This is a genomic window from Austwickia sp., assembly GCA_016699675.1.
Lineage (GTDB): Bacteria > Actinomycetota > Actinomycetes > Actinomycetales > Dermatophilaceae > Austwickia.
Genome location: CP064985.1, coordinates 1,497,990 through 1,726,565, shown reverse-complemented (window position 1 = coordinate 1,726,565; position 228,576 = coordinate 1,497,990). Strand labels below are relative to the sequence as shown.

Annotated in this window: 199 protein-coding genes, 3 tRNA genes, 17 pseudogenes and 1 riboswitch (2 of these 220 running past the window's edge); of the genes and pseudogenes, 111 read left to right on the top strand and 108 right to left on the bottom strand. The window is 71.2% G+C overall.

Annotated elements, in window-relative coordinates; translation table 11 throughout:
• The 13 genes from IPK37_07950 to IPK37_07890 all read right to left on the bottom strand — a co-directional run.
• Positions 1–837: the 5' portion of a tryptophan-rich sensory protein gene (locus tag IPK37_07950; GenBank protein ID QQS02244.1), read on the bottom strand. The gene continues 654 nt to the left of window position 1, outside the view; 837 of the gene's 1,491 nt are visible here — the first part of the coding sequence; its start codon is at positions 835–837; its stop codon lies off the left edge, out of view.
• 30 nt (positions 838–867) lie between these two features.
• A complete protein-coding gene (locus tag IPK37_07945) occupies positions 868–1,611 on the bottom strand; it encodes a CPBP family intramembrane metalloprotease (protein QQS02243.1) in 744 nt (247 codons plus the stop codon).
• Positions 1,612–1,778: 167 nt separating this feature from the next.
• The gene (locus IPK37_07940) at positions 1,779–2,258 is read right to left on the bottom strand and encodes a DUF1579 family protein (protein ID QQS02242.1); all 480 of its coding nucleotides are present in this window, start codon (positions 2,256–2,258) and stop codon (positions 1,779–1,781) included.
• A gap of 80 nt (positions 2,259–2,338) precedes the next feature.
• A complete protein-coding gene (crtI, locus tag IPK37_07935) occupies positions 2,339–3,907 on the bottom strand; it encodes a phytoene desaturase (GenBank protein ID QQS02241.1) in 1,569 nt (522 codons plus the stop codon).
• Positions 3,904–4,515: an isopentenyl-diphosphate Delta-isomerase gene (gene idi, locus IPK37_07930; GenBank protein ID QQS02240.1), complete on the bottom strand. Its 612-nt coding sequence runs from the start codon at positions 4,513–4,515 to the stop codon at positions 3,904–3,906. The genes crtI and idi overlap by 4 nt, the downstream gene beginning before the upstream one ends.
• A gap of 120 nt (positions 4,516–4,635) precedes the next feature.
• Entirely contained in the window at positions 4,636–5,139 is a 504-nt protein-coding gene (locus IPK37_07925) for a DUF2505 domain-containing protein (GenBank protein QQS02239.1), read from the bottom strand.
• On the bottom strand, positions 5,136–6,755 hold the full coding sequence (locus IPK37_07920; GenBank protein ID QQS02749.1) for an FAD-dependent oxidoreductase: 1,620 nt from the start codon (positions 6,753–6,755) through the stop codon (positions 5,136–5,138). The genes IPK37_07925 and IPK37_07920 overlap by 4 nt, the downstream gene beginning before the upstream one ends.
• A 65-nt stretch (positions 6,756–6,820) precedes the next feature.
• Complete coding sequence (locus tag IPK37_07915) at positions 6,821–7,567, bottom strand: class I SAM-dependent methyltransferase (GenBank protein ID QQS02238.1); 747 nt, start codon at positions 7,565–7,567, stop codon at positions 6,821–6,823.
• Entirely contained in the window at positions 7,567–7,884 is a 318-nt protein-coding gene (locus IPK37_07910) for a lycopene cyclase domain-containing protein (GenBank protein ID QQS02237.1), read from the bottom strand. Before IPK37_07910 ends, IPK37_07915 begins: the two co-directional genes overlap by 1 nt.
• Entirely contained in the window at positions 7,877–8,281 is a 405-nt protein-coding gene (locus IPK37_07905; protein ID QQS02748.1) for a lycopene cyclase domain-containing protein, read from the bottom strand. The genes IPK37_07910 and IPK37_07905 overlap by 8 nt, the downstream gene beginning before the upstream one ends.
• A 31-nt stretch (positions 8,282–8,312) precedes the next feature.
• A complete protein-coding gene (locus IPK37_07900) occupies positions 8,313–8,753 on the bottom strand; it encodes a hypothetical protein (protein QQS02236.1) in 441 nt (146 codons plus the stop codon).
• Positions 8,753–9,859 (bottom strand): Rieske 2Fe-2S domain-containing protein, encoded by a 1,107-nt coding sequence (locus IPK37_07895; protein QQS02747.1) that lies wholly within the window; start codon positions 9,857–9,859, stop codon positions 8,753–8,755. Before IPK37_07895 ends, IPK37_07900 begins: the two co-directional genes overlap by 1 nt.
• A 940-nt stretch (positions 9,860–10,799) precedes the next feature.
• A complete protein-coding gene (locus tag IPK37_07890) occupies positions 10,800–11,825 on the bottom strand; it encodes an NAD(P)H-binding protein (protein ID QQS02746.1) in 1,026 nt (341 codons plus the stop codon).
• Positions 11,826–12,008: 183 nt separating this feature from the next.
• Here IPK37_07890 and IPK37_07885 point away from each other — a divergent pair, with 183 nt between their 5' ends.
• The gene (locus IPK37_07885; GenBank protein QQS02235.1) at positions 12,009–12,965 is read left to right on the top strand and encodes a MerR family DNA-binding transcriptional regulator; all 957 of its coding nucleotides are present in this window, start codon (positions 12,009–12,011) and stop codon (positions 12,963–12,965) included.
• Between the two features lie 31 nt (positions 12,966–12,996).
• Here IPK37_07885 and IPK37_07880 read toward each other — a convergent pair whose 3' ends face one another.
• Entirely contained in the window at positions 12,997–15,411 is a 2,415-nt protein-coding gene (locus IPK37_07880) for an MMPL family transporter (protein ID QQS02234.1), read from the bottom strand.
• Between the two features lie 126 nt (positions 15,412–15,537).
• Between IPK37_07880 and IPK37_07875 the strand changes: the two genes are divergently transcribed.
• The 3 genes from IPK37_07875 to IPK37_07865 all read left to right on the top strand — a co-directional run bounded on the left by IPK37_07875 (position 15,538) and on the right by IPK37_07865 (position 17,699).
• Positions 15,538–15,975, top strand: a complete 438-nt coding sequence (locus IPK37_07875; protein QQS02233.1) for a MarR family transcriptional regulator — start codon at positions 15,538–15,540, stop codon at positions 15,973–15,975.
• A 90-nt stretch (positions 15,976–16,065) separates the two neighbouring features.
• A complete protein-coding gene (locus IPK37_07870) occupies positions 16,066–16,791 on the top strand; it encodes a transketolase (GenBank protein ID QQS02232.1) in 726 nt (241 codons plus the stop codon).
• The gene (locus IPK37_07865) at positions 16,788–17,699 is read left to right on the top strand and encodes a transketolase (GenBank protein ID QQS02231.1); all 912 of its coding nucleotides are present in this window, start codon (positions 16,788–16,790) and stop codon (positions 17,697–17,699) included. Before IPK37_07870 ends, IPK37_07865 begins: the two co-directional genes overlap by 4 nt.
• Here the strand turns inward: IPK37_07865 and IPK37_07860 are convergent.
• The 5 genes and pseudogenes from IPK37_07860 to IPK37_07840 form a co-directional block, all read right to left on the bottom strand.
• Entirely contained in the window at positions 17,696–18,847 is a 1,152-nt protein-coding gene (locus IPK37_07860; GenBank protein ID QQS02230.1) for a Fic family protein, read from the bottom strand. The genes IPK37_07865 and IPK37_07860 overlap by 4 nt on opposite strands.
• A gap of 94 nt (positions 18,848–18,941) precedes the next feature.
• Positions 18,942–21,128, bottom strand: coding sequence for a malate synthase G (locus tag IPK37_07855; GenBank protein ID QQS02229.1), 2,187 nt, complete (start codon positions 21,126–21,128; stop codon positions 18,942–18,944).
• 116 nt (positions 21,129–21,244) lie between these two features.
• A complete protein-coding gene (locus IPK37_07850) occupies positions 21,245–22,171 on the bottom strand; it encodes an SDR family oxidoreductase (protein QQS02228.1) in 927 nt (308 codons plus the stop codon).
• Positions 22,172–22,316: 145 nt separating this feature from the next.
• A pseudogene (locus IPK37_07845) lies at positions 22,317–23,499 on the bottom strand (zinc-binding dehydrogenase).
• Positions 23,496–25,055: pseudogene (locus IPK37_07840) on the bottom strand (NAD(P)/FAD-dependent oxidoreductase). Before IPK37_07840 ends, IPK37_07845 begins: the two co-directional pseudogenes overlap by 4 nt.
• 192 nt (positions 25,056–25,247) lie before the next feature.
• Between IPK37_07840 and IPK37_07835 the strand changes: the two are divergent.
• Together IPK37_07835 and IPK37_07830 are read left to right on the top strand one after the other, a co-directional pair.
• The gene (locus IPK37_07835) at positions 25,248–26,357 is read left to right on the top strand and encodes an AI-2E family transporter (protein QQS02227.1); all 1,110 of its coding nucleotides are present in this window, start codon (positions 25,248–25,250) and stop codon (positions 26,355–26,357) included.
• Positions 26,358–26,476: 119 nt separating this feature from the next.
• Positions 26,477–27,925, top strand: a complete 1,449-nt coding sequence (locus IPK37_07830; protein ID QQS02744.1) for a DEAD/DEAH box helicase — start codon at positions 26,477–26,479, stop codon at positions 27,923–27,925.
• Between the two features lie 61 nt (positions 27,926–27,986).
• Here IPK37_07830 and IPK37_07825 read toward each other — a convergent pair whose 3' ends face one another.
• Entirely contained in the window at positions 27,987–28,535 is a 549-nt protein-coding gene (locus IPK37_07825; protein ID QQS02745.1) for a DUF4334 domain-containing protein, read from the bottom strand.
• A gap of 189 nt (positions 28,536–28,724) precedes the next feature.
• Between IPK37_07825 and IPK37_07820 the strand changes: the two genes are divergently transcribed.
• Positions 28,725–29,135, top strand: a complete 411-nt coding sequence (locus tag IPK37_07820) for a glyoxalase (protein QQS02743.1) — start codon at positions 28,725–28,727, stop codon at positions 29,133–29,135.
• The gene (locus IPK37_07815) at positions 29,119–30,120 is read left to right on the top strand and encodes an RNA polymerase subunit sigma-70 (protein ID QQS02742.1); all 1,002 of its coding nucleotides are present in this window, start codon (positions 29,119–29,121) and stop codon (positions 30,118–30,120) included. Before IPK37_07820 ends, IPK37_07815 begins: the two co-directional genes overlap by 17 nt.
• Before the next feature lie 58 nt (positions 30,121–30,178).
• Here IPK37_07815 and IPK37_07810 read toward each other — a convergent pair whose 3' ends face one another.
• From IPK37_07810 to IPK37_07790, 5 genes are all read right to left on the bottom strand, one after another.
• Positions 30,179–30,529 (bottom strand): VOC family protein, encoded by a 351-nt coding sequence (locus tag IPK37_07810; protein QQS02226.1) that lies wholly within the window; start codon positions 30,527–30,529, stop codon positions 30,179–30,181.
• Between the two features lie 315 nt (positions 30,530–30,844).
• Positions 30,845–31,192, bottom strand: coding sequence for a YrdB family protein (locus tag IPK37_07805; protein ID QQS02225.1), 348 nt, complete (start codon positions 31,190–31,192; stop codon positions 30,845–30,847).
• A 24-nt stretch (positions 31,193–31,216) separates the two neighbouring features.
• Entirely contained in the window at positions 31,217–31,858 is a 642-nt protein-coding gene (locus tag IPK37_07800) for a GNAT family N-acetyltransferase (protein ID QQS02741.1), read from the bottom strand.
• An 11-nt stretch (positions 31,859–31,869) separates the two neighbouring features.
• Entirely contained in the window at positions 31,870–32,841 is a 972-nt protein-coding gene (locus IPK37_07795) for a squalene cyclase (GenBank protein ID QQS02224.1), read from the bottom strand.
• Positions 32,842–32,892: 51 nt separating this feature from the next.
• Positions 32,893–33,498, bottom strand: a complete 606-nt coding sequence (locus IPK37_07790) for a TetR family transcriptional regulator (GenBank protein ID QQS02223.1) — start codon at positions 33,496–33,498, stop codon at positions 32,893–32,895.
• Positions 33,499–33,554: 56 nt separating this feature from the next.
• On the opposite strand from IPK37_07790, the gene IPK37_07785 reads away from it, so the two are divergent.
• Positions 33,555–35,006: an MFS transporter gene (locus IPK37_07785; protein ID QQS02222.1), complete on the top strand. Its 1,452-nt coding sequence runs from the start codon at positions 33,555–33,557 to the stop codon at positions 35,004–35,006.
• 54 nt (positions 35,007–35,060) lie between these two features.
• On the opposite strand, the gene IPK37_07780 is transcribed toward IPK37_07785, so the two are convergent.
• The gene (locus IPK37_07780; protein QQS02221.1) at positions 35,061–36,272 is read right to left on the bottom strand and encodes an ATP-binding protein; all 1,212 of its coding nucleotides are present in this window, start codon (positions 36,270–36,272) and stop codon (positions 35,061–35,063) included.
• 239 nt (positions 36,273–36,511) lie between these two features.
• Here IPK37_07780 and IPK37_07775 point away from each other — a divergent pair, with 239 nt between their 5' ends.
• The 3 genes and pseudogenes from IPK37_07775 (at position 36,512) to IPK37_07765 (ending at position 39,699) form a co-directional block, all read left to right on the top strand.
• Positions 36,512–38,260, top strand: a complete 1,749-nt coding sequence (locus IPK37_07775) for a DUF222 domain-containing protein (GenBank protein ID QQS02220.1) — start codon at positions 36,512–36,514, stop codon at positions 38,258–38,260.
• 213 nt (positions 38,261–38,473) lie between these two features.
• A pseudogene (locus tag IPK37_07770) lies at positions 38,474–38,848 on the top strand (nuclear transport factor 2 family protein).
• Positions 38,845–39,699, top strand: a complete 855-nt coding sequence (locus IPK37_07765) for an NAD-dependent deacylase (protein ID QQS02219.1) — start codon at positions 38,845–38,847, stop codon at positions 39,697–39,699. The pseudogene IPK37_07770 and the gene IPK37_07765 overlap by 4 nt, the downstream one beginning before the upstream one ends.
• A 24-nt stretch (positions 39,700–39,723) precedes the next feature.
• Here IPK37_07765 and IPK37_07760 read toward each other — a convergent pair whose 3' ends face one another.
• The 3 genes from IPK37_07760 to IPK37_07750 form a co-directional block, all read right to left on the bottom strand.
• Positions 39,724–40,074 (bottom strand): rhodanese-like domain-containing protein, encoded by a 351-nt coding sequence (locus IPK37_07760; GenBank protein ID QQS02218.1) that lies wholly within the window; start codon positions 40,072–40,074, stop codon positions 39,724–39,726.
• A gap of 24 nt (positions 40,075–40,098) precedes the next feature.
• On the bottom strand, positions 40,099–40,959 hold the full coding sequence (locus IPK37_07755) for an Fpg/Nei family DNA glycosylase (GenBank protein QQS02217.1): 861 nt from the start codon (positions 40,957–40,959) through the stop codon (positions 40,099–40,101).
• A 120-nt stretch (positions 40,960–41,079) separates the two neighbouring features.
• Positions 41,080–42,147 carry a DUF2183 domain-containing protein gene (locus IPK37_07750; GenBank protein QQS02216.1) on the bottom strand — a complete coding sequence of 356 codons (1,068 nt, stop codon included), beginning with the start codon at positions 42,145–42,147 and terminating at the stop codon, positions 41,080–41,082.
• 603 nt (positions 42,148–42,750) lie between these two features.
• On the opposite strand from IPK37_07750, the pseudogene IPK37_07745 reads away from it, so the two are divergent.
• A pseudogene (locus IPK37_07745) lies at positions 42,751–43,791 on the top strand (YihY/virulence factor BrkB family protein).
• 340 nt (positions 43,792–44,131) lie between these two features.
• Positions 44,132–44,971, top strand: a complete 840-nt coding sequence (locus IPK37_07740) for a hypothetical protein (protein ID QQS02215.1) — start codon at positions 44,132–44,134, stop codon at positions 44,969–44,971.
• Positions 44,972–45,010: 39 nt separating this feature from the next.
• Here IPK37_07740 and pepN read toward each other — a convergent pair whose 3' ends face one another.
• Entirely contained in the window at positions 45,011–47,719 is a 2,709-nt protein-coding gene (pepN, locus tag IPK37_07735; protein ID QQS02214.1) for an aminopeptidase N, read from the bottom strand.
• A gap of 29 nt (positions 47,720–47,748) precedes the next feature.
• On the opposite strand from pepN, the gene IPK37_07730 reads away from it, so the two are divergent.
• The 7 genes from IPK37_07730 to IPK37_07700 all read left to right on the top strand — a co-directional run bounded on the left by IPK37_07730 (position 47,749) and on the right by IPK37_07700 (position 52,439).
• Positions 47,749–48,357 (top strand): hypothetical protein, encoded by a 609-nt coding sequence (locus tag IPK37_07730; GenBank protein ID QQS02213.1) that lies wholly within the window; start codon positions 47,749–47,751, stop codon positions 48,355–48,357.
• 14 nt (positions 48,358–48,371) lie between these two features.
• Positions 48,372–48,887 carry a gamma carbonic anhydrase family protein gene (locus IPK37_07725; protein ID QQS02212.1) on the top strand — a complete coding sequence of 172 codons (516 nt, stop codon included), beginning with the start codon at positions 48,372–48,374 and terminating at the stop codon, positions 48,885–48,887.
• A gap of 12 nt (positions 48,888–48,899) precedes the next feature.
• Complete coding sequence (locus IPK37_07720; protein QQS02211.1) at positions 48,900–49,475, top strand: TIGR00730 family Rossman fold protein; 576 nt, start codon at positions 48,900–48,902, stop codon at positions 49,473–49,475.
• A gap of 329 nt (positions 49,476–49,804) precedes the next feature.
• Positions 49,805–50,056, top strand: coding sequence for a type IV toxin-antitoxin system AbiEi family antitoxin domain-containing protein (locus IPK37_07715; protein ID QQS02210.1), 252 nt, complete (start codon positions 49,805–49,807; stop codon positions 50,054–50,056).
• A gap of 173 nt (positions 50,057–50,229) precedes the next feature.
• Complete coding sequence (locus IPK37_07710) at positions 50,230–50,583, top strand: hypothetical protein (protein ID QQS02209.1); 354 nt, start codon at positions 50,230–50,232, stop codon at positions 50,581–50,583.
• Between the two features lie 368 nt (positions 50,584–50,951).
• Entirely contained in the window at positions 50,952–51,728 is a 777-nt protein-coding gene (locus IPK37_07705; GenBank protein QQS02740.1) for an inositol monophosphatase, read from the top strand.
• 9 nt (positions 51,729–51,737) lie between these two features.
• Positions 51,738–52,439: an HAD family hydrolase gene (locus IPK37_07700; GenBank protein ID QQS02208.1), complete on the top strand. Its 702-nt coding sequence runs from the start codon at positions 51,738–51,740 to the stop codon at positions 52,437–52,439.
• Positions 52,440–52,463: 24 nt separating this feature from the next.
• On the opposite strand, the gene IPK37_07695 is transcribed toward IPK37_07700, so the two are convergent.
• A complete protein-coding gene (locus IPK37_07695; protein ID QQS02207.1) occupies positions 52,464–53,399 on the bottom strand; it encodes a hexose kinase in 936 nt (311 codons plus the stop codon).
• Positions 53,400–53,615: 216 nt separating this feature from the next.
• On the opposite strand from IPK37_07695, the gene IPK37_07690 reads away from it, so the two are divergent.
• The 3 genes from IPK37_07690 (at position 53,616) to IPK37_07680 (ending at position 56,176) form a co-directional block, all read left to right on the top strand.
• Entirely contained in the window at positions 53,616–54,467 is an 852-nt protein-coding gene (locus tag IPK37_07690; GenBank protein QQS02206.1) for a shikimate 5-dehydrogenase, read from the top strand.
• Between the two features lie 53 nt (positions 54,468–54,520).
• The gene (locus tag IPK37_07685) at positions 54,521–55,114 is read left to right on the top strand and encodes a hypothetical protein (protein QQS02205.1); all 594 of its coding nucleotides are present in this window, start codon (positions 54,521–54,523) and stop codon (positions 55,112–55,114) included.
• A 171-nt stretch (positions 55,115–55,285) separates the two neighbouring features.
• The gene (locus IPK37_07680; protein QQS02204.1) at positions 55,286–56,176 is read left to right on the top strand and encodes a D-hexose-6-phosphate mutarotase; all 891 of its coding nucleotides are present in this window, start codon (positions 55,286–55,288) and stop codon (positions 56,174–56,176) included.
• 22 nt (positions 56,177–56,198) lie between these two features.
• Here the strand turns inward: IPK37_07680 and IPK37_07675 are convergent, their stop codons facing one another.
• Positions 56,199–57,464 (bottom strand): methyl-accepting chemotaxis protein, encoded by a 1,266-nt coding sequence (locus tag IPK37_07675; protein QQS02203.1) that lies wholly within the window; start codon positions 57,462–57,464, stop codon positions 56,199–56,201.
• Between the two features lie 24 nt (positions 57,465–57,488).
• Positions 57,489–57,773 carry a hypothetical protein gene (locus tag IPK37_07670; GenBank protein QQS02202.1) on the bottom strand — a complete coding sequence of 95 codons (285 nt, stop codon included), beginning with the start codon at positions 57,771–57,773 and terminating at the stop codon, positions 57,489–57,491.
• Positions 57,774–57,940: 167 nt separating this feature from the next.
• Between IPK37_07670 and IPK37_07665 the strand changes: the two genes are divergently transcribed.
• Both IPK37_07665 and IPK37_07660 read left to right on the top strand, forming a co-directional pair.
• Positions 57,941–61,147, top strand: a complete 3,207-nt coding sequence (locus IPK37_07665; GenBank protein ID QQS02201.1) for an ATP-binding cassette domain-containing protein — start codon at positions 57,941–57,943, stop codon at positions 61,145–61,147.
• A 178-nt stretch (positions 61,148–61,325) separates the two neighbouring features.
• Entirely contained in the window at positions 61,326–62,153 is an 828-nt protein-coding gene (locus IPK37_07660) for an ABC transporter permease (GenBank protein ID QQS02200.1), read from the top strand.
• Between the two features lie 43 nt (positions 62,154–62,196).
• On the opposite strand, the gene IPK37_07655 is transcribed toward IPK37_07660, so the two are convergent.
• Entirely contained in the window at positions 62,197–63,669 is a 1,473-nt protein-coding gene (locus IPK37_07655; GenBank protein ID QQS02739.1) for a HAMP domain-containing protein, read from the bottom strand.
• A gap of 399 nt (positions 63,670–64,068) precedes the next feature.
• On the opposite strand from IPK37_07655, the gene IPK37_07650 reads away from it, so the two are divergent.
• The 4 genes from IPK37_07650 to IPK37_07635 all read left to right on the top strand — a co-directional run bounded on the left by IPK37_07650 (position 64,069) and on the right by IPK37_07635 (position 67,342).
• Entirely contained in the window at positions 64,069–64,857 is a 789-nt protein-coding gene (locus IPK37_07650; protein ID QQS02199.1) for a hypothetical protein, read from the top strand.
• 141 nt (positions 64,858–64,998) lie between these two features.
• Positions 64,999–66,063 (top strand): glycosyltransferase family 1 protein, encoded by a 1,065-nt coding sequence (locus IPK37_07645; GenBank protein ID QQS02198.1) that lies wholly within the window; start codon positions 64,999–65,001, stop codon positions 66,061–66,063.
• Positions 66,064–66,224: 161 nt separating this feature from the next.
• Complete coding sequence (locus tag IPK37_07640; GenBank protein ID QQS02197.1) at positions 66,225–66,899, top strand: hypothetical protein; 675 nt, start codon at positions 66,225–66,227, stop codon at positions 66,897–66,899.
• Positions 66,900–67,147: 248 nt separating this feature from the next.
• The gene (locus tag IPK37_07635) at positions 67,148–67,342 is read left to right on the top strand and encodes a hypothetical protein (GenBank protein QQS02196.1); all 195 of its coding nucleotides are present in this window, start codon (positions 67,148–67,150) and stop codon (positions 67,340–67,342) included.
• Positions 67,343–67,375: 33 nt separating this feature from the next.
• Here the strand turns inward: IPK37_07635 and IPK37_07630 are convergent, their stop codons facing one another.
• Together IPK37_07630 and IPK37_07625 are read right to left on the bottom strand one after the other, a co-directional pair.
• Positions 67,376–67,990, bottom strand: coding sequence for a DNA-3-methyladenine glycosylase I (locus IPK37_07630; protein QQS02738.1), 615 nt, complete (start codon positions 67,988–67,990; stop codon positions 67,376–67,378).
• 212 nt (positions 67,991–68,202) lie between these two features.
• Positions 68,203–68,664, bottom strand: a complete 462-nt coding sequence (locus IPK37_07625; protein ID QQS02195.1) for a pyridoxamine 5'-phosphate oxidase family protein — start codon at positions 68,662–68,664, stop codon at positions 68,203–68,205.
• 262 nt (positions 68,665–68,926) lie between these two features.
• On the opposite strand from IPK37_07625, the gene IPK37_07620 reads away from it, so the two are divergent.
• Both IPK37_07620 and IPK37_07615 read left to right on the top strand, forming a co-directional pair.
• Entirely contained in the window at positions 68,927–69,856 is a 930-nt protein-coding gene (locus IPK37_07620; GenBank protein QQS02194.1) for a hypothetical protein, read from the top strand.
• Between the two features lie 135 nt (positions 69,857–69,991).
• On the top strand, positions 69,992–71,287 hold the full coding sequence (locus IPK37_07615; GenBank protein ID QQS02193.1) for an acetyl-CoA hydrolase/transferase family protein: 1,296 nt from the start codon (positions 69,992–69,994) through the stop codon (positions 71,285–71,287).
• A gap of 110 nt (positions 71,288–71,397) precedes the next feature.
• Here the strand turns inward: IPK37_07615 and IPK37_07610 are convergent, their stop codons facing one another.
• Positions 71,398–71,961, bottom strand: a complete 564-nt coding sequence (locus tag IPK37_07610) for a DUF1992 domain-containing protein (protein ID QQS02192.1) — start codon at positions 71,959–71,961, stop codon at positions 71,398–71,400.
• 124 nt (positions 71,962–72,085) lie between these two features.
• Between IPK37_07610 and IPK37_07605 the strand changes: the two genes are divergently transcribed.
• Positions 72,086–72,841 carry a TetR/AcrR family transcriptional regulator gene (locus IPK37_07605; protein QQS02191.1) on the top strand — a complete coding sequence of 252 codons (756 nt, stop codon included), beginning with the start codon at positions 72,086–72,088 and terminating at the stop codon, positions 72,839–72,841.
• 19 nt (positions 72,842–72,860) lie between these two features.
• Here IPK37_07605 and IPK37_07600 read toward each other — a convergent pair whose 3' ends face one another.
• Positions 72,861–73,565, bottom strand: a complete 705-nt coding sequence (locus IPK37_07600; GenBank protein QQS02190.1) for a hypothetical protein — start codon at positions 73,563–73,565, stop codon at positions 72,861–72,863.
• Positions 73,566–73,791: 226 nt separating this feature from the next.
• Here IPK37_07600 and IPK37_07595 point away from each other — a divergent pair.
• Positions 73,792–73,878: transfer RNA gene (locus IPK37_07595), tRNA-Leu, on the top strand.
• Positions 73,879–74,153: 275 nt separating this feature from the next.
• Here the strand turns inward: IPK37_07595 and IPK37_07590 are convergent.
• From IPK37_07590 to IPK37_07580, 3 genes are all read right to left on the bottom strand, one after another.
• A complete protein-coding gene (locus tag IPK37_07590; GenBank protein ID QQS02189.1) occupies positions 74,154–75,719 on the bottom strand; it encodes a hypothetical protein in 1,566 nt (521 codons plus the stop codon).
• Between the two features lie 61 nt (positions 75,720–75,780).
• Positions 75,781–76,107, bottom strand: a complete 327-nt coding sequence (locus IPK37_07585; GenBank protein QQS02188.1) for a hypothetical protein — start codon at positions 76,105–76,107, stop codon at positions 75,781–75,783.
• A gap of 3 nt (positions 76,108–76,110) precedes the next feature.
• Positions 76,111–76,740 (bottom strand): hypothetical protein, encoded by a 630-nt coding sequence (locus tag IPK37_07580; protein ID QQS02187.1) that lies wholly within the window; start codon positions 76,738–76,740, stop codon positions 76,111–76,113.
• Between the two features lie 654 nt (positions 76,741–77,394).
• Between IPK37_07580 and IPK37_07575 the strand changes: the two genes are divergently transcribed.
• From IPK37_07575 to IPK37_07530, 10 genes and pseudogenes are all read left to right on the top strand, one after another.
• Positions 77,395–78,915: an SAM-dependent DNA methyltransferase gene (locus tag IPK37_07575; protein QQS02737.1), complete on the top strand. Its 1,521-nt coding sequence runs from the start codon at positions 77,395–77,397 to the stop codon at positions 78,913–78,915.
• Complete coding sequence (locus IPK37_07570) at positions 78,912–80,015, top strand: restriction endonuclease subunit S (protein QQS02186.1); 1,104 nt, start codon at positions 78,912–78,914, stop codon at positions 80,013–80,015. Before IPK37_07575 ends, IPK37_07570 begins: the two co-directional genes overlap by 4 nt.
• A 3-nt stretch (positions 80,016–80,018) precedes the next feature.
• On the top strand, positions 80,019–81,125 hold the full coding sequence (locus IPK37_07565) for a DUF91 domain-containing protein (GenBank protein QQS02185.1): 1,107 nt from the start codon (positions 80,019–80,021) through the stop codon (positions 81,123–81,125).
• 578 nt (positions 81,126–81,703) lie between these two features.
• Positions 81,704–82,105, top strand: coding sequence for a hypothetical protein (locus IPK37_07560; protein QQS02184.1), 402 nt, complete (start codon positions 81,704–81,706; stop codon positions 82,103–82,105).
• Positions 82,105–85,535 (top strand): annotated as a pseudogene (locus IPK37_07555) (DEAD/DEAH box helicase family protein). The gene IPK37_07560 and the pseudogene IPK37_07555 overlap by 1 nt, the downstream one beginning before the upstream one ends.
• A gap of 120 nt (positions 85,536–85,655) precedes the next feature.
• Complete coding sequence (locus tag IPK37_07550; protein QQS02736.1) at positions 85,656–87,200, top strand: IS21 family transposase; 1,545 nt, start codon at positions 85,656–85,658, stop codon at positions 87,198–87,200.
• Positions 87,197–87,979: an ATP-binding protein gene (locus IPK37_07545; GenBank protein QQS02183.1), complete on the top strand. Its 783-nt coding sequence runs from the start codon at positions 87,197–87,199 to the stop codon at positions 87,977–87,979. The genes IPK37_07550 and IPK37_07545 overlap by 4 nt, the downstream gene beginning before the upstream one ends.
• Positions 87,980–88,224: 245 nt before the next feature.
• Complete coding sequence (locus IPK37_07540) at positions 88,225–88,809, top strand: DUF4433 domain-containing protein (protein ID QQS02182.1); 585 nt, start codon at positions 88,225–88,227, stop codon at positions 88,807–88,809.
• Positions 88,793–89,902, top strand: coding sequence for a macro domain-containing protein (locus tag IPK37_07535; GenBank protein ID QQS02181.1), 1,110 nt, complete (start codon positions 88,793–88,795; stop codon positions 89,900–89,902). Before IPK37_07540 ends, IPK37_07535 begins: the two co-directional genes overlap by 17 nt.
• A gap of 683 nt (positions 89,903–90,585) precedes the next feature.
• Positions 90,586–91,736 (top strand): IS3 family transposase gene (locus tag IPK37_07530; protein ID QQS02735.1). Its coding sequence is split into 2 segments (ribosomal slippage): positions 90,586–90,856 and positions 90,856–91,736, totalling 1,152 coding nucleotides; the frame shifts between segments, so codons are not numbered across the junction.
• 19 nt (positions 91,737–91,755) lie between these two features.
• Here IPK37_07530 and IPK37_07525 read toward each other — a convergent pair.
• The 3 genes from IPK37_07525 to IPK37_07515 all read right to left on the bottom strand — a co-directional run bounded on the left by IPK37_07525 (position 91,756) and on the right by IPK37_07515 (position 93,918).
• Positions 91,756–92,385 (bottom strand): MOSC domain-containing protein, encoded by a 630-nt coding sequence (locus IPK37_07525; protein QQS02180.1) that lies wholly within the window; start codon positions 92,383–92,385, stop codon positions 91,756–91,758.
• 39 nt (positions 92,386–92,424) lie between these two features.
• Complete coding sequence (locus IPK37_07520) at positions 92,425–92,997, bottom strand: GNAT family N-acetyltransferase (GenBank protein QQS02179.1); 573 nt, start codon at positions 92,995–92,997, stop codon at positions 92,425–92,427.
• A 270-nt stretch (positions 92,998–93,267) separates the two neighbouring features.
• Entirely contained in the window at positions 93,268–93,918 is a 651-nt protein-coding gene (locus IPK37_07515; protein QQS03041.1) for a hypothetical protein, read from the bottom strand.
• Between the two features lie 406 nt (positions 93,919–94,324).
• Between IPK37_07515 and IPK37_07510 the strand changes: the two genes are divergently transcribed.
• On the top strand, positions 94,325–94,519 hold the full coding sequence (locus IPK37_07510; GenBank protein QQS03040.1) for a hypothetical protein: 195 nt from the start codon (positions 94,325–94,327) through the stop codon (positions 94,517–94,519).
• A 195-nt stretch (positions 94,520–94,714) separates the two neighbouring features.
• A complete protein-coding gene (locus IPK37_07505; protein QQS03039.1) occupies positions 94,715–94,969 on the top strand; it encodes a hypothetical protein in 255 nt (84 codons plus the stop codon).
• A gap of 174 nt (positions 94,970–95,143) precedes the next feature.
• On the opposite strand, the gene IPK37_07500 is transcribed toward IPK37_07505, so the two are convergent.
• Positions 95,144–97,510, bottom strand: coding sequence for an excinuclease ABC subunit UvrA (locus tag IPK37_07500; protein QQS02178.1), 2,367 nt, complete (start codon positions 97,508–97,510; stop codon positions 95,144–95,146).
• Between the two features lie 178 nt (positions 97,511–97,688).
• Here IPK37_07500 and IPK37_07495 point away from each other — a divergent pair, with 178 nt between their 5' ends.
• Entirely contained in the window at positions 97,689–98,615 is a 927-nt protein-coding gene (locus tag IPK37_07495; protein QQS02177.1) for a hypothetical protein, read from the top strand.
• 3 nt (positions 98,616–98,618) lie between these two features.
• On the opposite strand, the gene IPK37_07490 is transcribed toward IPK37_07495, so the two are convergent.
• Together IPK37_07490 and IPK37_07485 are read right to left on the bottom strand one after the other, a co-directional pair.
• Positions 98,619–98,921 carry a hypothetical protein gene (locus IPK37_07490; GenBank protein QQS02176.1) on the bottom strand — a complete coding sequence of 101 codons (303 nt, stop codon included), beginning with the start codon at positions 98,919–98,921 and terminating at the stop codon, positions 98,619–98,621.
• Between the two features lie 232 nt (positions 98,922–99,153).
• A pseudogene (locus tag IPK37_07485) lies at positions 99,154–100,187 on the bottom strand (hypothetical protein).
• Positions 100,188–100,288: 101 nt separating this feature from the next.
• Between IPK37_07485 and thiS the strand changes: the two are divergent.
• The 4 genes from thiS to thiH all read left to right on the top strand — a co-directional run bounded on the left by thiS (position 100,289) and on the right by thiH (position 103,589).
• Positions 100,289–100,516 carry a sulfur carrier protein ThiS gene (thiS, locus tag IPK37_07480; protein ID QQS02175.1) on the top strand — a complete coding sequence of 76 codons (228 nt, stop codon included), beginning with the start codon at positions 100,289–100,291 and terminating at the stop codon, positions 100,514–100,516.
• Positions 100,516–101,208, top strand: coding sequence for a sulfur carrier protein ThiS adenylyltransferase ThiF (thiF, locus tag IPK37_07475; protein ID QQS02174.1), 693 nt, complete (start codon positions 100,516–100,518; stop codon positions 101,206–101,208). The genes thiS and thiF overlap by 1 nt, the downstream gene beginning before the upstream one ends.
• A 152-nt stretch (positions 101,209–101,360) precedes the next feature.
• A riboswitch (TPP riboswitch) is annotated at positions 101,361–101,459 on the top strand.
• Complete coding sequence (locus IPK37_07470) at positions 101,450–102,325, top strand: thiazole synthase (GenBank protein ID QQS02173.1); 876 nt, start codon at positions 101,450–101,452, stop codon at positions 102,323–102,325. It overlaps the preceding riboswitch by 10 nt.
• A gap of 1 nt (position 102,326) precedes the next feature.
• On the top strand, positions 102,327–103,589 hold the full coding sequence (gene thiH / locus IPK37_07465) for a 2-iminoacetate synthase ThiH (protein ID QQS02172.1): 1,263 nt from the start codon (positions 102,327–102,329) through the stop codon (positions 103,587–103,589).
• Between the two features lie 69 nt (positions 103,590–103,658).
• On the opposite strand, the gene IPK37_07460 is transcribed toward thiH, so the two are convergent.
• Positions 103,659–104,339: a thiamine phosphate synthase gene (locus IPK37_07460; protein QQS02171.1), complete on the bottom strand. Its 681-nt coding sequence runs from the start codon at positions 104,337–104,339 to the stop codon at positions 103,659–103,661.
• A gap of 168 nt (positions 104,340–104,507) precedes the next feature.
• Entirely contained in the window at positions 104,508–105,467 is a 960-nt protein-coding gene (locus IPK37_07455; GenBank protein ID QQS02170.1) for a DUF389 domain-containing protein, read from the bottom strand.
• Between the two features lie 176 nt (positions 105,468–105,643).
• Here IPK37_07455 and IPK37_07450 point away from each other — a divergent pair, with 176 nt between their 5' ends.
• Both IPK37_07450 and IPK37_07445 read left to right on the top strand, forming a co-directional pair.
• The gene (locus tag IPK37_07450) at positions 105,644–106,561 is read left to right on the top strand and encodes an LLM class F420-dependent oxidoreductase (GenBank protein ID QQS02169.1); all 918 of its coding nucleotides are present in this window, start codon (positions 105,644–105,646) and stop codon (positions 106,559–106,561) included.
• A gap of 12 nt (positions 106,562–106,573) precedes the next feature.
• Positions 106,574–107,809 carry an amidohydrolase gene (locus tag IPK37_07445; GenBank protein ID QQS02168.1) on the top strand — a complete coding sequence of 412 codons (1,236 nt, stop codon included), beginning with the start codon at positions 106,574–106,576 and terminating at the stop codon, positions 107,807–107,809.
• A 19-nt stretch (positions 107,810–107,828) separates the two neighbouring features.
• On the opposite strand, the gene IPK37_07440 is transcribed toward IPK37_07445, so the two are convergent.
• The gene (locus tag IPK37_07440) at positions 107,829–108,086 is read right to left on the bottom strand and encodes a hypothetical protein (protein ID QQS02167.1); all 258 of its coding nucleotides are present in this window, start codon (positions 108,084–108,086) and stop codon (positions 107,829–107,831) included.
• 256 nt (positions 108,087–108,342) lie between these two features.
• Here IPK37_07440 and IPK37_07435 point away from each other — a divergent pair, with 256 nt between their 5' ends.
• Positions 108,343–109,266: an endonuclease/exonuclease/phosphatase family protein gene (locus IPK37_07435; GenBank protein ID QQS02734.1), complete on the top strand. Its 924-nt coding sequence runs from the start codon at positions 108,343–108,345 to the stop codon at positions 109,264–109,266.
• An 85-nt stretch (positions 109,267–109,351) separates the two neighbouring features.
• Here IPK37_07435 and IPK37_07430 read toward each other — a convergent pair whose 3' ends face one another.
• Both IPK37_07430 and IPK37_07425 read right to left on the bottom strand, forming a co-directional pair.
• Complete coding sequence (locus IPK37_07430; GenBank protein ID QQS02166.1) at positions 109,352–110,560, bottom strand: Fic family protein; 1,209 nt, start codon at positions 110,558–110,560, stop codon at positions 109,352–109,354.
• A 271-nt stretch (positions 110,561–110,831) separates the two neighbouring features.
• Complete coding sequence (locus IPK37_07425) at positions 110,832–111,632, bottom strand: MerR family transcriptional regulator (protein ID QQS02165.1); 801 nt, start codon at positions 111,630–111,632, stop codon at positions 110,832–110,834.
• Positions 111,633–111,928: 296 nt separating this feature from the next.
• On the opposite strand from IPK37_07425, the gene IPK37_07420 reads away from it, so the two are divergent.
• A complete protein-coding gene (locus IPK37_07420) occupies positions 111,929–112,249 on the top strand; it encodes a DUF2853 family protein (protein ID QQS02164.1) in 321 nt (106 codons plus the stop codon).
• A gap of 94 nt (positions 112,250–112,343) precedes the next feature.
• A complete protein-coding gene (locus tag IPK37_07415) occupies positions 112,344–113,381 on the top strand; it encodes a Glu/Leu/Phe/Val dehydrogenase (GenBank protein ID QQS02163.1) in 1,038 nt (345 codons plus the stop codon).
• A 4-nt stretch (positions 113,382–113,385) separates the two neighbouring features.
• Here the strand turns inward: IPK37_07415 and IPK37_07410 are convergent, their stop codons facing one another.
• Together IPK37_07410 and IPK37_07405 are read right to left on the bottom strand one after the other, a co-directional pair.
• Complete coding sequence (locus IPK37_07410; GenBank protein ID QQS02162.1) at positions 113,386–113,751, bottom strand: nuclear transport factor 2 family protein; 366 nt, start codon at positions 113,749–113,751, stop codon at positions 113,386–113,388.
• Positions 113,752–113,803: 52 nt separating this feature from the next.
• Positions 113,804–114,244, bottom strand: coding sequence for a hypothetical protein (locus tag IPK37_07405; GenBank protein ID QQS02161.1), 441 nt, complete (start codon positions 114,242–114,244; stop codon positions 113,804–113,806).
• Between the two features lie 205 nt (positions 114,245–114,449).
• Between IPK37_07405 and IPK37_07400 the strand changes: the two genes are divergently transcribed.
• On the top strand, positions 114,450–115,325 hold the full coding sequence (locus IPK37_07400) for a fructosamine kinase family protein (protein ID QQS02160.1): 876 nt from the start codon (positions 114,450–114,452) through the stop codon (positions 115,323–115,325).
• Positions 115,326–115,353: 28 nt separating this feature from the next.
• Here the strand turns inward: IPK37_07400 and IPK37_07395 are convergent, their stop codons facing one another.
• Positions 115,354–116,253: a DMT family transporter gene (locus IPK37_07395; protein ID QQS02159.1), complete on the bottom strand. Its 900-nt coding sequence runs from the start codon at positions 116,251–116,253 to the stop codon at positions 115,354–115,356.
• Between the two features lie 165 nt (positions 116,254–116,418).
• Between IPK37_07395 and IPK37_07390 the strand changes: the two genes are divergently transcribed.
• From IPK37_07390 to IPK37_07365, 6 genes are all read left to right on the top strand, one after another.
• Positions 116,419–116,688: a hypothetical protein gene (locus tag IPK37_07390; protein ID QQS02158.1), complete on the top strand. Its 270-nt coding sequence runs from the start codon at positions 116,419–116,421 to the stop codon at positions 116,686–116,688.
• Positions 116,689–116,744: 56 nt separating this feature from the next.
• Positions 116,745–117,377, top strand: a complete 633-nt coding sequence (locus tag IPK37_07385) for a hypothetical protein (GenBank protein ID QQS02157.1) — start codon at positions 116,745–116,747, stop codon at positions 117,375–117,377.
• A 51-nt stretch (positions 117,378–117,428) separates the two neighbouring features.
• A complete protein-coding gene (locus IPK37_07380; GenBank protein ID QQS02156.1) occupies positions 117,429–118,016 on the top strand; it encodes a hypothetical protein in 588 nt (195 codons plus the stop codon).
• Between the two features lie 186 nt (positions 118,017–118,202).
• Positions 118,203–118,826, top strand: coding sequence for a hypothetical protein (locus IPK37_07375; GenBank protein ID QQS02155.1), 624 nt, complete (start codon positions 118,203–118,205; stop codon positions 118,824–118,826).
• On the top strand, positions 118,823–119,842 hold the full coding sequence (locus tag IPK37_07370; GenBank protein ID QQS02154.1) for an SGNH/GDSL hydrolase family protein: 1,020 nt from the start codon (positions 118,823–118,825) through the stop codon (positions 119,840–119,842). The genes IPK37_07375 and IPK37_07370 overlap by 4 nt, the downstream gene beginning before the upstream one ends.
• A gap of 76 nt (positions 119,843–119,918) precedes the next feature.
• Entirely contained in the window at positions 119,919–121,310 is a 1,392-nt protein-coding gene (locus IPK37_07365) for an FAD-dependent oxidoreductase (protein QQS02153.1), read from the top strand.
• Here IPK37_07365 and IPK37_07360 read toward each other — a convergent pair.
• Positions 121,299–121,913 (bottom strand): TetR/AcrR family transcriptional regulator, encoded by a 615-nt coding sequence (locus IPK37_07360; protein QQS02152.1) that lies wholly within the window; start codon positions 121,911–121,913, stop codon positions 121,299–121,301. The genes IPK37_07365 and IPK37_07360 overlap by 12 nt on opposite strands.
• 113 nt (positions 121,914–122,026) lie before the next feature.
• Here IPK37_07360 and IPK37_07355 point away from each other — a divergent pair, with 113 nt between their 5' ends.
• Positions 122,027–123,280, top strand: coding sequence for a hypothetical protein (locus IPK37_07355; protein ID QQS02151.1), 1,254 nt, complete (start codon positions 122,027–122,029; stop codon positions 123,278–123,280).
• Positions 123,281–123,470: 190 nt separating this feature from the next.
• Here IPK37_07355 and IPK37_07350 read toward each other — a convergent pair whose 3' ends face one another.
• Together IPK37_07350 and IPK37_07345 are read right to left on the bottom strand one after the other, a co-directional pair.
• Complete coding sequence (locus IPK37_07350) at positions 123,471–123,626, bottom strand: hypothetical protein (GenBank protein QQS02150.1); 156 nt, start codon at positions 123,624–123,626, stop codon at positions 123,471–123,473.
• Between the two features lie 205 nt (positions 123,627–123,831).
• On the bottom strand, positions 123,832–124,215 hold the full coding sequence (locus tag IPK37_07345) for a hypothetical protein (protein QQS02149.1): 384 nt from the start codon (positions 124,213–124,215) through the stop codon (positions 123,832–123,834).
• Positions 124,216–124,258: 43 nt separating this feature from the next.
• Between IPK37_07345 and IPK37_07340 the strand changes: the two genes are divergently transcribed.
• Positions 124,259–124,621 (top strand): DUF952 domain-containing protein, encoded by a 363-nt coding sequence (locus IPK37_07340; GenBank protein ID QQS02148.1) that lies wholly within the window; start codon positions 124,259–124,261, stop codon positions 124,619–124,621.
• Between the two features lie 18 nt (positions 124,622–124,639).
• On the opposite strand, the gene IPK37_07335 is transcribed toward IPK37_07340, so the two are convergent.
• Entirely contained in the window at positions 124,640–125,578 is a 939-nt protein-coding gene (locus tag IPK37_07335) for a DNA/RNA non-specific endonuclease (protein ID QQS02147.1), read from the bottom strand.
• A gap of 173 nt (positions 125,579–125,751) precedes the next feature.
• Positions 125,752–126,342: a hypothetical protein gene (locus tag IPK37_07330; protein ID QQS02146.1), complete on the bottom strand. Its 591-nt coding sequence runs from the start codon at positions 126,340–126,342 to the stop codon at positions 125,752–125,754.
• 428 nt (positions 126,343–126,770) lie between these two features.
• On the opposite strand from IPK37_07330, the pseudogene IPK37_07325 reads away from it, so the two are divergent.
• The 8 genes and pseudogenes from IPK37_07325 (at position 126,771) to pknB (ending at position 136,001) form a co-directional block, all read left to right on the top strand.
• Positions 126,771–127,142, top strand: a pseudogene (locus IPK37_07325) (DUF3662 domain-containing protein).
• A 303-nt stretch (positions 127,143–127,445) separates the two neighbouring features.
• Complete coding sequence (locus IPK37_07320; GenBank protein ID QQS02733.1) at positions 127,446–127,958, top strand: FHA domain-containing protein; 513 nt, start codon at positions 127,446–127,448, stop codon at positions 127,956–127,958.
• A 7-nt stretch (positions 127,959–127,965) separates the two neighbouring features.
• On the top strand, positions 127,966–128,445 hold the full coding sequence (locus IPK37_07315) for an FHA domain-containing protein (protein ID QQS02145.1): 480 nt from the start codon (positions 127,966–127,968) through the stop codon (positions 128,443–128,445).
• A gap of 4 nt (positions 128,446–128,449) precedes the next feature.
• Positions 128,450–129,694, top strand: coding sequence for a serine/threonine-protein phosphatase (locus tag IPK37_07310; protein ID QQS02144.1), 1,245 nt, complete (start codon positions 128,450–128,452; stop codon positions 129,692–129,694).
• Positions 129,691–131,067, top strand: a complete 1,377-nt coding sequence (locus IPK37_07305) for an FtsW/RodA/SpoVE family cell cycle protein (protein QQS02143.1) — start codon at positions 129,691–129,693, stop codon at positions 131,065–131,067. Before IPK37_07310 ends, IPK37_07305 begins: the two co-directional genes overlap by 4 nt.
• Positions 131,064–132,539 (top strand): penicillin-binding protein 2, encoded by a 1,476-nt coding sequence (locus IPK37_07300; protein QQS02142.1) that lies wholly within the window; start codon positions 131,064–131,066, stop codon positions 132,537–132,539. Before IPK37_07305 ends, IPK37_07300 begins: the two co-directional genes overlap by 4 nt.
• Entirely contained in the window at positions 132,536–133,999 is a 1,464-nt protein-coding gene (locus IPK37_07295; GenBank protein QQS02141.1) for a serine/threonine-protein kinase, read from the top strand. Before IPK37_07300 ends, IPK37_07295 begins: the two co-directional genes overlap by 4 nt.
• Positions 134,000–134,081: 82 nt before the next feature.
• Positions 134,082–136,001: a Stk1 family PASTA domain-containing Ser/Thr kinase gene (pknB, locus tag IPK37_07290; protein ID QQS02140.1), complete on the top strand. Its 1,920-nt coding sequence runs from the start codon at positions 134,082–134,084 to the stop codon at positions 135,999–136,001.
• Positions 136,002–136,033: 32 nt separating this feature from the next.
• Here the strand turns inward: pknB and IPK37_07285 are convergent, their stop codons facing one another.
• From IPK37_07285 to IPK37_07275, 3 genes are read right to left on the bottom strand one after another with little or no spacing between them, the layout of a single operon-like run.
• Positions 136,034–136,690: an aminodeoxychorismate/anthranilate synthase component II gene (locus IPK37_07285; protein QQS02139.1), complete on the bottom strand. Its 657-nt coding sequence runs from the start codon at positions 136,688–136,690 to the stop codon at positions 136,034–136,036.
• A gap of 12 nt (positions 136,691–136,702) precedes the next feature.
• Positions 136,703–136,936 (bottom strand): hypothetical protein, encoded by a 234-nt coding sequence (locus IPK37_07280; protein QQS03038.1) that lies wholly within the window; start codon positions 136,934–136,936, stop codon positions 136,703–136,705.
• A complete protein-coding gene (locus IPK37_07275) occupies positions 136,936–137,751 on the bottom strand; it encodes a class E sortase (protein QQS02138.1) in 816 nt (271 codons plus the stop codon). Before IPK37_07275 ends, IPK37_07280 begins: the two co-directional genes overlap by 1 nt.
• A 191-nt stretch (positions 137,752–137,942) precedes the next feature.
• Here IPK37_07275 and IPK37_07270 point away from each other — a divergent pair, with 191 nt between their 5' ends.
• Positions 137,943–138,212, top strand: a complete 270-nt coding sequence (locus IPK37_07270) for a cell division protein CrgA (protein ID QQS02137.1) — start codon at positions 137,943–137,945, stop codon at positions 138,210–138,212.
• A 144-nt stretch (positions 138,213–138,356) separates the two neighbouring features.
• On the opposite strand, the gene IPK37_07265 is transcribed toward IPK37_07270, so the two are convergent.
• On the bottom strand, positions 138,357–139,247 hold the full coding sequence (locus IPK37_07265) for a rhomboid family intramembrane serine protease (protein ID QQS02136.1): 891 nt from the start codon (positions 139,245–139,247) through the stop codon (positions 138,357–138,359).
• 103 nt (positions 139,248–139,350) lie between these two features.
• Positions 139,351–139,869, bottom strand: coding sequence for a peptidylprolyl isomerase (locus tag IPK37_07260; protein QQS02135.1), 519 nt, complete (start codon positions 139,867–139,869; stop codon positions 139,351–139,353).
• A gap of 720 nt (positions 139,870–140,589) precedes the next feature.
• Here IPK37_07260 and IPK37_07255 point away from each other — a divergent pair.
• Positions 140,590–141,570 (top strand): HAD hydrolase-like protein, encoded by a 981-nt coding sequence (locus IPK37_07255; GenBank protein ID QQS02134.1) that lies wholly within the window; start codon positions 140,590–140,592, stop codon positions 141,568–141,570.
• A 241-nt stretch (positions 141,571–141,811) separates the two neighbouring features.
• Here IPK37_07255 and IPK37_07250 read toward each other — a convergent pair whose 3' ends face one another.
• Together IPK37_07250 and IPK37_07245 are read right to left on the bottom strand one after the other, a co-directional pair.
• Entirely contained in the window at positions 141,812–142,126 is a 315-nt protein-coding gene (locus IPK37_07250; protein QQS02133.1) for a hypothetical protein, read from the bottom strand.
• The gene (locus IPK37_07245) at positions 142,123–142,476 is read right to left on the bottom strand and encodes a winged helix-turn-helix transcriptional regulator (GenBank protein ID QQS02132.1); all 354 of its coding nucleotides are present in this window, start codon (positions 142,474–142,476) and stop codon (positions 142,123–142,125) included. Before IPK37_07245 ends, IPK37_07250 begins: the two co-directional genes overlap by 4 nt.
• Before the next feature lie 168 nt (positions 142,477–142,644).
• Between IPK37_07245 and IPK37_07240 the strand changes: the two genes are divergently transcribed.
• Positions 142,645–142,962: a VOC family protein gene (locus IPK37_07240; protein QQS02732.1), complete on the top strand. Its 318-nt coding sequence runs from the start codon at positions 142,645–142,647 to the stop codon at positions 142,960–142,962.
• A gap of 964 nt (positions 142,963–143,926) precedes the next feature.
• On the opposite strand, the gene IPK37_07235 is transcribed toward IPK37_07240, so the two are convergent.
• The 3 genes from IPK37_07235 to IPK37_07225 all read right to left on the bottom strand — a co-directional run bounded on the left by IPK37_07235 (position 143,927) and on the right by IPK37_07225 (position 148,281).
• A complete protein-coding gene (locus IPK37_07235) occupies positions 143,927–145,825 on the bottom strand; it encodes a DUF262 domain-containing protein (protein QQS02131.1) in 1,899 nt (632 codons plus the stop codon).
• A gap of 18 nt (positions 145,826–145,843) precedes the next feature.
• Positions 145,844–146,734 (bottom strand): restriction endonuclease, encoded by an 891-nt coding sequence (locus IPK37_07230; GenBank protein ID QQS02731.1) that lies wholly within the window; start codon positions 146,732–146,734, stop codon positions 145,844–145,846.
• A gap of 65 nt (positions 146,735–146,799) precedes the next feature.
• Positions 146,800–148,281: an Eco57I restriction-modification methylase domain-containing protein gene (locus IPK37_07225; GenBank protein QQS02130.1), complete on the bottom strand. Its 1,482-nt coding sequence runs from the start codon at positions 148,279–148,281 to the stop codon at positions 146,800–146,802.
• Between the two features lie 212 nt (positions 148,282–148,493).
• Here IPK37_07225 and IPK37_07220 point away from each other — a divergent pair, with 212 nt between their 5' ends.
• The gene (locus IPK37_07220; GenBank protein ID QQS02129.1) at positions 148,494–149,099 is read left to right on the top strand and encodes a TetR/AcrR family transcriptional regulator; all 606 of its coding nucleotides are present in this window, start codon (positions 148,494–148,496) and stop codon (positions 149,097–149,099) included.
• A gap of 469 nt (positions 149,100–149,568) precedes the next feature.
• A pseudogene (locus tag IPK37_07215) lies at positions 149,569–150,324 on the top strand (recombinase family protein).
• A gap of 126 nt (positions 150,325–150,450) precedes the next feature.
• Here the strand turns inward: IPK37_07215 and IPK37_07210 are convergent.
• A complete protein-coding gene (locus IPK37_07210) occupies positions 150,451–151,233 on the bottom strand; it encodes an ATP-binding protein (protein QQS02128.1) in 783 nt (260 codons plus the stop codon).
• Positions 151,230–152,773, bottom strand: a pseudogene (locus tag IPK37_07205) (IS21 family transposase). The gene IPK37_07210 and the pseudogene IPK37_07205 overlap by 4 nt, the downstream one beginning before the upstream one ends.
• 195 nt (positions 152,774–152,968) lie before the next feature.
• On the opposite strand from IPK37_07205, the pseudogene IPK37_07200 reads away from it, so the two are divergent.
• Positions 152,969–153,880: pseudogene (locus IPK37_07200) on the top strand (recombinase zinc beta ribbon domain-containing protein).
• Here the strand turns inward: IPK37_07200 and IPK37_07195 are convergent.
• The 14 genes from IPK37_07195 to dnaA all read right to left on the bottom strand — a co-directional run bounded on the left by IPK37_07195 (position 153,843) and on the right by dnaA (position 169,003).
• Positions 153,843–153,915 (bottom strand) — tRNA-Ala (locus IPK37_07195). The pseudogene IPK37_07200 and the gene IPK37_07195 sit on opposite strands and share 38 nt — an antisense overlap.
• A gap of 71 nt (positions 153,916–153,986) precedes the next feature.
• Positions 153,987–154,130, bottom strand: coding sequence for a hypothetical protein (locus IPK37_07190; GenBank protein QQS02127.1), 144 nt, complete (start codon positions 154,128–154,130; stop codon positions 153,987–153,989).
• 80 nt (positions 154,131–154,210) lie between these two features.
• Positions 154,211–154,684 carry a VOC family protein gene (locus IPK37_07185; GenBank protein QQS02126.1) on the bottom strand — a complete coding sequence of 158 codons (474 nt, stop codon included), beginning with the start codon at positions 154,682–154,684 and terminating at the stop codon, positions 154,211–154,213.
• Positions 154,685–154,759: 75 nt separating this feature from the next.
• A complete protein-coding gene (locus IPK37_07180) occupies positions 154,760–155,158 on the bottom strand; it encodes a helix-turn-helix transcriptional regulator (GenBank protein QQS02125.1) in 399 nt (132 codons plus the stop codon).
• 68 nt (positions 155,159–155,226) lie between these two features.
• Positions 155,227–156,330, bottom strand: a complete 1,104-nt coding sequence (locus IPK37_07175; protein ID QQS02124.1) for an ionic transporter y4hA — start codon at positions 156,328–156,330, stop codon at positions 155,227–155,229.
• Positions 156,331–156,384: 54 nt separating this feature from the next.
• A tRNA-Ile gene (locus IPK37_07170) sits at positions 156,385–156,458 on the bottom strand.
• Between the two features lie 80 nt (positions 156,459–156,538).
• Positions 156,539–157,054, bottom strand: coding sequence for a DUF3566 domain-containing protein (locus IPK37_07165; protein ID QQS02123.1), 516 nt, complete (start codon positions 157,052–157,054; stop codon positions 156,539–156,541).
• On the bottom strand, positions 157,051–159,708 hold the full coding sequence (gene gyrA, locus IPK37_07160; GenBank protein ID QQS02122.1) for a DNA gyrase subunit A: 2,658 nt from the start codon (positions 159,706–159,708) through the stop codon (positions 157,051–157,053). Before gyrA ends, IPK37_07165 begins: the two co-directional genes overlap by 4 nt.
• Before the next feature lie 58 nt (positions 159,709–159,766).
• A complete protein-coding gene (gyrB, locus tag IPK37_07155) occupies positions 159,767–161,971 on the bottom strand; it encodes a DNA topoisomerase (ATP-hydrolyzing) subunit B (GenBank protein QQS02121.1) in 2,205 nt (734 codons plus the stop codon).
• 507 nt (positions 161,972–162,478) lie between these two features.
• Positions 162,479–163,078 (bottom strand): DUF721 domain-containing protein, encoded by a 600-nt coding sequence (locus IPK37_07150; GenBank protein QQS02120.1) that lies wholly within the window; start codon positions 163,076–163,078, stop codon positions 162,479–162,481.
• Positions 163,071–164,351, bottom strand: coding sequence for a DNA replication/repair protein RecF (gene recF, locus IPK37_07145; protein ID QQS02119.1), 1,281 nt, complete (start codon positions 164,349–164,351; stop codon positions 163,071–163,073). The genes IPK37_07150 and recF overlap by 8 nt, the downstream gene beginning before the upstream one ends.
• Before the next feature lie 27 nt (positions 164,352–164,378).
• Positions 164,379–165,452: a decarboxylating 6-phosphogluconate dehydrogenase gene (gene gnd / locus IPK37_07140; protein QQS02118.1), complete on the bottom strand. Its 1,074-nt coding sequence runs from the start codon at positions 165,450–165,452 to the stop codon at positions 164,379–164,381.
• A 30-nt stretch (positions 165,453–165,482) separates the two neighbouring features.
• The gene (gene dnaN / locus IPK37_07135) at positions 165,483–166,616 is read right to left on the bottom strand and encodes a DNA polymerase III subunit beta (protein QQS02117.1); all 1,134 of its coding nucleotides are present in this window, start codon (positions 166,614–166,616) and stop codon (positions 165,483–165,485) included.
• A 959-nt stretch (positions 166,617–167,575) separates the two neighbouring features.
• Positions 167,576–169,003: a chromosomal replication initiator protein DnaA gene (dnaA, locus tag IPK37_07130; protein ID QQS02116.1), complete on the bottom strand. Its 1,428-nt coding sequence runs from the start codon at positions 169,001–169,003 to the stop codon at positions 167,576–167,578.
• Positions 169,004–169,549: 546 nt separating this feature from the next.
• On the opposite strand from dnaA, the gene rpmH reads away from it, so the two are divergent.
• The 7 genes from rpmH (at position 169,550) to IPK37_07095 (ending at position 174,456) form a co-directional block, all read left to right on the top strand.
• Positions 169,550–169,690 (top strand): 50S ribosomal protein L34, encoded by a 141-nt coding sequence (gene rpmH, locus IPK37_07125; protein ID QQS02730.1) that lies wholly within the window; start codon positions 169,550–169,552, stop codon positions 169,688–169,690.
• 11 nt (positions 169,691–169,701) lie between these two features.
• Entirely contained in the window at positions 169,702–170,043 is a 342-nt protein-coding gene (gene rnpA / locus IPK37_07120) for a ribonuclease P protein component (protein ID QQS02115.1), read from the top strand.
• A gap of 110 nt (positions 170,044–170,153) precedes the next feature.
• On the top strand, positions 170,154–170,603 hold the full coding sequence (yidD, locus tag IPK37_07115) for a membrane protein insertion efficiency factor YidD (GenBank protein ID QQS02729.1): 450 nt from the start codon (positions 170,154–170,156) through the stop codon (positions 170,601–170,603).
• The gene (yidC, locus tag IPK37_07110; protein QQS02114.1) at positions 170,603–171,634 is read left to right on the top strand and encodes a membrane protein insertase YidC; all 1,032 of its coding nucleotides are present in this window, start codon (positions 170,603–170,605) and stop codon (positions 171,632–171,634) included. The genes yidD and yidC overlap by 1 nt, the downstream gene beginning before the upstream one ends.
• A gap of 491 nt (positions 171,635–172,125) precedes the next feature.
• Positions 172,126–172,566: an RNA-binding protein gene (locus tag IPK37_07105; protein ID QQS02728.1), complete on the top strand. Its 441-nt coding sequence runs from the start codon at positions 172,126–172,128 to the stop codon at positions 172,564–172,566.
• Between the two features lie 10 nt (positions 172,567–172,576).
• Positions 172,577–173,293: a 16S rRNA (guanine(527)-N(7))-methyltransferase RsmG gene (gene rsmG, locus IPK37_07100; protein ID QQS02113.1), complete on the top strand. Its 717-nt coding sequence runs from the start codon at positions 172,577–172,579 to the stop codon at positions 173,291–173,293.
• A 257-nt stretch (positions 173,294–173,550) separates the two neighbouring features.
• A complete protein-coding gene (locus tag IPK37_07095) occupies positions 173,551–174,456 on the top strand; it encodes a hypothetical protein (GenBank protein ID QQS02112.1) in 906 nt (301 codons plus the stop codon).
• A gap of 377 nt (positions 174,457–174,833) precedes the next feature.
• Here the strand turns inward: IPK37_07095 and IPK37_07090 are convergent, their stop codons facing one another.
• Positions 174,834–175,145, bottom strand: coding sequence for a hypothetical protein (locus IPK37_07090; protein ID QQS02111.1), 312 nt, complete (start codon positions 175,143–175,145; stop codon positions 174,834–174,836).
• A gap of 15 nt (positions 175,146–175,160) precedes the next feature.
• Between IPK37_07090 and IPK37_07085 the strand changes: the two genes are divergently transcribed.
• From IPK37_07085 to IPK37_07075, 3 genes are read left to right on the top strand one after another with little or no spacing between them, the layout of a single operon-like run.
• On the top strand, positions 175,161–176,273 hold the full coding sequence (locus tag IPK37_07085; GenBank protein QQS02110.1) for a ParA family protein: 1,113 nt from the start codon (positions 175,161–175,163) through the stop codon (positions 176,271–176,273).
• Positions 176,270–177,277, top strand: a complete 1,008-nt coding sequence (locus IPK37_07080; GenBank protein ID QQS02109.1) for a ParB/RepB/Spo0J family partition protein — start codon at positions 176,270–176,272, stop codon at positions 177,275–177,277. The genes IPK37_07085 and IPK37_07080 overlap by 4 nt, the downstream gene beginning before the upstream one ends.
• A complete protein-coding gene (locus IPK37_07075) occupies positions 177,240–177,815 on the top strand; it encodes an NUDIX domain-containing protein (GenBank protein ID QQS02108.1) in 576 nt (191 codons plus the stop codon). The genes IPK37_07080 and IPK37_07075 overlap by 38 nt, the downstream gene beginning before the upstream one ends.
• A gap of 24 nt (positions 177,816–177,839) precedes the next feature.
• On the opposite strand, the gene IPK37_07070 is transcribed toward IPK37_07075, so the two are convergent.
• The 9 genes from IPK37_07070 to IPK37_07030 form a co-directional block, all read right to left on the bottom strand.
• The gene (locus IPK37_07070; GenBank protein QQS02107.1) at positions 177,840–179,150 is read right to left on the bottom strand and encodes a hypothetical protein; all 1,311 of its coding nucleotides are present in this window, start codon (positions 179,148–179,150) and stop codon (positions 177,840–177,842) included.
• Positions 179,151–179,327: 177 nt separating this feature from the next.
• Entirely contained in the window at positions 179,328–179,651 is a 324-nt protein-coding gene (trxA, locus tag IPK37_07065; GenBank protein QQS02106.1) for a thioredoxin, read from the bottom strand.
• A 103-nt stretch (positions 179,652–179,754) separates the two neighbouring features.
• A complete protein-coding gene (trxB, locus tag IPK37_07060) occupies positions 179,755–180,774 on the bottom strand; it encodes a thioredoxin-disulfide reductase (GenBank protein ID QQS02105.1) in 1,020 nt (339 codons plus the stop codon).
• Positions 180,775–180,981: 207 nt separating this feature from the next.
• The gene (locus tag IPK37_07055; protein ID QQS02104.1) at positions 180,982–181,683 is read right to left on the bottom strand and encodes a hypothetical protein; all 702 of its coding nucleotides are present in this window, start codon (positions 181,681–181,683) and stop codon (positions 180,982–180,984) included.
• 320 nt (positions 181,684–182,003) lie between these two features.
• On the bottom strand, positions 182,004–182,555 hold the full coding sequence (gene sigM / locus IPK37_07050) for an RNA polymerase sigma factor SigM (protein QQS02727.1): 552 nt from the start codon (positions 182,553–182,555) through the stop codon (positions 182,004–182,006).
• A gap of 109 nt (positions 182,556–182,664) precedes the next feature.
• Complete coding sequence (locus IPK37_07045) at positions 182,665–184,773, bottom strand: hypothetical protein (protein QQS02103.1); 2,109 nt, start codon at positions 184,771–184,773, stop codon at positions 182,665–182,667.
• Between the two features lie 211 nt (positions 184,774–184,984).
• Positions 184,985–186,688, bottom strand: coding sequence for a murein biosynthesis integral membrane protein MurJ (murJ, locus tag IPK37_07040; GenBank protein QQS02102.1), 1,704 nt, complete (start codon positions 186,686–186,688; stop codon positions 184,985–184,987).
• 31 nt (positions 186,689–186,719) lie between these two features.
• Positions 186,720–189,104 carry a hypothetical protein gene (locus tag IPK37_07035; protein ID QQS02101.1) on the bottom strand — a complete coding sequence of 795 codons (2,385 nt, stop codon included), beginning with the start codon at positions 189,102–189,104 and terminating at the stop codon, positions 186,720–186,722.
• On the bottom strand, positions 189,101–189,583 hold the full coding sequence (locus IPK37_07030) for an NUDIX hydrolase (protein QQS02100.1): 483 nt from the start codon (positions 189,581–189,583) through the stop codon (positions 189,101–189,103). Before IPK37_07030 ends, IPK37_07035 begins: the two co-directional genes overlap by 4 nt.
• Positions 189,584–189,799: 216 nt before the next feature.
• On the opposite strand from IPK37_07030, the gene IPK37_07025 reads away from it, so the two are divergent.
• Positions 189,800–191,257 (top strand): CCA tRNA nucleotidyltransferase, encoded by a 1,458-nt coding sequence (locus tag IPK37_07025; protein QQS02726.1) that lies wholly within the window; start codon positions 189,800–189,802, stop codon positions 191,255–191,257.
• A gap of 18 nt (positions 191,258–191,275) precedes the next feature.
• On the opposite strand, the gene IPK37_07020 is transcribed toward IPK37_07025, so the two are convergent.
• Together IPK37_07020 and IPK37_07015 are read right to left on the bottom strand one after the other, a co-directional pair.
• The gene (locus IPK37_07020) at positions 191,276–191,863 is read right to left on the bottom strand and encodes a DinB family protein (protein ID QQS02099.1); all 588 of its coding nucleotides are present in this window, start codon (positions 191,861–191,863) and stop codon (positions 191,276–191,278) included.
• 177 nt (positions 191,864–192,040) lie between these two features.
• Complete coding sequence (locus tag IPK37_07015) at positions 192,041–192,649, bottom strand: DinB family protein (GenBank protein ID QQS02098.1); 609 nt, start codon at positions 192,647–192,649, stop codon at positions 192,041–192,043.
• A gap of 61 nt (positions 192,650–192,710) precedes the next feature.
• On the opposite strand from IPK37_07015, the gene IPK37_07010 reads away from it, so the two are divergent.
• Entirely contained in the window at positions 192,711–193,688 is a 978-nt protein-coding gene (locus IPK37_07010; GenBank protein ID QQS02097.1) for a YafY family transcriptional regulator, read from the top strand.
• Positions 193,689–193,754: 66 nt separating this feature from the next.
• On the opposite strand, the gene IPK37_07005 is transcribed toward IPK37_07010, so the two are convergent.
• The 3 genes from IPK37_07005 to IPK37_06995 are packed head-to-tail and all read right to left on the bottom strand — an operon-like array spanning position 193,755 to position 196,437.
• Complete coding sequence (locus IPK37_07005) at positions 193,755–194,630, bottom strand: ABC transporter permease subunit (GenBank protein QQS02096.1); 876 nt, start codon at positions 194,628–194,630, stop codon at positions 193,755–193,757.
• Positions 194,627–195,751, bottom strand: a complete 1,125-nt coding sequence (locus IPK37_07000; protein QQS02095.1) for an ABC transporter ATP-binding protein — start codon at positions 195,749–195,751, stop codon at positions 194,627–194,629. The genes IPK37_07005 and IPK37_07000 overlap by 4 nt, the downstream gene beginning before the upstream one ends.
• A gap of 2 nt (positions 195,752–195,753) precedes the next feature.
• On the bottom strand, positions 195,754–196,437 hold the full coding sequence (locus IPK37_06995; GenBank protein ID QQS02094.1) for a TetR family transcriptional regulator: 684 nt from the start codon (positions 196,435–196,437) through the stop codon (positions 195,754–195,756).
• A gap of 261 nt (positions 196,438–196,698) precedes the next feature.
• Between IPK37_06995 and IPK37_06990 the strand changes: the two genes are divergently transcribed.
• Complete coding sequence (locus IPK37_06990; GenBank protein QQS02093.1) at positions 196,699–197,781, top strand: CDP-alcohol phosphatidyltransferase family protein; 1,083 nt, start codon at positions 196,699–196,701, stop codon at positions 197,779–197,781.
• A 128-nt stretch (positions 197,782–197,909) separates the two neighbouring features.
• Here IPK37_06990 and IPK37_06985 read toward each other — a convergent pair whose 3' ends face one another.
• Entirely contained in the window at positions 197,910–198,989 is a 1,080-nt protein-coding gene (locus IPK37_06985) for an inositol-3-phosphate synthase (GenBank protein ID QQS02092.1), read from the bottom strand.
• A gap of 496 nt (positions 198,990–199,485) precedes the next feature.
• Here IPK37_06985 and IPK37_06980 point away from each other — a divergent pair, with 496 nt between their 5' ends.
• The 15 genes and pseudogenes from IPK37_06980 to IPK37_06910 all read left to right on the top strand — a co-directional run bounded on the left by IPK37_06980 (position 199,486) and on the right by IPK37_06910 (position 217,558).
• A complete protein-coding gene (locus IPK37_06980) occupies positions 199,486–201,750 on the top strand; it encodes a penicillin-binding protein (protein ID QQS02091.1) in 2,265 nt (754 codons plus the stop codon).
• A 22-nt stretch (positions 201,751–201,772) separates the two neighbouring features.
• Entirely contained in the window at positions 201,773–203,335 is a 1,563-nt protein-coding gene (locus IPK37_06975) for a hypothetical protein (protein QQS02090.1), read from the top strand.
• Between the two features lie 340 nt (positions 203,336–203,675).
• Positions 203,676–203,963, top strand: coding sequence for a 30S ribosomal protein S6 (gene rpsF / locus IPK37_06970; GenBank protein QQS02725.1), 288 nt, complete (start codon positions 203,676–203,678; stop codon positions 203,961–203,963).
• A gap of 10 nt (positions 203,964–203,973) precedes the next feature.
• On the top strand, positions 203,974–204,609 hold the full coding sequence (locus tag IPK37_06965; protein QQS02089.1) for a single-stranded DNA-binding protein: 636 nt from the start codon (positions 203,974–203,976) through the stop codon (positions 204,607–204,609).
• A 71-nt stretch (positions 204,610–204,680) separates the two neighbouring features.
• Positions 204,681–204,917, top strand: a complete 237-nt coding sequence (locus tag IPK37_06960; protein ID QQS02088.1) for a 30S ribosomal protein S18 — start codon at positions 204,681–204,683, stop codon at positions 204,915–204,917.
• Positions 204,918–204,951: 34 nt separating this feature from the next.
• A complete protein-coding gene (rplI, locus tag IPK37_06955) occupies positions 204,952–205,395 on the top strand; it encodes a 50S ribosomal protein L9 (GenBank protein ID QQS02087.1) in 444 nt (147 codons plus the stop codon).
• Between the two features lie 443 nt (positions 205,396–205,838).
• Positions 205,839–206,879: a glycosyltransferase gene (locus tag IPK37_06950; GenBank protein ID QQS02086.1), complete on the top strand. Its 1,041-nt coding sequence runs from the start codon at positions 205,839–205,841 to the stop codon at positions 206,877–206,879.
• Between the two features lie 646 nt (positions 206,880–207,525).
• A complete protein-coding gene (locus tag IPK37_06945; GenBank protein ID QQS02085.1) occupies positions 207,526–208,218 on the top strand; it encodes a transposase in 693 nt (230 codons plus the stop codon).
• Between the two features lie 57 nt (positions 208,219–208,275).
• The gene (locus IPK37_06940; protein QQS02084.1) at positions 208,276–208,701 is read left to right on the top strand and encodes a hypothetical protein; all 426 of its coding nucleotides are present in this window, start codon (positions 208,276–208,278) and stop codon (positions 208,699–208,701) included.
• A complete protein-coding gene (locus IPK37_06935; GenBank protein ID QQS02083.1) occupies positions 208,701–211,028 on the top strand; it encodes a right-handed parallel beta-helix repeat-containing protein in 2,328 nt (775 codons plus the stop codon). The genes IPK37_06940 and IPK37_06935 overlap by 1 nt, the downstream gene beginning before the upstream one ends.
• Positions 211,025–212,218 (top strand): right-handed parallel beta-helix repeat-containing protein, encoded by a 1,194-nt coding sequence (locus IPK37_06930; protein ID QQS02082.1) that lies wholly within the window; start codon positions 211,025–211,027, stop codon positions 212,216–212,218. Before IPK37_06935 ends, IPK37_06930 begins: the two co-directional genes overlap by 4 nt.
• Positions 212,219–212,396: 178 nt before the next feature.
• Positions 212,397–213,392: a right-handed parallel beta-helix repeat-containing protein gene (locus IPK37_06925; GenBank protein QQS02724.1), complete on the top strand. Its 996-nt coding sequence runs from the start codon at positions 212,397–212,399 to the stop codon at positions 213,390–213,392.
• Positions 213,393–213,772: 380 nt separating this feature from the next.
• Positions 213,773–214,957, top strand: a pseudogene (locus tag IPK37_06920) (ISL3 family transposase).
• 303 nt (positions 214,958–215,260) lie between these two features.
• Positions 215,261–215,854: pseudogene (locus IPK37_06915) on the top strand (transposase).
• 129 nt (positions 215,855–215,983) lie between these two features.
• Positions 215,984–217,558 (top strand): IS1634 family transposase, encoded by a 1,575-nt coding sequence (locus IPK37_06910; GenBank protein QQS02081.1) that lies wholly within the window; start codon positions 215,984–215,986, stop codon positions 217,556–217,558.
• A gap of 95 nt (positions 217,559–217,653) precedes the next feature.
• Here the strand turns inward: IPK37_06910 and IPK37_06905 are convergent.
• The 4 genes and pseudogenes from IPK37_06905 to IPK37_06890 all read right to left on the bottom strand — a co-directional run bounded on the left by IPK37_06905 (position 217,654) and on the right by IPK37_06890 (position 222,082).
• Positions 217,654–218,160 (bottom strand): annotated as a pseudogene (locus tag IPK37_06905) (IS3 family transposase).
• Between the two features lie 34 nt (positions 218,161–218,194).
• Positions 218,195–219,421 (bottom strand): IS110 family transposase, encoded by a 1,227-nt coding sequence (locus tag IPK37_06900; protein ID QQS02080.1) that lies wholly within the window; start codon positions 219,419–219,421, stop codon positions 218,195–218,197.
• Positions 219,422–219,718: 297 nt separating this feature from the next.
• A pseudogene (locus IPK37_06895) lies at positions 219,719–220,290 on the bottom strand (IS3 family transposase).
• A gap of 389 nt (positions 220,291–220,679) precedes the next feature.
• Positions 220,680–222,082: pseudogene (locus tag IPK37_06890) on the bottom strand (IS1380 family transposase).
• Positions 222,083–222,329: 247 nt separating this feature from the next.
• Between IPK37_06890 and IPK37_06885 the strand changes: the two are divergent.
• The 3 genes and pseudogenes from IPK37_06885 to IPK37_06875 all read left to right on the top strand — a co-directional run bounded on the left by IPK37_06885 (position 222,330) and on the right by IPK37_06875 (position 227,156).
• Positions 222,330–223,711: pseudogene (locus tag IPK37_06885) on the top strand (IS1380 family transposase).
• 384 nt (positions 223,712–224,095) lie between these two features.
• Positions 224,096–225,434, top strand: a pseudogene (locus IPK37_06880) (IS1380 family transposase).
• 432 nt (positions 225,435–225,866) lie between these two features.
• Positions 225,867–227,156: a DUF4038 domain-containing protein gene (locus tag IPK37_06875; GenBank protein QQS02079.1), complete on the top strand. Its 1,290-nt coding sequence runs from the start codon at positions 225,867–225,869 to the stop codon at positions 227,154–227,156.
• Position 227,157: 1 nt separating this feature from the next.
• Here IPK37_06875 and IPK37_06870 read toward each other — a convergent pair whose 3' ends face one another.
• Together IPK37_06870 and IPK37_06865 are read right to left on the bottom strand one after the other, a co-directional pair.
• Positions 227,158–227,553: a PIN domain-containing protein gene (locus IPK37_06870; GenBank protein QQS02078.1), complete on the bottom strand. Its 396-nt coding sequence runs from the start codon at positions 227,551–227,553 to the stop codon at positions 227,158–227,160.
• Positions 227,550–227,810 (bottom strand): type II toxin-antitoxin system Phd/YefM family antitoxin, encoded by a 261-nt coding sequence (locus tag IPK37_06865; GenBank protein QQS02077.1) that lies wholly within the window; start codon positions 227,808–227,810, stop codon positions 227,550–227,552. The genes IPK37_06870 and IPK37_06865 overlap by 4 nt, the downstream gene beginning before the upstream one ends.
• Before the next feature lie 236 nt (positions 227,811–228,046).
• Here IPK37_06865 and IPK37_06860 point away from each other — a divergent pair, with 236 nt between their 5' ends.
• Positions 228,047–228,576: the 5' portion of a glycoside hydrolase family 16 protein gene (locus IPK37_06860; protein ID QQS02723.1), read on the top strand. It continues 361 nt past the right edge of the window; 530 of the gene's 891 nt are visible here — the first part of the coding sequence; the start codon lies at positions 228,047–228,049; its stop codon lies beyond the right edge, outside the window.

The window sequence follows — 228,576 nt, the reverse complement described above, 5'->3', positions numbered from 1 at the left end:
GGTCCGGGCGTCGTCCTCGTGCGCGACGGCGTCGTTGATGAGGCTGCCCACGAGCGGCTTGGCGACGCCGGACGGGACCGGGGTGACCAGCCCTACCCAGTGGCTGGCCAGGCCGGGGGTCAGCACCGGCACGGCGCCCATGTGCCGCGGCTTGAGGCCGGTGGCCCGGGCGTACCGCTTCATCATCGCGGCGTAGGTGAGCACCTCGGGCATCCCGACGTCGAAGGTGCGGTTGACGTCCGGCGGGAGGTCGGCGGCGCGGACGAGGTAGAAGACCACGTCGTCGATCGCGATGGGCTGGATGCGGTTGCGCAGCCAGCGCGGGCCGAAGGCGAGCGGCAGCCGCTCGGTCAGGTGGCGCAGCATCTGGAAGGACGCCGACCCCGCGCCGAGCACGACCCCCGCCTGCAGGACCGCGGTGGGCACGCCCGAGGCCAGCAGGATCTCGCCCACCTCGACGCGGGAGCCGAGGTGCTCGGACAGCCGGGCGTCGCGGGGGTGCAGTCCGCTGAGGTAGATCAGCCGGCCCACGCCCGCCTCCCGGGCTGCCGCGGCGAAACCCTCCGCGAGGCGCCGGTCCCGCTCGGCGTACCCGCCCTTGCCGTCCATGGAATGCACGAGGTACCAGGCCACCTCGACGTCCCGCAGCGCGTCCGCGAGCGCGGCCCGGTCACCCAGGTCGCCCTCGACGACGCCGACCCGGTCCCGCCAGGCGGCGGGGAGCCGATCGGGGGTGCGGGCCAGCACGCGCACGTCCCAGCCCTGGGCCAGGAGCTGCGGGACCAGCTGCGCCCCGACGTACCCGCTGGCTCCGGTGACCAGGGCGGTGCGCGACATGAGGACTCCTCGGATCGTCGGGGAACAGGACTACACGGCCAGGGCGTGCGGCAGCAGGAAGAGCATCCCCAGCGACCAGGTCAGGTGGCTGACGATCGGGCCCAGCACGCCCCCGGTCACGCGGCGCTGGGCGCCGGTCAGGAGGCCGAGCGCGGCCGCGGCGAAGGTCAGCAGGGGCACGCCGGAGAGCACCGTGGAGAGGGCGTAGAGCATCGTCGAGCCGACGAGGTTGAACCGCTTGGGGATCGCCGCGTAAACGGCCCCCCGGAAGAACAGCTCCTCCGCGATGCCGTTCACGGCGGTGATCATCGCGACGACCGCCAGCGATCCGAATCGGGCATGGTCGAGCAGGTTCTCGACCGGCTCCCGCAGCACCGGTATCCGCCCGACGACGAGGGCGCCCGCGCAGAAGATCGCGAGCAGCAGGGCGCCCAGCAGGAAGCCCTGCAGCACCGCGCGGCCGCCTTCGGTGCCGGTGCGCGTGTGCGCCCGGCCCAGGTGCAGCTTCCCGGACGCGAACGCCCCCGCGGCCCAGATGCCCGCGACGGCGAGGGTCGCGGGGTAGAAGAGGGGGTCACCAGGCTGTACGGCGAGGGCGCGGCCCAGCGTCACCGCGCCGAGCACCAGCGTGATGGCGACCACGATCTGGCGGCGGCGCCACTGCGCCGGTGTGTCCAGGTGGTCGCGCGTCACGGGATTGACCAGCGCGGCGGCGAAGAAGGCGCGCAGCTCGGTCACGGGGTTTCGCGACGGCGCTCCGTCACGCGCGTCCATCGCGGTGGTCCCTTCGCGTCGACAGCAGGATCGCCGCGGGCGGATCGAGCGGCGATCCGAGGCGGCGCCAGTAGTCGAACACCGGCGCGCCTCGTCCGCAACCGATGTCGAACCCGCCCAACGCTGGTTGAACCCCGTGAACCCGGTTGAGCCTGCTCGAACCCGGCTCAGTCGATCCTGCGAGCCGTCCGGTCGCACAGCGGCAGCCACTCGCCGTCCGGCCGCCATTCCCAGGAGATCTCCTGGTTGCGCCCGTCGTCGACGAAGCGGTACGTCGCGCGTTCGCTGGCGCCGCTCAGCCGCCAGGTCAGGCCCCCGTCGGCCCCGTCGGACCCATCGGACCCGGTCAGCTCCATCGTGTAGTCGCGGGCGAACCCGAGGTTGGAGACGGTCCGGGCGAAGTACCGCCCCTCCTCCGCGTCCCAGCCGAGCAGCATCAGGGTGTCGAAGGGCCCGTTCGCGTGCTCGTCCTGAAGGACGAAGAACTCTCCGGAGTACCAGCGCGCCGTGTGGATGCTCCGCCACGGGTGGCGCTCGGCCTTCGGGTCGGTCGGGTTCTGGTCCGGCCCGCCGTACGTCGTGCCCTCTGCCTGCCAGTTGCCGATGAAGACGCCCAACTCGTGGTGGGGCAGCCGTTCCTGCGTCATGTCCGCTCCTCGTGTGTCGCCGGTCCCACGGACGGTCCTGGAGGACCCGCCGAAGGACAGACCGCGAAGGGGTGGCGAAATCATCGCGGGGCGGACGGCGAGGCCGTCCGCCCTAGAGCGGGCAGGTAGGCGGCCACGCGGCGCGCGGCCAGCTTGCCGGAGATGAGCACCATGGGTACGCCGACGCCGGGCACCGTCCCGGACCCGGCGAAGAACAGGCCCGGCCGGCGGCGCTCCACGTTGGGCGGGCGGAACGGACCGGTCTGGGCGAAGGTGTGCGCCAGCGCGAACGGCGTCCCCCCGGCCATCCCCGCCCGCGCCCAGTCGGTCGGATCGACCAGCTCCTCGGCGACGATCTCGGTCGGGTACCCCGCTTGCTGAAGGAAGCACTGCAGCTCATCGCGCACGCGGGGGCGCTCCACGGCCCAGTCGAGGCGGCCGGCGGCGAGGTTCGGCACGGGCTCCAGCACGTACAGCGTCGAGCATCCCTCCGGCGCCGCGGTGGGGTCGTCGAGCGAGGGCACCGAGACGAGCCGGGACGGGTCGCGCATTCGCACGCCCCGGGTCAGCAGGTCCTCGAAGGCGTCCTCCCAGGCGGCGCCGAAGTGGATGTTGTGGTGCGCCGCCTGCTGGGGCACCCCACGGACGCCGAGGTGCCAGACGACGGCGGACGGCGAGTACGTCGGGCGTTGCACTGCGACGGGCGGGGTCAGGTCGGGCAGGAGCCGGTCGTACGCCGTGGGCAGGTCCAGCGTGCAGATCACGGCATCGCAGGCGATGCGCTCGGGCGCCCGCGCGCCCTCGACGTACGGCCCGGGCGACGACGGCTCGCCGTGCGGTCCGGCCGAGGACGGCTCGACGCACACCCCCGCGACGACCCCGTCGGTGCGGGTAAGCACGCGAGTCACGGTGCGGTCGTAGCGGAACTCCACCCCCGCGGCCGCCGCGGCGGCGGCCATCGCCTCCGGGACCGCGCGCATCCCGCCCCGCGGGAACCAGACCCCCTCGATGCTGTCCATGTAGGTGATGACCGCGTAGATCGCGAGCGCCTGCTCGGGCGCCAGGCCGGCGTACATGGCCTGGAACGAGAACAGCCGGTGCAGCCGCGGGTCCCGGAACCGGCTCCGGATCGCGGGCCCGAGTCGCCCGAAGCCGCCGAGCCGGATCAGCCGGGCCGCGGCCCGCGGGGAGCGCATCAGGTCGAGCGGGGAGTCGAAGTTGGCGTCGATGAAGTGCGGCATCTCCACGAGGTAGAGCTCACGCAGCCAGGCGACGAACTGGTCGAAGGCGGCGGCGTCGAGCGAGCCGCACTCCCGGGCGATCTCGGCGCGCATCGCCTCGTGGCCGTGGCGCACGTGCAGGGTGGACCCGTCGGCGAACAGGGCCCGGTAGGCGGGGTCCAGCCGGACCGGGTCGAGGACGTCATGGGCGCGGACGCCGACGGCCTTGAGCGCCTCGTCGACGAGGTCGACCATGGTGAGCACGGTCGGCCCCGTGTCGAAGGTGAATCCGTTGCGCTCCAACCGGATCCCGCGGCCCCCCGGACCGGCCTGCCGCTCCAGGACCGTGACCTCGTGCCCCTGGCCGCGCAGGTGACACGCCGCGGCCAGGCCCGCCAGGCCGGCACCGATGACGACGACATGGCTCACGCGGACAGCCCGCCCTGCGCGTGCGGCCGGTCCCCGCCCCAGAGCGACGACTCCATCTGGGCGACCAGCGGGATCTGACGGACCGCCCAGGGGCTGAGCAGCATCGGGGTGGCCCGCGCCGCGGTCACCACGGCCTCCCACGGCACCCAGGTCGTCTCGGCGATCTCGTCGGCGTCCGGGCTCAGCTCGGCGGGGTCGACCTTCCCGACGAAGACGGGGCAGATCTCGTGCTCGACGATGCCGCTGGCGTCGACGGCCCGGTAGCGGAAGTCCGGCACCGCCAGCGCCAGATCCCGCGGCTCCGCGCCCAGTTCCTCCCGCACGCGCCGGCCCGCGGCCTCGACGACCGCCTCGCCCGGCTTGGGGTGCCCGCAGCAGCTGTTGGACCAAACCCCCGGCCAGGTGCGCTTGGTCAGCGCCCGGCGGGTGAGCAGGAGGCGGCCGGCGGGGTCGAACAGGTACGTCGAGAAGGCCAGGTGGAGCGGGGTGTCGGCGCCGTGCACCTGGTCGCGGGGCGCCGTACCGGTCGTCGTGCCGTCCTCGGCGAGGAGGACGACGAGGTCGGACTCCTCGGCGAGCGCGTCGGGGGCGGGGGTGGGATAGAGCACGGTGATGATCCTCCGAGGACGAAGACGGAAAACGAAGAGCGAGACGCGAACGGCGGCCCGGACGGCGGCGGCGGCGCGGGCGAGCGGTGGGCGGGCGGCGCGGGCGGGCGAGCGGCGCGGTCAGCTGCCCCGGATGACGGCCGCCTCCTTCTCGTACCCGCGGCAGATCTGCTCGATGACCGCACGCTCGACGACCGCCCCTACCAGCGGAATCGCGACGGAGAGCTGCACCTCGTAGGTGAGCGTGCTGCGCGTCGCGTCCATCGGCTCCAACCCCGCGCTCGCGGCCATCGTCGTCGCCGGGAGCGCCTCGACGCCGACGGTCATGTCGGCGGCCGCCGTACCGTCATCGTGCAGCCGCCACACTTCGCGACGGACGATGCGCGGCTGCCCCGGCAGGTTGGCGGCGACCCTGGCCGGCACCCAGCCCTGCGGGATCCCGGCGGAGACGGCCATCACCAGCGCCGCGCCGTCGGGGGTGTCCGTGGCCAGCTCGGTCACCTCGGCGTGCAGGGCCGGTTCGGCCTCGACGCGGGCCCGCGCCACCGCGGGGTCGCCGAGCCTGCGGACGATCTCCGCGGGCGTGCCGGGGATGGTCCAGGACAACGTACGTCGGATCGTCATGATGCTCCTTGGCGTAGGAGCCGCCGGGCGGCGCCGACGGCTGGGCCGAATCTGGTCGAGGTGGGCACGCTCCACAGGTCGTGTCCCGGCAGGCCCCAGCGGTCGAGCAGCAGGTTCGCGGCCTGCAGCCCGGTCGTCGCGGCACGCTCCATGAGGGCGACGGGGAGTTCGCACCGTACGCCGTCGCCCGCGAGGACCACGGCCTGGTCGGGGGTGGCCACCCCCGGTCGCGCCGCCCACGGATCGGTCCCGGCGAGGGGGCAGTCCTGTTCGACGAGGAGCTCCTCGTGGACCCTTGCGGCGCCGTCCAGTTCGGGGTGCAGGCGGGCCAGCTGCCGACGCAGGTCGGCCACCACCTCGGCGTCGTGGACCTCGTCCGGTACGGCGTACGCGTGCAGCTCCACGACGCTGCCGCCGGTGCGCCGGGCCCAGGCCGCGGCGCCCTCCTCGAGCAGGTGCACCGCCGAGACGTTGTCGAGGTAGCCGTAGGCCGCGGTCCCCACGAACGGGGCGGTGTCCGGCCGCATCGGCCGGTCGAACCACAGGCGCTGCACGACGAAGCGCGGCGCCAGCCGACCCCGCGCGACGGCGGCCCGCCAGGGATCGTCGCCGAGCCGGGGGCTCGCGGCGACGATCCGCTGCAGGGCGGCCCGGTCGGCGGCGAGCACGACCGCGTCGGCCGCGAGACGCTCGCCGTCCGCCTGCACCACCCGCCGTCCCCGGCCGTCGTCCTCGATCGCGACCGCCGCGGTGTCGCACCGGATCTGCGCCCCGCGGTCGGTGAGATAGCGGCCGAGGGGCCGCCACCAGGTGGTGTCGAAGTCGTCGGCGGAGACGTCGAAGAGCAGGCCCTCCGCGGAGCCGAGGAAGTAGGTGTGGAACATGGCGATCAGCTCGCCGCCGGAGAAGTCGCGCGGGTCGGCGAAGAAGCTGCGCGCGAACACCTCCAGCGCGAGGTCGCGCATGCCGGGCGGGAAGCGGAGCCGGTCGAGCACATCGGCGGCGCTCACGCCGTCGTACGCCGAGTACGTCGCCGGGAAGTCCACGTCGAGCAGGCCCAGGGCGGCGTGGAGGTCGACGCGCGGCAGGTCCGCCAGCCCGAAGGAGGGGCTGGCCGCGACGAACCCGGCGATGTTGAACGGGGGTCGGCGCGGGATCGCGGTGAACGAGTCGCGCGTGCCGTCGGCGTGCAGCAGCGGGTAGTCGGTGACCGGGCGCAGCCCGCGCAGGTCGGGGTCGACGCGGCGCAGGACGGAGCGCAGGTTGTAGTACTGCCGGAAGAACGCGTGGAACCCGCGGCTCATGGTGTCGCCGCCGGTCAGGCCCGGTGCGACCGGGCTGCCGGGCACCGCTACGGGCCAGCTCCGGACCCGGCCGCCGAGACGATCGCGCGCCTCCAGCAGCGTGACGGCCACGCCGCGGTCCGCGAGCGCCACCGCGGCTGAGATCCCGGCGATGCCGCCACCGACGACCGCGACGCGCGGGACTCCGTCGGCGCGGCGGTCCCCCGACGCGGCGCGGTCGAGGGGCTCGGCACCCGACGTTCCCGGCCGGGCGGGGAGGCGCACCGCCCGCGAGTCACGGCCCGGCGTCCAGGTGGGCCGTCCGGGGCGCATCCGCTGGGGCAGCGCGGCGCGCGCCACGGCCGGCACCGTGGCGCCCACCGCGCGCAGCAGATCGCTCACGGCCGGCGCCCCCAGGTGGCCCGGACCATGCCGCGCTGCCAGCCCGGCACCGGCCGCTGTCCGACCTCGGCGAAGCCTGCGTCGGACAGCCGGGCCCGCAGCCGCTCGTCGGTGTCGAAGTCCAGCACGCTGCGCCACAGGTACGTGAAGAGCTGGGGCCGGCGCGTGACGACCCAGGCCGACGGGATGACGATGCCCCAGCACAACGCGGTCCAGGCGGTGATATCGACCGGGCGGCCGGCGACGCCATAGTCGTGCACCAGCAGCACCCCGCCGGGGCGCAGCATGTCCCGCACGACCCGCAGGAAGGCGTCCTTGTCGGGCACGTTGCGGACGAGGTAGGCGGCGAACACCGCGTCGTACCGGGGCTGCTCGGCGACGAGGTCCTGCGCTTGGGCGTGCCGGAAGGACACCTCGGCGGGCCAGGTCTTGCGCTGGGCCTGCGCCAGCATGCCGGCCGATCCGTCGACCCCTTCGACCGCGAACGGCCGGCCGCTCTCGCGCAGGGCGCGCACCAGCGCGGCGGTGGACGAGCCCGACCCGCAGCCGATGTCAGCGATCCGCACCGGCCGCGGCGCGGCGCCCCCGGTGGCGTCGTCCGGCAGCAGGCCGACCAGGCTGCGCGCCGAACTGTAGAGCTGCTGGTCGTAGCCCGGCGACATGCCCGTGAGGCGGTCGTAGTGGGCGCCGATGCGGTCGAATTCCGCCGTCACCGTCGCGTCGCGGGCCGTGATGGGCGACATCAGATCTCGTTCCTCTCGTGGCTGGCGGCGCGGACCCAGCCCAGGATCGCCAGCGTCACCATGGACCACCCGAACAGGAAGTCCTCGACCGGGATGTCCCAGGGGGCGCGAATGCCGAGGTGATGCTCGGGGGCGTAGCGCACGATCGGGGCGCTGAGCTTGGTCAGCCAGCCGTCGACGAGCACCTGGAAGAAGCCCACGATCGCCATCGCGCACCAATAGCGGCCGGTGCGCAGGAGGCCCGTCCGGTACCAGAAGCGTTCGGCCGCCAGCACCGCCACCACCGAAACGACGGCGAGCACCGTGTATTCAGGCATCGCCACCCCCCGCCCGCCGGGCCTCCGCACGCTGGTCGCCCGCTTGCCGGGTCTCTGCCGGTCGGGCCTCCCCGTGTCGGGCCCCGGCCTGCCGGAGGCGCACGGCCGCACCCCACCGCAGCACCGTCCCCACCGCCCCGTAGGTCAGCAGCCCGCAGATCGGCACCACGAGGAAGAAGACCAGCTCCTCCACCGGCATCCCCAGCGGCGGGATGAGCCAGCCCGTCGTGTACCGCGGCGAATACGCCCAGTGGCCGCGCACGATGCCGAGCACGTCCCACGCGGAGTAGAGCAGCACGACGGGCCACAGGGCCCGCAGCAGCCGCCGCGGCCGCGCGTAGACCCGCGCCCGCAGGACCAGCTCCAAAGGCAGCGTGATGAGCAGGCACCCGGCCATCAGCAGCAGGTACTGGTAGGGGTCCCACGCGTCAGGCACGGGGCCGCCCCCTGCCCTCGGCCGACCCGGCCGACCCCATAGCCCCGGCCACCCACGCCGGTGCCGCGCCGTCGTCGTGCCGATACGTCCACGACGTCAGCGCCGTGCCCAGCATCGCGATCAGCACCCCGACGAAGATGTGCACCCCGACGACGCCGGACTCGCCGAGGGCGTACTGGCACCCGACGGCCACGGCCAACAGCACCGCGAGGGTGACGTTCACCGGGCCGGCGGCGCGCCGCAGCACGACGTACGCCACCGCACTCGCGACGCACACCGCGAGCGTCACGCCCGCGCCGACGGAGTGATGCCGCAGGTAGCCGCGGTCCCCGCCGAGGTACGCCGCCGCCCAACCGGCCTGCGCGATCAGGGCCGACAGCACCAGGGTGGCGACGAACCGCAGCGCGACCATCGCGCGCGAGGGGATTCTCATCACCCGATCCTGCCGGTGCGCACGAGGTAGCGCCGCTCGGCGTACGCGATGTCGTCGACCCACAGGCGCCCCTGCGTACGCCGTACGAGCGGACTCACCAGCGGCGCCACCCCGCGGGCCACCCGGAAGCCGGTCCGATCCGAGCAGGCCACCGTCGCCTCGGTCATGACGGTGCGGGGCAGCCCCGACGCGTCGGGTCCCATGGGCGTGGCGTGCGTCTCGACAACGCTGCCGGCGCCCTCGCCGGCGACGATCGTCATGACGATGGTGCGCGCGTCCGGGCAGGTGAACTCGGCGCGCACGGGCACGCCCCAGGTCCGGTCGAGCCGGAACGTCACGTCCGTGACCAGGCACTCGTCGGTGCTCGCGTGCTCGTCGACCTCGAGGTGGCTGAAGGCGTACGGGTGGAACCACGCGCCATGCCAGGGATCGAGACGGTTGGCCAGGATGTCCTGGGGCTCGCAGCGCGCCGCGTGGGTGTAGACGGCCGCCAGCGCCCGCTGGGGGTCCGGCCGCGCCGGCAGCACCGGCCGCTCGGTGGGGGTCTCGCCGGGCTGCTCGAGCCGGATCCACATGAGCACGCCGTCGTCGTACGCCGGCAGCAAGGGCCAGGCCCCAGGCCATTCCCCCGGGAGGCGCAGGCCGTGCCAGCGGCACACGACGTCCTCACCCAGCACGGCACACCCGGCCAGGCTGGCCCCCATGTGGGGGCAGGCGCCCGGCCCGGCGCGCAGCGTCCCGTCGGCCGTGCGCCAGAGCGCCACCTCGCGACCCGCGACGGTTCGGACGAGTGAGGTGCCCGCGCGCAGATCGGGGCTCGCACCCACGACGTACCAGCCGCCGGGGTCCCGCCGCGTGGCGGCCGCCAGGGCCCGCTCGATCCGGGGCACCGCGGCCTGGCGCCACGTAGAGCTCAGCTCCGCCGCCGGCGGCCGAGGGACCCGGCGCACGGGGATCCGCGGCTCGTACGGCGCGGCCGCCTCGCCGGTCCCGGCGGCCAGGACGCGCGCGGCGAGCGCGACCTTGGCGGCCGAGGGGACTCGGATCCGGCCGGCGAACACGTCGTAGTCGGCGCGCTCGATCCGGGCGAGGATCGCCGAGTACATGGCCAGCGCCGCCCCCACGCACCGCGCCGACGTGGGCGGCAGCATCGCCAGGCCCTGCTCGGCGTCGCGGTAGAGCTCCCGGTTGCGCGCGATCTGGGCCGCCAGGAAGCGGCGCCATTCGGGGGTGACCCTGCGAAGCCACGGGTCGGCGCCGTGCGCGGCCAACTCGTCCGCGGGCAGGTAGACCCGGCCGCGATCGAGGTCCTCGCCGACATCGCGGATGAAGTTCGTCAGCTGGAACGCCAGCCCCAGGGCCCGGGCCGCGGGCTTGGCGGCCGGGCTCGTCGGCTCCAGAACCGGGAGCATCATCTCGCCGATGACGGCGGCGGAGCCCTCCATGTAGCCGTCGCGCAGCTCCTCCCACGAGGACCACGTCGTGCGCGTGAGGTCCAGGGCCATCGCGCCGAAGAACCGCTCGAAGCAGTCGCGCGGCAGCGCCAGGCGATGCGCGGTGTCGACGATCACCGCCATGAGCGGGTGGGCGTCCCACCGGGTCTCCCAGGCCCGGAAGAATCGCGCCACGAACGCCGCCAGGCGCTCCTGCGGGCCCGCGGTGGGGGCGACGGTCAGGCCGATGCGGTCCGGGCCGTCGGGCTCATCGACGATGTCGTCGGCGAGGCGGCAGAGGGCGTAGATCGCGTAGACGTCCTCGCGCCGGTGGGCGGGCAGGAACGCCGTGCCCCAGTAGTACGTGGTGCCGAATTCGCGGGTCAGCGCCTGCGCCATCCGGCGCCCCGGGGTCAGGTCCGCGGTCGGGCCGGTCCCTGGCGGCGGGACCGGGGCGTCGCCGTACGGCGGTGTGGGCGGTGTCTGCGACGTCGCCGCTGGCGACGGTGCCGGCCGCGTCGGTCGGGCCGCGCGGGGACCCGCGACGAAGGGGCCGATACGGTGCATGCGGGCGCCCTCTCGGAAGGTGGACACGGCTCGCTGGAGTCCTCGGTTAGGCGTCGCCCGGGAGCATGGCCCGGGCCGTGTCCATGACCTTAGCCGCGAAGGGTCGGTCGTCGCCTCCGCTGGCCCAGTGCGGGTCCTGCGGCATCGGCCCCATCGGGTCGCGTTGTGCGGCAGGCACATCGGGCCGCTCCGGCGCCAGGCTGCGCTGGATGCAGTCGTCCAGGCCGAGGAGGTCGTGGTCCGGCGGCAGCAGCACCCGGAACCGGTCGTCGGCGGCCACCATGTCGTGGTGCAGGCTCTCGACCAGCGCGCGGACCGTCGTGTCGGGGACGTCGGTCATGGCGCCGACCAGGACCCCGACGAGGTCGGTCGGGAGGAAGGGCACGACCACCTGGGGCCTGGTGAGCCCGGCCAGCTCGGCGTACCGGTCGAGCAGTTCCCCGTAGGGCAGCGACGTCGGTCCGCCCACGTCGTAATGCCCCGTCGGAGCGTCCACGGTCAGGGCTCCGAGCAGCGCCTCCACCACGTCGACGACCGCGATCGGCTGCACACACGAGTTCATCCAGTCGGGGATGGTCTGCACCGGCAGCCGCTCGCTGACCTGGCGGATGATCTCGAACGAGGTTGACCCGCTGCCCATCACCACGGCGGCCCGCAGGGTGATCACGGTGGCCGGCGACGCCGACAACAGCCGCTCCACCTCCAGGCGCGAGGCGATGTGCTCGGACAGCTCCTCGGCCGGCACCGGCGGGACGATGCCGGAGAGGTAGACGACGCGGCCGATGCCGTGCTTGGCCACGGCGTCGGCGACGTTCTGCGCCGCCTGCCGGTCCTTCGCCGCGAAGTCGTCGCCGCCCATGCCGTGCACGAGGAAGTACACCGCGTCGACTCCGGCGCAGGCCGCGTCGACCTGGTCGGCGTCGGTGATGTCCATCTCGACGGTCGTGACCTCGTCGGACCACCAGGCCGGCTGGCTGGACTTCCGGTCGGACACCGTCGTCCGTACGTCGTAGCCCTCCGCCAGAAGCCTCGGGACGAGCCGCCCCCCGACGTACCCGGTCGCGCCGGTCACGAGCACCCTGCGCACCGGCTCCGGCGGCGCCGACCCGCGGTCACCGTCGGGGGCCGTCACGTTTTCGGGCTGAGCACACATATCGGCCACTCTTCCAGGCAAGGCCGCTCTGTTGAATCTTTGTCTAACGTTTGTGGTGGTTCGCCGGACACCGGCGCCGGCCCGGCGTTACCGTGAACGGCTATGGGCGAAGGGCTCCTCCGCGTCGGTCAGCTGGCGGCGCACCTCGGGGTGAGCACGCACGCCCTGCGCGCCTGGGAGAGCCGCTACGGCCTGTTCCGTCCGCTGCGCACCGACGGCGGATATCGACTGTACGACGCCGCCGACGTGCGCCGCGGCGAGGAGATGCGGGAACGGATCGGCCAGGGGGCACCCGCCGGGGAGGCCGCTCGCCTGGTGTTGCGCCGGCTGCCCCACGCGGCCCCCGGCGCCGCGGATCCCGTGCCGCCTGCTCCCGGTCGGGACGGCGACGAGCCCGACGACCTGGTGTCGACCGGGCAGCGCGAGCAGTGGCGGGCGGGCCTGCTGCGCGGGTGCGCCCAGCTGGACGAGCCGCTGGTACGCCGGCTGCTGGCGGAGGCCTCGAACCGGCTGGCCACCGACGACTTCGTCGATGAGATCGTCGTGCCGATCCTGCGCGCGGTGGCCGTGGGCCGCGACGATCCGGAGACCCTGAGCATCGCCCATGCCCATTTCGCCGGGAACCTGGTGCGCAGCGCCCTGCTCGCCCGGCAGCGCCGCGCCCTGGCGATGGACGCGCCCCGCCTCTGGCTCGCCTGTCCGGGGCGCGAGCTGCACGACCTCGGGCTAATGGCCTTCGGGCTGGTGGCCGCCGAGGAGGGCTGGGCGGTGCGCTTCTTCGGCGCGAATACCCCGCTCGGCTCGCTGGCCGCGTTGGCCCGGAAGGACCCGCCCGCAGCCGTCGTGCTCTCGGCGACACGGCCTGCGCCGCTGCGCTCCGCCGCTCTGGACGTGGCCGCCCTCGCCGAGCGAGTGCCGACCGCCATCGGCGGGCCCGCGGCCCGGCGGACGGCGTCGCTGGGGATCCCCGTACCGACCCTCCCCGGCGACATCGTCACCGAAGCCCGGGCGCTGCGCCGGACCCTGGGCCTGCAGGACCTGCAGGACCTGCGGGCGTAGCCGGGCGTCCCCGCGCTCTCCGATCGGAGCGCTATGGGCGCTCTGAGACGTCGAGACCCCGATCGGAGTCCGCGTGGGACGGCTCGCGCACGTGGCTCGTGGCGCCGGGCCACCACGTCCACCGCCCCAGATCCACGGCCACTGCGGGCACCAGCAGCGAGCGGACCACGAACGTGTCCAGCAGCACGCCGAACGCAACGATGAAGGCGATCTGGGCGAGGAAGAGCAGCGGGAGGATGGCCAGGGCCCCGAAGGTCGAGGCCAGCACCACGCCAGCGCTGGTGATGACGCCGCCCGTGACCGCGAGCGCGGTCAGTACCCCCTTACGCGGGCCGAGCCGGCCGACCTCCTCACGAGCCCGGGTCATGAGGAAGATCGAGTAGTCGACCCCCAACGCGACCAGGAACACGAACCCGTAGAGGACCGTCGTGGGGTCACCACCCGGGAACCGGAACACGTGGTTGAACAACACCGCGGAGATGCCCATGGTGGCGCCGAACGACAGCACGTTCGCGGCGACGATGAGCAGGGGCGCCACCACGGAACGCAGCAGCAGCACCAGGACCACGAACACGATGGCGGTGATGGCCGGGATAACCACCTTGATGTCGCGGTCCGCCGAAGTGCGCACGTCGAGCGTCTGCGCGGTCTGCCCCCCGACGAGCACGTCCGGGCTGATGGCCTTGAGGTCGGCCCGCACCCGACGTACCGTGTCCGCCGCCGCGGGACTGTCCGCCGCGTCGGTCAGGGTGGCCTGGACCAGGACCCGGCCGTCGACGACCTTGGGTGCGGGGGGCGGCGCGGGTGTGCCGTTGGGTGCCCCGGGCGCGCCGGTGGGCGCACCGGTGGGTGCGGGGGGCGGCGCGGGTGTGCCGTTGGGTGCGCCGGTCGGAGCCCCAGGCGCGCCAGCCGGCGGGGCGGCTACGGCGGGCACCACGCTGGCGGAGGTCACCCCGGCCTCGTTGCCGAGCCGTTCGACGACTCGCTGGCCCGCATCCTGCGGGGCGAGGACGAGCATCGGACTACCGGACCCGGCGTCGAAGTGCCGAGCCAGCACCTCCTGGCCGGTGACCGCGTCGACCTTGGTGAGGAAGATGTCGGACTGGGCGATGCCGTCGGCCTTGAGCGTCGTGAACTGCGAGGCGGCGGCGAGGAGCACCAGCGTCGTGAAGACCCAGGTCTCGCGGGGCCGGCGCCCGACGACCCGGGCGACGAAGCCCCAGCCCTTGCGCCGGTTGATGGCGTCCGCGCGATGGACGTGGTCCACCCGCGGGATCGAGGGCCAGAAGATCCAGCGCCTGCCGAGCAGCAGCACGGCGGGCAGGAAGGTCAACGCGGACAGCAGCGCGCCGAGAATCCCCAGCGCGGCGACCGGGCCGAGCCCCGACGTGCCCTTGAGTTCGGCCAGGGTGAGAGCCAGGAGCCCGAGGATCACGGTCGCGGCGCTCGCGACGATGGGCTCCAGCGTGGCCCGCCAGGCGATCTTCAGGGCCTCCCAGGTGGACTCGGAGTCGTGCAGCTCCTCCTTGTAGCGGGCGACGAGGAGGAGCGCGTAGTCGGTCGAGGCGCCCACGACGAGGATCGACAGGATCCCTTGGCTCTGGCCACTGACGGTGATGTGGCCGGACTCGGCGACCCGGTAGACGACGAAGCCCGCCGCCGACAGGCCGAAGACCGCCGTGAGGAGCACGGCGAACGGGAGGACCGGGCTGCGGTACACGACAAGCAGGATGACGAGCACGACCCCGAGGGCGACCAACAGCAGGATGCCGTCGATGCCCCCGAAGGCCGTGACCAGGTCGGAGATGAAACCGCCGGGGCCGGTGACGTACGCCGTGTAGCCCTGCGGCCGCAGGTCGTCCGCGACCGCCGCCTTCAGCGTCGTGGCGATCTGAGCCAGCGGAGTGGTCTTTCCGTCGGCCTTGGAGGCCTTCTCAGTGTTGAGCGGGAGCACCACGAGGAAGGCCTTGCCGTCCTTGCTCGGGACGGCCGCCACCCGCGGGCTGGTGAGGTAGTCGGCGATCGTCGCCGGATGATCCAGCGCCAGCGCGCGCCCGGGCAGCGACGCCGCGAACGACTGCGCGCCCGCGAGTTCCGAGGGGGAGAGCGCCCGGTCCCGCTCGGCGATCACGATCATCGGCAGCGTCTTGTCCTGGGCGAACGCGGCCTGCGCCTCGGACACCCGGGTGGACTCCGCGTCCGCCGGCAGGAACGAGGCGTTGTCGTTCTTCTGCAGCGAGGACAACTTGCCGATGGACTGGCCACCGACGCTGCCGATGGCCAGCCAGGCAAGGACCAGCAGGATCGCTCCGGCAAGAATCCCGCGCCCCAGGCGCCGCGCAGCGGGCGCGGTAGCAGTGGCACCGCCGCGATCGGTCTCGACGGGCCGGGGGCCGTCGCCGTGGGATCCGGGGCTCTCCCCGCGGGATCGGGTGGATCGGGCCATGCGACTGCACCTCGCGCGGGTATCGTTAGGGAGATTACTTACCATGTTGCTAAGTAGGTGAAGTAAATTACCAGCCTTCCGCCCCCGGACACGAATGCCGTCGAACCTTCGTCGCCGGTCGACGCGATGGGCCAGCACGGCTGGTCGCACACGCCCACGCTCGCCGCGCTGCAGGAGCTAATCGACCTCTCGGGTGCGGCGCCCGCTGCGGTCGCCCGCCGCGAAGGGCTGTCCCTCTCGGAGCTGCACGCGCTGCGCCACCTCGCGCAGGCGCCGCTGGGGCCGGCCGAACTCGCGCGCCGGCTCGGCGTCACCACGGCGGCATCGTCGGGGGTGGTGGATCGTCTCGTCATGCACGACCACGTCGTACGGCGTCCGCACCCCGGCGACGGCCGCCGCACCGAGGTGGTCCTCACCGACCACGGGCGCACCGAGATGCTGCGCATGCTGGCGCCGATGTTCGCGGGGCTGGCCGCGGTCGACTCCTCCCTCGATGCGACGGAGCGCGCGGCCGTGGACCGCTACCTGCGCGGCGCCATCGCCGCGGTGCGCGCCGTCCTCTGACTCCTCGCCGCCGGCGGTCGAGAACGCCCTGTGCCCATCTCGGGACGGCGGGCTTGACCTCAAGTCCACTTGATCTTCCAAGCTCGGCGCATGACGACACAGATCTTGCCGACACCGACACCGATACCGGCCACGACCACGGCCACGGCCACGGCCGACACCGTGGCCCGGTTGATGACCCGGATGACCGGCGACGAGAAGCACTCCGCCGCCGCCACCTCCACGCTCGACGTCCTGCGGGTGCTCTACGAGCGCGTCCTCGACGTCTCGCCCGACCGGGTCGACGACCCCGCCCGGGACCGGTTCTACCTGTCCAAGGGGCACGGCCCCATGGCGTACTACGCCGTCCTCGCCGCGCGAGGCTTCATCCCCGCCGACTGGCTCGACACCTGGGCGAGCTACGACTCCCCGCTCGGCATGCACCCGGACCGGCTGCTCGTCCCGGGGGTGGAGATCTCGTCGGGCTCCCTCGGGCACGGCCTGCCGCTGGCCGTGGGCACGGCGCTGGGCCTGCGGGCCCAGGGCATCGGGTCGCGCGTCGTGGTCCTGGTGGGGGACGCCGAGCTCGACGAGGGCAGCAACGCCGAGGCGATCGAGCTGGCCGCGGCGTTCGGCCTGGACCGGCTGAAGTGTGTGGTCATCGATAATGCCTCGGCGTCCTATCGCGTCCCGGGCCGCATCGCCGCCCGCTTCGCCACCAACGGTTGGGCCGCCAGCCAGGTCGACGGCCGGGATCACGACGCGCTCGAGTCGGCGCTGACCGCGCCAGCAGCGGGCCGCCCGACCGCCGTCGTCGCGATGGTGGGGGCGAAGTGATGGGCCCGCGCGAGCAGTTCGGGGCCACCGTGAGTCAGCTCATCGAACACGGCGAGCGCACCGCGCTGGTGTGGGCCGAGATCTCCGGCCAGTTCTTCGCCGAGGCCGCCGCCCGCCACCCCGAGCGGGTCGTCAACGTCGGGATCCGCGAGCAGGCGCTGGTGAGCACCGCCGCCGGGATGGCCCTGGCGGGGCTGCGCCCGATCGCGCACACCTTCGGCTCGTTCCTGGTAGAGCGCGCGTTCGAGCAGATCAAGCTCGACTTCGGGCACCAGGGGGTCGGCGGCGTGCTGGTCGGCGCGGACGGCTCCTTCGACATCGTCGCCGGCGGCCGGACGCACGAGTCGCCGGGGGATATGGCGCTCATGGACACCCTGAACGCGCAGCTGCACGCCCCGGGCACCACCCGCGAGGTGGATGAGATCCTGCGGGCCGTCGTGCCGGGCGACGGGCTGCACTACGTGTGGGTCGTCGGCCAGACGAACACCCACTCGTTCCCGGTGGGGCCACGCCTGCACGTCGTACGGCGGGGCGGCACCGGCCCCGGCCCCATCGTCATCGCCCTCGGGCCGGTCCTCGACGCGGTGCTGGACGCCACCGAGGGCACCGACGCGAGCGTGCTCTACGCCTCGACGATCCGGCCCTTCGACGCCGCCGGCCTGCGGGCGGCGCTGGGTTCATCCGCGATCGCGGAGGTGGTGCTCGTCGAGCCGTGGCTCGCCGGTACGTCGTCGCGGGTGGTCGCCGACGCCCTCATCGACGTCCCGCACCGGCTGCTGGCCCTCGGAGTCGGCCGCGCCGAGCACCGCCACTACGGCACCCCGGCTGAGCACATTGCCGCGCACGGCCTCGACGCCGCAGGCCTGCGGGCGAGCATCGACGCCTTCACCGCGGCTCGGGCCCGCTAACGCGTCAGCCGGGCCAGCTCCCCGGGCAACCAATCGTAGGGATCGCGCAGCGCCTGCCTGCGCCGACGGGAGTCCGCCCGCATCTCGGCAAGGTGACCGGCCGCGACATAGAACCGGGCGCGAGTGTTGCCGCGAGCCTCCAGGTACCCCGCATCGACGAGCGCCCGCAGGTCCCGCGTCGCGGTGCGCTCTTCGATCCCCGACCGCTTGACGTACGTCGGGCGGCGTACGACCAGACCCATCGCAGCGTCGAAGAGCGGATCGAAGGCGCGCTCCGGCAGGCGGGTGTCCGCCAGCAGGGTGAGAAGTTCGCTGCCGAGACGAGTGGACTCCTCCATGCGTCGGGTCAGCGTCTGCGCCTGCATGTGGTGGGCTCGAAGACTGAACTTGATCCACAGGTGAGCGTCGTTTTCGGGGTGCCACGCACCTTGGCCCGTGGCCGCGAGCACCCGGTAGTAGTCATCGGTGTTGCGCCCCAGCCACTCCTCGACGCTGGAGAACGTCGGCTCCAGGACCCTGTCCTGCGCGAGGACCAGCGTCTGCAGAGCCCGCGCCATCCGACCGTTGCCGTCTCGGAAGGGATGAATCATCACGAGGTTGAGGTGGGCCATCGCGGCCCGCACCATCGCATCGTCCTGCTGCCCGTGCAGCTCCGTCATCAGCTCACCCACCAAGGACGGCACGAGCTCGGCAGGCGGCCCCTCGTAGACGGTCGCGCCGTCCGACTCGCGGCCGACGTAGACGGTTCCGGTACGGAACTGCCCAGGCCCCTTCGTCAGGTCGTGATCGAGCAGCATGAAGTGCAGCGAGCGCAGCGTCTGCTCGGTGAGCTCGAACGCCGGATCCACCGCCATGTTCACGACGTACGTCAGGACCCGTCGATAGCCGACGATCTCGGCCCAGGTCCGCTGGTCCGCCGTCAACGGCTCCTGATCATCGACCGCAGCGAGCGCGTCGTCGTCGGTCACCGTGTAGCCCTCGATGGTGTTCGACCCTTGGATCGCTCGCGCCTGGGTGGTCCGGCGCAGTCCCCCGGTCCAGCGGCGCGGCGCTCGGAAGCCCTCCGCGGCCCGGTCCCGCATCTCGTGGATTTCAGCGAGAACGCCCTGATCCTCGAGGTCGAGGTTCGGCGTTCCGAAGAGCGTCATGTCGATGTCCTTATGTCTCTATCATTGCGACACCACCGTAGCGCCTTCGAGTGGATTGTCGCAATGATAGAGACATAAGGACAGGGGTGCGGGATCAGGCGCGGGAGCGGGCCTTCTGCGCCGCGCGGTGGGCGTGCAGCAGCGGCTCGGTGTAGCCGCTCGGCTGCTCCAGGCCCTTGAACACCAGGTCGCGGGCCGCCGCGAAGGCCTCGCCGTCGAAGCCGGGGGCCATGGGGACGTACGTCGGGTCGCCCGCGTTCTGCTCGTCGACCTTCGCCGCCATCCGGCGGAAGCTGTCCTCCACCAGCTCGGCGTCGACGACCCCGTGGTGCAGCCAGTTCGCGACGTGCTGGGAGCTGATCCGGCAGGTGGCCCGGTCCTCCATCAGCGGGGTGTTGCTGAGGTCGGGCACCTTGCTGCAGCCCACCCCGGCGTCCACCCAGCGCACGACGTACCCGAGGATCCCCTGCACGTTGTTGTCGACCTCGTCGCGGCGGTCCTGCTCCGACCAGTCCGCGGGGTCGCCGATCGGCACCGTCAGCAGCTGCTCCAGCGTGGCCCGGCGACCCTGGGTGCGGCCCCGTTCCAGCAGTTCCCGCTGCCGGGCCAGCACGTCCACCTCGTGGTAGTGCAGCGCGTGCAGGGTCGCCGCGGTCGGCGAGGGCACCCAAGCGGTCGTGGCCCCGGCCCGCGGGTGGGCGATCTTCTGCTCCAGCATGTCGGCCATGTTGTCGGGAGCGGCCCACATGCCCTTGCCGATCTGCGCCCGCCCGGCCAGCCCGCATTCGAGGCCGATATCGACGTTCTGGTCCTCGTACGCCGCGATCCACGGCGTCGACTTCATGGCGCCCTTGCGAATCATCGGCCCGGCCAGCATCGAGGTGTGCATCTCGTCGCCGGTGCGGTCGAGGAATCCGGTGTTGATGAAGACGACCCGGCTGCTCGCGGCGGCGATGCAGGCCTTGAGGTTGGCGGAGGTACGCCGTTCCTCGTCCATGATCCCGACCTTGATGGTGTCGGGCGCCAGGCCCAGGACCGCTTCGGTACGGCGGAACAGCTCGACGGTGTGCACCACCTCGTCGGGCCCGTGCATCTTGGGCTTCACCACGTAGATCGAGCCGGCGCGGGAGTTGCCGCCTGCGCGCTCGCCGCGCAGGTCGTGCACGCTGCCCAGGCAGGCGACGAGCGCGTCGAGGAAGCCCTCCGGGATCGGCTCGCCGTCCGGGTCGAGCACCGCGTCGGTGGTCATCAGGTGGCCCACGTGGCGGATGAACAGCATCGCCCGCCCGGGCAGGGTCAGTTCCCCGCCGTCCGGGGCGGTGTAGACCCGCGGCGGGTTCAGCGTGCGCCGGAAGGTGCGGCCGCCCTTGGTGACCTCCTCGGCGAGCGTGCCATGCATGAGGCCGAGCCAATTCCGGTACGCCGCCGTCTTGTCCGCGGCGTCGACCGCCGCGATGGAGTCCTCCATGTCGATGATCGTGGTCACCGCGGACTCCAGGACGACGTCCTGCACGCCGGCCGGGTCGGTGGCGCCGATCGGCCCGGCGCGGTCGATGACGACCTCGACGTGCAGGCCGTGATGCTTGAGCAGGACCGCGGTGGGTGCGGCTGGGTCCCCCTGGTACCCGACGAACTGCGCCGGGTCCGCCAGCGCGCTCGACGTACCGTCCTGCTGCTCGACGACCAACCCGCCGCCCTCGACCCGGTAGGCCCCGGCGGTCGCGTGCGTGCCGTCGGCCAGCGGCAGGTGCGCGTCGAGGAAGGCCCGCGCCCGCCCGACGACCGCGGCGCCGCGCCGCGGGTTGTAGGCGTCGCCCTTGGCCATCCCGTCGGTCTCCGGGAGGACGTCGGTGCCGTAAAGGGCGTCGTACAGCGAGCCCCACCGCGCATTCGCCGCGTTGGTGGCGAAGCGGGCGTTGAGGAGCGGTACGACGAGCTGCGGCCCCGGCTGAGCGCTGATCTCGGGGTCGACGTTCGCGGTCGTGACCGCGACGTCGGCGGGCTCCGGCACGAGATAGCCGATCTCGCCGAGGAACGCCTGGTACGCCGCCTGGTCGGTCGGCGCGCCGGGGTGTTGGCGGTGGTAGTCGTCGAGCGCCGCCTGGATCCGGTCGCGGGTGGCCAGCAGCTCCCGGCGTACCGGTCCCAGGTCGGCCACGATCCCCGCGAGGCCCGACCAGAAGTCGTCCTCGGCGATCCCGGTGCCGGGCAGGGCCTCGTCGCGGACGAACGCGCGCAGTTCCGCGGCGACGGTCAGTCCGGCGATCTGTTCGGTGGCCATCGCGGGGTCCTTTCGTGGCGGGAAGGCCCGAGCGTATCCGCCCGGCCCGGCCCGGGCAGCCCACAGGGCGCCCGGGGCACCCCGGTCCAACGAACGGGGTGCGCCGGGAGATCGCCTCAGGGGGTGGGCATCCCGCCGTTGACGTGGATCGTGGCCCCCACCACGTAGCTGGACTCCGGGGAGGCCAGGAAGACGTACGCCGGCGCGAGTTCGGTCGGCTGACCCGCCCGGCCGAGCGCGGTCTTGTGGCCGAACTTCGGCAGATCCTCCGGCAGCTGGCCGCCCGAGGGTTGCAGCGGCGTCCAGATCGGGCCGGGGGCCACGGCGTTGACGCGAATCCCCTTCTCGGCGAGCGCCTCCGCGAGGCCCTTGGTGAAGTTGTTGATCGCGGCCTTGGTCGAGGCGTAGTCGATCAGCGTCGGAGACGGCTGGTAGGCCTGGATGGACGTGGTGTTGATGATCGTCGCGCCGGGCTGCAGGTGCGGGAGCGCGGCCCGGACCAGGCGGAACATCGCCAGGATGTTGACGTCGTAGGTCGCCTCGAGCTGCTCGTCGTCGATGTCGTCGAAGGACTCGACGGCGACCTGCTTGCCGCCGTTGTTGACGAGGATGTCGAGCCCGCCGAGCTCCTTGATCGTCGTGTCGACCAGCGTCTTCGCGAAGCCCTTGTCCCGCAGGTCACCCGCGACGGTGACGACCGTGCGGCCCTCGGCCCGAATGACCTCGGCGACGTCCTGGGCGTCGGACTCCTCCTGCTCCAGGTAGGTGATGACAACGTCGGCGCCCTCCCGGGCGAACGCGATCGCGGTGGCGGCGCCGATGCCGGAGTCGCCACCGGTGATCAGGGCCTTGCGCCCGACCAGGCGGCCGGTGCCGCGGTAGGACTTCTCGCCGAGGTCGGCCTTGGGGGTCATCTCCGAGTCGAGCCCGGTGCCCGGGAGCGCCTCTTCGGGCGGGGTGATCTTGGGGTACCGCTTCACCGGGTCCTGCATAACGAGCTGGTCGGTGCTGGTCTGGTCGGCGTCGTTCTTCGTGGTGGACATGCCGCTCCTGGATCGAGGGTAGGGATCGGGTCTCCCCTACCCCGCCAATCGCGCTGCCACGCCCACCCTTTCGGGGGGTCTGGAGCCGGAGCCTCCACGCGGGTCCGGCGCCGAAGCCTCGCGCGGCACCGGCGCCGGCGCGCAGCTATCCCGCCCCGAGCGGCGTCGGGATCGTCGCCGCGCTGGCCGGATCGATCAGGATCTTGGCGTGCTCCGGCGCCCCGGCGAGCGCCTCGAACGCCGTCGCCACGCCCGGCAGCCCGACGACGCCCGTGACGATCGGCCTGGGGTCCACCGTCCCGTCCGCCATCAGGTGCAGGGCCTCCCGGAAGTCGGCGGGGTTGTAGCAGAACGAGAACCGCAGCTCGAGCTCCTTGTTGAGCGCCATCGCGGGCCGGAACGTGTCGGGCGGCATGCAGACGCCGACGACGACGAGGCGGGAGAGGTACGGCGCGTCGGTGACCAGACGCTCGATGACGCCGGGCACCCCGACGCACTCGAAGACCACGGGTCCTCGCGCCCCCACGCCTGCGCGCTCGGCCGCCCGGATGACGTGCCACCACGGCACCCTGGGGGCGCGGTGCAGCGTGCTCATGGCGTCCAGCGCGAGGCCGAAGAAGTCCGGGGCCCGGCGGATGTGCCCGCCCGCGTCGCCGTACGCCTCGAACGGCGAGCCCGCCCCCGGGTCGACCACGAGGTCGGCGCCGCAGCGCTGCGCGAGCGCGCGGCGCGCGGCGGAGAAAGTCGCTGGCCACGACGGTGCTGACACCGGCCGCCTTGAGCATGAGGATCACCGCGAGGCCGATGGGACCACAGCCGATCACCACGGCCACGTCGCGGCGGCGGACGTGCGAACGACGTACGGCGTGCCGGGCGACCGCCAGCGGCTCCGTCAGCGCGGCGAGCTCCGGGGGCACGCTCCCGGGAACCGGCATCGTCACGTCCTCGGCGACCACGACGTACTCGGCGTAGGCACCCGGCGCCTGGTCCGACAGGCCGATGAGGTGCACGTCCCCCGCGTGCCGCAGGACGGGCATCGCGACGACGGGGCTGCCGACCGGCCAGCGGCGCCGGCAGTCCGGGCCGTAGTCGGCGACCTCGCCCGCGAACTCGTGCCCCAGGACCACGGTGTCGGCCCGGCGCATGAAGTCCGGATAGCCCACCTCGGCGGCGATGTCGGCGCTCGCGTCGGCGTCGGTGCGGGCGTGCAGGTCCGACCCGCAGATGCCGCACCGGAGCACCCGCAGCAGCACCTGGCCGGGGCCGGGCCTCGGGGTGGGCAGCTCCGCGACGCCGAGCCTGCCCTCGTGACAGGTGACGGCCCTCATCGCCGCGCCCCGCCCGCGCGGACTCCGGCGGTCTCGCCCACGGGCGTCGCTGCTTCCCAGCGCAATCCGTCGTCAAGGTCGGCGCGGTTGGTGTGCCACCCGTCGCGCAGGACGTTCTGCGCGACGGCCCACGGATAGCGGTCCGTGGCCCGCGGCATGAGCCCGGCCGCCCGCGCCAGGTAGCCGGACCGCATATCCATCATCGGGTGGGACGGCCCAGGATCACTGGGGACGATCGGCGTCACGCGGTCGGTGCCCGAATCGACCAGCCGGCGCAGGATCCTGGCGATGAGGCGGGCCGACATGTCGGCGCGGACGGTCCACGACAGGTTGATGTAGCCGATGACGAACGCCGCGTTGGGCACGCCGCTGAGCAGGGCGCCCCGATAGACCTACCGGCTCGCCAGGTCCACGGGCGCCCCGTCCACGGTGAGGTCGATGCCGCCGAGCAGCTTGATGGCCAGGCCGGTGGCGGTCACGATGGCGTCGGCCTCGACGGTCCGCCCGTCGGTCAGGCGCACCCCCTCCGGGACGAACCGCTCGATGGCGCCGGTCACGACCTGGGCCCCGTGGTCCCGGATCGCGGCGAAGAAGTCCCCGTCCGGGGCGATGCAGAGGCGCTGGTCCCAGGGGTCGTACGGCGGGTCGAAGTGCGCCGCCACCACCTCCGGCGAGCCGATCCCCGCCACGGCGCCCTTCCGGAGCAGGTCACGCATCCGGCCCGGCGCGCCTTGACAGGCCTGGTAGAGCGCCCACTGCAGGAGCGTGTTCTTCGCGCGCACGACCCGATGCGCGGGGGTGGGCGGCAGCACCCGCCGTACGGTGTCCGCGACCGCGTCTCGGCGGGGCTGCGCGAGGACGTACGACGGGGTGCGCTGGACCATCGTGACCCGGGCACCCCCGGCGGCCAGCGCCGGGACGAGGGTGACGGCGGTCGCCCCGGACCCGATGATCGCGACGCGACGTCCCCGGCAGTCGAGGTCTTCGGGCCAGAACTGGGGGTGGACCACGGCGCCCGCGAAGTCCGCGCGGCCCGCGAAGCCGGGGTCGTAGGGGTGGTCCGGGTCGTAGTAGCCCGTGCAGACCACGAGGAACCGAGCGGTGAGGTGCTCGACGTGCTCGACGTGCTCGACGTGCTCGACGTCCTCGTTGCCCTGGCTGCCATGGGGGCCCGGACCAGCCGAGGCGGTCTCGACGCGCACCCGCCAGCGCGCCTGCGCGGAGCACCAGTCCGCGGCGGTCGCCCGCGCGCCGAACCTGATGTGCCGGTCGATGCCGTGGCGGGCGACCACCTCCGCCAGGTAGGCCCGGATCTCGGCGCCATCGACGATGGCGTTCTCACCCGTCCAGGGGTGGAACGGGTAGGCGAGCGTGAAAATGTCCGAGTCCGAGCGAATCCCGGGGTAGCGGAACAGGTCCCAGGTTCCCCCGATCGCCTCGCGCGCCTCCAGGACGGCGTAGCGCAGGTCCGGACACCGCTCCTGCACCCGGTAGGCCACGTCGATGCCGGAGATGCCGGCCCCGACGATGAGGACGTCAACGCTGTGGTCGGACATGCGGGCTCCTCACTGCGGACGCCCGCCAAGGCCCCGTCGACACGGCAGGCTCACCCATCCTCCCGCCCCTGGCGCCACCCGGCGTTGCGCCGCACGGCTTAAGGTGTGGCGGTGCCTACCGAGACGCGTGGTTCGGGCGAATTACCCTCTTCCGGCGGGAGGTTGCGCCCTTGGCTGGCCGACGAGGCGCAGGTGGCCCAGCGCATCCTCTGGGTGGGGCTGGCGTTCCTGCTGGTGGTCTGGCTGGTGCGTCAGGTCGAGGTGGTCGCGGTGGCGGCCTTCCTCGGGTTCGCGCAGACGGCGCTGCTGTGGCCGGTCGTCAAGCGGCTGCGACGGTTCCTCCCGGGCGGGCTGGCGGCGATCCTGGTCGTGACGGTGTACGCCGCGGCCATCGTCTCGCTCATCTGGTTCATCATCGTGGAGCTGTCGCGGTCCTGGTCCGGGCTGGTGGAGTCCTTCCTCAGCGGGCTCGATTCGGCGAACACCTGGCTGCAGGACATCGGGCTCTCGCTCACCCCCGAGATCCTGCAGAACCTCGGGACGCAGTTCCGCGGGACGATTTCGCAGTTCTTCAACGGCGTGAGCTCGTTCGCCATGACCGGGATCACGGCCGTGTCGACGCTGGTCACCGTCATCGTCGTGGCGACGTTCGCGACGCTGTTCTGCCTGGCCAGCGGCGACGACCTGTGGCGGTCGGTCCTCGACGCGATTCACCCCGCGCGGCGGGCCCGGATCGACGGCGCCATGCGGGCGGGGCTGCGCACCGCCCGCTGGTGGATGTTCGCCTCGACCGCGACCGGCCTCGTCGACGGCCTCTTCATCGGCCTCGGGCTGTGGTTCCTCGGCGTTCCCTTCGTCGTGCCGATCATGGTGCTCACGTTCATCCTCGGCTTCATCCCGATGATCGGGGCCACCACCGCGGGAGCCGTGGCGGTGGGCATCGCGCTGTTCTCCGGCGGCATCAAGACCGCGATCTGGGCCCTCATCGTCGTGCTGCTGGTGCAGCAGGTGGAGGGCAACGTGCTCTCCCCGCTGCTGCTCAGCCGGGCGATGAGCTTCCACCCCGTGGTGACGCTGCTGCTGGCCACCGGCGGCGGCATGGCGTTGGGATTCAGCGGCCTGTTCCTGGCGGTCCCGGTCGCCGGCGTCCTGGTGGCCATGCGCAAAGGCTGGTTCGAGGCCCGCGCGAGCGGCGCCGAGGGGGCGCCGGAGCTCGACGTACGGTCCCGAGAGCGGCCCGACGAACCCGCCGCGGCAGCCCCGGACGGGACCGCGGATTCGGTCGATCGTGCCGTCGAGTAGACTGGACGTGCACGCCCGGGCCGTTCGGCCGGGCGCCACCGTTCGAGTCGAAGCCTCTCGCCGCGAGCGCCAGAGCGCCGCGCGGAACCGACCGACACCTGATCTTTCGGAGTTTCATCATCGCTACCTGCACCTTCGGCACGCTCGGCGTGCCGGGCGCGCTGACGGCCGTTCTGGCCCAGCGCGGCATCACCACCCCCACCCCTATCCAGGCGGCCACGCTGCCCGACTCGCTCGCCGGCCGCGACGTGCTCGGCCGGGGCCGCACGGGCTCGGGCAAGACGTACGCGTTCCTGTTGCCGCTGCTCGCCCGGCTGCACGCGGCGCCCGCGCGGCCCCGCCCGGGCCGGCCGCGCGCGCTGATCCTGGCGCCCACCCGCGAACTCGTCGACCAGATCGACGCGGCCCTCGCGCCCCTCGCCGGGGCGCTGCGGCTGCGGTCCCGGACCGTGTACGGCGGAACCAACCAGAACCCCCAGGTCCGGGCCCTGCGCGACGGCGTCGACATCGTCGTGGCCTGCCCCGGCCGCCTGGAGGACCTCATCGGCCAGGGACACTGCCGCCTCGACGCAGTCGAGATCACGGTCCTCGACGAGGCCGACCACATGGCCGACCTCGGCTTCCTGCCGGTGGTCCGACGGCTCCTCGATGCGACGCCCGCCACCGGGCAGCGCCTGCTGTTCTCGGCCACGCTCGACCAGGCCGTCGACGGGCTGGTCCGCCGCTACCTGCACGATCCCGCCACGCACGAGGCCGACTCGGCGCAGTCCCCGGTCAGCACCATGACGCACCGCGTCCTGCGGGTGGCCGAAACGGGCCATGTCGGGGCCCTGGTGGACCTGACCGCCACCAGCGATCGCACCGTCGTGTTCACGCGCACCAAGAGCCGGGCGAAGCGCCTCGCCAAGCAGCTCAACAACGCCGGGGTCCCCTCGGTCGAGCTGCACGGCAACCTGTCCCAGAACGCCCGGACCCGGGCCATGGCCGCCTTCCACGGCGGTCAGGCGAGGGCGCTGGTCGCCACCGACATCGCCGCCCGCGGGATCCACGTGGACGACGTCGGCCTGGTCGTCCACGCCGACCCGCCGACCGAGCACAAGGCCTACCTGCACCGGTCCGGCCGCACGGCCCGCGCCGGCGCCACCGGCACCGTCGTGACGCTGGCCACCGACGCGCAGGCCGGCGAGGTCGCCGCGCTGCTGCGCAAGGCCGGAGTGCGCGTCGAGCGCACCGCCGATGACCGGTCCGCCGAGGCCGTGCCGCTCGAGAGCGGCCGCGCCCGGCACGCCCAGCGGGCGCATCAGAGCCGCGCCCCGCGGCAGGCGCCGACCCAGCGATCCGGCCAGGCCCAGCGATCGGGCCAGGCTCAGCGATCGAGTCAAGACCAGCGCCCGGGTCAGGGGCAGCGGGCCAGCCAGGGGCAGCACGCGAGCCAGGGCCAGCGACAGGGCCTGCCCCCGCGGCAGCGCACGGACGCCGGTCAGGCACAGCCGCTCGCTCAGCGGACCTCGGGTCCGCGCCGGGCCACCCGCCCCCGCACCCAGGCTCCAGTCCAGCGCACCGCCTGACCCGGTCCTCTGTGCCAGTTCCGCGCCACCGGCCGCGCCGTACGGTCGCGGCCTTGAGCCGTTACCGTTCGTCGTTCCCGTCCCGGGATAGGACGAAGAACAGCGGCGCCGGCTCGGCGCGATAGTCCATCCGCCCGATCAGCGTGTCCTCGGCCACCTGCCGGAACACGTCGATGATCGGCAGGTCGTCGTAGATCATGGCCGCCGTCACCACCCCGTGGTCCTCGAGGTGACGCAGTCGCGCGCCGTACCCGTGGGCCCGCACCGCGGGCCGCACCAGCCCGAGGAGCCCGCGCCCCCGCCCCACCAGAGCCGGCGAGACCCGCCGCGCCAGCCCCAGCGGCACCCAGCGCGGGTCCACCGGAAAGACCTGGCCGGAGGGGTCCCGGAGGAGCAGCGGGTGCACGGCCTCGGGCCCGTCGAACTGCTTGCCGTACCAACCGGCCGCGCTCAACAGCCCATCCCAGGGGTGCCCGGTCGCCAGCTCCCGACCGCGCCAACGCCCCGTGATCGCCTCGGCCCGCGCGGGCGGCAGGCTCGCGAAGAAGGTCGCTGCTTGCTGACGCGAGCAGGCCGGTTCGAGCGCTGCCAGCTGGTCCAACGCATCCACGGAATCCACCGGACCGTTGTACCGCGCTCCTGGCGCCGCTGATTTCACCTGCGCGCCAAATTCTCGATCGGACGGCGATGATTCTGCGGACCCACGTCGGTCTGTACGGGTGAGAGCGGCCGCCGGGGCCGCCCGCAGCGAAAGGCAACCGTCATGTCTGAGCAGGCCACCACCACCCGCACCCACCAGATGATCTTCGTCAACCTGCCCGTCGCCGACACCAACCGCAGCCGCACGTTCTTCACCGCACTGGGCTACGCCTTCAACGAGGAGATGTGCCAGGACGGCACGGCGCTCGCCCTCGAACTCGGCCCGAACCTGTTCGCGATGCTGCTCCAGCGCGACTTCTTCAACCAGTTCCACAAGGCGCAGCTGGCCCAGCCGGGCCACCACGAGGTGCTGACCTGCCTGTCCGCCGACAGCCGCGAGGCCGTGGACGACCTCGTGGACCGTGCCGTGGCGGCCGGGGGCACGCAGGTGCGCGCCGAGGAGGGCGGCGACTTCATGTACGGCCGCTCGTACGCCGACCCCGACGGCCACATCTGGGAAATCATGTGGATGGACGTCGAGAAGGCCCGGGCGGCTGGCACGTTCGGCTGAAAGAAGGTACGTCGTGAGCACCGACTTCGAGGCGGCGACCGCGCCCCTGCGGCGTGAGCTGCTGGCGCACTGCTACCGGATGATGGGGTCCGCCGTGGACGCGGAGGACCAGGTCCAGGAGACCTACCTGCGGGCGTGGCGGGCGTTCCACTCCTTCGACGGCCGGTCCTCGGTCCGGACGTGGATGTATCGGATCGCCACCAACACGTGCCTGTCGGCGCTGTCGTCCGCCTCGAAGCGGGTGCTCCCCACCGGCCTCGGCGCCCCCGCCGGTGACCCCTCCGCCGCGCTGCAGCGGCGCGACGACGTCGCCTGGGTGGAGCCGATGCCGGAGGCGATGCTGTGGCAGAGCGCCCACCCGACGCCCGAGGAGCAGCTGCTCGGCCGGGAGAACATCGCGCTGGCGTGGACGGCCGCGCTGCAGAATCTCACCCCGAACCAGCGGGCGGCGCTGCTGCTGTGCGAGGTCCTCGGGTACAGCAGCGCGGACGCGGCCGAGACGTTGGACACGAGCGTGGCGTCGATCAACTCGGCGCTGCAACGCGGCCGGGCGACCATCGGCGAGGGCCTTGCCGAGCCGGCCGATTCGGTCGACGAGCAGGTGGAGGCCGCCGCCGTCGACGCCTTCGTGGACGCCTTCGAGCGCCACGACTTCGAGGCGGTCAAGGCGTCCCTCGCGGAGGACGCGACGTGGCAGATGCCGCCGTTCGACCGGTGGTACGCGGGCGCCCGCGACGCCGCCGTACTCTCCTGGACGCACTGCCCCGCCAAGGCGGCGGGCGACCTGGCGTTCCGGCGGACCCGCGTCAACGCGGGCCCCGCCGTGGGGATGTACCTGCGCAAGGGCCGCCAGTGGGAGGCGTTCCAGCTCCAGGCCCTGCACGTCGGGCCGTCCGGGCGGGTCGACGCGGTGGTGGGCTGGTTCGAGCCTCACCTCTTCCGCCTCGCCGGCTTGCCGCTGGTCCTCGAGGACGCCGCGGGCTGACCAACTCGTACGACGTACGTGGTCGCGCTGGTGGGCCCGCGGCATACGGCGTACGGCGTCAGGTGCGGTGCTGCGCGACGTTGACCACCTGACCATCCGGGCTCCTGACGAAGAATCGCCGGATGCCCCACGGCTCGTCCGTCAGCGGGTGCACGATCTCGTAGCCGCGGCGCTGGGCCTCGGCGTACGCCCCGTCGACGTCGTCCACCTTGACAGTCAGGGCGGAATCCTCCGGCGCGGTCGCGTCCCGGGTGACCACCTGAACGCAGGCTCCCGAGTCGGGCGAGACGAAGCGGGCCACCCAGCCCTGGTTCATCCCGTCCTCGGTCAGGCCCAGGTAGGCCAAGAAACCTCTGGCCCGCTCTACGTCGTCGGTGTGCAGGTTGGTGATGACCTCGATCGCCTTCATGGCGCGAGTGTGGCACCCCGTACCCCCGGCCGTCGCCGCTCGCTGAGCCGGGTGACGGTTGCGGTAGCCGCTCACCGTTGCGGTTATAGCCACATCGGTGAGCGCTACCCGCAACGGTGAGCGCGAGCGGCCAGTGCGTGGTTCAGTCACGGTTGCGCTGGGCGCTCACGGTGGTGGTTGTGACCGCATCGGTGAGCGGCAACCGCAATTGTGAGGGAGTGGAGGCAGTCGAGGCGGGACGCCGAAGGCAAGGGTCTGCCGCGGTGATCATCGACTCGTCAGCGCCGAGGGACATGCGGCGCATCCCGAGGGCGCCTAGGGCCGTCGCGCGTCCCTGGCCTGAGCTATCACGACGGCCACCGTCGCGAGGACTGTCCCGATCGCTCCGCGCCCCTCTGACGCCGACCACAACGTCATCGACGCCGCGCCGCCCAGAACGGCGATGAATACCAGCCGTGGCCCCAGGGCGAGCCGTCGCGGCGCACGCGGCGCCGCCCACACCGACCACAAGACGATCACGACGACCAACGCCACGATGGCCGCCAGCCACCGCCACGGTCCGGAGGCGAGCGCCCAGCCGCCCCACTCCGCAGCGGCCCACATGACCAGCTCGCCGAGGAACGCGACGAGATGCCAGCCGGTCATGTCGCGGTCGTCCGCCATGCCTCCGATGCTAGGCCGCCAGCCTCACCCCGAGGATTTCGCGGGGTTCGTGACCAGGCCGCCGGTGGTGTCCTTGACCTGCGCGGACGCCACCACCGCGCGGCGCTTCGACGGGCGGTGGACCTCGGTGAACCCCGCAGCCTCGTACGCGCTGAGGTGCCCCGGATGGGCCTCGCCCCAGGTGAGTCCCCGCTCCGTAACGGGGTACGCCTCCACTAGCCGGGCACCCCGAGACCGCGCGAATTCCAGTGCGGCCCGGGCGAGTTCACGGCTGATGCCGTGGCCGCGGTGCGCGCGCACGACGTACAGGCAGGTCACGGCCCACACGGTCGGATCCGCGCGGTCCTCGTGACGGCCGCGCCAGGCGGTCTGGTTGGCGTTGCGGACGAGACCTCCGTACGACGACCGGGGCGCGACCGCGCACCACCCCACCGGCTCGCCGTCGAGGTAGGCGACGAGCCCGGACGTCTCCGGCGCCTCGGGGTCGCCGCACGAGGTCTGGTCGTGGAGCCGGTGCCGCCGCTCCTCGACGGGCTGTTGCCCGAAGCTCTCGCCGCGCTCCAGCCGGTACCGCTGGCATTGGCACGTCGCCGCCTCCCCGCGCATGACGCGATCGAGGTCGGCGCAGGAGGCCTCGTTCGCCGGGCGAATCGTCAGCGCCGTCATGCCGTCGCCGCTCACGAGCAGTCCCACCAGCGCAGGACCCGCAGGGCGTGCAGCGTGACCCACCGCGACGGCTCCCCCACCGGCTCCATCTCGAACCACACCCGGCCCCGCGGCTGCCACTCCAGCAGCCACCGCCCGTCCGGTAGCTGCCGGCTGCGTAGGTGCTCGATCGCCTCGGCGGCGCGCGGGTCCGGCGCCGAGCCCGTGAGCTGGCTGGCCCGGCGCAGGTGGTCGAGGCCGCGGAGCACGGTGTAGTACCACCGCCACGGGAACCCCAGTTCCAGGAAGTCGGAGTCGACGACCTCGCCCGTCGAGCGCCGCCGGAACAGGCGCCGGCCCAGGAGGTACTCCTCGCCCGCCTCGCGAGCCGCGCGCGACGCCGCCGTACCGCCGCCCTGCCGCTCCCACTCCAGCAGCCCCTCCAGCACGTCAATGGTCGAGTGGAAGGACGAGCGGGTCGAGCCGGTCGCGCGCTCGCAGTTCCAGCCGCCGTCCGGCTGGCGTTCCCCGAGCAGCCGCTCCACCAGCGGGGTCATGTCCACGCCGAAGTAGGCGCCCGCGGCGACGGTCCGCCCGTTGATGCACTCCTCGACCTCGCCGCCCCAGTACGGCAGCCCGTCGTACTCCCACACCCCGTGCTCGCCGACCAGCCGGACGATCGCGCGAGCCCGTTCGGTCGTCGGATCCAACCCGTACGCCGTGAGATCGGCGAGGGCGTTCATCGTGGCGGTCCAGGGCTGCCCCTCCTGCTCGTACAGCTCGCGGGAGAAGTCGCCCGGGAAGCAGGCGCCGCCGGCCCAGGTGCCCTCGGGGTCCTGGCAGGCCAGCAGCGCGGCCCCCCATCCCTCGTGTTCGACGCGCTGCCGCTCGGCCTGCCATTCGGCCTCGGGGGCGTCCGCCAGGTCGCGCATCACCTGCCACCGAATCGCGGGATCGCCCGCGAGCAGCCAGCTGAGAACCGCCTCGCTCTGTTCGGTCGTCATGAAGCGGAGGCTAGGGCCAGACACTGACAGCCGTCTCCTGGGTGGGCGCGGTCAGAGCCCCAGAGACCCTGCCAACAAGGCGTCGACCATGGCGTCGAGCTGGGCATCCGTCACGCCCCACGGTGCGGACAAGCGATGCAGGAGCAGGCCGTCCACGCCGGCGATGAAGACCCGGGCAGCGCCCTCCGCGTCACGCGCGCCGAGCAACGCCATGACCGGCGCCGTCGCCATGACGATCGCGCCCCGCCAGTGGGCGAGACTCGCTTGCAGTCGTGGCTCCTGGGCCGCGTGCACGACCAGGGCGTACCGCGCCAACGCCTCCCGACGGCCGTCGAGCAGTGCTCGCGCGCCCGCACGCAACGACGCGCGCAGGACACCGGGATCGCTCACCGTCTCCGGAGCCGGTGCGACCTCGGGCTGGCGTCGGACGGCGTCCTGATCGAGCGCGAACAGGTGCCCGAAGACCGCGTCGACCAGCTGGTCGCGGCTGCCGAAAAAGTGCGTGGTGGCGCCGTGGTAGACGCCGGCGCGCTGCTCGACGATCCGGTGGGTGAAGGAACCCATGCCCAGCTCGGCGAGCACATCGACCGCGGCCTCCAGGAGCCGATTCCGGGTATCTCCGGAAGACCGAGGGGAAGAGGCTTTCGCGGACGCCATAGCCGCCATGCTAACTTCTCCTACAATCGTAGGAATACCGCTCCGTAGGAGGTCCCATGACGGCAATCCCGCCCTCCCCCATTCGCACCGGACCGGCCCGTCCGGTGCTCCTCGCGCTGGCTGCGCTCGGTTCCCAGCTGATGCTGGTCATGGACGACACGATCGTGAACGTCGCGCTCCCCCACATCCAGCGCGATCTCGAATTCACCGGCGGCGACCTGGCCTGGGTGGTTGACATGTACATGGTCGTCTTCGGCGGACTCATGCTGGCCAGCGGCCGGGTCATCGACCTCCTGGGTCGGCGTCGGATCGTGCTCGCCGGGCTGGTCGGCTTCGGCGTCAGTTCACTCTTCGCTGGCCTGTCTCAGACCCCTGGCCAGTTGGTCGCTGCGCGCGGTACCCAGGGCCTGTTCGCGGCCATCCTGGGGACGGCTGCCCTGGCGCTACTGCTGGCCACGTTCACCGAGCCGGCCGCGCGCTCGAAGGTGTTGAGCGGATGGGCCGCGGTCACGGGCATCTCCGGCGTCGTCGGCGTGACGCTCGGCGGGATCATCACCGACACGGTGGGCTGGCGATGGGCGTTCCTGATCAACCTGCCCATGGGCCTGCTCTTCGTCGGTCTGCTGCTGAGCTCGGGTCCGGCCGTCCGCGAGACCCTCGACCGACGCTCCCTCGACCTCCCGGGGGCACTCACCGTGACCGCGGGACTGGTGGCGCTCGTGTGGGCGGTCATCCGTACGACGCATGGGTCGTGGAGTGATCCTGAGACCCTGGTGGGTCTCGCGACGGCCGGCGTACTGCTCGTGGGCTTTGTCGTGCAGGAGTCCCGCACCAAGGCTCCCCTGCTGCAGTTGTCGGCCTTCCGCGACCGCACCTACAGCGTGGCCATGGCGAGCATCGCGGTGGCCTCGGCCGCCTTGTTTGCGATGTTCTTCTTCGGCACCCAGTACATGCAATTCGTGCAGGGCTGGTCGCCGCTGCGCACCGGTCTGTCCTGGACCGCCTTCGGTCTCACCTTCGCCCTCAGCACGGGCGTCGCCATGAAGCTCATGCCCGTGCTCGGGGGCCGCAACCTCGTGCTGGCCGGCGCCCTCCTGGGCGCGGGCGGTCAGCTGCTGTGGCTACGCACGACCGTGGGCGGGTCGTACGTCGCGCAGGAGTTGCCGGCGCTCGTGGCGACCGGCGTCGGGATGGGCCTGTGCATGATCCCGCTCATGGTCGCGGCTCTCGGGTCCGCTCCCCAGCACTCCGCCGGCACGGAGTCGGGGCTGGCGGGCACGATGCAGCAAGTCGGTGGCGCGCTCGGCGTGGCCGGCCTGTCCACCATCGCCGTGCGACATGGGACCGACGTCCTCGCCCGGACCGGCGACATGGCCGGGGCGATGACCGCCGGATTCCACCGCTCGTTCCTGATCGGCGCCGGACTGCTGGTGCTTCTCGCGCTCCTCGCCCTGCTGCTCCCGCCCCTGCGCGAGGAGGTCGACACCGAGGCGCTGACTGCCGGTTAGGAGATCACGGCCGAAACTGTGCGGCCGCTGCGGCGGCGACGACGAGGACGACGGTCAGGTCGTCGTCAGCAGGTACTTGCCGAAATGCGGCACCGTGAAGGCAATGCGGCCGCGCTCCCCGGAATAGATCAGGCCCTTCTTGAGCAGACCGTCGCGCGCCGGGGAGAGGGACTGCGGCTTCCGGCCCAGTTGGTCGGCGACCCGAGCGGTCGGCACGGATTCGGATTCGTCGAGTTCCTCACCCGCCGTACGCATCTCGGCGGCAACGTCCGCCATCGCGCGCAGGTACTCGCGCTCCCCCGGCGTCGCCCGCTCGTACCGGCTCCCGAAGAACCCCACCGCCAGTTCCTCTTCGGCCTCCGGCGCCGCCACCTGTACGTCGTGTGCCGTAATCGGCGACGCGGGGGCGGCATCCCAGGCGACCTTGCCGTACGCCTGGATGAAATACGGGTAGCCACCCGTCGCGACGTACATCGCCTCCAGGGCCTCCCCGGCGAACTCCGCACCCTCCTCGCGCGCCGGCACCTGCAGGGCGGCCTCCGCGGCGCCCCGATCGAGCCGATCGATCCGCGAATAGCGGAACAGCCGTTCGGAATACGACTTGCTGGCCGACAAAACGGCGGGCAGGTGCGGCAGCCCGGCGCCGACCACGATGACCGGCAGCCCGTTCTGGCTGATCTCGTGGAAGGCCGCGCAGAGCGCCGAGACGTCGTCCGCGCCGAGATCCTGCATCTCGTCGATGAACAACGCCACCCCGCGACCCACGTCTTGCGCCAATCCCCCGACATCCGTAAGCAATTCGACAAGGTCGATCTCGATGTCGCCGGAGTCCGCGCGGCCGGATATGGCCGGTACGTCGATGCCCGGTTGCCACTTCTCGCGAAGCTTGGCGCTCGGCGCGGCATCGCGCAGGGCAAACGCCTTGATCACGCCGAGCACGTGGTCGACCTCGTCGCCGCTGGGGTGCCCCAGCTCCCGCACGGCGACGTGCAGGGCCGCGCTCGCCGGACGACGCAACGTCTGGTCGGGCCGGGCCTCGAACTTGCCTGTCCCCCAACCGGCGCGGACTGCCGAACTCCGCAACGAGTTGAGCAACACGGTCTTGCCGACGCCGCGAAGGCCGGTGAGAACGATCGAGCGCTCGGGGCGGCCCTTGGCGACTCGCTCAAGGACCACGTCGAAGGTTCGCAGCTGCTCGTCGCGGCCGGCGAGCTCGGGGGGGCGCTGGCCGGCGCCAGGGGCATAGGGGTTCCGAATCGGGTCCACGGGAGGACAGTATTCGGCTTTCTAGCGGTACGCCGAGAGGCGCGCAGAGAGCCGCATCATCGGGCTCGGCTGCGCCGGCGCGTGGCCACCGCGCCGTTTCAGCTGGGCGAGTCCCCGCCCTAGAAGCGTGCCCAGGGTCACTCCGTGGCCGCGGGCGCCGATTCCTCTCTGGGACAGCAGATTTCTATCGGACAGAGATCTGATGAGACACAATTAAGTGTGAAGTCATTGTGCGATAGGTGTTCGATCTGAAAGACTGGGGCATGGCGATCGAGGAGCACACCGCGCTCGGGTCGGTGCTTGCCGCCCAGACGGCGATCGCCGCCGCGAACAACAGCATGACCGGGGCCACCGACAGCTGGTTCGCGCTACCCTCCGCCGAGGTCACGGGCCTGTTCGGCGAGGTGGTCCGCCTCCGAGCGTTGGCCGAGGGCCTCACGGTGGCGCTGGTCATCGAGGCGGAGAGCCGCGGACTCATCGCGGGCTCGGCGTGGCGAAGCCCGGCGGACTGGGTGCGAGCGATGGCTGCAGCCGCGGGCGCACCCATGTCGCCTGCCGCGGCGAAGCGGTACGCGGAGGTGGCCCGTTACGCCGTTCGGACCGATCCCGACATGAGCGCCTACCGCGCCGCGGTCACGAGTGGGGCGATCGCCGTCCCCGTCGCGGCCGCCCTCCGGGCCGACCTCGATCTCATCGCCTCTCGGGTGCCGGCTCCCGTCGCCGCCACCGCCATCGGGGCCATGGTCGCTGCCGCGCGTGCCGGCGCCTCCGCGGGTGAGCTCCGAGCCGCTCGCGAGGCGGTCATCGCCAACTACGGCGACGAGGGTGAGTTCGAAGACCGGCAACGGCACGCCCACGACCACCGCGAGATGACCGGTTGGCGCCGCGACCAGCACGACCGCAACGTCTGCACGCTGGCACTCGGCAACGCCGACCGTTCCGTGGTCGACGCCGCGATAGCCATTCTCGCTGCGCCCTTCCCCGCCGCCGTGGACGCCCACGGCCGGGTGTTGGAGCGCGACGAACGCACCGCCGGCCAGCGACGCGCCGACGCCTTCGTTGAGATGTGCCGCATCGTCGCGAACGACCCGACGCTGCTCAACACCGGCGAGGTGAGAAGCGGCGGCGCCGCCGAAGTCATCGTCACGATGACCCTGAGCAGCCTCGTCGCCGGGCTGGGGTACGGGACCGACGCCGGCGGTCAGCCCCTTCCGGCGAGCGCGGTCCGCCGCCTCTGCTGCGAGGCGGCCATCATCCCCGCGGTCTTAGGCGCCGACAGCGAACTCCTGGACCTCGGCCGGGAGCGGAGACTGGCGAGCCAGGGACAACGTCGCGCCCTCGCGCATCGGGATCGGTGCTGCACGTTCCCCGGGTGCACCCGCCCGGCCGGGTGGTGCGCCGCGCACCACCTGGTCTCGTGGCTCGACGGCGGCCGCACCGACCTCGACAACCTCGCGCTGCTCTGTTGGCACCACCACACGGTGGTGCACGCAAAGGGGTACGTCGGGCGCGTGGATCCCGACGGCGTGGTGCGGTGGTCCCACCCACGAAGCTCCACCGGATCCGAGGACGGCAGGGCGAGCGACCGCCCGGCCAGTGCCAGCGGCGACGGCGCCGCCATGACCTCCCCCCAAGGGAGTCCGCCCTCGGGAAGACCACCCGGTAGGGCGGCGTCAGCTGGCCACCCACGGCAACCCGCGACGGGGTCTCGTCCGCCCTCGAGGGGGGCCGACCAGGGGGCGGCGAGACCCTCGCGCGGGCCGATAGGTACTGGCCCGCGGCCGAAGAGCTCCGGGCCGAGTCGGCGCGACGGCGCGCCCGAGTCGATCCGCGAGAGCGACCGCGGTGGGAGACCTGAGCCGGGCGTACCACGTGAGCCCGGCGTGCCACGACGGTCGAGCGTGTCCCGGGGGCCTGGTAGACCCGGCGGGCTCGGTGAACCCGGTGGAGCAGGCGATTCCGGCGGCGCCGGGCCGCCCCGAACGTGAGCGCGGTCTCCCCGGTCGAGGTCACGCCGGTCGCAGGCCCACCCAGGGCTCCGATGCCCCCATATAGCAATATCTAAAGTTTCGCTCAGACATACCCAGACGGCCCAATCAAGCCTGTTCGCCCAAGCAGGACGGCGCGTGCCTCGACCCGTCTTCGCTAGCCTGCCGGGGTGACCACAGCAAGCGGCCACCCCGACGTGGAGCAGGTCAGCGCTCTCGAACGAGAGCTTCAGCGCGGCCACGCGCGCCGACCCACGGCGCCTCGCCGAGCTCCTCGCTCCCGACTTCGAGGAGGTGGGCGCATCCGGAACAGTCTGGAACCGCGAGACGACCCTCCAACTCCTCACCACCGAGAACGCGGATGCCGCCGCAATCCACAGCATCCAGGTCCACGACATCCAGACTCACGACATCCAGGTTCACGACCTGACCGGGCAGGTCGTGGCCGAGGGCATCGTCGCCCTACGGTGGGACTCGGTCCGCGGGGCCGGTACGCCGGGTGAGCGCCGCGCCCGCCGTACCTCGCTGAGGCGCCGCGACCCCGACGGCTGGCGACTCGTCCGCCACCAGGGCACCGTGCTGCCATGACCGCACCAGCCCCGCCCCCAGCCGCCGGCCACGACCGCTCCCCGTCCGCGTCTGCGCCTGCGTCTCCGTCTTCGTCCTCCGTACCCGAGCCCGTTCCCGACGGCGTCGCCGACCTGGCCCGCGCGGCCCGCAGCGTCACGGTGCTCACCGGCGCGGGGATGTCGGCGGAGTCCGGCGTACCCACCTTCCGCGACGCCCAGACCGGACTGTGGGCCCGGTACGACCCCGAGCAGCTCGCCACTCCCCAGGCCTGGCGGCGGGACCGCGAGCTGGTCTGGGCCTGGTACGCCTGGCGGGCCGCGCTCGTCCGCCGCGTGCGACCCAACGCGGGCCACGACGCCCTGGCCCAGTGGGCCGCACTCCCGAATCGGCGCCTCACCATCGCCACCCAGAACGTCGACGACCTGCACGAACGCGCCGGGAGCGAAGTTCGCGCCCACGTCCACGGCAGCCTGTTCGCCTTCCGCTGCGAGCGCTGTGCGGCCCCCTACGACACCGACGCCATCGAACTGCCCGACCCCGACGATCCCCCGCCGCGCCGTGAGCCCCCCGCCTGCCCGCGCTGCCAGCACCCGGTCCGCCCTGGCGTCGTGTGGTTCGGCGAGGCGCTCCCCGAGCGCGAGTTCGCCGCGGCGACCGATGCGTGCCGCGACACCGACCTGGTGCTGGTGGTCGGCACGTCGGGCATCGTCTATCCCTTCGCCGCGCTGCCGGGCGTCGCCGCGCGACACGGCGTACCCGTGGTGGAGATCAACCCCGTCGACACCGCCCTCACCCCGGACGTCGACCACGCGTGGCGAGCCACCGCCGCAAACGCTCTCCCCGCTTTGGTCGCCGCCCTGCGCGTCTAACCCCCGACGGCGCAAATATCCTTCTCAGCGCACCTCGGGCGTGCCGGAGCCCAGGTGGGTCAGCGGGCGGTTCGCGTTCTTCCAGGCCAGCATCCCGCCGGTGAGGTTCACGGCGTCGTACCCCGACGCATTGAGGAAGGCCACCACCCGGCCCGACCGGGCGCCGCTGCGACAGACGATGACCAGCGGGCGATAGGTCGGCAGCTCGTCCAGGCGCGACTCAATTTGACTGAGCGGCACGTGAATGGCGTCGGGCGCGTGCCCCAGGTCCCACTCGTCGCGCTCCCGGACGTCAACCAGCTGCGCGTTGTCGGGAAGGTCGTCGTGGTTGACGGCGGGTACGTCGGGCTGCGGTTCGACCGGGATGTTCGTCATGCGCACATCCTGCCGACGCGGCGATTACTTCACCAGCCGCGAGAGCCGACGATCCGCCAGCGGCTTGCCGCCGGTCTGGCAGGTGGCGCAGTACTGCAGCGCCGAATCCGCAAACGACACCTCCCGCACCACGTCACCGCACTCGGGGCAAGGCTGACCCACCCGACCGTGCACCCGCATCCCGCCGCGTTTGGCGTCCTTGAGTTCGGCCGCCGGCTTGCCGGACGCGGCCAGCACCGCCTTGGCGAGCGTGGCGCGCAACGCCTCGTACAGCCGATCCACCGACGCCTCGTCGAGCTTGCCGGCCACGGCGAACGGCGACATCTTCGCCACGTGCAGGATCTCGTCCGAGTACGCATTGCCAATGCCGGCGATCACGGACTGGTCCCGCAGCAGCCCCTTGATCTGCTTGTTCCTCCCCGCAAGCAGCGTCCCGAACGCCTCACGGGTGAACTCGGTCCCGAGCGGATCCGGCCCCAGCGACGCGATCCCAGGGACCGTCGCGGGGTCCGCGACCAGATAGACCGCCAGACCCTTCTTCGTCCCCGCCTCGGTGAGGTCGAAGCCCGAACCGTCGGACATCCGCACCCGCAGCGCGATCGGTGACTTGCCGGGGCGGATCGTCGTGGCCGCCAGGGAGTCCGACCAGCGCAGCCACCCCGCCCGCGCAAGGTGGAACACCAGATGCAGCCCGTCCACGTCGATGTCGAGGAACTTGCCGTGCCGGGTGACCGACTCCACGATCGAGCCCGCCAGCGCCTGCGGGGGTGGGTCGTACGTCTTCAACACCGCGACCGAGCCGACCTCGACCCCCGCGACGGCGAGGCCCGGCAGCCTCATGTCGAGGAACTCGGCGAGGGCCTGGACCTCCGGCAGCTCGGGCATCGCGACCTCCTTCTAGTCGTCTCTAGCGATTAACCGAGAGGCACCTAGCGAGACCTCAACAGATCCCGCCGACGGCCGCCGACCGACACCTGGAGCCCCCGGCGAAACGCCGGGTGGCCCTCAGTCGCCGGCCTGAACCGCGAGCAGACGCTGCAGTTTCGGCAGGATTCCGTAGCCGTCGCCGGCCCGGACGACCGGCACCTCGCCGTGCACCGTCCGCGGCGCGAACTCCTCGTTGGACACCGGCAGACCGTGGCTGAGCACCTGCTCGGCGGGGGTGAGCTCGCGGATGGCGATCGCCCGCACCACATCGGGGCGGTCGTGCGCGAACGCGCCGTAGATCTTCGGGTCGTGCTGGCCGTCATCCCCGACCAGCACCCACTGGATGTCCGGGAACTCCTTGGCGAGCCGGTGCAGATTCTCGCGCTTGTGGTCCTGACCGGACCGGAACCAGCCGGTGTTCGTGGGCCCCCAGTCCGTGAGGAGCAGCGGCCCCAGGGGATAGCCGTGCCGCTTGAGGAAGCGGGTCAGCGTCGGCGCGGTGTTCCACGCGCCGGTCGACAGATAGAAGATCGGCGCCCCGGGGTGGTCGGCGAGGAGCTCGCGATACAGCGGCGCCATGCCGGGCACGATGTGGCGCGCCTGCTCATGGCGTACGAACGTATTCCACGCCGCGATGAACATTCGGGGGAGCACGGTGATCATCACCGTGTCGTCGATGTCGCTGACCACCCCGAACCGTACGTCGTCGCCGACGATCACGACGGGGACCCGTTGCGCGCGGCCGCCCTCGGGGGTCACCGACACCTCATGCCAGCCGGCGGGCAGGTCGTGGTCGTCGATCGTGACGTCGACGTACCCGCTCCGGTCGGTCGTGGTGCGATACGTGCGGCCCTGCACCTCCACACTCACGTTGAGGCCCGTGGCCTGCGCCGTCACGAACGCGCGCCAGCCGCGCACCTCGCGCTCCGGCTCCAACGCGATCTCCTCGTGCTCGTCCGCGCGGGTCTCCGCGGCGTCGAGGCTGTGCCGCGACAGCACGATCCGGGCCAGGACGCGCACGAACGCCGTAGAGCCGTAACCGGTGTGCGCGATCACCCGCGGCTTCCAACCACGTCCGACGAGGACTCCGTTGAGCTGACCGTGCCAGGCGTCCTCGACGACCGCGGCGATATGGGGACGAGCCATGGCACCAACGTAGCCGCTCAACAGGCCGAACGCGACGCCGAGCAACCCTCGACGCCGTTGGCCGCCGCCGCGCCTGACCTTGGCGTTAGCACCGTTAGGCGGCCCGACGCCGCGGGCTCAGGCCGGGTCCCGCCGTGCCGATGGGTAGCTGACCCGGACGGATCCGGGCCAGTCCCGGATGGACCCGGGACACACCCGGACGGACCCGGGGCGGACCAGCGGCGGAAGGAACCTCCGTGGACAAGGGCAGGATGCCCGCGAGCTCAACTCGCCGGGGTGACACGTATCGTGTGGGCGGCTGACATGCACAAGCAGACCAGCCCGGGCCGTGCCTCGACCCGCGGGCCACGTCCCGACCGGTGCTCGCACAACCACGACGCCGACCGCAGCCGCCACGCCCGAGACTCCGTACCCCGTGACCAGGCCCCGAAGGACCCGCGCCACTGCCGCCCGCATCGGTCGCCGCTCAACCGCTCCCACACCACGCCCGGCAAGCCCGTCGGCGTCACCTGCCGGCACACCGCCGGCCTCGACGACGTATGGTCCGCTCGACACGCGGGTACAGTCGCGACGAATACCCTTTCGTCGCAATCGAGGAGCGGCATGGAGCCCGAAGGCGCGGCCGTCGACAAGGCACAGACGGCGCCGGAACCGGATGACCCGGCGAAGGTCGACTCTCCCCCGGACATCAGCAAACCGTCCTGGAAATACACGGCGAAGAAGGCCTTCCAGGAGTTCAACAACGACCAATGCACGGACCAGGCCGCGGCTCTGACCTACTACTCGGTGCTGGCGCTCTTTCCCGGACTGCTCGCGCTGATCTCCCTGATCGGCATCTTCGGGGACGGTCAGAAGACCGTGAACTCGATGCTGGACCTGGTGGGCCAGTTCGCCCCGGCCGACGCGTTGGAGCAGATCAAGCCCGTCATCGAGCAGATGGTCAACACCAAGGCGGCCGGATTCGCGCTCGTGTTCGGTCTGCTCGGCGCGCTGTGGTCGTCCTCGGGGTACGTCGGGGCCTTCGGCAGGGCCATGAACCGGGTGTACGAGATCGACGAGGGCCGTCCCATCTGGAAGCTGCGCCCGCTGCAGCTCGGCCTCACCGCCGTCATCCTGCTCATGGTGGCGCTCGTCATGGTCGCGCTGGTGGTCTCCGGCGGCCTGGCTGAGGCGATCCTCGGCGAGGGCGCCGCGCGCGTCTGGGACATCGCCAAGCTGCCCGTGGTGCTCGCCATCGTGGTGCTGATCATCGCGATGCTCTACTACTTCACCCCCAACGTGAAGCAGCCCAAGTTCAAGTGGCTCTCGATCGGCGCGCTGGTCGCCCTCGCGGTCTGGATCGTCGCCTCCGTGGCCTTCGGGTTCTACGTGGGCAACTTCGGCAGCTACAACAAGACGTACGGCGCCCTGGCGGGCGTCATCGTCTTCCTCCTGTGGCTCTGGATCACGAACCTGTCGCTGCTGTTCGGCGCCGAGGTCGATTCCGAGCTGGAACGGGCCCGGCAGCTCCAGTCCGGCATCAAGGCCGAGGAGACGCTGCAGCTCCCGCCCAAGGACACCAAGGCCAGCGACAAGAAGCTGGAGAAGCGCGAGGAGACGATCGAGGAGGGTCGCCAGCTCCGCCTGGAGGCCGAGGCCGCCGGCGTCGTACCCCCCGCGAAGGACGGGGACAAGGACGGCGACGCGAGCACCCGCGACAGCCAGCGCGCTTGACCCGCGCATCCCCGCAGCTCAGGTCCCCTGAGCCGCACGCAGTGCAGCCAAGCTTTCGGCGCCCCGATGTTGTGTACATCGGGGCGCCGAGGCGTTTGGCGCCTCCCGGGGGTCCTTGTACGCTGGTGTTGAACGACCGTCTGACAGCGGCGGGGGATGCCGCTGTCACGCTGGCGGTCTTCCCCGCCCGGCACGCATGGGGATGCGTCCTGGCGGTGTAGGGGACGACGTCGGAGCACGGGGGTGCGGCCGGCGGGGGGAGGACCTGGGGATGTCGATTCACCTCGTACTGCTGACCTTGTCGTGCTGCGCGCTCGCCGCGGCGGCCGCGGGTGGCCAACTCGCGGGGCTCACCGAAGACTCGCTGCGGGCCCGCCAGATGGCGCTCCTCGTCTCGGGCGCCCTGGTCGCGGGCAACGCGGCCTGCCTGCTTCCGGTGACCCCGGGCTGGTATTCGGCCGCGCTCGTCGCGCTCACCTTCGCCGGGCTCGTCTGGCTGGCCGTCTCGACGGTGGCCGCACGCTCGCACCGACGCCGCAACGTCGGCACGACCGTGGCCCCTGGAGTCACCGTCGCCGCACGGCCCACCGTCATCACCGGTGTCGCCACGACGACAGCCCAGACCGGCTCCGCGGCGCGCACGGACCGGCCGCACTTCGCCGTGCTGCCCGGCGGGCTGGCCGCCACCGCTGTCCGCGGCGGCACGATCGCCGCGCCGGCCACCCTGCCGGCCGCGTTGGCCACCGTGCCGGCCGCGTCGCCCACCCTCTCGGACCAGGCGAGTTATCCCGTCGTGCAGGCCACGCCCCTCGACTCCCCCGCGGAGGGGGTCCAGTGGGACGCCGGCCTGCTCGCCGCCTACCTCAGCGAGCGCACCCTGGTCACCCGCGCCGACCTCGACACGATCGGCTCGCGCGGCGCCCGCGCCCAGAACGTCGGGATCGCCCGCCGCATCGGCAGCTACGCGCCGGAGGCGGCCAAGCGCCGGGCCGCCGGATCGGCCTTCCGCCAACGCGCCCACGCACTGGACGGGAGCGTCCTGCGCGCGCAACTGCGCAGCGCGTACGACGACGCGCCCGCGCCGCAGCGGTCCCCGGGCGCCCAGGCCTGATCCGCCCGAGGACCCGCCAGCCGACCAGGCTCGAGGTCGCTAAGCCCGCGGGGCCCCGGCGGCGTACGCCCCCTGGGCCCGCTCGGCGCGCAGCGCATCGTCGCGCAGCTCGATGAGGGTACGACGCAGCGCGCCGGGCGCGTCCGGGTGCGCCGCGAGCCAGTCGCCGGCCAGCGCGGGCACCTCCACCCCCGACCCGGCCGGGACCTCCGCCGGGAAGAGTCCCTTCACGACCCGTTGCGCCAGCTCCTGGCTGCGGGCGGCCCAGATGCGCTCGAGCGCGGCGAAGTACGGCTCGACGTACGGCGTCCGCAGCGCCCCCTGCCCGGGCGTCGAGAACCCGTCCGCGTTGGCGCTGACCAGGTCGTTCGTCAGCGCAGGCTCAGTGAGCAGGGCCTGCCAGGCCGCCGCCTTCGCCGCCGCCGTGGGCATGCTGAGCCGCGCCGCGAGGTGCCGCACGGGCGACAGCGAGGTGGCTTCCCCGGCGCGCTCGCGGTCCAGGTCGGCCTCGTCGGCGTGCCCGGTCGCGACCAATCCCCGCAGCAGCTGCCAGCGCAGCTGCGGCCCGAGGGCCAGCCCCTCGACGACCAGGTCCCCGGCCAGCACCCGGCGTACCTCCTCCGCCCGCGCCGCGCACCCCAGCGCCGCGCTCGCGAACGCCCGCGCCCACGCCAGCTGGTGGTCCGCGCCGCGGCTGCGGTCATTCATCGCCGCCCACGCCGCCTCGACGACCCGGCACAGCTCGGCCTCGCGCGCCGGACCGTCGGGCACGAACTGCGAGGCCGCCGTCACCGCCTGCTCCAGCGCCGTGGCGACGAGCGCCACCTCCGGTTCGCGGCGGGCCTGCGCCAGGACGCTGGGCAGGTACTCCGCGGCCGAGAGCCGAGCGTCCCGGCAGTCGTTCCACAACGCGGCCCACAGGACGGCGCGGGTCAGCGACGTGGAGACGTCCGTCAGGCGCGTCAGCGCGACCCGGCGCCCGGCCTCGTCGAGGCGCACCTTCGCGTAGGTCAGGTCCTCGTCGTCGACGACGACGAGCGCGGGGGCGGGGGCGCCGATCGCGTCCGGGACTGCGGTGCGGGCGCCGGTGAGGTCGAGACCGTACGCCGCGAGCCGGGCCAGCTCACCCGCGGGGCCGCCGGGCCGCTCGCCGTACAGTCCGACCGTGATCCGGTGCGGCCGCATGAGTTCGGTCCCGGTGACCTCGTCGCGGCCGTCTTGAAGCACCTCCAGGCCGGCCACCGTCCCGTCCGACGCGAGCGTGAGGCGCGGGGTCAGCGTGGCGACCCCCGAGGTCTGCAGCCACGCCTCCGACCAGCCCTGGAGGTCGCGTCCGCTGGCCGCCTCCAGCTCGGTGAACAGGTCGCCCAGCGTGGCGCTGCCGTAGGCATGCTTCGCGAAGTAGGGACGGACCCCGGCCAGGAAGGCCTCCCTGCCGACGTACGCGACGAGCTGCTTGATCACCGCGGCGCCCTTGGCGTAGGTGATGCCGTCGAAGTTCTGCTTGGCCGCCTCGACGTCGGGGATGTCCGCGACGATCGGGTGCGTCGTCGGCAGCTGGTCCGCGCGGTGGGCCCAGGCCTTGCGGCGCGCGCAGAACGCGGTCCAGGCGTCGGTGTATTCGCTGGCCTGCGCCGTGGCCGCGGTGCCCAGGTAGTCGGCCAGGCTCTCCTTGAGCCACAGGTCATCCCACCAGGCCGGGGTCACCAGGTCGCCGAACCACATGTGGCTCATCTCGTGCATGATCGTGGTCGCGCGGCGCTCGTGGTCGCTGCGGGTCGCGCCCGACTGGAAGACCGTGAGGGCGTCGTTGAACGTGACCAGGCCTGGGTTCTCCATGGCGCCGATGTTGTACTCCGGCACGAAGATCGAGTCGTACTTGCCCCACGGATACGGGATCTGCAGCTCCGCGTTGAAGTGATCGAGCCCGGTCTTCGTGAGGCCGAGCACCCGCTCGGGGTCGAACGTGCTGGCCAGGCTGGCGCGGCAGAGCGCAGCGAGCGGGACGGTGAGTACGGTCCCGTCCGGCATGTGCCCGGTCCAGGAGTCCTCCCAGCGCCGGTAGGGGCCGGCGGCGACGCAGAGCAGGTACGTCGAGAGCGGCGGGGTCTGCGCGAACCGGACGCGGACCAGCTCGTCGCCGGCGGCGTCTCGGCCCGCGGGCTCCCGAGCCTCTTCGGGCTGGTTGGCGAGGATCTGCCAGTCGGCCCGGCCCGTGACGATGACGGTGTAGCGGGCCTTGAGGTCGGGCTGCTCGATGTTCACGAAGTAGCGCCGGGCGTCGGACGGCTCGCAGTGCGTATAGAGGTAGGTCTGGCCGTCCACCGGGTCGACGTAGCGGTGCAGCCCCTCGCCGGATCGCGAGTACCTTGCGGTGGCCCGAACAGTCACGGTTGTGGGCCGGCCCACCGGCAGGCCGGTGAGCTGCAGGCGGGCCCCGTCGTACGCGATGGGCCTGGGCTGCCCGTCGACGTCGAGGGCGTCCACGGACTCCCCGATGAAGTCGAGGAATGTGTCCGGTGCGCTGGTGGTGAGAGTGAGGGTCGTGCGGGTCGGGAACATGGCCTGGCCGGGGTCCGTGGCCCCGGCGAGGTCGAGTTCGACCTCGCAGACGTCGAGGGTGAGCTGGTCAGTGCGTCGCCGCGCTTCTGCCCGAGTCAGATTCGTGGTCACCCTTCGACCGTAACGGCGGTCCGGGAACGCCGCCCCGGGTTTCCCCGGATCGGGGTGGTCAGAACCGCTAGGCATAGGGTGAGCTGCGGAGTTACGGTCTGGGCATGATCGGCCGCGCGATGCAGACAGCGCAGCCCCCGGAACCGACGCCTACCCAGCGTCGGGCCCTGGCGGCGGCCAGGCTGACGCGCGGCGAGACGGCATGCTTGCTGGCGTTCGCATGGGTCTTCACTCCGCTCATCGTGGTCGTGAGCTGGCATGACATGCCCGGACTGGGCTTCGGGTTCGCGGTCGCGATGGGCGCACTGATACTTGTGACGAGCCTGGTGGTGCTCGCGCTGGCCCGGCGACGGGCTAGCGGTCGTGGCCGGCCGGAGACGGTAGCCTCCCTCCAGGCGGCGCGGGCCAACGACTCGATCCAACGCTGGTTCGCGCTGGGCTGGTCGGTCACGGCCCTCATGGGGCTGATCCCGCGACTATTCGGCGACAAGCTGCCGCTCGCCTACGCCAACCTGCTGCTCGCGACTGCGCTGCTGATCTCGGCAGCCGTGGGGCGGCGGCGCTACCGCCGGTACGACGCGGCGCTGGCGGCCGGCCGCCCCGGCGTACCCGCAGGGCCGGAGGCCCCAGCGGCACACGGCGTACCAGCGGAGCCCGACGTACCAGCGAAGCCCGACGGCCCTCCCGACGCACGACCCGCGCCGCCCGCCTGACTAGGCTCGGCGCCATGCTGCTCGCCATCGAGGACCGCGTCCCGTCCGTCGCCGACTCCGCCTTCGTCGCCGAGAGCGCGACGCTGATCGGCTCGGTGGTGCTGGAGGAGGGGGCGAGCGTCTGGTACGGCGTGCTCGCCCGCGGCGACATGGACACCATCACCATCGGCGCCGGGTCGAACATTCAGGACGGCACCGTCATGCACACCGATCCGGGCCTGCACCTGCGGGTGGGCCGCGACGTCACCGTCGGGCACATGGCGATGCTGCACGGCTGCACGATCGAGGACGGCGTCCTTATCGGGATCGGCGCCCGCGTGCTCAACCGTGCCGTCGTGGGCGCCGGCAGCATCGTCGCGGCCGGGGCGTTGGTCACCGAGGACGCCGTCATCCCGCCGCGCTCGATGGTCATGGGGGTGCCGGGAAAAGTGGTCCGCGAGCTGTCCGACGACCAGGCTGGGCACGGCGCGTCCTCGGCGGCGCACTACCGCGAGCTCGCCCGCCGGCACGCGGCCGTCCGCCCGGTCTGAGGGGGCGCGCCGATGAAGAGCGTCTGCGTGTTCTGCGGCTCAAGTGAGGGTGCCGACCCGGCGTACCTCGCCGCCGCCCGCGCGACCGGCACCGAACTCGCGCGACGGGGGCTGACGCTCGTGTACGGCGCGGGCAGCGTGGGCCTCATGGGCGCCGTCGCGGACGCGGCGCTGGCGGCCGGCGGGGAGGTGGTCGGCGTGATCCCCGAGCACCTGATGGGGGTGGAGGTCGACCACCGGGGGCTGACGGAGCTGCACGTGGTGCCGTCGATGCACGCCCGCAAGGCGCTGATGGCGGAGCGAGCCGACGCGTTCCTGGCGCTGCCCGGCGGGTTCGGGACGTTCGAGGAGGTGCTGGAGATCCTGACCTGGAGCCAGCTGGGGCTGCACCGCAAGGGCGTGGGCTTCCTGGACGTGGCGGGCTATTACGCCCCGCTGCTGCGCTTCTTCGAGCAAGCGGTCGCGGCGGGCTTCGTGCGCGAGGCGAACCTGACGCTGTACGACGCGGATTCGGATGTCGGCGCGCTGCTCGACCGGCTGGCCCGCTGGGAGCCCGTGACGACGACGAAGTGGCAAGAGCGCACCTGAGGGAGCGCGTGTTGCCCCCGCGGCTTGCCCACGCGGCTCGCCCCCGCGTGTTGCCCACGCGGCTCGCCCCCGCGTCGCCACCTCGCGCGCTACGATCGGTGCGCTGACGCCTCAGGCCCCTCCCCGAGCCGCTCCGATCGGTGCGCTGACGCCTCAGCGCACCCCAAAGTCACCGATCGGAGCGGGCGAACGAGGGCGGGGGCACTGCCTCCGCGGCACCGGCCCCCGAGCACCCCGGAATCCATCACGCGCCACGCTTGTCCTGTGGATAACCCGTTAGTCCTGTGGATAGTCACCAGACCGGGCCGCGATCCCGGCACGGTGGGGGCATGCAGCTTCCGGAACCACTCCTGCGCCGGGCCGGGCACCAATCGGGCCTGCTGACCACTGCCCAGTGCCTGGCCGCGGGCATCACCCCGGACTCCCTCCGGGCGGCGGTGCGGTCGGGACGGTGGGAGTCGCCGTACCGCGGCGTCTACCAGACCCGACCCGGCCGCACCGACTGGCAGGCGGCGGCGACCGCGGCGCTGCTCGCCTGCGGGGAGCCGGCCGCGCTGGGCTACTCAGCGCCGCGCGGCTGATCGGCCTGGACGACGGTCGCGCAAGCTACGGGCGCAGGGAGCCCCACCACGTCTGCGTCCCTGAGACCCGTCGGATCACCATCCCCGCTGGGGTCCGCCTTCACCGGGTCACGGACTACGCCGCACGTCTCCAGCGCGGGTCGGTCCCGGCGCGGACCAGCACTGTGGACACGGTGCTCGACCTCGCCGGGACGACGGATCGCGACGGGGCCGTGAGCTGGGTCGCCAAGGCGCTGCGGCTCGAGCTCACGACGAGCGAGCTCCTGGTGGAGTGCCTGGATCGGCGCGGCCGGCATCGCCACGCTGCCGACCTGCGCGAACTGCTGGACGACTCCGGCATCGACAGTGCCGCCGAGCTGCGGTTCGCCCGCGATGTCGAGGCCGCCCACGGCCTGCCGGCCGGCCGCCGTCAGGTGCCCGACGCGCGGTGGGGCCTGCGGATCGTGGACGTCGAGTACGACGCCCAGCGGGTTCGGGTCGAGATCGACGGCCGCGCCGGGCACGCGGGATGGGCTGCGCAACGCTGAGACGCCACCAAGGACATCAAGGCCGCGACCGACGGGTGGCTCACGATCCGCCCGGGCTGGGTCGACGTCAGGCTCCGCGTCTGCGCCCTCGCCGCCGATCTGGCTCAGATCCTCGCGGTGCGCGGCTGGCGGGGCCGGCCGCACGGTTTTCGGCGCCCGGGTTGCGCCGTCCGCGCGCTCCGATCGGTGCGCTGACGCCTCAGGGCACCCCGAAGTCACCGATCGGAGCGGGCGGGAGCGGGGCGGCGAGGGGGCCGGGACCGCCAAGCGGTACGCCGTGTAAGCCTCACCGCGAGGGGGTCGGGGCCACCAACCCGTACGTCGTGTGGGAGCGTGAAGCCGTGGACACCCAGGCCGTACTCGACCTCATGCAGGACGTCGCCGCCAAGGTCATCACCCCCCGCTTCCGGGCCCTCACCACCGGCCAGATCATGGAGAAGCGCCCCGGTGACCTCGTCACCGTCGCCGACCACGAGGCCGAGGAGCTGCTCACCGCGGCCCTGCTCGCCGACGACCCGCACGTCCTCGTCGTCGGGGAGGAGGCCGCCAGCGTCGACCCCACGCTGCTGGACCGGCTCGCCGAGGCGGACCACGCCTTCACCGTCGATCCCGTCGACGGGACCAAGAACTTCGTGCACGGCAGACCCGCGTACGCCGTGATGATGGCCGAGCTGCGCGCCAGCGAGACCGCCCGCGCCTGGATCTGGCAGCCCGAGCTGGCGACGGCGTACGTCGCGGAGCGCGGCGCGGGCGCCTTCGAGAACGGCCGTCGCCTCGGCCCGGCCTGGCCCGGCCCCCGCGACCCCGCGGACATCGACCCCGCCGCGCTGCGCGTCCTCACCAGCCGGCCCACCGACGAGGGCGCCCACCGCGGGGTGACGCTCGGACCGACCGCCTGGTCCTGCGGCGTGGACTACCCCTGGCTGGCCACCGGCCGCTGCGACGCGCTGCTCTACAGCAACACCCTGCCGTGGGATCACGCCCCGGGCTCGCTGTTCGTCGAGGAGACCGGCGGAGTCGTACGCCGTGCGGACGGCACCCGACTCGTGCCGTCGGTCTACCGCCGCACGGGCCTGCTGGCCGCCGCCAGCCCGGCGGTCGCCGACGTCGTGGCCCCGCTCGTGGCCGACCTGCTGAACCGCTGAGGAGCCGTCGTGACCGAGATCCGCGCAGTCCTGTTCGACTTCCACTCCACGCTCGTCGACCAGGGGGACGCCCGGGCGTGGCTGGCCGCCGCATGGCGGCACGCCGGCCGTCCGGGCGCCCCCGCCGACGAGGCGCCGGGCGGCCTGGGCGCCGAGGGGGCCCGCGAGCTCACGGCGTACCTGCACCGCATCTGGGAGAACAGCCGGACCGTCGACCCGGACAACCGGCGCGACTACGACCCCGCCGTGCACCGCCAGGTCTGGGACGCGACCCTCGCCCGGCAGCCGCACGGCGAGCAGGCGCTGTACGACGCCCTCTACGCCACGATGCTCGACCAGTGGGTGCCGTACGACGACGCCCTGCCGACCCTGCGGGCCCTGCGCGCCGCCGGGATCCGCACGGCCGTGCTCTCCAACGTCGGGATCGACCTCGGCCCGGTGCTGGACGCCTCCGGGATCAGGGCGGCGGTCGACGCGGTGGTGATGTCCTACCAGGTGGGCTACGCCAAGCCCGACCCCGAGATCTTCGAGCACGCGCTGGCCCAGCTCGTCGTGCAGGCGGAGAACACCCTGATGGTGGGCGACTCCTGGCGCGACGATGCCGGCGCGGCGGGGCTGGGGATCCGTACGCTGCTGCTGCCCCGCACCCACGGCCCCGTGCACGGCCTGGACCTGGTGCTGCGCTGCGCCGGCTTCCCGGCAGGACGTTAGGCGGCGCCGAGCTCACACAGGCCGTTAGGCGGCGCCGAGCTCCCCGTCGACGTACTCCACGACGACCTGCGGCTCCAGCTCCGCGACATCCACCGGGTCGACGTACCCCGTCACCCGCTGCCGCACCGACGCCCCGGACCAGGCGATGGCGCGCCGGGCCAGCTCGTCCCACGGTTCGTCGGCGATGCCGGTGGCCAGCGCCGCCGAGACCGCGTCGCCCGAGCCGGTCGAGTCGCCCTCGATGTGAGCCGGCAGGTAGCAGCGCAGGACCCGACCCTCGGCGGGTACCACCAAGAGACCCTCGGGCCCCAACGTGACCACGACGTCCCTGGCCCCGTGCCGTTGCAGCTCCCGCGCCGCCTCGACGATTCCTCGGCCCGGGCAGACCGCGTCGAGCTCGGCGCGGTTGGGCTTGACGATGCGGGGGCGGCAGTGCAAGGCGCCGAGCAGGACCTGGTCGGCAGCGTCGATCACGACCGGGACCTGGTGGTGGTGGGCCAGGTCGATGATGCGCACGCAGGCGTCGGAGGGCGCGCCGGCCGGCATCTTTCCCGACAGGACCAGCGCCGTGGCCGGCCCGGCGAGCAGCGGCTCCAGCGACATCCGCAGCTGCTCCCAGGCGGTCCCGGACACCTTCGGGCTGGGTTCGTTGAACAGCGTCACCACGCCGTCGTCGGTGTGCATCGTGACGTTGCGTCGGCTGGGGCCGATGATCTCGGTGAAGAGGTGCGGCACGCCGCGGTCGGTGAGATCGGCGAGCACGGTCTGGCCGGGGGGCCCGCCGGCAAAACCCGTCGCCAGCGTGGGGTACCCCATCGCCATGAGGACCGAGGAGACGTTGACGCCCTTGCCGCCGGCGCGGGCGCGCACGCTGCGCACCCGGTGCGCGGCGCCGGGGACGAGCCGATCGAGCTCGTAGACGATGTCCAACACCGCACTGGGCGTGACGGTCAAGATCATGCGGTCTCCCCGAGCTCGGCGGCGCTGCCGGTTGTCGCGCTGAGACGCCCCGAGGCCGCCGGTTGGCACGCCGCGTGGCGATACATCGCCAGAAGTCTACGCAAGTGTTGCGGAGGTCGCCCAACGCCGTCAAAGCCTGGGCGAGGCGCGGCCCGGTCGGCGGGCTTCGGCCGGTGCCACCCCCCGAGGGGCGGCTTCAGGTGCCACCATGGGGCCATGTCGAGCACCGTCAGCGCGCGCCCGCTGTCTAAGGAAACGATCTCGAAGGACACCCTCGTGTGCATGTCCTTGTCGGGTCGGCCCGGCAACGCCGGCACCAGGTTCCACAACTTCCTGTACGATGAGCTGGGCCTGGACTACCTCTACAAAGCGTTCACCACCACCGACATCGCCGCGGCCGTCGCGGGGATCCGCGCCCTGGGCATTCGGGGCTGCGCCGTCTCGATGCCGTGGAAGGAGGACGTCATCCCGCTCGTCGACGAGATGGATCCCTCGGCGGCGGCCATCGAGTCCGTGAACACCATCGTGAACGACGCCGGACACCTGACGGCCTACAACACCGACTACACGGCCCTGCGTCTGCTGCTGCGGGACCACGAGGTCGACACCGGCCTGCCGGCGGCGGTCCTCGGGAGCGGGGGGATGGCCAAGGCCGCCGTCGCGGCGGTGCGCGACCAGGGCTTCGACCAGATCACGGTGGTGGCCCGCAACCCCGCGACGGGGCCGGCGTTGGCCGCGAAGTACGGCGCCGCGCACGCCCCCGAGTTGGGCGACCTGCGCCCGGGCCTCATCCTCAACGCGACGCCGTTCGGGATGGCCGGCGGGCCGGACGCCGACCGGATCCCCGTCCCCGACGAGGCGATCGCCGCCGCCGCGGTGGTCTTCGACGTGGTGCACCTGCCGGCCGAGACGCCGCTGGTCCGCCGGGCGCGGGAGCTCGGCCGCGCGGTCATCCACGGCGGCGAGGTCGCCGCCCTGCAGGCCGCGGAGCAGTTCACGCTGTACACCGGCGTGGCGCTGAGCCCGGATCAGATCGCCCGGGCGAGGGCGTTCTCCCAGAGTCAGTGATCGGCAGGCCAGTCGTGGGTGGGGTGGGTCGTCGCCGACTCGCCGTACCGCCGATGCCGCGCCGCAACCCGACCGTCGGCTCCGACGCGGACCTGAGCCGCGGGGAGGAGGCGGCTCGGCAGCTTCGGCGGGAGGTGCGGACCCGCACCCGCTTCCGGGTGGTCGCGGCGGGGTCCGCCGGGATGGGCATCGCCGTGGGCGTCGGGATCCTGCACTCGGTGCTGCGGGACGCCCCGCCGACGATCTGGGTGGTGGTCTGCCTCGGCATCGCGGTCTGGCTCGGCCTGGCCGTCCACGCACGTCGGGCCGCCGCCGCGGACCTCGTCGGCCTCGGCCACCCCATCGCCGCCACCATCGTCCGCACCCCCACGCGGTCCTGCGTCGAGGTCCGCGACGCCACGGGCGCGGTCTGGAGCTGGCGGCGCCGGGCGACGCCACGGCCGATCACCGAGGGCGAACGGTGCTGGATCTTCGGCGACAGCGACCGTCAGGAGGCACCCCAGCTCGTGATGGCGCGGCCGGTGGGAGCCGGACGGTACGTCGTGTGGGCCGCCTCGGACCGCGAGATCAGTCGCCTGCCCGACCCGGCGACCGACCACGACACCGGCGAGCTGCCCACGATCTACGACGACGAGCCCTACTCCTAGCGCCCTCGAGGCCGATGCGCTCATGACCGCCGGCCCGTCGGCACTGGCTCGCGGCGGACGCGACGGAGCCGCACAGCCGCCCGCGGATGGTGAATCAATCAGCGGGACACGACCTTTCGCCCGGACGAAGCCTGCTCGGCATGCCGCGCGGCAGCGGTTACCGTCGGTGCCATGCCCTCATCGACGTTGCCCCTGCCGCCCTCGGTGACCACGATCGACGGCACCGGCGGCCTGCCCTGCGTCCGGGTCTCGACGCCCCTGTGTTCCGGTGAGGTGTACCTCCTCGGCGCCACCGTCACCGACTGGACGCCCGCCGGCGAGCAGCCGGTCCTCTTTCTCTCCGCCCAGAGCCGTTTCGAGTCGGGCGCCCCCATCCGCGGCGGCGCCCCGCTGTGCGCCCCGTGGTTCGGGCCCGGCCGCAACAAGGACAAGGAGCCCGCGCACGGCTTCTTCCGCACCAGCGTCTGGGAGCTGGCCGACGCCCGGGACGACGACGGCATGGTTACGTTGACCTTCACCCTGGACGGGGCCGCCGCAGCCGCGGCAGGCACCGGCGAGCCGACCGACCTCACGGCCACCTACACCGTCACGTTCGGTCGGGAACTCGACCTGGCGCTGACCATCCGCGCCGGCGCCGCGGACCTCGACCTGGAGGAGGCCATCCACACGTACTTCCGCGTCTCCGACATCGCCCAGGTCAAGATCGACGGGCTGGACGGCAGCCGGTACGCCGACAAGGCCCCGGGCGGCCGAGCGGTCAACGCCCAGTCCGGCCAGGTGTCGTTCACGCGGGAGACGGACCGGGTGTACGCCCACGAGGGCGTCGCGACGATCCTGGACCCGGGGGCCGGACGCACGATCACCGTGTCGAAGGAGGGCTCGGGCTCCACCGTGCTGTGGAACCCCTGGCAGGCCAAGGCCGCGAACCTCGCCGACCTCGGCGACGACGAGTGGCGCCAGATGGTGTGCGTCGAGACCGCCAACGCGTTACGCGCCGCGCTCACCGTGCCGGCCGGGCAGGACCACACGATGCGCCAGCACGTCGCGGTGCAGAAGGCCTAGCCGCCAAGCGGCGAAGCGGGACCTACAGCCGGAACCCACCCACGAGCTGCGCCATGCGCTCGCTCATGCGCTGCAGCTCCTGCGCCGAGGTGTTCGTCTCGTCGGCGGCCGTCGCGGTCGCCGACGACGAGGTGGCGACGTCGCCGATGGAGCCGGCGATCTCCTCCGTGCTGCGAGCGGCCTGCGTCGAACACAGGGCAAGCTCGGAGGTCGTCGCGGACTGCTCCTCCACCGCTGAGGCCACGGCCGTCTGGTAGTCGCTGATCTCCCGGATGACCGATCCGATCCGGGCCATCGCGGCCGTCGCCTGTCCCGTGTCGGTCTGGATCGCGCCCACCCGAGCGATGATGCTCTCCGTGGCCTTGGAGGTCTCCTGGGCCAGCTCCTTGACCTCGTTGGCGACGACGGCGAAGCCCTTGCCGACCTCGCCCGCCCGAGCCGCCTCGATCGTGGCGTTGAGCGCGAGCAGGTTCGTCTGTTCCGCGATCGAGGTGATCACCTTGACCACGTCGCCGATCTCCGCAGAGGAGGTGCCCAGCCGCTCGACGAGGTCGGTGGTCTCGCCGGTGATCGTGACGGCGTCCCCGGCCACCCGAGCCGCTGCGGCCGCGTTCTCGGCGATGGCCCGGATCGAGGCGCCCATCTCCTCCGCCCCTGCGGACACCGTGTGCACGTTGCCCCGGACGGCGTCGGCGGACGAGGACAGGGTGGCGGCCTTGGTGGACGTGCCCGCGGAGTTCCGGGAGATGGTCCCAGAGATGCCGAGCAGCTGGTTGGACTGGGTCGCCAGCGACGTCGCCAAGGACTGCATCTGTCCCACGGTCTCGCGTTGCCCGGCGACGACATCGGCCACCTGCCGGTCGATCTGCCCCAATTCGTCGCGCGCCGCGATCGGCTCGAACGCGGTGAGATCGCCGTCGTGAAGCCGCTGGAGATGACGTACGACGGTGGTGGAGGTCCGCTTGATGTCCCGTGCCACCACAGCGACCAGCCCGATGGCGACGACGGTCGCCAGCAGGGAGAACACCGCGATCAGGAGGCGGCTCCGGTCGGCGACCGCGGTCAGGTCGTTGTCCCGGGCGTTCTCCGCCACCTTGGCGGCGATCGCGCCGTTGAGGGCCGTTTCGTAGCTCTTGCGCAGGTCGCGGTTGGTCGTCAGCGACACCTTGACGGCGGCCGCGCGATCGCTCGCGAACTGCGCGAACTCCGCGTCGAGAGCCTTGTCCCAGGCGGTGAGTCCGCTGCGGACGGTGGCCAGCGAGGCGCGTTCCGCATCGTCGTTCGCCATGGTCGCGGCCTTGTCGAGACCGGCCTAGACCTTGGCGCGCCGGGCCGTGACCTCGTCGGTGAACGACTTGTCGCCGGCGAGCAGGAAGCCGCGCTCGTCGTTGGCGATGGCCTTGGCGTTGACCGCCACGCCCTCCAGCTCCACGACGTACGTCATGGCCTGCTGCTGCGCCTCCCCGACACCCTTGATGGTGCCGAGCAGCGTGAGCGCGAACACGCTCCCGCCGAGAACGGCCAACAGGAGCACCACGGCGGGTGCGACGGCTTTCCGGGTGAGGGACCCGAACGTCAGGCGTGCTCGAATACTCATGGGAGTCCTTGCTGCTCAGGGCTCGCCGCGTTAGCGGGACGCGGTGACACGTCGCCGCCCCATCGACCCGGAGTCGCTCCAGGTGAGCGTTTCGCGGCCCGCCTCCCGCCCCACGCCGGCGGCGGGCACGCCCCCGTAGGCTGACCCGTCAGGAGGTCGAGGCGACGATGAACGGATCACGGCGGCGGCGGGTTTCGCCGGTACGCCGGGTGCTCGCGGCGGGTCTCGGCGCGGCCGCGCTCGCGGCGTCGGCCATCGCCGCGCCGGACGCCGCGACCGCTTCGGTGGCCGCAGCCCACGCGGGCGTTGCGGTGGCTGGTCGCGCAGAGCGGGCCGCGACCGACCCGGTCGATGGCCCGCCGGAGCTGGTGAAGGTCCCGGTGGGCGCCGAACCCGACGGGACTCCCGTCAGCCTGGACGTCGCCTTTTACCTCCCGCGTGCACAGGGCCGCCACCCGGCAGTCCTGCTCGCCCACGGCTTCGGCGGCTCCCGCACGGATGCCGACGGCGCCGCCCGGACGCTCGCCGGGCACGGGTACCTCGCCGTGGCCTACACGGCGCGCGGATTCGGCGCCTCGGGCGGCCGCATCCACCTCATGGATCCCGCCCTGGGGGGCGAGGACGTGCGGCACCTCATCGACGTGATCGCGGCCCGCCCCGACGTACAGCTCGACGCCCCCGGCGACCCGCGGGTGGGGATGACCGGCGGATCGTACGGCGGGGCCGCCACCCTCGTTGCCGGTGGGCTCGACTCGCGGCTCGACGCCCTCGCCGCGGCCATCACGTGGAACGACCTGGCCGACGCCTTCTTCCCGGACTTCGCCGCCGCGCAGCTGCCCGCGGGCGAACTGGCCCCCGGCGGCGGGGGCGGGACCAGTCCGGGCGCCCCGGGCCCGTTCAAGCGCCGCTGGGCCTCGCAGTTCTTCTCCGGCGCCCTCGCCAGCGCGGCGGCGGGCGGGACGGCGCCCACGGCGGCGGGCGGGACGGCGGGGACCGCGCCGGGCGGCACGGCGCCGTCCGCGCCGGCGTCCGCAGCGCCGTCCGTGGCTGCCGGCACGGGGGCCCCCGCGACCGCGACCCGGGGACCGGCGCCCAGCGCTGGGGGCGGCTCGGTGACGGCGGTGCCCACCTGTGGTCGTTTCGACGCGACGATCTGCCGCCTGTTCCTGGAGGCGGCCCAGACCGGCAAGCCCTCCGATCCCCTGATTGCCGAGCTGCACCGGCGCGGCCCGGCCCTGACCAACGGCAAGATCACGGCCCCCACGCTCCTGCTGCAGGGCATGAGCGACTCGCTGTTCCCGGCCGACCAGGCCGAGGCGAACGCCCGGCAGATCGCGGCGAACGGGACGCCCGTCGCCGTGCGCTGGATGGAGGGCGGGCACGACGGCGGCGCCCTGTCCGACGCCGCGCCCCAGGGCGGCGGGACGGGAGCCGCCGGCACCCCCGCCGCGGGCGCTGCCAGCGCAGCCACGGCGGGCGGGCAGCCGGCGAGCGACCCGGCGTCACTGTCCACCCGATGGTTCGACACCTACCTGCGCGGAGACGAACCGGCCGCTGCGCGGCGTGCCCGCCCCCTCCCGGAACCGGGATTCGCCTACGCGGCACCGGCGTACGCCCGGGGGGCACCGGCCCGGGAGGTGTCCGTGCCGACCTATCCGGGACTGCGCCCGGACGCGCCGACGACGAGCCCCGTCGAGCTCGCCTTCGCCGACCCGAAGCAGTCGGCGGCGCTGCTCTCCCCACCCGGCGGCGACCCCGCAGCGACGAGCGCCATCCCCGGCGCCGGCCCCGCGGGGGCGGACGGCCTCGGCAACGCCGCGTACCGCCTCGCCGCGCTGCCCGGCCAGAGCGTCGCCTTCGACACCGTCGGCGTCCCGGCCGCTGTGACCGTAGTGGGCTCGCCCCGCGTCCGCCTCACCGTGACCTCCTCCGCGACCGACGCCACCCTGTTCGTGTCGTGGTGGAAGGTGGCCTCGGGGGTGCCGACCTCGCCGCGCCGGCAGATCAGCCCGGTCCGGGTGGCGACGACCCCCGGCGTACCGACCACGGTCGAGATGGCCCTGCCCGCGGGCACGTACGCGCTCGACCAGGGCACGACCTGGCGGGTGCTCGTGTCGGCGACCGATTCGGCGTACGCGACCCCCACCGACGCGCGCGTCTACGGGGTGCGCCTCGCGGGCGGCGGCGTGCTACTGCCCACCCTCCCGACCGCGGTCGAGCCGGCCCCGGAGGCCGATCGCGAGACGACCGGGCTTCTCGTGGCGCTCGGGGTGCTGCTGCTCGGGCTGGCCGTAGCCGGCGCCGTGGCGGCCGTCCGGCGCCGGCGCGGCGACGTCGCCCACGGCCGGGCGGACCTGGCCGCCGTGCCGCTGTCGGTCGCGCACCTGGTCAAGACGTACGCCGACGGCCACCGCGCCGTCGATGACGTGTCGTGGGAGGCCGGCCAGGGTCAGGTCGTCGGCCTGCTGGGCCCCAATGGCGCCGGCAAGACCACCACGATCCGGATGATCCTTGGCCTCATCACCCCCGACTCCGGCGAGGTCTACGTCCACGGCCGGCTCGTCCACGCGGGGTCCCCGGCCCTCGCGGGCATCGGCGCCCTGGTCGAGGGCCCGGGGTTCCTGCCGCACCTGTCCGGCCGCGCGAACCTGGAGGCCTACTGGGCGGCGACCGGCCGGCCTCGCGAGGAGGCGCGCTTCGAGGAGGCCCTGGAGGTCGCCGCGCTCGGGGACGCCGTCGAGCGGCCGGTCAAGGCCTACAGCCAGGGCATGCGCCAGCGGCTCGGCATCGCCCAGGCGATGCTCGGGATGCCCGAGGTCCTGCTGCTGGACGAGCCCACCAACGGCCTCGACCCGCCGCAGATCGCGGCGATGCGGCCGATCCTGCGCCGGTACGCCGAGGCGGGCCGCACCGTGGTGGTCTCCAGCCACCTGCTGGCCGAGGTGGAGATGACCTGCTCCCACGTCGTGGTGATGCATCGCGGGCGGGTCGTCCTCACCGGCTCCGTGCCCGAGCTGGTCGAGAGCGCCGACACCACGGTCGTCGACCTCGACGGTGACCTCGCCGACGCGGAACGGGTCGCGGCGCGGCTGCGCGCCGGCGACTCGGCATCCGCGCCCTTCGGTGCCCGGTGGGCCGCGCGGAGGGCGGGGTCTGGGCTGCGCGCCCTGCACGACGTACGGTCCGAGATCGTCGACGGCACCCCCCGCCTCGTCATCCACGCCGGTGACGACCGCGCGGACGTGGCCCGGGCCGTGCTGGCGGCGGGCGGTCGCGTCGTGGCGTTCTCGGGGCGTCGCCACCTGGAGGAGGTCTTCCTGGGCGTCATCGCGGCGGACGATCTCGAGGCCGCGCGGAAGATCCGGCCCCGATGAGGGCGAATCCGGCGCAGGCGGCCGCAACAACGGTACGACCAGCCGCAACCACGGTTGCGACGGCACCAACACCAACCGCAACCACGGTTGCGTCGGCACCGACTCCAACCGCAACCACGGTTGCGACGGCACCAACACCAACCGCAACCATGGTGACGAGCATGTGGGGGAGGTCACGATGAACCGGCCGCTGGCCTGGCACGTCGAGCTGCGCCGGCAGGTGGGCCGACGGCGCACGCTGTGGTCCTACGGACTGCTGCTCGCGTTGCCGCCGATCCTCGTGGCGGCGTTCTGGATCGGCACCCGGGACAGCTCCGGCCCGCCCACCACGGGCACCGGCCGACTCGTCGACCTCGCGCAGCACGGATCGGCCAACTTCACTGTGTTCGCGCTGTTCGCCGCCGCGGACTTCCTCCTGGTGGTGATCGCCGCGCTCTTCGCCGGCGACACGCTGCCGTCGGAAGCCTCGTGGTCCTCGCTGCGCTACCTGCTCGCCGCGCCCGTACCCCGCGGCCGCCTCCTGACCAGCAAGCTCGTCGTCGCGATCGGCTGCACGCTCGCGGCGGTCCTGCTGTACGTCGGGTGGTCGTTGCTGGTCGGCGGCCTGGCGTACGGCTGGGCCCCCTACACCTCGACCGGCGGGCTGGCCCTCGACTGGCCCGAGCTGCTGCCCCGCCTGGCGCTGGGCGTGGGCTCGATCGCCGTGACGCTCCTGCAGGTCATCGGCATCGCGTTCCTGGTGGGGACGCGCACCGACTCGCCGCTGGCGGCCGCCGGGAGCGCGGTGCTCACCACGATCGTCTCCACGATCCTGCAGAGCATCGACGCGCTGGGGGATCTGCGGCACGGGCTGCCGATGGCCTACGCGCGCACCTGGTTCCAGGCGCTCAACACCGAGATCGCGTGGCGCGACCTGCAGCGCGGCGCGTTGTGGTCGCTGCTCTACTTCCTGGTCACGGTGGCGGCGGCGTACCTGCTGTTCCGACGCAAGGACGTCCTGTCCTGACGGTCTCCCGTCGGGGCCAGGACGTCCGTGCGCGGGGAGTGGGTCAGTACTTGAACTGGGCCACCAGGGCGGCGAGTTCCTCGGCGCGGCTGCGCACGTCGCCCGCGGAGTCCACCGTGCCGGACGTGAGCCGGATCGTCTCGCTGTAGCCCTCGGCGGACTTGCCGATGGTCGACGCGATGTCGTCGGCGCCGGTGGCCACCTCCTGGACGTTGCGGCCCATCTCGTTCGTCGTGGCGGTCTGCTCCTCCACGGCCGAGGCGATCGTGGACTGGGTGTCGTTGATCCGGGCGATGATGCCACTGATCTCCGCAATCGCGGTCACCGCGGCCTCGGTGTCGACCTGAATCTGCTCCACCCGGTGGCTGATGTCCTCGGTCGCCTTGGCCGTCTCCTGGGCCAGGTCCTTAACCTCATTGGCCACCACCGCGAAGCCCTTACCCGCCTCACCGGCCCGGGCCGCCTCGATCGTCGCGTTCAGCGCCAACAGGTTCGTCTGCTCGGCGATGCTCGTGATCGACTTGATCACATCACCGATCTGCGCGCTGGACTCGCCCAGCTTGGCCACCGTCGCGTTGGTCTGATCGGCCACCTGCACCGCGCTGGCGGCGACACCCGCCGCGTCGTTCGCGTTCTTCGCGATCTCCCGAATCGACGCCGTCATCTCCTCGGTGCCCGCGGCCACCGTCTGCACCGAGCGGGCCACGTTCTGGGCCGTGTCGGCGATGGCGTGGGCCCGGGTGGAGCCATTCTCGGCGTTGCCCTTCATCTGCTGCGACTGGGACTGCAGGTCGGTCGCCTCCGTCGAGACCGCCGACGCGGCGCTGGCCACCTTGGCGAACACGTCCCGGACCCGCTGGCGGCTGCGCTCCACGGCCTGCGCCATCGTGCCGAGCTCGTCGGCGGAATCCACCTCGCACGGGACCGTGAGGTCGTCCTGGCCCATCGCGACGACGGAGCGCTGGACGGCGGTCACGGCGCGCAGGATGCCGCGGGTGATCACCACGGACAGGACCAGCAGCGCGGCGCCGATGATGAGCACCGAGGCGATGAGCGCCACGCGGGCGTCCCGCTCGGCCTCGTCGGCGGCCTGCTCGGCCTGGGTCAGCCGGTCGTCAGCGGCGACGGTGAGCTGGTTGGCGACGGTGACCAGGGCGGTGGCCACCTTGATCGAGTCGTTCATGACCAGGGTGTCGCCGGCCTTCAGGCCGGTGGCGGAGTTCTGCCGGTACGCCACGGCCATCTGGTCGCTGACCTTGACGAAGGCGTCGAAGTTCTGGCGCATTTCGGCGAGGTAGGCCCGACCCTTGTCCGACAGTCCGTCGGTGGGGAAGGCGTCGAGCTTCTTCTGGGCCGCCGCGTGCCGGGTCAGGTAGTTCTTCCGGGCGTTCGCGTCATCCGCCATCGCGGCGGGGGCGCCGTTCACGTGGACGTCGACCGCCGTGAGGTTCTTCCATCCGTTGAGGCTGGCCATCTGGTACGTGAGGTCGGTCGCCGCTTTCTCGATGACGGACATGTTGTGCACCTCGGCCCGGGCCGCTCCTAGTCGGGACAGGCTCCACAGGTTCACCCCGCCCAGCACCAGGAGGCCGACGATCCCGAGCACGCCGATCCCGAGAATCTTGGTGCGTACGTTCAACCGACCGACCAGCGTTCCTGATCGCTTCGAGCTCCGTGCTCGGCCGCGGCAGTGGGCGTCCCCATGCTGATGTCCCCTCGTGTGCTCGATGCCGACGCGGGGAGCACCTGCGCGGTGTGTCCCGCCCGGATGGCGGTCGGCGGTCGTTCGCCCGCCCGTACCGAGGTGCAAATCGACTGCCATCCCGAGATATTGAGGCCTTTAGCGGTTTTGGTGATGGGGTTCACGGCTCTGCGGTGAACGGCCATTCCCCCGCCCCCGCGATAGCCTTCGGCCGTGCCCCTCGCCGTCGTCGCGCTGGTCGGCGCCGTGATGGCGTACGGCTGGTCCGGCCTGCGGTTGGCCGCCGGGGCCCGCGGACCCGGATCGCCCCTCGCCTCGCGCGCGTGGTGGGCCGGTACGGCGTTGCAGGGCGCCGGCTTCGCGCTGTCGCTGATCTCCCGAACCACCCTGCCGCTCCTGCTCGTCCAGGCGGCCATCGCCGGAGCGCTCGCGGTCACCGCGGTGCTCGAGCACCTCAGCGGCGTGCGGGCCCTGGACCGGCGCACGGGCGCCGCGGTGGTGGCCGTGACCGCGGGAATCGCCGGCATCGCCGCCGCGGTCGTGCCCGGCCCGGCACACGACGTACGGTCCGAGGTCGTCGTCCTGTTGTGGGCGCTGCTCGCGTTCTGCGCCGCCGCAACCCCGGTGGCCGGTCGTCCCGGACTGCTCGGCGCCCTCGCCGGGACGGCGTTCGGGGTGGGCGCCGTGGCGGCTCGGGTGCTGGTCGGGACGGGCCTGGAGCCGGTCCAGGTGGTGCGGTTCTGGGCCTGGCCGGCGAGCCTGTGGCCCGTCGCGCTGCTCATTCCCGCGGGGATCGTCCTGGGCCAGTGGGCGCTTACCCGCGGGCTGGCGCGCGGCTCCTCGGTCGCTGCCCTGGGCGCCGACTACCTCCTGGCGACCCTGCTGCCCAGCGCCGTCGGCCTGCTCCTGCTCGGCGAGGAGTTCCGGCCCGGAGCGTGGCCGCTCGCGGTGCTCGGCGGCCTCGCCGCCGCCTGGGGGGTGCGCCGGCTCTTGGACGCCTGACCAGGGAGGTTGCGGGGCCGCGCCCGCACGAAGAGGCGCGGAACACGGGACCAAAGCCACGTCGCGAGGGGGGTCGCGGTGGTTATCTAAGGAGGTACCGGCCGCGGCGTCGGCCGATTCCCCTGGGCAGGAGGCGCAGTGATGAAGGTGGCGGTCAAGTACGGCGCGTTCGAGCAGGAACCCGTCGTCGATGAGCGCGGCGAGCTGCTGGGGCAGTCGGCGGGCGTGACGCTGATCCGGCGCCTGCTGCGCCTGTTCCCCGACCCCATCCTCATCGGGTCGCACACCCGTCGCTGCCAGGGCTTCGACATGATGCCGCTGAGCTTCATCGACGCCGAGAACACCCTGGTCATCAACATGGACGTCATCGACTCCATCGCGGTGTGGCAGACGCTGCACAGCTCCGGGGCCGAGCCCAAGCTCATGAACTTCGAGTGGAAGAACCCCTCCGTCTACCACCACCGCGTCAACTTCGCCGCCATGGGCCTGTCGTTCGCGATGTTCCCGACGTTCTGCAACTCGGCCCGCACGGCCGCCGAGGTGCGCGAGGTCGTCCGCAAGTGGACGATCCCGCCGCTCGCCGAGAAGGCGAAGATCGCGTGGGTCAACCTCGGCGTCCACGTCGAGCGCGTCCAGCCGCGCGTCGCCACCGACGTGCCGGTCATCCTGTACCCCGCCATCACCATGGACTCCCGCAAACAGCCGGAGAAGTTCATGGACATCGTCGACCGCGTGGCCCGGAAGACCCCGGTCCGCGTCGAGGCACGCCTGCACGAATCGCACCTGGTCAGCGACCTGGCGATGAACCTGTCGCTAAAGAAGTACGCCTGGGTCGGCCCGCTCACCTCGACTCGCGAGGCCTACTGGGACGCGCTCGCGCGGACCACCGCGTTCCTCGCGACCGCGGCCGAGGAGTCCTACGGCCTGGAGTACGTCGAGGCCCTGCTCGCCGGAGCCGTGGGCATCTTCCCGGACCGGCCGTGGGCGCACGCGCTGGTGCCGCAGGGCTACCCGTTCCTCTACGGCGACTCCGCCACCGCCGAGCGGATGCTGCTGCGTGCGGTCAGCGAGCCGGACGCCTGCCGCGCCGAGCTCGACCGGCTCGTCGAGGGCGGCTCGTTCGCCGACTGGATCCGCGCGGCCCACAACGACGACGACTTCGAGAAGGCCATCGTCGCCAAGACCACGGAGTGGTTCGGGGCCTGATCTCGGCTCTGAACTGGGCCTGATCTGCGCCTGCGCAGGACGCGGGCTGGGGAGGCGACGGCGCGAGTCCCCGGGACGGCGCTGGGCCGGCGCGCGTCCGGCACGTATCCTGCAGGTACGCCGTGTGGCGTCACACATGCGGTCGGATCTGGAGGAACGTCGTGAGCGCGGTCACCGCGAGCATCCTCGTCGGCACGAAGAATCGGGTGGATCTCGGCATCCAGCCCCGCTGGATCGTGCTGTTGCACGAGGCCAACGGCTACGCCTGGCACCTGCTGCGGCTCCAGCTGTCCAGCGGAGACATCGTGGCGCCGCCCAAGTTCGGGCTTCGCGACCGGGGAGCCCCCGGCACGCGCGCGGGGCTCGACGCGCCGCCCGGGATCCTGTGGCGCGCGGGTCAGGACGGCGACGTGGTGGGCGAACTCGCCCTCATTCTGCACCTGCACGCCGCACACACCCCCGAGGTCATGGGGGCGGTCCGCCACATCGATCCGCTGGCCAGGCGCCGCGTCGACCTGGCCCACCTCAGCGACCGGCAGCGCGGCGACCTCGCGAACGCCGTACGCATCGCGCGGGAGACCGGCGGCGGCCTCTACCTGGCCGCGACCATCCTCGCGGGCAGCCGACTGACGGAGGAGGACCTGCTCGCCCTGCCGGAGTGGGAGATCAACCTGGCCACGACGGTGCTCTCCCGCGACTGGGTGCGGGTCGACGGGGGTCACCTCGAGGTGACGGACTACCGCATCCCCGACGAGCCCGAGCCGGAACCGGAGCCGATGTTCGGCAGCGTCGCCTTCCGTGGCCCGGACGGTGCGCTGTACGCCGAGTACACCTAAGGCCCGGGCGGTGACGACCGGGCCGACGACGGGTACGTCGTGAACCTGCGCGACCGGGACCCGGCGCAGGCCACGCCGCCCACTCTCGCGTCGCCCCCGCGCCCACGAACACCGCGCCCACGAACACCGCGCGCACGAGCACGACGCCCACGAGCACGGCGCCCGCGGCCCCGCCGCCGGCACGACCCGCCGAGGTGCCCCCGGCAGCGGCGGCAGCGGGGCCGGAGCCCGCGGCCGATCCCGCGCCGTTGTCACCCACCGAACTGGCCCACGCGCGACGGTTCGGCGTACGACGGGCCGGCACCAGCGGGCGCGCCCGCGTCGAGCGGCGGGAGCGGGAGCGAGCGGCCCGCGCCGAGGTCATGGCCGACGAGGACCCTGGGTTGGACTCCGCGAGGGGCCCCCAGGGCGGCAATTGGCTGGACACGTTCCTGCAGGACTGACCCGGACCGCGCCCCGTCGGAGGCTGGCGCAGGTTAGTCCGGCCACACCCCGGAGCTGCCGCGACGATGGCTCCCGACCAGGTGCGTGTCGACGATGCCCACGGCCTCCATGAGGGCGAACATCGTGGTCGGCCCGACGAAGCGGAAGCCGCGGCGGCGCAGTTCCTTGCTCAGAGCGATCGATTCGGGGGACGTGCTGGGGACGTCGGCCAGCGTGAGCGGCCGCGGGGTATCCTCCGGCTGGAAGGACCAGATGAGCTGCGCCAGGCCGCCGTCGGGTCGAAGCGCCACCGTCGCCCGGGCGTTGCCGATCGTGGCCTCGATCTTGGCGCGGTTGCGCACGATGCCCGCATCGCCCATCAGCCGCTCCACGTCGTCGTCCCCGAAGGCCGCCACGGCATCGGGGTCGAAGCCGGCGAAGGCCGCCCGAAACGCCGGCCGCTTGCGCAGGATGGTCGCCCACGCCAGCCCCGCCTGGAAACCCTCGAGGCAGAGCCGCTCGTAGAGGCCCTGCTCGTCGCGGACCGGCATGCCCCACTCGGTGTCGTAGTAGTCCCGCAGGAGAACGCTGGTTCGGGCCCACCCGGGCCGGGGCAGGCCGTCGTCGTCGACCGCCAGATCGGGCCCCGCCAGATCGGGCCCCGTCAGGTCGCCGCCCGCCAGCTCGACGCCCGCGGGCTCGGCCACTGCCGCCGCTGCGGGCGGCGCGGATGGCGGGGGCGCGGATGAGGAAGACGCGGGAGTGTCGCTGTTGCTCACCGGCTCAGCTCAGCACACGCGGACGCGCCGAAGCGAGGCGGTCTTCGCGGGCTGTGAATGGGCGGCCCCGGGGCCGGGGTGTGGACGGAGGCCTGCGCGGGTCAGCCGCGCGGGCGCAGGGACAGCCAGGTGCGGGAGAGGTGGAACTTGCGGCCGCTCATCTGGATGGGGCGCAGCCCGACGACGTGCTCCTTGATTGTCGACACCCAGGGACGCAGCCGCATCTGGTCGGCCCAGCGCGCCTCGTCGTGCGGGAACTCGCGCGGGATCGCCCGCATGATGATGCTGACGGCCTCCTCGCCGGAGACCTCGTCGACCTCGAAGACCACTTCCTCGCCCACGAGGACGGCAGAGAGCTTGCTGCCCTCCGCCGTACGGAAGACGATTTCCCCGTTGTGCACGGCGTAGTTGATGGGTGCCATGTCGAGGTGACCGTCCACCGCATACGCCAACCGGCCGAACTCCAAGCGCCGCAGCGTGTCCCAGCAGTCCTGCTCGGTGAGCACCTCCATGGGCGACGACGCGGTCGCGGCAGACGGGGTTGTCGTCTCCGACGGGGTCACCGGTACCTCCTTCGTGCAGGGCGCACTCGGGTGGTGCACTCTCCTCAGCCTAGGGTTGAGCGGAGCCTAACGGCAGCAACCGCCGGCACAATCCGCCCATCGACCACTTCCGCCCCAGTGCGAGGGCAGTCACGCAACTGCTCCGCCACACCGGGCCCGACCAGGTCAGCATGGCAGGGCCGCGACTGGGGCGCCCTAGCTACTCGCGGCGCCGGGCGAGGTACGTCACGGGCGCGGTCAGCCGACGGCATACCCTGGAAACATGACCGCCAACCCTCCGGCGAACCTGGCAGGGGCCCCCGAAGCCCAGGCCAGTGAGTTCGCGCACGCCTTCGGGGAGGCGGTCACGGCCTCGGGCTTGAGCCTGGACGCGATCCGGCGAGCCCTTGCCGACCGCGGGCACCAGCTGTCGGTGGCCACGCTCAGTTATTGGCGTTCAGGGCGACGCCGACCGGAACGCGCCTCCTCGTTGGCCGCGTTGGAGACGCTGGAGGAGATCCTCGACCTGACGCCGGGGGCCCTGATGGGGCTGTTGCCGGGGCGCGTGGTCCCCGCGACGTACGACCTGGACGGTCTCTACGAACTGAACGGGGCCAACCGCGTCATGGCCCAGCTGGTGGAGCGCCTCGGGCTCACGTACGACGACGGCCTGGAGCGGTTATCGCACCAGGATCTCGTGGAGCTGGACGCGACGGGCCGGCAGGTCCGCAACCGGCTCCGGATGCTGGTGCGCAGCCTGCGCGACGGCACCCAGCGGTTCCCGATCTCGTTCTGGCCGGAGGAGGAGGCCGCCGACGGGGTTCCCTACACCCCGCCAACGGTGAAGCCCCTCATGGGCTGCACGCTGGGGCGTTCGATCGTCTCACCCGACGATCGGCTGCTGATGATGGAGGCTGTGCTCGACCACCCGCTGGACGAGGGCGAGTGCCTGCTCATCGAGTTCGAATGCACGCCCGGCGCCCGCCCGGCGGTGTCGAACCGGTGGGAACGCGGGGTGCTGCGTCCGCTGCCGCTCTACCTCGTCAGCGTCACCTTCCATCCCGACCGCATGCCCACGACCGTGGAGCGCTTCGAGCGCCCGATCCGCAGCGAGGTTCCCAAGTCGACGCCGGTGCTGGTGACTTCGCCGTGCGTGACGGTGTTGTTCAGCGACGTCGTACCGGGGGTGGCCGGGCTGGTGTGGCGGTGGTGACGGCGGCCCGGCGGGCCCCGCGCAGCCGCCCCCGACCCGGCGGTGAACCAGTCATCACGCCAAAGCCCGGGGGAGACCCGCTGGGCTCCGCTAGCTTGGCCTGAGCCGCGTCCGCTCAGACCAGAGGAGATGCCCATGACCGCCCAGGACGACTACGCCGCGAAACGGCGCCCCGCCCACGACGTCGTCGACCTGATCCGCGACGGCGACACGGTGGTGGTCCCGACCGGCGCCGGCGAGCCCCCGACCATCCTGGAGGCGCTCTCGGACCGGCGCCGCGAGAAGCGCGGCGTGACCGTGGCCCAGATCCTGCCGCTGCGCAAGTTCGGATACATCGACCCCGAGACGGTCGAGAACGTGCGGCACACGGCGTACTTCCTGAACGCCCCCACCCGCGCGGGCGCCCAGGAGGGCTGGATCGAGTACTACCCGCATTTCTTCTTCGAGTCCGCCTCGTTCATCCGGGAGGGCTACTTCCCCTGCGACGTCGCGGTGACGATGGCGTCGCCGATGGACAAGCACGGCTACTTCTCGATCAGCCTGGCGACCGACTATACGATGGCGGCGCTGAAGAAGGCGCGCACGGTCATCCTGGAGGTCAACCCGGGGGTTCCGTACGCGTACGGCGACTGTCACCTGCACATCGACGACGTCACCGCCATCGTCGAGGACGACCGCCCGGTGACCGCGGTGGGGCTGCCGCAGATCGGCCCGGTACAGAAGGCGATCGGCGGGTACGTCGCGGACATGATCCCGGACGGGGCAACGCTGCAGATCGGGTACGGCGCCATCCCCGACGCCGTGGTCATGCAGCTCACCGACCGGCGCGACCTCGGCGTCCACACCGAGATGATGGGCGACGGCATCCTCACGCTGGTCGAGGCCGGCGTCGTCACCAACGCCCGGAAGAACGTGGACCGCGGCCACATGCGCGCCACGTTCGCCCTCGGCAGCCAGCGCCTCTACGACTTCATGGATCACAACCCGGCCGTGCAGATGCACCCGGTCGACGTGGTCAACGACCCCTTCCGCATCGGCCAGCACGACCTCATGCACACCGTCAACGCGACCATGCAGGTCGACCTCATCGGGCAGTGCTGCTCGGAGACGATGGGCCCGACGCCGTACTCCGGCACCGGCGGGCAGTGCGACTTCGCCCGCGGCGCGAACCGGTCGGCCGGCGGGAAGGCGTTCATCGTGCTGCCCTCGACCGCGAAGGACGACACGATCAGCCGCATCGTCCCGACGCTCACGACGGGCGCGCACGTCTCCACCGGCAAGAACGACGTGAACTACGTGGTCACCGAGTACGGCGTGGCCCAGCTGCGCGGCCGCACCAACAAGCAACGGGCCCGGGCGCTGATCGACATCGCGCATCCCAAGTTCCGCGACGAGCTGACCGAGACGGCTCAGCGACTGCGGCTGCTCTGACGCTTGCCGCGCGGCCGCGCATCGGGGCGGCCGTGACACCGTGACGCCGTCCCGGCCGCGACTCCATGACGCCGGGCCGGCCGCGACGCCGGGTCGGCAGTGACGCCCGGCTACCGTTGCCGCGCGGACTGGTCGTCGGCACCCATAGCGTCGGTGGGTTGAGGGGCCGCGAACAACGCGCGCCACCAGCGAGCGAACCGCGTCGGTCGGCGTGACGCTTTCTCCCGCGGACGAGCGAGTTCCGCGGTGTCACTGAGCTTTTCGGCGTCGTTCGCGGTCTCGTCCGCGGCGCGCATCGCGCGCCAGGCCGTCACCATCTCCTCCACGTCGAGGCGTGGCGCGACGGGGGGCATGGCCGCGCCGCGCACGGGGCGGAGCCGGTCCTGCACCACCCGCTGGTTGAAGTCGCGGACCAGCTCGCGGACCTGATCCTCGGTCCGGATGTCGGCGAGCGCGGCCGGGTAGGTTTTGGCCTCGCGCCGCAGCGCCAGGGTCGGGTGCAGGGCCTGGGAGGTGTCGATCCCCTCCCGGCGTACGAGGCGCTTGATCCACCAGTCCGGATCGTCGGGATTACCGAGGTCGAGGGGCTTGCCGATGCCTGGCAGGTCGGCGAACTCACCCCGCTCCGTGGCCTCGCGGATCTGCCGCTCGACCCACGACTCCCACTGCGACATCCCCCCATGATGGCGCGGCCGGGTGGCGCTGCTCGCGCGGGCCTGGTGAGCAGGGCGCTCGGACCCTGCCAGTCGGACGCCTGACCTGCACGGTTGTCCCCGATGGCGTGCGACAGTGGGGGGCATGGCCGTCGACCCAGCGCCGCCGCAGGCCGCCCGCGCCGCCGCTCGAGCGCGGGTCGAAGCGGACATCGTGCGGGTGGCCCGGGCCCAATTGGCGCAGGTCGGCCCAAGCGAGCTGTCGGTGCGGGCCGTGGCGCGCGAGCTGGGGATGGGCTCGGCGAGCATCTACCGGTACGTCGCCAGCCGCGACGAGGTGCTGGGCCGGCTGCAGGTGGCGATGTACGCCGAGCTGGCGCAGCACGTCGAGGAGCGGGAGGCCGCCGTCGCCCAGGTGTGGGCGGCCAAGTCGGCGGGGCGGGTGCGCCCGGACGCCGTACTGGCCCGGTGGCGGGCCATCTGCGGCGCCGTCCGGGACTGGGCTCTCGCGCACCCGCACGACTACGCGCTGGTCTACGGGCCGCCGGTGCCCGGCTATGCGCCACCGACCGAGGCGACCGAGGCGGCGTCGCGGGTGACGGACGCCTTCCTGCGCTGCCTCGTCGCCGTGGATGAGCTCGGCCTGTTCCCGCGGCCGGTCCCCGGGGTACGCGAGGGAGACGCGCTCGCCGCCGTGCGGACGAAGGCCGCGGCCGTCGCGGTGTCCGGCCGTCCGCCGCGGGAGGCCGTGCTCGCCCGCGGGGTGCTCGCGTGGGGGTCGGTGCTGGGGGCGGTCTCGTTCGAGCTGTTCGGGCGGTACGCCGGGAGCATCGACGACCCGGGAGCCTGGTTCGGTCAGGCCGTCGACCTGCTGGCGGCCGATCTGGGGCTGCCGGTCTAGCGACGCTGTGACACTTTCCCTAGCGGTCCTGGACGTCGCGGTGTTGCCACCGCCCCGAGAGCGCGGGCGGCAGGGCATGTCCGCGGGCCACCGTTCGCTCGGCCCAGCCGGGTGGGATCCAGGTGCGGCCGAGGAACTGCGGATGCTGCGGGTGCCGGTCGCGCGCCCAGAACGTGAACACCAGCTCGGCCCAGTCGGACTGTAGGATCCACTGGACCGACTGCGGGTGCGCGTCGGCGTCGAAGCAGACGCGACCGGGGCCGACGAGTTCGGCGGCGAGGATCGCGTGCCAGCTCCATGCCTGCAGCCCGCCGCGCCCGCGCAGGGTGAACCCGTGCTGGGACACCCACAGTTGCCCTGCGTCGATCACCTTCCAGCGGGGCATGGCGTCCGCCGCGGCGCGGGACCGGCGCGAGGCGTTGCCGATGGCCCGGGCAGCCGCCACCGTGCCGGTCAGGGCGATGCCGGCCGGTCCGCCGGCGAAGAAGAAGCCGGTGCTGCGCTCGTAGGTGCCGTCGCCCACGGCGCCGAAGTCGTAGAGCTGGTAGGCGCCGGAGCCGACGAACCGCTCATCGGGGGCCAGCTGCGGCGCGAACACCACGGGGACGGTTTCGACCTGGTCGAATCGGCCCACGTCGAGCAGCTCGTTGACCAGGAGCGTCCTCCAGATCGCCGCGTCCTGCTGGCGCTGGGCCTGCTCCTCCGGCCCCGACAGCCTCCCCATGCGGTCACCCCCACCGCGTCGCGTACCCGCTCGAGCCATCCAGGCCCAGGGCCATTATCTGCGCCCCGCTACCCGGTGCCTTGCCTGGCGCGTGGTCAATTAGTGCCCATCCCAACGGAATTCGGCGACCTCACGGGGTTAGCCGGCGCAGCCGCTACCGCCATTCGCCTGGGCGGTCGGATCGGGTTTGTCCTTCGGCGGCAGTGTTGGCATGATGGGACGGCGCGCGCGAGTGGCGGAATAGGCAGACGCGCACGGTTCAGGTCCGTGTGCCCGAAAGGGCGTGGGGGTTCAACTCCCCCCTCGCGCACCAAAGGCTGGTCAACGAATCAGCCGGAAAAGATGGACGAAACTCCCGGTCGGGTCATCCGGCCGGGAGTTTTCGCGTCTGGTGTCGCGCCGATGTCGCTCCGGCACTCGGTCAGGACGCCGTCGGCAGTCGAAGGGCCCCCTCGTCGGGCCTTCAAGGGCGCTGATCAGGCGCCAGTCGGGCGCGGTGAGGCGCAGTTGTGCAGCAGGTTGCTGCACTTTCTGCTTTCGGTTCGGCGGCGAGTGCTCTCGCGCCGCGTGGCGTTGGATGCTCGGTCGTCAGGGTGGGTCGGTGCCCGAGGCGAGTCGTCTCAGCAGGCTGGCTTTGGGCTTCTTGCGGTTGGCCCGTGGGATGCGGGGGTGGTCACTCTGGTCGAGTGGCTGCTCGCCGAGGAAGGCGACCCAGGGGTCGTCGATGCCGCGGGCGTCGTACCAGTCTTGGATGACGGTGAGGTTGGTGCCGAAGAGGGAGAAGGCGGCGGCGATGCCTTGGCCGGCGCGGTTGCGGACCTGGGTGTAGAGGCGGACCAGCTTGCCGGCGTGGACGCGGGCTTGGGAGATGCCCTGCTCGGCCATGTTGCGCCGGCCGTAGCTGGCCTTCCACTTGGTCGTCATCCACAGGTCGCGCTGGCGGAGCTTGATGTCGTCCTCGGGGCCGAGGGTGAACGTGGTGGAGCAGATGCACGGCTCGCCCTTGACGCACCGGGTCTTCGGCAGCAGGGACCAGCGCATCGAGCGCGGCGAGTTGGGGCAGCGGACCCGGCGGACGTGTTTGTGAGCGGGTCCGCGGAAGCGTTGCCGACCGGCCTCGTCGATCGCGGTCAGTGGCTGACAGGCGAAGGGTTGGAGCCGGTCGTAGATCTCGTGCTTGCGGACCTTCTCCTCGGTGGTGTCCGAGAGCTTCGGCGTGGGCAGGTCCGTGTAGAGCGCCTCGGGGGTGCCCTTGGTGAAGACACCGCCGTTGATCATGAGGACCTGGTCGTTGGTCCACGCGGTGTGGATCTTCCGGTCCTGGGTCTTCAGGTCGATGATCTGCTCGATCCCTGCTCGCCGCAGTGGTGCAGCGAAGTCGTCGTCGCTGCCTTGGCTGATGCCGCGGTCGACGGCGCACTCTCGGACGGGAACGCGCTGGTGCCACCACAGGACGAGCCCGGCGGTGACTCCTGCCCGGTCTGAGGCCGCCGCGCGGATTCCTGCGGCGAGGACGACGGTTGGCGCGGGTGGTGGGGGTGTCCGGGAGGTGGGCCGGTCGGGCGCGTTGGTGACGACTGTGAGCTCCTGACCGGTGAACCACGAGCTCGGGTGACTCGGTGTGGCCGTCCGGTGTCCGATGCCGGCGTCGGGGTCGGCGCATTGCAGGATCTCGCCGGTGCGCTTGTCGACGAATCCTTGGGGCCGTGCGGGGGATTCGAAGTCCATGCCGTCGGCAGCGACCGTCGCGGTGGTGATGAAGCCCGGCGGCAGGGCGGCCGAGCAGATGAGGGACATGACGGCGTCGAGGTCGAGAGTCTGGGCGTCTTGGTGGTCGTTCGCTGGGAGTGTGATGCCGTCGCGCGCGGCGCGGTCGAGCTTGAGAGCGGCGCGCTCGACCTGGGAGTAGGACACGGGACCGGGGATGCCGAGGTCGCGGCGCTGGGCGGCGTTGAGACTGACAAGAAGGTCCGCGATCCGGGTTCGGTACATGTTGGTCGGGTCCACGCGGGCATGGAGGCAGCACGCGATGAGCAGGGCGCGGAAGGGGATGTTCCTGGGACGCCCGGTCCGGGCAGTGAGGGCGTCGGCGATGGAGAGCAGCTCGGGCGAGTTGTCGACGGCAGCCGTGGCGTAGCGCAGCTGGTCGGCCACGGTCCGTTTGCGTGGCCGCCACCGCGGCTCGAGTGTCGTCTGTGCCGTCACGATCGTCGCGTCAGTCCAGGTCCGCCAATTGCCGGTTGGTCATGGCTTGGGGCGGTTCGGTGAGGAAGGGCATCAGCAGCGTGAACGCGCGTGTGGTCTTCAGGCCGGCGTGCCGGGCGAGGACGGTCAGATGCACGCCGCGGTCGAGGTGGTGCACGAGCCAGGTGCTGCGTAGGCGCTCGGTCTCGAGCCGCAGGTCGGTCGGTGTGTCGATGGCGCGGATGGCGTTCCATGTCCTGGAGCGGTCCCATTCGCTGGCGCGGAACCCGGCGAAGTTCTCCAGTGGGTGCTCGGCAGCCAAGCGATGCAGGGTCTGGGCGTCGTGGTCGCGCACCACGACCTACCGCGCCCGGGTCCCGTGGACCTGCAGCTGAGTCAGACCGTCGACGATGCGCAGATCCGATGGAGTGGCCGTCAGGCACTCGCGTGCCCACAGGCCGACGCCGAGGCCGAGTGCGAGAACGGCGTCGAGCCGACGCTGCTGATGTCGAGTGGGCAGCCGAAGAGATCGCAGTCGTTGCTCGTCCCTGGCGCTGTAGGGCGGATGGCGCAGGCGTTGCGGCAGCATCGGTTCGGGCGCGGGCCATGGCGCCTCCTCGGTGAGGGCGCGACCCATGGTCCGAAGGACTGCCCGCCTGGTCGCTGTCGACGGGGTGGACAGCTCCGGGCAACCGATCTCGGCGTAGCGGCGGATGTTGTCCGGCGCGAACACCTCTTCTCGGTCCAACGGAATCCCTTCCCGCTGTGACCACGCGGCAAGAGCGGTGACGGTCCGAAGCCACTCGCGAGCTCGGTGTGGCCCATCCGGGTCGAGGTCACGGACAGCGGCGCGGACGAAGTCGGCGACGACCGCCCACTCCTCGCGGGTGGCCAGGTGGGGGCGGTACTGCTCTATGGCCTGGGCGGCCGTGAGCGCCGGCTGACGGCGTTGCTCGTTGACACGGCGGTGGGCAGGGCGAGACGATGGCATGCAGAAGCTCCTCAGTGAGACGGGTAGTTTCGAAGCGGACCACGAGGTGCGAACTCGATGTCCGAGCGGCTGGCCGGGAGTGCGAATCCCGGCCTTTGCCGTATCTGGGCGCGTCGTCGGGCGCCGACCTGGATCGCCTACGTCATCGGCGGCCCCGGGGGACATCGAGAGAACTGCGCAGGAGCCGGGCCGCTACGCGGCTGACCGGCTCGTGGGTCGAATGGGCCTGGTCGAACAGGGCAGCCGCGACCGCAGCTGGGAGGCGGATCTCGAGGCGCACCACGTCATCGACGCCGAGATCGCGGTCATCCCGACGACGTCCCGTAGCGGCACGGCGCAGCCGCACCTGCGATCTCTCCTCGTCTCCCATCACCCTTCTCCTGCCGACCTTCTGAAGCTGCCTGCCGCCTCCGGCGGCCCTTCTCCTGCGCGTCTCCCGACGCACTCGGCAGGTGGTCGGCCTGCGGGGTGTTGGTGACCTCTACGGTAGCGACGCGACTCGCCACGTTCCAGAACCCGGCGCCGCACGGTGCGTCGCGACGGTGCGTGGTCGTCAGTGGCTTCTGTCATCCTTCTCGGCTGGCCACCGCGGTCGGCAGCCAGCCGGGCTCCTCCGGCGACGAGAGCAGCTGACCCATGGATACCCTGACCCATGTGATCACCGGAGACCTCAAGAGCAAGATCGACCGCATCTGGGACGCCTTCTGGTCCGGCGGCATCAGCAACCCGATCGAGGTCATCGAGCAGATCACCTTCCTCCTCTTCGTCCGGCGCCTCGACGAGCTCCAGACCCTCAAGGAGAACCGCGCTCGCCGTCTGAAGGGGCCGGTCGAGGACCCGACCTTCCTCCCCGGCCAGGACCACCTCCGCTGGTCCCGCTTCAAGAACGACGACCCCGCCGTCATGTTCAAGGTCGTCGGCGAGCAGGTCTTCCCCTTCCTCCGCCAGCTCGCCGGTGAGGACTCGACCTACTCCGACCACATGCGGGATGCCCGCTTCACCATCCCCACCCCGGCGCTGCTCTCCAAGGTCGTCGACATGCTCGACGACGTCCCGATGACCGACCGCGACACCAACGGCGACCTCTACGAGTACATGCTCGGCAAGATCGCCTCCGCCGGCCAGAACGGCCAGTTCCGCACCCCGCGTCACATCATCCAGCTCATGGTCGCGATGACCGCGCCGACGCCGACCGACGAGATCGTCGACCCCGCCTGCGGCACCGCCGGATTCCTCGTCGCCGCCTCCGAGCACCTGCGGGCCACCCACCCCTCGGTGATGACGGACGCGGCGCAGCGTCGACACTTCAACCACTCGATGTTCCACGGGTACGACTTCGACAACACCATGCTCCGGATCGGGAGCATGAACATGCTGCTCCACGGCATTGAGGCCCCCGACATCCGCTACCGCGACAGCCTCTCCGAGGGCGCCGCGTCCGACGAGGGCCGTTACTCGCTCGTCCTCGCGAACCCGCCCTTCGCCGGCAGCCTCGACTACGAGTCGACGAGCAAGGCACTCCTCAAGGACGTGAAGACGAAGAAGACCGAGCTTCTCTTCCTCGCCCTCTTCCTCCGCCTTCTCAAGCCCGGCGGCCGGGCCGCGGTCATCGTCCCCGACGGCGTGCTCTTCGGCTCGAGCACGGCGCACAAGACGCTGCGCAAGCGGCTCGTCGAGGAGCAGAAGCTCGACGCCGTCGTCAAGCTCCCCTCCGGTGCTTTCCGTCCGTATGCCGGGGTGTCGACCGCCATCCTCTTCTTCACCCGCACCGACTCCGGCGGCACCGATGACGTGTGGTTCTACGACATCCAAGCTGACGGCTGGTCCCTCGACGACAAGCGCTCACCTCTGCTGTCGGAGCACAAGGTGGGGTGTATGCCGTCAGCGTCGCTGTCGCCGGACGAGCACCTGCGCAACAACCTGCCCGACGCACTGTCCCGATGGGGTTCACGGGCAACGGAATCGGAGCGATCGCGGACGCGGACCGAGCAGAGCTTCCTCGTCCCGAAGGCCGACATCGTCGCCCAGAGCTATGACCTGTCGCTCAACCGGTACAAGGAGGTCGTCCACGAGGAGGTCGAGCACCGCGACCCCTTGGAGATTATCGCCGACCTCGACGCCCTGGAGCTCGAGATCCAGCAAGGCTTCGCCGACCTCAAAGCGATGCTCAAGTGAGACCCGGCTGGACCACGGTCACTCTCGGTGACATCTGCGAGTTCAAGTATGGCAAGGCGCTCGCTGCATCGGTGCGTGTCCCAGGTGACGTGCCGGTATACGGCTCAAACGGACAGGTGGGCCTTCACGACAAGGCCGCCACGGACGGCCAGGCCATCATCATTGGCAGGAAGGGGTCGTTCGGCGAGGTCAACTTCTCTGCGGTCCCCTGTTGGCCCATTGACACCACCTACTACGTGGATCAGAGCGCCACCGAGCAGGACCTGGGATGGCTCCGCCACATCCTCCCGAACCTGCGGTTGACCGAGCTAAACCGCGCTGCGGCAGTGCCAGGACTCAATCGCGAAGACGCCTATCGACGGGAGCTTCAACTGCCGCCGATCGAGGAGCAGCGCCGCATCGCCGCCATCCTCGACCATGCCACAAAGGCGCTCGACGCAAGGGGCCGTGCCATCTCCCGCCTCGGGGAGGCTGTCTCCCAGGCATTCGTCGCTGAGTTCGGACACCCTCTAACGAATGCGAAGAGTCTGCCTTTGCGCAGGCTAGGGTCGATTGGCACTTTGACGACTGGCAATACGCCCCCGCGCGCCGATGCTTCGAACTACGGCGGTCAGGTCGAGTGGATCAAGTCCGGCGACATCCTGGACTCCCAACTTCACCCCGTGACTGCCGCGGAGCGACTCTCTGATTCCGGCGCCACCATAGGTCGCATTGCACCCACAGGCTCTGTTCTGGTGGTCTGTATTGCGGGCAGCCGCAACAGCATTGGCAGAAGTGCCCTGCTTGACCGTCACGCCGCCTTCAACCAGCAGATCAACGCCGTCACGTTGAGCGACGGAAGCCCCCGGTTCTTGTTGGAGCAGCTCCGACTGGAGCCGGAGATCGTCCGCGCCAAGTCCACGGGCGGAATGAAGGGACTCGTGAGCAAGTCGGCTCTGGCTTCCGTTGAGGTGCTGTGGCCGTCGCCCGCCCAACAGGCTGACTTCGTTCGTCAGCTGGAGGTGCTGGATCGGCTGAGCGCCGGGATGAAGGAGTCCCGACGCGCGATGGACCAACTGCTCCTGTCCCTGCAAGCGCGGGCGTTTTCGGGGAGGCTGTAGGTCATGCCGGTGCACATGGGGATGTGGCGGATTGACGGGGACACCCCGAGGCGGCTGAGTTCGGCCACCTTGCCGTCGGAGGCGACGTTGGAGCAGTACCTAGAGAAGGACCCCTCGTTGCTCAGTGACCGCCTCCTCGTCATCGGACGGCAGGTGAAGACTCCGCATGGCAAGTTCATCGATCTGCTGGCCATGGACGGCGAGGGTAACCTCCACGTCCTCGAGCTCAAGCGCGACAAGACCCCTCGCGACGTCGTCGCGCAGGTCCTCGACTACGGCTCGTGGGTGAGCACCCTCGATCGGGACTCGATCCTCGAACTCGCCAACAACCATCTTGACGTCCCGTTCGAGTCAGCCTTTGAGGACGTCTTCGGCACCTCGGCTCCCGACGAGCTCAACGCCACCCTGCAGCTGACGATCGTCGCGACCGACCTCGACCCGGGGTCCGAGCGGATCGTTACCTACCTCCGGACGTTTGGCGTGCCGGTCAACGCGGTCTTCTTTTCCTACCTCGAGGACGACGGCCGTCGCTACCTCACCCGATCCTGGCTCGCGCGAGATGACGAGAGCGATGGCAGTGGCGCCTTCTCCGTTAAGAGCAAGAAGGGCAAGCGTGCCGAGTGGAACGGGACCGACTGGTTCGTCTCCTTCGGCGACGATCCCGCGGGCCGCTCGTGGGCGGACGGACAGAAGTATGGCTTCGTCAGCGCCGGTGGCGACCCATGGTACTCACGAAGCCTGCGCAATCTGCCTATCGGAGGACGGGTCAACGTGCATATCCCCGGTCGCGGCTATGTGGCGATTGGTGAGGTCGCCGGGACGCCGCAGCGCTTCGATCACGCTGAGGTGACGGTCGACGGGATGCCTACCGCGCTGACGAGTCTGCCCCTGCGCGGCACCTATCTCCGCAGCAAGGAAGGAGGGCCAGAGACCGATGAGATCGGGGAGTGGGTCGTGCCGGTCCGCTGGCTCACGTCCGTCCCGGCCGAGCAGGCATACTGGGAGAAGGGGATGTTCGCCAACCAGAACAGCGCTTGCAAGCTCCGTCAGGAGTTCACCCTCGACCGCCTCGCTCAGCACTTTCGGCTCGGCGACGGGGAAGCGTCGTGACTTCTGGTGGCTGGGACTTCCTCCAGGACGCCTTGGATATCGACCTACGTGACGAGGTCCAGCGGGCGAGTCGGCGACAGATCGATGCTCGCAGTTCGATGTCCAGGATGGTGGACTTGGCCTTGGAGCGCGGGTATGCCAACAGCGTCGCGGACCTCATTGACCAAGCGGCGAACCTACGGCAGCACAAGCTATTCAACGCTCTGCTGACGGCTCTCCAACGGCCCCATGCTGACTACCTGCTCCCGGCCCATGAGTGGGAGGAGCGATGGCATCGACGTGTCCTACCCAATGAGCACCCCATTGTGTTGCTGGTCCCCTTCGCGCCCGTGGGGTTCTACTTCGACGTCTCCCAGACCGAGGAGACCCACCGTTCACGGACCTTGCCGGCGCGATTCCAGAACCCCTACAAGATGGATTACGTGCAGGATGCGGGTAGCGCCCTTGCGGCCCTACGAGGGCGCATCCTCCTGGATGGAGTGCGCGTCAGCGAGGGCCCGTTAGGGAACCGATTTGCGGGTCACATTCGACGAGCCCGCGGTGGCATGCAAGAGGTGCCCGTCCGAGTAGGTCGCCAGATGGTGATCGAGAAGCGGCCAGTGCGGTTCGAGGTCACGCTGAACAGGAACTACTCCGTCACCGAGATGCTGGCGACGCTGGCTCACGAGATTGGACACCTGTACTGCGGTCATCTCGGTGCGGCCAAGTCCGACTGGTGGCCGGATCGAACGGAACTGGACGAGCCGACCCGGGAGTACGAGGCCGAGTCCGTTGCGCGGCTGGTCTTCCGTCGCATCGCTCCGGGTGCGGAGTTGCCCGATCATCTTGAGCAGTACTTCGCACCCGGTGCACCGGTTCCGGATGCGGGCTGGGGGCGGGTGGTGAGCGCGTCTGATCGCATCATCGACCATTGCCTCACGAGCATCGATGAGACGGCTGCCACCCTGCGGTTACAGGGCAACCTTCAGGCGGAGGAGTGATGTCGAACTTTGACTTCGTACCCGTGGGGTGGGGTGAGACGCGCGCTGACGCGGTCCGGGCGGAAGCTTATGGGCGCACCGACCCCAGATCCTGCGTCTTCTACGCGCGCCGCGTAGTCGAGCAGCTCGTGGTCAGGATCTTCGACCTCGAGAGGCTTGCCGTCCCCTACAAGTCGGACTTGGCCGCGCGGCTAGGGGACAGCGGGTTCCGAGCGGCCGTCGGACCCGAAATTGCCGCGAAGGCTGACGCGATTCGCAAGGTCGGCAACGCCGCCGTCCACGAGAGCCGGACCGTCACACCGCAGACCGCTCTGAACGTCCTGCGGCAACTGCACGATGTCGTCAAGTGGGCGGCATACACCTACTCAACGACACCCGACGACGTTCCGACCGGAGCGGCATACGACCCGTCCCTGATCCCTGCTCCGCATGACAGCGGAGGCCAGCCGCCGCTATCGACGGGCGAGTTGAACCAGCTGTTGGCGACTTTCGAGGAGAAGGACGCCGCGTTGGCCTCAGCGAAGGCGGACAGCGAGGCGCTTCAGGCGGAACTGGACAAGGCACGGGCCGAGGTTGCAGCGGCTCAGGCTGCGAAGGCTCATCAGGCGACACAGTTCGACTGGGACGAGGCCTCCACGCGGCAGTTGTTCATCGACGCTGACCTGTTGGAGGCGGGCTGGGCGCTGACGGAGACTCGGGACCGCGAGTACCCCGTGACCGGCATGCCGAACCAGAGCGGCGGTGGGTTCGTTGACTACATGCTGTGGGGTGACGACGGCCTTCCCTTGGCCATCATTGAGGCGAAGCGTTCACGCAGCGACCCGGCGGTCGGGCAGCAGCAGGCCAAGCTGTATGCCGACTGCCTCGAGTCGATGACGGGTCGGCGCCCGGTCATCTTCTGGTCCAACGGTTACCAGCACTGGATCTGGGACGATGCGTCCGGCTACCCACCCCGGCGGGTCGCCGGATTTCTGACTAAGGACGAGCTCGAGCTCATGGTCCAGCGGCGCCACACGCGGCTGCCACTCAAGGATGCTGTGATCGACAAGGCGATCGTCGAGCGGCACTACCAGACCCGGGCCATCCGGGCGGTTGGTGAGTCGTTCGAAGCCCATCGACGCGAGGCGCTGCTCGTCATGGCGACCGGGTCCGGCAAGACCAGAACGGTCATCGCACTGGTCGACCAACTGATGAAACGCGGTTGGGCAAAACGAGTGCTCTTCCTCGCCGACCGTGTCGCGCTGGTCAACCAGGCGGTGGGGGCGTTCAAGACGCACCTGCCGTCCGTGGCGACGATCAACTTGGTGGACGAGAAGGTCCCCGATGGGCGCGTGTTCGTCTCGACCTACCCGACGATGATGGGGCTCATCAACTCAACCGATGGTGTCGGTGGCCGCCGGTTCGGGCCGGGCTACTTCGACCTGATCGTGATCGACGAGGCCCACCGGTCGGTGTACGCCAAGTACAAGGCGATCTTCGACTGGTTCGACGCGATGCTTGTCGGTTTGACAGCGACGCCGAAAGACGAGATCGACCGCAACACCTACTCCCTCTTCGGTCTGGAAGCGGGGGTGCCGACCGATGCCTACAGCCTCGACGAGGCGGTGGCCGAGGGATACCTGGTCCCACCGGTGTCGGTGTCGGTCCCGCTGAAGTTCATGCGGGCCGGGATCCATTACGACCAGCTCTCCGACAGCGAGAAGGACGAGTGGGACTCCCTCGACTGGGGCGAGGACGACCAGGTACCGACCGACGTCAACCCCGAAGAGTTGAACAAATGGCTCTTCAACGCCGACACGGTCGACAAGGCGCTCAAGCACCTCATGGAGTCCGGGCACAAGGTCGTTAGCGGTGACCGACTGGGCAAGACGATCATCTTTGCCAAGAACAACGCCCACGCCGAGTTCATCCGCGAACGCTTCGACGCGGCATACCCCGAGTACGCGGGTCATTTCGCGCGGGTCGTGACATACAAGACCGAGTACGCCCAGAGCCTCATCGATGACTTCTCCGTGAAGGAGAAGACGCCGCACATCGCGATCAGCGTCGACATGCTCGACACCGGCATCGACGTGCCCGAGGTCGTCAACCTCGTGTTCTTCAAGCTCGTGCGGTCGGTGTCGAAGTTCTGGCAGATGATCGGCCGCGGCACCCGGCTCCGTGCCGATCTTTACGGTCCGGGCGCGGACAAGAAGGACTTCTACGTCTTCGACTTCTGCATGAACCTCGAGTACTTCAACCAGCCCGGCGCCGGCGCTGAGGGGTCGCTCCAGAAGTCCCTTGCACAGCGACTGTTCGAGGCGCGCCTGGGGCTGGTCGCCGCACTCGACGGTTCGGATCTAGGTGGGGATATTGACGCTCTGCGGAAGGACACGGCCGAGTCTCTGCACAAGATCGTTGCAGGCATGAACCTCGACAACTTCATCGTCCGTCCCGAGCGCGAGTGGGTGCAGCGCTACACCGACTGGTCACCGTGGACTGCACTGTCAGTGCAGGAGGCGGGTGACATCGCGGTCCACCTGCCGGACTCCCCTCGGCCATCCGGGATGACGACGAAGACGCCAAACGCTTCGACCTGCTCATCCTCAAGATCCAGCTCGCCAAGCTCGACAGTGACGAGCTGACGGCGGATCGCCTGCGGCGGCAGGTCCAGCAGGTCACCTCCTCGTTGTTGGACCAGACCGCCATCCCGGCCATCGCCGAGCAGCAAGGACTCCTGGCCGAAGTCAGCGAGGACGAGTGGTGGGTCGATGTCACCCTCCCCATGCTCGAGCTTGCGCGCCGGCGGATCCGCGGACTGGTCAGGTTCATCGAGAAGGCCAAGCGGGCCATCGTCTACACGAACTTCGAGGACGAGATCGGCGACGGATCCATCGTCGTCCTGCCCGGGGTCGCCGTTGGCACGAACTGGGAGCGGTTCAAGGCCAAGGCGCGTGCCTACCTCAAGGACCACGAGGACAACATCGCTCTTGAAAAGCTCCGACGGAACAAGCAGCTGACCTCGACAGACCTGTCTGCACTCGAGGCCATGCTCGTGGCGTCGGGAGCCGGCGGCCCCGAGGACATCGCGCGAGCGAACGAGGAGTCGCATGGACTTGGCCTGTTCATCCGCTCGCTCGTCGGCCTGGATCGCGAGGCCGCGACCGTAGCCTTCTCGGAGTTCCTTACGGACTCGCGCTTCAGCGCCGCCGAGATCCGTTTCATCCAACTCATCGTTGAACACCTGACAGCTAACGGCGTGATGGAGGCCCGGCGCCTCTACGAGGCGCCCTTCACTGACTACGCACCGACGGGCCCCGACTTCTTGTTCAGCGACAGCGACGTTGACCGGCTGGTCGTCGTGCTCGACCAGGTTTGTCGGCGGCCACGAGAAACTGCCCGGAGACGGCCACGAAGCTGCCCGCTGGCGGACGTGAGAACTGCCCACTGACGGTCATGGGATCTGCCCGACACGACGTCGTCTGCCTCGCCGACCTGCGCGGTTGAGGCCCCTTCCTCGGGTGCGATGAGCGGTGCTGATGCGCCCTATCGCTCCCGAGGAAGGGATGAGTTGAAGTCTGCCGAGGAGATCATGGAAATGTTGGATGCCTACGACCTAACAGGTTCGTTGCGCGATGCCGGCGAGCTGGCTGGCTGCTCCCACCACACGGTGAAGCGGTACGTGGATCGCCGTGCTGGCGGCGGGGAGTTGCCGGCGGCGGCGGTGCGGCCGATGTTGATCGATGAGTATCTGCCCAAGGTCGAGGAGTGGGTCGAGCGGTCGGTCGGGAAGGTCCGTGCCGATGTGGCGCACGAGAAGCTGCTCGCCCTGGGCTACGGAGGGTCGGAGCGCACCACCCGCCGTGCGGTCGCGAAGGTCAAGAAGTCCTACCGGGCCGGACACGTGCGGGTGCACCGTCCCTGGGTGACTGAGCCGGGGATGTGGTTGCAGTACGACTACGGCGATGGCCCCGTCGTCGACGGCGTCAAGACCGTGCTGTTCGTCGCCTGGCTGGCTTGGTCGCGGTTCCGGGTCGTGTTGCCGATCCGCGACAAGACGATGCCCTCGGTGTTCGCTGCCCTGGACGTGACGTTCCGGCGGCTGGGTGGGGTGCCGACCTATGTGTTGACCGACAACGAGAAGACCGTCACGGTCGAGCACATCGCCGGAATTCCGGTGCGGAATCCGCAGCTGGTGGCGTTCGCCGAGCACTACTCGATGGTCGTGCACACCTGCGTCCCGGCCGATCCGGCGTCCAAGGGCGGCACCGAGTCGTCGGTGAAGATCAGCAAGGCCGACCTGGTCCCCAAGGACACCAACCTGCGCGAGGGGTACGCCTCGTTCGCCGAGCTCGAGGCGGCGTGCGTGGAGTTCTGCGAGAAGGTCAACACCCGAGCGCACCGGGTCACTCGTCGGCCACCGATCGAGATGCTCGCCGAGGAACGGGTCCGGCTGCACCCGGTCCCGATGACCCCGCACACGGTCGCGTTCGGCACCACGCGGGTGGTGCCGGGCAACACACCGATGGTGATGTTCGAGTCCGGCCAGTACTCGGTCCCGCATGCCCTGCTGGGTGCGACGGTGTGGGTCCGTGCCCATGGTGTCGGCGAGGACGAGTGGGTCGTCATCGTCCACGTCGGCCAGGACGGTCCCCTCGAAGTCGCCCGCCACCGCCGGGCCACACCCGGCACCCCGAAGATCGATGACGAGCACTTCCCAGCCCAGCCGTCCGGGCCACTGGACCGCCAGCCCCGTGCGAAGAACCCGGCCGAGTCCGACTTCCTCGACCTGGGCGAGGGCGCGAGGTTGTGGCTGATCGAGGCCGCCGCCGCAGGCACACCACGGATGCGCGTCAAGATGGCCGAAGCCCTCAGCTTGGCCAAGCTGTTCGACCCCGTCGAGGTCGACTGGGCACTGGGCCACGCCGCCGTGCACGGCCGGTTCGCCGAAGCAGACCTGTCCTCGATCCTGGACCACCACGCCCGAGCACCGAAAGCCGGTGAGCACCGGGCCAGCGAGGACTCCTCGCTGACCCAGGGCACCAGCGCATGGGCACGGCTCGGTGAACAGGTCGGCCAGCACGACGGCCGCGACGGGAACGAGGTGGCCCGATGACGACGAGAAGCACGGCGTCAGCACCGCCGCTGCCAGCCGAACTGGAGGAGCTGTTGCGCCGGTTGCGGCTGCCGCACATCCGTCGTCACGCACCCGAGGTCGTCGCAACCGCGAAAGCCCAACGCTGGGAGCCCGCCGAGGTGTTGAAGGCGCTGTTCGCCGAGGAGGTCGCCGGCCGGGAGCGTTCCGCACTTGTCACCCGGCGAGCGTCGGCGGGCTTCCCCACCGGGAAGACCTTCGACGCGTGGCAGCCCGAGGCATCCTCGATCCCAGTCCCGACCCAGCAGGCGCTCCGCACCCTGGAATGGGTCCACCGCCGCGAGAACCTCGTGGTCTGCGGCCCGTCGGGCACCGGGAAGACGTTCCTGCTGGAGGCCCTTGGCCAGCAAGCCGTCGAGGCCGGGTTGAAGGTCGCCTGGTTCACCCTGGAAGACCTCGGCGTCCTACTCCGAAGGCACCGTGCGGACGACACTGTCACCAAGGCCATCGCCCGGGTCCTGCGCGCCGACCTGGTCATCGTCGATGACATCGGCCTGCTGCCGGTCGCCGCGGACGCCGCCGAGGGGCTCTACAGACTCGTCGACGCCGCCTATGAGAAGCGGTCAGTCGCGATCAGCTCGAACCTCCACCCCTCTGGGTTCGACGAGCTGATGCCCAAGACGCTGGCCACCGCCACGGTGGACCGACTGCTCCACCACGCCCACGTCTGCCAGACCAGCGGCGACAGCGTCCGGCTCACCCAAGCACTCGCCGGTCAAGGGGTGAGCCCGTTGAACTGACCACCCTGGTCGGTGGTGGCCACAACCCCCTTGGGTAGATCCCGTGGCCACCACCGGGCAGATCTCGTGACCGTCAGCGGGCAGCTTTCATGTCCGCCACTGGGCAGTTCCGACTGTCCCTTGACACAGGTTCGCGCCCGTGCGCTGGCTGACGCTGGCGTCGCCTGACACCCGCCACGCGAGGATAGGGTGAATCGTGGACGCGGCCGATCCTCCGGTGAAGGCACGACCCCGAAGGAGGGCCGTTGGAACGCTCAGTAGTTACGGAACTCCATTACATGACGCCGATCGGGAACCTCGCGTCGATAGTGGAGCACGGGCTGCTCAGCCACAGACGTGCGGAAGCTGTTGAGCACGCTTCAGTGGCAATGGCGGAGGTCCAGGACCTGAGGGCCGGTCGACGAGTGCCCGGGGGCCGGATGTTGCATGAGTACGTCAACCTCTACTTCGACGCCCGCAACGCCATGATGCGACTCCGTCGCGAGGAGTCGCTGGTGGTCCTTCGCGTATCGCCGCTGGCGCTTGACATCGACGGGGCTGTTGTCACGGACGGCAACGCCGCAAACGCCCCCACGCGCTTCTTCGCGTCGCCGGCGGGCCTAGCCAACCTGGAGGAGGAGCGTGTCTACGCTGAGTGGTGGACGCTCGGGGACTACTGGGAGCAGCAGGAGAGGAAGCGCCAGCGTCAGGCTGAGGTGCTTATCCCCGATGTCGTACCGCCGGATCTGCTCCTGGGCTGCTACACGTGGCGTGAGTCAGCGGCACGGGAGTGTCGGTACCTGGTTGGACACTTTACGGTGGAGGTGAACGCACATGTCTACTTCGGATGAAGCCAGCAACGTAGTTGTCACGTCCGGCGACCTGCTCAAGTCCCGGCAGCAGACCTTGGTCAACACCGTTAACACCGTTGGTGTCATGGGGAAGGGCATCGCCCTCGCCTTCAAGAAGCGCTATCCCGAGATGTTCGCTGACTACGCGGCGAGATGCTCGCGAGGGGAGGTGCGGTTGGGAGAGCCGTATCCAGTGAAGGCAGACGACCACCTAATCGTCAACTTCCCCACCAAAGGGCACTGGCGTGCCGTGAGTCGGCTCGCCGACATCGTCGCTGGCTTGGAGTACCTCGAGAAGCACTACTTGGAATGGGGCGTTACGTCGATAGCTGTCCCGCCACTGGGTTGCGGGAACGGTCAACTGGAGTGGGAAGTGGTCGCCCCAACCTTGATTAGACACCTCTCTCGGCTGGAGATTCCGGTTGAACTCTTCGCCCCTGCCGGCGCTTTGACGGATCAGTCACAGCTGCTCCTTCTCGCCGAGGATCCGCAGGAATCCAAGATTCCCGCAGAATGGGTGGCCGTCGTCGCGGTTCTTGATCGACTTCAGCGTCTCCCACACCATTGGCCGGTTGGACGCGTTCTGTTTCAGAAGATCGCGTATTTTGCCGGCGTGGCAGGTATCGAGACCGGTCTCAAGTTCGAGCGAGGTTCGTACGGCCCATTCAGCGCCGATCTGAAGCGCAAGGTTGCCCAACTCCAAAACAACGGCTTGGTTCAGGAAGTCAAACGCGGGCAAATGATCGAAGTACGAGTCGGTCCCACATACGCGGACGCGGTTAACCAAGTGAGGGATCGCATGGAGCCCTACCGGGCGGCGGTCGAGCGGACAGTCGATCTGATGGCGCGCATGAATACGGCGTCCGCCGAAGTGGCCGCTACGGTGCACTTCGCCGCAGCTGACGCAACCATGCAAACAGGTGGATCTCCGTCGATGCGACTGGTCGTTGACATCGTCAACTCCTGGAAGCCTGGCCGAATCCAGCTGCCGGATCTCGTCGATGCAGTCGCCCTGCTTTGCATGCGAGGCTGGTCCGACGTGTCCATTGACGAAGAAGCCGCGCGCCTCGTAGAGACCCGTCTGGCGGTCTGACCACGGAACTTCGGCCTGCCGCGACGGTTGGTCTTCCTTGGCCGGTCCACCGTCGAGCCAGGACGTGTGCCAACCGCTGCGGAGGCGGCGTGCCAAGCGAGCAGGTGTAGCCCAAGGGTCGCAGGCCAGCGACTTTCGTTGACCAGCCACCAAACGGCATGGCTCGTGACTTGGGAAAACCCCAGGACACGGGCCATTCGTCATTTGGTCTTGATGGCCATCCCCGCCCGCTCCGATCGGTGAGTTGACGCCCCCGAGCGCCCCGAAGTCACCGATCGGAGCGGGGGCGGTCGAGTCCACGACACGTGCCTCACCCCGCAGACCTTGAGCTCACGAACTTAGCCAACAAGGTTGAGCTCCACGAGGTGCGGCTGATCGGTGAGCGTCGCGGCGCTATGTGTCCGAGCGCCACGCGGACTGGTGTGGGTCGACGCCAACGTCAGCGGGCGAGTCGCCGTTCGTAGGTGTCGGCACGAGGTCGGCGCGGCTCGTGCATCGAGTCGTGACGAGGGTGCCCGTGGCGACCTGACCGACTCCGGCAGCGCGCCGCGCGCCCCGGACGTGCGGGTTCCGCCCAACCGGAGGCCCGTCGAGTGGTGGTGGGCTGACCCCGTTTCGTAGGTCCAGTCGTTATGAGAGTCGTCCTGTTGCCCGCGGTCGCGGGCAGGGAGACTGGTCAGATCATGACGAACAGCAGGAAGCGTCACACCCCGGAGCAGGTCGTCCGTAAGCTCGGGCAGGCCGACAGGATGCTCACCGATGGTCAGGACGTCGCGGCGGTGTGCCGGGAGCTGGGGGTGTCCGAGCAGACGTACTACCGGTGGCGGAACCAGTACGGCGGCCTCAAGGCCGACGACGCAAAGCGCCTGAAGGAGCTGGAGAAGCAGAACGCGACCCTGAAGCGTCTGCTCGCGGAAGCGGAGCTGGAGAAGGCCGCGCTCAAGGAGCTGGCTGAGGGAAACTTCTAAGCCCGGACAGGCGCCGCGCCGCCGTCGATCACCTCAAGCGCAAGTTGCGGGTGAGCGAACGGATGGCGTGCCGTCTGGTCGGGCTGAGCCGCTCCGCGTACCGGCGACCGCTCAAGGGCGACACGGTCACGGACCCGGATCGGGCGCTCAGGGAGTGGCTGCGCGCCTGGGCGAAGGACCATCCCCGCTACGGGTATCGGCGGGCGTATCACGACGCCCGCGCCGAGGGGTGGGTGGTGAACCACAAGAAGATCCAACGCCTGTGGCGTGACGAAGGGCTCCGGGTCCCGCAGCGGCGTCGACGCAAGCGCGTCGGGTCCTCGACCGTCGACGCGCCGACGGCGGACGCGCCGAACGTGGTGTGGGCGGTGGACTTCCAGTTCGACGCCGACGAGCACGGACGATTGATCAAGATCTGCTCGATCGTCGACGAACACACCCGGGAGTGCATCGGCGGCCTCGTGGAGCGCTCGATTACCGCCGACCGACTCACCGCCCACCTCGAGGACCTCGTCGCCGCCCGGGGCGCCCCGGCGGTGCTCAGGTCGGACAACGGGCCGGAGTTCATCAGCGAGGCGATGGTCGACTGGGCCGGCACCCGCACCGGCCTGTCCTACATCCCTCCGGGCTCGCCGTGGCGCAACGGGTACGTCGAGTCGTTCAACAGCCGGATCCGCGACGAGTGCCTCAACATCAACAGCTTCTACTCGCTGCTGCACGCACAGGTCATCATCGGCGACTGGAAGGACGAGTACAACCACCACCGCCGGCACTCCTCGCTCGGCTACCTAACCCCAGCCGAGTACGCTCGGCAGTGCACCCATCAAATGGAAACCGACGACTCACAGAACGTCCGGACCGAATGAAGGGGGCGGCTCAGTGGGACTAGACCGGGGCCAGCGGCTGGTGCGGGCCCTCCGGCAGGGTGAGCAGGATCGGCTGCCCGGGACGTACCTCGCCGCCGGTTTCGACCACCGCCATCACCCCGGCCTTGCGGATGTACGCCGTAACGCCGCAGTCACCAGCCACGCTCGCCCCGGCGGCCTCGGCAGACCCGGTCGGCCGCGCGGGCTCCTCGCTGGGGGTTCCGTCCCCGCGGGCCAGCACCACTGTGAGCAACCCCGGCCGGAACGTATTGATCTGCGCGCACGGATTGCGCAGCCCGGTCAGCCGCACCACCGCCTCGCCCATCGTCAGCCGGGTGCCCACGGGCAGGGACAGCAGGTCCACACCCGACGTCAGGATGTTCTCGCCGAGATCGCCCGGCGCCAGCTCGTAGCCAGCGGCCCGCGCGTCCTCGAACAGCTCCTGCTGAATCAGGTGCACCTGCCGCAGGTTGGGTTGGTTGGGGTCTAGACGCACCCGGGACCGGTGCTGCACCAGCGTTCCCGCGTGCGCGTCGCCGAGCACGCCCAGTCCGGCGACCAGCGTGATCGCCGTCACCGGCGCCTTGCTGAAGTGATGCATCTCGTCCCGGCTCACGGCCACCACCGTCGGCTTCCCCACGGCGCCCATTGTGCCCGGCCTCTCTGCCGCTGCCGCCGGTCCGGCCGGTCACGGCTCCACGGTTAGGCGCATCACCCAGCGCCACTTCGCGATCCGGCGGTCTCGCTCGAACCCGAACGCGGCGTACAGCTCCTCCGGCCCGGTGTGCAGGTAGGCCCCGCGCTGCGGCTTCCGCTCCACCGTCTGCTCCGGATAGGCCTCGACCACCCCGCCACCGGCCGCCCGGATCTGCGCCAAGGCCTCGGCCACGGCCGCGTGCGCCACGCCGCGACCGCGCTGCCGGCTCGCCGTGAAGATGCAGCCGATGCGCCACGTGGGCAGCGCTGCGCCGGCCACGGCGTACGTCTTGAGGTTCTTGATGTTCGGCAGCTCGGCCGGCGTCCCGTACTGACACCAGCCGACGCACGCCCCGTCCGCGTACACGAGCACCTGACGGACCTCCCCGGACTCGACGAGCCGCCGCTTGGCCGCCCGGTTCCCGGACGCGCTGCCCGCCGCGAAGCCCTCGGGGTGGAACCCCATGCACCAACCCCCGCCCCACACGCCGCTGTGCGCCTCGACCAGGGCCGCGAAATCGTCCCAGGTCGCGCGGGTCAACGGGGCGGTCGTGTACGTCGTCATCCCGGGCCTCCTGCGCGTCGGTCACCGCCCAGCCTGGCACGCCACCCGGCGACCCTCACGCCCAATGGCGGCCTGACCGACGCCCGCGGTGCTGCTCCGCAGGGAAACGGCAACGGCGGTACGTCGAGCGGGCGGCGCGGCCGAGGGATCGGGTTGGCTGGGGTGGATTCGCCCGCTCCGATCGGTGTGTTGACGTCCCAGAGCGCCCCGAAGTCCCCGATCGGAGCGAGCGGGACCGACCGATGCGCACGTATCAGTCCGCTGATACCTTCACGACGCATGATGGTGCTCATCGCCGGCGGCGGCATCGGCGGGCTCGCGCTGGCCCAGGGCCTGCTGCGGTACGGCGTAGCGGTCACCGTCCTGGAGCGCGACGCGGACGTGTCCTCGACGGGCGGCTACAAGCTGCACCTCGGACCGACCGCTCTCACCGCGCTGGCGGAGCTCCTGCCGCCGGCCCTCATGCGGGAGCTGACCCGCTGCTCGGTCGCCACCACGGGGGTCACGCTGGCGGTCCGCGACCACCGGGGCCGGCTGCTGCTGCGCGCCAGGGACGAGGGCGAGGGAGAGTCCCTGGACGTCGATCGGATCACGCTGCGGCGGCTGCTGGCCGCGGGCCTGGGCGAGCGCCTGCGGATGGGCGCGGTGTGTGCGAGCTACGCCGAGTCCGACGCCGGGGTACAGGTGCGGCTCCGGTCCGGCGAGACCGTCGACGGTGACCTGCTGGTGATCGCCGAGGGCGCCGGATCCGGCCTGGCGGAGCAGCTCGCGGGCGGTCCCACCGGCCGGCCGACGGGACTGGTGGGACTCGCCGGGCGCACCCCCACCGCCGCGCTGTCCGCGGCCGCACAGAGCCTGCTGCGGGACGACCCGATGCTCGGCTTCGGCCCAGGCGGCCTCGGCCTGTTCGCGTCGTGGCACGCCCCATCCGCCGTACCGGCTCAGCACGGCACGACCGTCCCGTCCGCCCCGGAGCCCGTGGTGATCTGGGGACTGATCACGGCTGCGGCCCAACTACCGCGGGCGCTGCCTGAGCTGGGGAAGGATGAGCTCGCGGGGTTGGCCGCCAGCCTCCTGGAGAGCCGGCGGTGGCGGCCCCAGCTGGTCGAGCTCCCGCGACGCGCCCAGCCGGAGACGCTCGGCGGGTTCCGCTTCCTGGCCGCCGACCCCGACCGCATCGCGCCGTGGACGCCCCGGCGGGTCACGGCCATCGGGGACGCCGCGCACGTGATGCCCCCGACCGGCGGCCGGGGTGCCGCTACGGCGATCATCGACGCCCACCGGCTGACGGTGGCCCTCGCCGACGTGGCGGGCGGGGAGGCTCACCGTGAGCGCGGCGCTGCAGTCGGCCACCGACGAGATGCGCGACTACGCCGCCAGGGCGGTCCGCGAGTCACTCCAGCCGGTCCGCTGGATCACGGCGTCCGCCCACCCGCTCGCCCGGCCGGTCGCGACGGTGGCGCTGCCCGTCGCCGCCGGGATCGCGGGGGCCGCACGCCGCCTGAGCAGAAGGTCCCGATGAGCGGTCGGATGAAGCCACCCGAGCTGCCGCTGTGGGAGCTGATCCAGACCTCCCAGGTCGTGGCCCGCCGATTCCGCGAGCTCTTCGCCCGGTTCGGCCTGACGCCCACCCAGTTCGGCGTCCTGGCCTGTCTTCAGGATGGCGACGATTTCACGAAGGCGAGCCTCGCGCGGGCCGTCCTGGTGACCCCAGAGCATGGACCCGCTGATCGACAGCCTGCTGTCCCGCGGCCTGGTCAGCCGCACCAGCGTGGGCGGACGGGGGCGCGCCGCGGGGATCACCATCACGGCCGCGGGGATCGAGCTGCTGTTGCGGGTACGGCCCGCCGTGGCCGAGCTCAACGCGCCCGGCCGCATCGGCGTACCCGAGAACGAGCTGCCCCTGCTCATCGCCCAGCTACGGGCGATGCGTGCGCACCTCGCCGCTCCCGATTGCGCCGCCGGCCGCTGACCCCGCTCCGTCCGCTCCGATCGGTGCGGCGTCGCCCCACAACGCCCCGAAGTCACCGATCGGGGCGGGACAGGCGGGCGCGCGGGGCACCCGGGGACGACGGTGCGGCGGGTGCGCGGCCCCGCCGTACGGCGCGTGCGACGCGCGCCCTGCCGAGCCGCGCCACTCGACGCGTCAGGACACGTACGCCGCGAGGGCCTCGCCCGTCAGCGTCGAGCGCGCCGCGACCACATCGGCCGGAACACCCTCGAACACCACCCGGCCGCCGTCGTGGCCGGCGCCCGGGCCGAGGTCGATGATCCAGTCGGCGTGGGCCATGACCGCCAGGTGGTGCTCGATCACGATCACCGACTTCCCGGCGTCGAGCAGCCGATCCAGCAGCTCCAACAGCCGCGCCACGTCGGCCAGATGCAGCCCGCTCGTCGGTTCGTCCAGGACGTAGATCCCGCCGTCCGTCGCCATCTGGATCGCCAGCTTCAGCCGCTGCCGCTCCCCGCCGGACAGCGTGGTGAGCGGTTGCCCGAGCGTGAGGTACCCCAACCCGACGTCCGCCATCCGGCCCAGGATCTTGGCGGCGGCCGGGATCTTCACCCCGGAGGCGGGCGCGCTGCCGCCGAAGAACGCCAGCGCCTCGTCGACCGGCATCGCCAGCACTTCGCTGATGTCGCGGCCCCCGAGCCGGTACTCCAACACGCTCGCGTCGAACCGCTTGCCCTCGCAGTCCTCGCACGGGCTGGACACCGACGCCATCATGCCCAGGTCGGTGTAGATCACCCCGGCGCCCCCGCAACTCTCGCAAGCACCTTCCGAGTTCGCGCTGAACAGCGCTGGTTTGACCCCGTTGGCCTTCGCGAACGCGGTCCGGATCGGGTCGAGCATCCCGGTGTACGTCGCGGGATTGCTGCGCCTCGACCCCTTGATGGCGCTCTGGTCGATCGCGACGACCCCTGCGTCGGCGGGCAGGGACCCGTGGATCAACGAGCTCTTGCCCGACCCCGCCACTCCCGTAACCACGCACAGCACGCCGAGCGGGATGTCGACGTCGACGTCGCGCAGGTTGTGGCTGGTGGCGCCGCGGATCGCCAGGTGCCCGGACGGCTGGCGCGGCGCGGACTTCAGCGCGGCCCGGTAGCTCAGGTGCCGGCCCGTCAGGGTGTCGCTCGCCCGCAGCCCGGCCACTGTCCCCTCGAAGCACACCGTCCCACCGTGCGAACCCGCGCCCGGCCCCAGGTCGACGACATGGTCGGCGATCGCGATGACCTCCGGCTTGTGCTCCACCACGAGCACGGTGTTGCCTTTGTCCCGCAGCGCCAGGAGCAGCTGGTTCATCCGGGCGATGTCGTGCGGGTGGAGGCCGACGGTGGGCTCGTCGAAGACGTACGACACATCGGTCAGGCTCGACCCCATGTGCCGCACCATCTTGACCCGCTGCGCCTCCCCTCCGGACAGCGTGCCCGACGGCCGGTCCAACGACAGGTAGCCCAGCCCGATCGTGACGAACGAGGCCAGCAGGTGCCGCAGCCCGGCCAGGAGGGGTGCCACGCCCGGCTCGTCGAGACCATTGACCCACTCGATCAGGTCACTGATCTGCAGCGCGCAGGCCTGGGCGATCGAGAGGCCCGCCACGGTCGCCGTACGGGCTCCCTCGCCCAGCCGCGAACCGCCGCACTCGGGGCACGTGGTGAAGGTGACCGCCCGCTCGACGAACGCGCGGATGTGCGGCTGCATCGCCTCGACATCCTTGGCCAGCATCGACTTGGTGATCCGCGGCACCAGACCCTCGTAGGTCATGTTGATGCCCTCGATCTTCATCCGCTCCGGCTCGCGGTAGAGGAAGTCGTGGCGCTGGCGGGCCGTGTAGTCGCGGATGGGCTTGGCGGGGTCCACGAAGCCCGAACTCGCGTAGAGCCGGTAGTTCCAGCCGCCCGGGGTGTAGCCCGGGATGGTCAGGGCGCCGTCCGCCAGCGACTTGGTCTCGTCGAACAACTGCGCCAGGTCGATGTCGCTCACCGAGCCCATGCCCTCGCACCGCGGGCACATCCCGCCCAGCTTGGTGTAGCTGCGCTTGACCGCCTTGGCGTGCTCGCCCCGCTGCACGGTCACCGCCCCGCCGCCGGTGACCGTGGGCACGTTGAAGGAGAAGGCGCTCGGGGGCCCGACGTACGGCTCCGAGCACCGGCTGAACAGGATCCGCAGCATCGCGTTGGCGTCGGTGACGGTACCGACCGTCGAGCGGGCGTTCGCCCCCATCCGTTCCTGGTCGACGATGATCGCCGTGGTCAGCCCCTCCAGCGCGTCCACGTCGGGGCGGGCCAGGTTCGGCATGAAGCCCTGGACGAACGCGCTGTAGGTCTCGTTGATGAGGCGCTGTGATTCCGCGGCGATCGTGCCGAACACGAGCGAGCTCTTTCCCGAGCCTGAGACGCCGGTGAACACGGTGAGCTGCCGCTTGGGCAGGACCACGTCGACGTCGCGCAGGTTGTTCTCGCGGGCGCCCTGCACCCGGATCTGGTCGTGGTGTTCCGCTGAGGCTTCGCGCACGCGGCCACGGTAGCCGCCCGGCCGCTCGGAGCAAGGGGGCGCGGCCGGGGCCGGCCGCCGCCTGCGGCCGGCCGCGGGCGGACACACCCGCTGCTGTATCGGCGAAAAGCGGTGGGGCAGTATTGGTTTAACACACCAACCCAACCGACGACCGGCGCTGAGCACGGAGAGGCGGGCGATGACCGACCCCGCGGGACCGCCCCTCTTCCATCACGCGCTGCGCACCGCCATCGATGCCCGCGGACTCGGCCTGGACCGCATCTCCGCCCACCTTCGCCTCATGGGGCACAGCATCAGCGCGGCCACCCTCAGCTACTGGCAGAGCGGGCGCAGCGCGCCCAGCCGGTTCACGTCACTCGCCGCCATCGGCGCGCTGGAGGTCATCCTCGGCGCCCCCCGCGGCTCGCTGGCCCGGCTCGCCACGGTCGCGCCGCCCCCCACGGGTCCGACGCGTTCCGGCGCGGGCGTCCCGAAACTCGCGGACGTGGTCGACCGCCGCCGGGTCGTCGACGCGATCCTCGCCGACTGGAACGACACCCTCGATCGCGACGCCACCGTCGTCTCGAAGCAGACCATCGGCTGGGCCGACGCGCTCGGCAACACCCCGGTCATCCGGTCCCGGGAGATCATCGTCCTGTCCGCGCAGCCGATCGAGACGTACGTCGTCGCGGGTGGCCATCCCTTCGCGGGGGTGCTCGTCGAGGTCGATGCCCTGGTCGGGGGGACGGTACGGCGGGCCGTGAGCGAGACCGACAGTTCGTTCACGATCGCGCAGTTGGCGCTGCCGCCCATCCCACCGGGCGGGTCGCACGTGTTGGAGTACGAGATCCGCTTCAGCCGGGTCCCGGATTTCCGGCGCGAGCGCGGCCAGTGCCTGGTCGTCGCCGTGGGCTCGGTACGCGAGGCGTTCGTCGAGGTCAGGTTCCCGACCGGGGCGCGCCCCGACGTGGCCATGGCGGTGGAGCGGCGCGATGCCGTCGAGGTGTCGAGCCCCGTGGCCGGGGGTCCCGGGAGCGCCAGGGTCCTCCGGCGCGACTTCGGACCCGGGACGCTCGGGATCGAATGGATCCCGCCGAATCCGCCGCCGACGGAGGAAACCGACTAGGGACTACGCCGCGCGGAGGCGGCGACGGCGCGGGGCGGGCGGGGTGGCATCCCCTGCGTCCCCCACCGCACCGTCGATCGAGGCGATGACCGGCGCCAGGTCGTCGGTGCTGGCCCGCGGGTGCGTCGGCTGGAGCCCGGCCAATTGCCGGCGATAGCTGGCGAAGGAGACCGTGAGCACGGCGTACAGCAGCAGCGCCGTCCCGACGCGAATTGGCGTGCCGAGGTGAAAGAGGGCGCATGCGCCGTACGTCATCGTGCCGAGCACCCCGGCCGTGACATGGTCGGAAATCGTGCGCGAGTGCATATGCCCCACCCTTCCCGGCGCGTCACTGCGCCCGGATCCCCCCGCGGTCGTCTCCACGGGCATCGCCGTACGACCACGGTCTGACCGCCGTGGCCGGTGACTTCAAAGCGACTTCCCATGCAAGCATCGTCAAGTCTTGACATAAGTAAAGGATGGACATAAGGCCATGTCAAACATCTGTGCACGGGAAATCACCTGGTAGGGACGCATCTTCTCGTCACGAGGGGTGGGTCTACCGCGAGAATGTCGGGATTATACCGAGGCGGCGCCCGTCCACGCGGAGGATCGCGGCGAGGAGCATGACGCAGCTCTCGTGCGCACCCGGCCATTCACTCTCGCGAGGGCCGGCCACGTTGACCGTGAGGCCGCCACCGTGCCGAGCGAGGTGCCGCAGCGTGCGCTCGGCCACGACTTGGGCCCGGGCATTGGCGTCGGCTTCGGCTCCGGCTTTGGCGGGAGGCACGTCGTCGACGACGATCAACGGGCGCCGGAGTCTGCGGCACGCGGCCACGGTGGCTGCGCAGCCTGGCGAGGCCCTCTCGTCCGGGCCCAGCAGCAACGTGACGTCGGAGTCCCGCACGTTCCATTCGGTCCGCTGGGCGGGGGCCGCGGTGGGGTGGGCCGCAGCTGGGGGTAGTCGGCGAGGACGCCGGGCGGCATCGGGCGGTCCTCAGCCCAGCCGCCGGCCGGGACCCATCCGCCGTACGGCAAACCCCACTCCACCGCGACGACCAGGGCCGCTCGATCCACGCCGGACTGACCGCCGGTGACGAACCGAGCGATGACGTGGCGCGCCGTCACCGGCCCGCGGCAGCCACGGCAGCATCCGCGCCGAAACCGGCCGCGAGGCGAAGGTCGGCCGGAAGGCGCGGCCGGAACCGCGCGGGGAGCGAGCGCGCGAACGCCACGACGTCCGCGCCGTCGGCCGTCATCATCGCCACGAGTTCGGCCATGCACGCGCTGCCCCGGTCGGCGCGGGCCGGCGGCAGGCCCGAGTCGTCGGCGAGCGCCTCGTCGGTCCAGATGTCGGCCCCGTCGTCCCACGTGTCGGCGGACCCGTCGATCCCGTCGGTCAGGCCTTCGACGTCGGCACGGCCGGCCTCGTGGCGGGCGGACTCTGGCGGGCCGACCACCCGACGGCGCCACAGGGGGAACTCGATGACCTCCGCCAGCTGCCCGTCGCCGCCGGGACCGGTGGTGTCGTGGTCCATAACCGTCCCCTCGCTGCTGGTCTGTCACGGTCGTCCTCGGGACGCTTCGCAGCATGGCACCGGGCACCGACAACGCTCGGCGGCGCGGGTATCGTGGCCGACCCCAGCCCGCGGCCGCGCCGGTCCCGCGGTCCCGCCGGTGATCGGAGGAGCCTGATGACGGAGGCACGTGACGACCGAGGCGACCCCGTGGTCGTCAACGGTCAGCCGGAGCCGGCCGCGGCCGGGCAGAGCCTGCAGGCCTTCGTGGCGGCAGCGGGCTACGTGCTCGATCGGATCGCCATCGAGCTGAACGGCGACATCGTCCCGAAGGCGGCCTATTCCGAGCGACTCCTGCGCGCCGGTGACCGGCTCGAGATCGTCCAGTTCATGGGCGGCGGCTGATGGCGAACCCCGCCGACCGTGCGACGACCTCGCACGAGCCTTCCGCGGGCGGCGATCCCGCACCGACGCCCAGCCGCGCCGAGGTGCGGGCGGCGCTCGCCGGGCGCATGGGCGAGGCCCACGTCGCGGCGCTGGAGGCCGCGACGGTCGGGGTGGCCGGGCTCGGCGGCCTCGGGTCGCAGATCGCGCTTGCGCTAGCTCGCACCGGGGTCGGACACCTGCGGCTCGTGGACTTCGACGTGGTGGACCTGGCCAACCTCAATCGGCAGGCGTACGACATCGCCGACCTCGGCCGGCCGAAGACCGACGCCATCGCCGCGCGCATCGCCGCCATCAACCCGTACGTCGACGTCCGCACGACCCGTGCCCGGGTGACCGCCGACAACGCGGCAGAGCTGTTCGCCGACGCCCCCGTCGTCTGCGAGGCCTTCGACGACCCCATCGCCAAGGCCATGCTCACCGAGACGCTCCTGGGACAGCGCGGCGTCGTTCTCATCGGCGCCTCCGGCATGGCCGGACACGACCGCACCGACACGATCGCCACCCGCCGCGTCGGGGCCCGCTGGTGGCTCTGCGGTGACGAGACCAGCGACATCGGCACCGGGGCACCGATGGTGGCGCCGCGGGTCATGGCCTGCGCGGGCGCCCAGGCCATGCTGGCGATCCGGGTGATCCTCGGCCTGGAGACGTGACGCGACGCAGAGGTGTCCCGGCGGACGTACAGTACTGCGTCGCCGCCGTTCCATGACGTACATCTGCGCAGGTCGGCTCACGCTCCCAGGGCTGGCTTCAGCCGTACTGTACGTCCCGCGGGACGGCGCCGTGACCCCGGGCGTACGATGGGCGCTTCGACGCGGGGTGCCGCCGAGCCAGGGCGGCTGAGATCACACCCGTGGAACCTGATCTAGTTCGCACTAGCGAAGGGACGTCGCCGTGAGCGCCCTCCTCTCCTCCGCCGGCACGCCGGCGCGTACTGCCGCGGGCGACCCTCTGGTCCTCGCCGGCCGCGAGTTCACGTCCAGGTTCATCCTGGGCTCGGGCAAGTACAACCTCGACCTGGTCCGGGCCGCCGTCGAGCATGCCGGGGCGCAGATCGTGACGCTCGCGCTCCGTCGCGCGCACACCGCCGCCGACGGCAGCGCGGGCAACATCCTCGACGCCATCCCCGAGGGCGTGACCCTGCTGCCGAACACCTCGGGCGCCCGCACGGCGGAGGAAGCGGTCCGCATCGCCCGGCTCGCCCGCGAGCTGGGCTGCGGCGACTTCGTGAAGATCGAGGTCATCCGCGACAGCCGCTACCTGCTGCCCGACAACCACGAGACGCTCCGGGCGACGGAGCTGCTGGCCGCCGAGGGCTTCGTGGCGCTGCCGTACATGTATCCGGACCTCATCGTCGCCCGCGATCTCGTCGCCGCCGGTGCCGCCGCGATCATGCCGCTCGCGGCGCCGATCGGGTCGAACAAGGGGCTCGTCACCCGCGAGTTCATCGAGATCCTCCTCGCCGAGATCGAGCTGCCGATCATCGTGGACGCCGGGATCGGGCGGCCCAGCCAGGCCTGCGAGGCCATGGAGATGGGGGTCGCCGCGATCATGGCCAACACCGCGATCGCCACCGCGCACGACGTACCGGCCATGGCCGCCGCCTTCCGCGGCGCCATCGAGGCGGGGCGTGCGGCGCACCTGGCGGGGCTCGGTCGGGTCCTGGACCGGGGCGCCGCGGCCTCGTCGCCGCTCACCGGGTTCCTCGACGACCCGGAGGAATCGTCCTCCCGCGCCGGCGCCCCGGCCGCCGCCTCCGCGGGCCGCTGAGATGGCGAAGATCCCCGAGGTCGTGCCGCTGCCGCGAGACGCCCAGGGGCGCGTCGACGTGCTCAGCTGGCGCCCCAGCTTCGACCGGATGGACAGCCCGATCATGGGTCGCGTGCTCGCGGCGGCGCAGGCGGCGGACTTCACGGCGTACGGTCCGGCCGACGTCCGCGCCGCCCTCGCCCGCAGCCGGCGCACCCGCGACGACCTCGCCGCGCTCCTCTCGCCCGCCGCGCTGCCGCTGCTGGAGGAGGTCGCTGCCGCCGCGCAGCGCGAGACCCGAAACCGGTTCGGGACCGCGATCGGGCTCTTCACGCCGCTGTACGTGTCGAACTACTGCCAGAACGTCTGCAGCTATTGCGGGCTCTCCGCCACGAACCGGATCTCCCGCGTGCGGCTCGAGCCCGGCGGCGTGGCCGCCGAGCTACGCGCGATCGCCGCGACCGGCCTGGAGGAGATCCTGATCCTCACCGGGGAGTCGGCCAAGTTCGCCGGGCCGGAGTACATCGCCGAGGTGGTGCGGCAGGCCGCGACGTACTTCCGGACCGTCGGCATCGAGGTCCAGCCGATGAACGTCGCCGACTACCGGCGCGTGCACGAGGCGGGGGCGGATTTCGTCAGCGTGTACCAGGAGACGTACGACGTGGCGGCGTACGAGCGCTACCACCCGGCGGGGTACAAGCGGCACTTCGGCTACCGGTTCGAGGCGCAGGAGCGCGCGCTGGCCGCGCGTTTTCGCGGGGTGTCGTTCGGGGCGCTGCTGGGGTTGGCGGACTTCCGGCGGGACGCGTACGCCGCGGCCGTGCACGCGCAGGAGGTTCAGCGGGCCTACCCGCACGCCGAGATCGGGTTCTCGGTGCCCCGGCTGCGGCCGATCCTCGGCGGCCAGGCGCCGCTGGCCGAGCGCAGTGGGGAGTCGAGTGCGGCTGAGCTGCCGGGGTTCGTCGTGCCGGCGTCGGACGTGCACGAGCGCGAGCTACTGCAGGTGATGTGTGCCTACCGGCTGTTCCTGCCCTCGGCCGGCATCACGATCTCGACGCGCGAGCGGGCCGAGTTCCGCGACGGGGTGCTCGGGCTCGTGGCCACCAAGGCATCGGCGGGGGTGTCGACGGCGGTCGGCGAGCACGCCGCGGAACTGGCGGACGATCCGACCGGCGACGAGCAGTTCGAGATCGCGGACGAGCGTGACGTGGCGCAGATGTGCGCGGCCATCCGGGCGCGCGGCCTGCAGCCGGTGATGACCGACCACGTGCGCCTGGAGGCGTGAGGCGCCCGCGGCATCGTCGCGAACCCTGTTGCGGCTAGGGCCGCCTCGACGGGCGGCGAGGGGCGCCGGTTAGGGGAGCCCGGCCCGGAGGCGGCGCGCGGTGGCCTGCGGGTCGTCGGCCGCGGTGAGCACGCGCACGACCACCACCCGGGTCGCCCCCGCATCGACGACGGCGGGCAGGGTGTCCTCGCTGATACCACCGATGGCGAACCACGGCTTGGTCGAGCCCAGATCGGCCATGGTGGTAGCGGTCCGGTTCACCAACTCCAGCCCCACCCCCGGGCGGCCCGGCTTGGTGGGGGTCGGCCAGACCGGCCCCGCGCAGAAGTAGTCGACGTCCGGGTCGACGGCCGCGGCGCGCATCTGGTCGACGTCGTGCGTGGACAGACCGAGGAGGGCGCCGGGGGCCAGGCGGGCGGCGTCCGCGGGGCGCAGGTCGCCCTGGCCGACGTGCAGGACATCGGCTTCGGACAGTACGGCGAGGTCGGCCCGGTCGTTGGCGGAGAACAGCCTGCCGGCCGCCCGCGCCTCGTCGGCCAGGATGGCGAGCGCCGCCAGTTCGTCCTGGGCCTCCAGCCGCTTGTCCCGGATCTGGATGATGTCGACGCCGCCCGCGTAGCAGGAGCGCACGAAGGTCCGCAGGTCGTCGGGGCCGCGGCGGGCGTCGGTGCACAGGTAGAGCCGGGCGTCTCGCAACAGCGATCGGCGGGTCTCGTCGGACGGTGATCCGGAGGCGTCGGGGCGATCCACGGGGCCATTATCGTGACCCGCCGCCGCATCGCTCGCCCGGGCCCTGGCTCCCTCTATCGACCGCTCGTGACCTGCCCTTTTGGTGCCATGGAACCATCGGTGCAGGTCACGACGGTCATTGCGCCGCGCCGCTCGCGCGCATCCCCTCGGTTCTTCGGCGGGGGCGGCTCAGTCGGCCCGGGCGATCCCATGGTGGCCCGAGCGCGTGATCGGACCGGTGCCGAAGAGGCGTTGCCCGCCGAGGACCGCGACGCCACCGACCAGCAGCCCCACCACGTTGACGGCCAATTGGGCCAGGCTGCCGTTGATCTCGCTGGGCAGCCAGGTGGCGAGCGCCAGGGCGAGGTTTCCGGCCGCGGGGACCGTCGTGACGGCGATGAAGACCCCGACCAGCGTGTTCGACTTCTCCGCGGTGAGGGCCAGCGCGCCGGCCATGCCCGCGATGATCGCGACGAGCACGGACCACAGGTCCGGTCGCCAGATGAAGCCCGTCAGGGGGCGCGGCCCGGCGACCTGATCGGCGGTGACGACCCCGGCGGCCCGCCCGAGGAGGGCCAAGAGCGCGACGACAAGGATCGCCGCGAGGTAGCCACGGGCGAGGAGCGCGGCCGCCCGCACCGCTAGCCGCCAGCGCCGACAGACCAAGCCCGTGCACACCGCACCGACCGGGCCGAAGTCCGGCCCGACCACCATGGCCCCCACCACGAGAATCGGCGAGTCGGTCAGCACGGCGATCGCGGCGAGGGCCGTGGCCAGGGTGAGGAACAGCTGAAACGACCGGGACGGCTTGGCCGCGTCGCTCGCCTGTGCCAGCACCACGTCCCACATCACGCTGTCGTCGGGCTCCCCGTCGGCGAGCTCCTCGATCCGGTCCGCCGCGTCGAACGGCGTGGCCTGCGGCACGGTGATCGAGATCGAACCGTCCCGCCCGAGGCCGAGCCGGCGGAGGGCGCCCAGCACCTCGTCGGCGCTCTCCCGGGCCGCGTCGGCGCCCATGAGATCGCCCGCCGGGTCGATGCCGGCGCCGACCAGGTTGGTCACGTTGGTGATCCGCGGGTCCCCCACCAGCAGCTCGCGGACGGGGTGGGCGAGCTGCGCCGGGACCACGAGCCGCAGATGCACCAACACGCCCTCATGATGCCCCGCCGACCAGCGCCTCCGTGGTCGGTCGGGTCGCGGGCCTGCCGCGGCGCGCCGGTGGGCCTGCCGCGGCGCGCCGGTGGGCCTGCCGCGTCGGGCCGAGGGGCCTGGCGCCGCGCGGCGCGGGCCTGGCGCATCGGGCCGCGGGCGAGCAGGATGCTCGCATGCGCATCGGTCTGCAGGTGTCGTACTTCAGCTGGCCCGGGGCCCCGGAATCCATCGGCCCCACGTTCGCCGCCATCGCCCAGGACGCCGACGAGGCCGGGATGGCCTCGCTGTGGGTGATGGACCACTTCTTCCAGATCTCGATGATCGGCCCGCCGGAGCTGGACATGCTGGAGGGCTACACCGCACTCGCGTACGCCGCCGCCCGCACCCACCGGATCGAACTCGGCACCATGGTCACCGGCGTCACGTACCGCCATCCCGGCATCCTGGCCAAGACCGTGACCACGCTCGACGTCCTCTCGGGCGGCCGCGCCTGGCTCGGCATCGGCGCCGCCTGGAACGAGGAGGAGCACGCCGGCCTCGGCGTACCGTTCCCGCCGCTCGCCGAACGCTTCGAACGCCTCGAGGAGACCCTGCAGATCTGCCGGCAGATGTGGACGGGCGACGAAAGCCCGTACGACGGGCGGCACTATCAGCTCGCCCGGCCGCTCAATGTGCCGGCCGCGCTGAGTCGGCCGCACCCGAAGATCCTCGTCGGCGGCGGTGGGGAGAAGAAGACGCTGCGGATGGTCGCCCAGTACGCCGACGGCTGCAACATATTCGACATGGGACCGGAGAAGGTGGCGGCGAAGTACGACGTCCTCCGCGGGCACTGCGACCGGCTCGGCCGGGACTACGGCGAGATCCACAAGACGGTGCTCTCCCGCGTGACACTGGGCGACGCGGGCGGCCGAGCCGCGTCGGGGGAGCCGCTGCAGAGCGTCGACCAGGCGGTCGACCGGCTGGGCCGGCTGGCCGAGGTCGGCACCGACGAGGTGATCGTCGGGATGGCGAACGCCCATTTGCCGGCCGCCTATCCGCTGGTCGCGGAGCTCGTGCGCCAGGTGGCCCCGATCGTTCCGACCGGACGCTGAGAGAGGACCGCGATGTCGCTCCTGACGGATGCCCGCGAGATGCACGACGAACTGCGCGCGTTTCGGCGCGCCATGCACACCGAACCGGAGATCGGCCTGGACCTGCCGCGCACCCAGGAGCGCGTGCTGGCCGCCCTCGACCCGCTCGGCCTGGAGCTGTCCACCGGCAGCGCGACCACCTCGGTCACCGGGGTGCTGCGGGGCGGCGGTGCTAACCCGAGCAAGCAGCGGCCCACCGTGCTGCTGCGCGCCGACATGGATGCCCTGCCGGTGCAGGAGCTGGTCGACGTCGACTACCGCAGCCACATCGACGGGGCGATGCACGCCTGCGGCCATGACCTGCACACCGCGATGCTGGTCGGGGCCGCCCGGCTGCTGGCCGCCCGGCGGGGCGAGCTGCCCGGCGACGTAGTGCTCATGTTCCAGCCGGGTGAGGAGGGCTTCGGCGGCGGGAAGATCATGGTCGAGGAGGGCGTGCTGGAGGCCGCGGGGCGGCGCGTCGACGCGGCGTACGGCATGCACGTCTTTTCCGCCCTGGAACCCTACGGCCGCTTCGCGACCAAGCCCGGGACGATGCTGGCGGCCTCCGACGCGCTCGCGGTGACGTTCCGGGGCAAGGGCGGCCACGGGTCCTCGCCGCACGGCGCCAAGGATCCCGTGCCGGCGGCGGCCGAGCTGATCACGGCGCTCCAGACGACCGTGACGCGAGAGTTCTCGATCTTCGACCCGATCGTGGTCACCGTGGGGGTGCTGCGCGCGGGGACGAAGCGGAACGTGATCCCGGACGAGGCGTACGTCGAGGCGACGGTGCGGACGTTCTCCCCGGAGGCGCAGGCCAAGGCCGCCGAGGTGCTGCCTCGGGTGGCGCGCGGGATCGCGGCGGCGCGGGGGCTGGAGGTCTCGGCGGAGTACCACGCGGAGTACCCGATCACCGCCAACACACCTGCTGAGGCTGACTTCTCGCGGTCCGTGGTCGAGGAGCTGTTCGGGGATGTCGAGCGGCACCACCGCTGGGTCGACCCCATCGCCGGATCCGAGGACTTCTCGTTCGTGCTGCGGGAGGTCCCCGGGTCGTTCCTGGGGCTGGGCGCCGTGCCGCCAGGCCTGGACCCGATGGCGACCGAGTTCAATCACTCGCCGCGCGCGTACTTCGACGACGGGGTGCTCGCGGATGGGGCGGCGGTGTACGCCGAGCTGGCCGTCCGCAAGCTCGAGGCGCTGGCGGCCCCCGACTCCGGCGAGAGCTGACAGACCCCACGGCGCTGGGCTAGACGGTCTCCATCAGGGCCGACGACACGAGCGTCAGGACCAGCTGGGCGGCCAGCCCGACGCCCAGCCAGGTCGCCGGCCGGCGGCGACCGGACCAGGACACGCAGGCGAGCACCACGGCCGCCGAGGTGATGACCCGGGGGCCGACGAGCCAGAGCCGGCGGACGGCCAGGACGGTGCCGCACGTCCCGCGCGGGCCGCAGAAGTCCAGGGCCCACGCGGTGGTGGCCCCGACCACCGAACTGATGGCGGTCACGCCGACGAGCAGGAGCGCGAGCGCCCCGACGAAGAGGGCGTGAATCGGCCTCCCCGCGGCACGCGGCGCGCGCCCAGGGTCGCGGGGGTGCGGTGGGCCTGAGCATGGCATCGGGGCCGGGATTGGGCCTGAGATTGGTGCTGGACCTGGGCCTGCGCCTGGAGCGGGCATGAGGCGAGTGTGTCGGACCCCCGCCCTGCTCCGCGGCGGTCATCCACAGGCTCCGGCGTACCGGCAGGTTAGCCTGGCCGGCGTGCTGCGCATCGCGACCTTCAACGTCAACGGGATCCGCGCGACGCAGCGGCGGGGGTTCGGGGCGTGGCTGGCGCGGCGGGACTGCGACGTGGTGGCGCTGCAGGAGGTGCGCTGCCCGGTCGGCGAGCTGCCGGCGGGCGTGTTCGGGAGCTACCACCTCACGTACGACGCGGGGCAGCTGGCCGGCCGCAACGGCGTCGCGGCCCTCACCAGGGCGCGGCCGGCGGCGGCGCGCAGCTGGGGCGCGGGCGTGCTGACGCGCGCGCCGGGGGACGGGCACGTCGAGCTCGCCGTGCCGGAGGAGCGCGGTCGCCTCGCGCGCGAGCTGCGCGCCTTCGCCACCGAGGGGCGGTACGTCGAGGTCGACCTCGCCGACGTGCCCGTGACCGTGGCGTCGCTGTACCTGCCCAAGGGCGGTCTGCCGGCCGAGCTGCAGGTCCCGGGCCGGATGCGGGAGGCGCCGGACGGCGGGGCAAAGTGCGCGCGCAAGATGCGCTTCCTGGCGGGATTCGCGCGGCACCTGACCGCGGCCCGGCGTACGGCGCGCGCCGCCGGCCGCGAGTTCCTGCTGATGGGCGACCTCAACATCGCTCACACCCCCCTCGACGTACACCACTGGCGGCGGCAGCAGCGTTGCGAGGGCTTCCTGCCGGAGGAGCGCGCCTGGCTGGACGAGGTGATCGGGCCGCGGCGGTTGGTCGACGTGGTACGCCGGCTGCACGGCGACACCCAGGGCCCGTACACCTGGTGGAGCTGGCTGGGTGGCTCGTTCGAGAACGACAGCGGCTGGCGGATCGACTACCACCTGGCGACGCCGGGTCTGGCACGGGCGGCGGTAGCTGCGTACGTCGATCGCGAGCCGAGCCGCGAGGAACGGCTGAGCGACCACGCGCCGGTGCTGGTGGACTACGCCGTCCCCAGGTGATCAGTTGCGCCGCCGCGGTCGCTCCGACCATCGCCGCGCCCGTAGCCCGGCGCCCCGCGCCGACGCCGTTCCGGCGGAATCGCCCTCAGTGCAGGCGGCGACGGCCGCCGCGCTCGGCGTACCGATCGAGGGCGTGGAGGATCTGCGGGGCGCGCCAACTCCGGTTCCGGGTCTTGAAGTCGGTGTGGCCGATGAGGATGCCGCGTTCCACCAACGCCTCGATGTGCCGATGCTCGTTGTTGCGGATCGCGAGGATCTCCCGCGCCAGGGGCGCGTCGATGACCGGGTGTCGCAGCAGACCATCCGCGAGGCGTCGCGCGCCCGCGTCGCTGCGCAGCCCGGTCAGCGCGTCGTCCCAACTCGCCCTGATCTCGCGCAGGTCCGCCACCAGCTCCTGACCGCTCGCCACGCCGAGGAGAGCGGCTCGGGCGACGCCCCTGACGATGGGTTCCATGTCCCCATCGCGGTAGCAGGTCAGGGCGGCGAAGTAGCCCGCCGTGTCGGTGAGGAGTCCTGCGCTGATCGGCACCGACACATGCCGGGTGACGCCCTTGGCACGCAGCAGCGCATGCAGCAAGGCTCGGCCCGTGCGGCCGTTGCCGTCCGGGAACGGGTGGATGGTCTCGAAGTGCGCATGGGCGATCGCCACCTGCGCGAGCACCGGCATGTCGTCGCGCCTGGTGAAAGCCATGAGGTCGGTCATGGCGGCCGGCACGCGCTCAGCCACCGGCGGCACGAAGTCAGCGTCGTGCGGCGTGCCAGGACCGAAGGCCGCCCTCCCGCCGATCCACACCTGATCGGTGCGCCACCGACCGGCGATGTCCGGATCGGAGGCAGCCATGAGTGCCCCATGCATGGCCAGAACGGCCGCCTCATCGAGGTGATCCGCCATCCGCAGGGCAGCGTCCATCGCGTGCACGTTGGCGACAATCATGCGGGCGTGCTCGCTGGCGGTGCCGCCGAGTTCGGCCTCGGCGATCTTGCGTGCCGATGCGCTGAGGTTCTCGATCTGCGAGCTGGCGGCCGACTCAGAGCGCAGGAGCACCGCCGCGAACGGCGCGATCTCGCCGCCGAGCGTGGCGTCGAAGGCCCGCAGGGCCATCGCCGCCTCTTCGACGTCCGCGGCCGCCTGCGCCGACAGCGCTGGTGACAGTTCGGCGATCGAGGGCGGAACGGCCGCCCGGTACGCCGTGCCGACGCGCCTCGCGTCCGCGCGAGGCAGGCCCGACTCGGAGTTGACCCCCCACACGACCGACTCGTACGCGACTGCCGGCCAGTCAGAAACTGACGCCACCGGGCAACGGTAGCATCACTTACGCCGTAACTGAGGGTATCAATAGGACCTGGCGTCGCGTGCGTCTGGGCCGACGCCCGAGTGGTGGCAGCTGCTGGGGCCACATCAGAGGAGCTGACTCACGCCCGGTCGGGTGGACTCACGTGCGTACGTGAGTCCACCCGCCGTCAGGAGAGCTGCCTCACCCGAGGTATCGGGGTGAGCACCCACGGGAGGGGGGCCGACGCACCCCAGGTTGGGACCCGGCTGGGCAGGGCTCAGGCGCCGTTCGTCACGCCGGATTGACCCCGTGGCGAGCCGCGTTGTCCACGATCGCGTCGTGCACGTACTGCGCCAAGCCGGGCCGGATCGCGTCGTAGTACGCCGTGAAGCGGGCGTCCGCGAGGTACATCTGCGCCAGTTTCACGTGGAACACGTGCGCGCAGTCGTAGTGCGACTCGATGCTGCGGCGGTGCGCCTCGGCGGCGGCCGCGGCCTCGTCGCCGTCCGCCGCAGCCCCGGCGTCAAATAGCCGCGCGAACTCCGCGTTCACGGCCTCGCCCTCGGCCTTGATGCGCTCCCAGTCGGCCTTCGTGTAGCCGGCGGTCCGTTCCTGGCTCTGCTTCCAGGCGGGGGTGTCACCCCAGCGGCGCTCGGCCTCCGCGGCATACTCCTCACCCCAGCCGTCGCCGAACAGCTCGCGTTTCTCGGCGTCGGTGATCGGTCGGTCGTTCATGGCTTCCTCCAATGCGTGGTCGATGGCCGTCACGAGCCCGCGCAGCTCGCTCAGGCGGGATGTGACCGCTGCGCGCTGCCGACGCAGGTGCTCCACGACGCTGTCGGGCTGGTCCAGCAGGAGAGCGATCTCCTCCAGGGCGAACCCGAGCCGGCGATAGACCACGACGTGCTGCAGGCGCGTCAGGTCCAGCTCGGTGTAGAGCCGGTAGCCGGCGTGCGTCCGCTCGCTCGGTACGACGAGTCCGATCTCGTCGTAGTGATGCAGCGTCCGTCGGGTCACCCCGAAGGCCTGCGCCACCTGCCCCACGGTCAGCGGCTCGTGCGGGGTGACCCCCTGCCGCGTCGTCTCGGTCATGAGATCAGCGTGGGCTATCACGCCGCGTGAGGGTCAAGCCGCCGACGCCGACCGGCCCGGCGCGGTCCCCAGCGCCCCCGTGCGGAGGGCCAGGCGCAGGCCAGCAAGGCGAACGAGATGACCAGCGGCGATGTCCGAAACGCCCGGATCCGCAGCCCGCCGTGCGAGTCAAGAAGTGGCCCGCGCGTCGCCGTCGCTTTCCTGGCCATGGGCCGCGCGTCGCACCTACCGTGGTCTCGACGGCCGACGCGGCCGGGGCCCGGCTCGCCGGGGGTTATTCGTTGGAAGGAACACAGATGGCTACCGACTGGGCTGCCGACATCAAGAAGTACGCCCCGAAGGCCGACGACGCCGTCATCGCCAACATGGTGAAGACCTACCAGCTCGTCCTCAGCAAGCAGGACTCCGCGCTGGTGTCGTTCAGCGACGCCAAGGAGCTGGAGACTGTGCGGGAGAGCTTCCTCAAGAAGAAGCTCGGACTGACCGACTCCGACGACAAGCTCGACGCCGCCATCAAAGAGGTCGGCGCGAAGATGAAGGACGGCACCCGCAACACGCGCATCGCGGTCTACTACCTCCTCGCGGAGAAGTTCAACAAGCTCGACATGTTCCGCTGATCCCTGCGCCGGCGACCCGTTCGCCGCGAGGATGAAGGCCCGGGTCGGCAGCGACCCGGGCCTTCACCGCACCACCCCCGGCAAGGAGAAGTCCATGACCCCCGCGCAGTTCGACCCCTGGCGCAGCGAGCAGATCGTGACGTGCCGCGACGAGGCCACTGGGCTCAAGGCCGTGATCGCGTTCGACGACACGACGCTCGGCCCGGGCTTCGGCGGGGTGCGCTGGCGGTCCTACCCGAGCACCGAGGCCGCCGTGGAGGAAGCCCAGCGCCTCGCCGCCGCGATGACCATGAAGCATGCGCTCGCGGAATTGCCTTACGGCGGCGCCAAGTCGGTCATCCTGCACGACGGACGCGACCGGGACGACGAGGCGCGGCGGGCGTTGTTCGAGGCGTACGGCGACGCGATTGCGCGCCTCGGCGGCCGCTACATCCCCGGCGTCGACATGGGCACGACCTTGGCGGACATGGCCGTCCTGCGCTCCCGCGGGGCCAAGGTCTATTGCGCCGACCACGACCCGGCGCCGTGGACGGCGCGCGGGGTATACGCCGCGATGCGCGCCGGCGTCCGGCACGTCTTCGGCGCCCACTCCTTGGCCGGGCTCAGCGTCGCGGTGCAGGGCGCGGGCAGCGTCGGCGGCTGCCTGGCGCGGCTCGTCGCGGCCGACGGCGGGCGCGTCCTCGTCGCGGACGTGGACCAGGCGCGCGCCGAAGCCGTGGCGACCGACTGCGGCGGCACAGTGCTGGCACCCGGCGATATCGTCACCACGAGCTGCGACGTCTTCGCCCCGTCGGCGGTGGCCCGGGTGATCACCCGCGACGTCGTACCGCGCCTGCGCTGCCGCCTGATCGCCGGCGCCGCCAACGACACGCTCGACGAGCCGGCCTGCGAGCGCGAGCTGCTCGACGCGGGGATCTCGTTCGTCCCCGACTTCGTCGCCAACGCGGGCGGGGTCATCCACGAGCACGCGCGAGCCGTCGGCTGGTCCGAGCGCGAACTGGAGCAAGCGGTGGACGCGATCGGGCCGCGGGTGCTGGAGCTGTACGCCGACGCCCCGCGACACCAGGGCAGCGTCGTCGAGGCGGCCCTGGCGCGCGGCCGGGCCCGACTCACGGCCGCACGGACGTCCTAGCGGGTCAGACCATCGGCGCGAAGAAGAACGTGTCGCGGGTCGCCAACAGGCCCTCGGGCGTGAACGTGTAGAAGTCCGCCCAGCGCAGCTCGCGCGCCGTACCGTCCTTGAGCACCCCCGCCAACCGGCCGCTGACGGCCACCCCCGTGGGCCCCGCGACCTCCGTCTCGATCGTGTGCCGGCCCGACGCGATGACCCGTGCGCCGGAGTAGAACGCGGTCAGGTCGTCTCGCCCGCGCAACGGCTCGTACCCGGGCCGCCGGTAGACGGCGTCGGGCGCGAACAGCGCGACGAGCCCGGGGACGTCGTCGGCGTCGACGAGGGCGTAATAGCGCCGCACGCTGGCCAGGTTCCGTTCGGTCTCGCTCATGCCCGACAGTGTGCCCCGCCCGCAGATTCACGCAACGGCGAGGTCCCCGTCCTCAGGAGGCGTGCGGCAGCGCGGCGGGGTCGATCAGTTCGCCGGCGATCGGCTCGTCCGCGGGCCAGTCGTGCGCCACCACGGCGTACTTGCAGCCCTGCTGCCGCAGCACCGCCGCCCGGAGGTGACCGCCCGCGATCGCCGCCGGATGGTCCCCGCGCAGCGCGAGCTGGATCGGGTCGGTCAAGAGCGACGCGGCCGCCCTGACCAGCCACTCCGGCACGTCCGTCACCCGGGCCATGCGCTCCTGCGGGGTCTCGTCGCCCTCGCGGCAGTACCAGGCCCAGGTCGCGAACCGCACCGCCCGCTTCCAGTCGACCTGGTGGAAACTGCAGCAATCGCGGGTCACCGGGGCGCGGCCGGCCATGCAGTCCGGCAGCTCGTCGTGGCCCGGCAGGGCGGGCGGCAGGTCGGCGGTCGAGATCGTACGCAGCACGGTCACGGTGGGCTCCTTCACCGGCAGGGCTCGCGCGCGGACGCGAGCGGCGGGGAGGGGCGGGTACGTCGTGCGGCGTACCGTCTGCCGCATCGACCGGGGCCCCGGCACCCTGAACCGACCAGCGCGTCTGTCGCGTCACGCCCGGGATCCCGGCGGGCCCAGACGAGGTCGCCCGGCGGCCCCGCCGCGGACGTGATGGACTGCCGACATGAGCACCGACCTGCCCGCCGATCTAGCCCCCGACCTGATCGACGGCCTCGGCGTGCGCCGCGCCACCCGCGTGCACGGCGGAGACATCGCCTCGTCCTACCGCCTCGACACCGACGACGGGCCGCTGTTCGTCAAGACGCACCCGCAGCCCAAGCCCGACATGTTCGCCCGGGAGGCGGCCGGGCTGCGCGCGCTGCGCGAGCACGCGCCCGCGACGCTCGGCGTCCCCGAGGTGCTGCGCGCCTCTGACCGAGGACTCGTGCTGCAGTGGATCGACGTCGCGGGCGGGCGGCCCGGACAGGCCGTCGAGGAGGAGCTGGGGCGGGGCCTGGCCGCCCTGCATGGCACCAGCCACCCGACCTTCGGCGCCATCGACGACGCCATGGCCGGCTACCTCGGATCGGCCGAGATCGACCTGTCGCCCACGGCGGACTGGCCCGAGTTCTTCGTCGACCGCCGCCTCCGACCGCTGGTCGAGAAGGCCATCGGGATGGGCCGGCTGGATCGGCGCGCCCGGCAGCTCCTGGAGGCGTGCGCGCCGCGCGCGACGGAGCTGTGCGGGCCGGTCGAGCCACCGGCCCTCGTGCACGGGGACCTGTGGGCCGGCAACCGGGTCGTGGACCGGGCGGGCCGCAACTGGCTCATCGACCCGGCCTGCCACTGGGCGCACCGCGAGATCGACCTCGCCATGATGGCGCTGTTCGGCGGCTTCGGGCCGGCGTGCTTCGCGGCGTACGACGAGGCCTTCCCCCTCGCCGAGGGCTGGCCCGACCGGGTCAGCTGGTACCAGCTACCGCCGCTCCTGGTGCACGCCATCCTGTTCGGCGGCGGGTACGGCGACTCTGCGCTGGCCGCGCTGCGGCGCTACGCCTGAGCGACGGTGCTGCGCCTGACCGGCGGCGCTACGCCTGAGCGGTCCCGGCCGCGGCGGTCCGCCCCGGGCGGCGCCGCCGTTGCACCAGCACGGACCCACCCACGATGCTCACGAAGCCGATCGCCGTGAGCACGGTGACGGGCTCGCCCAGCAGCACCGCCCCGGCGGCGACAGCCACGGCGGTGTTGACGTAGGTCACCACGGTGGTCCGCACCGGGCCCACGTCGCCGACCAGGACGAAGAAGCACAGGAACGCCACCGACGTGCACAGGACGCCGAGGAGGACCACCGCCACCGCGGCCGAGGGCTCCACGCGCGCCGGCCAGTGCGCGATCGCGAACGGCGCGAGCACGGCCGCCGGGATGAGCAGGCTGACCACGATCACCCCGAGGCCGGGTACGTCGTAGAGCCGCCGCGCGAGGATCTGTGGGCCCACGGCGTAGCAGAGGACGACCGCGGCCATCTCGGCCATGGCGATCCCGGAGCCGGGTCCGGACGGTACGGCGAGTTCGCGCCAGAACAGCAGCGCCACCCCGCCCAGGCCCAGCGCGAGCCCCACCCCGCCGGCGCGACCGAGCTGTTCGTCGCGGCCGGTGAGGTGCGACAGGATCGCGCCCACGACCGGCGTCGCGGCGATGAGCAGCCCGGCCAGGCCGCTCGGGATGACGTGCTCGGCGTGCGTGAGGGACAGCCAGGGGATGCCGACCTCGATCACCGTGTAGGCGAGCACCCACCGCCACCGCGCGAGGAGCGGCCGCAGCGCGCCCTGCCGCAGCGCGAAGGGCAACAGGACCGCGCCCCCGATCAGCGTGCGCAGGCAGACCAGGGTGGCGGGGTCGAAGGAGGCGTTGGCGTACTTGATGAGCAGGTACGGGATTCCCCACACCACCCCGAGGATGAGGAAGAGCACCAGCGAGCGTCGGGACACGGCAGTAGTGAATCAGCCCCGCGTGACAGGGGTCTGGCCCGGCTACCCCAGCTTCCCCAGGAAGCACCCTCCGCACGCAGTCGCCTTCCCCGCGGCCGTCTCCCTGCGCGGGCAGGGGTCGCTGGCCCATCGCCCGATCTGTCCGATGCTGGTAGGAAAGGGGCCATGACCGATTCCTCCTCGCCCGCCGGCCCCCGCGACCCCCTGTCCGACCTCGCGGCGACCCCCGTCGAACGCACCGCCAGCGAGGCCCACCCGGAGGCCATGCCGCCGGTCGCCGGCGCGGCAGACCCCCAGGTGCTCGCCACCGGGGTCAGCGAGTCCCCGGTCGCCAGCCCCGAGGAGGCCGACGACGCCGTACGGCGTGCTGCCGAGGACAAGGCCTCCGACGGCAAGGCCTCCGGCGACGGGGGCGACGCGGCGCCCGCGGGGTAGCCTCCGGCTCACCTGGTGGTGCGCTGACGTTAACGCTCGGCTGGTATCAAGGAGCCATGACGAATGCTGGCTCGCCCGCCGTGCAGAGCGCGCTTCAGGCCGCCGAAGAGCGCGGCTACCACGCCGTGATCGTCGGCGAGAACGCCCTGCGGATCATCGGTCGGTTCGGGGACCCCACGCTGGGGGCCCTCGAGGTGATGGTCGGGGCCGAGGCGCCCCTCGGCGTGCAGGCCGACGGCGTCGAGGGCCACCGCAGTGCACTGTGCCTCTGGACCGGCCCCGACCTGTTCGCGATCACGCTCGGCGAGGGCGGCCGGTGGGAGCACTTCCGGGTCGACCAGGGCCTGGGGCTCGTCCGGGACAGCTGGCGCGGCGGGGCGCGGGCCCGCTACCGGGTGCCGCACGGCCCCCTGGTCCAGGCGATCCCCGAGGCGGTGACGCTCGCGGAGTCCTGGGGATTCGCCACGCCGGAGACCCACCAGCCGCCGACGCACCGGCCGGCGCAGGCCCGCGCCGCGAGCACCCGCCCGGCGAGCAAGCCCACCCGGCGTACCGACTCCGCCCCGCGCTCGGGGCCCGCCAAGACCACCCCGTCCACCCGCGCGACCAGCCCCGAGCCGCTGCCCAAGATCTGTCCGACCTGCTTCGTCGCGCTGCCGGCCACGGGCCGCTGCGACTACTGCGCTTAGGCTCCCGCGCAGGGTGTTCGGCACCGGATCGCTCGGGCTAGCCTGAGGCTCATGTCGCAGCCATCGGGGGCTATGGAACCCCAGGACCGTCTTCCCCACGAGCCGGAGCGGGGGGCCGCCCGATTCGACATGCCGGTGATCCGCGAGGACGGCTCGCTGGCGCACCCGCCGCAGGGCGCCGCCGTCCCGCAGGTCGTCGGGACGCCGTCGGCGACGCCCGGCCAGCAGCTCGCGCGCGTCGGGGGCACCTCCAACGACCGCTCACTGGTGTGCGTCTTCGGGGACGTCAAGCGGACCGGCCGGTGGACCGTCGCCGAGAGCACCCGCAGCCTCACGGTGTTCGGCGACACGATCCTGGATCTCCGCGAGGCCAGCCTCGAGCAGCAGAACGTGGCGATTCGCGCGTTCGTGATGTTCGGGGACTTCAAGGTGATCGTGCCGCCGGGCGTCGACGTCCAGCTGCGCGGGGGCCTCGTCTTCGGAGACCAGAAGGTGCAGCGGCGCACCGAGTCCGCGGCGGGCACGCCGCGAGTCGAGATCGAGGCGTACGGCGCGTTCGGTGACGTCAAGGTGATCGAGCTGGAGCCTGGCGAGGTCGAGCCGAAGTGGTACGACCGGTTCCGGAAGCCTCGCTCCTGAGGCGCGCAAGCCACGCCCCTGAGGCGCGCAAGCCACGCCCCTGAGGCGCGCAAGCCACGCCCTTGAGGCAATGATCCGCTGGTGACGCGCGGCGGGAGGCACCCCGCTGCGCCGTCGCGCGGGGGTGGCGCCGATAGAGTGGAGGAGTCGTAGCCGCCCGAGGCGCCCCGAGCCGCAGGATGATCCATGACGAAGCCCGCCCCGGATGAGCCGGCCCGCCCCCGGCCCGATCGCGACCAGGACCTCGCGGATCACGACCTGACCGACCACGACGAAGTGCTGTTCCACCGTCCCGTCCGACCGTGGCGGCATCTCACCACCATCGGTGCCGCCCTGTTGCTGGTCAGCCTCGTGCTCGCGGGCGGCGCGGCGACCCATCTGGGGAACATGTCGGGGCGCACGATCGCCAACGCGGTGCTGCTCCCGGTGGGCAAACCCGTGAACATCCGCCTCGATGCGGGCGAACAGCGGATGCTCTACACCCAGCGCGGCAGCGGGATGACGCGCTGCCAGATCACGGACGAACGCGATGCCCCCGTGTCCGTCGAGACGACGAGCCCGGTGATCCTGCAGGGCTCGGACGTGCTGTGGCACGGGCAGTCGCTGTTCACCGCGCCCAAGGGAGGCGACTACACCATCCAGTGCGAGGGCGGCGCCGACGCCCGCGTCGGGCGTCCGGTCGGCACGCTCGACGTCATCCTCACCGTGCTGGCGGCCGGGATCGGTGGCCTGGGGGCGCTCGCGGGCCTGGGCGTGCTCCTGTGGGGCCGCGCGCGCCGCCGCGGTCGCGCCCGCGCGCGGCGCGCGTGAGCGCACCGTACGTCGCCCTGGGCGACTCGTTCTCGGCCGGCATCGGATCGGACACCGCGGGCACCCAGATCCGGCGCGAGGGCGGCTTCCCCGTCCTGCTGGCCCGCGACCTGGGGATGGACCTCGCCTACCAGGCGTTCATCGGCGCCACGGTGGACAACGTCCTCCTCGTGCAGCTCGGCCCGCTGGCGACCGACACCGCCCTCGTCACGCTCACCGTCGGCGGCAACGACGCGGGGTTCGTGCCGGTGCTGATCGCCTGCGCCCAGCCGGCGTGGCTGTCCGACGGGCTGCGCACACTGCGCACCACGATGGCCCACGCCCGCCGGGAGCTGCCCGACCGGCTCGACCGGCTGTACCGCGCGATCCGCGATCGGGCCCCCGACGCCCGCGTCGTCGTCGCCGACTACCCGGATCTCTTCGCCGGCGTCGACTGCCAGGCACTGACCTTCTTCAGCTCGGCGGAGATGGCGGCGATCAACGCCGCTGGCGCCGAGCTGTCGGGGCTGATGGCCGACGCGGCGGCCCGGCACGGGGCGCACTTCGTCAGCGTCCGGTCCACCTATGCCGGCCATGAGTTGTGTCGACCGGAGCCGTGGCTGCACGGGCTGTCCTGGCCCGTCGACTCCTCGTTCCACCCGACGACGCGAGGTCACGCGGCGTACGCGCAGGTCATCGGCCCCGTCGCCCGCGACGTCGGACCTAAGGCCCCAGCGATCTCCCGGGGTCTTCAGCCGGCCGGGCTGCGGGCGGCGGGCCGGGGTCCGCGGGTCGCCGAGGGGCCCCGGGCCCGCGGGTCCGGTGGCCGGTTCCGGCTCCCGGACCTGCTCGCACCGCAGAACCTCGACGCGGCGGAACGGCACGGTCTGAACCGCGCCGAGGTCGCCGACCTCGCCGCTCGGATCCCGCGCGGACAGCGCGCCGTCGCCCCGGACGCGCCCCCACCCGATCCCGACGTGGTCGCTCGCCTCCGGGAGCTCGATGCCCGCGTGCGACGCCGTACGGGCCGGCCGTGACGGGGCACCGCCCCGCGGACTTGACGTGCCCGCACGGGGCGTCCAAGGTGCGAATCATGCAGACGGGAACCTGGTCATGAATACCCACGCCGCCGCCCCCGACACCCGCCGGGTGGCGGTCATCGGCGCCGGCCCCGCGGGTCTCTTCGCGGCCCAGGCGCTGACCACCCAGGATCGGGTCCCGGTCGAGGTCGACATCTACGATCGGCTGCCCGCGCCGTACGGACTGCTGCGCTATGGCGTCGCCCCCGACCACGAGAGCATCAAGTCGGTGGCGGACGCGTTGGCGCAGGTCTTCGAGCACGCCAACGTGCGGTTCTGCGGGTTCGTCGAGTTCGGCCAGGGGCTGACCCGCCGCGAGGCGCTCCTCGCCTACGACGCGATCATCTACGCGGCGGGGGCCGCCGAGGACATGCGGATGCACGTGCCGGGCGAGATGGTCGCCGGGAGCACCTCCGCGCGCGAGTTCGTCGCCTGGTACGGCGGGCACCCGGACGCCCGGCCGTTCCAGCTGGCGGGGGTCCGCACCGCGATCGCCATCGGCGTCGGCAACGTGGCGGTCGACGTCGCGCGGATCCTGCTCAAGCCGGCCACCGACCTGGAGTGGACGGACATGCCGCAGGACGTGCTCGACGAGCTGCGCCGCTCGACGGTGGACGAGGTGTACGTCGTGGGCCGGCGCGGCCTGCAGTACGCGGCGTTCACCACCAAGGAGCTCCGCGAGCTGATCGACATCGAGGGCGTCGAGGTCTCGGTGTCGCCGGGCGCGTTCGAGGGGATCGACACCGCGACGTTGGACCGTCGCCGCCGGACGAACCTCGAGGTGCTCCGTGCAGCCGTCGAACGCGAGGTGCCGCAGCCCCGGGCGCGGCTGCACTTCGAGTTCTGGTCCCGGCCGGTGGAGCTCATGACCGCGGAGGTCGACGGCCGCGAGCGCGTCACGCAGGTCGTGCTGGAACAGACCCGCATCGACGGCTCCCGCCTGGTCGGCACCGGTGCCACCCGCGAGGTGCCCGCCCAGCTCGTCCTGCGCGCCATCGGCTATCGCGGCACTCCGCTGCCCGACGTGCCGTTCGACATGAACCGCGGGGTCATCCCGAACGACGAGGGGCGCGTCCTGACCGAGGACGGCGAACCCTGCCCGCAGGAGTACGCGACCGGCTGGATCAAGCGCGGTCCCATCGGGGTGGTCGGCACCAACAAGTCGGACGCCGCCGAGACCGTCGGTCACCTCCTGGACGACCTCGCCGAGGCGCCGCCGCGCCCGCACCTGCTCGACGCCCACGAACTCATGCGCGCCCGCGGGTTCACCCCCACGACCCTGGAGGACTGGCAGCGGATCGACGCGGCCGAGCGCGGCCGCGGTGAGGGCTATGGACGCGAGCGCACCAAGGTCTCGCTCTGGCACGAACTCATCGACCTGGCCGTGCACGGCGGCGAGGCGGAGGTCGCCCGCTCAGCCGACTGACCCGCTGACCAAGGCCTCGGCCAGGGCGCGAATCGCGGAGAGATAGGTGTCGGCGACGAAGTCGTCGAGCACGCTCCCCTGGACGATGAAGCCCTGCGCGAGGGCCACCATCGCGGGCGCGCACGTGCGGCCCCGGCGGCGGGCGTCGGCCTCCGCAACCCCCCGCTCGTGGGACAGCCACGCCGCCACATAGGCGCCGGTGGCCTCGTAGAAGTCACCCAGCCCCCGCTGGGCCAGCACCCGGATCCGGGGGTGGGTGACCGCCTCGGCCCAGATCTGCAGGATGAGCCCGTCGGCCACCAGGCCCGGCTGGAGCCCGTCGAAGAGCCGCCGGAAGGCCTCCTCGGGTGGCGGGACGGGACGGTCATCGGCCGCCTGCCGCAGGGCATCCACCCGACCGCCGATCGTCGTCTCGGCCAGGGAGTAGACCAGGTCGTCCTTGCCCTTGAAGTACCCGTAGATGGCCCCGGCCGACATCCCCGAGGCGGCCATGATGTCCGACATGGCCATCCCGCTGAGGCCCTTGGTACGCAATACCTCGAACGCGGCGGCGTGGATTCGGGCGCGTTGCGCCGCGCGGTGCTCCTCGGTGACGACCGGCATCCCGCCAGGATACGCACCAACCAAAAAGAACGTTCGTTCTTGACAATGAAGCGGCGGCGGAGGAGGCTCAAGGCGTAAGAAAACGAGCGTTCTTTTTTTGAGAGGGACTGGCCATGCGGACATCTCTTCGTCCGGCGCAGCACACCGAGGCCGACCCGTCGGCCGAGCACCCGAGCGCCCGCTCCACCCGGCCCACCCCCGAGTCCGCGGGGGTGCCGATCGGAGTGCGGGCCGCCTGCCGCAGCACCGTCGTGGTGAGCCTGGCCGCGGCCGCCATCGTCACGATCCTGGCGACGCTCTTCCTCTGGCCGGTGCGCGCCGCGACCGCCACCGACCTGCCGCTGGTCCTCGCGGGCCCGCCGCAGGCGACGCAACTCGTCGAACGCCAGCTCCGCGACGCCGGCGCACCGTTCCGGACGACGCAGGTCGCCGACCGCGAGGCGGCGATCCGCAGCATCCGGGAGCGCGCGGCGTACGGCGGGATCGTCGTGACCCCCGCGACCCCGGCCGGCTCTCCTGCGCCGGGGACGTCCGGAGCGTCCGGAACTCCAGGGGCGTCCGGAACTCCAGGGGCGTCCGGAACCCCCGGGGCGCCCGGCGGCGGCCCGGCACCGGGGGCGCCCGCCGGCATGGCCGTCGACGTCGAGGTCCTCACGGCCTCGGCCGCCGCGCCGGCCGTGGCCCAGGCCCTGGCCCTGGCGAGCAGTCAGCTGCCCGCGGCGCCCGCGCCTGGGGTCACCGTGCGGGTCCGCACCAGCGACGTCGTACCGTTGGCCAGCACCGATCCGCGCGGAGCCGGCATCGGCATGCTGGCCCTGCCGCTCGGCATCGGGGGCCTGGTCGTGGGGACGCTGGTCGCGCTCCGGGTGCAGGGTCGGACCCCGGCACTGGTCGGGCTCATCGCCGCGGCCGCGCTCGCCGGGCTGGCCTGGGCGCTCGTCCTCAACCCGTGGTTCGGGCTGCTTACGGGCTCGTTCTGGGCGGAATGGGGCCTCGCCACGCTCGCCGTGGCCGCCACCGCCGCATTCGTCGCCGGGGCCCATGCGCTGCTCGGCATGCCCGGCATCGTCCTTGCGGCGCTGGTGACGACGCCGTTCGGGTTCCCCCTGGCGGGGGCGCAGCTGCCCCGCGAATTCCTGCCCGCCCCCTGGGGCGACGTCGGCCAAGGGCTCGTGCCCGGGGCGTCGGCGACGGCACTGCGCCTGGAGTCGTACTTCCCCGACGCCTCCCTGGGCGCGCCGCTCGCCGTCCTCACCACCTGGCTCGTGGTCGGCCTGGCGTGCCTGGCCCTCGGCCGGCGCCGCGGGCGCGGTCGGCGCGCGCACGGGCCAGCGCACCCGCAAGGGAACGGCTCTGCGCAGGGCTGAGCGCCGGCGTGAGTCTCACGGAGAGCACCAGGCGGGCGCGCACGCAACGAGGGCGGAGTGCCGAGGCACTCCGCCCTCGCAGGCGGTCGGTGGGCGAGTGACGCTACAGGGGACGGCCGGAGCCGGGACACGGGTGGTCGCCACTGCCGTTGCGGCAACTGGACCGGGCCACCCGGAAGTTTCGGCGCGATCAGACTCCGGCGATGAAGTAGTCGGCCGGGTGGAGACGGGCGTCGGACTCGGGAGCCGAGTCGCCGTCGATCTCGAACGCGTGCAGAACGTCGGTGCCGTTGATCCGGAAGAACTCCAGCTCGGCGGAGAGGTCGATGTCTTCGAGCGTGAACATGACTCAAGGGTCAAACACGTTGCGTCGTAAGGAAAGCCTTACCTCCTGGTAATGGGTACCCTACCCCGCGGTCATGAAGTTAGCGCAGGTCAGAGGTTTTGTTGACTGGCTCGTATCGTGAGACGCGACACTCGCTAAGCAGGCGCTCACCTGCGGTTTTACCGAGATACTCGCGAGTAGACCCGCTCGTCCGCCCCTGCTGCACTCACCGCCGGTCGTGGGCCCCCGCGAGCTCGACGACGTAGCCGACGAGTTCCTTGCCACCCAGCGGCCGAAACGCTCCGTCGATGGCGGGGATGCGGTGGAACTCGCCGCTGCCCCGCACCGGGACGGCGCCCGTGCCGTCCGTGGATTCCTCGTACGCACACGACGCCGCGTGAATGCTCCGGACCCGGCCCTCCACGATCCGTTCGACCTCCGTCATCTGATGCGTCTCGTCGCAACCAGCCAGGCCGCGCACGAACGCCCCCCCGAACACCCCCTCGAACCAGGGCACATCGGCGGGGCGGAGGTGCAGGGTCGTCTCGTCGCCCTGCGCCAGCGCGTCGCCGCAACAGCTCTGCTGCCACTCGTCGATCCACACGCGCATCCCCCCAGTGTGCCCCCCGGCGCGGGGTGCGATCATCCCCGACATGACCGTCTATCACCTCGCTCTCAGCTCGGATTGGGACGCCGCCCGCCAGCGGGGGAGTTATCCCGTCTCGACGCGAGGGGCGACGATCGAGCAGGTGGGCTACCTGCACGGCAGCACCGATCGGCGCCAGGCCGACGGGGTGGCCCGCCGCTTCTATGCCGACGTCACCGAACCGCTCGTGCTGCTGGAGCTCGACGAGGCCGCCCTCACGACGTACGGGCTCGTCGTCCGCCTCGAACCCGCCGACCCCACGCTGCCCGCGGGAGCGGGAGGGGAGCTGTTCCCGCACGTGTACGGCGGTCCGGTGCCGGTCGCGGCGGTGGTCGCCGCGACGCCGTACGTCGTGCCGCGGGGCGACTGAGGCCCGTGCCGCGCGACGTCACCAGCGGATGTCCGCCGCCCGGCGCACCTCCACGGCGGGCGAACCCGGGGGCAGCGCCGACTCGGCCCGCTCGACCAGGGCAGGGTCGAAGCGGACCCCGGTGCGGGCCGTCAGGAGGGACAGCGCCACCTGGTAGGTGCGGAACCGGGACAGGTCGATGCCCTCCAGGTGGTCCAGTCCCTGGCTGAGCAGGAAGGCCCGCGCCTCCAGGGCACCGGCGTCGACGTAGCAGATGACCTTCCAGTGCTCCCGCGGCAACTGCACGCCGCGGTAGGCCACGTCCGTGTCGGCGAGCACCGGTCCGGCGAAGACGCTGATCCGGCGCTGCTCCACGGCCACCGCCTCGAAGAGCGCGTCCTCCAGCAGGCCCCACACGCCGGAGCGGCGGGACTGGTTGAAGTCGTCGACCTGCGGGGTGATGTTGGTGAAGAAGAACGAGTCCGCGTTCGCGCGCTGGGCCTCGGCGCGGCTGCCCCAACACAGGTCGCGCCGGCGGGCCAGGTGGCCACGGTCGATCCGGTTGTCGGCGTACAGCTCGTCGCCGACCTGACAGTCGGCCGGAACGCGCGGGTCCAGCCGGAACCGCAGGCCCGTCCGCGCAAGGTCCACTCCGGCGGCGCCGTCGACGTTCCAGGCCACCCACCGCGCCAGGCGGCGGCGACGGGACAGGCACACCGAGAAGTGGGTGTAGTCGATGACGTCCGCGCCCCCTGCCCGGACGACGTCGCCGCGCAGGTCCGGCGCCAGCGTGGGCGTCGGCACCCGCACGGAAAGGAAGTCCACCGCGTAGCCCGCGCCGCCGACCCGTTCCGTCGGACCCTGCGGCGGCCGCGGCGCCCGGGCGCCCCGACTCTCGGCCGGGCGGTACGCCCGGTGCTCCGCGCGCCGGGCCGTGGGCGAATCCTGTTGTCTATCGGCAGAGTTCGGCTCCGTCATGACAAGAGCATCGGACCACCGGACGGCGTCCGCATGGCGCTGCGGTGAACGGTGGCGCAATCGTGGCGCCGACGGGGCCGCCCGAGCCGGGGGCCGAGGTGCCCTCCGTGGTCGGCCGGGGTCGGCGGGCCCGATCTGGCGGGCTTTCGCGACGTGGCCGGGAGAGACCTCCGTCAGGACTCGCGGTCCTCCGGGCGGCGAGGGTGGCGCTGCTCGATCCACTGCCGGGCATCGGGCGCGGTGTCCGCGGGCTCCTCGGGTGCCGCGTCGGGGCGACCGTCCTGCCAGTGCGCGCGGTGCCGCTCGTCGTACGACGGGCCCCTCGCGTCCGGAACCGCTGGGCGGTGGCCGGCGTGGTCGGCTTGGTCGTCATGGCCGCTGCCGTCCGGAGTCAGCCGATTTCCGTCCCGGTCCGTGGGTACGTCCGGATCGAGGCGGTCGGCCTCCCGCAGCCGCTGCTCGTGGGCGGCGTTGGCCTCGTCCCGCTCTCGGGCCAAGCGCTGCGCCTGCACCTCAGCGCTCTCCGCTCGCGCGGCTCGCTCGTCGGCCTCGGCGCGCACCCGGCGGGCCTCCGCCTCGGCCTGTGCCGCGTGTGCGGCGCGTTCGCGGGCCTCCCACTCGGAGTCCCGCGCGCTCTCGCGCAGCTGCGCGGCCTCGTGGCGGGCGCGTTCGACGCCGGCGCGCCGAGACTTCCGGACCGCAAGAACCAGGACCACGAGGGCCACTACCGCTGCGGCGAGCAACGCCCAGGTCAGTCCATCCATCAAGAACCTCCGTCGTTGATGTCGTCTTCCCCCGAGGACGAGCGCGCCCGGGCTGGTGGCGCGTCTGAACACCGAGTAGATACCCCTCGTACGCCCGCAGTATGCAGCCGTCCATGACGTCCGTCCAAGTCTGGCGAGATACAACCCGCCTGGTCAGAGGGAAGCCTTCGGAAGGCGCCCGCGCGTGGGCGGCCATCGGGGCGGCGACACGAGCGGCGAAGGGGCGGCGAGACGGGCGGCGAAGGGGCGATCGGCGAGGGACGGCGCGGTGGTGCCGCCGGGGCGGCGCGGTGGTGCCGCCGCGGCGGCGCTGCGGTGTCTGTCGGGCCCGTCCTGCCACGTTGCGCGGCCGCCGCTCCGCGCGGGTCCAGCTCGCTGCCAGGGCTGCCCGATACGCTGGGAGCCGCACCGTGCGGGAGGAGGCCGTCGTGGGGCTGTTCGACCGAGTCGAACGCAAGCTCGAAAGCGCCGTCAACGGCGCGTTCGCCCGCGCGTTCCGGGCCGAGGTGCAGCCTGTCGAGATCGCCTCCGCCATGCGCCGCGCGATGGACGACCGGGCCGCCGTCGTCGGCAAGGGCCGCACGATCGTGCCCAACCTGTTCGTGATCGACCTGTCCCCGACGGACTACGAGCGCCTCACCAGCTACACCGAACTCCTGGCCGACGAGCTCGTCGCGAGCGTGCAGGAACACGCGGAACAACAGCGCTATGTCCCCGGCGGGCCGTTCCACATCGACTTCCGCTCCCGGGAAGACCTCGAGACGGGCGTGTTCCGGGTCCGCCCCGCGACCGCGAAGCGCATCCCCGCCGCGGAGCCCGATGAGCGGGGGGCCGCCGACCGCCGCCGCGTCGAGCACGCCGAGGAATTGCGCCGGGCGCACCCGTTCCGCACCTCCGAAGCCGAGGCGCCCGCCCAGGGCGCCGCCGGACTGGCCAGCCATGCCGCGAGCGCCGCGGCCGGCTCGCTCGCCAGCACCGCCGCCGCGGCCCGGGCCGGGCGACCGCCGGTCCCCGAGCCGCCTGTCGGCGCGCCCTCCGTCAGCGCGCCGTCCGTCGCCGAGCAGCCCGTCGACGGTCCGGCAGCCGCCCCGCCGGCCGTCGCCATGATGCCCGCGCCCGACCGGGTCACCGGCCCCGACGTACCGGCCGGATCGGCCGCGCCCGCTGAGGCACCGCCGTACGCCGCGCCCGTCGCACCGCCGTACGCCGCACCGGCGCACGCCATCCCCGCCGAGGAGCCGGCCCAACCCGCCCAGCTGGCCCGGCCCGAGCCGCAACCCGGCGTCCCTCCGGCGGCCCCGATGCCGCTGGAGGACCCGGCGGACCGGCCGTGGCTGGAGTGCGACGGCGACCACTACCCGCTGCTCGGGGCGCTGACCGTGCTGGGCCGGGACCCAAGCGCCGACATCACGCTGGAGGATGCGGGCATCAGTCGCCGGCACGCCGAGATCCGCGTGACGCACGACGGCCCCCACTTCGCCATCACGGTGCGCGACCTCGGCTCGACCAATGGCACCTTCGTCAACGGCGACCGCGTCACCACCCGCCGGGTGGCCGAGGGCGACCGGCTGACCATGGGGCGCACCAGCCTGCTGATCCGCGCCGGCCGGAGGTGAGCGCCCGTTGAGCGAGCTCACCCTGACCGCCGTACGGCTCGGCCTGCTCGTGCTGCTCTGGCTCTTCGTGTTCAGCATCGTGGGGGTGATCCGCAGCGACCTCTACGGCACGCGGATCGTCCGGCGCGGGGCGGACGGCCGCGCCCGCGTGCGCCCGACCTCGAACGTCCCGAGCACGCGGGACCGCCGCGGCCGAGGACTGCGTCAGCTCGTGGTCGTCGAGGGGCCGCTCAAGGGCACTAGCGTCCCGCTGCGCCCGGCGGGGATCCTGCTCGGCCGCAACCCCGAGTGCAGCCTGGTGCTCGACGACGACTTCGCCTCCGGCCGCCACGCCCGCATCTTCGAGCAGGACGGACAGTGGTTCGTGGAGGACCTGACCTCAACCAACGGCACGTTCGTCGGCGGGCATCGCCTGGCGGAGCCGGTGGCCGTCCGGGACGGCAGCAGGCTGCAGATCGGCCAGACGGTGCTGGAGCTGCGGCGGTAACCGGATGACCTTCGCCCTGGACTATGCGGCGCGCACCGACGTGGGGCTGGTGCGGTCGCGCAATGAGGACTCCGGCTACGCCGGGCCGCACCTGCTCGCCATCGCGGACGGGATGGGCGGTCATGCCGGCGGCAACGTCGCATCTTCCCTGGTGGTCGGCCGCCTGGCGCCGCTGGACGGGGACAGCCACGGCAGCGACGACGCGCTGGACATCCTCGCCGACGCCATCGCCGAGGCGAACGCCTCCCTGGCCCACGAGGTCGACGCCAACCCCGAGCTGGGCGGGATGGGCACGACGCTCACGGCGCTGATGAAGGCCGGCTCGCACGGGCTGGCCCTGGTGCACATCGGGGACAGCCGCGCCTACCTGCTGCGCGGCACGGACTTCACGCAGATCACGAAGGACCACAGCTTCGTCCAGACCCTCGTCGACTCGGGCCGCATCTCGGCGGAGGAGGCCGAGCACCACCCGCAGCGCTCCCTGGTGACCCGGGTGCTCACCGGCTCCGAGGACGACGAGCCGGACCTGGCGATGCGCGAGCCGCGCATCGGCGACCGCTACCTGATCTGCTCCGACGGCCTCTCGGATTATGTCGCCTTCGACACGATCGCCGAGGTCGTGCGCATGGGGCTGGGACCCGCCGAGACGACCCGCCGGCTGGTCGACCTCGCCATGCGCAGCGGCGCGCCCGACAACGTCACCTGCGTCATCGGCGACATCGTCCCCACCGCCCGCGCGAGCGCCACCCAGCCCGTCATCGTCGGGGCGGCCGCCGAACGGCAGGCCTCCGGGATCAGCGGGGCCAGCCCGGCCGAGAAGGCCGCCGCGCTGGCCCGGGCGGCCACCGGGGCGACGACCCCGGAGGACGACGAGGAGGACGAGGGCCGACCTGGGCGCCGGTGGCTGCGGATGCTCGCGGTGATCCTGGTGCTGCTCGCGGCGATGCTGGCGGCGGCGTACGCCGGGTGGCAGTGGACCCGCACCCAGTACTACGTCGGTGACCAGGGCGGCACCGTGGCGATCTATCGCGGCGTGCCGCAGACGCTGGGACCCGTGCAGCTCTCGAGCGTCGAGACCCCGACCGACCTGCAGGTCGCTGAACTACCCGAGATGTGGCGCGGCCGGCTCGACGGCCAGATCCGCACCGGCAGCCTGGACGAGGCCCGCGCCAAGGTCGACGAGATGCGCACCGCCGCCGAGGCGTGCCGGTCCCTCGGGCCGAGCGCCACCTGCGGGGGGGCGCCATGACGACCGTCAGCGTCTTTCGCACCGGCACCCGCCGCAATGTCGAGCTCCTGCTGCTGCTCTTCGCGGTGGGCCTGGTCCTGATCGCCTACCTCAACGTCGGCCTCGCGACGACCGGTCAGGTGCCGGTCGATCTCGTCACGCAGGGCGCCTGGCTGCTGGCGTTCGCGCTGGGCTTCCACGCGGTGCTGCGCTGGCGGGCGGCGTACGCCGACCCCCTCATGCTGCCGATCGCCACCCTGCTCAACGGGCTCGGGATCGTGATGATCCACCGCCTCGACGTGGCCGTGGGCGGCGAGGGCGCGACGGCCCCCCGGCAGATCATGTGGGCGGGCCTGTCGATGGTCGTCGCCGCGTTGGTGCTCGTGGCTTTGCGGGATCATCGGATCCTGCGGCGCTACACCTACACGTTCATGCTGGTCGGTCTCGTCGCGTTGCTCCTGCCGCTGCTACCCGTGCTCGGCAAGGAGAAGGGCGGGGCGCGGATCTGGATCGAGCTCGGCCCCCTGTCGTTCCAGCCGGGCGAGATCGCGAAGATCCTGCTTACGGTGTTCTTCGCGGGCTACCTCATCCAGGCCCGCGACGCCCTCTCGCTCGCCGGCCGCGAGATCGCGGGCTTCCGGCTGCCCCGGGGCCGCGACCTCGGGCCGATCCTGGTCGCCTGGGCGCTGGGCGTCGCGGTCCTCGTGTTCGAGAGCGACCTCGGCACCTCGCTGCTGTTCTTCGGGCTGTTCGTGGCCATGCTGTACGTCGCGACCGAGCGCAAGAGTTGGATCGCCATCGGCATGAGCCTGTTCTGCGGGGCGGCGTTCGTGGCGTACCTGCTGTTCGCCCACCTGCAGCGCCGCGTGCACATCTGGCTGGACCCCTGGTCGAGCGAGTACTGGGACCAGAGCTATCAGCTCCGGCAGGGGCTCATGGGCCTCGGCGCCGGCGGCATGCTCGGGACCGGGCTGGGGCAGGGCCGCCCGCAGATCACCCCGCTGGCCGACAGCGACTTCATCTTCGCCAGCCTCGGCGAGGAGCTCGGCCTGGTCGGCGCCTTCGCGATCCTGATCCTCTACGCCCTCCTCGTCGAGCGGGGGCTGCGCACGGCGCTGGGCACCCGCGACGGGTTCGGCAAGCTGCTCGCGACCGGCCTGGCGTTCACGATGGCGCTGCAGGTCTTCACCATCGTCGGGGGCGTGCTGCGGGTCATCCCGTTGACGGGCTTGACCACCCCCTTCCTGTCCGCCGGTGGCTCCTCGCTGCTGGCCAACTGGACCATCGTGGCGATCCTGCTGCGGATCAGCGACCACGCCCGCCGACCCGTGCCCGACCCCAACCAGCTCCCGCCCGCGGCGGAGGCCCCGACGAGCGTGGTGAGCGCCCCGTGAACGCGCCTATCCGCCGGCTGTCGGTGCTGGTCGCCGCGATGTTCGGGCTCCTGCTGATCTTCGGGTCGTGGGTGCAGTTCGCCGACGCCAAGTCGCTGCGCGACGCCGAGGGCAACAGTCGCACCCTGCTCTCGTCGTACGAGCAGGAGCGCGGCGCCATCCTCGTCGACCAGACCCAGGTGGCCCGGTCCGAGAAGGCGCCCAGCGGGGAGTCGGTCAAGTACGTCCGGAACTACCCGCAGGGTCCCCTCTACGGGCACCTCACCGGCTGGTTCTCCCTGTCGTACGGCGCGGGCGGCCTGGAACTGGCCGAGAACGAACTGCTCTCCGGCTCCTCGGACGCGCTGTTCTACCGCCGGCTCGGTGACCTCCTCACCGGCAAGCGGCCCACCGGGGTGAACCTCGACCTCACGATCGACGCGCGCACCCAGCAGGCCGCCGACAAGGCCCTGGGGAACAGGCGCGGCGCGATCGTCGCGCTCGACCCCAAGACCGGGGCGATCCTCGCCATGGTCAGCCACCCGCAGTACGACCCGAACGCCATCTCCACCGTGGACGCCACCGCCGCCCAGAAGGCCTGGAAGAGCTATTCCGCCGATGGCGCCAAGCCCATGGTCAACCGGGCGATCGCCGGCGACCTCTACCCGGCCGGCTCGACGTTCAAGGTCGTGCTCGCCGCCGCCGCGCTGCGGGCCGGACGGACCGAGAACTCCCGGCTCACCGGCGTGGCCCGGCTTCCGATCCCGCAGACCTCGCACACCCTGCCCAACGACTGGAACGGCCCGTGCGGCGGCGGCACGGTCACCCTCACCGAGGCCCTGGCCATGTCGTGCAACACAGCCTTCGCGCAGCTCGGGCTGGACCTGGGGGCGCAGTCGATCAAGGACGAGGCCGCCCGGTTCGGGTTCGGCAAGGAGCTCGAGGTGCCGCTGAAGGTGACGCCCTCCGCGACGGGCCCCATGGACAACCCGCCGAAGGTGGCCTACACCTCGATCGGCCAGCAGGACGTGCAGGTCACGCCCCTGCAGATGGCCATGGTCGCCGCCGGCGTCGCGAACGGCGGGTCGGTGATGCGGCCCTACCTCGTCAAGCAGACCCGCGGCTCGGGCCTCGACGTGGTGGACACGGCCAAGCCCACCGAGCTGTCCCGCGCGCTGTCCCCCGACCAGGCGTCCGCGTTGACCCGGATGATGGTCCAGGTGACCGAGTCCGGCCAGGGCACCGGCCGCGCTGCCCGCATCCCGGGCATGCAGGTCGCCGCGAAGTCGGGGACCGCCGAACACGGCCAGGACGCCGCGGGGAACCCGCTGGCCCCGCACGCCTGGTTCATCTCGTTCGCCCCGGCCGACGACCCCAAGGTCGCGGTCGCCGTCCTCGTGGAGAACGGGGGGCTGAGCGCACCAGGGCCCGGCGCCTCGTTCGACGCCGCACCCCTCGCCCAGGAAGTCATGAAGGCAGTGATGAACCGATGAGCATCGAGCCCGGCAGCGTGTACGGCAACCGTTACACGCTCATCGACCGGATCGCGTACGGCGGCATGGGCGAGGTCTGGAAGGCCTCCGACAAGGTCCTCGGGCGCACGGTCGCGATCAAGCTCCTGTCGCCCAATCTCGCCGAGCAGCCGGGCTTCGTCGAGCGCTTCCGCGAGGAGGCGCGGCACACCGCCCTGCTCGGGCACCACAACATCGCCACCGTGTACGACTACGGCAAGGAAGACGCGGCCGGTGCCGGCACGTCGTGGCTGGTCATGGAGTACGTCGAGGGCGAGCCGCTGTCGCAGATCATCCGGCGCGAGGGTCCCCAGTCGCCGCGGCGGACCGCCATGATCATCGGTCAGTGCGCGGACGCCCTGCAGGCCGCCCACGAGGCCGGCGTTGTGCACCGCGACGTCAAGCCCGCCAACATCCTGGTGCGCCCCGACGGGGTCGTGAAGCTCACCGACTTCGGCATCGCGCGCGCGAAGGACGCCTCCCCGTTGACGCGCACGGGAGAGGTGATGGGCACGGCACAGTACATCTCGCCGGAGCAGGCGATGGGCAAGCCGGTGACCCGCGCCTCCGACATCTACTCGCTCGGGGTGGTGGCCTACGAGCTGCTGACCGGGAACCGCCCGTTCGACGAGGGCGCCCCGTTCGCCACGGCGATGGCGCACGTCCACAAGGCACCCCCCGCGCTGCCCGGCTCGGTGCCCTCGGCGATGGCCACCGTGGTCGCGAGTTGCCTCGCCAAGGACCCGGCGCAGCGGCCGGCCAGCGCGGCGGCCCTCGCCGCGGCGATGCGCGGCGGCCCGGCGGCCGCGGCGGCCGCGGTGCCGGCCGGTTTCGACCCCACCCGCGTGATGGCCGACCCGGCCGCGACGGCCAAGCTGGCCGACCCCACGGCGTACGCCCAGTCCCAGCGCACCGCGGTCGTGGCGGCCGGCGCCACCCGGCCGGACGAGCCCCGCAAGACCATCCCCTGGCTGTGGGCCGTCTTCGCGGTGCTCGCGCTGCTGGCGCTGTTCGCCATCTTGCGGATGACCGGCGTCATCGGCAACGACACCCCGAAGAACAGCCCCACCAGCAGCGTCCCCACGGTCACGTCGAAGACGACGTCGACCACCAGCACCACCACGACGACCACCACGACCACGACGAAGTCGGCGGACAGCATCGATCCGACGATCTACGTGGGCAGTCCGCGCGCCAACGTGGAGAACGCCCTCAAGCGGCTGGGCTACACGAAGTTCACCTACGACATGGTCGACAACGACAAGCCCGCGGGCACCGTCCTCGCGGTCAACCCCAGTGGCGTCGTCCCGTTCGACCAGCCGATCACCCTGCGGATCAGCAACGGACCGCCGCCGACTGAGACCCAGGAGCCCAGCGCCCCCCCGAGCACCCCGTCGGCGCCGAGCCCCCCGACCGTGACCCCGACGACCAAGAAGCCCTGACCGCTCGGCGTCTCGGGCCGCCCCGCCCGCGACGTCCCGGCCCGTCTTACCCGTGCCAGACCTGATCCAGGGAGAGGATCGCGTGGAGGAGTCCACCACCCAACGCAGTGTGCCGATCAACGAGCGCGTGCTCGTCGGCCGCTACCAGGTGGGCGAACTCATCGGGCGCGGCGGCATGGCCGAGGTGCACGCCGGCTGGGATACCCGTCTCGGCCGCGAGGTGGCCGTCAAGGTGCTCCGCTCCGACCTGGCGCGGGACCCCTCGTTCCTGCAGCGCTTCCGGCGCGAGGCGCAGTCCGCGGCCGGCTTGAACCACCCCAGCATCGTCGCCGTCTACGACTCCGGCGAGGACGTGGCCGTCGAGCTCGGCGGCGCGAGCATCGCCGTCCCGTTCATCGTCATGGAGCGGGTGCACGGCCGGACGCTGCGCGAGCTGTTGCACGAGGCGGGCGGCCCGTTGCCGCAGAAGGAGGCCTGCCGGGTGGTCGCGGCGACGCTGCGGGCGCTGGCGTACAGCCACACGAACGGCCTGGTCCACCGGGACATCAAGCCGGCGAACGTCATGGTCACCGACGACGGGAAGGTCAAGCTCACCGACTTCGGGATAGCCCGCGCGATCGCCGACTCCGCCGCGACGATGACCAACACCTCGGTGGTGGTGGGGACCGCGCAATACCTCTCTCCCGAGCAGGCCCAGGGCCAGACGATCGACGCGCGGGCCGATGTGTACGCCGCCGGCTGCGTCCTGTATGAGCTGCTGACCGGCCGGCCGCCCTTCACGGGGGACAGCCCGCTCGCGATCGCCTATCAGCACGTGGGCCAGAGCCCCCAGCCGCCCTCGACGTACAACGGCAGCCTGAGCCGGGAGGTCGACGCGGTCGTCCTGCACGCGCTGGCGAAGGCCCCGGCGGACCGGTACCCGGCCGCGGGGCAGTTCGCCGCCGACCTGGAGGCCCTGGTCGCGGGGCGGCCGCCGAGCGAGGCCGCCCTGGCGACCCTGCCGCCCGAGACCCCCGAACCTGCGGAAACGCTCACCTCCGACGCCGCCGCCACGGCCACCGACGCACCCGGGGCGGCGCGCGCGGCGGGTGCCAGGGCCGCGGGGGGCGCGGGAGCCGACGCCGATGGCAGCACCCGGATCGTCCCGGCGGCCCAGGACGGGCATACCGACACCTTGCCCGTCGTGGTGCGCGCGGCGCCGACCCGGCGCCGCAAGGTGCAGATCGGCCTGCTCGGGCTGCTCGGCATCGTCGTCGTCACGGTCCTGTCGATCCTGCTGGCGCAGGGCAAGATCGTCGACGTCGGGGGCGTCACCGTCCCCGACGTCCGGACCAAGACCCTCCAGGAGGCGCAGGACCAGCTCACCGGCCTCGGGCTCGCGGCGGACGTGCGGTACGTCGCGAACCGCGCCGCCAAGGACACCGTCGTGCGGCAGAACCCCGAGGGCGGCGCCCAGGCGGCCGCGGGCAGCCGGGTGCGGCTGGACGTGTCGAGCGGGCCGGGCAACGTGCAGTTGCAGCAGTTCGCGGGCTATCAGCTCATGGTCGTCGAGTCGACGCTGACGGATCAGAACCTCAAATACACGATCGAGCGGGTCGAGAGCTTCGAATACGGCCAGGACACCGTCGTCGGCACCGAGCCCAAGGCGGGAACCACGGTGACGGAGGGGTCCTCGGTCAAGATCCTCGTGAGCAACGGCAAGGTCGTCGTCCCCGACCTGCGCGGCAAGACCGAGGACGTGGTCCGGGACAGCCTGCGCAAGATCACCCTGAAGTTCACCCCGGAGTACGTCGACGGCAGCGGTGCGCCGGGCACCGTGACCAGCCTGGACTTCGTGGGCGTGGCGGTGAACCAGGGCTCAGAGGTCAAGGGCAAGGTCATCCGCGGCCCCATCCCGACGGTCACCGTCACCCGCACCTACACCCCACCGCCGCCCACGCCGCGGCCGACCACGCCGACGACCGGCGCACCCACGACGGCCCCGGGCGCCCAGGCCGAGTAGCGGCTGCCGGAGGAGTGGCGGCCGGTCGCGGGTCAGCCGCGCAGCGTCGCCGCCGCTTGGGTGGCCGCCGCGCCGACGAGGGGACTGAGCGGCGCCGCCCGTCGTACGGCGTCCTCGATCCCGCACTCGACCAGCCAGTTCGCGAGCAGGCGATGGCCACCCTCGGTGAGCACGCTCTCGGGGTGGAACTGCACGCCGTGCAGCGGCGCGTAGCGATGCGCGACGCCCATGATGACCCCCGACTCCGTGCGCGCGGTGACCACCAGCTCCGCGGGCAGGGTGTCCGGGCGGATGGCCAGCGAGTGGTAGCGCGTGGCGGTCAGCGGATTCCTCAGCCCCGCGAACACGCCCGCCTCCTCGTGGTGCACCCGCGAGGTCTTGCCGTGCAGCAGCTCGGGGGCCCGGTCGACCGTCGCCCCGAAGGCGACGCCCAACGCCTGGTGGCCGAGGCAGACCCCGAGCATCGGCACGCCGGCCTCGCCGCAGGCCCGGATGATGTCGACGCTGACCCCCGCCCGTTCGGGGGTCCCCGGGCCGGGGCTGACCAGTACGCCGTCGTAGTCGGCCGCCTCACGGGCGGCGATGGTGTCCGTACGGCGTACGTCGCACTCGGCACCCAACTGTTGGCAGTAGCCGACGATCGTGTAGACGAAGCTGTCGAAGTTGTCGACGACGAGGATCCTGCTCACCCAGGCATGGTCTCAGACGAGGGCGCCGCCGCCACACGTGGTCAGGCCGGCGAGGACGGCGGTCACGGAATCGGGGGACCGGGTCCACAGGCCCCCCACGGTCGGGTCGTTGACCGGCAGGTGCCCGGCGATCCACGGGAAGACCCACAGAAAACACGCGACGACGACGCCCGCGGCCAGGGCGAGGCAGCACAGCACTCGCACGGGCGCCGGGCCGGGCAGGAGGCGCCAGAGCGCGGCGTACATCAGGACGCCCCGGGGGCGCCCGGTGGCGGCTGCAGCGCGCGACTGACCTGCGGCGCGGTCGCCACGGTCGGCGCCTCGGCGGTGCGCGGCACCCAATTCTCGAGCTTGGCGTGGACGACCCAGCGGCGCTGGGCCGTCCAGTGCGGCTCGCACGCGATCAGCGTCATCCATGCCTCGGTGGGCTGGACGCCGGGCTGGTCCGGGACGGGCGCGTAGACCTGGACCCTGGTGGGCTCGACGATGTGGTGCCGCTCCACGCGGTAGACGGCCCACCCGTCCTCGACCTCGGCGACGATGGCGTCGCCGGCGCGGAGGGTGTCGATGAGGTTGTACGGGTGGGAGTAGGTGTCCCGGTGGCCGGCGGTGGCGAAGTTGCCCACCTGGCCCGGAAGCGCCGAACCGGGGTCGTGCCCGACGCCCCGGTCCAGCTGGGCCACCGACGTGCCCTGGATCAGCGGCTGCGGACCGTTGCCGAACCGCGGGACGGTGATCAGGCCGAACGCCTCGCCCGCGGGGATGTCATCGGTGCGCAGCGCGGTGGCGGTCGGCCCGCCCGGCACGCGCGGGGCGGTCGCGCTGGGGGGGGTCGCGAATTGGCGCTGCAGCTGGTCGACCGTCGCCGCCGCGGCGCTCGTGGCCTCCCGGGTGACCCACCAGACCTGCCACGCGACGAAGAGCAACAGGAAGGCGCCGAGGGTGAGCAGCACCTCGCCGAGTCCACCGACGATCCGGGACCAGAGGGGCCGCCGAGGGGCGGCGCTCGCACCCGCCGGCTCGTGACTGCGCGCCGCCGTGGCCCCAGCGTCCGTCGTCACGAGTCCCTCCTCGGGCTGATCCTCTTGTCTTCCAGGGTAATTCGTTACGGCAACGGCGCCGGGCAGGGGGTCGGGCGCGCGGCGCCGGGCGCGTGGCGAGGTCGGCCGCCCGCCGACGGCCCCTTAGGCTAAGAAGCGAACTCGCCCAGCGTCGCTGGGCCCATGTGCTTGTTGAGCAGCAGGAGTACGTCGTGACCGAGCCCCGTCCGGCCCGCAAGCCGGCCAAGTCCACGCCCACCAGCGTGCGTCGGCCCGTCGCCTCGAAGGCGCGACCCAAGGATGCAAGTCCCGCCTGGTACGCCCCCACCTTCGTCACGCTCATGCTGCTGGGGCTGCTGTGGATCGTGATCTTCTACCTGAGCCAGGGCCGCTTTCCGGTGGGCTCCCTCGGCAACTGGAACCTCGGCGTCGGGGCTGCCCTGCTCATCGGCGGCTTCCTGATGACCACGAACTGGCGCTGACGAGCGGGCGCGCTATCCACACCTGTTGACAAGGCTGTGATTACAGCCGTGTGATTCATCCCCAACTGTGGAGAATCCTGTGGATAAGACGTCGACCAGGGTGAATGTTGGGACGGCTGTGGATAACTCAGGACGACCGACTCACTAGCCGCCGAAGCCGCCCCACCAGGTGGGCACCAGTGCGTACCGGCCGACCACCGCCACGACGACCAGCAGGAGGCCCACGGCGCCGACGGCACCCGCCCACGCCGGGCGGGTGCTGCGCCGGCCGACCGTCAGCGCAGCGCTGGCCGCCAGCCCGGCGAGCGCCCCGCCCAGGTGTCCCTGCCACGACACCTGGGGGATGATCAGCGAGAAGGCCACGTTGAGCGCCAGCAGGGTCGCGATGCCCCGCACGTTGCCGCGGTGCCGGGCCTCGAGCACGAGCAGGGCGCACATCAGGCCGTACGCGATGGTCGAGCTGCCCACCACCGGGGTGAACCAGTCGTCGGGGCCGGCGAGCACCTGCTCCGGCGGGGAGCTCATCCACAGCACGGCCACCGACCCGCCGAGCGCGGAGAGCAGGCCGACCACGGCGTACCGCACGTGCCCCAGGGCGGACTCCAGCACCCGACCCAGGAGCACGATCATCAGGGCGTTGCCGATGAGGTGCAGGGGGAACGTCGGGTCGTGGACCAGCGCGCCGGTCACCAGGCGCCACGGCTCGGTCCACGCCAGCTCCGGGACCAGCGCCAGCCGGGTGGTCACACCGGGGACGGCCAGCTGCACGACGTACACCAGCGCGATCAGCGCCGTGAAGGCATAGGTGACGTACGGCGGGTCGGCGGCCGCCTGCGCGCGTCGCACCGCCGCGGGACGTTCCCGGCGCGCCTGCGAGGCGCAGTCCACGCAGTGCACGCCGACGGCTGCGGGCACCTGGCAGGCCGGGCAGGTGGGCCGTCCGCAGCGTTGGCACGAGACATAGGTGAGGACCTCCGGGTGCCGCGGGCAGGTCGGTCCCGCAGCGGGATTGGCCTGACCGTACGGCGTCGTCATGACACTCCTTGCGCTCGTGGGGCGCGTCCGGCGCGCGCGTCCCGGGGTGTGAACGCACCACGCCCCCCGGGCGTGCCGGGAGGCGTCGGGCGTCGTGGCGTGCTCACTCCGTGACGGTGACCTTGTCGATGGTCACGGGCTCGACCGGCTTGTCGCCGCCGCCGGTGCGCACGGCGGCGATCTTGTCCACCACGTCCCGGCTGGCCTGGTCGGCCACCTCGCCGAAGATCGTGTGCTTGCCCTGCAGCCAGGTGGTCGGTCCCACCGTGATGAAGAACTGGCTGCCGTTGGTGCCCTTGCCGCCGCGCTTGCCGGCGTTGGCCATGGCGAGCATGTAGGGCTTGGTGAAGTCCTTGTCGGGGCTGATCTCGTCGTCGAAGGCGTAGCCCGGGCCGCCGATGCCCTCGCCGAGGGGGCAGCCGCCCTGGATCATGAATCCGGGGATGATCCGGTGGAAGGTGAGGCCGTCGTAGAAGGGGGTCGGGTTGGTCCGCCCGGCGTCGTCCCGGTAGTCCTTGGCGCCCTTGGCCAGACCGACGAAGTTGTCGACCGTCTTCGGCGCGGCCTCGAGGAACAGGGTGATGGCGATGTCGCCGTGGGTGGTGTGCAGGGTCACGTTCATGCGGCCATCCTTCCACGCCCCCCGAGAGGCCCCCGAGCACGCCCGCCATGGGTGATTTGCGTCCCCTGTCGGACCCCGGGTTGGCAGAGGCGGCATGGGTAGCGGCAGGATGAGCACAGAAGAGAGCGCCAACCCCGCAATAACCCGAGGAGAAGCCGTGCTCGAGCGCAAGACGCAGAAGGTCACCGTTCCTACGGTCGAGACCAAGGAGGCGACGGTCCCCACGATCGCGGGCCTGAAGAGCGCCCTGTCCGATTCGGTCGCCGCGGCCTCGTCGCGCAGCGGCGCGAAGCTCGACAGCGCCAAGGCCGCGGCCGTGCCGGTGCTGGCGGCCGCGGGTGCCGCGGTCGCCCCGAAGCTGGGCGAGGCCCGCGACAAGGTCGAGCAGGACGTGCTTCCCCGCGTGGCGGACACCCGCGACCACCTGGCGGAGGCGAAGGACACCTTCGTCGAAGAGACACTGCCCAAGATCATCGAGGCGGTGACGACCGCCGTGGCCGCCAGCACCGTGGCCAAGTCCGGCGCGATCGCCAAGGCGCGGGACTCCGAGGCGGCGCACCGCGCGGTCGACGCCGCCGCCGTCCTCAAGGGCGACAAGGTCGCCAAGGAGAAGAAGTCGGGAGGCTTCCTGTCCGGCCTGCTCGGCACGCTCGGTCTGCTCGGCGTCGCCGGTGCCCTCGCGTGGTTCTTCAACAAGCGCTCGGTGGAGCAGGACGACCCGTGGGCCCGCCCGCTGGCCGACCCCTACGTGCCGCCGGCCACCGGCCGCGAGTCCACCTTCGGCACGGGCGCCGAGACCACCACGACGGCCCTGGGCGAGGACGGTCCCACGACGTTCGCTCCCGCCGCGGGCCAGGTCAGCGACGTGCCCGCGGAGAACACCGACCTGATCCCGCCGGCCGACCAGTCCGTGGCCGACCAGGAGATCCGCGTCGTGGACCCGATGGAGTTCGACAAGAAGGACGACGAGAACCACTGAACCGAGAAGGGCCTCTGAGCCCCATCAGCTCGGAATCGACGACCGGCGGCCCCGGTCCGGCACACCTGCCGGATCGGCCGTCGGTCGTTCTCTTCGATCTCGACGGCACCATCAGCGAGTCCGGCGCGATCATCGTGGCAACCCTGCGCGCCACCCTCGCCGAGGCCGGACTGCCCGTCCCCGACGACGCGACGGCACGGCGGGTGGTCGGGCCGCCGCTCGCGGAAACCCTCGGCACGGTCATCGGCCTACCGGTGGAGCGGATCCCGGCGCTCATCGTGCGGTATCGCGAGTTGCTGCGCCCGGCGCTCGCCCATACCCCGGCGTACGACGGGATGATCGACCTGGTCCGCGAGTTGTCGGCGGCTGGGGTGCCGCTGGCGGTGGCCACCTCGAAGGCGACGACCGCCGCGGTGCCGGTCATCGAGGCCTACGACCTGGCCGCGTGCTTCGCTGTGGTGTGCGGGTCGCCCCCGGACGAGTTCACCGGCACGAAGGCGGCCGTCGTGGGGGCCGCGCTGCGGGCGCTGGGGGAGGCCGGGTACGACGTGTCCCGGCCCGTCATGGTCGGCGATCGGCACCACGACGTCGAGGGTGCCGCAGCACACGCCGTACCGACGATTGCGGTGACCTGGGGATATGGCGATCCGAGGGAATGGCTGCGCGCCGCGGCGGTCGTCGAGTCCCCGGCGGCGCTGCGCGCGCTGCTCCTGGGTGGCTGAGGACGCGGTCGCGTCGGGAACCCCGCGGGAAAGCGACGATGCGGGCATTTCTCGAGAAAGCCGGGGTTCTGGCGTAACGCCGGGCTCGGTGGCGGCGATGTCCTCTGCGACGCGGCGGGCCGGGCGTCGGGGGAACGATCCGACTGATGCCGCAGTGTCATCCACAACGATGGATCGAGAGTGGAGCATCCGCACGACGGGGTTCGCCGAGGGGAGGCGGACCCCGTCGTCGCGTTCGGGCTCAGGCGGCGTGCTGACAGGTCGGGCAGCTGCAGTCGCTGCACGTGCAGTTCGCGCAGGAGTCGCTGCAGTTCGCGCACTGGCAGGTGTTGTGGTCGCACGTCGGGCAGGTGCAGTTCGCGCAGGTGCAGGTGGCGCAGAGGTCGCCGCAGTCGGGACACCGGCACTGGTCGCACTCGTCGACGTGGTCGCCGTGCACCTTGTGCGCGTGCCCGTCGTGCAGGTAGTCGACGTGGTCGTGGTGCACGACCGACTCGTGCCCGCAGTCGGGCCCGTGGGTGTGATCGGCGTGCGGCTCAGCCTGGGTGTGGCTCATGACGGATCCTTTCGAGGTTTGCTGTGCTCGGTTCTCGGAACGTGCGGGTCGTGTTCCGCCGCGTGGGCGATACCGTCGCGGACGATGTGGGCGACGTGCTCGTCCATCAGGGCGTACGTCGTGACGCGACCGGTCCGTACGCCGTCCACGAGGCACGACTCGCGCAGCACCCGCAGGTGCTGGGAGATCAGCGGTTGCGGCGCATCCAGCGCGGCGACGAGGTCGGAGACGGTGTGCGGCCGCTCGGCCAGCAACGCGATGATGCCGATCCGAAGGGGTGCTGACAGGCACTGGAACAGCCCGCTCGCGGCGAGCCAATCCGGGTGGATCCCGGGCGCTCCAGAACTCATGCATCAATTCTAATATGCGTCATGGCGCATACGTCAAGGGCGGCCGGTCTCGTCATCTATCCCTGTCGACGCGCGCTGGGGACGGTGTCACAGTGGGGCCCATGACGTCCCAGACGGCGAACTTCTGCATCGACGCTGCCGACCCGTACGCCCAAATGATCTGGTGGAATCAGGTCCTCGACGACTTCACCGCCGACCCCGACTGCGCGGCAGGCGACCGAGGAGACGGCCTTAAAGGGTCCGGCCGGCCGCTGGCTGTTGTTCCTCAAGGTGCCCGAGCCCAAGACCGTGAAGAACCGGATGCACATGTGCCTGCGTCCGAAGGACCGTACGCGGGACGAGGAGGTCGATCGCCTCCTCGAGCTGGGCGCCACGATGGTAGACGACCGCCGGACGCCGGAGTCCGGCTGGGCGGTCCTCGCCGACCCGGAGGGCAACGAGTTCTGCGTGCTCACCACGCCCGCCGACGAGGCTACGGAAAGCTAACCCGCGGAGCTCGCGGACTCGATCCCCACTGCTCGCTTCGCTGCGCGACGGGCCGACGTGCCCAGCCAAGGGGCTCGAGTCGCAGCACCCACATTGAGGTGGGACGTACCCGCAGGCGGCTTGACTCAACGCCTCACCTGCGTGTGCAGCAGTCTCATGGGCTCATAGCCGACACTCACTGACGTGATGCTCGACTGGACAACGGATTGGCCCGTGTCGCACGTGGTGCTCTGCAAGGTCCGGGTCGGACCGTAGTCCGTTGCCAGGTCAGGGTTGACGTTGACGGCGGCACCGGCTGCACGCACTGGGATGTCCGGAAGCACTTACGCGGCGTGCGCGGTGATGGAGGCGCTGAACGCCGGGAAAGCTGCGGTGGCCACTGCGGCGGCCCTAAGAAGGGGGGACATGCACGTACTCCTCGTGTCCGGACGGGGGCTTCGCGAAAACGCTATTGACGCTCGCCCGTCCGGCACATCGGGGCTACCCATACACCGCAGCGTCCCGCCTGGCACACTCGGCGTGACATCACCCGGCAGAAGAGCTGAGGGACTCGATCCCCTCCTGCTCGCTTCGCTCGCAGCGGGAGCCCAGCTGAAGGGTTCGAGTCACCCATCCGAAACCTGAGCTGGGGGCCGCCCTTCGGGCGACCCCCAGCTCAGCTGTGGGCGCAATGGAGCACTACGGGAACAGGCGACCACGGGTTGAGCGGCTAGTTTCCGCGTGGAATCTAGGCATTTGCGAGGATCCCGCCCCTGTCGGAGAGTCGGACGACCCGCTGATTGGCGCGGCGGCGGAACCAAGTAGACGACCTCGAACACGCCTCACGGACAGCGAAGTGGACGCTATGCGAACAGCCCGAGCGAGCGGCGTCAGCGTGAACGCGCTGGCGAGGCAGTTCGGCATCCACCGTGGCACGGTGTGGGCCAGGATTCGTGAGCATTAGCCGGTCGAGCGGGATGACTTCTCACAAGGCGTCGGAGCCGAGGTCCTCGATTTCAGTGGGATCCTCATCGAAGTCCCCATCGGCTTCCGGAGGTTCTGTGATGATTACAGGCTTTCCAATTGCCTTCTCGATCAGAGCCACAAGCTCATTACGGCGCTTTCGGAACGCCGACTCGAAGTCGTCGGTGCGCAGCAGAGCCGGGTCTACGAGGTGACTCCGCAGTCTGCTATTGACTTCCTCGGGCTCAGCACCGTCGCCTTCGATACGCGCGAGGTACTCGCTCGGTGCGACGCCTCCGATAATCCGATTGGTCCGGGCCGTAAGTGGGGTCTTGTTGATGATCGAGTCGTAGACCTGCTTCGAGATGCCCGTCTTCTTGCACCAGTCCTGCGGGAAGATGTGGTGGATGTCCACGTTCTCATCAAAGAAAATCGTGTGGCTGAATGTCTGTCCCGAACGAAAGTCCTCTGCCCCGCGGTTCATGAGCAGTGCGTTCACTCCCTTATAGGCGGCAGAGAGTCTCATGCGCATCGTATCCAGACGATCAGCTCGCACCGTTGCGTCGCGCACTGTCGAGGGCTCGGAGCCACCGCGCACCCAGTCCACAACCTCGATGAAGTCCTTCGCGATTCGCGTCTCAGTGGACGAGCCGTATAGCTCACCGAAAACGCCATTCCAATACCACCGACGAATCTTCTCGATAGCTGCCGGTGAGTCAGCATCGCGACCAAGTTCGGCGAGAATCGCAGCAAGTGGGACAACTTGGCTCTGGTAGGGCAAGTCCTTCACGCGGTAGATGTCGAGCTGGATCAGGAACTTGGCGGCTGAGAGGAAGCCCTCTTCGACGCGGTGCTGGTACTGCTTGTACGCGTCCAACGGGAGATTGAGCAGGACCTGCCTGGTCGCGGAGACTTGAGGTAGCTCTCTGCCCACCTTGCCCTCCGCCTTCGCGGATTCACGCAAGTCTCGTGTGTGAAACAACGAGATCGCTTGTAGGAAGTCGGTGTTCCCGACCCCGGAGAGCACGCCTTCTGCCGCTGATGGCAGCTGCATTGCTGCGCGCAGTCTGCCATGCCGCCCTTCGCCCTCTTCTGTGCCAAACCAGTCCTTTCGCAATTCGTAGCCATCGGCTGCATACATAGCGGTGATGAGTTCGAAGGCGTCGAGCGCCTTACCGCCAGTATTCACCTTCTCGAAAACGACACAGACCGCTTCTTTGCTTGTGGACGCTGAAAGTTCAATCTGCGGCACGAGGTACGCCGTGAAGTTCTTGATTACCCGTTCATGGAACTCGTTCAGTCGCTGGAACCGAGTTTGGAAGTCCGCAGTCCCGCTGTATTGCATTACGAACGCCGTTTGCCAGTCGGCGTAGTCGAGGACCGAGGTCAGTGGGAACATCATGTTCTCGAACTCCAACTCGCGCGTGGAGAGATCGAGTTCGACTACCCGCCCGAATTCTGACGTCACCCGTCGGCTCTCGGGAAGGATGACAACGGCCTCATCACGATCCCCGGCCTCGTCCAGGCATTTCTCAATGTCGAGATAGAACCACCTTCTTACCCGCTGGCGCCTCGGAGTCAAGGTCGCCACGACCTGCTTGCGCACCAGTACTTGGTACAGGGATGTGAGACGTTGCTGGCCGTCAAGCAAGAGGGAGTCGGGAGTCTCATCAGCCGCAGCCGCGGGTGCTCCCTCCAACGGCCGTGGCTTGAAGTCCACTGCACCGCCTGTACGCAGGGTCATGACGGCACCAACTGGGAACCCTCGAGAAATGGAAGCAATCAGGCCCCGGATACGCTCTTCATCCCACACCCAGCTGCGCTGAAAGTCAGGCAGCTGGAGTCGCCCCTCTCTCGCATTCTCAAGGAGGGTCTGTAGTCGGACAGAGCTGGCGGTGAAGCTGGTATCGGGGTTTGTCACTGTTTCCTCGTTCGATGCTCAGGCGTATGGCCCGAGGAAGCGTTCGCCGTTGTAGTGGATCATGTGGGTCGGGTGGTCGGCGCACCAGACTTCGGACTCCCAGGCGATCTTGTCGACGTACTTGCGGAACTCCGCCCGGTCAGGGAAGCACGACACGTAGACGAGACCTGCCGTTGACTCGGCGAACAGGTCGGTGAGTTCGGCTTGTCGCTTGGAGTCCACCGGGCCGTGGGAGCTTGCTGCTTCCAAGAGCACCAACCAGTTGCGGTCTGGAAGGTAGATGACGAGGTCCGGCATCTTGCCATGCTCATTGACCTTCACGTTGAGCGCCGCCAGGGCTTCGCGTTCGAAGAGCGCCCACTTGTCGCCGGCGTCGCCGATGTAGAGCACCTGCCCACCTGGGGTGAAGCGGGGGCAGAAGTCTTCGACCATTGACTTGAGAAGCACGTTTTGGCCGCCGGGGGTCAGGGTGAAGGTCGACCCGTCGGGAAGGGTCAACGGGATGCGATCCATCTCGCGCGCAGCCGCGTAGCGGGCCTTGAGCCCTGGCAGCTCCGCGAGGTACTGGTCGACGGCCAACTGCCAGTAGTCGGTGCCGTATGCACGCAGGACTTCCAACGCCTCAGCGGTGACCTGGTAGTTCCACTTTGGGGAGTTGACTGGGCGTTGCGGCTCATCGGAGTTCTGCACTACGAGCTGTGCCTCCACGAACTGATGGAGCGTGAACCGACGGACCGTCTCGCGAGTGTTCGGTGCGTAGTCTTTGCCGTACTCGTCACGGATGAAGTCCATGATCGCCCGCGTGCCGAGCATCGGGTTCGCGGCCTCGGCCCAAGACTCGGATGGCGCGAGGCGCAGAAGCGCCAGGAGCACAAGCGCCGATCGTTCGTTACTGCGCTCCGCGTCCATGCCGAGCGTTTCGAGGACTACCCGCGCATCTTCCACTCGCTCATAGGCGGTCTCGCTCAACTCGCTCACGCGGCGATCAACTCCATGACCAAGAAGTCCACTTCGACCTGGGACGCGGCACCGTTGCGGCCCAGGTCGCGCAGTGCGGCTGCTGTGGGGAACCGCAAGGTTCGTAGGTCGGTGGCGTTGACCTGGGTGTGACCGGAGAAAGTTCGGAAGAACTTGTCGATGACGGAGGAGTTGAGCCACATGGCGATGCCCTTGGCGAGGTCCTTGTCCAAGCCGTGGCCTCCGACATGGAAAACGTTGAGGTGGTTCTCGAACGCCACCTCGCCGGGGTTATCCACGGGAGACCAGACCGAAGCAACGATCCGACGGCGCTCTTCCTTCGCGCTGAAACGCTTGACGACCGCGTACCAGCCCTCTGGCAGGAGCATTCCGCGGTCCTTGTCATCACTGGGTCGGAACCACTGGGGCTTACGAATCTCTCGTGGCCAGAGCACGCTGCCGTCCCGGAGATTGCCGGGATAGACCAATGGCACGGCGTCCGGCTGTTCGACGGCGCTCAGAGCATGACGCGACCGGAAGTCCACCACCCGACCAGTGGAGACTTGAACACCAAGATCGGTCAGCGAGCACGGCTGGGAGAGCACCACGTCGGCGACAGCCGTGTCGTCGGCATTGGTCGCCAGCCGGATGAATCGGTGGGGGTCGTTGGGGAAGACGACCTCTTCGTAGGCAACGGCACGGGACGAGATGTCATCGGTATGGCTGCGGCTGACCGAAATTTCGACGACCCCAGGCGTCGCACCTCGTGTTCCGGCGAAGACCACGTTTTCCTGGAGGACCCCGGTATCTGCGAAGACTGTCGAGCGGGAATCGAAGACGTGCACTCGGTCGAGCGCGATTGAGTCGAGCAAGTGGGCACGGAATGCGCCGAAGTATGGGCCGTTGAAGAAGGAGCGGGGGGTGATCGCGACGACCTGCCCGCCTGCCCTGAGTGCCGCGACGGACAGAGAAAGGAACGCCGCATACAGGTTGGGCGCATCGACTCCGGCAGCACGCATGGCCGTGCGATGTGCGCTGGACACCGCCAGCTTCCCGTATGGAGGGTTCTCGATCACGAGATCGAACTGGCCATCAAGGCTGAGTGACGCACCCAAGCCGACGGAGTCGAGAATGAAGTCCGCTTCGACAGCCTCGGCGTGGACTCGGCCACCGCCAGCGTGCTCGCACGCAGAGAGCGTGGCCCGAAGACTCGGCAACACAGCGGGGTCGCGCTCAACCGCAACGATCTCAATCGACAGGCCCGGTCGCTCCGATAGCGCGCGGCTGACGAGTGCTGCGGCAAGCACGCCTGAGCCCGCGCCAGGGTCAAGCACACGCAGAGTTCCCGCCTCGGGTAAGCGGGGCATCGAAGCGATGAGCTGAGCCGCAGCTGCAGGCGTGAAGAACTGACCAAGCTCGCTCTGCGTGCGCGCATCGAGCCCACCGAGGGCGGCAACTCGCTCGACCTCGGCGACATCCAGGAGGTCCGCCATCAGCACCATCCCATCGTATCTGGGCCCACTGACACGCCGCCGGGAACACGCAGACCGCGAGCAGAGTACCGCTCCTCCCCGGTCGTCACGCTCGTCAGTTTCGCTTGTTGCTACTGACCTCGTTCGAGTGATCACGCGTCTTGCAGATCAAGGTCCGTACTAGTCTGTACGAAATTGCTGATGCGACTGGCGGGGCCGTCGAGTGAGGAGTGGCTGGGATGATGGAGAGGCGGCGTGGGCCGGGTCGTCCGGCGTATGACTCGAAGCAGAAGCTTGTCGCTGCTGCATGCTCTCTGCTCGCAGAGCGGGGGTTCGAGGCGACGAGTCCGCAGATGTTCCAGCAGCGCTCCGGGGTCGGCCACGGGAGCATGTATCACCACTTCCCTGGCAAGGGGAAGGAAGGGCTCGCACTGGACGCGATTAGTCACATGCGGGCCAGCACTCTCGCGTTCCTCGACGGCAGCCCCACACCCAACGGCTCCGAGGTTGAAGAAGTACGGGCCAGCATCGTGGCGGCCCTGGATCGGCTGTTCGCTCGCCTGGAGGGCCAGGCTCTGGCCAGGCTCCTCGCCGACGCGGTCGCTGGAGCGATCCCGTCACTGGCCACCGCGACCCAGGATTGGTGCGATGACATCCGTGCTGTCATCGTCCTGCGACTGCGCGCCGACGAGCCGGGCACGGACCTTGACATCGCGGACGCGGCAGCACGGTTCCTGGCGCCAGAGTTCGACGCTCTCGCGGAGGAACTGTTCACGGCGGCTCTCGGGCGCGGCCTGCTACACCTGCCGAAGTTCGCTCTGCCCGAGGTCGCCGAAGAGCGGTAGTCTGGCCTCAATCACAATTCCATACGGACTAGTCCGGTCCTTGATCTGCAAGAAGCGTGTCATCTCGAACAGGGTCTGTCTGGCGGGCAGTAATTCGGTTCGGTCGTCCGCGTTTTGGGAGGTGCTGCGCACCTACCTGCCATGAGGACAGACGATCGGCATCTGCGGCTGAGGTCGACGCGACGAGACACGCCTGACCTGGGCAAGCTCATCGAGTGGGTGCTCGGGATCGCGGAGGCACGGCATCGCGCCTGGGTCAACGGCGAGCCAGACCCCTACGGCCTGGGCCTGCCGGACGGCATCGGACCTGAAGCATCGGGACGCCTTGGCGGTTCCGGGAAAATTCCGGGACCGTCAGCCCCCGAAGGCGACCGCTCCGCACGGCATCACGGTGGTGGACATCCTCCACCACCGTCGCCCGGTACGACCCCAACCTGTTGACGATCCTTTCGAGGCGAAGGAGGCCACCATGAGCACCACAGTCACCACCGACACCGCCGTCGAGGCCGATGTCCCGGTGCTGCTTGCGGTGTCCTACCTCCGTGTCTCGACGCGGGAGCAGGCCGAACGCGGTGGAACTGAGGAAGGTTTCTCGATCCCCGCGCAACGTGAGGCCAACGCGAGGAAGGCCGTCGAGCTGGAAGCGCGGGTCGTACGCGAGTTCGTGGACGCGGGCGAGTCGGCCAGGTCGGCAGACCGTTCAGGGCTGCAAGACATGCTTGCGTTCATCGCGGCAACAAGGGTGGAGTTCTGCATCGTGCACAAGCTCGACCGGCTCGCCCGCAACCGCGCTGATGACGTGAGGATTCACGAAGCCCTTCTCGCCGCAGGCGTCACCTTGGTATCGGCGACGGAGTCGATCGACCAAACCCCATCGGGGATGCTGGTCCACGGAATCATGTCGTCCATCGCGGAGTTCTACAGCCGCAACCTCGCCACCGAAGTCACCAAAGGCCTCACCCAGAAGCTCGCGCAGGGCGGAACCCCGATGCGCGCCCCGGTCGGCTACCTCAACGTCCGTCGCACCGACGAGCACGGCCGCGAGGTTCGAACGGTCGAGGTCGATCCCGAGCGCGCACCGTTGATCCGGTGGGCGTTCGAGACCTACGCCTGGGGCGAGACCTCGGTCACCGGGCTGTTGCGTGAACTCACCGCCCGGGGATTGACGACGGTGCCGTCGCCGAAACGGCCATCGAAGCCGCTGGGGAAGAACACCCTCTACAAGTGTCAAGGGACAGTCGGAACTGCCCAGTGGCGGACATGAAAGCTGCCCGCTGACGGTCACGAGATCTGCCCGGTGGTGGCCACGGGATCTACCCAAGGGGGTTGTGGCCACCACCGACCAGGGTGGTCAGTTCAACGGGCTCACCCCTTGACCGGCGAGTGCTTGGGTGAGCCGGACGCTGTCGCCGCTGGTCTGGCAGACGTGGGCGTGGTGGAGCAGTCGGTCCACCGTGGCGGTGGCCAGCGTCTTGGGCATCAGCTCGTCGAACCCAGAGGGGTGGAGGTTCGAGCTGATCGCGACTGACCGCTTCTCATAGGCGGCGTCGACGAGTCTGTAGAGCCCCTCGGCGGCGTCCGCGGCGACCGGCAGCAGGCCGATGTCATCGACGATGACCAGGTCGGCGCGCAGGACCCGGGCGATGGCCTTGGTGACAGTGTCGTCCGCACGGTGCCTTCGGAGTAGGACGCCGAGGTCTTCCAGGGTGAACCAGGCGACCTTCAACCCGGCCTCGACGGCTTGCTGGCCAAGGGCCTCCAGCAGGAACGTCTTCCCGGTGCCCGACGGGCCGCAGACCACGAGGTTCTCGCGGCGGTGGACCCATTCCAGGGTGCGGAGCGCCTGCTGGGTCGGGACTGGGATCGAGGATGCCTCGGGCTGCCACGCGTCGAAGGTCTTCCCGGTGGGGAAGCCCGCCGACGCTCGCCGGGTGACAAGTGCGGAACGCTCCCGGCCGGCGACCTCCTCGGCGAACAGCGCCTTCAACACCTCGGCGGGCTCCCAGCGTTGGGCTTTCGCGGTTGCGACGACCTCGGGTGCGTGACGACGGATGTGCGGCAGCCGCAACCGGCGCAACAGCTCCTCCAGTTCGGCTGGCAGCGGCGGTGCTGACGCCGTGCTTCTCGTCGTCATCGGGCCACCTCGTTCCCGTCGCGGCCGTCGTGCTGGCCGACCTGTTCACCGAGCCGTGCCCATGCGCTGGTGCCCTGGGTCAGCGAGGAGTCCTCGCTGGCCCGGTGCTCACCGGCTTTCGGTGCTCGGGCGTGGTGGTCCAGGATCGAGGACAGGTCTGCTTCGGCGAACCGGCCGTGCACGGCGGCGTGGCCCAGTGCCCAGTCGACCTCGACGGGGTCGAACAGCTTGGCCAAGCTGAGGGCTTCGGCCATCTTGACGCGCATCCGTGGTGTGCCTGCGGCGGCGGCCTCGATCAGCCACAACCTCGCGCCCTCGCCCAGGTCGAGGAAGTCGGACTCGGCCGGGTTCTTCGCACGGGGCTGGCGGTCCAGTGGCCCGGACGGCTGGGCTGGGAAGTGCTCGTCATCGATCTTCGGGGTGCCGGGTGTGGCCCGGCGGTGGCGGGCGACTTCGAGGGGACCGTCCTGGCCGACGTGGACGATGACGACCCACTCGTCCTCGCCGACACCATGGGCACGGACCCACACCGTCGCACCCAGCAGGGCATGCGGGACCGAGTACTGGCCGGACTCGAACATCACCATCGGTGTGTTGCCCGGCACCACCCGCGTGGTGCCGAACGCGACCGTGTGGGGGTCATCGGGACCGGGTGCAGCCGGACCCGTTCCTCGGCGAGCATCTCGATCGGTGGCCGACGAGTGACCCGGTGCGCTCGGGTGTTGACCTTCTCGCAGAACTCCACGCACGCCGCCCTAGCTCGGCGAACGAGGCGTACCCCTCGCGCAGGTTGGTGTCCTTGGGGACCAGGTCGGCCTTGCTGATCTTCACCGACGACTCGGTGCCGCCCTTGGACGCCGGATCGGCCGGGACGCAGGTGTGCACGACCATCGAGTAGTGCTCGGCGAACGCCACCAGCTGCGGATTCCGCACCGGAATTCCGGCGATGTGCTCGACCGTGACGGTCTTCTCGTTGTCGGTCAACACATAGGTCGGCACCCCACCCAGCCGCCGGAACGTCACGTCCAGGGCAGCGAACACCGAGGGCATCGTCTTGTCGCGGATCGGCAACACGACCCGGAACCGCGACCAAGCCAGCCAGGCGACGAACAGCACGGTCTTGACGCCGTCGACGACGGGGCCATCGCCGTAGTCGTACTGCAACCACATCCCCGGCTCAGTCACCCAGGGACGGTGCACCCGCACGTGTCCGGCCCGGTAGGACTTCTTGACCTTCGCGACCGCACGGCGGGTGGTGCGCTCCGACCCTCCGTAGCCCAGGGCGAGCAGCTTCTCGTGCGCCACATCGGCACGGACCTTCCCGACCGACCGCTCGACCCACTCCTCGACCTTGGGCAGATACTCATCGATCAACATCGGCCGCACCGCCGCCGCCGGCAACTCCCCGCCGCCAGCACGGCGATCCACGTACCGCTTCCACCGTGTGGTGGGAGCAGCCAGCCAGCTCGCCGGCATCGCGCAACGAACCTGTTAGGTCGTAGGCATCCAACATTTCCATGATCTCCTCGGCAGACTTCAACTCATCCCTTCCTCGGGAGCGATAGGGCGCATCAGCACCGCTCATCGCACCCGAGGAAGGGGCCTCAACCGCGCAGGTCGGCGAGGCAGACGACGTCGTGTCGGGCAGATCCCATGACCGTCAGTGGGCAGTTCTCACGTCCGCCAGCGGGCAGCTTCGTGGCCGTCTCCGGGCAGTTTCTCGTGGCCGCCGACATACAAGCTACTCACGAACCCGTACTACGCCGGAGTGATCCGCTACAAGGGAGCGCTGCATCCCGGCGCGCACAAGCCACTGGTGGAGCCCGCGCTGTTTGACCAGGTGCAATCGCTGCTGAAGGCGCGCAACGCCAGGATGACGCGACACGTCACCCACGCCCACCACCTGAAAGGCCTGCTGCACTGCGGATCGTGCGGGTCGCGGATGCTGCTGGACTTCGCGACCAACCCGCGCGGCACGACCTACGCCTACTTCGTCTGCTCGGGTCGAGCCGCGAAGAAGACGAGTTGCACTCGGCGCGCGGTTCCCGTGCAGGTTGCGGAACGGCTGGTCGAGGACTCATACGCCTCGATCACGATCAGCGAAGACGACTATCGGCACCTCGCCGCCGAGGTCGACGCTGCCTTCGACAAGCGCAGTGTCGGGCGGGATCAGGAGTTCGCCGACCTCACCGCGAACCGGGCACGTCTGGAGGCCGAGAGCGACAAGCTGCTGGGCGCGCACTTCGCCGACGCCATCGACCTCCCGACGCTCAAGCGGCACCAAGACCGCATCCGGACCGGCCTGGCCGACATCGAGCAGCGCCTCGCCCAGCAGGACGAACAACACACCGGTGGGCGCGCGTTCCTCCACGACAGCCTGAGGCTGCTGACCGACGCGCACCGGGCCTACGCGCGCTCTGACGACGGCAGCAGGAGGCTCGCGAACCAAGCGTTTTACACGCGGCTGGAGATCACCGAAGACGAGCAGCTACGTCCACGCCTCGCAGAGCCATTCGCAACGATCGTCCGCGAGGCGACCAGAGGCAAGGAAGCCGAACGGGAACACTCCACATCTTCCGATGTCGCGTGTTCCCGTAAGACACATTGGGTGGAGCCTAGGGGACTCGAACCCCTAACCCCCTGCTTGCAAAGCAGGTGCGCTACCAATTGCGCCAAGGCCCCTCGCGCGGTCGGCGGTGCCGGCACTCGCCGTACGACCGCCGCGGCGCCACGTTATCGCGACAAACCGGCTTTCACGCCGTCGGGCGGCCCTGCGGCGTCGGCGCCGGATCGGTCACCTGAGCCCACAGGTCCTGCTCCTCCTGCTGCTCCTGGACCTTCCGGGCCACCACGAGGCCCGCCACCACGGCCGAGGCCATCGCTACCAGTCTGCGCATAGGCCAAGCCTACGCGACCAGCCGAGCCGACACCGGCACCCGCCGAGCCGGTGGGCGGCCAACGTCCTGGCAGGCACATCTCAGGCCGTCGGGCTCGGCTGGTTGAACCGGACCATGTTGCCGGCCGGGTCGCGGAAGGCGCAGTCCCGGACGCCGTAGAACTGGTCCGTCGGCTCCTGGAGCACGTCCGCGCCGCTAGCCCGCACCCGTTCGAAGAGGGCGTCCACGTCGTCGATCGAGAAGATCAGCGTCGACAGGAAGCCCTTCGCGCGCAGGTCCGCGATGGCTCGCTCGTCGTCGGCGGTGATGCCGGGGTAGCAGTTGTCGAGCTGCAGCACGATCTCCAGGCCCGGCTGCCCGGGCACGCCGAGGGACAGCCAGCGGAAGCCCTCGGGCGTGGTGACGTCGGTCGCAACGGGCAGGCCGAGGACGCCGTGGTAGAAGGCCAGCCCCGCATCCATGTCGTCGACCAGCACAAACGCGTGGTTCAGGCGCAGCCCGGCGACGGGGGACGTGGTCTGGGTGGTCTGGGCGGTGGTGGTGTTCGTTGTCATGGCCACGACGCTACGCAGCCACCCCGGCCGCGCGCTTCTCCGAAAATGACCGTCTCGATCGTCGTCGGGTCTTCGTCAGCTCGGTCGACGGACGGGCCGGGTCACCCGCTTGGCCACGCATCCCGGGATGCGCAGAAGCCCGGAGTGGTCGGCGGCCCGGTACTCGCTCGGCGTCATCCCCACCAGCTGCGTGAAGCGGCTGCTGAACGACCCCAACGACGTACAACCCACCGCCATGCACGCGTCCGTCACCGACCAGTCCCCGCCGCGCAGCAGCGCCTTGGCGCGCTCGATACGCCGGGTCATCAGATAGCTGTACGGCGTCTCGCCGTACGTCGCCTTGAACGCCCGCTGGAAGTGCCCGACCGACATGTGCGCCTCGCGGGCCAGGGCCGGCACGTCGAGGGGCTCCGCATAGTCCCGGTCCATCCGGTCGCGCGCCCGCCGCAGGCGCACCAGGTCGGCCGCGTCCATGGCCCCAGCCTAGGCGGCCTGCTCCGGCGGCCACCAGCGATGACCTGGACCGTCGCTCCGACCACGTGCTACGGGTTTGCGGCCAGGAACACGAACGCCAGCAGCAGCACCAGATGCACCCCGCCCTGCAGTCGGGTCGCCCGGCCGGGCATGACCGTCAGCACCGACACCACCCCCGTGATCAGCAGCAGGGTGATCTGCACCGAGTCCAGCCCGAGCATGAGGGGCCCGTCTAGCCAGATGGACGCCACCGCGATCGCGGGGATGGTCAGGCCGATGCTGGCCATGGCCGAGCCCACTGCCAGGTTGAGGCTCGTCTGGGCGCGGTTGCGGGCCGAGGCGCGCACCGCGGCCAGCGTCTCCGGGGCCAGGACCAACAGCGCGATGACGACACCGACGAAGGACGCCGGCAGGCCGGCAGCGGCCACCCCGGCCTCGATCGCGGGCGACTCGGCCTTGGCGAGTCCCACGACGGCGACCAGCGAGACGAGCAGCAGAATCACGCTCTTCAGCGCCTCCTTGTCGCTCGGCGGCTCGGCATGTCCCTCGCCGTCCCGCTCGTCCAGCGGCGTGCCGTCCTTGCGGACGGGCAGAAAGAAGTCGCGATGCCGCCGGGTCTGGGTGGAGACGAACATCAGGTAGAGCAGCAGCGAGGCGAACGCGGCGAACGCCAGCTGGCTGGGCGAATACTGCGGTCCCGGCTCCTGGGTGAACCGCGGCAGCACGAGGCCCAGCGTGGCCAGCGTCAGCACGGTGGCGAGGGCGGCGCCCGTGCCCTCCGGGTTGAAGTACACGAGCCGATGCTTCATCGCCCCGACCAGCAGCGATATCCCCACGATGCCGTTGAGCGTGATCATCGCCGCGGAGAAGATCGTGTCCCGGGCCAGCGTCTGGGAGGCCTCGCCACCGGCGCTCATGAGGGTCAGGATCAGCCCCACCTCGATGATCGTCACCGCGACGGCCAGCACCAACGACCCGAACGGCTCGCCGACGCGGTGCGCCACCACCTCGGCGTGGTGGACGGCCGCGAGGACACTCGCGCCGAGGAGGGCCGCGAGGAAGACGACCACGAGCACGGGGAGCTCGCGCCCCCACACGAAGGGCAGCAGCACCGCGCCGAGGGACGGGATGAGGGTGGTCCAGTCGAGAGGAAGCCGCGCTACCTTGCTCATGTCCCTCCCGGAGACAGCGAAAGGCTCCGGCGGGAACCGCCGGAGCCGTCGTCGTGGGCCTAACAGGACTTGAACCTGTGGCCTCTTCCTTATCAGGGAAGCGCTCTAACCGTCTGAGCTATAGGCCCCTGGCTTCGACCGACTGGCTGAAGCGCCTGGCTAGGTTATCGCACGTGGACGGTCGCGCCAAAACGGCTCCGCGGGCAGATCAGTCGTCGGACAGCGTCACCTGCACGCCGCCCAGCAGGGTGGCGCAGACGTTGTAGACGAACGCCGTCAGGGTCGCGATCGCGGTCAGCAGGATGACGTCGATCCCGCCGAACACGACGGCCAGGGCGAGCACCCGCCCGAACGAGAACCAGTCCCCGATGTCGACCTTGTTGCCGCTCTGGGCGCCGGACTGCAGCTCGTTCACCGACTCGGTGATGGTCGAGAAGACGCCCATGCCGTTGAGCATCCCCCACAGGACGGCGACCGCGACGACCGCGGCGATGCCCAGGGCGACCGACAGCAGGAACGAGATCTTCAGCACTGAGAACGGGTCGACCCGCGACAGTGTTAGCTTCACCCGACGGGTCGTGTCCGTTCGGCCCTTGGCCGAGGCGTCGGCCGCCGACGCTGTGGTGGACGTGGTGGCCGTCGCGGACGTCGACTTCGCCGTCGTGGACTTCGCGGCCTCGTCCCGCTCGGACGCCGTGGCGCCCGGTGTGCTGTTCGCCGTCACTGCTCACCTCCGTCGTCGGCACTGCTCCCGGTCACGGTACCGTCCGCGTCGTCCGCGGGCGCCTCGCCATCCTGCTCAGTTACCGAACCGACGTGCGAATCCGCCGGCTCGGCGGACGCATTCGGTCCCGCCGAACCCGGTTCGTCGGCCGCGGGGTCGTCGTCGTCCTCGCTTTCCGCGTTGCGCGCCACGGCGACGATCGCGTCCCCGGGATCGGGCTTGGCGAACTGGACGCCCATCGTGTTGCGCCCCGTACGGCGTACGCCGTCCGCCCGCGACCGCACGATCTTGCCCTTCTCCATGACGACCATGACCTCGTCGTCCTCGGCCACGGTGAGGGCCCCGACGAGGTCGCCACCCCGCTCCGAGACCGCGGCCGCACGCACCCCCAGCCCGGCCCGCCCCTTGACGGGGTAGTCCGACGCCGGGGTCCGCTTGGCCAGCCCATTCTCGAAGACCACGAAGACGTCCGGGTCCTCGTCGTGCGGGATCAGGCTCATCGCCAGCAGCGTGTCCCGGGCCCGGAACTTCATCCCGGTCACGCCGCTCGTGGCGCGGCCCATCGGCCGCAGCGTGTCGTCGTCGGCGTGGATCCGCAGCGCCTGCCCGCCCCGGGAGACCAGCAACAGATCGTCGGCCGCATCGCAGACCCGGGCGCCGACCAGCTCGTCGCCGTCGCGCAGGTTCACCGCGATGAGTCCGCCGCTGCGCGGGCTGTCGTACTCCACCAACCGGGTCTTCTTCACCAGCCCGGCCTTGGTCGCCAGCACGAGATAGGGCTGCACCTCGTAGTTCTCCAGCGCCAGCACCGCCGCGATGCGCTCGTCGGACTGGAACGCCAGCAGGTTCGCCACGTGCTGACCCTTGGCGTCGCGGCTGCCCTCGGGCAGCTCGTAGGCCTTCGCGCGATAGACCCGGCCGAAGTTCGTGAAGAACAGCAGCCAGTGGTGTGTCGTGGAGACGAAGAAGTGCTCGACGATGTCGTCGCCGCGCAGCTGCGCGCCGCGCACCCCCTTGCCGCCGCGCTTCTGGCTCCGGTACGCCGTGACCGCCGTCCGCTTGGCGTAACCCCCGCGCGTGATCGTGACGACCACGTCCTCCTGCGGGATCAGGTCCTCCATCGACATGTCGCCGTCGAACGGGACGATCTGGCTGCGCCGGTCGTCGCCGTACTTGTCGACGATCTCCGCCAGCTCCTCGCTGACGATCGCGCGCTGCCGCCCCGGCGTGGCGAGGATGTCCTCGTAGTCGGCGATGCGGCGGGCGAGCTCGTCGTGCTCGTCGATGAGCCGCTGCCGCTCCAGGGCGGCCAGGCGGCGCAGCTGCATGTCGAGGATGGCCTGGGCCTGCTCCTCGTCGATGTCCAGCAGCGTCATCAGCCCCGACTTCGCGGCGTCGGCGCTCTCCGAGGCGCGGATCAGCGCGATCACCTCGTCGAGGGCGTCCAGCGCCTTGAGCAGCGCGCGCAGGATGTGCATCCGCTCCATGGCGCGCTTGAGGCGGTACTGCGTCCGGCGTACGACGACCTCGATCTGGTGCTCCACCCAGTACCGGACGAACGCGCCGATCGGCAGCGTGCGGGGCACCCCGTCGACGAGGGCCAGCATGTTGGCCCCGAACGTCGTCTGCAGCTGGGTGTGCTTGTAGAGGTTGTTGAGCACGACCTTGGCGACCGCGTCTCGACGCAGCACGATGACCAGCCGTTGCCCGGTGCGCCCGGAGGTTTCGTCGGCGACGTCCGCGATCCCGGAGAGCTTGCCGTCCTTGGCCAGCTCGGCGATCTTGCGGGCGAGGGCGTCGGGGTTGACCATGTACGGCAGCTCGGTGACCACGAGGCAGGTCCGCCCGTTGATCTCCTCGACCTCAACCCGGGCCCGCATGGTGATCGAGCCGCGGCCGGTCCGGTAGGCGTCCTCGATGCCGCGCCGGCCCATGATCAGGCCGTACGTCGGGAAGTCGGGGCCCTTGATCAGCCGCAGGCAGGCCTCGAGGCGCTCCTCCTTGGGGGCGTCCGGGTGCTCCAGCACCCACTGCGCCGCCGCGGCGACCTCGCGCAGGTTGTGCGGCGGGATCTGCGTCGCCATCCCGACCGCGATGCCCGCGCTGCCGTTGACCAGCAGGTTCGGGAAGCGCGCGGGCAGGACGTCCGGCTCGCGGTCCTTGCCGTCGTAGTTGTCGTGAAAGTCGACGGTTTCCTCGTCGATGTCGCGGACCAGCTCCATCGCGAGCGGCATCATGCGGCACTCGGTGTAGCGGGCCGCGGCGGCCCCATCGTCGCCGGCGTTGCCGAAGTTGCCCTGCGGGTCGATCAGCGGATAGCGCATCACCCAGCCCTGCGCGAGCCGCACCAGGGCGTCGTAGATCGCGCTGTCGCCGTGCGGGTGGTACTTGCTCATCACGTCGCCGACGACGCGGGCGCACTTGTTGTAGCCGCGGTCGGGACGGTAGCCCTCGTCGTACATCGCGTAGATGATCCGGCGGTGCACCGGCTTGAGCCCGTCGCGCACGTCGGGCAGCGCGCGGTTGACGATGACGCTCATCGCGTAGTCGATGTAGCTGCGCTGCATCTCCGCGTTCAGGTCGACGGGCTCGACCCGGTCGAAGCCCTGCTCGTCGTCGCCTGGGTCCTGCGGCGGCGTGGTCTCGTCGGTCACGATGCGTCCTGTTCGAGGGGTGGGTCAGCTCGTACGTCGGGGGCGGCGGGCGCCCGGTTCACAGGTCGAGGAAGCGCACGTCGCGGGCGTTGCGCTGGATGAAGCCGCGCCGGCTCTCGACGTCCTCGCCCATCAGCACGGAGAAGATCTCGTCGGCGGCCGCGGCGTCATCGAGGGTGACCTGCAGGAGCACCCGGTGCTCGGGGTCCATCGTGGTCTCCCACAGCTCCTTGGCGTTCATCTCGCCGAGGCCCTTGTAGCGCTGCACGGGTGCTTCCTTCGGCAAGCGCCAGCCCTGCGTCTCGCCCCGCAGTCGCATCTCGTCGCGCTCCCTGTCGGAGAAGGCGAACTCGTGCGGGTGGTTGCTCCACTTCAGCCGATAGAGCGGCGGCTGCGCCAGGTAGACGTAGCCGGCCTCGATCAGCGGGCGCATGAACCGGAACAGCAGCGTGAGCAGGAGGGTTCGGATGTGCATGCCGTCGACGTCGGCATCCGCCATCAGGATGATCTTGTGATACCGGGCCTTGTCCAGGTCGAAGTCCTCGCCGACGCCGGTGCCGAACCCGCTGATCAGGGCCTGCACCTCGGTGTTGGCCATCACCTTGTCGATGCGGGCCTTCTCGACGTTGAGGATCTTGCCGCGGATCGGCAGGATCGCCTGGTTGAACGGGTTGCGGCCGTCCTTGGCCGAGCCGCCGGCGGAGTCGCCCTCGACGATGTAGATCTCGGAGACGCTGGGGTCCTTGGACTGGCAGTCGCGCAGCTTGCCGGGCAGGCCAACGCCGTCCATGAGGCCCTTGCGCCGGGTCGACTCGCGGGCCTTGCGCGCCGCCACCCGGGCCGCTGCGGCCTGCACGGCCTTGCGGACGATCTCGCGACCCTCGGTCGGGTGCCGCTCCAGCCAGTCGCCGAACTCGCTGGTCATCGCGCCCTGGACGAACCCTTTGACCTCGGAGTTGCCCAGCTTGGTCTTGGTCTGACCCTCGAACTGCGGCTCACCCAGCTTCACCGAGATGACCGCGGTGAGCCCCTCCCGGACGTCGTCGCCGGTGAGGTTCTCGTCCTTCTCCTTGAGCAGGTTCTGCTTCCGGCCGAACTCGTTGATCAACCGGGTCAACGCGGCCCGGAAGCCCTCCTCGTGGGTGCCGCCCTCGTGGGTGTTGATCGTGTTCGCGTAGGTGTGCACCGACTCGCTGTATGCCGTCGTCCACTGCATCGCCACCTCGAGGGAGAGGTTGCGCTCGCCGTTCTCCAGCTCGAAGGAGATGACATCAGGGTGCACCGGCTCGCTGCGCTTGCTGGCGTTCAGGTGCGTGACGTAGTCGACCAACCCCCCGTCGTACCGGTAGGTGACCGTGCGCCCCTTCGCCCGCCCCGTCTCGTCGGTGGCGACCTCACCGGCGCGGGCGCTGTCGGCGGCCGCGGCCTTCTCGTCGATCCCAGCCTTGTCGTCGCCCGCCCCGCGGGACTCCCGGTCGTCCGAGCCGGCGCCCCCCGCCGCCCCAGCCATTCCGGACTCTGGCTGGGCTTCGTGCAGCTCCTCAGCCTCCTCCAGCTCGCCCTCGGCGACCTCGACGGCCTGCGGCCGCTCGTCGGTGAGGGTGATCGTGAGGCCCTTGTTGAGGAAGGCGTACTGCTGGAACCGCGCCCGGATGGTTTCGAAGTCGTACGTCGTGGTCTCGAAGATGTCCTTGCTGGCCCAGAAGGTGATGGTCGTGCCGGTCTGGTCGGTCGCCTCCATCTTCTCCAGCGGGGCGACGGGCACGCCGAGCTCGAACGCCATGCGGAAGACATGGCCCTTCTGACGCACCTCGGCCTCGAGCCGCGAGGACAGCGCGTTGACCACGGAGGAGCCGACGCCGTGCAGGCCGCCGGAGACCTTGTAGCCGCCGCCGCCGAACTTCCCGCCCGCGTGCAGCTGGGTGAGCACGAGCTCGACGGCCGACATCCCCTCCTGCGGGTGGATGTCGGTGGGGATGCCGCGGCCGTTGTCGACGACCCGCACCCCGCCGTCGGGCAGGAGCGTGACGTCGACGCGGGTGGCATAGCCGGCGAGCGCCTCGTCCACGGCGTTGTCGACGATCTCCCAGACCAGGTGGTGCAGGCCGCGCTCGCCGGTCGAGCCGATATACATGCCGGGCCGCTTGCGGACGGCCTCCAGGCCCTCCAGGACGGTGATCGCGCTGGCGTCGTAATTCGGATCCGCTTCGCCGGCGGTCGGGGTGCGCGACGGGGGGGTGCGCTCGGCGTGGGACTCGGTCACGACGCTCCTGCCGGATGGGCGTTCACGCTGCGGTCGATGGACCGCGCCGGGCGCCCGAGCGCCTCGGGCGTCGGCGCACGACTCGAGCACGAACGACGGACTTGCTTAGCGTCGACAGTCTACCTGCGCGTCTGGCGTGCCCACGCCAGGCATGGCCCCGGCGAGCCGCGCAGAGGGCCGAACGGGGCCGGTCATGACTCCCCATATCTCACCCGGGTCGTCAGCGCATCTCCGGGGCGCTGACGGATCGCCCGTCCGGCGCTGCTCCCGGGCCGGGTCCTTGGCGCCCGGCGCGGTGCTGTCCCGCAGGTCGGCGAGCAACTGGCTGCAGGGACCGGCACTCAGATGTCGGCAAGGCCGGTTATCCACAGCACGACCGTTCGTGACCTGCCCAAAGGGTGCCATGGCACCAAAAGGGCAGGTCACGAACGGTCAGTAACGCTCGCTTGGCAGGCCCGCCTGGCAGGGTCGCTTGGCGAGCTCGCTCGGGGGGCTTGCGCGGCAGGGTCACCCGTAGGTGTCGCGCGGGCCGCGGCCGCCGGGCGCCGTACGCCGCCCGTGCCGCCAACTCCGCCCGGCCGGGCCGACGACGCGCAGGTCGGTGACCATGCCCTCGCCCACCTCGGCCGCGAGTCGCTCGAGCAGCACCGGGATCATGTAGCGCAGTTCCGTCGCCCAACTGGTCGAATCGGCCCGGACGGTCAGCACGCCGTCCTCGAAGGTCTCGGGGGTCACGTGCTGGGCCACGATCGGGCCGATGACCGCCGGCCAGCGGGCGATCACCGAGCCGACCGCCAGGTCCGCCTGCCAGCCCCGCTCGGCGACCAGCCGGTCCAGCTGCGCCCCGAGCGTGACCGGATCCCGCCCCTCGCCGCTGCGCACCCCGTTCGCCGCCGCTGCGGCCTCCCCAGCGGTGTCCGTGCCGGGCCGACGACGGCGGCCGGTCCGGCCGGAGGCGCTGGGACGAAGCCCCGCCGCCCGGGCCGCCTCCCGAGCCCGGGCCAGCGCGACCGCCGCCGCATCCTCGATGGCCGCACCGTCGCCGGTCTCCTCCGCGGGGTTCGCCGGGGTCGGGTCGTCCGGTGGGGTCGCAGGGTGGTCAGTCATCGCCCGATCCCTCCCCTGGTCGGTCGCCGCCAGGACGTCCCGTCTCGTCGGCCACGATGCCCTCGTCGAGGACGGTTCCCCCCTCGACGCGACACGTCGCCCCGGCGAGCCGACCCGGCACGTCGGCGGGCACCGCCGCGGTGACCAGGACCTGCTCGGCGTCCGCGACGAGCCCGGCCAGCCGCTCGCGGCGCTGGGCATCGAGCTCGGCGAACACGTCATCGAGGATCAGGACCGGGTCGTCGCGCAGGTCGCGACGCAACAGCTGAAACGCCGCGAGCCGCAGCCCGAGCGCAAAGCTCCACGACTCGCCATGGCTCGCGTAGCCCTTGGCCGGCAACGGTCCCAGCCCCAGCAGCACGTCGTCGCGGTGCGGCCCCGCCAGCGTCACGCCCCGCTCCAACTCCCGGGGGCGCTGGGCGCCGAGCGTGCCCAGCAACGCCGTACGCAGCTCCTCCGGCTCCGGCACCACGCCCGCCGCGATCTCCTCCGCGACGTCCTCGGCGAGGCTGGACCGGTACGTCGCCGTCGCCTCCGCCCGCGCGTCGCTCACCTCGTCGTACGCCGCCGCCAGCAGCGGCGCCAGGTCCCGCAGGAGCCGCAGCCGGGCGTAGAGCAGCTGCGCGCCCACCGTCGCGAGCTGGTCGTCCCAGATGTCCAGGGTGTGCAGCGCGGCCGCCGTACGATCAGCATGCCCCGCCGTCCCCGTCCCCGCGCCCCCGTCCGCGGCGCGCGACCCGCGCCGTCCCGGCCGGCGCAGCTCCGGACCCGCCGACTTCAGCAGGGCGTTGCGTTGGCGCAGGATCTTGTCGTAGTCCGAGCGAACGCCCGCCCAGCGCGGCTGGCGGGCCACCAACAGGTCGTCGAGAAACCGCCGGCGCTGTTCCGGGTCGCCCTTGACCAGGCCGAGGTCTTCCGGGGCGAAGAGCACCGTGCGCAGCGCACCGAGGACCTCCCGCGGTCGGCTGACGGGGGATCGGTTGAGACGCGCGCGGTTCGCGCGGCCCGGGACGATCTCCAGCTCGATGAGCTGTTCGCGGCCGTCCCGCACGACCGCCCCGCGAACCACCGCCCGCTCGGCCCCGAATCGCACCATCGGCCCGTCCTGGGCGACCCGGTGACTGCCCAGGGTGGCGAGGTATCCGACCGCCTCGACGAGGTTGGTCTTGCCCTGCCCGTTGAGGCCGATCAGCGTGGTGACGCCCGGCTCCAGGCGCAGTTCCGCGGCGGAGTAGCTGCGAAAGTCCGCCAGGGAGAGGTGCCGGAGGTACACCGGGCGCGGGGTCCTGGTCCTACCGGATCAGTTCGTCGGGCCCGCACCGGAGGTGGGACCGGCATCCGCGGCGCCCCCGCCGGTGCCGGGGGTCTCGCCGCTGCCCGAGCTCGGCCCCGCGTCGGCCGGGTTGCCCGCCGGGGCCAGGGTCTCGCCCTGGGCGCCCTGGTTGCCGCGATCGGCCTTGGGCTCGGCCGCGTGGTTGACGTCGACCTTCTCGTTCTTCTTGGCGACAGCGTGGCCACCGAACTGGCCGCGCAGCGCGCTGACCATCTGCATCGCCGGGCTCTCCTGCTGGCGGGAGGAGAACCGCGCGAACAGCGAGGCCGCGAGGACCGGCATGGGTACGGCGTTGTCGATGCCCTCCATCAGCGTCCAGCGGCCCTCGCCGGAGTCCGGGGTGAACTCGTCGATGTCCTCCGGGTGCGGGGTCTCCTCCAGCGCCTTGACGAGGAGGTCCAGCAGCCAGGACCGGACCACGGTGCCTCGAGTCCAGGCCTTGAAGCAGGCGTGCACGTCGGTGACGAGGTCCTTGGCCTCGAGCAGCTCCCAGCCCTCGGCGTACGCGTGCATCAGGCCGTACTCGATGCCGTTGTGCACCATCTTCGCGTAGTGCCCCGCACCCACCTCGCCGGCGTGCGCGAACCCCTCGTCGCGGGGGCCTTCCGGCCGCAGCGCGTCGAAGATCGGCATCAGCCGGTCCACGTTCTCGGCGCTGCCGCCGCACATCAGGCCGTAGCCGTTCTCCAGGCCCCAGATTCCCCCAGAGACGCCACAGTCGACGTAGCCGATGCCCTTGGCGTCCAGGAGCGCCGCATTCTCCGCGTCGTCCTTGTAGTAGCTGTTGCCCCCGTCGACCACAAGGTCCCCGGGGTCCAGGATGTCGCCGAGCGCCGCGATGGTCTGCCGGGTCGGGTCGCCCGAGGGCACCATGACCCACACGGCGCGCGGCGCGGTCAGGGCGTCTTTCAGGCCCGCGAGGTCGGGCACGTCACTCACATCGGGATTGCGGTCGTAGCCGATGACCTCGTGCCCGGCGCGGCGCAAGCGCTCGCGCATATTGTGGCCCATCTTGCCCAAGCCGATCAGTCCAAGCTGCATGACGTGGCCCTTTCGGGGTCTGCTGGTGGCTCAGCCGGCGAAGCGCACGGGCATGAGGACGTAGCGGTAACAGGTGTCCGGGGCGCCGTCGGCCTCGACCTGGCCGCTGAGCACCGCGGGCCGGCTCGGCTGGGTGAAGGCGAGCCGGGAGTACGACGTGCCCACGGCGTGCAGCCCGTCGAGGAGGTAGTGCGGGTTGAAGGCGATCTCGATCTCGGGTCCGGTCAGGGTGCACTCCACGGCCTCGGAGGCCTGCGCGTCGTCGCCGGTCCCGGCGTCGATGGCGACCTGACCGTCGGTGAACCGCAGCCGGACGGGGGTGTTGCGCTCCGCCACGAGCGCGACGCGCTTGACGGCCTCCACCAGCGCGCCGGTCTCCACGACCGCCTCGGTGTCGACCGAGGCCGGGAAGATCGAGGCCACCTTCGGGTATTCGCCGTCGAGAAGGCGGGACGTCGTCCGTCGTTGCCCGGCCTCGAAGCCGATGAGCCCGTCCCCGCCGGCCGCGTCGCCGAGGGCGATCTCCACGGACGCGGCGGCGCCGAGCGCCTTGGCGGTCTCGGCGAGGGTCCGGGCCGGGATCAGCAGCACGGCCGCGGCGGAGGTGTCGCGCGGGTTCCACTCCAGTTCCCGCATGGCCAGGCGATAGCGGTCGGTGGCCAGCAACGTCATGGTCGAGCCGTCGATCTCGACGCGCACGCCGGTGAGGATCGGCAGCGTGTCGCTGCGGTCGGCCGCCACCGACACCTGAGCGACGGCCTGGGTGAACACGTCACCGGGCACCGACCCGCTCGGCTCTGGCGACACGGGCAGGCTCGGGTATTCGTCGGTCGGCATCCGCAGCAGGCTGAATCGGCTCGACCCGCACGTCAGCTGGACCTTGTTGCCCTCCGTGTCCACGTCGATGGGCCGATCCGGCAGGTTGCGCGAGATGTCGGCCAGGAGCCGGCCGAGGACGAGGACCGAGCCCTCCTCGGCGACATCAGCCGGGACGGTGATGCGCGCGGAGGTCTCGTAGTCGAACGCCGACAGCGTCAGACTTCCCGAGGCGTCCGCCTCGAGCAGCACCCCCGCGAGGACCGGGACGGGCGGACGGTTCGGCAGGCCGCGCGCGGCCCAGGTGACGGCCTCCGCGAGGACGTCGCGCTCCACACGGAACTTCACTTGTCTCTCCGCCTCTAGTCCTGCGTTCAGTCGTGCTGTCGTCCGGGCACCTCAGGGCGCGGGCGCCACCGGGTGCCCTCCGACTGTAGTGCCGAGAACACCCCTGGCCAATCGTGCACCGGCGGGACCCGCTTGTCCTGTCCGGCCCGCTGGGGATGGGCGTGGCCGGCGCCGGGCACGGGCTGAACACGCGCCGTACGGCGGGTTGGCCGGCGAGTCTGCGCTGCGAATCCCACACCAGTCGCAAGAATGTGGCGATCCTGGCTCAGGTCCGCCGGTGTCGTGCCGATGGGTCGGGGGCAGGGTCTGTCCACACCCATCGTGCGGGTCTCGGATCTCTAGGTCCTCTCTCTCATCATCGTCATCACGGTTGTGGATCCTGGGGACAACGGCCGCCGGCCCAGGTGAGCGCAGGTTCGGCCGTGTGGGGCCGCGGTGGACGGTTCGGCCGCGGCGCAGCGCCGGATGGGGATGGCCGGGCGGGCATCCCCAGCGATCCCCGGTCGGTCCACCAGCGCTCCACAGCCCGGTGGCGGCCGTCCCCTGGTTATCCACGTGGGCCAGTCGGTCCGGCGAGATCCGCGTGGCGGGGCGTGCCGGCGATGGGAGCACTGCTCCGATCCACAGGTTTATCCACAGTTGTGTATGACGAACCCCCACGTCGCGCGCCCGTGACAGTGCGTAGCGAACGACGCCTCGGCCGCGGTCGTCCACATCTGTGCACAGCCATGTGGACAGGCGTCCCGGAATGCGGGCGGCAAGGTCAAGGACCGATTAGTACGCACGTATGACCAGCGCGAAGTCCGGCGTCTCCAGACCGGGCTCGGCGCCCACAAGCCGCCTCGCGGCTGTGGATAACTGAAGGAGCGGACACCGGGAAGGCGTCGCTCAGGTGGACGCCCGCAGGCGACGCCGTACGGCCACGTCGGCCGACGGACGGGCCGCGCGGCGCCGTACGGTCAGATCGACGACGTGCGGATGCGCGTCGTGAGCTCGGTGACCTGGTTGTAGACGCTGCGCTTCTCCGCCATCAGCGTGCGGATCTTGCGGTCGGCGTGCATGACGGTGGTGTGGTCGCGGTTGCCGAACTGCTGGCCGATCTTCGGCAGCGACAGGTCGGTGAGCTCACGACACAGATACATGGCGATCTGCCGAGCCGTCACCAGGACCCGGGAGCGGGACGTGCCGCAGAGGTCGTCCACAGAGAGACTGAAGTACTGGGCGGTCTGCGCCATGATGATCGCCGCGGTGATCTGGTTGCCGTTCCCGTCGGGCATCAAGTCCTTCAGGACGATCTCCGACAGGGACAGGTCCACCGGCTGACGGTTGAGGCTCGCGAAGGCGGTCACCCGGATCAGGGCGCCCTCGAGCTCGCGGATGTTGGTGGAGATGCGGCTCGCGATGAAGTCCAGCACCTCGTCCGGGATCGTCAGTCGTTCCTGGATCGCCTTCTTGCGCAGGATCGCGATGCGGGTCTCCAGGTCGGGCGGCTGGACGTCGGTCAACAGGCCCATCTCGAAGCGGGATCGCATCCGGTCCTCGAAGCCCTGCAGCATCTTCGGCGGGACGTCGCTGGTGATGACGACCTGCTTGTTGTTGTTGTGCAGGGTGTTGAAGGTGTGGAAGAACTCCTCCTGCGTCTGCAGCTTCCCGCCCAGGAACTGGATGTCGTCGATGAGCAGGACGTCGACCTCGCGGTAGCGCTTCTGGAAGCTCGCCGCCCGGTCATCGCGGATGGAGTTGATGAAGTCGTTGGTGAACTCCTCCGAGTTCACATACGTCACCCGCACGTTGGGATAGATCTGCCGGGCGTAGTGGCCGATGGCGTGCAGCAGGTGCGTCTTGCCCAGCCCGGAGTCGCCGTAGACGAACAGCGGGTTGTACGCCTCCGCGGGAGCCTCGGCGACGGCCACGGCGGCGGCGTGCGCGAACCGGTTGCTGGCGCCGATGACGAAGCTGTCGAAGGTGTACTTCGGGTTGAGCCGCGCCTCCCCGGCGTCCACCCGGCCGCGGGCCTCGGGCGGCGGCGTCGACCCGGACGGCGGCACCGCGCTCAGATGCCGCGGGCCTCCCGGGGGGTCCGCGGGGTCGAACGGTTCGGCCGGCTCCGGCACGGGAGGGAGGTCGGAGCGCAGCTCGGGGTTCACCGTGACCGCGATGGAGGTGTTCTCGCCGATGCGGGCGCTGAGGCCCTCGCACAGGTCCCGGCGGACGCGCGTCTCCACGACGTTCTTGGTGGAGTCGTCGGGCACCTCGATGATGGCGGTTCCCGAGAGCAGCCCGAGGAGTCGTGCCTGATGCAGGAAGGCGCGGTCGCGGGAGGTCAGTTCGAGCGACTCCAGGACGTCTCGCCAGATTGCGGCGTACGCCTCACTCGAGTCGGTCACGGTGGAAATCCCTGCTGGTAGGAGCTCTGTGCCCGAACGGGCAGGCTGTCATCGTACGCGCGGCCCGATGGTTCAGCCATTGCAGGGACACCGTTGTCCACAGCCTTGTCAACAGCATGCGTGTACACCCGCGAGCCGCCCCGCGGGGCGGGGCGGCGTGAGACGTGGCTGTGAAACTAACTCGCGATCGCGCTCGTGAGCAAACGCGCAGGCGAGGACTCCTCCCCGTCGGCGTGTCGGGGGCGTCGCCATGGCCACGGGATGCCACAGTTAACGGTTGCCTGGAGGCAGCGCCGCACCGCGCCGATTCGGGCCCCCAGGTGGTCTCGTGGTTTGACCCTGGTTCCGGGTCCCGTCTACCGTTGATCCCTGGCCCTGTTGGGCCGTCTTCGCATGCCCGTTCCCGGGCATCCCCGCTTGCTCCGGTCGCGCCGCGTCCGGGTCGCGGTCGCCGCCGGGAGTGGGCGTCCGATCGCGGCCGAACTGATCGCCACGCCCCTTCGTTCATCGTTGTGCCCTCGCTCGACCTGCCCTGGACCGGAGACCATCGTGACCAAGCGCACCTTCCAGCCGAACAACCGCCGCCGCGCCAAGACGCACGGCTTCCGTCACCGGATGGCGACCCGCGCGGGCCGCGCGATCCTGGCGGCGCGTCGTCGCAAGGGTCGCTCCGAGCTGTCCGCCTGAGCGCGCCGGACGTGCTCCCGGCGCGGCATCGGCTCCGCGCCGCCGAGGACTTTTCGGCGGCGGTTCGCAGCCGACGCTCCGGCAGCCCACGCGTTGTGGTGCATGCCCATCGGACCGACGCGAGGACGGAACTGCCGCCCCGCGTCGGTTTCGTCGTGTCCAAGAGCGTCGGCGGTGCGGTGGTCCGCAACCGGGTCAAGCGGCGCCTGCGGGCGTTGATGGCCGCTCGGTTGGTGCGGGTGCCCCAGGGGTACGACGTGGTCGTGCGCGCGAATCCCGCCGCCGCGAACGTCTCGTACGCCGAGCTGGGCGCAGACCTCGACCGGCTGCTGGCCCAGGTGGTTAGGCCGTGAGGGCCGCCGAGCGGGCTGGCCCCGCCTCAGCCGAGGCGCCGGCCGGCGCGCCAACCGACGCTTCAGGCGACGCGGCCCGCCCGGGCGGGGAGTCATCCCGTCCCGGCGTCCTGACCCGCGCGGCCACCTGGCCCCTGGAAATCCTGGTCGTGGCCTACCGGACGCTGATCTCGCCGCTGTTGCCGCCGTCGTGCCGGTTCTACCCCAGCTGTTCCACGTACGCGTTGACCGCGCTGCGCCGGTTCGGGCCGGTGATCGGCACGTGGCTCGTCGTACGACGTCTCGCGCATTGCCACCCGTGGACCTCCGGCGGCGTCGACCACGTCCCCCCGCGCGGCCCGCGCGGACTGCCCGATTGGCCCGCCTACCGCGCCGATGCCGCCCGACGAGAGGCCGAGTGGGCCTGCGCCGCGGGCGGTGTCGAGGACGCCGTACGCGATGATGACTGCCGGGCCGACCCGGCCGACGAACCGCATCCGCACGCGCAGCCGCACCAGCATCCGCGGCACGCGGACCCCGTGCGCAGACCTGAATCCCCCGTGAGACGAGGAATGCTCTGATGTCCTGGTATGACCAGCTGCTATGGCCGCTTCGGTGGGCGGTCGAGTGGGTGCTCGTGGGCTTCCACGCCCTCTTCACCAGCCTGGGCGCGCCGTCCGCCAGCGGGTGGACGTGGGCCTTCGCGATCGTGGGGCTCGTGCTCGTGGTGCGGGCGGCGCTCATCCCGCTGTTCGTCAAGCAGATCCAATCCTCCCGGCGGATGCAGCTCATCCAACCGGAGATGCAGAAGATCCAGGCGAAGTACAAGGGCCGCACGGACCCGGAGTCGCGTCAGGCGATGTCCGAGGAGACCATGGGCCTCTACAAGCGGACCGGGACCAACCCGTTCAGCTCGTGCATGCCGCTGCTCATCCAGATGCCGATCTTCTTCGCGTTGTTCAGCGTGCTGAACAACTTGGGGGCGGTGGCGACCGGGCGGATCCAGGCCGCCGGCCCGCTGACCGCCCAGCTTGCCGCCGAGGCCGAGGCCTCCTCGGTGCTCGGCGCTCCGTTGTCCAGCACGTTCATGAACACCGACGTCACCAGCACCAAGGTCCTCACGGTCGTGATGATCGTGCTGATGTCGGCCTCGCAGTTCTGGACCCAGCGGCAGCTGATGACGAAGAACATGCCGGCCTCGGCGCTGGACAACCCGTTCATGCAGCAGCAGAAGATCCTCATGTACGTGCTGCCGCTGATCTTCGCGGTGTCCGGCGTGAACTTCCCGATCGGCGTGCTCATCTACTGGCTGGTGTCGAACCTGTGGACGGCCGGTCAGCAGTACTTCGTGATCATGCGCATGCCCGCCCCCGGCAGCCAGGCCGAGAAGGACCTCGAGGCGCGCCGGCTGCGTAAGGGCAAGGAGCACAAGAAGTTCACGATCCCCGGGCTGCACCACGACAGCGACGACGCGGCGGCGACCGGCTCGACGGGCTCGGGAGCGACCGCCGCCGGTCCCGCTGGCTCCGATGGGGCCTCGCCGGTTCAGGACAGCCTCAGGCGACCCTCGGGTCAGCGGCAACAGCCCGTCCGGCGCAAGAAGAAGCGCTGATCGGCGACGCTCGCAGCCCGCAACCCCCGCGCCGCCGGCTTCCGGTGCAGGCAGCGCGCCCCCGTCCCCGCGAACGTACGGCGTTCGCGCAGCCGCAGGAGAACGACATGAGCGAACACGAAGCCACCACTCTGGACCCTGGGGTCGGCACCGACCCGGCCACGGAAGGCAATGCAGCCGCGACCGGGACCTCCGGGTCCGCTGACCCAGCGACCGCGTCCGGTGGCGATGCCATCCACGCCAGCGAGGCGGCGTCCGGGCCGGCGGAAGAGCCGACTGACGTCCTGGCCGGCAGCGATGCGGAAGCGCCCGGCGCGGCCGGCGCCGATGACCTCGGCGATGCCGCGGACGACTTCGGCGAGGACGACGACGACGGCGACGGCGACGATGAGGAGGGCGACGACGCCGACGGCACTCCGGGTGGGGCCGGCGAGCGGGCGCCGCGGGCCTCGACGCGCGACCGGACGGCCCAGCTCGAGCGCGAGGGCGAGGTGGCCGCGGACTTCCTCGAGCGGCTGCTGGACATCGCCGACCTCGACGGCGACATCGACGTGGATGTGGACGGCGACCGGGCCGCGGTGGCCATCGTCGACTCCGAGGACGGCCGGGTCCCGCGGCGACTGGTCGGCACCGACGGCAAGGTGTTGGAGGCCCTGCAGGAGCTGACCCGGCTCGCCGTGCAGGCGTCGACCGGTGACCGGTCCCGGTTGATGCTGGATGTGGCCGGGCATCGTGCGTCCCGGCGTCGGATCGTGCTGGGTGAGGCGCGGGAGGCGATCTCGCAGATCCGCGGCGGCGCGGAGAAGGTGGCCCTCGAGCCGATGACGGCCTTCGAGCGCAAGGTCGTTCACGACGAGATCCTCGCCGCCGGTTACGTCAGCGAGTCCGACGGGGTGGAGCCCCGCCGGTACGTGGTCGTCTACCCCAACTGAGCACTCGTCGATGACCGAGCCCGGCGGCGACGGCGCCAGCCCGTCGGCGGCGCCGCGCGCTCCCGCATCCGCCGCCGGCGTGTTCGGGGGCCGGCTCGAGCTGGCCGAGGCGTACGTCGCCGTGCTCGCCGACACCGGCGTACGGCATGGCCTCATCGGTCCCCGCGAAGTGCCCCGGCTGTGGGACCGGCACGTGCTCAACAGCGCCGTCGTGGCCGAGCTCGTGCCTGCGGGCGCGTCCGTCGTCGACGTCGGGTCGGGTGCCGGGCTGCCCGGGATCCCGCTGGCCATCGCGCGTCCGGACGTCCGTGTCGTGCTCGTGGAACCCCTGTTGCGGCGCACCCGGTGGCTGGACGTCGTCGTTGCGGAGGTGGGCCTACCGAACGTCGAGGTACGCCGGGCGCGCGCGGAGGCCCTGAAGGGGGCCATCGACGCAGACGTGGTGACCGCTCGGGCCGTCTCCCGGCTGGCCACGTTGGCCGACTGGTGCGCCCCGCTCCTGCGGACCGAGGGGGTCCTCCTCGCCCTGAAGGGCGCCGCGGCCGCCGAGGAGCTGGCGGTGGATCGGGCGGCGATGCGGGCCGCGGGCCTGGCGCGCGCGCAGATCGTTCTCGCCGGAGTCGGCGCGGTCGAGCCTGCGACCACCGTGGTGATGGCCACAAAGGTCGGGCGTGGCCCGGCAGCGCACGCCGGCAAGGCGGGCCGTCGGGCCCACCGACGTCCGTGACCGCGGCCGACCCGACTCCGTGCGGCAGCATCCGAACGTGCCCGAGCCGGCGGTCCCCCGGTATCAGCCCAGGCGGCTGATGCTCCTTCCTGGTACGCGACGACTGGCGTCGCGGAGGATCCAGGAGGCTTGTGATGGACTCAGCGGTTCACCGACCCCTTCGGCGACTGGTTGCACGCATCGCCGGCACCGCCCTCGTTGTCGGAGCTGTCGCGGGCGGCGCGACGACCGCTTCGGCGCAGGGAGACGTCCTGCCGGTGCCGGTCAACCAGGCGGCCGATGCCTACGCCTGGGGATACTCACCCAGCACACCGTCCTATGTCGTGACGGGCGCGTACGTGAAGAATCCGACCGGCGGCTCGACCACGATCTCTCGGGCCGGCACCGGTCGCTACACGATCACGTTCACCGGCATGAACTTCGCGCGCGGCAACGTTCAAGTCACTGCCTACGGCAACGCGAACGTGTGCAATGTCGTGAACTGGTACGGCGCCACGATCAACGTCGCGTGCCGCAATCCCGCCGGGGCTCCTGCCGACAGCCGGTTCAGCGCCATCTACCGCAATGCGTCCCTTCCCGCCTACGTCTGGGCGCACTCCGGGACAACGCCCACGTACGACGCGTCAAGCACGTACAGCAAGAACCCGAGCGGGCGCGCGGTGACCGTCCATCGCCTCGACGTCGGCCGGTATCGCGTGGTGTTCAACGGGTCGTCGATCGCCGGTGGCCAAGCGCACGTCACGGCGTATAACTCCGGCGCCTCCTGCGCGCTGCTCTCCTGGGGGGGCAGTGCCGCCGATGTGCAATGCCGAGACACCACCGGGCGCGCGGACACCGCGCTCTCGCTGTCCTGGACGAATCGCGCCGACGTCAACCGGGCGTTCGCCTACGCCCCCGCGACGCCGTCCTACGACGTCGCCCCCGCGTGGGGGTCGAACACGTCCGGGCGGCCGATCACCGTGACGCGCAGCGGCGTAGGCGCCTACCGAGTGCAGTTCCAAGGCACGTCGCTCCATGCCGGCAACGTGCAGGTGACGCCGTTCGGCGACCGCACGCGCTGCAACATCGCGTGGTGGAGCGGGGATTCTGCGAACGTGCGTTGCTACGCGGTCAACACGTCGATTCCGACGGACTCCCGCTTCACGGTCTCGCACCGGCCGTGACCCACCCGTTGCCCTGAGTGAGCGTTCGAGGACGGTCCCGCTGTCGTGGAGTCTGGCAGCGGGGCCATCCGTCCGGCTCATGGTGCACCGAGGATGGCGTGTCGGCGGGCGGTTCGGTGTGCTGCCTGTCGTGAGCTGCGGCGTGCGGTCTGGTAGGTCTCAGATGGCAAGAACGGTGCTGCCCCACGCTGTGGATATCCCGGGGCTCCCTGGTGGGCTGGAATACGGTAGAGCGACGCCCCACCCCCTGTGCGAAGGACTCCCTGATGCCGCATCGTGTCGTGCCCGGACTCGGATGGCCCGAGGTCAAACCGCTGGTCCGGGGTGCGCTGCGACAGCTGGGGTGGCCGGCCCACGGGAATCACAACGGTGATGTTTCACGTGAAACCACACCGATGTCGTTCTCGCCGAGCGCCGATGACACGTTCGAGGTACCGCCCGTCGAGGCGGCGGCGCACCAACCGCGGGTCGACGCTGGTGCCGCCGAGCCGGGGTTCGGCGAGACGAGCGTTGCTGCCCCGTGGTCCCCCGGAGCGGACGCTGATGACCCTGGCGTGGGTGCGGACGGGCTTGATGACGAGGAGCCGCCCGGCGATGGGGGGGTAGAGGGGGCGGAGGTTCTCGAGCCCGCCGGTGGCGAGGCGGAGGTTCTCGAGCAGGCGCCGCCGGCCGACGATGAGGCGGGCCATCTGGTCGACCTTCCCATGGATGATGGCGGCGACCGACCAGCCGACCTGAGCCGCGCCCTCGAGGCCGCCGTGGCGGCGGGCGTCGGGGAGGCCGCGATCGATGCGGCGGACGCCGCCCGAAGGGATGCCGACGGCCCGGGGGGTGTGGGCGGCGGCACGGAGCACGCGGTGCCCACGGTGACCCCCGCGCCCCCCGCGCCCGCTGAGGTCAGCACGCAGGAGCGCTCTGAGGCGACACCGCACCCGACGTACGACGGCCCGGCTGCCCCCCGGGACTACGCGACGACCACGATCTCCCGCGCCGAGCGGCGCGCCCCCGCGACGCTTCCCAAACCGGCCGCGCCGCGGATCATCACGGTCGCCAACCAGAAGGGTGGCGTCGGCAAGACCACCAGCGCGGTCAATCTGGCCGCGGGCCTCGCCCAGGCGGGCCTGCGCGTGCTGGTGATCGACACCGACCCCCAGGGCAACGCCAGCACGGCGCTAGGGATCGACCACCGACAGGGCGTCCCCAGCATCTACGAGGTGCTCGTCGAGGAGGTGCCCCTCGGCCAGGTGATCCAGGAGTGCCCGGACATCGTGGGCCTGTCGTGCGCGCCGGCGACCATCGACCTCGCGGGCGCGGAGATCGAACTCATCTCTTTCGTCGCCCGCGAGACCCGCCTGCAGCGCGCGGTCGCCGCATTCCTCGCCGAGGCGGGCGGGGACGCCCCGGACTACGTGCTGATCGACTGCCCGCCGAGCCTGGGGCTCCTCACGCTCAACGCGTTCGTCGCGGGCAGGGAAGTGCTGATCCCGATTCAGTGCGAGTACTACGCGCTGGAGGGCCTCTCGATGCTGCTCAAGAACATCGAGATGATCCAGCGGCACCTCAATCCCAATCTGCACCTCTCGGCGATCCTGCTGACGATGTTCGACGGGCGGACACGGCTGTCCTCGCAGGTGGCCGACGAGGTCCGGGACCACTTCCCGGAACTCGTCTTCAAGACCCGCGTGCCGCGATCCGTGCGGATCTCCGAGGCGCCGAGCCACGGACTGACGGTGATGACGTACGACCCGACGAGCACGGGCGCCCTCTCCTACGCGGAGGCGGCGGCGGAACTGGCCTGCATGGGAGGAGCACGATGACGGATCGGCGCCGGGGACTAGGACGCGGCCTGGGGGCCCTGATTCCGACGGGCCCGGTGGACGCCACACGGCCGTCGGACGTCTTCTTTCGCGAGCGGGAGCCGAACGACATCCGTGTTGTTTCACGTGAAACCACACCGATGTCATCCGCTCCCGCGTCGGATGTCGACGCGGGCCGAGAGGACGACGGCGGGCTGCGGGAGGTGCCCGGTGCTCGGTACGCCGAGGTCCCGGTCGATCTGATTCGCCCGAACCCCCGCCAGCCGCGGACCGTGTTCGACCCGGACGAGCTCAGCGAACTCGTGGCGAGCATCCGAGAACTCGGCGTGTTGCAGCCCGTCGTGGTTCGTCCGATGACCGACGGTGCCGGGGACTACGAGCTGGTCATGGGCGAGCGGCGGTGGCGCGCTGCGCGCGATGCCGGCCACGAGCGCGTGCCGGCCATCATCAAGGAGACCTCCGACGACGCGATGCTGCGCGACGCGTTGTTGGAGAACCTGCACCGCAGCCAGCTCAACGTGCTGGAGGAGGCGGCCGCCTACCAGCAGCTGCTGGACGACTTCGGCTGCACCCACGACGAACTGGCCACACGGATCGGCCGGTCGCGGCCCCAGATCAGCAACACCCTCCGGCTGTTGCGGCTCCCGCCGCTCGTGGCCCGACGGGTGGCCGCAGGGGTGCTCTCGGCCGGGCATGCCCGCGCCCTGCTCGGGCTGGAGGACGCGGCTGCGATGGAGCGCCTGGCCCAGCGAATCGTCGCCGAAGGGCTCTCGGTCCGCTCGGTGGAAGAGATCGTGGCGCTGGGTGGAGCCGCCGCGCCGAAGGAGCGCCGGCTCCGGGAGCCGACGCCCCGCGACGAGAGGCTCGATCAGGTGGCCTCGCGACTCTCCGACCGGTTCGATACCCGCGTCAGCGTGGCCATGGGCCAGCGCAAGGGCAAGCTCACGGTGGAGTTCGCCTCCCTCGATGACCTCGACCGGATCGTCGCCCTCCTCGATTCCTGAGCACGTCGGCCGCCCGGGGTTAGCGTTGAGGCATGATCGTCACTGCCAAGGCCGCGTCCCGGTGACCGAGCCGCGCTTCTGCCTCGTCCCCGCGGTGTACGTCGTGCTGCGGCGCCGCACCCACGGCCGGCGTGAGGTGCTGCTGCAGTTCCGGGACGGCACCGGTTTCATGGACAGGCACTGGGCGTGCGGGGCCGCCGGTCATGTCGAGGCCGGCGAGAGCCTCTTTCAGGCCGCCGTGCGCGAGGCCCGCGAGGAGCTCGACATCACCGTGACCCCGGACGACCTGGTGCCGTTGGTCGTGGTGCACCGCCGCCACGACGACGACGACCCGATCAACCAGCGCATCGACGTGTTCTTCGCCTGCGATACGTGGACCGGGGAGCCGCGGACGGTCGAGGCGGACAAGAGTTCCGACCTTCGCTGGTTCGACGTGGCCGATCTGCCCGAACCGGTCGTGCCGCATGAGGCCCGCGTCCTGCGCGCCCTCGCGGCGGGAGACCTGCCCCTGGTCGCGACGTACGGCTTCGACGACTGAGCGGCACCCGTCCGGGGGCCTCGCTCAGGACCGCAGCCACGCCGAGACGGCGTCGTGCACGCGGGGGTGGTTCAGGAGCGCCTGGTGGCCGAGCCCGGGAAGGACGACGATCTCGTCGGCACGGCCCTCGGAGGGGTCCGCGCCGGGCCCGCTCGGGTCGCTCGATTCGCTCGCCGCGCCGAGGAGGTGGCGGGGTACCGGAACCATGCCATCGCCCAGTCGGTCCGCCAACGCGAGGGGCCACGGCCACAGCGATCCGTGGACGACAAGCCGCCGCCCGGGACTGCCGGCCGGTCTGGGCCCCAGGGCGTTCGCCAGGTCCTCCATCCCCTGGCTACGGAGGCGCAACACGTCATCGAGCCACAGCGCCTGCGGGACCATCGCCGCCGACCGCGCTACCGTGCCCGCCATCCGGGCCAGCGGGGCTCCCTCCGCGGGGGAACCCAGCGTGATAACCCCCGAAACCAAGGGGGTCCATGAGGGGTCCGCGAGGTCGAGGGCGACGTGAATGACGAGTCCACCCATGGAGTGCCCGACGAGCAGGATGTCTTCGACGGCACCCGGCCAGGCCGCCACCACCTCCGCGAGGAGACCCGCGAGCCTCGCGCCATTGCCGGCGATGGACGCCCCGGAGTTGTACCGGACCACCAGCGGCTGGTAGCCGAACTCCGCCAGCAGCAGCGGCAGGGTGGCCGGCCGTCCGGGCGGCATCCGATCGGTCCGGGTGGACCAGCAGCTCTCGTCCTCGACGACGCCGTGCACGAAGACGGCGAGGCGACGGTCCCCGGTCCCGTACGCGGCCTCCAGCGCCGCGCGGGTGGGCGGCACGTCGGCGCCGCCCATCCGCAGGGTCATCGACAACGTCAGGGTCGAACCCTCGCGGATGAGCCGGTCGCCCACCACGCCGTTGACGGCGGCGAGCCAGCGCGCGGCCCGAGGGGTGTCGAGGAGGGCGGCGTCTCCCCGAGGCGCCGACGGTGTCTCGGGCGGGGTGGCGGCGGTCGGCGCGTCACCGGGCGTGGGGTCAGCGGGAGAAGCGTCACCCGAGGGTGGCTCCGGCGATGCGCCCGAACCCTTCGCGGTCACCCGGGCGGCGGCCCCGTGGGCGACCACCGCCGTCGCGGTCGTGAGTCCCAGGTCCACCGCGGCGTACACGCCTCGGGTCAGCCCCCGCTGGAGGTGCCGGATGGGTGCCACGGCGGGGCCCACGACGGCCTCCACGAGGTCGTACGTCGCGTCGGTGACGCCCTCCTGCGTACGACGTACGGTGCGAGCGATGCTCGCAGCTGTCGCGCCGACCAGTTGGACGGCGTCGCGGGCTTCCCATGGGCGCATGAGGTCGGTCTACCAGCCTGCGGCGATGCCCGCGAGGTGCGCCGGGTTCGGAGAGCGCGACGCGCCGCACGGACAAGGCACCGGGAGCGGTGCTCGCATCACCTGCAGAACGACCGAACGATGGCCAACGTCCATTCGAGCGGCCGTCTCGGCGCGCCTCACCGCTCCCCGTCCGCCTCAGAGGAACTCCGCGAGCTCCTTGAGCATCATCGGCTTCGGGCGCGCCCCGGTGATGGACTTGACGACCTCGCCGCCGGAGTAGACGTTCATGGTGGGGATGCTGACGATCCCGTACTGGGCGGCGGTCTTCTGGTTCGCCTCGATGTCGAGCTTGACGATCTTGAGCTTGTCGCCGTGCTCCGCCGCGATCTCCTCCAGAATTGGCGCGATCTTGCGGCACGGCCCGCACCACTCGGCCCAGAAGTCCACGAGGACGGGCAGGTCGCTCTTCAGGACGTCCTGCTCGAACGTCGCGTCGGTGGTCTGGGGTACGGCTCCCATGAGATGTCCTTTCGGGTGGATGCAGCGAATGGCAGCGGGTGCTTTGCGGCCGCGGGGCGTCGGACGGCGTGACGACTTCAGCCGTGGTCAGCCCGGCCAGAGATCAGCGGGACTGGGCCGCCTCGGCGGGACGGGCCTGGCCCTCGGGTGCGGTCTCGGCCGCGGCCGGTGCCGGGGCGCCCGCGGACTCCCGTGCGGCGAGGTAGCGCTCGGCGTCGAGGGCCGCTGCGCAGCCGGAGCCGGCCGCGGTGATGGCCTGTCGGTAGGTGTGGTCGACGAGGTCGCCGCACGCGAACACCCCGGGCAGGTTGGTGAGGGTGGAGCGCTCACGGCACACGACGTACCCGGCTTCGTCCAAGCTGACCTGGCCCTTGATCAGCTCGTTGCGGGGGTCGTGGCCGATCGCGACGAACACGCCGGTCACGGCGAGTTCCCGCTCGGCCCCGGTCTCGGTGTCGCGCAGCGTGACCCCCGTGACCTTGGGGTCGCCGTGGATGGCGCTGACCGCGGAGTTCCACGCGAACGTGATCTTGGGGTCGGCGGCGGCCCGCTCGGCCATGATCTTGCTCGCGCGCAGCTCGCCGCGGCGGTGGACCAGCGTGACCGACCGGGCGAACTTCGTCAGGAACGTGGCCTCCTCGACCGCCGAGTCGCCGCCGCCGACCACGACGATGTCCTGGTCGCGGAAGAAGAACCCGTCGCAGGTGGCACACCAGCTGACACCCCGCCCGGAGAGGCGCTTCTCGTCCGGAAGGCCGAGCTCGCGGTACGCCGAACCCATGGCCAGGATGACCGCCTCGGCGCGGTGCTGGGCGCCGGAGCCGTCCGTCACGACCTTGACGTCACCGCCGAGATCCAGCGCCGTGACGTCGTCCGCGACGAGCTCGGCGCCGAAACGCTCGGCCTGGGCGCGCATGTTCTCCATGAGGTCGGGGCCCATGATGCCCTCGGGGAAGCCCGGGAAGTTCTCGACCTCGGTGGTGTTCATCAGCGCCCCGCCGGCCGTGACCGAGCCGGTGAACACCAGCGGCTTCAGGTTGGCGCGGGCCGCGTAGACCGCCGCCGTGTATCCCGCCGGGCCGGAACCGACGATGATGACGCTGCGGACGTCCGCCTCTGACATGCCTACTCCTTCGCCGCGTGCGGCGTATCGCACGCTTCGTTTCACCGGTCGTACGGGGTCGTACGGGGTCGTACGGGTCACCTGGGGGCGGAACGCCGCCCCGGGATCGATCATTCCAGGCGGTGGCGCGGGGCGCGGCTCGGTCGGCGCGCTGGCGCGCCTCGCCACGGCACGTCCGACCGGCGTCCGCGGGTGAACCGGGGCGGGTCAGAGGGCGTAGGGGCCGGTCACCAGGTCGGGGCTGCCGGTGGTGCACTCGCGTTTCACCACGCGGACCTCGTCGTGGTCGCCGTGCCGGGTCACGATGACGGCGACCGGTCGACCGTCGTACGTCGCGAGGTCGACCACCGCCTGCGCGTCGCCGCGCAGGTCGAGGGCGGCCAGGCACGATGCCAGCCCCGTCGGCGTGGCGATCGGGCCGAGATGGGGGGCTTCCGCCGCCAGGTCGGGGATGGCGAGCGGCGGCGCGGCGACGAGGGCCGCCGCCTGGTCCCGGAGGGTGGCGCTCTGGTAGTTCGTGCGGGTCTGGACGAAGCGCTGGGCGCCCGACAGGCCGTTCTGGGCGGAGCCTCCCGCGCGGCTGCTGGGGCCGGGGGAGGGCTCGGTCGCGCCGGGCGACGCGGCGGCAGGAGCCGTCGTGGGGTTGGTCGGGGAGGCACTGACAGCCCCCGCGGACCCGCCGGCCAGCCCGAGGAACGCCGGGGTGAGTCCGCCCGTGCCGGCGAGCAGCCCGCCGCCGACCAGCAGGGCCAGCGCGGCGACGGCGGCCACCCGGAGCCAGGGGCTCTGCCCGGACCTGGGGTGGCGACCGGCGAACAACGCGTACGACACCCGGTCGTCCGACGCCCCGGTGCGGTCGGCCTCCTCGCGCAGGGAGGCGTTGATGCGCTCCACCAGGTCGGCGGGCATCGGGCCAGGCTCCGGCAGCGACGACAGGAGGGCGTGCACCCCGGTGGGATCATCGACATGGTGCTCGCGGCGGGCCCGGAGCTGGGCCCCCTCGTCGCCGTCGACGCCTCCCTCGCCGCGGCCGTCGTCGCCGTGGGGGCCTGACGACTTCGGGTGTTCCGGGCTGATCATCGTCACCTCGACTCGTGCACAGACTCATTCCGTCGTGGGCGGGGCCCGGTGCGGGCGGACCGCGGCCAGGGCGGTGGGTTCGAAGGTTTCGACGCGCGACGCCTCCCGGAGGTTCCCTCCCGGCGCCACGCCGTACGCCGTACGCGCGGCTACTCGCCCACCAGGAGGCTCCGCAACTGGGGCGCGAGGGCGGCCCTGGCGCGCGAGCACCGCGACTTGATGGTCCCCTCGGCGACGCTCAGCACCGCCGCCGCCTCCGTGACCGACAGCCCGTGCATGTCGACCAGAACCAGAGCGGCGGCCTGACCCTCGGGCAGGGTGCGCAGGGCCTCCCGCACCGCCAGGCCTACCTCGACGGCGTGCGGGCCGTCCCGCCGGTCGGCGAGCACTGCTTGCGGGACGTCGTCGAGGTCCGTGGTGGCCCGGACCCGCCGGAGCCGGTCCAGGCACGCGTTCACGACGATGCGGTGCAACCACGTGGTGACCTGGGCATCTCCGCGGAAGGAGTCCGCTCGGCGGAACGCCGACAGGAAGGCCTCCTGGACCGCATCGGCGGCCATCTCCCGGTCTCCGGTCGTCCGCATCGCGACCGCCCACATGCGGTCGCGGTGCCGCCGGAACAGCTCGGCGAACGCCTCCGGGTGGCCGGCGCAGTGCGCCGCCAGGAGGTCCCGGTCGTCGGCGGCACGGACGTCCAGCACGGCGCCCGTCACGATGCGTCCCCGCCCTGGTGCGCCCGACGATGTCGCATGTCAACCGTTCTTTCCCCGTGACCGCCCCCGTCCCGACCGGCGGCGCCTAAGTCACGCATCATCCCATGGGAGCGATCTCCGCAAGGGTCGCTCGGAAGCCGCCGCCGTCGCGCGGCGCCTTCGTGAACAGGACGATGACGTACGGCGCCTCGGGCGCGCCGCTGAGCTGAATCTCCTGCGCGCCGGTCGCGTCGGTGAACTCGCCGACCTTCGTCGCCCCCGCGATCCGGGCGTCCGGTCCCACGTAGATGGCGCCGGACTGGCCGGGACTGGCGGGGAAGGTGAGCTTGACGGACCGCAGCGCGACGGAGCGCTCCAGCCGGAAGGCCAGTCCGACGCTCCTGGCCTCGGTGCCGTCCCAGCGTGGACCGGAGCGGTACATCTCGGACTGCCAGCGGGTGTCGGGGTTCCCGTCGTACGCCCGCGGGATCTGCGCGTCGTTCTCCCCATCGCGACCGACCGGGTCGATCGATTCGCCCCGCAGGATGTTGAGGGGCGTCGGTCCGGTCGGTGCCGCCGTCGCCGACCGGGCGGCCGAGCTGGCCGGGGTGCCGGAGCTGGTCGCCGCAGCGCTGGCCACCGACTCCGTCGTGCGGCCCAGCCCGCGGACCACCACGAACATCGCGATGAGCAGCGCGAGCGCGACGAACCCCGCCACGCTGGCCAGGACGACGTTGGCGTGGGTACCCGGCCGCTCGTGCGGGTCAAGCATCCGCATGAGAGGGCCAGGCGCCTCGGCATCGGTCTCGTCGGGGATGTCCGCAAGGCGGACCGCCTGCGCGTCCGCGCGCTCGCGTTCGGCGCGCTCCGCGGCCACCCGGGCCCGCACTTCTTCGGTCTTGAGCTGGGCTTTCTCGGCGGCGTTGCGGGCCATCGTGCCGAGGCGTCCGGCGACTTCGCCCGCCGCGGTGGCCCCGGCTGCCGCGCTCGCCGCGACGGCGAGCGCGGCCGTCTTCGCGGCGCTCCGCGCGTCCCGAGGCTCGCCGGTGTCGTCCGCAGCGGGTCCGTCGGGCGCGTCGGCCTCGTCGGCCGCGGTGGGTACGCCGGGGGAGGCAGGTACGCCGGGGGCGCTGACGATCTCGGGCTCGTGCGTCGACGGTTGCGGCTCCGGCTGCTGGTCCGGCTCGGCCGCGGGTGCCGACGGCTGGTGGTCCGGCTCCGGCGTGAGAGCCGCCGGCGCTTGCACCGGCTGCTGTTCCGGGAGCTCTTCCGCTTCAGCGTCGGGCGCAGTGTCGTCCGCGAGCTCAACGGGCGCGGTGTCGGTGACCGGCTCGACGGGTGCAGTGTCGGCGACCGGCTCGACGGGCGGGGCGTCGGTGACCGGCAGGATGGGCAGGTCGGCGGCGTCCGGGCGGTGCGAGGTCGGGTCCGGCCGCAGCGCCAGGTGGTCCAGGGAGGTCTCGCGCAGCGACGCCCGCCAGGGGGTCAGTTCCGCAATGAGCTGCTCGGGGCTCGCGGGCCCGCCCTCGCCGTTGAGGCCCACCCGGCACAACTGGTCCAGGTCCGCGGGGACCCCTGCCGTGAGCTCCGAGGGTGCCGGCACGCCGCCGACGATGTGCGGGGCGGGCAGGATGCCGGGCACCTCGGTCGGCAGCGGCCAGCGGGTCGTCAGGGCGTAGTACCCGATCGCCAACAGGCCCAGCGCGTCGAGCTGCTCGGCCCGGTCGATGGGGGGTTCGGCGACGCCCTCCAGGGCCCGCACCGTGCCCAGCCCGCTCACCTTGATGTCCCCGGCGGGGGTGACGAGCACGGAGTACGGCGTGAGGCGCAGGTGATGCATCCCCCGGCGGGACGCGACGGCCAGGGCGGCGGCGGCCTCACCGACGACCGTGCGGGCCTGGTCCCCGGTGAGCGGGTTCTCCTCGACGACATCGACCAGGGTGCCGGCGCCGGAGTGATGCTCCTCGACGATCCAGGACAGGTGGCCGGAGGTGCCGACGTCGAGAATGCGCACCAGCCGCGGGTCCTGCACGTGCGCGGCCCGGCGCGCCGCGTCGAGGATGGCCGGCGAGGTCGACGCGGTCGCGGAGAAGAGCGTGAGCGTCACCTCGACGTGCGTCGCCGCGTCCGTCGCGCTCCACGCCTCGACGCCGTCCGCGGAGGCGAGTCGGCGCTCGTTGAGGGTGTATCGACCACCGATGGTGCGGCCGGGCGCTACGTCCTGCACGCCAGCTCCTTTGTCGCGAAAGGCACCCTGAGCGGCGCCGCTGTCGTCGTCCGAGTCAGTCTAGGGCGAACGCCCGTTCGCCCCCGTGACCCTCGAGGCGCGTCGCGCCGAGCTGTCCGAGGCCCGTACCCTCGCTGCCGACCTGGCTGACGAAACCCGGCTGGCCGACGAAGCCGACCCGGCTATCGCAGCCGTTCTGGCGGCCCCGCTGTCAGCGACTGCTGGTGCGTCGGGACGTCCCCCGCCGACCCAGGCGGCGCTGCAGCGGGGCGAGTAGCTCGGTCAGCTCGCGCAGGTGCAGCCACCGGCCGGCCGCGAGGTAGACGACGGCGAACACGCCACCGCCCAGGAGCAGCGTGAGCACGGCGCACAGCCGGTTCGGCGCGACGGCCTGGAGGATGCCGACCACCAGGAGCGTCCACAACCCGGCGACCAGCGACGCGAACAGTGCTCGCGTCCAGGTCTCGGCGACGTCCATGAGCCGCATCCCGCCAAGCTGGGCCGCCACCCACTTCAGGCCGACGACGGCCGCGACCACGTCGGAGACCGTGGCCCCCACGGCCACCCCGACGGCGCGGAGCTCCGGCGGCGCGAGCAGCGCCAAGAGCGCGCCGGCCGCGAACACCACGGCCGCGATCAGCGAGAGGTAGAACGGCGCGCGCGCGTCCTCGAAGGCATAGAACGCCCGCTGCACCAGGAAGAACACCCCGAACGGCAGCAGCGCCAGCACCAGCACCATGAAGACCTGCGCGAGCTGGCGGGTGTCCTCCATCGGGTTGCCCCAGAAGACGACCGCGGTGCCGGCGTTCGCCAGGCACAGCCCCGCGACCGTCGTCGGAATCGTCGCCACGCCGATCAGCCGCAGGCCGCGCCGGAGCTGCGCGCGCATCCCCGGCATGTCGCGCCGGGCCGCCGCGCTCGACAGGGCCGTGAACAGGGCCGTCGCGAGTGAGACGGAGATCAGCCCGTGCGGGGTCATGAACAGGAAGAAGGCGCTGTCGTAGCCCAGCCGGCCGACGCCCTCGCCGTGCACCGAGGTCAGGACCTGCGAGGCCACCGCGAGCGCCGCCTGCGTGACCGCGATCCCCGCGACGGTCCAGGCGGCCACCCGGCCCGCTGTACCCAATCCGACCCCGCGGAACCCGAACCGCGGCCGGTAGCGCCAGCCGGACCGCAGGAGCGGGATCAGCAGCACCAGGGCCTGCAACGCCACGCCGACCGTGAGCGACCCGCCCACCAGGGCGATCATCGGTCCGGTCCAGTCCTCGACGGCCCGGCCCTTGCCGGGGTAGAGCACCATGAACGTGCCCAGCCCCACGAGCCAGACCACGTTGCACAGGGCGGGTGCCCAGCCGTAGGCGCCGAATCGGTTCCGCGCGTTGAGGACCTGACCGAGGACGGCGTACAGGCCGTAGAAGAACACCGCGGGGAGGACGACGTACGCGAAGCTCACCGACAGATCGAACGTCGCGCCCGGCCACTCGTCCTTCCCGTGCGGCGCGAAAAGCCAGACGAGCGCGGGGGCCAGTGGTACGGCGAGCACGGTGGCGCCGGCCATGATGAGCAGGGAGAGGGTGATGAGGCGGTCGACGTACTCGACCCCGCCGTCCTCCCGCTCCGCCGCCCGCGTCAGCTGCGGCACGAAGACCGCGTTGATCACGCCGGCCGCCAGCAGCATGTAGACCGTGGTCGGGAGCGTGTTGGCCACTGTGAACGCGTCGCCGGCCGCCGTGACGATGCCGAAGATGCCGGCGATCATCGTCGTGCGGATCACGCCCAGCACCCGGGACACCAGGCTGCCCGACGCCATCAGCATGCTGCCGCGGGCCACCGCGTCCTTGGCGCGGGGCTCCTCGGTCGGGTCGGGTGCGGGGGTCCGGGCGACGGTGTCCTCGGCGCTCGTCTCGGTGCTCATCCGAGGTCCCTGTCGAGGTTCGTTTCGAGGCTCATTCGAGGTCGATCTCCTCAAGATCCTGCGCGCTGACGCGGGGACGGTTCCGGCGGATGGTCCGGAACAGGCCGACGAGGAAGACAGCGCCGGCCGCGCCGCCGATCCCGAGGACGAGCCAGCCGGTGCTCGGCTGCACCTGCACCGTGAGGGTCGCGTCCTGCGCCCCGAGCCTAGTGCCGTCCGGCGAAGTGACCTGAGCCGACACGACGGTCGGCCCGGCGGCGAGCGCCTCGACGGGCACCTTCACGGTGGCGCGGCTGCGGGCCGCGATGGACAACACGTACGGCGTGCTGGGCAGCCGCAGCCGCGTCATCCGGCCGTGCGGGATCAGCCGCAGCTGGACGTCGTGGACATCCACGTCGAGGCCGTTGACGACCGTGAACGCCAACGTGCCGGAGTCGGCGAAGAAGTTGACCGGGCTGGGTTCGATGACGGCGACCCCGGAGAGCAGGCCGTCTACCCGGGTGCGAACCCCGGTCCGCGCCGCCTCCCAGCCGGCCTCCTGGCCGCGCCACCGCGTCGAGAGCAGGCTGGTCACGGCCTGGCGCGCCGCGACCGCGGTCGTGGCGTCCGGCGGGAGGATCTGGCCGAGGCCGTCGAGCCGGCGCAGATCGGTCTCGACGGTGTCCACCGCCTGGTCATCGAGGGGGGAGCCGCCCGACGGGAAGGGATCCGGGCGGCTGGCGGCGTCGTCCGGCGCCAGGGCGGCCGGCGCCGCGGGCTCGCGGGTCGCCGCCACCAGCTCGTCGGTGGGCGTGGTCCGCAGCCAGGGCGTGCTGTCCGCCGTGCGCAGCAGCGCCGCCAACGTCGTCGGTTCGGGGTCCACGTCGCGCGGGGCGAGGGCGAGGAGCCGCCGGGATCGACCCGGGAACTCCTGCAGGATCGTCATCGTCTCCGCGAGGAACCGCTGCGTCAGCCCCGGCCCGGCGCTCGCGGGGGCGCCCGCCGAGTTGGCGAGGAGCCGGCTCAGCGTCTCGTCGTACGCCAGGACCGCCGGCCCGTCGCTGAACTTGCGGGCCGCATCGCCGGTCCAGCCGGGCTCCTGGCTGTCGGCGAGCGGCAGGACGAGGGGGCCGGTCCAGCTGGGCCCGTACGCCGCGGCCACGCGCCGCACCTGATCCGTGCCGATCGCGCCGTGGGGCCACGCGACCCGAGTCAGCGACGCCGGGGAGAGTCGGGTCGCCACGCGGCCGTCGTCGCCGACCACCCGGGCCAGGGTCGAGGCCGCTACGTCCTCGTGCAGCAGCTCGGAGACGTCCGGGTCCTCGGTCGGCAGCGACCAGATCGGATGGGTGCTCGCCAGCGTCGCGAGCCGACCCGCGAACGCCTCGCGGGCCGGGCTGGGCGGCGGGGTCGTGCTCGCGCCGGGGGTGGGGGTCGGGGCAGCGGGCGTCGACGCGGTGGGACGGGTCGTGCCGGTGGTGCTGCCGGTGGCCGGCGCAGACCCGATGCCGGACCCGGTGCCGGTGGCCGCCGGCGAGCCCGGAGCGGTCGGGGCGGTTCGGGTGGGGCTCGGCGCGAGGACGGCGGGGTCCACGATGTACGTCACCTGCGTCCCCGCCGTACCGGCCAGGATCCGATCCAGTCGCGACCCGGTCGCGGTCACCCTGCTCCACGCGGCCTCGGTCGCCGCGGGCGACCCGCCGCTGAGCGCCGGGTCCGGGTCGGGCGTGAGGGGCATGGCCACCGAGAAGTCCAGCGGCTCGTACTCCTTGCGCCGCTCGAACGGCAGGTACGTGCGGATGGTGGCGGAGGCCGGCCCCTCGGCGGCCTGGACGAGGAGCGGGAACACGCCGTACGGCGCCCCCTGGCCGAGCGTCTCCGCCCGGATCGTCAGGTGCACGGTGGCGCTGGCTCCGGGGGCGAGGGTGGGGACGGGTACGGCGTCGCTGATGGGCGTCGTCGCGCCGTAGTCGATGGGGGCGTCGAGGTCGGCTCGGGTCGTCAGCTGGGCACCGACCCGCGCCTGCAGGGTGGGCGCGGTGCTGGTCAGGCCCTGGTTGGTGAGGGTGACGTCGAGGCCGCTCGTCGTGCCGGGGGTCGCGATCGCCGGTCGGAGCTGGCCGAGCGTGAGGGTGAGGGGGGCTTCGCCGATCGTGCGGGGGAGCAGCTCGGGGTACGGGAGTGTGCGTTCCCCGTCGGCCGCGGCGGGGCGGCCGACCACCATGGCGGCCGGGGCGCCTGCAGAGCCCGCCGACGGGCCGGCGCCAGTCCCGTGCACCTCCCAGGTGGCCGAGCTCGTGGCGGCGGCCGGGATGCCGTCCGGCGAGCCGCACGCCGACGTGGGGAGGAGCACCGCCGCGGTCAGCGCCAGGGACCATCCGGCGCGGCGGACGCGCGCACCGGCCGCTGTCCTGGCTCGCCGTGGCTGGGGCGTCATCGCTGGCCAGCCAGCCTCTCCCACGCGAGGCGTGCGATTCGGCGTTCGTTGGGGAAGGTGAGGCGCTCGTGCACCGACGTCAGCGGGAACCACTTGACGTCGATGGCTTCCCGGTCGGGGTCGTTCTCCACCGTCAGTTCCCCGCCGATGGCCTCGAGCAGGTAGTGGTGGACGATCTTGTGCACCCGCTTCTCCTGGGTGCTGAACCAGTAGTCGATGGTGCCCAACACCGTGAGCACTCGCCCCTCGATGCCGGTCTCCTCCGCGACCTCCCGGGCCGCGGTCTGCTCGAGCGTCTCGTCACCCTCCTGGTGACCCTTCGGCAGACACCACTCGACCCGGCCCGCGCGGTTGCGGCGGGCGATGACGGCAATGCGGGCCTGACCTTCCCAAACGTCCACGACGATGCCGCCGGCCGACGTCTCCGACACGGCCGGAAGCCGCCGAGGCAGGCGGTCCGGGCGCGGGGAGGCGGTCATCCTGTCACTGTATCCGGCGCCCCTGCCGGGACGACGACGCCGTTCCGCGCGCCCGGCGTACGGGTCCCTGCCGCCGGTGCGCCCGGCCTACAGGTCCCTGCCGCCGCGCGACCGGCGTACGGTCGCTGCCCCGGCGCACCCGACGTCCCCTCGCCGCCGCCGCCCCCTTTAGGCTTGGGGACCGTGCCCGCGCCCACCACCGACGTCGATGCCCTGCTGCGCCAGGCCGTGCGCCGCCTCGCGCCGGTGCTTCCGCTGCTCCAGGAACTCGGCGCGATCTTCGCCGCCGACGGCCACGAGCTGGCCCTCGTCGGCGGGCCGGTGCGGGATGCCTTCCTGGGGCGCACCTCGCTCGACCTCGACCTGACCACCTCCGCGCGGCCGGAGCGGATCGAGGCCCTCACCGCGGGCTGGGCCGACGCGCAGTGGGACGTCGGCCGGGCGTTCGGGACGATCGGGCTGCGCAAGCAGTACGCCGGGGCGGCGCAGACCATCGAGATCACGACGTACCGCGCCGACGCCTACGACCGCACCTCCCGCAAGCCCCTCGTCGAGTTCGGCGACTCGCTGACCGACGACCTGCGCCGCCGCGACTTCACGGTGAACGCGATGGCGCTGCGCCTGCCCGACCTGACGTTCGTCGACCCGCACGACGGCCTCGCGGACCTCGCGGCGAGCCGCCTGCGTACCCCCGGTCCGCCGGAGGTGAGCTTCGCCGACGACCCGCTGCGGATGATGCGGGCCGCGCGGTTCGTGGCCCAGCTGGGGTCGCAGCTCGACCCGGCCGTGCGGGCCGCGATGGAGCAGATGGCCGGGACGCTGGAGATCGTGTCCGCCGAGCGCGTCCGGGACGAGCTGAGCAAGCTGCTCCTCGCCCCCGACCCCACCCCGGGCATCCGGGCGTTCGTGGAGACGGGCCTGGCCGAGCGGGTGGTGCCGGAGCTGCCGGCGCTGCGCCTGGAGATCGACGAGCACCACCGGCACAAGGACGTCTACGAGCACTCCCTGACGGTGCTGGGCCAGGCCATCGCCCTGGAATCGCCCCCGACCGCACCAGAACAGGACGTCCCCGGGCCGGACCTCGTGCTGCGCCTGGCGGCGCTGCTGCACGACATCGGCAAGCCCGCGACCCGGCGGTTCGAGCCCGGCGGCGGCGTGAGCTTCCACCACCACGAGGTCGTCGGCGCGAAGATGACGGCGCGGCGGATGCGGGCGCTGCGGTACGACAAGGACACCATCAAGGCCGTCTCCCGCCTGGTCGAGCTGCACCTGCGGTTCCACGGGTACGGCGCCGGCGAGTGGACCGACTCCGCCGTACGGCGTTATGTCACGGATGCCGGTCCGCTTCTGCCCCGGCTCCACCGGCTGACCCGCGCGGACTGCACGACGCGCAACGCGCGCAAGGCCGCGCGGCTGCAGGCGACGTACGCCGACCTCGAGGCCCGCATCGAGCGCCTGACGGCCGAGGAGGAGCTGGCCAAGGTGCGCCCCGAGCTCGACGGCAACGAGATCGGGGCGATCCTCGGGATTCCGCCGGGCCGGGTGCTCGGCCGCGCGTACCAGCACCTGCTCGCCCTGCGCCTCGACGCCGGACCGGTCGGCAAGGAGGCCGCCGAGGTCGAGCTGCGCCGCTGGTGGGCGGAGCAGCCCGAGTCCCGCACCGGGGCCGAGTAGCCGAGCGAATGCTCCCGGTCAGGCGTCGGCCGGCCGCCAGGGCTGCACGAACTGGTTGCCGGGCATGCCGGCGGCGGCGAAGTGCAGCGACATGGCCTGGGCCCCGTCGATCTGCTCGCGGATGATGTCCGCGTGCCCCGCATGCCGGGCGAGTTCCTCGATGGCGTGGACCATCTGGAAGCGCTCGTACGCCGGGGCGGGGTCCGGCCGGTTGTCCCAGGGGGCGGGCGGCTCGACGGTTTCGGCGCCCGGGTCGGTCCGGCGGACGTCGGCCACGAACTCCGCGGCCGCCCGGTCGAACTCGGCGAGCGTCCCGGCGAGGGTCTCGTCCTCGGTCAGCGCGAAGCTGCCCATGAACGCCTTCGCGTGCTCGGCGAACTGCTCGGGCGTGGGGGGCTCGCCGCCCAGGTCGGCCCGTCGGGCGCGGCCGGCGAGGACGTAGGCCGCGTGCTTGAGCAGCCCCCCGATCGACAGGGCGCTGCGGCAGGGGGTGAGGCGGGCCTGCTCCTCGGTGAGCCCGTACGCGGACTCGCGCAGGCCCTCGATCTGGGTGAGCAGGTAGCCAACGTAGGTCTCGATCTCGTCATGCAGTCCGGGCTGGAACATGGGTGATCCCTCCTGAGGGTGCGGGGCTCTTCGCGGCTTGGTGTCGATGGCGCGCTTGGGCGTTGCCGGGTGTTGGGTATCGACCGCTCACGACCAGCCCTTTGGGTGCCATGGCACCCTTTGTGCTGGTCACGAACGGTCATTCGGACATAACTACAACCGTGGGCAGTGATCGGGTCAGCGGTGCGCGAACAAATCCCGGAGCAGTGCAATCTCGGCGCCGTGGTGGATGAGTTCGCGGTTGATGTGCAGGATCAGGGTGGCGAAGGGCTCGTCGGCGTACGGTCCCTCGGCGGCCCCGCACGGCCTGGCCAGCGCGGCCGCGTCCAGTGCGCGCAGGTGCCCGATCCACGCGTCGTACTGCTCGTCGAGCTGCGCCACGGCCTCCGCCGCGGTCCCGGCGTACGGCCAGCTCATGTAGTCCGCCTCGCCGCCGAAGTGGCTCGCCGTCCGCACGGCCAGCACGCCGACGATGAGGTGCCCGAGTCGCCACGCGATCGTCGTGATCGGGGCGGGCACCGGCTCGGGCCAGGCGAAGTCGATCACCCAGTCGCCGGACCCGCCCTGCAGGCCGCCCGCCTCGGCGGGGACCGGGCCGGGTTCGCCGCGACGCCGTACGGTCCAGGATCCCGGGGCGGGCTCCCAGAAGTACTCGGCGTCGGTCAGCCCCTCCAGCCGCGGCCGGAGCTGCTGCCGCCAGTGCCAGTCGATCTGCTCCACCAGCTCGTGGGTCCAGTCCGGCCCGGGGCCGGTGGGCTGGGGGTTCGTGCTCGGTGTTTGCGTCATGCCGGTACCCTCCCGAGCATTCAGGACAGTTTCGGTCCGCTGGCTCTGCGACGCTGGTGGCATGGCCGAGACCACCCAGCGCGTGCTGCGCCTGCTGTCGCTGTTCGAGTCGCGAGCGGTGTGGGGCGGCCCGGAACTGGCCGAGCGCCTCGGGGTGACGGAGCGGACCGTACGTCGCGACGTCGACCGACTCCGTGACCTGGGCTATCCGGTGGACGCCGAGCGCGGCGCCGGCGGCGGCTATCGGCTCGGCGCCGGACGGCGGCTGCCGCCGCTGCTCCTCGATGACGACGAGGCCGTGGCCGTGGCGGTCAGCCTGCGGCTCGCGGCCACCGGCAGCGTCGCGGCGCTCGCGGAACCGGCCATGCGGACCATGACGAAGCTGGATCAGGTCCTGCCGCCGCGGCTGCGCGGCGAGGTCGCGGCCGTCGCCGAGGCGACCGTGGCGTTGCCGGGGATGGCCGCGCCGGTGGATGCCGACGTGTTGATGACGCTCGCGCGGGCGGCGCGGGATCGGGTGCGGGTGCGGTTCGGGTACGCCGCGCGCGGCGGCACCGACACCTCCCGGGACGTCGAGCCGTATCGGTTGGTCACGACGGGACGCCGCTGGTACCTCCTCGCCTACGACCCCGCCCGCGCCGACTGGCGGACGTTCCGGCTCGACCGGATGGCGCAGGTCACGGCGAGCACCTTCCGGTTCGCCGCCCGACCCGCCCCCGACGCGGCGACCTTCGTGCGCGACGCGGTCACCAAGGCGCCGTACGCGCATCTCGTGACGGTCCGGTACGACGCCCCGGAGGCCGCCGTCCGCGACCGGATCTCGGCGACCGTCGGCCAGGTGCGGGGACTCGACCCGCGGCCGCACGACGACGGCTTCCGCACCGAGGTCGAGGTCGGCGCGGACTCATTCGACGGGTTGGCCTGGCACCTGTTGACCGTGGCCGTCGATCTGGGGGCGCGACTTCGGGTGGTGGCGCCGCCGGAGTTCGCGCAGGTGGTGGCCGATTACCCGGCGCGCCTGGCCGCCCGGCTGGCTTAACCGTTCCGTGCGACCCGTGCCGTGGCGACCCGGTGCCTGCGGCTCTTGACGGGTCATCCAGACCTGTCACGCACGGAGGTCGCGCCGCGCGAACCCCAGATAGGACGCCGAGACCAGCACGACGCACGCCGTCCCCAGCGCCGCAAGGCCACCCGCGTCGAGCCCGGTGTGCAGCGGGACCTCCCCGTACGCCCAGTGGAACGGCGAAAGCCCCGGCACCCAGTCGGCCAGCTTGGCGCCCATCGTGTGCGCGAACCAGCCCAGCACGCCGACGATCGAGGCCGCCGCCAGCGCCCACGCGCGCCGCCCCGTGACGGCGCCCACCGCGAAGGCGACCAGCGCGTGGGTCAGCACCAGCATGCCGAGCGCCGCGCCCTCGGCCATGAGCCCCGCGGCGGTCAGCTGCAGCTCGGACGGCCCGTTCAGCGCCGCGACCACCACGATGACCAGCGCGGTCATGGCGGCCACGATGGTCACCAGCGCGGCCAGCCGGGCGGTCAGCACCGCCCGCCGTGTCGTGGCGTGTGCCAGGGTCAGCTCCAACGCGCCCGCTTCCTCGTCGCCGGCGATCATGCGTGCGCCCTGCCCGATGCCCAGCACCAGGAGCAGCAGCAGCAGCAGCCCGAGCATCCCGAACACCATCTGGTGGGCGTACCCCCACCCCGTCGACGTCGTCGCGATGTCCATCCCGAACCCGTCGAGCATGTCCTTCGGCATCGCCTCGAGCTTGTCCCCGAGCAGCCCCGTGTCGCGCATCGACGGGAACAGCGGCAGGTAGAGCAGGCACACCGCGACGATCCCGCCGGCCCAGCCGAGGAGAGCCCGGCGCGCGTCGCCGAGCCACCTGGCGTAGACCGGACCGACGTTCGCCGCCGCACGCTTTGCCTGGGTCGGCGCGGGCGCGCGGGTGTCGGGCCGCAGCGGTGCCGTCCTGGTGCTCATCGGGTCGCCTCCGGGGGTAGGTCGTTCATCGGTACGCCGTTCGTCGGTGCGTCGTTCGTGCGTCCGCCGGCTCCCGGTGTGCCCGGCGGCGGTACGTCGTGCTCCACGGGGCGCGACTGGGGCGCGCCGGGGTTCGAGCTGTAGAGCCGCATCACGGCCTCCTCCAGATCCGGCCGTTCGCCGTCGAGGTCCAACACCCTGTGCCGGGCGGCGGCCTTGACGACGGCGTCGACGGCGCCGGGTGCGGACCCATCGAGGGTCACGCTCAGCCGCGTCGCCGAGCGCCCGTCGAGTCGCTCCGCCCGAGCGTCGGCCGCACGGACGCCCGGTATGGCCAGGAACTCCGCCTTCACCGAGGCCGCGTCGGGGTGGGCCACCAGTACGCGCACGCCCAACCCGAGGCTGGCCCGAAGGTCGGCGACGCGCGCCGTGCGGACCACCTCGCCGAGGCGCAGCACGGAGACGCGGTCGGCGGCCTGTTCGATCTCGGAGAGGACGTGGCTGGAGAGGAACACGGTCTGTCCGGCGGCACTGGCCTCGCGCACCATGGCGAGGAACTTGGCCTGCACGAGGGGGTCGAGACCGGAGGTGGGTTCGTCGAGAATGAGCACCTCGGGCCGGTGCTGGAACGCCTGGACCAGGCCGACCTTCTGTTTGTTGCCCTTGGAGAGGCCACGCACCTGCCGGCCGGGGTCCAGACCGAGCCGCTCGGCGAGCGGCCGCCAGCTCGAGTCGCCCGGGTGGTGCGCGCGGCCCGCGCGGCTTGCGCGGCCCGCAGGGGTCGAGGCGGGGCCGCCGCTGACGTGGGACATCCGCGCGTAGTGGTCCAGCAACGTCGCCACGTCGTACCGGCCGTCGAGCCGCAACTCCCCCGGCAGGTACCCGATCCGCGCGCGCAACCCGGCCCCGCCGACGCGGGGATCCTCGCCGAGCACGCGGACGCTCCCGGCGGTCGGGCGCAGGATGTCCAGGAGGATCCGCATGGTCGTGGTCTTGCCGGCGCCGTTGGGGCCGATGAAGCCATACACCTCTCCGGGCTCGACCCGCAGGTCGATGCCGCGCAGGGCCACGTGCTGGCCGTAGTTCTTCCGCAACCCCGCGACCTCGATGGCAGCGGTCATGATCACTCCTCCGAAGTGGTGTTGCCCGGGTCGTTCCGCCCAGGTGCGGCGCCCTCCGGCGGGGATCCGGACCCCTCCGGCTCGGGGGCGAAGTCGAGCGGCCGCGTGAGCATGCCGTGGGTGTAGAGGTCGAGGGTGTACGCCGCGAAGCGCGCGTACACGGCGTCGTCGAGCAGGCTGTCCCCGCCGAGTGAGCGGGCCAGGAGGCCCTCGAGCTGCATAAGGCCGAGACCGATGGCCGTGCAGATGGCGGCGCGCGCGTGTGCGTCGGGGTAAGGGCGGACGGTTCCGGCGGCCTCGCCGATGGCGAGGTAGTCCGTCACGTCGGCCACGAACTGGTCGAAGAACGTGGCGCCCAAGGACCCCGGCTCGACCAGCGCTCGCTGCAGGTAGCGGTAGAGGGGTACGAACTCGGGGTGGTCGCGCAGGTATTCGCTCCTCGTCGGGAGGATCGCGCCGCCGAAGACGGCGGCCTTCTCGCGGTGCAGCCAGTCGAGCACGTAGACGTCGCAGGCGGCCTTGAGCGCGTCCTTACTGCCGAAGTGATGGATCACGAGTCCGGCGGACACCCCGGCCCGCGCGGCGACGGACCGCACCGTGGCCCGCGCGAAACCCACCGAAGCGAACTCGCTCACCGCCGCGTCGCGGATCCGCGCTCGGGCCGTCAGGTCCTGTGTTGAACTCACGTTCAATAGATTAAACAGATGTTTAGTCGGTCGTCAATGCCTCCTCCTGGCGAGGCGGCAAAGAGACGTCCAGCCCCGTGAGTCGCGAAGCGTCCCAGGGCAGGTGAGCTGAACAGGAGACTCGCCGCTGCGGTGCCAAAGTTGCGGCGCGGGCTCGACCTATAGTCGACCGCAAACCCGCCGCGACAGGGGACGTCACCGGGGCGGGACCTGGCGATCTGACGGGCCTGTTGCGGCCGGCCCGTGCACCGAGGAGGTGCCATGGCGAAGGACTCCGCGGGTTCGGTGGTGGACCGGCCTGCCGTTCTGACCGAAGAGCCCATCCCCGTCGACTCACCTGAGGCCACCCAGACCGCCGGCGCCGCTGGTGCCGTTGCCGCAACAGGTGCCCTGGCCACCGCCGCGACCCCGGAGCCGACCGCCGACGCGGCGGCGGGGGCTCAGGCCGCCCGGCCCACCCGCACAAGCCCACCGGATCGGGCGGGCGGTCACGCACCCACTGGCATGCGTGCTGCCTTCAGCAAGCGGACCCACCGAGCTGCTTCGGCGCCCCCGCGCAGGGCACCCGCCCCGACGTCGGCCCAGCCCTCGGCCACCCCCGCCTCGGGTGTCGTGGCGCGGGGGTTCGTCGACCAGTACCGCGACAACGTGACCTCCCTGGGCGCCGCGCAACTCAGCGGCGTCGGCGTCCCGCCCTACACGCGCTTCGTCGCCCGTCCTCTCGGGCGCCGCCTCGCCGCGATGGCCGCGATCCTGCGCCTGACCCCGAACGGCGTGACGGCCCTCAGCCTCCTGTGGTGGGCCCTGGGGCTGGCGTTGCTGTGCCTGGCCGAGCCCAGCACCTGGGTCGGCGTCGCGGTGGCGGTCGTGCTCCTCGTGGGCGACGCGCTGGACTCCGCGGACGGCCAACTCGCCCGCCTGGCGCGGCGGGACGGCCCCGTGGGTGCGTGGGTCGATCGGCTGGCCGATCAGCTGCGCAGCGTGACCGTGCATCTCGCGGTGCTGATCTGGCTCTACCGGTACGCCGAGCTCGGCACGCCGCTGCCGTACCTGCTCCCGTTGGGCTGGATCATCGTCGGCACCGCGATGGCCACCGGCCAGGTCCGCAGGCACGGGCATTCGACGGCCGCCTCCGACCCTGCGACGCGGCACGGCGGCCTGCGCGCCCTGGCCCTGCTTCCCACCGAGACCGGTCTGCTCTGCCTGGCGTTCGTGCTGATCGGGACCCCGTCGTCGGTCCTGTGGGTCTATGGGGTGCTCCTGGCGCTGAACGCGCTCGTCGCGCTGGTGGCGCTGCGTCGGCGCTACGTCGAGCTGCGGCGCGAAACCCGCCGCGCTGGCTGAGCAACGCACAAACCGCTACCACATCAGCCTCTCGACCGATCGACAAAACCCGCTGAGCTGCGGCTTCGCCGAATGGTCGGGTCGATGTGGTAGCGGTTTGTGCGTCGGTGACGCCTACCCAGCCTCGCTCAGCAGGGGACCTCTTCGCGGATGAACGCCTCGACCTGGGCGCGGCCGATGTCGTCGGGCCGCTGCTCGGGCGGGGACTTCATCAGGTACGCCGCCGGCGACAGCAGCGGCCCGCCGATGCCGCGGTCCAGGCCCAGCTTGGCCGCGCGGATCGCGTCGATGATGATGCCGGCGGAGTTGGGGGAGTCCCAGACCTCGAGCTTGTACTCCAGGTTCAACGGCACGTCCCCGAACGCCCGGCCCTCGAGGCGCACATACGCCCACTTGCGGTCGTCGAGCCATTGCACGTAGTCGCTCGGCCCGATGTGCACGTCGCGCGAGGCCATCTCGTGCGAGACGTTGCTGGTCACGGCCTGGGTCTTGGAGATCTTCTTGGACTCCAGCCGGTCCCGCTCGAGCATGTTCTTGAAGTCCATGTTGCCGCCGACGTTGAGCTGGTACGTCCGGTCCAGCACCACGCCTCGCTCCTCGAACAGCCGGGCCATGACGCGGTGCGTGATGGTGGCGCCCACCTGGGACTTGATGTCGTCGCCGATGATCGGCACCCCGGCCGCGCGGAACTTCTCCGCCCATACCGGGTCGCTCGCGATGAACACGGGCAGCGCGTTGACGAACGCCACGCCCGCCTCGATCGCGCACTGTGCGTAGAACTTGTCCGCGCTCTCGCTGCCCACCGGCAGGTAGCTGACCAGCACGTCCGCCTCGACCTCGCGCAGCGCGGCGACGACGTCGACGGCGGAGGCGGGGGACTCCTCGATCGTCTGCCGGTAGTACTTGCCCAGCCCGTCCAGCGTCGGCCCCCGCTGCACGGTCACCCCGAGCTCGGGGACGTCGCAGATCCGGATCGTGTTGTTCTCGCTGGCGGTGATGGCCTTGGACAGGTCGGTGCCGACCTTCTTCGCGTCCACGTCGAAGGCCGCGACGAACTCGATGTCACGCACGTGGTACCCGCCGAATTCGACGTGCATCAGCCCCGGCACGCTGCCGGCCGGGTCGGCGTCCCGGTAGTAGTGCACGCCCTGGATGAGCGAGCTGGCGCAGTTGCCGACGCCGGCGATGGCGACACGGATCGGTGACATGGGGGGCCTTCCTGACGAGGTGATCGGGGCGGTGCGCGGCGACGTCGTACGGCGCGCCGGCGGGTTCACCCGGCGTTCGTACGGCGAGCCCCGACGCGGCGGTCGGGACCGCGCACCGACCCGAGCAATCTAGATGACAAACCCACCGTTTGTCATCCCTGCCCGCGGCGCGGCGCCATGGCCGAGTTATCCACAGCCCGACCGTTCACGACCTGCTCTTTTGGTGCCATGGCACCCTTTGCGCAGGTCACGAACGGTCGTCTGGGCGGGAATCACTCCTCAGCCAGGCCGAGCCCGCCCAGCGCCGCGCCCGCAGGGACCCTCGCTGAGCACTTCGCCAGGTTTTGACTCTGGACGGACGTTCAGCGCGTGTCCAGGACTCACCCGGGCAGGTATCGGGTCGGTGTGTCGTCATACTGGGAAGAACGTCCACGTACGCCGTCGCCGCAGCCCACACGCCAGCGCGCCACGACGTACCGAACGGAAGAAGCAACGCGTGAGCCAATCGAGCGGCAGCGGGTCGGGCGCGGGAGGTGGGTCCGCGGGGCGCGGGCCGGCGGCCCGCGGCGGGGGATCGTACGGCGGGGGCGCCGGCGCTCGCCCCGGCGGGGCGACCCAGACCCTCCAGGTGACGCCGAAGCGCCGTCGCCGATTCCCTTGGAAGGGCACGCTGCTCACCCTGCTAGCGCTGTTCCTGGTCGGGATCGGCCTGGCAGGGTTGGCCTATTCGATGGTCGACATCCCGAGCCCCAACGAGATGGCGAACGCCCAGGCCTCGGTCGTCTACTACGCCGACGGCAAGACCGAGATGACCCGGATCGCCGGGGCCGGCAGCAACCGCGAGTCCGTGCCGATCACCAAGATCCCCACCAAGACGCGGCAGGCGGTCCTCGCCGCCGAGGACCGCGACTTCTACGAGAACCCGGGCATTTCGGTCACGGGTCTCGGCCGGGCGGTCTGGGGCGCGATGCGCGGCGAGAACGCGGGCGGCGGATCGACAATCACGCAGCAGTACGTCAAGAACTACTTCCTCACCAGCGACCAGACCCTGACCCGCAAGGGCAAGGAGATCATCATCGCGGTGAAGATCGACCGGGAGCAGTCCAAGGACGAGATCCTGCAGAACTACCTCAACACGATCTACTACGGCCGCAATGCCTACGGCATCCAGATGGCGAGCAAGGCCTACTTCGACAAGGACGCCGCCCAGCTCGACGTCCCGCAGTCGGCGTTCCTCGCCGCGGTCATCAACGAGCCGAGCACGCTGGACCCGGGCAACGGCCCGGCCGCGCTGGCCAAGGCGACGGATCGCTGGAACTACGTGCTCGACGGCATGCTCGGCAAGGGTTGGCTCACCCCGGACGAGCGCAAGGCCATGAAGTTCCCGGCGGTGCAGAAGTACAAGGAGGCGCAGATCCTCGGCGGCACCGACGGCTACCTTGTCGACGTCATCAAGGGCGAGATGGCCGAGCGGGGCATCAAGGGCGAGGACATCCAGCGCAACGGCCTGCGGATCACCACGACGATCGACAAGGCCACCCAGGCCGAGCTGGTCAAGGCGGTCAACGACAACAAGCCCACCGAGGGCAGGGCCGCCGGCGTGAAGATCGGCGCGGTCGCCATCAAGCCGAAGGACGGTGCGATCCTGGGCCTCTACGGGGGCGCCGACTTCGCCAAGGAGCAGTTCAACTACGCGACCCAGGGGCACATGCAGGCGGGCTCGACCATGAAGGGCTTCGCCACGCTAGCCCTGCTGCAGAAGGGCATCAGCACCAAGACGTCGTTCGATTCGAGCACGCCGTACCGTCCGCCGGGCACCACCGACACCATCCGCAACTGGGACGAGGCGGGGCACGGCATGGTCACGGTGCCGCAGATGCTGGCCGGCTCGATCAACACGGCCTTCGTGCGGCTGAACGAGAAGGTCGGGCCGGAGAGCACGATGAAGGCGGCCATCGCGGCGGGCATCTCGCCGGCGGACGGCGAGGCGCCGGCGAACACCCCGGGCCTGGAACCCAACGTCGCGAATGTGCTGGGCAGCGCAGCGGTCCGCCCGATCGACATGGCCAACGCCTACGCCACGATCGCGGGGGAGGGGCAGCGCGCCAAGCCGTACATCGTCAAGCAGGTCAAGACCGGCGCCCCGGACGACCGCGTGCTGTTCGAGGGCGGCCCGGACCTCACGAAGGCCTTCGAGAAGGACGTCGCCGCGGACGCGACCGACGCGCTGCGGGCCGTGACGCGGTACGGCGGGACGGGGTCGGGGGCCTCCGCAGTCGGCCGGCCGGTCGCGGGCAAGACGGGTACGTCGAACGAGAGCAAGTCCGCCTGGTTCGTGGGGTTCACCCCGCAGGTGTCGATCTCCGTGGGCATGTACCTGCCCGACGCCAAGGGCGAGCCGCAGTCGATGAACGGCCTGTGGGGGCTGGAATCCGGCCAGCTCCCCGTCGACGTGTGGGTGGACTTCGCCAGGTCCTACCTGGACGGCAAAGACGTCGTGGACTTCCCGCAGCGCGTCGGCATCGGCGACGACAAGGTGTGGACGCCGCCGCCCCCGCCGCCGCCATCGAAGAAGTCGACGACAACGAAGCCGTCGACGACCACAACGACCGAGGAGCCGGACCCGGACGAAGAGGAAGAGCCCGCGCCCACACCCACCCGGCGTGGCTCGACGCCCTCGCGGTCGGGGGCCGGCTTGCCAAGCGTCCCGGCGGCGCCGGGGGATACTGGCGGCGATGAGGCAGTATTCCGGACCGGCTGAGCGCCGGGGATAGGCGAACCGGATGACCAGCGTGCGCGACGTGGAGGTGCCCACGTCCGACCCGGTGGCGCGGGCGGCCACGGTGGCCTTCGGGGGGCCGCTCGGTCGGTGCGCCCGGGTGCCCGGCGGCGCGCTGCCTTGGCAGCCGGCCGCTGCGGTGCTCACGTTCGTCGCCTCGGTCCTGGTGGCGCTCGGCACGCTGCAGAAGGGCTACTGCACCGCGAACGGCTGGGGCGTCCCGGAGGTCTTCTGGCGAGGCTGCTATTCGGACCTGCCCTACCTGTTCTCCTCGACCCCGCTCGCGGAGGCCGGCTACCCCTACCCGGCCGGCGGCGCGGGCCTCGCGCAGCCGCCGCTCACCGGGGCGCTCATGTGGGCGTTGGCGGCGATCGTGCCGGACGGTACGCCGTTCGAGCGGCAGCGGTTCTTTGTGCTCGCCTGGGCCGTCGTGCTGGTGCTGATCCTCGCGGTGCTGGTCACGGTGACGGCGCGCAGCGCCCGCCGGGATCCGTGGCGGGCCGCGCACGTCGCGGCGAGCCCTTTGCTGGTGACGACCGCGTTGGTGTCGCCGGACCTGTTCGGGGTGATGCTCGCGTCGTACGGACTCTTCCTGTGGTCCCGCAGCCGCCCCGAACTGGCGGGGGTGCTGTTCGGGCTGGCGATCGCGGCGCGCACCTACCCCGTCCTGCTCGTCCTGGTCGTGGGGCTGCTCGCGGTGCGGGCCGGGCGGTGGCGGGCGTGGGCGGCGATGGCGGGGACGGCCCTGCTGACGTACGTCGGGACTCTGCTGGCGATCTACCTCGTGGGCGTCGCGTCCGGGGGCGCCCATGGGTTGGGCGGCCTGTCCGGGCTGGTGGCGCCGTACCGGCAGTGGGCCTCGGCGGGCCCCGACTACGGCTCGCTGTGGTACCTGCCGCGGGTCCTGGACGTCACGGTCTCCCCCGAGGTGGCGGTTTCGCTCGCCGTGTCGGGGTGGGTCCTGGCGCTGGGGCTCGGCGGGGCGGTCGCGCTGTCCGCGCCGCGCCGGCCGACGATCGCCGAGGTGGCGCTGATCGTGGTCGGGGTCGTGCTCATGACCGGTCGGTCGCTGCCGGTGCAGGCCTCGCTGTGGCTGATCCCGCTGGTGGCGCTGGCCGGGCTGCGCTGGCGCGACCACCTGGTCTGGGCGTCCGGCGAGCTGCTGTACTTCGTCGCCATCTGGCTCTATCTCGGCGGCACGTCGGACCCGAGCCGCGGCCTGCCGTTGCCGTGGCTCGCGGTGTTCTCGGTGGCGCGGCTGGCCGGGATCGGCTGGCTGGTGGTGGCGGCATGGCGAAAAGCCGTACGGCGGGTGCCGGCCCCCGACCCCGACGTCGAGCCGCCGTGGGGCGCTCCGCTGTCGGTGGAGCCCGGTGCCTCGCCCGCCCACGACGTACCGCCTGAGCTCGATGTACCGTCCGAGTCGGTGACCACCCGCATCCCCGTACCCGGCGAGGCGAAGGCGACCGCGGCGGATGACCTGGTCCTCGATCCGTCGCTGGAGCCGGACGAGCTGGCGGGCCCGATGGCCGGCCGACCGGACGCGGTGACGATGGCCCTGCGCTAGCACCCAGCCGAGCGCCGCCCGCACGCGGATGGCGTCGCCCGTCACCACAGGCCCCCTCACCACCACCAAAACCGCAACCATGGTGATGGATGACGTCAACGACCCCGCCACCACGGTGATGGATAACGTCACGTGGGGACCCCGGCTGGTAACAGCGCCGCGGCCTGGAGGCACGGCGATTCGGCCCCGCGCCGGACCGGCGGGTACCCTTTGACGGTTGGCCCGTGCCGAACTGCCCGCGCAAGCGTGCGCCGGGGCGCGAGGTGCGGGTCCGACGCTGCTAACCCTCCTGTCACGGAGAGACCGTGACCGCCTAGACCAGAGGAGGTGGGTGTTCCGCATGCGTCAGTACGAGATGATGATCATCGTCGACCCTGAGGTCGACGACCGCCAGGTTCCCGCCACGTTGGAGCGATTCCTTTCCGTCGTGAAGAACGACAAGGGATCCGTGGACAACGTCGAGGTGTGGGGTCGGCGCCGGATGGCCTACGACATCAAGAAGCGCTCCGAGGGTGTGTATGTCGTGGTGAACTTCACCGCCGAGCCGGCGACCGCCAAGGAGATGGACCGCCAGCTGGGTCTGTCCGAGGCGATCCTGCGCACGAAGCTGCTGCGGCCGGGCGCCTGAGGAGGCTGAGATGGCCGGCGACACCACGATCACGATCATCGGGAATTTGACGGGTGATCCGGAGTTGCGGTTCACCCCCAGCGGGGCGGCGGTGGCGAACTTCACGGTCGCGTCGACGCCGCGCACGTTCGACCGCCAAAGCAATGAGTGGAAGGACGGCGAGACGCTGTTCATGCGGTGTTCGATCTGGCGCGACGCTGCGGAGAACGTGGCCGAGTCGTTGGTGCGGGGCACGCGCGTGATCGTGTCGGGCCGGTTGAAGTCGCGTTCCTATGAGACCAAAGAGGGCGAGAAGCGCACCGTCATCGAGATGGAGGTCGACGAGGTCGGCCCCTCGCTGCGGTACGCCTCGGCCAAGGTCACCAAGACCCAGCGCGGCGGCGGTGGCGGCGGCTTCGGCGGCCAGGGCGGTGGCGGCCAGCAGGGCGGCTACGGCGGCGGTTTCGGTGGCGGTCAGCAGGGCGGCGGTGGGTACGGCGGGGGCCAGCCGGCGTCAGACCCGTGGGCCACCGGGCCTTCCGGCGGCGGGGGCGGCACCGGTGGTGGTGGCGGCCAAGGCGGGGGCCAGCACGGTGGCGGCCAGCAGGGCGGTCAGGGTGCTGGTGGCTGGGGCAACGGTCCCAGCTACGACGAGCCGCCGTTCTAATTCATCTATTTCCAGAACTTCCATCCCGGGGGTGAGACCCCGGGCTCTCAAGGACAAAGGAGAGCACCACGATGGCCAAGCCCGTTGTGCGTAAGCCGAAGAAGAAGGCGAACCCGTTGAAGGTCGCCAAGATCGAGAACATTGACTACAAGGACACCACGCTGCTGCGCAAGTTCATCTCGGACCGGGGCAAGATTCGTGCCCGTCGGGTGACCGGGGTATCGGTTCAGGAGCAGCGGTTGATCGCCAAGGCGGTCAAGAACGCCCGCGAGATGGCGCTGTTGCCGTACTCGAGCTCGGCCCGCTGAGCCGGCGTCGAAGCGACGAGGAGGAGGAACACAGATGAAGCTCATCTTGACGCACGAGGTGTCCGGTCTGGGCGCGGCGGGTGACGTGGTGGAGGTCAAGGACGGGTACGCCCGCAACTTCCTGCTGCCGCGCTCCCTGGCCACGCCGTGGACCAAGGGCGGTCAGAAGCAGGTCGACTCGATCCGCAAGGGTCGGGAGACGCGGGCCGTGAAGAGCCTGGACGCGGCCAAGGACCTGCGCGGACAGCTGGAGGCGCGGGTGCTGACGATCAAGGCCCGCTCCGGTGCCAGCGGCCGGCTGTTCGGGGCCGTCAGCCAGGCCGATGTCGCTGACGCGGCGGCGGCCGAGGGGCTGAAGATCGACAAGCGGACCATCGAGTTCGCGACGCCGGTGCGTTCGCTCGGCGACGCCACGGCCACGGTGCGGCTCCACCCGGAGATCACCGCGAACCTGAAGCTGCAGGTCACGCAGGCCTGACGCACAGACCCACGCGGCACACGACGGCGGGGGGAACGGCCTGACGGCCGTTCCCCCCGCCGTCGTCGTCCGTCCACTCTGGTCGCCCGCCGCGACGTCCCGGCGGCGCGTCGCCGACCCGCGTTGTCTAAATGGTGATAACAGCGAATCCCGCTATGTGAAATCTTCACCGGCCGCTCGGCCGAGCGAGCGGGTCTCGCCACGACCTCGTCTTTCGTCGCGAGGCGTCGTCCCCGCGGCACCCATGGGGAGGGCTGGAAGGGCCCTGCGGCCCGGAGCCAAGATGCGTTTCGGAGCCGAGTCGTGTTGAATCCCAAACGAACCTGCACGCCCGTTTTGAACGTCCGCCGAAGGCCGCGAGCCTCGACGGATCCGCCGCCGGGACCGGTCCACAGCGTGCGGCGCCGGCGACGGAACAACACGGCCCCTCAGAGAGGACGCGCATGACCCTGCCGTCACACGAGTTCATCGCGCAACTGCGTCTGGACCCCGGTGACTGGTGGTCAACGATAGCGACGCATCGAGTGACATTGCCGGTTTTCCCTGAACTTGGAGCGCGCTTTCCGCTTGCCGTGGCGGGCGTGATCGTGTGGGCCATCTGGCTCTATCGCTTCATCCTGTCCCACCGGGCCAGGCCGATCGTGACCGACCACCGGGGGACGACCTCGGTCGTGGTGCCGTCCTACCACGAGGACCCCGACATCCTCATGGCCTGCTTGGATACGTGGCTCGAGCAGGATCCGGACGAGGTCATCATCGTGCTCGACGTCGCCGACACGGTCGCCTACGGGCGCATCGTCGAACGCGCCGACCCGCGCGTCCGCCCCGTGCTGTTCCGGCACGCCGGCAAGCGCTCGGCGCTCGGGGTCGGCATCCGCCTGGCTAGGTTCGACCTGCTGGTCCTCGTGGACTCGGACACCCGATGGTTGCCGGGGCTCCTCGAGGCGGTCCAGATGCCGTTCGCCGACCCGGACGTGGGCGCGGTGAGCACGCGGCAGAACGTCTACCAGCGCGAAAGCAGCGTCTGGCGGCGGGTGGCGGACTGGCTGGTCAACCTCCGCTATCTCGACTACGTGCCCGCCATGGGCGCGGCGGGGGCCGTCGCGTGCGTGTCCGGGCGGACGGGTGTCTACCGGCGGGACGTGGTCCTGCCCGTCCTGGCGAACCTTGAGGACGAGTTCTTCCTGGGCAAGCGGTGCGTCTCGGGCGACGACGGGCGGCTGACCTGGCTCGTGTTGGCCTCCGGCTACAAGGCGGTGCACCAGAGCACCGCGCACGCGCTGTCGATGTTCCCGGATACCTTCCAGGCCTTCGTGAAGCAGCCCTCCGTGCCAGCCTGGGGTGAGACCACTCGGTTCGAAAGTTGTGTAGGACCGTGGAGGGCACGACCCGTGAGGACTTGCCATGACCATGACTCAGGCCGACCGTCCGGCCCAGCCTGCTCGCCCCCAGCGTCGCGTGTTCACAGCTGCCCAAAAGGCTGAGTTTGTGCGGGACTACGATGCCACCCCGGAAGGGAAGAAGGGCGCTTTCTGCGCGGGCATGGGTTGTATTCCAGTCATATCACCAAGTGGCGTGCCCAGCCCGAGCGTGAGGCTGCGCGGGCGCAGCGCAAACGCGCCGACCGGGTCGCCACGTTGCAGAATCGGGTGTCTGCTTTGGAGGCGGAGCTGGCGGCTTCTCAGCGGACGGTGGCGACCCTGGGAAAAGCGTTCGAGCTCTTGGAGCAGATCTCCGAGAGCTCGGCGCTCACGACCAGGTCCGGACGGCGTTAACATCCTGCGTGGATGACCTCGCTGGCGACCTATCCACACGGGCAGCCTGTGAGTTGGTGGGGGTTGTCTCGGGCCGGGAAATACCGCGCCGCGCAACCTCAACGACTCCATCATGGTCCGGCGTTACCCCGGCCGACGCATAATGCGCTGGCCCCGGCAGAACGTGACCAGATCATCGAGGTCTTGACCAGTGCAGAATTCGTCGACAAGGCACCGGTCCAGGTCTACTACACGCTGCTGGAGCGCGGCTGCTACCTAGCCTCCCCACGGACCATGTACCGCGTCCTGGCCGCCGCGGACCTGCTCACCGAGCGCCGATCCCAGGCCAAGCACCCCCCCGCGGGCGGCGCCCCACTTGCACGCGACCGGACCGTGCCAGGTCGCTTCTTGGGACATCACTGCATTCCTTGGTCCCCGCCGCGGCCACTACTACTACGGATTCATGATGATCGACATCTTTTCCCGACTGATGCCCGCCGCACGGTCATACCCCGGGCCCCGGGAAGAGTACGTCGAGGAATTCATCACAGCCTGCATCGAAGGATTCGCCGGTGTCATTCCAGCGATGATTCACTCAGACAACGGTTCCGCGATGATCGCAGGAACTGTCACTGATCTCTACGAACGGCTCGGGATCACCCGGTCGTTGTCCCGGCCGCGTGTCTCGAACGACAACCCGTACTCCGAAGCGCTGTTCAAGACCACGAAATACTGCCCGGCCTATCCCGGTTCCTTCGACTCCATCAAGGAGTCACAAGAATTCCTCGACGACCTCCGAGAATACTACAACAACCACCACTACCATTCCGGGTTGAAGTTCTACACACCGGCCAGCGTGCACAACGGCACCTGGCCCCACATCCAATACCTGCGCCAACAAACACTGAACGCCGCATACGCCACCAATCCGCACCGATTTACCCGGTCACCCCTCGCGCCAGCACCTCCCGCCGAGGCCTGGATCAACCAGCCCCCCGCCACATCACCACCACCGACCCCAAGGAGACACAGACACAGAAATCCTGACCAGTGGTCTCACCGCCGTTGACAATCACCGCAGCGGGTCCGGTGGAGCAGAAACTCCTACCGCTGCTACCTCACGGCCATGTACAAGGGCTGGCTGTGGCAGGTCCCCTTCATCACGAAGATCACGGTCCTGCAGATCGTCTTCACCCCGCTGACGATGGCGATCACCCTCGGCTACCTGCTGTTCAGTCGCATGGCGTGGGAGCTGCTGGCGATGGTCCTCGCGGTCGGCTGGATGCTGCTCGGCCGAGCGGTCCGCGGCTCGTCGCATCTGCGCCGCAACCCCGGCGACCTACTGCTTCTGCCGCTCGTGGCGCTGGTCGTCATCTTCATCGCCCTGCCCATCAAGCTCTATGCGCTGGTCACCATGAACAAGCAGGGCTGGCTGACCCGCTCGGCCGACTCCGTGGGGGGCGAGGGGCAGGGTGCGGCCTCGCTGGACGCGGCGTACTCCGGCGTCGATGCCGGCCCCATGCCGCGCCAACCTGAGGAGGCGGTCGCCTGATGAGGCGCCAGGCCAAGACGACCCTCGCCGTCGTAGCAGCCGTGATGGTGCCCGTGGGGTTCGGCGCCATGGGCGCGCTGACGGCGCCCTCGACCGCTACGAGCGAAGGTGCCCTCGCGACCGCGAGCAGCGCCTCGTCGTCGGCGGTCCCCTCGTCGGACGCTTCCCCCTCGGCCGGGGCGGCCCGCACCGCGGGCCCGCTGCCCGGCGCCCAGCGCACGCAGGCGGCTTCGCCCCCGCCCTCGCAGGCCGCCTCGAACGCCCCCGCGGAGCCCCAGTCTCAGCCGCAGGCATCGGCCGCGCCCAGCCCGGCCGCTGGCGGTGCCGGGTCCGGTGGCTTGGCCGGCATGGGCGCGACCCCGGACGACGGCAGCGGGGAGATCGTCGACGCCGGGCGGGCCCCGTACGGCGGGGACGCCGAGCGGGAGAGCGGCCTGGTCGCCGCCGAGGACCGACGCCTCACCCAGGTGCGCTCGTTCACGGCCGCCATGCGCTGGAGCAAGCAGCCGATGACGTTCCCCTACGACGTCGTCTCCGGGGATCGACACACGCTGGTTCTCACCGAGCGCGCGGCGCCGTACACGGTCGCCGACCTCCTCAAGCTCGCCCCCAAGGGGTTCGCGCGGACGGAGCCCGGCGTCTACCTGCTCGGCCAGCACGTGGTGGTCCAGCCGGGGGCGACGCTGCACCTCGGTGGCCAGGAGCCGACCACGCTCCGGATGGCGTCGGACGCCGCGGGTTTCGCCTCGATCGTCAACGACGGCGGCAAGCTCGAGATGGTGGGCACGGCGGCGGCGCCGTTGACGGTGACGAGCTGGGACCGTACGGCGAAGGCGGTCGACACCCACACCGAGGACGGGCGCGCGTACGTCCGTTCGGACGGCGGGGGCGTGGTGGCCGACACGGTCACGTTGACGAGCCTGGGCTTCTGGAGCGGGCGGACGGGCGGCCTCGCCGTGCTCGGCGGTGACGAGCACGGCGCCGCGGCCTCCCGGGACCTGGCCCTGGCCAGCGGGACCGAACTCGCCAAGATCGCTGCGGAGGCGGCGGCCAAGGAGAAGGCCCTGACCGCGGACGCGGCTGCGGAGACGGCTCGCAGGGCGGCCGCGGCCGCCGCGGCGGCGAAGGCGGCGGGCCAGCCGTCCATCCCGGCGAAGGTCGAGGCGCGTCGCGACGCGAAGGCCGAGGCGCAGGCCAATCCGGCGCCGGTGGCCCTCGACAAGCTGCAGCCCGCGGGACAGGTGCTGCTCCCGGACGTCGCGGGTCAGGCGCAGAACACCACGCCGGCGCCCGCCTCGAGCGTCGTCCTGCGCGGCCTGACGGTCGACGACGACGCGTTCGGGCTCTACCTCTCCGGCGTCGACGGCGCCACGATCTCGGGTTCCACGATCCGCAACAGCCGGGTCGACGGCCTGGTGCTGCACCGCGACGTGACGCGGGCGGCGGTGACCGACCTGCGCTCGGAGCGCAACCGCGGCGACGGAGTGGTCGTGGCCCGCGCCACGACCGGCATCACGTTGTCCCAGGTCCAGGCGGTGCAGAACGCCCGCGATGGGGTGCTGCTCTCGGGCGCGCCCCTGGCGAGCGGCCCGAACGCCGCTGGGAGTTCGACCCAGGCCAACGGCGACGCCAAGCTCGCGGAGAGCCTGGTGGCCGACAACGGCCGTTACGGGGTGGCGGTCGTCGGCGGTCGACGCGTGGAGGTCAAGGACAACGACGTGCAAGGCCAGCAGGTCGGCATCGTCGTCCGCTCGGCGGCGAGCGAGGTGCAGGTCGCCGGCAACACCGTCGAGGGCGCGGCGCGGCAGGGGATCGTCGTGCGCGACGGCGTACGGTCCACCACCATCGCCCACAACAAGGTCGCCGGCGCTCCCACGGGCCTGTACGTCCGCGGCTCCGAGGCCGCCGTCTCCGAGAACCTCGTCGAGGGTGCTAGCACCCACGCGGTGACCGTGCTCGGGCCGGCGCACGGCGTGACGGTCAAGGGCAACACGCTGACGGGGGAGGGGCCCGCGGCGCTCGACGTACGCCGTGCTGAAGGCATGGACAGCGTCCGCGTCGAGCTGGACAACAAGATCGAGGGCTGGTCGGTGTCGAAGCCGCTGGGTGTCGCCGTACGTCGCGTGCTCGCGCCGCTGACCGTGTTGTGGCTGGTCCTGGCCGGGATTGTCGTCGCGACGGGGATTCGCGGTCGGGATCGGCGGTGGCGGAAGCGGCACCCGTACGCCGAGACGATGCCGGTCGCCGCGCGCCAGCCGGTGGGCCCGTCCGCACGGCGTACCGCCGGAACCGGCGCCACGATGCAGCCGGCCGCGGGCGGCTCGTGAGCCCGGGGACCGAGGGTCGGGACGCCGAGGGTCAGGCGACGCCGGGCGGGGGGAGCGAGGACACGGCTCGCCCCGACCACCGGCACACGCCGCGCTGGGTGGTGCTTGCTGCGGTGGTGGCGGTGGTGATCGCCTCCATCGCGGCCTTCTGGTGGGCTCGGCACCGCGCCGAAACCCCAGATCAGGCCCGTCCCTCGCCGTCTCCGACCCAGACCACCGAGCCCTCGCCGTCGGGGAGCATCACCGCGACCCTTCCGCCGGACGCCAGCGCAGCCCGGCCCGGCGAGGTACCCGTCGTGACCCCGGTGACCTGTCCGGAGGCCACCGTGCGGGTGAGCACGTCCTCGGAGCTGCGCGCCGCCCTGAGCGCCGCCGCGCCCGGGACCGTGATCGGCCTGGCGGACGGCACCTACCAGGGCAAGTTCACCGGGAGCGCCCGCGGTGAGCAGGACAAGCCGATCTGGGTCTGCGGGGGGCCCGGCGCGGTGCTGGACGCGGGGAGCGTGGAGTCCGGTTACGGGTTCCACGTGGATCGGGGGTCGTACTGGCGGCTCGTCGGATTCACGGTGCGCAACGCCCAGAAGGGCGTGATGGTGGACGCCTCGGATCACCTGGTCGTGCAGGGTCTGATCGTGCGGGAGATCGGCGACGAGGGCATTCACCTGCGGCGGGCCACGACGGACAGCGTCGTCGCCGGCAACACGATCGCGCAGACGGGCAAGCGCAAGCCGCAGTTCGGCGAAGGCGTCTACGTCGGGACCGCGAAGAGCAACTGGTGCGACATCAGCGGGTGCGCGCCGGACCGCAGCGATCGCAACGTGGTGGCGGGGAATCGGATCAGCGAGACGACCGCCGAGAGCGTCGACATCAAGGAAGGCACGATCAGCGGGTTCGTGGTCAACAACGAGTTCGACGGCCGCGGCATCGTCGATACGGAGACCACGGTCAACGTCAAGGGCAACGCGTGGCGAGTCAGCGGCAACAAGGTCGCCGATCCGCCGAAGGACGCGTTCCAGACGCACGAAATTCTCGCCGGCTGGGGGACCCACAATCTCTTCGAGAACAACAAGGTCGTCTCGGGCGGCCGCGGTGGGTACGTCGTGGGCCTTACTCCCGCATTGGAAAACGTGGTGCGGTGCTCGAACGAGGCGGCCGACGGCATGCAGGTGAGCAAGAAGGGCTGCAGCTGACGCCTGAGTTGTCCGGTTTTCGTCACGGTCACTCGGGCTAAAGCGTGACCTTGGACGGCCGATCGGGACGGTGCCCCTACACCGCACCTGTTCCGAGAGTCCCCACATGGCCACGCCTTCTTCTGCTGCTTTCGCCTGCCCTCGTCCGGCCGCTCCCCACGCCCGCCGGACCCATGACCTGCGGCGATGGGCCGCCGCCGCGATCTCCGGTGTCGCCCTGTCCGTCGGCTGCGCCGTCCCTGCTGTTGCGGCCGCCGGCCTCCCGACCGTGACGAGCCCCTCCGCTGTTGGGTGTCAGGACCCCACCGTGACGGTGGGCACCGCGAAGGAGCTCACGCGGGCGTTGGCGGCCGCCCGCCCGGGGGCGGTCATCGCCCTGCGACCGGGCGTGTATGCGGGGCGGTTCGTGGCACGGACCAGCGGTACGGCGAACGCGCCGATCACCCTCTGCGGCAGCGCGGACGCGATCCTCGACGCGGGCGGCAAGAGCAACGGCTACGTGCTCCATCTCGACGGCGCCTCGTACTGGCGCGTCAGCGGCTTCACCGTCCGCAACGGTCAGAAGGGCGTCATGGCCGACCGCGTTCAGCACACGGTCATCTCGGGGCTGACCGTGGCGGCCATCGGCGACGAGGCCATCCACCTGCGCCGGGCCAGCAGCGACAACCAGGTCGTCGGCAACGTGATCCGGGGGACTGGGTTGCGCAGCAAGCGGTACGGCGAAGGAATCTACGTCGGCACCGCGCAGAGCAACTGGTCCTCGGTGACCGGTGGTGCTCCCGACCGCAGCGACCGGAACCTGATCTCGGGGAACACCATCTCCGGGACGACCGCGGAGGCCGTGGACCTCAAGGAGGGCACGACGGGCGGCAAGCTGGTCGGCAACTCCATTGACGGTTTGTCGATCACCGCAGCCGACTCGGCCGTCGACGTCAAGGGCAACGAGTGGCTGATCAGCGGCAACGTGGTGACCAACAGCCCCGTGGACGGCTTCCAGACGCACCGCATCCTCTCCGGATGGGGGGACCGGAACGTGTTCACCGCCAACGTCGTACGGTCGACGAAGAAGACGGGCGGGTACGTCGTGGCCCCGCGCCCGCTCCTCTCCAACGTGGTGAGGACCGACAATACCGGTCCCGCCGGAATGAGCACGGCACCGGCCACCTCCCGCTAACACTGCGCCTCCCAGCATGGCCTGCGGCACGGCAAGCCCTCGGGGAGATACTCGGCGGCACCGTTGTCTCCTGGGGTCTTGGCCCGTCAGCCAGCCAGGGGGCGAGAAGCCTGGTAATGCTAACCCGGAGATTTCACGGCGGTGAGCGTGCCGTGACGTGAAAAGTGCCCTTGAGCTGCGAGGATGTCGATTGTCTAGGCCGATATCCGCGTGGTTCGAAGGGCACTTCCCAGGTGAGTAAGCGTAGCGGTCCCTATCCCGGCTCTTCGCAAATGAGGGTGTAGCCCCTGACCATGGCGGGTCGGCGCGTCGTTGAGGGCTGGGGGTCGAGGTCTTCGCAGGATGAAGGTTCCTACACACTTTGTCCGGAAGACCTCGACGTGCCCGACGCTACCTTCACCGAGCCCGACCTGAACAGCTTCACCGGCCTTGACCAGCTCGGCCTGCGCGTCGTGGGGCAACAGTTGCGCCCGGACAAGGCCATCCTGGCCTGCCGGGTGATCGAGGCGGACAACTGGTGCCGGCGGTGCGGCTGCGAAGGGATCCCGCGCGGGTCGGTCACCCGGAAGCTGGCTCATGAGCCGTTCGGGTGGCGACCGACCGTGCTGCTCATCCGCGTCCGACGCTTTCGGTGCTCTGGCTGCGGACGGGTGTGGCGTCAGGACACCGCTGCGGCGGCCGATCCCCGCGCCAAGCTGTCCCGGTCCGGGCTTACCTGGGCGCTGACCGCGCTGGTCGTGCATCACCTGAGCATTGCTCGCATCGCCGAGGCCCTGGCGGTCGCCTGGCACACCGCCAACACTGCGGTCCTGGACGAGGGACGGCGGCTGCTCATCAACGACCCGTCCCGTTTCGCCGGCGTCGCCGTCATCGGGGTCGATGAGCACGTCTGGCGGCACACCCGCCGCGGCGAGAAGTACGTCACCGTCATCATCGACCTGACCCCCATCCGCGACGGCACCGGACCGGCCCGGCTGCTCGACATGGTCGAAGGCCGTTCCACCGCCGTGTTCACGACCTGGCTCGCCGCGCGAGACCCCTCCTGGCGGGCCGCCGTCGAGGTAGTCGCGATGGACGGGTTCACCGGGTTCAAGACCGCCACCACCGAGGAACTGCCCGACGCCGTCGCTGTGCTGGACCCCTTCCACGTGGTCCGGTTGGCCGGGGATGCGCTGGACCGGTGCCGCCGCCGGGTCCAGGTCGACCTGCACGGCCGCCGTGGCCGCAAAGGCGACCCGCTGTATCGAGCGCGGCGGACTCTGCACACCGGCGCTGACCTGCTCACCGACCGACAGCAGCAGCGCCTGCAGGCGCTCTTTGCGGTCGTCGAGCACGCCGAGGTCGAAGCGACCTGGGGCATCTACCAGCGGATGATCGCCGCCTACCGCGACCCCGAACGGGCCGCCGGCAAGGCCGCCATGCAGGCGCTGATCACGGCCATCAGCAGTCGCGTACCGCGCGAGCTGACCGAGGTCATCACGCTGGGCCGCACGCTGAAGAAGCGCGCCGGCGACATTCTGGCGTTCTTCGACCGACCCGGCACCAGCAACGGCCCCACCGAGGCGTCTGTGAGTGTGGGACCTGGCTGGTCTGGGACTGGCTGGTCAGGATGGAGCTGGTCGTTCCGGCCCGGGCGTGACTCTCGAAGCAATTGGCCCGCCTCGGGCGGTGTCTTCCCGTTGAATTGTCCGCTCGGATCGGCGCGGCCGGCACCGTCCGGCCCACCTCGGTGACCTCATCAGGAGATTGCCCGGCCCGCGAGCCGTGGCTCATCACAGATTTGCCCCGATGTGACTTCTTCCCGGACCGGTACCGGCCGCTCGGCGACCGTGACCACGCCCCGTCTCGAGGAAGGAACAACGATCGCCATGGCCATCGTCGCGCATTCACATCCGTTCGTCATCGGCGTGGACACCCACGCCCGCAACCACGCCCTCTCGATCCTGGTCTGCCCGCAGGGCGAGCTGCTCGACGAGGGCCAGTTCCCGGCCACGACGGCCGGGCTTGCACGGGCTGTCGCGTTTGTCGCGCGCCGCACCGGCGGCGACGTGGCGGTCCTGTGGGTCATCGAGGGCACCGGCACTTACGGGGCGCGGCTGGCCCGCGTCGTGGCCGACGCCGGCTACGAGGTCGTCGAAGCGCCACGGATGAACGCGCGCGCCGACCGCGGCATCGGCAAATCCGACCCGCTGGACGCCCGCCGCATCGCCGCAGCAGCCCTCCCGTTGCAGGTCACAGCGCTGCGCCACCCGCGGGCCGACGACGGGGTCCGGGCGGCTGTCCGCGTCCTGCTCGCCGCCCGAGACCACATGAGCACCGAGCGCACCGCCACGATCAACGCTCTGACCGCGCTCTTACGCGTGGCCGACCTCGGGATCGACGCCCGACGCCCGCTGACCGGCGCCCAGATCACCACGGTCGCCGGCTGGCGCACGCGAGAGGAGCCCCTGGCAGTCTCCACCTGAGTTCACCCAGTCGCTGATCGCTGACTGAAGGCAGCGGGCTGATCTGCGGGTTTGTGGCCCAGGTGATGCTGGAGGGGTCACTAATAATGCGGGCGTGGCTAGCCTTGGGGGGTGGCGTCTCGGTACATGCGCAAGGTGCGGACCGCGTCCGGCGCAGTCGCGGTCCAGGTCGTCACTCGTCAGGGGCGCGACGTGGTCGAGGTTGACCACGTGGGATCAGCGCACACCGACGCCGAGCTGGAGCTGCTGGTCGCGGCCGCAGAGGATCGTCTGCGTCCCGGGCAGCAGGTCCTGGATCTGGGGCCGCTGGAGCGGGTCGGGTCGCGGATCAGCGATGTCGCTGACTGGACCACCGGCGGCGCACCGCACCTGCCGGTGGAGGCAGCCTCGGGTCGGCCCCGGATGGTGGCCGGCGGGGGTCGGGTGCTCTCGACCTCGGCGCTGCTGTTGTGGGAGGTGCTGACCTGCGCATACACCCATCTGGGGTTCGACGTCATCGGGGATGAGACCTTCCGCGCGATGGTGCTCGCCCGGATCATCGAGCCCACGTCCAAGGCCGACACGGTTCGTGTCCTGGGCGAGGTTGGCGTGGCCGCCCCGTCGTTGAACACGATCTACCGGTGCCTGCGACGCTGTCAGGATCGTGATTACCGCAGCCTGCTGGCCACGGCCGCCCTGGCGCACTCGGCTGCCACCACTGGTCATGCCGCGTTCGTGATATTCGACGTTACGACATTGCACTTCGAGAACGAGAACGAAGATGACCTGCGCAAAGTCGGGATGAGTAAGGAGCATCGCGTCGATCCCCAGGTCCAGGTCGGGCTGCTCGTGGATCCGGGTGGGTTCCCCCTGGAGGTGCGCCTGTTCGAAGGCAACGCCGCGGAAACCAAGACCCTGGTCCCGATGCTGAACCAATTCCAGCAGCGGCACGGGGTGACGGACATGATCGTGGTTGCCGACGCCGGGATGCTGTCTGCGGCCAACCTGAACGCGTTGGAGGACGCTGGGTTCTCCTTCATTGTCGGGTCGCGGCTGACCAAGGCCCCCTATGACCTGGCCGAACACTTCGCCCGGAAGGGCAACTACTTCACCGACGGGCAGATCCTGGAATCGAAGCGGATCATGGGCACCGGGAAAGCAGCCCGGGAGCGTCGCATCGTCTACCAGTGGTCCTTCAAGCGGCAGAAGCGTGATGACCGCACGATCAACGCTCAGATCGCCAAGGCCGAGAAGGTCGCCACCGGCGCCACGCCGTTGCGGAAGACCCGGTTCCTCAAGGTCAGCGGCGCCGAGAAAGTGCTGGATCAGGCCACCATCGACAGGGCCCGTCAGCTCGCCGGCCTCAAAGGCTATGTCACCAACCTTGACGTCGCCACCATGGCCGGAGCAGCTGTGATCAGCGCCTATCACGACCTATGGCACGTCGAGGCGTCCTTTCGGATGACGAAGTCTGATCTTCGAGCCCGGCCCGTCTTCCATCATCGACGCGCCTCGATCGAGGCCCACGTGACAGTTGTGTTCGCGGCCCTGGCCATCACGCGTTATCTCACCTCGACGACCGGAACCTCCATCAAGAAGATCGTCCAGACCCTGCGCACCATCCGCTCGGCAACCATCCAGATCAACGGTCAACAACTCACCCTCGAGCCCGAGATCCCTGTGCACGCCCAAACCATCCTCACCGCCGCAAGGGGTCACTAAGCCAAGTGGGAGAACTCAGGCCAGGGACCAGGGACTATCGCCTTAACCCAGATGTGGGACTGCTGAAGGTGAACCGCCCCGGCATGTCCGGAGACTTACTGGTTTGACGGCTCCAGCTCTTGCTGGGCTTGGATTCGAGCGTAGTAGAGGTCCTCTGCCTCGACGGGCGGGATGTCGCCGCAGTACTCGTAGAGCCGGCGGTGGTTGAACCAGTCGATCCACTCGGCGGTCGCGTACTCGACGTCGTCGACGGACTTCCACGGCTTGCGCGGCTTGATGAGCTCGGTCTTGTACAGGCCGTTGACCGTCTCGGCCAGAGCATTGTCGAAGCTGTCACCGACGGTCCCGACCGAAGCGGCGATGCCCGCCTCGGCGAGCCGCTCGGTGTAGCGGATGCTGACGTACTGCGAACCGCGGTCGGTATGTGCCACAACGGAATCCAGCGATCGCCCGTCGCGTTGCCGAGCCCACACGGCCTGCTCGAGGGCGTCCAGGACCAGCTGGGCCGTCATCGATGTCCCGCATCGCCAGCCCAGGATCCGGCGGGCGTAGGCGTCGGTCACGAACGCGACGTACACCCACCCTGACCAGGTTGAGACGTAGACATCCCACGCGAGTGGGGTGTCAACATCAGGCTCAGGCAGCCGCGGGCAGAGCGGCTCGTGGGTGCGCTGGCCAGGCGGTCGCGTCGTCCCATTCCTGCCCGTGGGTCAGGCACCACCAGAGCTTGCCGAGGAGCTTGTTCGCGAGGTTGCGCAGAGCGGCGTTGTGATGGTCGCCGGCGGCGCGGCGGGCGTCGTAGTGGGCTCGGGCTGCTGGCGAGCGGGTCAGGGTGGCGAAGGCCCACCAGTGGCAGGCGTCGCCCAGTCGCTTGTTCCGGACCTTGCGCGCCTTGACGTAGTGGGAGCGGCCGGACGACCTGGTCACGGGTGCGGTGCCCGCGTAGCAGCGCAGCGCAGCAGCGGTGGGGAATCGGGTGGGGTCGTCGCCGATCTCGGCCAAGACGCGCGCGGCCAGGACTGGCCCCAGTCCTGGTGCGCTGGCCACGATCGCGGCCTGGGGGTGTTCGGCGAACGCTGCTGTCAGGGCGGCTTCGAGCTCGTCGACACCGGCGCTCATCGTCTTGGCCACAGCGATCAGCTGGGCGGCTGCTGTGCCGAGGGCAGCTTCGACGGCGGGTGGCTGGGCGAGGCCGTCTGCGCGTAGTGCCGTGAGGAGCTGGTCGACCAGGGGTGGGTCGTTGCGTCGGCCGCAGCGATGCAGCGCCGCGACGAGGCGTCGGCGGGTCAGCGTCCTGGCGCTGCTCGGGCTGGAGGCAAGGCCCAGGACCTCGATCGCGGCCTTGTGCTTGAGGTTCGGGAAGGCCAGGAGTGCTTGGGGGTAGTACTCCATCAGCAGCGATCGCAGCCGGTTGAGGACGTCGTGCCATGCCCAGATCGCTTCCTGGTGCTGGCGCGCCAACGCCTTCAGCGCCAGCCCTTGCTCGCTGATCGCGGGCATCGGGCGGTGCAGGTGACGGTCGGTGCGCAACACGTCGGCGAGCAGCGCGGCGTCGCGGGCGTCGGACTTTCGCCCGGACTGGGAGTGTCTCTCCCGGTAGCGGGCCACGGCGCGCGGGTTCAGCGGGTACACGGTGAACCCGGCAGCAACGAGCGCGACAACGAGCAGGTTCTTGTCGGTCTCGATGCCGACCGGGGTCTGCTCGGGCGTACCGCCGTGCTCGGCGATCAACGCGAGCAGCTCGGTGAAACCGGCGACGCCGGTGTCGATCCGGGTCTTGCCGACGACGGCGCCGGCCTCGTCCATGACAGCGACGTCGTGATGCCCCTCAGCCCAGTCGATGCCGACGGTGACAGGTGCCATCCACTTCTCCTCGTCCCTTCCACGCGGTCCGACGGTCGGACCGGTGATGAGCATCGGGACGAGCACGGCGACCTAATGGAAGCGCTCAATGGCGCGGCATCTCACAAGCCGATGATCTGGTCCCGGGCAACTGGCAGGGCCACCGTCTACGTTGAGAAACCTCGGCACGGCCGAGCCTTGATGAAGCACAGGTGAGTGGACACCCGCCAGCAGCTCACCACCAGCATCGACCCTACGGGTCAGTGAAATCTCAGTGGCCCCTGCCAGGAGCCGCCACCCCGGGTGGCTCCACCATTACGTGAAGTCGGCGACCCACAAGCGGTTCGGTGCGGACGGGGCGAAGTCCCGATCGACGAGGTCAGGATGGCGGTCATGAGTCTCGTCCGGCCGGGTGGTCTTGTGCGACCCGTAGCGGGCGCCCTCCCAGCCGTTCTCACGGTAGAGCCGCTCGATCGTGCACCGGGCGACGTCATGGCCCTCGCCGCGGAGTTTGATCCACATCTTCCTGGACCCCAGCCGCTTGTTGAGCTTGTTGCGCTCCCGCAACTGGAGGATCGCCGTGACGATCTCCTCGTCACGCAGCTGCCGTCTGGTGGGCTTCTTGGCGACCCACTCATAGTAGGTCGAGGGGCTGATCTTGACGCCGTGCTCGGACAGCACGGCGCACATGGGCTCGACTCCCCAGACGAGACCGACCCCGCCGGTAGCGGGGTCGGTCACCTGGTGGTCCTTGTGTTCGGCGATGAACCGAATCACCGTCTCCTGGGCCGGTCGAGCTCGGCCCCGAAGAAAATCGCTGCTGCCTTGAGTATCTCGTTCGCCCGCCGCAGCTCGGCCACTTCCCGCTTGAGCCGTTTGAGCTCCTCGGCCGGAGGAATCGTCAAGACCTGTGGATGGGTGAGTTTTACGGGGTTGCTCGCGGTGAGCTCGACTTCGTGGCCGTCGGTGTTCGATAGGTAGGCGGCGTAGGTCTGCGGGCCGCCGGCGTGGGGGTGTTTGTCGGCGAACATGAGTGCCCAACCGTTCTCGGCGGCAGCGGCGGTGAGGGCGTCGACCTGGGCCTGATCGCCGGCGTGGAAGGCTAGCCCGGATGTTGCATGGGGGCTTGCTGGTGGGGGCCGGGCCGTCGTTGACGCCTCGGTGGGGCTGATTCTGGCCGGTGGGTATGACAATGTCCCGGGGCGGCGCTTCCGGTGGGCGTCGTCTTCCACGGACGAGGGCTGTGTTGCGGGTTGTCGGGGCGGGGTGGTGGCGTTGCTCAGGGCGGGGCCAGGATCGCGAGGCGGTCCCATCCGGTGGTGAAGAGTCCCGCCCAGGGCGCCGTGACCTTGACGTGGAGCAGGCGTTGCCTACCGGTGTGGGCCAGGGTGGCTGCGATGGTGAAGAGCCGCAGCCGTAGCGTCTTGGGTTCCCAGCGGCGGGCATCGGTGCTGGTGAAGGCCAGCATGCCCATCCACGCGATCAGGTCGTTCGCGAGTTGCACGATCAGGAGCCAGATTCGGTTCTGGGCGAAGCCCTGCAGGGGCAGGTTGGTCAGGCCGGTGTCTTTGGCGATGCGGATCCGGTCTTCGCAGCGGGCCCGGCGCCGGTGGCGTAGTTCCAGGTCGGCCAGTTGCCCACGGGTCGTGTTGGTGACGAAAGCGGTCAGCCGGTACCCCTCGACGTCGGTGAAGCGGAGTTGGGCGCCGGGGTGGGGTCGTTCGCGTCGGACGATGACCCGCATCCCGGCCGGGTACCCCGTGAGGAGACCCTTAGCCGCGAGGAGGTCGGTGAGCTCGACGACGGCCGCGCCGTCCCGGACGTCGCCGTCGGCGTCGAGGGCGACCTGCCAGGCGGTCTCGGGGATCAGCGCGTACAGCTGGGGCGTGCTGGTGGGCAGGGTGTACCCGATGGAGTACGACAGGCCGCGCCGGTCCAGGAAGGTCAGGAACTCCCGGGTGCCACCGGCGCCGTCGGTGCGGATCAAGACTTTCTTGCCGGGCCGGGAGGGGTTGATCCCGGGCACCGCCGCCAGCGCCGTCTTGGTCACGGCGATGTGGTCAGCGGCCGTGTTCGACCCAGCGTTCCCCGCTCGCAGCAGCATGCCGAGCGGTTCGCCGGTGCCCGTCTTGCCGTGGTCGAGGAAGGCGCACAGCGGGTGGAAGCCGTAGCCATGTTTGAACGTGGCGGCGGCGTTCTCCTTCTCGGAGTGGGCCGTGATCAGCGTCGCGTCAAGGTCGATGACCAGCGGATCGGTTGCTGAGGCTGCGTGGTTCGGGGCATGGGTTCCGGCCCGATGCCACACGTGGGCGCGGGCCGCGGTTCGGGCGCGGCCACGGCCTTCTCCACGGCGGTGACCTGCGAGGTCAGGGACGCGATCGTCCGGCTAATCGTCGCATCGGAAGCGACCGGCCCGTACAGGGCGGGCTCGACTCGTAACAACGTTACGTCGCGGCAGGCGTCCCCACCCAGGGCCAGCGTGATCGCCAGGTCGAGTAGCACCTTGGCCGGATCGTGCCGCGCCAACGGCTTACGCCACGGCGTCAGCGCGGCGCTCAACGTCGCGGCCAGCCCCGACACTGTCGCAGTCTGGGCCAGCAGCGCCCCACCGGCCTGGGCAACCGCCGGAACGGTGGCCGCGTCGACCTTGATTCTGGGGTAGATCCGGGTAGTGTGCTTCACCTGAAAGGTGCTCCCTTCGACCCGCCAATATCGACCTCAGCAATCGATATTCTCCCAGGTCAAGAGCACCTTTCAGCGTTTACCGGCCACACTAACCATGAAATCTCCGGGCTAACCCGGAGATTTCACGGCGGTGAGCGTGCCGTGACGTGAAAAGTGCCCTTGAGCTGCGAGGATGTCGATTGTCTAGGCCGATATCCGCGTGGTTCGAAGGGCACTTCCCAGGTGAGTAAGCGTAGCGGTCCCTATCCCCCTTGTCCGAGTCGACACCGCGGCAGTGCCCGCGGTCGCGCACGCGGGGGGTGTGCTGCTGACCCGGACCGCGACCACCTCCGGGCTGGTCGGGGCGTTGAGTGCGGCGCTGACGCCGTGGCGTAAGTCGCTGGCCCGGCATGACCCGGCCAAGGTGCTGCTCGATCTGGCGATCTCGCTGGTCCTGGGTGGGGACGCCTGCCGTGATGTGGCGCTCATCCGCTCCGAGCCGGGCCTGTATGGCCTGGTGGCCTCTGATGCCACGATCTCGCGCACGATCGCGGCCCTGGCCGGCGACGTGGCCGCCGTGGAGAAAGCTGTGGCCACCGCTCGTACCGCGGCACGGGCGCACGTGGGACCCTGGCCGGTCGGCACGCCCCCAACCAGCAGATGTCGGCCTCTCATGCGCTGGTCATCGACCTGGACGCCACGCTGATCACGGCCCACTCGGACAAGGAGGCCGCCGCGGCGACGTTCAAGAAGACCTTCGGATTCCACCCCCTGTGCGCCTTCGCCGACCACGGCCCACACGGCACCGGTGAATCCCTGGCGATGCTGCTGCGTCCCGGGAACGCCGGCTCTAACACCGCGACCGACCACGTCACCCTCACCAAGCAAGCCCTGACCGCCGTCCCGGGGATCAACCCGACCCGCCCGGGTAAGAAGGTCCTGATCCGCACCGATGGCGCTGGCGGCAGCAGGGAGTTCTTGGGGTTCCTGCACCGACGTGGCCTGTCGTACTCGATCGGGTACACCCTGCCCGCGATCACCCCGGAGCTGTATGCCCTCCTACCCGCCACCGCGTGGCAGGACGCCTACGACGCCGACGGCGCCCTGCGCGACGGCGCCGCCGTCGTGGAGTTCACCGACCTGCTCACCAGCACGAACCTCCTAAAGGGGTACCCGCCCGGGATGCGGGTGATCGTGCGTCGAGAGCGGCCCCACCCCGGCGCGCAACTACGGTTCAGCGACGTCGAAGGCTACCGACTTACCGCATCTGTCACGAACACCACCCGCGGGCAACTCGCCGACCTGGAACTACGCCACCGCCGCCGAGCCCGCTGCGAAGACCGGATCCGCATCGCCAAAGACCGCGGTCTGACGAACCTGCCCTTGCAGGGCTTCGCCCAGAACCGGATCTGGCTCCTGATCGTCCAGATCGCAGGCGACCTGCTCACCTGGACCGCTCTGCTGGCCTACCCCGAGCACCAGGCCCGCCGGTGGGAACCCAAGACGCTGCGGCTGCGGCTCTTCACGATCGCCGCGACCCTGGCCCGCACGGCCCGACAGCGACTCCTGCACATCAAGACCACCGCGCCCTGGGCGGGACTCTTCACCACCGGCTGGGACCGCCTCACCGGCCTCGCACCCCCCTGACCAGCGCATACCCCCACCCCAACGACCCACAGCCCGTCATCGTCCGTGGAAGACGACGCCCACCGGAAACGACATCCCGGCCCGTTGTCACACCCACCCGCCACAATCAGACCCATCCAGGCGTTACCGACGGCCCGACCCCCACCAGCGACCCCCTATGCAACATCTGGGCTAACGGTATCCGTTGAGCCGGATGGGTGGTCGGCTAGCCCGGATCGTTCACGAGACTCGGGTGTGATCGGCGCGTAGAAGCACGGAAGTGCCTGTCCAGCAAGGGAAACTTGGGTTTGCGACGACTCAAGATCTCCGAACCGGAAGGCACTCCGTAGGTGAAGCGTACTTCGTGGTCTACCGGCTTGTCCGGTGACCTCCGATGGTGTCGGCGTGGTGGCCCATGCGGGCAGCGTCGCCACCCGCCTTCTGGCCGACCGGGTCGGCCTCACGTCCGGAGTTGTCCAAGGTGATGGTCCGCCGCAACTTCGTCCCCGGTCACGACCGCGGCAGGGTGCTGACCGACGTCGCGGTGATGCTCGCCGACGGCGGGGAGGCGATCGCCGACATCGACGTGCTGCGCCACCAGTCCAGCGTGCTGGGCCGTGTCGCGTCGGCGCCGACGGTGTGGCGGGCACTGGACGAGGTCACACCTGGCCGGTTGAAGAGGATCCAGAACGCGCGGGCGCGGGTCCGCCGCCAGGTCTGGTCCCAGCTGCCTGACGGCGTCCCGGCGAGCAAGGTCGCCGGGACCGATCTTGACGATCTGATCGTGCTCGACACCGACGCGACCATCGTGATCAGCCACAGCGAGAAGGAGAACGCGGCGGCCACGTTCAAGCGGACCTTCGGGTTCCACCCACTCGGGGTGTGGTGCGACAACACGAGTGAGTTCCTCGCCGCCAAGCTCCGCGCTGGCAATGCCGGCTCGAACACCGCCGCCGACCACATCGAGGTCCTCACCGACGCGATCGCGCAGATCCCCGGCACGCACCGCAAGAAGCTGCTCATCCGCTCCGACGGCGCGGGCGCATCGCACAAGCTGCTGGACTGGCTTACCGAGCAGAACCGGGTCCGTGGCCGCAGCGTGGAGTACAGCGTGGGTTTCGCGGTCACCGAGAAGATCCGCGACGCCATCGACCTGGTCCCGAAGAAGGTCTGGACCCCGGCACTCGACGCCGACGGTGGGATCCGCGAAGGAGGTGACGTCGCCGAGCTCACCGGGCTCTTGGACCTGAGCAGCTGGCCGACCGGAATGCGCGTCATCGTGCGCCGCGAACGACCCCATCCCGGCGCCCAACTGTCGCTGTTCGAGGAACGTGACGGCTGGCGCTACCAAGCCTTCGTCACCAACACCACGACCGGACAACTGGCTTTCCTCGAGGCCCGGCATCGGGCGCACGCTCGGGTCGAGGACCGGATCCGGCACGCCAAGGACTCGGGGCTGGGGCGGTTCCCGTCGCGGGAGTTCGAGATCAACCGGGTGTGGCTGATGCTGGTGCAGATCGCTGCCGACCTGACCGCATGGACCCGGCTCCTCGCACTGACCGGAGACGCGAAGTCGCTGGCGGCGTGTGAGCCGAAAGCGCTGCGCTACCGCTTCCTTCACGTCCCAGCCCGGCTGACTCACAGCGCCCGCCGACGACGCTTGCGGATACCCGAGTCGTGGCCATGGGCGGCCGCGATCGTCGCAGTCTTCGCCAACATCGCCGCGATCCCACAACCCGCCTGACCCCCCCGTCCGCCCACGACATCACGACCCGGAGAACCGCAGCCCGGCAGCGCCAGCCGGCCCAATGTCGTACCCGCGCACCGTCATCGACTCACCCCACGCAGCGATGCCGTCGTCGGCACCGTCATGAAAGACCGGGGCTAGGCGGCTGAGGCCGTGGAGACACGGCTAGACTAACTAAGATCCCTGTGACCAGCCAATGACCCACTCCGTCCGACCTGAGAAGTTCCTGGGAGCATCATGAAGTGTGACCGGACGCCCTTCCGGTCTCGGAAGGCGCTGGCGCGCCGGGCGCTTCTCTTTAGCTTCTTGGCGGGCCTAACCCTGGTGGTGTCGACAGTCAAGAGCGAGGCTGGGAACGGGGGCACCTCCGTGCTTAGGTCGCCCCCCGAGCTGCAGCGGGTGTCGCCCCCGCCTGGCACAGGCCCGTGGGTGGAGGCGGAGGAGGCAAATCGGCCGCCGTACATCTCTGCCGTAAGCATCAACGGAAGATACTTCGTTGATCAGTACGGCAATCCCATCCGTGTCCAGGGAGACTCGCCATGGAGTCTCATGACGCGGTTGTCCCCCGCTGAGGCAAAAGCCTGGTTCAGGAACCGGTCTGGCCATGGATACACAGCAGCCATTGTGTCCTTGATCGGCACCTCCGGCAACGGGGGACCGTCGAACGATGGTTCCACTAGGGATGGTCTCGTACCGTTCGTTGACGCGGATATTCTCAGTTGGAATGAGCCCTACTGGCAGCGTGTCCGTGACTACGCGTGGGAAGCAGCGGACAACGGAATCTCGTTGATGCTCTATCCGATAGATGGCTGGGTTCTGGGAAATTCGATCGTTCCGAAGTCAACCAACCAGTGTCGGGACTACGGTGCGCGCGTGGCTGCCCATTTGAAGGATCTGCCCAACATCCTGTGGATGTCTGGAGGCGACTACGTCCGTAAGAATGCGGCTGCTAGCGGGAGTCTGAGCGACGATGACTGCCTCGTGGCGATGAAGGAGGGTATCCGATCGACTGGCGATAAGCGGCCATTCTCGATGCAGTTTGTGTATCCTCAAGAGCTGTCGACCGAGGACCCGTTCTGGGCGCCGCGCGTGGATTGGAACTTCGTCTACAGCTACTCGCCCACCTATCGCGACACTCTGCGTGCGTACGACCACCGCCCGACGATGCCTGCTCTCTTGGGGGAGTCCAACTACGAGGGCGAAGACAACGGCGGGAAACCGACGACGAACGAGACCCTCCGTCGCCAGATCCTTTGGGCGATGACGTCGGGAGCGGCAGGTGACTTCGCGGGAAGCCGGGACTGGAAGTTCGACGAGGGCTGGGAAACGCGCCTGGACACGGACGCCGTGGCCCAGATCGCCGGAGTCCGACGCATCGTGGCGAAGATGCCTTGGTGGGAGATGGCTCCGGACCGGGCCTTGGTGACCGCGGGCCAGGGGACCCCGCTGCCGGACGATCGCGAAGCAGACATGCTCGACAGCGACTACGCGACGGCAGCCCGCACGGAGGACGGGCGGTTCGCTGCCGTCTACATCCCCACCGCCCGGACGGTCACGATCGACCGGGCGAAGCTCTCCGCCGATGTTCAGGCTCTGTGGGTCGACCCCTCCACGGGCGCCTCGCGCCCGGCTGGATCCGGGACCGCCTTCACCACCCCGGGCCCCAACGCGGCCGGGGACGGGGACTGGCTGCTGATCCTGAGCAGCACCCCGTTCTGACCTAAACCTTGACGATCTCGACGAGACCCAACTGCGCCAGGACGTCGAAGTCGTCGTCCTGAGTGACCACGGGCAGCCGGTTGGCTCGCGCGGTGGCGGCGATCCACAGGTCGTTGACGTTGGCCCGCCGTCCCGCGCGGGCCAGCTGTACCCGGAGCAGGGCCCATTCGCGGGAAACAGCGGCATCGATCGGCAGCGGCTCGCACGACTGGGCCTTCTCGAGAGTGCCCAGCCGCGTGCTGGTGGTTGCGGCGTCCGCTGCGGCCAGCACGCCGGCCTCCAGCTCTCCGAGGGTGACGACGCTGACCCGCACTGCGTCCGGCACCTTGGCTGCGTCGATGGTTCGGCCCAGCTCGGCGGCGATCCAGACGCTGGTGTCCAGCAAGCCCGTGGTCATGCGAGCGGACCCAGGTCGTCGGTAGTCCCCTCGGTGATCCACAGCAGGTCCTCGGCGAGCGTCGGATCGGAAGACTGGTGAGCCAGCAAATCGAGCAGTTCGTGCTTGGGGATGGCCATGCGCCGGACAAGCTGAGGCCGCGTGATGACGGCGACGGGCTCCCCGTGCACGGTAATCGTGACATCGGCGCCCTCGGCCACCTGCTTTAACACCGCAGCAGTGTGATTGCGCAGGTCCCGCGACGCAATGGTGGGCATGTGCGCAAGCGTAGCATTCGTGCCACACCTCCTTCGAGCGCTCGGAACGGCCGTGGTGAGGGCTGGTCCGGCGAGGACCGCAGTACGCCGAAGGGCGCGGGCCACTCCGCCGTGCGCTGGCGGCCGAGGGCCACGCCGAGGCCACAGTTACGCTGGCCGGAGCCGGCCGCCGTCGACCGCACGGCGGCTCACCCCCATCAAGGACGAGGTTTCTCATCGCGCCTGCACCACGAAGTATCGTTTCCATCGCTCGTCGGCTCTCTGCCGCCCTCGCCGCCGCCCTATCCGTCGCCACCGTGGCGGCGTGCTCACCGCAGCAAGCACCCGAACCGCCGCCGTCTCCGGCGCGCCCGCTGGTGTGGCAGGACGAGTTCGACGGCGCGGCGGGCACGGCACCCGACGTACGGCATTGGAACCACGACACCGGCGGCGACGGCTGGGGGAACCAGGAGCTACAGGACTACGCGCCGCCCGGAAGGAATGCCCGCCTCGACGGCGCGGGCCACCTCGTCATCACCGCCGAGAAGATTGCTCCCGGGAAGGCAGCGGAGCGCGGCGGGAACGCGACGTGCTGGTACGGACCGTGCACCTACCGCTCGGCCCGGCTCACCACCCTGCACAAGGTCACAGTCCAGGAGGGCCGCGTCGAGGCCCGGATGAAGGTGCCGCGCGGGAAGGGGCTGTGGTCGGCGTTCTGGCTCATGGGCGACGACTTCGACACGGTCGGCCACCCGGCCTCGGGGGAGATCGACGTCACCGAGGTCCT

Bases quoted from the DNA above. Each gene is read 5' to 3' on its own strand.
- IPK37_07425 (QQS02165.1), bottom strand. From the start codon at position 111,632: ATGACCGAGACGACGCGGCAGGGGGTCACCCCGCACGAGCCGCTGACC.
- IPK37_07150 (QQS02120.1), bottom strand. From the start codon at position 163,078: ATGACTGACCACCCTGCGACCCCACCGGACGACCCGACCCCGGCGAAC.
- IPK37_07790 (QQS02223.1), bottom strand. From the start codon at position 33,498: ATGGCGTCCGCGAAAGCCTCTTCCCCTCGGTCTTCCGGAGATACCCGG.
- IPK37_07900 (QQS02236.1), bottom strand. From the start codon at position 8,753: ATGAGAATCCCCTCGCGCGCGATGGTCGCGCTGCGGTTCGTCGCCACC.
- IPK37_07860 (QQS02230.1), bottom strand. From the start codon at position 18,847: ATGACGCTCTTCGGAACGCCGAACCTCGACCTCGAGGATCAGGGCGTT.
- murJ (QQS02102.1), bottom strand. From the start codon at position 186,688: ATGAGCACCGAGACGAGCGCCGAGGACACCGTCGCCCGGACCCCCGCA.
- IPK37_07420 (QQS02164.1), top strand. From the start codon at position 111,929: ATGGCTACCGACTGGGCTGCCGACATCAAGAAGTACGCCCCGAAGGCC.
- IPK37_07690 (QQS02206.1), top strand. From the start codon at position 53,616: ATGTCGAGCACCGTCAGCGCGCGCCCGCTGTCTAAGGAAACGATCTCG.
- IPK37_07525 (QQS02180.1), bottom strand. From the start codon at position 92,385: ATGGGCGCCGTGGGGAAGCCGACGGTGGTGGCCGTGAGCCGGGACGAG.
- IPK37_07945 (QQS02243.1), bottom strand. From the start codon at position 1,611: ATGGACGCGCGTGACGGAGCGCCGTCGCGAAACCCCGTGACCGAGCTG.
- IPK37_07010 (QQS02097.1), top strand. From the start codon at position 192,711: ATGGCCGAGACCACCCAGCGCGTGCTGCGCCTGCTGTCGCTGTTCGAG.
- IPK37_07185 (QQS02126.1), bottom strand. From the start codon at position 154,684: ATGACAACGAACACCACCACCGCCCAGACCACCCAGACCACGTCCCCC.
- IPK37_07360 (QQS02152.1), bottom strand. From the start codon at position 121,913: ATGCCGGTCGTCACCGAGGAGCACCGCGCGGCGCAACGCGCCCGAATC.
- IPK37_07800 (QQS02741.1), bottom strand. From the start codon at position 31,858: ATGACGGCGCTGACGATTCGCCCGGCGAACGAGGCCTCCTGCGCCGAC.
- IPK37_07565 (QQS02185.1), top strand. From the start codon at position 80,019: ATGCCGGTGCACATGGGGATGTGGCGGATTGACGGGGACACCCCGAGG.
- IPK37_07615 (QQS02193.1), top strand. From the start codon at position 69,992: ATGACCGCCCAGGACGACTACGCCGCGAAACGGCGCCCCGCCCACGAC.
- IPK37_07400 (QQS02160.1), top strand. From the start codon at position 114,450: ATGAGCACCGACCTGCCCGCCGATCTAGCCCCCGACCTGATCGACGGC.
- IPK37_07870 (QQS02232.1), top strand. From the start codon at position 16,066: ATGACGACACAGATCTTGCCGACACCGACACCGATACCGGCCACGACC.
- IPK37_07495 (QQS02177.1), top strand. From the start codon at position 97,689: ATGACCGACCCCGCGGGACCGCCCCTCTTCCATCACGCGCTGCGCACC.
- IPK37_07210 (QQS02128.1), bottom strand. From the start codon at position 151,233: ATGACGACGAGAAGCACGGCGTCAGCACCGCCGCTGCCAGCCGAACTG.
- IPK37_06935 (QQS02083.1), top strand. From the start codon at position 208,701: ATGAGGCGCCAGGCCAAGACGACCCTCGCCGTCGTAGCAGCCGTGATG.
- pepN (QQS02214.1), bottom strand. From the start codon at position 47,719: ATGCCTAGCGGTTCTGACCACCCCGATCCGGGGAAACCCGGGGCGGCG.
- IPK37_07755 (QQS02217.1), bottom strand. From the start codon at position 40,959: ATGCCCGAGCTGCCGGAGGTCCAGGCCCTCGCCGAGTTCCTCGACATG.
- IPK37_07730 (QQS02213.1), top strand. From the start codon at position 47,749: ATGATCGGCCGCGCGATGCAGACAGCGCAGCCCCCGGAACCGACGCCT.
- IPK37_07365 (QQS02153.1), top strand. From the start codon at position 119,919: ATGAATACCCACGCCGCCGCCCCCGACACCCGCCGGGTGGCGGTCATC.
- IPK37_06940 (QQS02084.1), top strand. From the start codon at position 208,276: ATGTACAAGGGCTGGCTGTGGCAGGTCCCCTTCATCACGAAGATCACG.
- IPK37_07725 (QQS02212.1), top strand. From the start codon at position 48,372: ATGCTGCTCGCCATCGAGGACCGCGTCCCGTCCGTCGCCGACTCCGCC.
- IPK37_07695 (QQS02207.1), bottom strand. From the start codon at position 53,399: ATGATCTTGACCGTCACGCCCAGTGCGGTGTTGGACATCGTCTACGAG.
- IPK37_07410 (QQS02162.1), bottom strand. From the start codon at position 113,751: ATGAGCGAGACCGAACGGAACCTGGCCAGCGTGCGGCGCTATTACGCC.
- IPK37_07655 (QQS02739.1), bottom strand. From the start codon at position 63,669: ATGTCCGTCATCGAGAAAGCGGCGACCGACCTCACGTACCAGATGGCC.
- IPK37_07335 (QQS02147.1), bottom strand. From the start codon at position 125,578: ATGACGGAGCCGAACTCTGCCGATAGACAACAGGATTCGCCCACGGCC.
- IPK37_06950 (QQS02086.1), top strand. From the start codon at position 205,839: ATGACCCTGCCGTCACACGAGTTCATCGCGCAACTGCGTCTGGACCCC.
- IPK37_07070 (QQS02107.1), bottom strand. From the start codon at position 179,150: ATGCGCCCATGGGAAGCCCGCGACGCCGTCCAACTGGTCGGCGCGACA.
- rplI (QQS02087.1), top strand. From the start codon at position 204,952: ATGAAGCTCATCTTGACGCACGAGGTGTCCGGTCTGGGCGCGGCGGGT.
- IPK37_06965 (QQS02089.1), top strand. From the start codon at position 203,974: ATGGCCGGCGACACCACGATCACGATCATCGGGAATTTGACGGGTGAT.
- IPK37_07905 (QQS02748.1), bottom strand. From the start codon at position 8,281: ATGGCCGGGTGCCTGCTCATCACGCTGCCTTTGGAGCTGGTCCTGCGG.
- IPK37_06870 (QQS02078.1), bottom strand. From the start codon at position 227,553: ATGACCACGGGCTTGCTGGACACCAGCGTCTGGATCGCCGCCGAGCTG.
- IPK37_07765 (QQS02219.1), top strand. From the start codon at position 38,845: ATGACCGCACCAGCCCCGCCCCCAGCCGCCGGCCACGACCGCTCCCCG.
- IPK37_06985 (QQS02092.1), bottom strand. From the start codon at position 198,989: ATGTCACCGATCCGTGTCGCCATCGCCGGCGTCGGCAACTGCGCCAGC.
- IPK37_07190 (QQS02127.1), bottom strand. From the start codon at position 154,130: ATGCGCAGACTGGTAGCGATGGCCTCGGCCGTGGTGGCGGGCCTCGTG.
- IPK37_07665 (QQS02201.1), top strand. From the start codon at position 57,941: ATGAACGGATCACGGCGGCGGCGGGTTTCGCCGGTACGCCGGGTGCTC.
- IPK37_07720 (QQS02211.1), top strand. From the start codon at position 48,900: ATGAAGAGCGTCTGCGTGTTCTGCGGCTCAAGTGAGGGTGCCGACCCG.
- IPK37_07490 (QQS02176.1), bottom strand. From the start codon at position 98,921: ATGCACTCGCGCACGATTTCCGACCATGTCACGGCCGGGGTGCTCGGC.
- IPK37_07910 (QQS02237.1), bottom strand. From the start codon at position 7,884: ATGCCTGAATACACGGTGCTCGCCGTCGTTTCGGTGGTGGCGGTGCTG.
- IPK37_07580 (QQS02187.1), bottom strand. From the start codon at position 76,740: ATGCCATCGTCTCGCCCTGCCCACCGCCGTGTCAACGAGCAACGCCGT.
- IPK37_07685 (QQS02205.1), top strand. From the start codon at position 54,521: ATGCCGCGCCGCAACCCGACCGTCGGCTCCGACGCGGACCTGAGCCGC.
- IPK37_07805 (QQS02225.1), bottom strand. From the start codon at position 31,192: ATGGCGGACGACCGCGACATGACCGGCTGGCATCTCGTCGCGTTCCTC.
- IPK37_07810 (QQS02226.1), bottom strand. From the start codon at position 30,529: ATGAAGGCGATCGAGGTCATCACCAACCTGCACACCGACGACGTAGAG.
- IPK37_07705 (QQS02740.1), top strand. From the start codon at position 50,952: ATGCAGGACGTCGCCGCCAAGGTCATCACCCCCCGCTTCCGGGCCCTC.
- IPK37_07820 (QQS02743.1), top strand. From the start codon at position 28,725: ATGATCTTCGTCAACCTGCCCGTCGCCGACACCAACCGCAGCCGCACG.
- IPK37_07265 (QQS02136.1), bottom strand. From the start codon at position 139,247: ATGACGACGCCGTACGGTCAGGCCAATCCCGCTGCGGGACCGACCTGC.
- IPK37_07390 (QQS02158.1), top strand. From the start codon at position 116,419: ATGACCGATTCCTCCTCGCCCGCCGGCCCCCGCGACCCCCTGTCCGAC.
- IPK37_07245 (QQS02132.1), bottom strand. From the start codon at position 142,476: ATGAGTTCTGGAGCGCCCGGGATCCACCCGGATTGGCTCGCCGCGAGC.
- IPK37_07230 (QQS02731.1), bottom strand. From the start codon at position 146,734: ATGGACGCGGAGCGCAGTAACGAACGATCGGCGCTTGTGCTCCTGGCG.
- IPK37_07610 (QQS02192.1), bottom strand. From the start codon at position 71,961: ATGTCGCAGTGGGAGTCGTGGGTCGAGCGGCAGATCCGCGAGGCCACG.
- IPK37_07075 (QQS02108.1), top strand. From the start codon at position 177,240: ATGACCTCGACCGGATCGTCGCCCTCCTCGATTCCTGAGCACGTCGGC.
- IPK37_07875 (QQS02233.1), top strand. From the start codon at position 15,538: ATGGGCCAGCACGGCTGGTCGCACACGCCCACGCTCGCCGCGCTGCAG.
- IPK37_07340 (QQS02148.1), top strand. From the start codon at position 124,259: ATGACCGTCTATCACCTCGCTCTCAGCTCGGATTGGGACGCCGCCCGC.
- IPK37_07920 (QQS02749.1), bottom strand. From the start codon at position 6,755: ATGCGCCCCGGACGGCCCACCTGGACGCCGGGCCGTGACTCGCGGGCG.
- IPK37_07450 (QQS02169.1), top strand. From the start codon at position 105,644: ATGCGCATCGGTCTGCAGGTGTCGTACTTCAGCTGGCCCGGGGCCCCG.
- IPK37_07750 (QQS02216.1), bottom strand. From the start codon at position 42,147: ATGGCTCGTCCCCATATCGCCGCGGTCGTCGAGGACGCCTGGCACGGT.
- IPK37_07305 (QQS02143.1), top strand. From the start codon at position 129,691: ATGACGACCGTCAGCGTCTTTCGCACCGGCACCCGCCGCAATGTCGAG.
- IPK37_07600 (QQS02190.1), bottom strand. From the start codon at position 73,565: ATGGGGAGGCTGTCGGGGCCGGAGGAGCAGGCCCAGCGCCAGCAGGAC.
- rsmG (QQS02113.1), top strand. From the start codon at position 172,577: ATGACCGAGCCCGGCGGCGACGGCGCCAGCCCGTCGGCGGCGCCGCGC.
- IPK37_07535 (QQS02181.1), top strand. From the start codon at position 88,793: ATGTCTACTTCGGATGAAGCCAGCAACGTAGTTGTCACGTCCGGCGAC.
- IPK37_07855 (QQS02229.1), bottom strand. From the start codon at position 21,128: ATGGCCACCGAACAGATCGCCGGACTGACCGTCGCCGCGGAACTGCGC.
- IPK37_07310 (QQS02144.1), top strand. From the start codon at position 128,450: ATGACCTTCGCCCTGGACTATGCGGCGCGCACCGACGTGGGGCTGGTG.
- IPK37_07620 (QQS02194.1), top strand. From the start codon at position 68,927: ATGACCGCCAACCCTCCGGCGAACCTGGCAGGGGCCCCCGAAGCCCAG.
- IPK37_07090 (QQS02111.1), bottom strand. From the start codon at position 175,145: ATGGCCCGCCTCATCGTCGGCCGGCGGCGCCTGCTCGAGAACCTCCGC.
- IPK37_07085 (QQS02110.1), top strand. From the start codon at position 175,161: ATGGATGATGGCGGCGACCGACCAGCCGACCTGAGCCGCGCCCTCGAG.
- IPK37_07005 (QQS02096.1), bottom strand. From the start codon at position 194,630: ATGAGCACCAGGACGGCACCGCTGCGGCCCGACACCCGCGCGCCCGCG.
- IPK37_07760 (QQS02218.1), bottom strand. From the start codon at position 40,074: ATGACGAACATCCCGGTCGAACCGCAGCCCGACGTACCCGCCGTCAAC.
- IPK37_07925 (QQS02239.1), bottom strand. From the start codon at position 5,139: ATGACGATCCGACGTACGTTGTCCTGGACCATCCCCGGCACGCCCGCG.
- IPK37_07505 (QQS03039.1), top strand. From the start codon at position 94,715: ATGGACCCGCTGATCGACAGCCTGCTGTCCCGCGGCCTGGTCAGCCGC.
- IPK37_07645 (QQS02198.1), top strand. From the start codon at position 64,999: ATGAAGGTGGCGGTCAAGTACGGCGCGTTCGAGCAGGAACCCGTCGTC.
- thiH (QQS02172.1), top strand. From the start codon at position 102,327: ATGGCGAAGATCCCCGAGGTCGTGCCGCTGCCGCGAGACGCCCAGGGG.
- IPK37_07680 (QQS02204.1), top strand. From the start codon at position 55,286: ATGCCCTCATCGACGTTGCCCCTGCCGCCCTCGGTGACCACGATCGAC.
- IPK37_07180 (QQS02125.1), bottom strand. From the start codon at position 155,158: ATGGACGCGGCCGACCTGGTGCGCCTGCGGCGGGCGCGCGACCGGATG.
- thiS (QQS02175.1), top strand. From the start codon at position 100,289: ATGACGGAGGCACGTGACGACCGAGGCGACCCCGTGGTCGTCAACGGT.
- IPK37_07885 (QQS02235.1), top strand. From the start codon at position 12,009: ATGGGCGAAGGGCTCCTCCGCGTCGGTCAGCTGGCGGCGCACCTCGGG.
- IPK37_07545 (QQS02183.1), top strand. From the start codon at position 87,197: ATGACGACGAGAAGCACGGCGTCAGCACCGCCGCTGCCAGCCGAACTG.
- IPK37_07220 (QQS02129.1), top strand. From the start codon at position 148,494: ATGATGGAGAGGCGGCGTGGGCCGGGTCGTCCGGCGTATGACTCGAAG.
- IPK37_07175 (QQS02124.1), bottom strand. From the start codon at position 156,330: ATGAGCAAGGTAGCGCGGCTTCCTCTCGACTGGACCACCCTCATCCCG.
- IPK37_07385 (QQS02157.1), top strand. From the start codon at position 116,745: ATGACGAATGCTGGCTCGCCCGCCGTGCAGAGCGCGCTTCAGGCCGCC.
- IPK37_06960 (QQS02088.1), top strand. From the start codon at position 204,681: ATGGCCAAGCCCGTTGTGCGTAAGCCGAAGAAGAAGGCGAACCCGTTG.
- IPK37_06900 (QQS02080.1), bottom strand. From the start codon at position 219,421: ATGGCACCTGTCACCGTCGGCATCGACTGGGCTGAGGGGCATCACGAC.
- IPK37_07520 (QQS02179.1), bottom strand. From the start codon at position 92,997: ATGACGACGTACACGACCGCCCCGTTGACCCGCGCGACCTGGGACGAT.
- IPK37_07850 (QQS02228.1), bottom strand. From the start codon at position 22,171: ATGTCCACCACGAAGAACGACGCCGACCAGACCAGCACCGACCAGCTC.
- rpsF (QQS02725.1), top strand. From the start codon at position 203,676: ATGCGTCAGTACGAGATGATGATCATCGTCGACCCTGAGGTCGACGAC.
- IPK37_07355 (QQS02151.1), top strand. From the start codon at position 122,027: ATGCGGACATCTCTTCGTCCGGCGCAGCACACCGAGGCCGACCCGTCG.
- IPK37_07560 (QQS02184.1), top strand. From the start codon at position 81,704: ATGGTGATCGAGAAGCGGCCAGTGCGGTTCGAGGTCACGCTGAACAGG.
- gnd (QQS02118.1), bottom strand. From the start codon at position 165,452: ATGCAGCTTGGACTGATCGGCTTGGGCAAGATGGGCCACAATATGCGC.
- IPK37_07345 (QQS02149.1), bottom strand. From the start codon at position 124,215: ATGCGCGTGTGGATCGACGAGTGGCAGCAGAGCTGTTGCGGCGACGCG.
- IPK37_07740 (QQS02215.1), top strand. From the start codon at position 44,132: ATGTCGATTCACCTCGTACTGCTGACCTTGTCGTGCTGCGCGCTCGCC.
- IPK37_06990 (QQS02093.1), top strand. From the start codon at position 196,699: ATGGCGAAGGACTCCGCGGGTTCGGTGGTGGACCGGCCTGCCGTTCTG.
- IPK37_07415 (QQS02163.1), top strand. From the start codon at position 112,344: ATGACCCCCGCGCAGTTCGACCCCTGGCGCAGCGAGCAGATCGTGACG.
- IPK37_06910 (QQS02081.1), top strand. From the start codon at position 215,984: ATGCGCAAGGTGCGGACCGCGTCCGGCGCAGTCGCGGTCCAGGTCGTC.
- IPK37_07250 (QQS02133.1), bottom strand. From the start codon at position 142,126: ATGAGCCACACCCAGGCTGAGCCGCACGCCGATCACACCCACGGGCCC.
- IPK37_07280 (QQS03038.1), bottom strand. From the start codon at position 136,936: ATGTACGCCGCGCTCTGGCGCCTCCTGCCCGGCCCGGCGCCCGTGCGA.
- IPK37_07715 (QQS02210.1), top strand. From the start codon at position 49,805: ATGCAGCTTCCGGAACCACTCCTGCGCCGGGCCGGGCACCAATCGGGC.
- yidC (QQS02114.1), top strand. From the start codon at position 170,603: ATGTCCTGGTATGACCAGCTGCTATGGCCGCTTCGGTGGGCGGTCGAG.
- IPK37_07675 (QQS02203.1), bottom strand. From the start codon at position 57,464: ATGGCGAACGACGATGCGGAACGCGCCTCGCTGGCCACCGTCCGCAGC.
- IPK37_07605 (QQS02191.1), top strand. From the start codon at position 72,086: ATGGCCGTCGACCCAGCGCCGCCGCAGGCCGCCCGCGCCGCCGCTCGA.
- IPK37_07330 (QQS02146.1), bottom strand. From the start codon at position 126,342: ATGGATGGACTGACCTGGGCGTTGCTCGCCGCAGCGGTAGTGGCCCTC.
- IPK37_07020 (QQS02099.1), bottom strand. From the start codon at position 191,863: ATGTTCCAGCCCGGACTGCATGACGAGATCGAGACCTACGTTGGCTAC.
- IPK37_07035 (QQS02101.1), bottom strand. From the start codon at position 189,104: ATGACGCCCCAGCCACGGCGAGCCAGGACAGCGGCCGGTGCGCGCGTC.
- IPK37_07660 (QQS02200.1), top strand. From the start codon at position 61,326: ATGAACCGGCCGCTGGCCTGGCACGTCGAGCTGCGCCGGCAGGTGGGC.
- IPK37_07445 (QQS02168.1), top strand. From the start codon at position 106,574: ATGTCGCTCCTGACGGATGCCCGCGAGATGCACGACGAACTGCGCGCG.
- IPK37_07015 (QQS02098.1), bottom strand. From the start codon at position 192,649: ATGACGCAAACACCGAGCACGAACCCCCAGCCCACCGGCCCCGGGCCG.
- IPK37_07380 (QQS02156.1), top strand. From the start codon at position 117,429: ATGTCGCAGCCATCGGGGGCTATGGAACCCCAGGACCGTCTTCCCCAC.
- trxA (QQS02106.1), bottom strand. From the start codon at position 179,651: ATGGGAGCCGTACCCCAGACCACCGACGCGACGTTCGAGCAGGACGTC.
- IPK37_07670 (QQS02202.1), bottom strand. From the start codon at position 57,773: ATGAGTATTCGAGCACGCCTGACGTTCGGGTCCCTCACCCGGAAAGCC.
- IPK37_07080 (QQS02109.1), top strand. From the start codon at position 176,270: ATGACGGATCGGCGCCGGGGACTAGGACGCGGCCTGGGGGCCCTGATT.
- IPK37_07260 (QQS02135.1), bottom strand. From the start codon at position 139,869: ATGAACGTGACCCTGCACACCACCCACGGCGACATCGCCATCACCCTG.
- IPK37_07000 (QQS02095.1), bottom strand. From the start codon at position 195,751: ATGACCGCTGCCATCGAGGTCGCGGGGTTGCGGAAGAACTACGGCCAG.
- IPK37_07295 (QQS02141.1), top strand. From the start codon at position 132,536: ATGAGCATCGAGCCCGGCAGCGTGTACGGCAACCGTTACACGCTCATC.
- IPK37_06865 (QQS02077.1), bottom strand. From the start codon at position 227,810: ATGCCCACCATTGCGTCGCGGGACCTGCGCAATCACACTGCTGCGGTG.
- IPK37_07880 (QQS02234.1), bottom strand. From the start codon at position 15,411: ATGGCCCGATCCACCCGATCCCGCGGGGAGAGCCCCGGATCCCACGGC.
- IPK37_07055 (QQS02104.1), bottom strand. From the start codon at position 181,683: ATGCCCGCCGACCTGGTGGAGCGCATCAACGCCTCCCTGCGCGAGGAG.
- IPK37_07785 (QQS02222.1), top strand. From the start codon at position 33,555: ATGACGGCAATCCCGCCCTCCCCCATTCGCACCGGACCGGCCCGTCCG.
- IPK37_07895 (QQS02747.1), bottom strand. From the start codon at position 9,859: ATGTACTCGGCGATCCTCGCCCGGATCGAGCGCGCCGACTACGACGTG.
- IPK37_06975 (QQS02090.1), top strand. From the start codon at position 201,773: ATGACCAGCGTGCGCGACGTGGAGGTGCCCACGTCCGACCCGGTGGCG.
- IPK37_07320 (QQS02733.1), top strand. From the start codon at position 127,446: ATGATGCCCGCGCCCGACCGGGTCACCGGCCCCGACGTACCGGCCGGA.
- thiF (QQS02174.1), top strand. From the start codon at position 100,516: ATGGCGAACCCCGCCGACCGTGCGACGACCTCGCACGAGCCTTCCGCG.
- IPK37_07795 (QQS02224.1), bottom strand. From the start codon at position 32,841: ATGACGACCGAACAGAGCGAGGCGGTTCTCAGCTGGCTGCTCGCGGGC.
- IPK37_07350 (QQS02150.1), bottom strand. From the start codon at position 123,626: ATGTTCACGCTCGAAGACATCGACCTCTCCGCCGAGCTGGAGTTCTTC.
- IPK37_07030 (QQS02100.1), bottom strand. From the start codon at position 189,583: ATGACCGCCTCCCCGCGCCCGGACCGCCTGCCTCGGCGGCTTCCGGCC.
- IPK37_07940 (QQS02242.1), bottom strand. From the start codon at position 2,258: ATGACGCAGGAACGGCTGCCCCACCACGAGTTGGGCGTCTTCATCGGC.
- IPK37_07375 (QQS02155.1), top strand. From the start codon at position 118,203: ATGACGAAGCCCGCCCCGGATGAGCCGGCCCGCCCCCGGCCCGATCGC.
- trxB (QQS02105.1), bottom strand. From the start codon at position 180,774: ATGTCAGAGGCGGACGTCCGCAGCGTCATCATCGTCGGTTCCGGCCCG.
- IPK37_07915 (QQS02238.1), bottom strand. From the start codon at position 7,567: ATGTCGCCCATCACGGCCCGCGACGCGACGGTGACGGCGGAATTCGAC.